Consider the following 230,686-nt stretch of genomic DNA (forward strand, 5'->3'; position numbering starts at 1 on the left):
CTACCGAAGTTGAAGCTTTCGCCCTTGCGGCAGTTGCGGAACGATCCGAACATGGAATCGGTCTTCTCGTTCACGCTACGCTTGAATCCTTCGAGGCGGTCGCCCCAGAGGATATAGGCCAGCATGGCAAGGCCAAGCGGCCAGAACAGGATAAAGCCGAGCACCATCAGCGCAATCGTGGCTGGCGTCCATGCCGGGCGGATCAATGCAGTATTGGTCATGGTCTGCTCCGTCGAAAAGCGCATGCCATTCAACCGTTCGACATCGTCCGGCAACATGCGCAAAACCAAGGCCTGCCAGCCCGCCCTGTGCGGGCATTTTGTTCTGGCGGCTTGACTTCGACGTGGTGAAAAGATTGCGGCTTTTCAAGAATGCAACTTGCGGATTCAGGCCACGCTTCTGCTAACCAATGTGATTAATTCGAAATTTTTTTGCGAAAATGTTCGAGAAAAGTGACGGCAAGCCCGGCGATCAGTGCCCAGAAGGCAGAGCCAACGCCGAAAAATGCCATGCCGGAGGCCGTCACGGCAAAGGTTATGGTCGCCGCAAGACGCTCATGTTCATCCTTCAGCGCCAATGACATGGCGTTGATGAACGGGCCTGTCAGGGCAAGCCCGGCAACAAGTGCGATGAGCGTTACCGGCAATACGGCAAAGATCGCGACCAATGACGCCCCGAAGAGGGCAAACACCACATAGATCGCCGCATAGACCGGACCGGTAAGCCAGCGTTTCGTGTGATCGGGATGTGCATCGGGATTGGTGCAGAGTGCCGCCGAAATCGCGGCAAGATTGGTGGTAGAGGCGCCGAAAGGAGCCGTCAGCAGTGAAAACAGGCCGGTTACGCGCAGGCAGGCGCTGGTTGGCGGCTCATAGCCTGAAGCACGCAGTACGGCGAAACCCGGCAGGTTCTGCGAGGCCATGGTCACCAGATAAAGCGGGATCGCGATGCCGATCATCGCACCCATGTGGAACTCTGGCCATATGAGGGTCAGCGTGGAGATTTCAGGCGCGGGCAGGGCTGGTGAGCGCCCCGTGAGCAATGCGAAGATCATCCCGATCACCAGAACGGCAATGACGGCGAGCGACGGGTTGAACAGGCGGATAATAAAGAACAGCGCCACCAGCGGCAGGACGAAAACCGGATCGCCAGGCACAGTCTTGGCGGCGGCAATGACGAAACTCAGCAGCACACCTGCAAGCATACCTGATGCGACGGATGCGGGAATGCGGGAAACAAGCACCGACAATTGGCGGATCAGTCCGGTGGCGACCAGTGCGAGTGCCGTCACGATGAATGCGCCAACCGCTTCCGGCATGGTGAAACCGGCACTGGCGCCGATCAGCGCCAGCCCCGGTGTAGACCAGGCCGCGATGATCGGCATCTTGTAGCGAATGCTGAGCCAGGCGGATGAGGCGGCAATCGCAAGGCAAATCGCCGTCACCCAGCTTGCAGTTTCGGCCTGTGTGGCGCCCAGCACCTGCGCTGCGGCAATGATGAGTGCCAGTGTGCCGCCGAAACCGACAATGGCCGCAACCGCTGAGGAAGCGAAAACCGAAAACCGCATGATTTCGCTCCGTTATGATTTTTCGCCGATGCGTTCCGCCAGACCGGATACGGTGCGGATCAGAAGATCGAGATCCTGCGGTCGCGACAGGCGATGATCCCCGTCGCGCACCAGTGTCAGGGTCACGTCATCGACGGGCAGGTGTTCCACCAGCGTCAGCGCATGCTTGTAGGGAACATCGGGGTCCTGCATGCCTTGCAGGATATGAACCGGACAGCCGGTCTCGATAATACCCTTGAGAACCAGGTTCTTCCGTCCGTCCTCGATCAGCGCACGGGTATAGACATAAGGATTGGGCGAATATTCGGAGGGTTCTTCAAAATAGCCCTTTTCCTGAAGGTCGTTTTTCTGCGCGTCGGAAAGTGTTGGCTCCACAAGTACAGCCGTAAAATCCGGAGCAGGTGCGATCAGGACGATCCCGGCAGGCGGGTTCCCTTCCTTCTTGAGCTCCTGCGCCATGCGCAGCGCGATCCAGCCACCCATTGATGAGCCAACCAGAATCTGCGGTCCTTTGGCAAATTTGCGATAAACGGCGAGGCTTTCGTTCAGCCAGCGCGAGATGGTGCCTTGATTGAAATCGCCGCCGGATTCGCCGTGGCCGGAATAATCGAGCCTGAGTGAGCTGTGCCCGGTCTCAGCCGCCCATTCATCGAGGACGACCGCCTTGGTGCCCAGCATGTCGGAACGATAGCCGCCGAGCCAGACCACACCGGGAGATTTGCTTCCGGCTCTGTAACGCAGGGCGATTTTCGCTCCGTCCACGTCGATGAATTCCGGCCCCGCAACGCTCATGACAAATCTCCTCATTTTCCGGGAGTGTTTTTGCATGTTCGCAAAAGAGAGAAAACCCGCATGTGGGGCGAGGCCCTTGAAATGACGGCAAATGTGACCGATATGCCGCTTGTCCGCCGCGAAATGACAACAAAAAGAACGTTTATCACGCGGGGGTGATTTTTCCTGTCAAAGATGCTATTGACTTCGCCGCCCGCTTGACGACATTTCCGCGATCAACTGCGGTTTGATTGGGGATATGCCGTCTGGCAGCGAGTATCCGACCGCATGAGACGTAACAATTCAGGAGATAACGACCATTCGCCGACCCTTCAGAGCGACGCCGGTTCAGAAAGACGGACCGCGCTCCAACCGTGATATCCGGGTTCCCCGGGTTCAGCTTATCGATGCCGAAGGCCAGAACCACGGTGATGTTTCCATTCAGGAAGCTATCGCCATGGCTGAAGAAGCAGGTCTCGATCTCGTCGAGATCGTGCCGAACGCAGAGCCTCCGGTTTGCAAGATCGTCGACCTCGGCAAGCTGAAGTATCAGAATCAGAAAAAAGCCGCCGAAGCGCGCAAGAAGCAGAAAACGGTTGAAATCAAGGAAATCAAGATGCGACCGAACATCGACACCCATGACTATGAGGTGAAGATGAAGGCTGCTCTGCGTTTCTTTGAGGAAGGCGACAAGGTCAAGGTTACCTTGCGTTTCCGTGGACGTGAAATGGCGCACCAGGAACTTGGCATGAAGCTTTTGCAGCGCGTCAAGGAAGACACTGTCGAAATCGCCAAGGTTGAGTCCGAGCCGAAGCTTGAAGGCCGTCAGATGATGATGGTTCTCGCTCCGCGCTGAGCATTTCGAAATGCCTTGGAAAAGCCGCCTTCGGGCGGCTTTTCTTTTGGCCAGACAAATTGGATCATGGAATCGCAATGAAGACTTTGGGCGAATTGGGTAAATATCAGCAGCGTCGGCGTCTTGCGATCGGCGCCGTCGTGGTGCTTCTGGTCGTGGCGCTGCTTTTTGTCAGCTCGCAATCGACCGGCCATTTTCATGAATATATCGAGGCGTTCGGCCTCAGTCTGATCGTCGCGGCCATCATCGGACGCATGTGGTGCACGCTCTATATCGGCGGGCGCAAGAGCGCGGAAATCGTGCAGAGCGGACCGTATTCGGTCACGCGCAATCCACTTTACGTCTTCAGCAGCATCGGCGCGATGGGTATCGGCGCGCAGACCGGCAGCATCATCATTGCGATCGCCTTCGGCGTGCTTTGCTATCTCGCTTTCTCGGTTGTCATCCGGACGGAAGAGAAATTTCTCAAGCAGAATTTCGGCAAGCCTTATGAAGCCTATTGTGCGAGCGTTCCGCGTTTCTTTCCGAAGTTTTCGCTGTTTCGTGACGACAAGGAACTGATCGTCCGGCCTGACCGGATTTATCGCACTTTTCAGGACGGCCTGGTGTTCTTCGTGGCCTATCCGTTTTTCGAGTTCGTGGAATATCTGCAGGACATTCACGTCCTGCCAGTACTTCTGCGGCTTTATTGACGTTCCGGTTGCGATTCAACCCGATTTGGGCCAATTCGGGCATTGCGTTTTGCGGTCTTTGAGCCTATAAGGCCGCGTTCGAACCGCCCGGCAGGGCATGCCGTGGCGGTTTCGTATGCTTTTCGGGCTTGGTCAGTCCGGAAGTAAAACTAGGTTCCCATCCGCATCAGGCATGACCGGACGCCACGCAAGAGGCGTCGAGTGTCGAAGGCACGAGGGGGATCGCAAAGAAGGAGTAGCAAAATGCCCAAGATGAAGACCAAATCGGCCGCCAAGAAGCGGTTCAAGATCACCGGCACCGGCAAAATCAAAGCCGCAGCTGCTGGTAAGCGTCATGGCATGATCAAGCGTTCGAACAAGTTCATTCGCGATGCACGCGGCACCATGGTTCTCGCCGATGCCGATGCAAAGATCGTGAAGCAGTTCCTGCCGAACGGCCTCTAAGATTAGTCTGAGAAGGAGATCATAACATGGCACGCGTAAAACGCGGCGTTACCGCCCACGCAAAGCACAAGAAGGTTCTGGATCAGGCTGCTGGTTTCCGTGGCCGTCGCAAGAACACCATCCGCACCGCCAAGGCTGCAGTTGACCGTTCGAAGCAGTATGCTTACCGCGACCGCAAGAACCGCAAGCGCTCGTTCCGCGCTCTCTGGATCCAGCGCATCAACGCTGCTGTCCGCGAGCAGGGCCTGACCTATGGCCGTTTCATCGACGGTCTTGCCAAGGCTGGCATCGAGATCGACCGCAAGGTTCTGTCCGACATCGCAATCCACGAACCGGATGCATTTGGTGCGCTGGTTGCATCGGCAAAGAAGGCTCTCGAGTACCTCAAGAACACCGAGACGCCGAACGCTTTTGAAGGCGCTGTCCGCTAAGCCAGCCGCCTTTCCCAAGCAGTATCGATAATTTGGGGACCCGCGCTGGCTCGGCTGGCGCGGGTTTTCTCGTTTTAAGGATTCAAAGCGGGCATGAAGGATGAACCGGGCAAGTTGAGACTGGATCTGGATGCGGATGATCTCCGCAGCCTGCTGGTTCTGCTTGTCCAGAGCCGGGGCAAGCGTATTTCCAGCGCCGTCATCGGTGGTCATCGTGTCTGGATCAAGCGCTACGATGCAGAAAGGCGCCCATTTCCGAAGCGTCTGCACAGCCTCATTTCGCCGCTTCTTCCCTATCCGTTCCTGCGCAGCCCGAAGGATGTTGGAGAAGCAGGCATGGCCGACCGCGAAGAGCGCAAGATGAGCGCTTTTCTGCAGGCAGGCTTTCAGGTTCCCAGGATCGTCTACCACCAAGGGGCGGTGATGGTTCTGAGCGATGTCGCGCCGATTATCCAGGACCAGCTTGACCATTTACGTCGCAATGATCCGCAGGGCCATGATGCACTTCTGGTGCATTGCGCCCGCGCGTTGGGTGAGGCCCATGCTGCCGGGCTCTGCCATGGGCGTCCGCACCCGCGCGATTTCTTCGAGAAAAACGGCGTTGCCGGTTTTCTGGATTTCGAGGAGGAACCGGAAACGGTCATGCCGCTTGCTGCTGCACAGGCGCGCGACGTGTGGCTCCTGTTCTTCCAGATCACGGCGCAGGCGCGTCTTGCCGGGACACCGCAGCAGACATTCGCAGCCTATCGTGCGGTCGCGCCCGCTGACGTGATTCCGGAATTGAAGAAAATTGTCGGCTTCTTCCGATTTACCATCGCGCCGCTGAGGCTGTTCCGCCGCATTTTTCTCGGCGGCGATGGAAGACGGCTCTTGCAGGCGATGGAATTTTTTGACGCCAATCTTGATGCGTCTCACCAATCAGGCCAAAGAGAGTAACGACAACGCTTCTTTGGCTGCAAAGCGAAATATGTGGAGCGCTGCAGGCGCAACAGGTAACTCAAAACAAGAGGCGTGGAGCGCTGCAAGCGCGACAGGGAGCTCAAAACAAGAGGCGTGGAGTGCCGCAGGCACGACAGGGATTTAAACAATGAGTGATCTAGAACAACTTGAACGGCAGATTCTCGAAGACATCGCGGCGGCGGCTGACGAGCCTGCCATTGAAGCCGTGCGTGTCGCCGCTCTTGGCAAGAAGGGCTCAGTTTCGGAAAAGCTGAAGACACTGGGCAGCATGACGCCGGAAGAGCGTCAGGCGCAGGGGCCGGCGATTAACGGCTTGAAGAACCGGGTTACCGAAGCGCTGACCGAGCGCAAGACGGAACTGCGCAAGCAAGCGATTGCCGCTCGCCTTGAGCGCGAAAAGGTCGATGTGACGCTGCCGGTGCGTGAAAGCGCTGCATCGCGCGGTCGCATTCATCCGATTTCACAGGTCATCGATGAGATCACCGCAATCTTCGCCGATATGGGTTTCTCGATTGCCGAAGGTCCGGATATCGAAACCGATTATTACAATTTCACGGCTCTGAACTTCCCCGAAGGCCATCCGGCGCGCGAAATGCACGACACCTTCTTCTTCAATGCAGACGAGAAGGGCGAGCGCAAGTTGCTGCGCACGCATACCTCGCCGGTGCAGGTGCACACGATGGAGAAGTTCGCGGCCATCCGTGACAAGGAAGACCGTGACGAGCCGATCCGCATCGTCATTCCGGGCAAGACCTATCGCATGGATTCCGACGCCACCCATTCGCCGATGTTCCATCAGGTCGAAGGTCTGGTTGTCGATAAGTCGGCCAATGTCGCCAACATGAAGTGGGTGCTGGAAGAGTTCTGCAAATCCTTCTTTGAAGTGCCTTCGGTCAAGATGCGTATGCGTCCGAGCTTCTTCCCGTTCACTGAGCCATCGGTCGAGGTTGATATTCAGTGCGACCGTTCCGGTCCGCATGTGAAGTTCGGCGAGGGCAATGACTGGCTTGAAATTCTGGGCTGCGGCATGGTGCATCCGAATGTGCTGCGCGCTTCCGGCTACGACCCAGACGTCTATCAGGGCTTTGCATGGGGCATGGGCATCGATCGCATCGCCATGCTGAAATACGGCATGCCTGATCTGCGCGCTTTCTTCGACGCCGATGTGCGCTGGATCGAACATTACGGTTTCCGTCCGCTCGACATTCCGACGCTTTTCGGCGGACTGAGCGCTTAAGGACAGGAAGGGACAAGACAAATGAAATTCACGCTTTCCTGGCTCAAGGATCACCTTGAAACCGATGCGACGCTGGAACAGATCGTCGAGAAGCTGACCGATATTGGTCTGGAAGTGGAATCGGTCGACGACCGCGCTGCTTTCAAGGCCTTCAAGATCGCCAAGGTCGTAAGCGCTGTTCAGCATCCGGATGCCGACAAGCTGCGCGTACTTTCCGTCGATACGGGTGACGGCAAGCCGGTCCAGGTCGTTTGCGGCGCGCCAAACGCCCGCGCTGGTCTGGTCGGTGTATTGGGCCGTCCGGGTGACTATGTTCCGGGCCTCGATGTCACGCTTTCCGTTGGCAAGATTCGCGGTGTCGAAAGTTTCGGCATGATGTGTTCCGAGCGCGAGCTGGAGCTTTCCGACGAGCACAATGGCATCATCGACCTGCCGGAAGATGCTCCGGTCGGCACCAGCTTTGCAACCTATGCCGGACTGGACGATGCGGTGATCGAGATTGGCCTGACGCCGAACCGTGCCGATTGCACCGGCATTCATGGCATTGCACGTGATCTTGCTGCTGCTGGTCTAGGCACGGTCAAGAACACTTTGCCGGAAGCGGTGAAGGGCGAAGGCGAAACGCCGGTCAAGGTCATTCTGGATCAGGATGACGAGAACCCGTTCTGCACTGGTTTCGCACTGCGCATGGTCAAGGGCGTGAAAAATGGCCCAAGCCCCAAATGGATGCAGCAGCGTCTGAAGGCCATCGGCTTGCGCCCGATCAATGCGCTGGTCGACATCACCAATTATGTGACCTTCGATCAGGGCCGTCCGCTGCACGTCTTCGACGCTGCCAAGGTCAAGGGCAATCTGACGGTGCGTCTGGCAAAGGATGGCGAAACCATTCTCGGTCTCGATCAGCGTGAATATAAGTTCAAGCCGGGCATGTATGTGATTGCCGATGAGAACGGTCCCGAATCGATCGCCGGTATCATGGGCGGCGAGCATTCCGGTTGCGATGAAAACACCACCGATGTGTTGATCGAATCGGCTCTCTGGGACCCGCGCATGATTGCGCGCACGGGCCGCGAACTCGGCATCGTTACCGATGCGCGCTATCGTTTCGAGCGTGGCGTCGATCCGGAAATGATGGTTCCGGGTGCAGAACTGGCAACCAAGTTGGTGCTGGAACTCTGTGGCGGCGAGCCGACAGTTCTCGACGTGGTTGGATATAGCAAGCCTACGCCGCGCGTGATCGATTTCCCGGTATCGGAAGTCAAGCGCCTGACGGGCATCGAGGTTTCCTACGACGCATCCTTCGATATCCTGAAGCGTCTTGGCTTCAGCGTTGAAGGCGACGGCAAGGTTATCAAGGCCACTGTTCCGACGTGGCGTGGCGACGTGGAAGGCAAGGCCGACCTCGTTGAAGAAGTCATGCGCATTCATGGCATCAACCAGATCGACCCGCAGCCGCTGCCGGGGCTTGGCACGGTCAATGGCCGTATCCTGACCACCTTGCAGATCAGAACCCGCCATGCCCGCCGCATGCTCGCTTCGCGCGGCATGATGGAAGCCGTGACCTATTCCTTCATTTCCGACGCGCAAGCCAAAGCTTTTGGTGGTGGCAAGCCGGAACTGAAGCTGGCGAACCCGATTGCCGCCGATATGTCGGACATGCGTCCTTCGCTCCTGCCGGGCCTGCTGGTCGCAGCACAGCGCAATGCGGATCGCGGTTTCGGCGATACGGCACTGTTCGAGGTTTCGGGCATTTATGAAGGCGATACGCCAGACAAGCAGCGTCGCGTCGCGGGTGGCGTGCGCCGCGGTACGGCCAAGGTTGATGGCTCGGGTCGTTTCTGGGCTGGTAATGCGGCTCCCGTCGGCGTCTTCGATGCCAAGGCTGATGCATTGGCAGCACTTGAAGCTGCTGGCGCTCCGGTTGACCGCATCCAGATCGAAGCCGGTGGTCCTGAATGGTTCCATCCGGGCCGTTCGGGAACGCTGAAACTCGGACCGAAGGTCGTTCTTGGCACCTTCGGTGAGTTCCATCCAGACACGCTGGAAGCGCTCGATGTTTCGGGCGCACTCTGCGGCTTCGAGGTCTACATCGATGCGATACCTGAGCCGAAGGCGAAATCCACACGCACCAAGCCGGCTTTGAATCTCTCGCAGTTCCAGAGCCTTAAGCGCGATTTCGCGTTTGTGGTGGATGCAAGCGTTGAAGCCGGAAATGTCGTGAAGGCGGTTTCGTCGGCGGACAAGAAGCTGATTGCCGGTGTTCAGGTCTTCGATATCTTCACAGGGGCATCACTTGGTGAGGGCAAGAAGTCGATTGCGGTTGAAGTGCTGTTGCAGCCGCAGGACCGCACATTGACGGATGAAGATCTGGAAGCACTATCGAAGCAGGTCGTGGCCAGTGTGGCCAAGCAGACCGGCGGCGTGCTGCGCGGATAAGCATGAAATAAAAAGCCCGCCAGATTGGCGGGCTTTTTCATAGCGCTATTCAGCGGCCTGTCTCGTCCTTGCTGGCAGAGCCATCATCGCCATATCGATGATCTTTTGTACCGCGGCGCGCGAATTGCCATCGCGGGCTTCAAAAGAAATGCTCTGTTGGATCATGTGATAGAATTCGGTCATCTGTGCGGTATCGGCATTGGAGGGTAGATCACCTGCCCCTACCGCCTGCTGCAAGCGCTTGGAAAGCCGCTCATGATTTGCGTGTCGGATAGCCTGGAGAAATTCCTTCACAGGCACATTTTCCGGTTTGCACTGGATCGAGCTTACACTGATCATACAGCCGCCCGCCGGGCAGGCGAAAGCGCTGTCTGCGCTCAGTTCCAGCCAGCGGCGCATGCCCTCCTGAATGGTGGTCGCGTTTTCCAGTGCGTCGAAAGGAGCGGCGCCGATGGTACGGCGATAATAGTCGACGGCTTCACGAAACGCCTGCTCCTTATTGCCGAAGGCGGCATAGAAGCTTGGCGGCGTAATGCCGATGGCGGTTGTGAAGTCGTTGATCTGGGCGCACTCATAGCCTTTGGCCCAGAAAACCTTCATCACCTTGTCCAGCGCTGCGTCGCGGTCGAAGCTGCGCGGGCGTCCGCGTGGAACCATTTTTCTCCCTTTCTGTAATCATCCTTATATAATTCTCTTGACCCTTTCGGGCAAGGCGATATTAATTATGTAGTCTACACTATATAATTAGGATTCGTCCCATGAACGATACGTGCGAATCCGCCCTTGCGGCGGAAGAGGTTTCTGCGTCTTCGCAAAAGGCGCGAGCGATCCCGCTGGTTGTCTATTGCCTCAGCTTAGGCGTGTTCGCGCTCACGACTTCCGAACTCATGATCTCGGGCATGCTGCCTTCACTTCAGGTGGCGTTCGACCGTTCCATCGCCGATATCGGCAATCTCATTTCGCTTTATGCGCTTGGCATGATGATCGGCGGACCGCTGGTCACGATCCTGTTTCTGGCGTTGAAGATCGAGAACAAGCGGGGACTTCTGATTCTGCTTGTATTTTATGCGGCGGCGCAAAGCGTGGCCGCGTCCACAAGCAGCTTCCAAATTCTGCTGATCGCCCGTGTTTTGACCGGCATGGCGGCGGCAACGAGCTTCGGGCTGATGCTTGCCATTACGGCACAGCTCGTCGGACCGGAACTGCGCGGGCGAGCTTCATCGCTGGTCTTTGCCGGCCTCATGCTCTGCACCGTCTTCGGCGTGCCGATAGCGACGGCGATCACCAATGCGTTCGGCTGGCGGGCGAGCTTCTGGGCCATTGTGGTCCTGATTCTGGTATGCGCGCTTGTCATCGCAATCAAGATTGAGTCGTCGCCCGATACGCCGCAGGCCGATCTGCGCTCTGAACTGAAGGAAATGCGCAAGCCGAAACTCTGGGCCGCCTATGCCACGAGCGCGCTCGTCATTGGTTCGTCTTTCGCGGTCTACAGCTATCTGTCACCGATCACGGTGGAGCTTGCCGGCTTCTCCGCAATGCAGGTGCCATTTTTGCTTGCCGTCTATGGCGGCGCCAATATCGTCGGCAACTATGTCACCGGTCGCTTTGCCGACCGTCACACGATTCCGACTATCGCCATCGGTCTTGTGTTGATGCTGTCGGCCATGCTGATTTTCGCGCTTTTCGCCGAGCTGAAACTGGCTACGATCCTTGCCATCGTGATGATCGGCCTGACGGGCATAGCACTTAATCCTGCCTTTATCGCGAGGGTGATGCGGATCGCGCATCCGGGCGCGCTGGTGAACGCCATGCATGCATCGGTCATCAATATCGGTCTCGGACTTGGGCCGTGGGTTGGTGGACAGGCAATGGAGGCAGGCTATGGCCTGCATGCACCACTATGGGTCGGCTTTGCCATGACATTGGCCGGGCTTCTGACGCTTGCACCACCAGCTCTGCGCAGGATGTAAAAAAGGGAGCCCGACGGGCTCCCCTTTTATTTGGAGCATTTATCAAAGACCGGTCAAAGCAAGCTGCTGTTCGTTGTAACGCTTGCCTGCGATCAGGGCGGGTGCGGATACCTCATCCAGACGCTGCAAATCCTGTGGTGTCAGTGTGATGTCCACGGCTTTCACATTGTCTTCCAGATGATGGATCTTGCGGACACCGGGGATCGGCACGATGAAATCGCCCCGGCTCAGTACCCATGCCAGCGCCAGCTGTGCGGGCGTGACCTGCTTTTCCTGTGCGATCTCGACGATACGATCCACCTGCCGATTGTTGGCTTCCAGATTGCCCGGCTGGAAACGCGGCAGGGTCTTGCGGAAGTCGTCTTCGGCGAGATCGGACTGTGAACGCAACGTGCCGGTCAGCATACCGCGCCCAAGCGGGCTATAGGGTACGAAACCGATACCAAGTTCACGGCAGACTGGCAGCACATTGTCTTCCGGATCGCGTGCCCATAGCGAATACTCGCTTTGCAACGCGGCGATGGGATGGACCGCATGCGCGCGGCGCAAGGTGGTGCTACCTGCTTCCGAAAGACCGATGGCGCGTATCTTTCCCTCATCGATCAGGTCTTTCAAAGTGCCAACCACATCTTCGATCGGCACGGATGGATCGACGCGGTGCTGGTAGAACAGATCGATCACATCGATGCCAAGCCGCTTCAGGGAGGCCTCGGCTACGTCGCGAATATGTTCAGGGCGGCTATCGACACCCTTCATCTGGCCGTCTTCGATCTTGAAGCCGAACTTCGTTGCAATCGTCACCCGTTCACGGAATGGCTTGAGCGCCTTGCCGACGAGTTTCTCATTCTCGAACGGGCCATAGACCTCCGCGGTATCGAAAAATGTCACGCCAAGGTCGACGGCGCGGTGCAGCGTGCGGATTGCATCCTGCTCGTCCTGCCCCCCATAGGCGTGTGTCATTCCCATGCAGCCGAAACCAAGGGCGGAAACGCTCAATTGCTGGCCGAGTTTGCGCTGTTGCATCGTAGTTCCTTTCGAATGGCTGATTGAAAGTACTGAAAATTGTGCGGGAGGATCGGGAGGAGATTCTGGGTGGACGCGCCTTCAAGCTGCCTGCGCCCAAGCCCGGGACCATGTTGCGAACCATAAAACAGGGTGATCAGTTCGATAATACCGATTTATTTTCACGGCTTGTTCTGTAATTTGTAACAATGAATCGAAGTCAACTGTCACAGCTTGCCGTTCTAGCCGCCGTTGCCGCGCATGGAAGTTTCCGTGGCGCTGCGCGGGAACTGGCGATTGCGCCCTCGGCCGTCAGCCATGCGGTGGCAACACTGGAGGACAGTCTGGGCGTGCGTCTTCTTGCACGCACAACACGCAGCGTCGCCCCGACGGAGGCCGGGCGGCAACTGCTGGAGAGGCTGGCACCGGCGCTTGAGGAGATCAATGCGGCTTTGGGTGCCGCCGTCGATTCGCGGGATCGACCGTCCGGGGTGCTGCGCATCACAGCGCCCTATGTGGCGGCGCAACTTGTCATCGCTCCGCGTCTGGGCGAATTCGCCAGAGCTTATCCCGACATTACACTCGATCTGCGGGTGGAAAATGGCTTCACCGATATCGTAGCGGCTGGCTTCGACGCAGGCGTGCGTCTCGGTGAAAGCCTCGAAGCGGACATGATTGCAACGCGGCTGACCGGGCATGTTCGTGCGGCAATCGTCGCGGCACCGGCTTATTTCAATAACCGTCCAGCTCCCGTCGAACCGCGCGATCTTTTGCAGCACGCATGTATTCGCCATCGCTTTCCGAGCGGGCGAACCTACCGCTGGGAGTTCGAAAAAGCGGGCGAAGTGCAGGAAATCGCCATTGAGGGACCTCTGATTGTCAATGACGACAGGGTTATTCTGGAAGCAGCCCTGAACGGTACGGGGTTTGCTTATCTGTTCGAAGCCTATGTTCACGATGCATTGGCGAATGGACGTCTTGTCCGGGTCCTGAAAGACTGGTGCCAGCCTTTCGCCGGGCTTTATCTCTATTATCCAAGCCGCCGCCAGATGCGCCCGGCCTTGCGCGCATTCATCGACTTTTATCGCCATGGGTCGGGGAGCGGTCAATGAAGGCAACGACGAACCATTTGCATCATGCCGGTCTGCCACTCGCACGGCAGCGGGATATCTTTTCACAGATGATTCTGGAAAGCCCGCTGCTGACGGATGCGCTGCATCGGCTGCATGAACTCGGCGGGGAATCATTCGAATTCTGGCTCGTTTCCGGTGCCCTCTACAACACCATCTGGAACCGGCTGACCGGGCGACAGGCTCTGCATGGGATCAAGGATCTCGATATTATCTATTTCGACGGCAGCGATCTTTCCTGGGAAGCAGAGGATGCGGTTATCACCCGCGGGGCTGACGTCTTCCGCGGCTTTCCGCTTCCGGTGCAGATTCGCAATCAGGCGCGGGTGCATCTGTGGTTCGAAAAGCGCTTTGGACAGCCCTATGCACCGCTTCGCTCTGCGACCGAATCGATAGAACGCTATTCGACGATTGCCCATTGTGTGGGTGTGCGGCTGGCAAAAGACGGCGAGGTGACGGAAGATGGGCTGCTCATCCACGCTCCATTCGGCTTTGACGATATTTTTTCATTTCGCATTCGGCCCAATCGTGCCATCGATAACCGCGAAACGCATGAGATCAAGGCAACCCGCGCGCTGAAATTCTGGCCGGAACTGAGAGTTCAGGACTGGGACACGCCGGAATGAGTCCGGTTCTTGCTTTGAATGAAAGAGGGAACAGCATGTTTCGTTGGGGTATCCTTTCAACTGCCAAGATTGGCGTCACGCAGGTAATTCCAGCGCTTTGCGCGTCCGAAAATGGCATTGTTCATGCCATTGCAAGCCGCGACCTGTCGCGGGCACGCGCCGTCGCCGACCGTTTCGGTGCACCGCTGGCATTCGGTTCCTATGAAGAACTTTTGGCCAGCGACGCTATCGACGGCGTCTATATACCGCTGCCGACCTCGCAGCACATCGAATGGAGCCTCAAGGCGGCTGAAGCAGGCAAGCATGTCCTGTGCGAAAAGCCGATTGCACTCAAGGCCGACGATATCGACCAGCTTATTGCCGCGCGTGACAGGCATAAGGTTACGATGGCTGAAGCCTTCATGGTCTATTACCATCCGCAGTGGATCAAGCTGCAGGAACTTCTGGCCGAAGGCGCTATCGGCAGGCTCCGCCATGTGCAGGGCGCTTTTTCCTATTTCAATGTCGATCCGGGCAATATGCGCAACCAGCCGGAACTGGGTGGCGGCGCCCTGCCGGATATTGGCGTCTATCCGACCGTGGTAACCCGTATGGTTACCGGTCAGGAACCGGTGTCGGTTCAGGCGTCGGTCGAATATGATCCGGCCTTCGGCACCGACCGTTATGCCAATGTTTCGGCGCGCTTCGACGGTTTTGACCTGACTTTCTATGTCGCCACGCAACTTGGCGCTCGACAAACGATGGTTTTCCATGGCGACAAGGGCTTCATCGAAGTCTATGCGCCGTTCAATACCGGCAAATATGGTCATGGCAGCATCGCGCTTTTCGATGCCGGTCACACGAAGGCGATGGAATGGTCGTTCGGTGACGCCAATCATTATCAGCTTCAGGCCGAGAGTTTTGTGCGTGCTGCGCGCGGCGATAAGGATGCGCGGCTTTTCTCGCTTGAAAACTCGAAGGCGAACCAGAAATTCATCGATGCGATCTACCGAGCGGCAAAAGACGGCAAATCGGCTATGGTATGATGGTCAGCGCGCACTATGTAGTGCAGCGGCGACCCCTATTTCGTACGTCGATAGGTCCCTGTCAGTATTTCCGGGTGCGGAATCTGCCTCAGCTTGGCTGTTGTGACTTGCAGTAAAAAACCGCGTTTCTTATATACGCCTCGCACAGGGCATTGATGTGCGTCTGGAAACCGGTCCGGTATCTGGACAAGCATCGTGAAAAGCGCATTGTGAAACCGATAGGAACCGCCCATGGAACGCTCGGTAGAGGTCTTGGCGGTTTGCTGAATGGAGAGAAATATGGCTAAAGTAATTGGTATCGATCTGGGAACGACCAACTCCTGCGTATCCGTCATGGACGGCAAAAACGCGAAGGTCATCGAAAATGCCGAAGGTGCGCGTACAACCCCTTCGATCGTTGCATTCACGGATAGTGACGAACGTCTTATCGGCCAGCCTGCCAAGCGTCAGGCCGTCACCAATCCGGAAGGTACCATTTTTGCGGTCAAGCGCCTGATCGGCCGCCGCTTTGACGACCCGATGGTTACCAAGGACAAGGACCTTGTCCCATACCAGATCGTCAAGGGCGACAATGGCGATGCCTGGGTTGAAGTCCACGGCAAGAAATATTCCCCGTCGCAGGTTTCTGCGATGATCCTTCAGAAGATGAAGGAAACCGCTGAGTCTTATCTCGGCGAAACGGTTACGCAGGCGGTTATCACCGTCCCGGCCTACTTCAACGACGCTCAGCGCCAGGCAACCAAGGATGCCGGCAAGATCGCTGGTCTTGAAGTGCTGCGTATCATCAACGAGCCGACGGCTGCTGCGCTCGCTTACGGTCTGGACAAGAACGAAGGCAAGACCATTGCTGTTTATGACCTTGGCGGCGGTACCTTCGACGTGTCGATCCTCGAGATCGGTGACGGCGTCTTTGAAGTGAAGTCGACCAATGGCGACACCTTCCTCGGCGGTGAAGACTTTGACATGCGTCTGGTCGAATACCTCGTGGCCGAGTTCAAGAAGGAAAGCGGCATCGACCTCAAGAACGACAAGCTCGCTCTGCAGCGCCTCAAGGAAGCTGCCGAAAAAGCCAAGATCGAACTGTCGTCCGCGCAGCAGACCGAAGTCAATCTGCCGTTCATCACGGCCGACCAGACCGGTCCGAAGCATCTTGCCATCAAGCTGTCGCGCGCCAAGTTCGAAAGCCTGGTCGACGATCTCGTTCAGCGCACCATCGAGCCTTGCAAGGCAGCGCTGAAGGATGCCGGTCTGAAGGCTGGCGAAATCGACGAAGTGATTCTGGTCGGCGGCATGACCCGCATGCCGAAGATTCAGGAAGTCGTGAAGGCCTTCTTCGGCAAGGAGCCGCACAAGGGCGTTAATCCTGATGAAGTCGTCGCCATGGGCGCGGCAATTCAGGCAGGCGTTCTGCAGGGCGACGTCAAGGACGTTCTGCTGCTCGACGTGACCCCGCTTTCGCTGGGTATCGAAACGCTGGGCGGTGTGTTCACTCGTCTGATCGAACGCAACACCACGATCCCGACCAAGAAGTCGCAGACCTTCTCCACCGCCGAAGACAACCAGTCGGCCGTGACGATCCGCGTCTTCCAGGGCGAGCGTGAAATGGCTGCCGACAACAAGATGCTCGGCCAGTTCGACCTCGTCGGCATTCCGCCCGCACCGCGTGGCGTGCCGCAGATCGAAGTGACCTTCGACATCGACGCCAACGGTATCGTCAACGTGACGGCCAAGGACAAGGGCACGGGCAAGGAGCATCAGATCCGCATTCAGGCATCCGGTGGTCTGAGTGATGCCGACATCGAAAAGATGGTCAAGGACGCCGAGGCGAATGCCGAAGCGGACAAGAAGCGCCGCGATGCCGTGGAAGCCAAGAACCAGGGCGAAAGCCTCGTTCATTCGACCGAAAAGTCGCTGAGCGAATATGGTGACAAGGTTTCGGCTGATGACAAGAAGGCCATTGAGGATGCTCTCGCAAGCCTCAAGACTTCGCTTGAAGGCGACGATGCCGAGGACATCAAGGCGAAGACGCAGACGCTCGCCGAAGCTTCCATGAAGCTTGGTCAGGCCATGTATGAGGCCGCTCAGGCTGCTGAAACCGGTTCTGCCGGCGGTAGCGAAGAAGCTGCTTCGAACGACGATGTTGTCGACGCCGATTACGAAGAAATCGACGACGACAAGAAGAAGTCGTAATTTCAGGCTCTATACGCTCAAGCCCGGGGCTCTGCCCCGGGCTTTTGCCAATTTTCGAGATGTTCATATTCGCAGGTTTTGTATAAGCCTGCATATTGGCTGGTATCGGTAGAAAGTACCGATGGAAATATCAGGCAGATCAGCCTCTATTTGAAAAATCGCGCTGGCCTGCATACATCTTGAAAAGCATGAGACGGTTTCGGGCAAAGTGGTGTTGACGCTGAAACCCGGAGTGCTGCTCTGACGCATTGAGTCGGAAGGCGCTTCGATAGATGAACAATTGGAAACGCTGGCCCCTGACAAGTGTTGAACGCTTTGGGGCGTGTCGCACGAATCTGGGGACCGGTTTCGGGATACGATGTCCGTGAAAGCAAAAGGCGCGTTCCTGCCGCCGGGATAACGAACTGATGAAGATCGACTACTACGAAGCTCTGGGTGTTGAAAGAACGGCAGACGATAAGGTGCTGAAAACCGCCTTTCGCAAGCTCGCGATGGAGTACCATCCGGATCGCAATCCGAACAATCCGGAAGCTGAACGCAAGTTCAAGGAAATCGGCGAAGCTTACGAAACGCTGAAGGATCCGCAGAAGCGTGCCGCTTATGACCGGTTCGGCCACGCAGCCTTTGAAAATGGTGGCATGGGCGGCGGTTTCGGCAACGGTTTTGGTGGCTCTGGCGGTTTTGCCGATATCTTCGAAGACATTTTTGGCGAGATGATGGGTGGCGGTCGTCGTCGCTCCAATGGCGGACGCGAACGCGGCGCCGATCTTCGCTACAATATGGAAGTGACGCTGGAGGAAGCCTATGCGGGCAAGACCGCGCAGATTCGCGTTCCGACATCCATCACCTGCGACGAATGCTCCGGCTCCGGCGCAAAGGCCGGCTCCCAGCCGACCACCTGTACCATGTGTTCCGGTTCGGGCCGCGTTCGCGCTGCCCAGGGCTTCTTCTCGGTGGAGCGCACCTGCCCGACCTGTAACGGTCGCGGACAGATAATCAAGGATCCTTGCGGCAAGTGCCATGGCCAGGGTCGCGTCACGCAGGAACGTTCGCTGTCGGTCAATATTCCGGCAGGTATCGAGGATGGCACCCGTATCCGCCTGTCCGGTGAAGGCGAAGCTGGCATGCGCGGTGGCCCTTCAGGTGATCTCTACATTTTCCTTTCGGTCAAGCCGCACGAGTTCTTCCAGCGTGACGGCTCCGACCTCTATTGCAAGGTGCCGATCTCGATGACGACGGCAGCCCTTGGTGGTCAGTTCGAAGTCTCGACGCTGGATGGCACGCAGACGCGGGTCAAGGTTCCGGACGGCACACAGAACGGCAAGCAGTTCCGCCTCAAGGGCAAGGGCATGCCGGTTCTGCGTCAGGCCGCCGTTGGCGATCTTTATATACAGATCGACATTGAGACGCCGCAGAACCTGTCCAAACGCCAGCGTGAACTGCTGGAAGAGTTCGAAAAACTTTCCTCGCAAGAGAACAGCCCGAAATCAGCGGGGTTCTTCTCAAGGATGAAAGAATTCTTTGAAGGTATCGGTGAATAATAAAGGGAGCTTTTTGGCTCCCTTTTTTGTTCTTTTCCTTATTCACGCCTTGCTTAGGGAATTCAAAGCGGCATAAACTTGTCCAATAACGACAATGGGAGCAGCAAGAATGGCAGGACAGCTCGGCAGGAAACTGGCCGCTAAGTTCGATGAGGAGATCCGTTTTTTCAAGGGATGGATAGACGGGCCGAAAGCGGTCGGCGCTATTTTGCCGACGAGTTCCATTACCGCGCGCCGTATGGCGAGCGTCATCGATACCGGTTCCGGCCTTCCGGTTCTGGAACTCGGACCGGGCACGGGCGTGATTACCAAGGCGATCTTGAAACAGGGCGTGAAACCTGCCGACCTCTATTCCATCGAATATTCGCAGGACTTCGTGGATCACTTGAATACGATCTTTCCGGAGGTCAACATCATTCAGGGCGATGCCTTCGATCTCGATAGCGCGTTGGGTGAGAAGAAAGACCAGAAATTCGACTGCATCATCTCTGCTGTGCCGATGCTCAATTTCCCGATGGACAAGCGCATCCAGCTCGTGGAAAGCCTGCTTTCGCGCATTCCACACGGACGGCCTCTGATGCAGATCACCTATGGTCCCTTGCCACCGGTTCCAGCCGGTCGCGGCAATTATACCGTTCAGCACTATGATTTTGTGGTGCGCAATGTGCCACCGGCGCAGCTTTGGGTTTATCGCAGCCCTTTGGTCTAGTGGTCTGATTCCGACATTTGCGTCCCTCTGATACAAGCGCCGAGCAAATGTCGGAATCGCAAAGACCACTAGTAACTTTATGTATCTAGTGGATTTTTCGAATTTGACGTTTGAAACAGCATCTCATTCAGTCGGGATTCAAACGTCAAATTCAATCCACTAGTTTCGCACGAGGCTTTTCATGACTGCACGTATTCTCGTCTTCGCGGGTTCAGTTCGCATCGGCGCTTTTTCCGGCCATATGGCAGATGCCGCCGAGAAAGAATTACGGGCGCAAGGTGCGCAGGTCACGCGCATCACGCTTGCCGACTATCCGCTGCCGATCATGGATCAGAATCTGGAAAACGAGCATGGCGTTCCCGAGAACGCCATGCGGCTCGGTCGCCTGTTTGCGGAACAGGACGGTCTGATGATCTGCTCGCCGGAATATAATGCATCGATCCCGCCGCTTCTGAAAAACACCATCGATTGGGTCAGTCGCATTTCAAGGGACGGAGACAGGCCGTTCAGGCCTTATGCCGGTCTGACTGTCGGCCTCTGTTCCAGCTCCGACGGTATGTTTGCCGGTATGCGTGGACTCTACCACCTGCGCGCCGTTCTGATGAATGTCGGCGTACAGATTGTCACCGAGCAATGCTCGGTCGGTCATGCATCGGTGGCGTTCAATGACGATGGTACGCTGAAAGAAGAACGCAGCGCGAGAATGCTCTCCGCTGTCTGCCGCAGCCTCATCGCACGGGTGGAAGAAGCGAAAAGCTGATTCCGTCTCTTTCGTAACGGGTCCTGTTGTGCGAAGAGAATAAAAATCACCACGGAGACTCTCATGACGACGACAGATTTGCGCGATCAAGCGCCCGGGGAAGCATCGGGGCGCTTGATCGTGGGCCTCGACGTGCCGACCATCGCCGATGCTGAGAAGGCGGTCGAAGAGCTGGGCGACACTGTTTCCTTCTACAAGATCGGGTATCAGCTGGTTTTTGCGGGTGGTCTCGATTTCGCAAAAAGCCTTGTGGCGGCGAAGAAGAAAGTCTTCCTCGACATGAAGCTGCTTGATATCGACAACACCATCGCGAAGGGTGTTGAGAATGTCGCGAAGATGGGTGTTTCCATGCTCACGCTGCATGCCTATCCGAAAGCGATGCGGGCAGCGGTGGAAGCCGCCAAGGGATCGGACCTCTGCCTCTTGGGCGTGACGGTTTTAACCTCAATGGACAATGCCGATCTGCGGGAAGCAGGTTATTCTGACGATGCCGAAACGCTGGTGCTGAAACGCGCCGTTCAGGCGCGTGAGGCTGGTATGGGCGGCATTGTTGCTTCCGCGGTCGAAGCGGCAGCCATCCGTCAGGCGGTCGGCCCGGATATGGCCATCGTCACGCCGGGCATTCGTCCCGCCGGTTCGGAAAAAGGTGACCAGAAACGGGTCATGACCCCTGCAGATGCCTTGAAGGCCGGAGCCAGCCATCTGGTCGTTGCCCGTCCGATTGTCGGCGCGGTTGATCGCAAAGCGGCGGCCCTTGCCATTCTCGATGAAATGCGTTCCGTTGCCTAGAGCATTTCCAGCGAAAGTGCGAAGCGGTTTTGCGCGGGATAATGCGGTGGAAAAGATTACGAGCTAGTGGAGGAAGCAGCATGACTAAAGCCTACTGGATTGCCCGTGTGGATGTCCGTGATTCCGAGCGATACAAGGATTATGTTTCAACGGCGAAACCGGCATTTGAACGTTATGGTGCAAATTTCATCGCTCGTGGCGGCACGGCTGATGCAGTTGAGGGACAAGGTCGCGCCCGCAACGTGATCATCGAATTCGAAACCATGCAGCACGCGCTCGATTGCTATAATTCGCCGGAATATCAGGCGGCGAAGGCGATCCGCCAGACGGTTGCGGATGGTGAAATCGTCATCGTCGAAGGCGTTTAGAGTTCCGATCAGATAGGATCTGATCGGAACTCTAACCTATTATATTTTAAGCATAATCTTATCGATCCTCGTTTCACTTCGGTCGGATTATGCTCTAAAATCAAAGGGCCCGCAGGGGCTCTTTTTTATTTGCTGTTTAGAGCCGGACTGGCGGATCGTGCCGTCCGGCAAGCGTCAGATCGAGCAGCAGAACCTTTCCGGCATGGGGATCGGAACGGCGAGCCTCTTCATCGAGGCCTTCATTGGCGCTGGTTACGATCATCACCGTCGCATCCGGTCCGACAAAAGCAGGGCATGATGGTTGGCGGACCGGCAGTGAAATCGAGCGGATCAGGCGGCCTTGCGGTGAATAGGCATTGAGCGAACTGCCGCCCCAACAGGCATTCCACAGCGTGCCTTCCGCATCAACGACCGAGCCATCGACGCCGCCTTCTTCGGCCCGGTGGTGGAAGACGCTTTTGTCGGATATCGGTAATCCTGTCTCAGGGTCTGTATCGACCCGCCAGATGATGTTGCGATCCGTGTCGGCGAAATAGGCGATCTTTCCATCGGAAGAAAAGCAGATTGAGTTGGTGATCGTGATACCGGAGAAAAGCTTTTTCACCTGGCCTTCGCGATACCACCAGATCGAGCCTGCATCGGTCTCGGCTTTTTTGCCCATCGTGCCGATCCAGAACGATCCTGATGGATGCACACGCGCATCGTTGGAACGGGTGACGTCATTCTCGGCTTCAAGTGGATGATGAAGAGTCAATCGCCCATTGGCGCGCTCGCGAATGAACAGCCCATGCTCACTGACGATCAGCTGCCGGTCACGGTCGATAACGGCGAGGGCGCTGGCCTTCATGCCGAGCGCATGGACGTGAATTTCGCCGCTGTCCCAGTTCTTCTCGATCAGTTTCTGGCCGAGAATATCGAACCACCAGACATTTCCGCTCAGTGGATCATAGCCGGGGCCTTCGCCCAGTTCTGCTACATGGTCGGCAAACAGGGTAGTTTTTACGACGGTCACTTTTTCCTCCCGAGACGCCCGAAGCGATTGCATCCAACATAATCAACGGATGAAAGCTGATCCAGTTCAACTTCAAGCATTGTAAGTGCACAACAGACACCCGAGAACGGATTGAGAGAAAGGACTATGTTGCCCAGTCATTCCGTTTTAGATTTCCCGCAACTTCGAATCGCGAGGAAATCATGGCTCTCAAAGTCGCGGTCCAGATGGACCATATCAGCACGGTGAACATTGCGGGCGATACCACATTCGCCCTTTCGCTCGAGGCGCAGAAGCGCGGTCATGAGCTTTACCATTATACGCCAGACCGGCTTTCGATGCGCGATGGCGTCGTTTCTGCCCGCTTGGAAAAGATGGAAGTGCGCGACGTCAAGGGCGATCACTATACGCTGGGTGAGCCGATCCGCCGCGACCTGTCGGAAATGGATGTGGTGCTTCTGCGTCAGGACCCGCCCTTCGACATGAACTATATTACCACCACCCATCTTCTGGAGCGGATTCACCCGAAAACACTGGTTGTCAACGATCCGGCATGGGTGCGCAACAGTCCCGAAAAAATCTTTGTGACAGAGTTTCCCGACCTGATGCCGGAAACGCTCATCACCAAGGACCCGCAGGAAGTCATGGATTTCCGTCGCGAGTTCGGCGACATCATTTTGAAGCCGCTTTATGGTAATGGTGGTGCGGGCGTCTTCCATCTGGCCGATGGTGACCGCAACCTGACCTCGCTTCTGGAAATGTTCGGTCAGCTCTTCAAGGAGCCGTTCATTGCACAACGTTATCTGAAGGACGTACGCGCCGGCGACAAGCGCATCATCCTGATTGATGGTGAACCTGTCGGCGCAATCAATCGCGTGCCGTCGGAAACCGATGCCCGTTCCAACATGCATGTCGGCGGGCGTGCGGAACAGAGCAAGCTAACGCCACGTGAACGCGAGATTTGCGAGCGCATTGGCCCGTCACTGAAAGAACGTGGTTTCATTCTGGTCGGCATTGATGTGATCGGCGACTACATGACCGAAATCAACGTTACCTCTCCAACTGGTATCCGCGAAATCCAGCGTTTCGACGGGACTAATATCGCGGCCCTGTTCTGGGATGCGGTAGAAGCCAAGCGTTAATTTGTTCTCTTAACGTTCTTGAGTTTACCGCTCGCTCGTGCTTAACTCTCTAAGTTGTATTTGAGTCTTTACTCACTTAAGAGATGTGGTGCGTGGCGAGCGGGGGCACATGGTCGCGCGGGTTGGAACAGTTGCTTTTCAAGGCATAGAGGCTGTGCCTGTCGACGTGCAGGTGATGGTCGCGCCGGGCAAGATGGGCATGTCCATTGTCGGCTTGCCGGACAAAGCCGTGGCAGAAAGCCGGGAGCGTGTGCAAGCGGCGTTGCACGCCTCGGGCCTTTCCATGCCGACCAAACGGGTGACGGTTAATCTGGCACCTGCCGACCTGCCGAAAGAAGGGTCGCATTATGACTTGCCCATTGCTGTCGGGCTTATGGCGGCAATCGGTGCCATTCCGGCGGATGCAATACAGTCCTATCTCGTTCTGGGTGAATTGTCGCTCGACGGTTCGATAACACCGGTGGCAGGCGTCCTGCCTGCTGCAATCGGTGCGAACCGGGATGAGAAAGGACTTATCTGCCCTTATGCTTGCGGGCCAGAGGCAGCGTGGGCGGGTGCCGATATCGATATTCTGGCTCCGCGCAGTCTCATCGCCCTTGCCAACCATTTTCGCGGCACGCAGGTTCTGACCCGACCGGAACCATCCATGCGGCTTTCCGGTGAAACGGAACTCGATCTTGCCGATATCAAAGGGCAGGAGACCGCCAAGCGAGCGCTTGAGATCGCTGCTGCGGGCAATCACAATCTGTTGCTTGTCGGGCCACCGGGATCCGGCAAATCCATGCTTGCTCAGCGATTGCCATCCATTCTGCCGCGCCTTTCTCCGCGCGAATTGCTGGACGTATCGATGATCGCCTCGATTGCGGGTGAGCTTTCGGGTGGAAAACTGTCAGATCGCCGTCCGTTCCGCGCGCCGCATCATTCGGCGTCCATGGCGGCAATGGTCGGCGGTGGACTGCGTGCGCGTCCGGGCGAGGTATCGCTTGCGCATAACGGCGTGTTGTTTCTGGACGAGTTTCCGGAATTCTCGCCACAGGTGCTGGATTCCTTGCGTCAGCCACTCGAAACCGGCGAATGTCTCATTGCACGCGTCAATCATCGCACCAGCTATCCGGCGCGCTTTCAACTGATCGCCGCCATGAATCCCTGCCGTTGCGGTATGGCGGGCGAACCCGGTCATGTCTGCGCGCGGGGCCCACGTTGTCAGGCCGATTATCAGGCGCGTATTTCAGGCCCGCTCCTCGACCGTATAGACTTGCGGGTGGATATGCCTGCGGTCTCTGCTTTCGATCTCATCAAACCATCTCGGTCGGAAACGAGCGAGACGGTCGCACAACGCGTCTCCCGTGCTCGTGCGATTCAGACCCAGCGTTATTCAGCGCTCGGTCTGGAACCGTCCCTGACCAATGCCTATTGCTCGGCCAAACTGATCGAACAGGTTGCTGAGCCGGATGCGGCAGGCCTCAAGCTTTTGCGTGACGCAAGCGAGCAGATGCGTTTTTCTGCCCGCGCTTATCATCGCATTCTGAAGGTCGCCCGGACGCTGGCCGATCTGAACGGGAGCGACAAAGTCGGTCGCATTCATTTGGCCAGCGCCATATCCTATCGCATGGGTGCGGAAAGGCTGGTTTCCGCAGCCTGAACATCTTCTACGACGTCACGTTTTCAAGCGTCGTCATCCGATCACGCGATCGCACGCGAATCTCGCCATTGTTGAGAAAGAGGCATGTATCGAACAATGTGAGATCAAGCGGGTTGGGAAGCCGAACATCCTCGATCCCTGGGCACGGCTTTGCCGCTGGATCAAAGGAACGGTCGATTTGCGATATACACAGAATGGTGAGCCTTCGCTTTGAAGCAAATGACCTGAGCGCCGCAATCTGGGTCGACAGGTCGGGTTTTTCCCGCTTCTGATCGAGAATCTGCAGATAATCGACGATCACGACGGTTCCAGCCGAAGCAGCGTCGAGTTTGGCGATCATATAATCCGCGCAGATGGCATCCGAGCAATCGAAACGGAATAGATGCCGGAAGTTATCGCGATCGACGCCGAGTGCCTTGAAGCGTCCGGCGATATCCGTCTCAGTGTATTCAAGCGAAAAGAAAAGGCCGTAATTGCCATCTCGCATGGCCTCAATCATTATATCAAGACTCAACAGGGTTTTCCCATGGCCCGGTCTGGCGCCAATCAGCACCATGCTGCCGGACTTGAGATAGCCATAGATTTCGCGAGCAGAAACGGGAGCGGATGTGTTGTCAACGAGCAGGCTCCAGCTTCTGTAACCCTCCTGCGCGGCAACGCGATCAAGCGCTTCATGAAGTGGAATATCAGCATCATTTGCCAAACGCCTGGCAAGCCGCTTCAGGTGATAGATAGGGGACGATAACCGCATCGATAAACCTCCTGTGACGAGCTGTCATTGCAGTCCCTCCTTGTGCATGTGCCCGAACAGTTGGTTCGATGATTTCATCTTCCTGCATGAAAAATGCTTTCCCGAACGGAGGGGGGAGGCTTGGAAGCAGCCAGAATCGGAGAATAACGCAAATGGTCAGTCTGCGGAACTGCTATGTAGCTTAGACAGTACGACGAGGAAATTTCAGCGTGGCGCTATCGGCTTCCAGTGATGGAGGACGGACCGGTCTTCGCAAGAATAACACCAGTAATGGCCCTGAAAGGGCTGATCATACTGGCGGCTGATTGGACGTCCGGCCAGAAAGCAGAGCAGCAGCGTACCGGCACCACCGTGGCCGACGATAGCGATATCGTCAGAATTTCCAAGCCGCTTTACCGCTTCAAAACCTTCCACGATGCGTTGTTGCACATCGATGGCCCGCTCCCAGCCGTGAATACTTGCTTCGGGTGCGGAAAAGAACTGGTCGGCTACAGTCTCGTGTTGTTCGGCGGGCAGGAAGCCAGTGGCGCTTCGGTCGATCTCCTTAAAGCGGCTGTCGGTCAACGGACTGACTCTTAAAATATCCGCCAGAATTTCAGCAGCTTCAATTGCCTTTGCTTCCGTGCTGGACCAGATTGATGTGATCGATTGCAGTTCCGGCTGGCTGGCAAAGGAGCGCATCCGTTCAATTCCGCGCTCCGACAGGTTCCACGACGGAACAGGCTTTGCGGGATCGATCACGACTTCCGGATGCGAGATAAAGTAGATTTTCGTCATGCGCGCCCCAAATAGCCGTATCATTGTAAACAATAGGGCGCATTTCGCGCCCTGTTGCCAACCCATTGAGTTCATATTCTGAACGTTACAAGGCCATTCTCATCGATGGCCCAGGCCGGGTTCCATGCAATTTCCCAGGCGTGATCGTCAGGATCGGCGACATAGCCGCGAAAACCACCATGGCTCGGCGCGTCAGCCGAACGCACCAGCTTGCCACCAGCCCCAACCAACCGGTCCATCAGTGGCGCGACATCCGTTTCCAGTTCCACATTATGTGCAAGAGAAAATGCGCCGGGCTGCTGGAGGCCTTTGCGGTTCATATCGGTTTCGAGCGAAGCTTTCAGGAAGGTTCCGAGAACGAAACCGTTCATCTGATAGAAGATGATTTCTTCATTCTCGAAAACAGGCACCCAGCCGAAGCCCTGCGTGTAAAAACGACGTGAGCACTCGAGGTCGGCGATACCAATTGTAATGACGGAGATCTGCTGTTTCATAACCAAGACCTTTTGTTCTCCAATGCACCATTGCATCGGAGTGTAAGGTCAAGGGACTCAACGCATTTGCCGAAATGAAAACAATTGCGAAGGCCAGGACCCGCTTTACAACGGGGATCGGGCTAACCGCACCGACCTCTCCTTTTTAGACCCGGAATGAATAGCACATTCCGGGACGTTTTCAAAAACATATGGGGAAGGTTTTGTGTCAGCGTACCGAACCGACGAGGAGATTGTCCGGGCCTTCGATGGTGACCCAGCGACCGGTATCGTTGGCTGCCTGACGCTTCAGATAAGTATAATCGGTCTCGTTCCAGCGCATAACTTCATCGGTCAGATTGTCGAGAACGAAATCACCGCGATCCGTGCGAACGGTGAGGACTGCATGACCTTCGCCGTCCGGCTTGCGAACGACAGTGATCAGAAGATCCGTGATCGGAATGCCGGCCTTCTGCAATTCACGCTGCTTCAGCAGGACGTAATCTTCGCAGTCACCAACGGTCGTCGGGTAAGCCCAGTATTCCTCGACGCCATAGATTTCCATGTCGGTCATCGGCTTGATACGTTCATTGACCGAAAGATTGATCTCGACGATGCGCTGCCAGTTAGAATGGTTGAGCTGCAGTGCGCGGGTGTCGCGACTGGTGATGCCGCATTCCTTGGCTTCGCGCTTGCAGAATTCATAATGTCCAATCGGCTGCGAGGTCAGCTTGCCGGTCTGCATGAAGTCGCCGGAGGCGGCTTGTGCACCAAAGCTTGTCATCAGCAGCGAAACTGCAAAACCGGCGACTGCCATAATCTTTGTGGTCGAGCGAACAACGCAAAACATACTCAACGCCCTTTGGCTCTCGCCAGTTACTCATTTGTTAACGAAACGTTAATGTCTGAAATACTCTGGAGTCAATTCAGTTCATCTTGGGGTCGCCGGACTTCTTAATTAATGGTTAACGCGGGTGGCGCCAAAAATTGCAATTATTGATTGAATTTAGCGGCTGAGCGGAACCGATCAGGCGGTAAAAATCACTCATAATTTTGCCACGGTCCGGGCGCTTGTCTTTTGCCTCGAATAAGCCAATGTTGGTGCCGACCGGATCGTAACGATCCCTTTGCAAAGGCCAAAAGATGACAGGCGCAACGACGCGCAAGGCCACGGCAGACGACATAGATGCGCTCCTGCGCATCGAGGAGCGCTGTTTCGAGGCAGACCGGATTTCTCGCCGTTCATTTCGCGCCCTCATCGCACGACCAACCGCAGAAACCATTGTTGCAACAATGGATGGCGCGGTCATCGGCTATGCGATGATTCTTTTCCGTCATGGCACCGCGCTTGCGCGACTTTACTCGATAGCCGTCGACCCGGAGGCCAAGGTCAAGGGCGTCGGCTCTCTTCTGTTGCAGGCGGCGGAAACGGCAGCTTACGACCACGACCGTCCGTTGCTGCGGCTGGAAGTGCGCGAGGATAATGAACGCGCCATCGCGCTTTACAAGCGGCATGGCTACCGCCCCATTGGACGCTATCTCGATTACTACGCTGACCATTCGGATGCGCTGCGTTTCGAAAAGACGGTTCGCGGTGATGTTTCGCCCATCACAGCCTTTCCCTATTACGAGCAGACGACTGATTTTACCTGCGGAGCGGCCTGCCTGATGATGGTGCTTGCCCGGCACAATCGGGAGACGCAGCTCGACCCCGTGCTGGAAGTCCGCCTTTGGCGCGATGCGACGACGATCTATATGATGTCGGGGCCGGGCGGTTGCGAACCTTTCGGGCTTGCCGTCGCCGCGCATGAGCGTGGTCTGAAAGCATCGATCATCGTTTCCATCGAGGACATGCTTTTCCTGCAATCGGTGCGTTCGGAAGAAAAGCGCAAGGTGATGCAACTGGCGCAGACCGATTTCCGCCAGCGTACAGAAGCCTATGCAATTCCGGTGGATTATCGCGGTTTCACGCTGCACGACATTCTGGCTGCCTTGCGCCGTGGGGCGGCAGTGATCGTGCTGATCAGCGGTTATCATATGTTCGGCAAGAAAGTGCCGCACTGGGTGCTCGCCCATGGCGAAGATGGGCGGCATATTCTCATTCATGACCCCTGGGTGGAGGAAGAACTCGGCGAAACCATTGCCGATGCTGCAAATGTCCCTGTTCCCTTCCACATTTTCGACCGCATCGCACGGTTCGGCAGTGATGGGCTCAGGGCGGCCGTTATTCTGGAAAAAAGGACGGATTGATGACGATCTGCGTCATTCTGGTAGGGCGCCTCTCGGATATCGACAATGGGGCGACGCCGCACAAGGTCATGACCACGCGTGACTATCTCGCGCATCCCGCTCTCTTCAACGGGCAGCTGCGCCCGCGCATCATCAACCTGTCGCGCTCCTACGCCTATCAAAGCCGTGGCTATTACGCTTCGCTTCTGGCTGAAGCGCGGGGGCATCGCATCATCCCCTCTGTGGAAACGATGATCGATCTGTCGGAACGGCGACTTTATGAAAACGCTATTCCCGAACTCGAAGACATGCTGAACAAGGCGCTCGGCAAGCATCCGGAAAGGGCGCCCGAAACAATCCACGTGCATTTCGGTCTTGCCGATAATCCCGAATTTGAACGGTTCGGACGGCTGCTCTTCGACTGGTTTCGCGCGCCGTCGCTGGAAGTCACGGTCAAGCCGGGTGAATGGGCGCGAATCCAGAAGATTGGCTTTGCGAATATCACCAAGTTTACCAAAGCACAGAAGGAACGCTTCGAGGACGCGCTTGATCGCTATACCCAGCGTGAGTGGCGCGCCGCGCGCCCAAAGGTGCCAGCGCGCTATTCCTTCGCAACGCTGTGCGATCCGAAGGAAGCTATGCCGCCCTCGACCGTTTCAACGCTGAAGCATTGGGCAAGAATCGCAGCCCGGCTCGGGGTGGAAGTGGAACCGATCGGCAAGCGCGATCTGCCGCGGCTTGCCAACTATGACGCACTGTTCATCCGTGAGACGACATCGATCTCCAATCACACCTACCGTTTCGCCCGGCGGGCGCAACAGGAAAACATGCCAGTCATCGACGATCCGATTTCCATGATCCGCTGCACCAACAAGGTTTATCTGCACGAACTGATGCAGGCGAACGACGTGGCGGTTCCGCCGACGGTGATGATTGCGGGTGAGGAGGATCTGGAGCGCGCCGCCGATATGCTCGGCTTTCCGATGGTCATCAAGATACCGGATTCGTCATTTTCGCGCGGCGTGAAGAAGGTGAAGGATTTTGCCGAACTGAAAGCGCTCGCCACTTTATGGCTGGAGGACAGTGACCTCCTGCTGGCGCAGAAATACATGCCGACGAAGTTCGACTGGCGTGTTGGCGTTCTCGACGGAAAGCCGCTTTTCATCTGCCAGTACATGATGGCCAAGAACCATTGGCAGATCGTCAAGCACGATACGGGCGGCAAGCCTCTGGAAGGCGGGTTTCGTTCCTATGCGCTGGGCGATGCGCCGCCATCGGTTCTGGAAACCGGACTACGCGCGGCACGCTGCATCGGCGACGGACTCTATGGCGTCGATCTGAAGGAAACGGACGATGGCGTGGTGGTGATCGAGGTCAACGACAATCCCAATCTTGAACACGGGATCGAGGATGCCGCCGAAAAGGACGAGGTCTGGATCAAGCTGACCCGCTGGTTCACCGACCGGCTGGACCGGAAATAGGCATGTCACCCAAAAGTGGGAACCGGTTTTGGGCAAGGAAATGCCGAAAACAATTCGATGGAGCATTTCTAACGATCGAACTTAGATCGGAAATGCTCCATATCCAGCAGTCGGACGAAATGTCGCCGAAATCAAAGCGGCGTAAAGCAGACCTTGGTGTGTCCCGCGCCGATGAAGCCAAGGCGGCCGGCGGCACCCTTCGACAGGTCGAGGACGCGTCCCTTGATGAACGGGCCGCGATCGTTGATGCGCACGACGAGTGACTTGCCGTTTCTCTGATTGGTAACCTTGACCTTGCTGCCAAGCGGCAGGGTGCGGTGTGCTGCGGTCAGGCCGGCCGGGTTCATACGTTCACCCGAAGCCGTACGGGAAGTGAGGGCGTACCAGGAGGCACCGCCGCATTGCTGTGCTGAAGCCTCGATTGCGGTGGTCGCGAGAAGACCGGTTGCCGCAACGGCGAGCATAGCCATACGGGTCTTGAAAGTCATGCCAGATCCACTAGTTGTTAACGGGGTGTCCCACAGTTGTCGCTGAGAAAGACAATCGCGAACTGGAATCTAAATGTGGCGCTGACGTGGTTCGAATGAGAACATTATGCGATAATTGAATCTATATCGCATCGGGAAAATCATCCTATACTAAACGTTGTTTATTTAATCAGATAAACATAACTAAGGAATATTAGGAAAGATTCTGTTTGGTTGCTGTAATACCGTTTACGATTCGTTAGGAATCTGCGGCAGCCTTTGCTGCGCCTTGTTTTCGCGCATTGATTGCAAGAAGAACTGCTTACCCGGACGGAGGTTCGGTGCGATTGCGTTGCAATTTTTATTTGTAGAACAAGTTTTCATCCTGAGTGGCGAAGTTAAGGAAATAAGGCATTTCGGGGGCAAAACTGCAATTTATGACTGTGTTTTACAATTCCTTACCGGTCTCAAAAAGTTATCCACAGGGGCTGAAAGGCAGTGGGATGACATTTCTTTGACCGCTGTGAACCTGCACGAAAGCGCCAGAATCCTGTTATAAGCGTCCAGATCAGACGATGGAACGCCATGCAGGACCACCCGGAAAAAGACAGGATCGAGACCGCTTCGCCAGCAATTTCGGCGGGTAAGCGGATACTCTATCTTTGCCTCGGCTTCCTTATGCTGGCGCTTGGCATCATCGGTGCTTTCCTGCCGGTCATGCCGACAACGATCTTCATCATTTTTGCCGCGTGGTTCTTTGCACGATCATCGCCGAAGCTTGAGGCTCGCCTGCTTGCCGATCAGCGTTTTGGTCCTCTGGTCATAAAATGGCGTGAGCGTGGAGCCATTCCGCCACGTGCAAAGCTTTATGCCTGTCTTGGTATGACGGTCGGGTATGGCCTGTTCTGGTGGGGCGCGAAACCCGGCTGGCTGCTGGCAACATCGGTAACTGTTTTCATGCTCGGCTCGGCTGCTTACGTGCTTTCGCGTCCGAGCGAATAACCGCTTCAACCACACCAGCGATCGCGATAAGAGTGGCCGAAACCACCATGGGAGCCGCCAATGTCCTTGCCTGCCGTCAATCCGCTGATTAATCGCCTTTCCGCGCCGCCCATTCCAGCGGTACAGGCCTGGGCGCGGGACTATGACGGGTCGCGTGGTGCTCTGATTGATTTGTCGCAAGCTGTTCCCGGCTATCCTCCGCATCCCGATATGTTGCGCTTTCTGGGCGAGGCAGCGGGATCGGTGGCTTCCGCCGGTTACGGTCCGATCGAGGGTGAAAAGATTTTGCGCGGGGCTTATGCGGCGTATGTCGGTCAGCTTTATCGCGCACAGATAGATGTTGCCAACGTCCATATCACATCCGGCTGTAATCAGGCCTTCATCGCTGCCATCATGTGCGTAGCGCAAAGCGGCGATACGGTACTGACCACTGATCCCTTCTATTTCAACCATCGTTCATCGCTTGAAATGCTCGGCATCGCATCCGGTTCGGTGCCCTGCCATGCCCGGAATGGCTTCATCCCAAGCGCGGAAGATGTCCGGGCTGTGCTTCGTCCGGGTATTGCGGCGCTGGCGCTTGTTTCCCCGAACAACCCAACCGGGGCGATTTATCCGGCGGGACTGTTATCGGAAATCTATGCTCTCTGCCGTGACAATGGAACATGGCTCATTCTGGACGAGACCTATCGCGATTTTATGGCCGATGCCAATGAACCGCCGCATCGGCTTTTTGACGAGGCGGACTGGTCGTCGCATCTGATCCAGCTTTACAGCTTCTCAAAATCGTTCTGCATTCCGGGGCACCGGCTTGGTGCGATTGTCGCGGACAAGGCGATGGTCGAGAGCGTTGCAAAAGTCATGGACAATCTGCAGATATGCGCAAGCCGCGCGCCACAGATCGCGGTCGCACGCGCCATCGAGCCGTTGACCGGCTGGCGTGACGATAATCGCGGCGAGATTGCAAGGCGTGCCTCTGCATTGCGGTCGGTCATGGCCAATATCGAAGGCTGGCATGTGGAAGCAATTGGCGCCTATTTCGCTTTTGTGCGTCATCCTTATCCGGATGCCTCATCGGTCGAGGTGGCCGAGCGCCTTGCGAAGTCACTCGGCATCATCACCTTGCCGGGCCGGTTCTTCGGTGAAGGACAGGAAGCGTTTCTGCGCTTTGCCTTCGCCAATGTCGATGTTTCGGGGATTGAAGATCTCGGTGCGCGTTTGCCGCATTTTTAAAGCCCGAAATATTTGCCGGTTCAAGGCACGGCAAAACCCCACAAAATCACTGGCAAGCGGCTCTGATACAAACCTGTAACAATAGTGTCATATGAATGTAATATAGAGCGCGTAGAGGGCTAACGACGCCACATCGTCATATGTCTTTTACAACAGGAGCCGCAGCTCATGAACAAGATGATTTCCTCGACCGCAGCGCTTGCCATCGCTGCCGTTATGTCGGTTTCCGCCGCTCAGGCGCGCGATCAGATTCAGGTTGCCGGTTCCTCGACCGTTCTGCCTTATGCGAAGATCGTCGCCGAGACCTTCGGTGAAACCTTCCCGAACTTCAAGACGCCGGTTGTTGAATCGGGCGGCTCGGGCGCAGGCATCAAGGAATTCTGCAAAGGCGTCGGTGAAAACACCATCGATATCGCCAATGCATCGCGCGCCATGAAGGACTCGGAACTGAAGTCGTGCATCGACGCTGGCGTCAAGGATGTTCAGGAAGTGCGCTTCGGCTATGACGGCATCGTCTTCGCGACCGACGCCAAGGGTCCGGATTGGAAGCTGAAGCCGGAAGATGTCTACAAGGCTCTCGCAGCCAAGCTCGTCGTCGACGGCAAGCTGGTCGACAATCCGAACACCAAGTGGAATCAGGTCAACCCGAACCTTCCGGACTGGGACATTGCTGCCTATATCCCAGGCGAAAAGCACGGCACCCGCGAAGTGTTTGAAGAAAAGGTTCTCGCCGACGGCTGCAAGCACTCCGGCGCTCTGGACGAAATCAAGAAGACCGGTCTTGACGACAAGGCTGCCGCTTCCGCCTGTATCGCAGTGCGCAAGGACGGCAAAGCTGTCGACATCGACGGCGATTATGCCGAAACGCTCGCCCGCATCGACTCCAACAAGACCGGCGTTGGTGTATTCGGCCTCTACTTCTTCGAAAACAACGCTGACAAGCTGAAGGTTGCGACCGTCAACGACATCACCCCTTCGGCTGAAACCGTCGCTTCGGGCGAATATCCGGTGTCGCGTCCGCTGTTCTTCTACGTGAAGAAGGCTCACCTCGGCGTTATCCCGGGTCTGAAGGAATATGTTGAGTTCTTCCTGAATGACCAGATGATCGGTCCTGACGGCCCGCTCGCCGAATATGGTCTGGTTCCGGCTCCGGACGCAGAACGTGAAGCACAGCGCGCCGCCTTCACCGAAGGCAAGACGCTGGCTGCGAAGTAAGTTTTAATCTGTGGAACGCGGGGATGACGAATCTCCGCGTTCTTCTCCTTTCGCGCCTTTGCACTATGACAGGCGCATCCACGTGGAACGGCATGGGTGGAAGCTGCACCTAAAACCGTCCGCATTCATCAGGGCAACCGGGGAAATTGAATGTCCTTCTTTCTGGTTCTCGTCAGTATCGTTGCAATCGGGCTGATCGGATTCTTCATAGGCCGCCAGCGTGCCGTTGCGCTGGACAAGGCGCAGTCTGCTTCCGCAAAAGCCTCGCCGACCGAGAAAATGCATTCCCGCCCGCATTATCATGGCTGGTGGGTTTTCCTCGTTTCTGCATTGCCTGCGATTCTGTTTCTCGCTGTATGGGCCGTTGGAACGTCGGTCTATCTCGATCACAGCGCGACCGCCCGTCTGCCGGATGCTATCGAGGACGGCTCTTTCACCAATCGCAGCCTGCAGCTTGGCATGGTGCGTGGTCTGGCCAACGGGCTTGACCGGCTGACGCCTGCCGAACTGGAAAGCTTCCCGGCAAACTATCAGGATGCTCGCGCCGTTCTTGCATCCAAGGGCGTGGCGCTCGCGACTGAAGGCCAAGATTACATGGTGCCTATCGCGCTTTACCTGAAAAAGGCAACGGCGCTGACACACACCATAGGTTCGGCTGTTTCCTTGGTGATCGCCATCGCAGGCCTGATCTTCGGCCTTTCCACGATCAGCCGCCGCATGCGTGCACGCAATAATGTCGAGCGGATCGTTCTCTGGGGGCTGATCGCCGCATCCGGTATCGCCATTCTGACGACCGTCGGCATCATCTGCTCGATGCTGTTCCAGACGATCAGTTTCTTCCAGTCAGTCTCGCCGTGGGAGTTCTTCTTCGGCACTGTATGGGACCCGCGCTTTGCCGCCGCCGGCTCGGGTGGTGAGACAGGCCAGTTCGGTCTCATTCCGCTTCTGGCTGGTACACTTTACATCGCCCTTGTGGCCATGCTGTTCGCTGTTCCAGTCGGCTTGTTTTCGGCCATCTACATGGCAGAATATGCGTCGCCCCGAGTGCGCACGATCGTCAAGCCGGTCCTTGAGCTTCTGGCCGGTATTCCCAGCATCGTCTACGGTTTCTTCGCCCTTGTGACAGTCGGGCCCTTCCTGCGCGATCTCTCGATTGCCATTGCAGGCGGTCAGGGCTTCATCATGGCGCAGAGCGTTCTGACCGCTGGTCTCGTCATGGGCGTGATGCTGATCCCCTTCGTGTCCTCGCTCTCCGATGACATCATCACAGCCGTGCCGCGGACATTGCGCGACGGTTCGCTTGGTCTTGGCGCAACCCGCTCCGAAACCGTCAAACGTGTTGTCCTTCCTGCCGCTTTGCCCGGAATTGTTGGCGCGCTTCTGATGACCGCATCCCGCGCCATCGGCGAAACCATGATCGTGGTTCTTGCCGCCGGTGTTGCGGCACGCATCAACATCAATCCTTTCGAGGCGATGACCACCATCACGGTGAAAATCGTCAACCAGCTCACCGGCGACCTTGAGTTCAACTCGCCGCAAACGCTGGTGGCCTTTGCACTCGGCATCACGCTTTTCGTCCTGACGCTGATCATGAACATCTTTGCGCTGCATATCGTGCGCAAGTACCGGGAGCAGTACGAATAATGACCGATACGACCTTCAACGCCAGCGGCGCCACGGCACAGCCGACGCGCCGCGATATCGGACTGAAACGCCGCTACGCTGCCGAACGTCGCTTCCGCTATTACGGTATTGCTGCGATCGCCATCGGCGTGTTCTTTCTGTGCGCGCTTCTCTTCTCGGTGTTTTCCAAGGGCTATACAGCCTTCTGGCAGACGACGCTTTATCTGCCGGTCAAGCTTGAAGAAAAGGTGATTGACCCGGGCAACAAGCGCGCGACCGATCCGAATGTGCTGATCACGGCCAATTATCCGCTGCTGGTGCGCAATGCATTGGCCGAAAAACTGGGTGTTGCTGCGACAGACCGTCCGGCAATGCGTGATCTGGGCCGCTTCTATTCCGACGGCGTGCGCATTCAGCTGCGCAAGATGGTGATGGACAATCCATCGCTCATCGGCACGACGCAGACCGTTCCTGTTCTGGCCGGCGCCGACATCGATTCTGCCTTCAAAGGTCAGATTGACCTTTCCGTGCCGGAGACGAGCCGTAAGGTTTCTGACCGTCAGGTGGGCTGGATGAAGATGCTTTCGGAAGAAGGCGTCATGAAGGAGGCCTTCAATACAGGTCTCTTCACCTTCGGTGCCTCCAGCCGTCCGGAAACCTCCGGTCTCGGCGTCGCGCTTGTCGGTTCGCTCTACATGATGCTGATCGTTCTCGGTCTGTCGCTGCCTATCGGCGTCGCCGCTTCAATCTATCTGGAAGAGTTCGCCAAGAAGAACCGTTTCACCGACATGATCGAGGTGAACATCAACAACCTGGCAGCGGTTCCGTCCATCGTGTTCGGTCTGCTCGGGCTTGCTGTCTTCATCAATTTCTTCGGCCTGCCGCGTTCGGCGTCACTGGTCGGTGGTCTGGTGCTGACGCTGATGACGCTTCCCACCATCATCATCGCGACCCGCGCCGCCCTTCGCGCGGTGCCGCCGTCGATCCGCGCTGCGGCCCTCGGTCTTGGTGCATCGAAAACACAGATGGTGTTCCACCACGTCCTGCCGCTTGCCGCACCCGGCATCCTGACGGGAACGATCATCGGCCTTGCCCATGCGCTTGGTGAAACCGCACCGCTTCTTCTCATCGGCATGGTGGCTTTCGTCGCCGACGTGCCGTCCACGCCAATGGATCCAGCGACGGCATTGCCTGTACAAATCTACATGTGGGCGAATGAAGCAGAACGCGCCTTTGTGGAACGCACGTCAGGCGCTATCATCGTCCTGCTTCTGTTCCTTGCCGTGATGAATATTGCAGCAATCATTCTGCGCCGCCGCTTCGAGCGCCGCTGGTAAACGGGAGTCGAAAGCTATGAACCTGATGACTGAACGATCTCTCGAGAAAGCCGTAGGAGAAAAGATGAACGCCAACGCCAATTCCATAAAGATGCGCGGCGACAAGGTTTGCGTATTTTATGGCGAGAAGCAGGCGCTGTTTGACGTCGATCTGGAAATCCAGGAAAAGATGGTCACGGCGCTGATCGGCCCTTCGGGTTGCGGCAAGTCTACATTTCTGCGTTCGCTTAACCGCATGAACGATACGATCGAAGGCTGCAAGGTCGGTGGCAAGATCACGCTCGACAATGAAGACATCTACGATCCGAAGATCGATGTCGTCGAACTGCGCGCCCGTGTCGGCATGGTGTTCCAGAAGCCGAATCCGTTTCCGAAGTCGATTTATGAAAATGTCGCCTACGGCCCACGCATTCACGGTCTCGCCCGCACCAAGGCCGATCTTGAAGAAATCGTCGTGACGAGCTTGCAGAAGGCGAGCTTGTTCGAGGAAGTGAAGGATCGTCTGCACGATGCGGGCACCGGTCTTTCGGGTGGCCAGCAGCAACGTCTTTGCATCGCACGCGCGATTGCGGTGAGCCCGGAAGTCATTCTCATGGACGAACCGTGCTCGGCGCTCGACCCGATTGCGACCGCGAAGGTGGAGGAGCTGATCGACGAACTGCGCCAGAACTATACGATTGTGATCGTCACGCACTCCATGCAGCAGGCCGCGCGTGTTTCGCAGCGCACCGCCATGTTCCACCTCGGCAATCTGGTCGAAGTGGGTGACACGGAAACCATGTTCACCGCGCCGACCGAAAAGCGCACGCAGGACTACATTACCGGACGCTTCGGCTGATCCGGAACTGCGCTTCAACAGATAGACAGTGCGGCTTCCCCGCAATTTATATTACGAGGTCTACTATGCCGTCTCAGCATACCGTTCGCTCCTACGACGAGGAATTGAAGTTTCTCTCCCATAAGATCGCCGAAATGGGCGGACATGCGGAACGTATGGTCGAGCAGTCGGTCGCCGCTATCGTCAATGCGGACAATGCGCTCGCACAGCGCGTCATCTCCGACGATCTCATTCTCGATGCCAGCGAGCGCGAGATTGACGACAAGGCTGTGATGATTATCGCCAAGCGTCAGCCCATGGCTGTGGACCTGCGCGAGATCATCGGCTCGATCCGCATCTCTGCCGATCTGGAACGCGTGGGCGATCTGGGCAAGAATATTGCCAAGCGCGTTGCCGCCGTTTCGGAATCACGCCAGCCGGTAAAGCTTTATCGCGGGCTCGAAACACTCGCTGAGCTGGCGCTGACCCAGCTCAAGGATGTTCTCGACGCCTATGCATCGCGCTCGGTGCAGCAGATCAATGTCGTTCGCGACCGCGACGACGAGATTGATGCCATGTACACGTCACTGTTCCGCGAGCTGCTGACCTACATGATGGAAGACCCGCGCAATATTTCCGCCTGCACGCATCTTCTGTTCTGCGCAAAGAATATCGAGCGTATCGGCGATCACGCGACCAATATTGCGGAGACCGTCTACTACATCGTTACCGGCCTGCAAATGCCGGCCGAACGACCCAAGGAAGACCTGAGCCACGGTATTGTCGTGGATGAGGCGCGTAAACCCTGAACTGCAGCCGACCGGACCACGGTCTGGCGGTTGAGAATGAGTGAATAGCGCGGCGGCACGCGGTCGATTGGGGGGATTATATCCACCGCCCGCCGAATTTGGATAGGGAAATACTGGATGTCACAGGCACCCAAAATCGCTGTGGTAGAAGACGAAGAGGCGCTGAGCGTTCTTCTTCGCTATAATCTTGAGGCAGAGGGCTACCAGGTCGATACAATGCTGCGCGGCGACGAAGCCGAGATCGCCTTGCGCGAGAACGTACCGGATCTGCTCATTCTGGACTGGATGTTGCCGGGCGTATCGGGCATCGAACTCTGCCGTCGCCTGCGCCAATGGCCGGAAACCGAACGCCTGCCGATCATTATGCTGACGGCGCGTGGTGAGGAAAGCGAACGTGTTCGCGGCCTGAGCGTCGGTGCGGACGACTATGTCGTGAAGCCATTTTCGACGCCGGAACTGCTTGCGCGCGTCAAGGCGATGTTGCGCCGGTCGAATCCGAGCATTCTTTCGCACGTGCTGAAAGTGGGCGACCTGGTTCTCGACCGCCAACAGCATCGTGTCTATCGCAAGGAAAAGGAAGTTCGTCTCGGACCAACGGAATTCCGTCTGCTCGAATATTTCATGATGTCGCCCGGTCGTGTCTTCTCGCGTAGCCAGCTTCTGGATGGCGTTTGGGGACCGGACATCTATGTCGACGACCGCACGGTGGACGTCCATGTCGGACGGCTGCGCAAGGCGATCAATGTCGGTCGTGCGCTCGATCCGATCCGCACCGTTCGGGGTGCGGGTTATTCTTTCGGGTGACCGCTGCGGTCATCTCGGCGTCAGGAACTGAACTTGTCCGACCCGCCACGGTATCCGTGGTGGGTCGTTTTTGTTTAAGACCCAGCTTTGCAAGGTGCGGATCGTGCTCGCCCGATTCGCATTGCAACAACCCGAAACGGGTCTCAAAAGCATGATCTCACGCGATATTACAAATCTGTTGTCAAAGTTGACAAAGAGCAATGGAACCGGCTTGGAAGCAGAAATTCTGCAGAAGATTTGAAACACCACAAATGTGTATGCAAAAAAAGTACAAGCAAAAGCGAATTAAGGCAGCGATATGGCGTGTATTGCGAGACTTTGAATCTCGTTAAATCAATATCTTACCTGAATCGCTAATTCTCGTTAAGGAATTATTAATATATTTAAAGGGCTTGTAGGCACATTCGCAATCTCGATTCGGAATTGTTTTAGGACTTTTCAGCGGTCTCCAGCATTGTTGGGATTTGACCCGCCGCCTTTTTTTGGCCTAAAAATTCCAAAACCTTGAATTCGATTGAGCGACTGTAGGACGTGTGATTTTGATCTTCGTCCTCTTTGACTTGCACCGCAGTCAGACGTTCGCGCACATCGTTCCAGATGTGTTCGCCTGAATGGATGACTGGATCAGTTAAGGGTCCTAACATGAGACTGAGCCATTGACGCGCGCCGCGAAGTGGAAATTGCCCGCTCTTATCGGGCTGGTGATTGCGCCTTTCGTGGTGACCGGTTGCACGACAACCGGAACCTCGGGAAAAGCCAATTCGGAAAAGACGGCGGCAAGCCACGTCAAATCCGTCAATGGCGTGAAGACCTACACCTACACCGCACGGGACAAGAATTGCCTTGAACGTGCGATGTTCTTCGAATCCAATCGTTCGAGTTCCGACGGTCTTCTGGCTGTTGGTACGGTCGTCATGAACCGTCTCGCGTCGGGACGTTATCCGGATACGATTTGCGGTGTCGTCGGTCAGAAGAACCAGTTTGCGCCCGGTGTGCTTACCCGCCAGATGAATTCCAAGGCGCTGCCTGATGTTCAGGCCGCTGCCGACGCGGTTCTGAAGGGTGAGCGTCATCCGAAGCTCAAGAACGCCATGTTCTTCCACACGGCGGGTCTGAAGTTCCCTTACAACAATATGCATTACGTGCTCGTAGCCGGTGGAAATTCCTTCTACGAGAAGCGCAATCGCGACGGTTCGCTGCAAAATCCGGTTCCGCAGGAGCCATACAATCTGGCTATGGCCTATTCGCCGCAATCGCCTTCCGTTCCGCAGGATCCGTCTTATGACGTGACCCTGCCGCAGACCGGTCCAGTTCCGGGAACGGAACCGACCGTTCAGGTGGCACTCGCGGAAGCGGCAAAGGCTCAAAGTGTGGAACAGAGCACTGGTGCTGGTCCGCAGGCCCGTGGCGAACGACTGGCACGCCATCGCGGTGTGGCTGCACCTCAGCAGGAACAGCATATGCAGGTGGCTTCCTACCAGCCGCAATTCGATACGACAGCCCCGCAGCCGACATCGCTTGGCTATGCTCCGGCAAGCCAGAAGCAGGCTGACGCCATTGGCGCGCTTCTTCTGTCCCAGGACCGTCCAGAAGCACCGCTATAAGAGGCGATTTTACAATCAGATAATCTGCAACGCCGGTCTGGTTCTACCTTACCGGCGTTTTGATTTTTCTGGCTGATTGTCGTCGCTTTTCGGCGAAAGTTTCAGCGATAGATCGGGCGATAGATCACCATCGGAGTGTCGTAGAAATCGACCTGATTCTGCCAGGCACGCCGGTCAGCTCTGCGATCGAGGTCCAGTCGCATGAGACAGTTGGCGAAAGCGTCAGTTTTGGCCTTGAAGCCATAGCTGCGGCAGGTCTGTTCGTCGGCCGCACGACGTTGTTCAGGTGTCATGGTCACGCAGCCCGCCAGAAGGCCGATAACGCCCAGCAAAATAAGCATTTTCTTATTCATTACTGTCTGCTTTCTCCTGCAACTGACTGCAGAATTACTATACTGCAAAGGCAGGAAAAAAGGTGGTGAAATTATGCCGTCTGATAAACTGTCGGTGATTCCATATCCAAAAAGGTCTTCCACCCATGGCTCATGAACAGCTGAACCCAGTCATCGATCCGGTGAAACTCGAACGTCTCGCGGAAGTCGCCGTTCGCGTTGGTCTGCAATTGCGCGAGGGGCAGGATCTCGTCATTACCGCACCGGTCGTGGCCTTGCCGCTGGTTCGCCTTATCGCCAAGCATGCTTACAAGGCTGGAGCCGGACTGGTAACGCCATTCTTCGCGGATGACGAAATGGCGCTTGCGCGTTACGAGAACGCATCCGACGCGAGTTTCGATCGTGCGGCAAGCTGGCTCTATGAGGGTATGGCGAAGGCCTATTCGGATGGCGCTGCCCGTTTGGCTATTGCTGCCGACAATCCGATGCTCCTCTCCAACCAGGACCCGGCCAAGGTTTCACGCGCCAACCGGGCCAACTCGAAAGCTTATCAGCCGGCTCTCGAAAAGATTGCCGGTTTCGACATCAACTGGAACATTGTCTCCTATCCCAATACGGCATGGGCGAAGCTTATGTTTCCGAACGAACCGCAGGACATCGCGACCCGCAAGCTGGCCGATGCGATCTTCGCGGCGTCGCGTGTCGATGTCGACGATCCGGTCGGCGCATGGGCGGCACACAATGCAGCGCTTCGCACCCGCACCCGCTTCCTGAACGGCAAGGCTTATAGCGCCCTGCATTTCAAAGGTCCGAACACCGATCTGACGGTCGGACTTGCCGACGGTCATGAATGGCACGGCGGCGCGTCTACGGCGAAGAATGGGATTACCTGCAATCCGAACATTCCGACGGAAGAAGTGTTCACCACACCTCATGCACTACGGGTCGAGGGCTATGTGACGAGCACCAAGCCTCTGTCGCATCAGGGCACATTGATCGAGGATATCGCGGTTCGCTTTGAAGGCGGACGAATTGTCGAGGCGAAGGCAAGCCGCGGTGAAGAAGTGCTCAACAAGGTGCTGGATACGGATGAAGGTGCCCGTCATCTGGGTGAGGTGGCACTGGTGCCGCATTCCTCGCCGATCTCGCAGAGCGGGCTTTTGTTCTACAACACGTTGTTCGATGAAAATGCCGCAAGCCACATCGCGCTTGGCCAGTGCTATTCCAAGTGCTTTATCGACGGCGCAAAACTGACACCGGAACAGATCAAGGCGCAGGGTGGCAATTCGAGTCTCATCCATATCGACTGGATGATTGGTTCCGGCCAGATCGACGTTGATGGCATCAATGCGGATGGAACCCGAGAGCCAGTGATGCGCAGCGGCGAATGGGCCAACTGATTATCGCGAATAGAAAAGGCCGGGAGTTCCCGGCCTTTTCATTGCATCTGTGAGGTCAGTTCTTTTCCTGAACGTGGGCCTCAAGGAACCACAATGCCTTGTCGAGACCACGGGAAGCGGCGGTAAAAATATCCGCCGTATCGTCGTCACCTGCATCATCTGCATCCTTGATCGACTTGCGCACAAGATTGGCAACGTCGCCATAACGCTCGATCAGTGCAAGCAGATGGTCGTGAACGGCATAGATGTCGGTCGGATAAGGCTTGAGCTTGCTTTCCTTGGCCACGACCTGCGTAGTGCCATAGGCCGTTCCGCCGATCTGCACGGCACGCTCCGCAATCGTGTCGACATGTTCATCAAGATCGGCGCGGAAACCATCGAGCATTTCATGAACGGCGATGAACTGCGGTCCCTTGAGGTTCCAGTGTGCCTGCTTGGTGATGAGGGCAAGATCGATTGTCGCGGCTAGATTTTCGTTGAGCAGCGCGATCATTGTCGTCTTCGTATTGGAAGGAAGATCGTTGCGGGTTGCATGCATCGACTTCTTGGACATTTTATCCTCATATCCTGTTGTTCGATCCGGCTTGGAGCGGCTGGGAGATGTCGCTTATGGTCACGGGTGGGTGTTCCAAACGCAAATGAACCCGCCAGATCATTGTAAGGCTCGATTGCTGAATGGGCCTTGTCGCCGTCAGGACAAAGCAAAAACGTTGCCGCACCCGGTTTTCAAACGTATATCGCCAAGTTTTGTTCCGCGAGAAGGGCTAAAAAACGAAACTGATCCAGCCTTTGGACAAGACTTGGCTTGTCGCGAGGTAAAATCTGATTTACCCGGTTGCGCATGAAGATACTTGCGCTTGATACTGCCGCTTCGTGGTGTTCCGTTGCCGTCTACAATGCCGACGGCGATGTCGTGCTTGCCGATGTGAGCGAAAACATCGGCAAGGGACATGCGGAAGTATTGATGGACTATATCGAACGTGCTGTGACTGAGGCGAAACTGTCGCTCCGCGATATGGATCGGGTAGCGGTCAATATCGGACCGGGATCGTTTACCGGCGTTCGTATCGGTGTCTCGGCAGCACGTGGCTTTGCATTGGCGCTCGACGTTCCTGCCATCGGCATAACGGCGTTCGAAGCGTTGGCTGCGGAAACACAGATACTGTCCCCGGAAAAGCCAATTCTGGTTCTCCTCGACGCGCATCGTGGCGAGATTTATGCGCAATCATTCGATGCAAAAGGGTTGCCGGGCGCGAAGCCGCTGGTTCTGTCGCGAGAGGAAGCGGAGGCTCTTGCTGTTTCTCAAGCGGAAAATACTGTTCTTGCAGGTTCTGCAGCCGCTGCGATCAATGACGTGCTTGGTGGCCGTTTCGAGTTGGGCCCGATAGAGCCAACCGCGAAAATCGGCATCTATGCGCGTCTGGCAAGCTTGCGCCAGCCGGGCGATGCGCCGAAGCCGCTTTACATGCGTGGGCCTGATGCGAAGCCGCAGGTCGGGTTTGCACTGCCGCGCAAGGCTACCGGAGAATAGCCGATGATGGGCTTGCCGTTTGGGCGTTTCGGTCGCAGACAAATCTCGGTGGAGCCGCTTGGCGCACAGGATAGTCATGCGATTCAGCGTATTCATGCAGTCGCTTTCCATCACGGCTGGAGTTCCGACGATTTCAGATCGCTGATCGCACAGGATACGGTTTTCGGTTTTGTTGCCCGTGCGAAAGGCAAACCGAACGATGCCTGTGGTTTCGTGCTGGCTCGTCTGGTGGCAGGTGAGGCGGAAATCCTGACGATCGCCGTCGCGCGTGATGTGCAACGCCAGGGCGTCGGGCGCGCGCTGATGGATGCCGTGTTGCGCCATCTCTATCAGGAGCGCGCTGAAACGCTTTTTCTGGAGGTGGATGAGGCGAATATTGCCGCCCAGACGCTTTATCGCCGTCTCGGCTTCCAAAAGGTTGGCGACAGACCTGCTTATTATGAAACCGCCAATGGGCGTTCGGCTGCACTGATATTGCGTCGCGACCTGAGTCGTACTCCGGCAGGGCTACGATGATCGGAGCAATCCGCATCTTTCTCGTCGTCGCGGCAATGGTCGCATTGAGCCTGTCGCTTATTCCAGTTCAGTATCTGTTGCTTAAGCTGAAGAACAACTGGAAGCGGCGTCTGCCGACCTTTTTCCATCGTATTGCTGCACGCCTGTTCGGTTTTCGCATCAAGACCGTCGGCCAGATGCACGAGGGCCGACCTTTGTTACTCGTCGCCAACCATACTTCGTGGAGCGATATTATTGTTCTGTCGACGGTCGGTCAGGTCTCCTTCATCGCCAAGTCGGAAGTCAGGAAGTGGCCTGTTTTCGGTATGTTCGCCGTTTTGCAGCGCACTGTTTTCGTGGAGCGGGAACGGCGGGGCAAAACGGGTGAACAGACATCCGAAATCGCAAGGCGTCTGGTAACCGACGACGCTATGGTGCTGTTTGCGGAAGGCACGACCTCGGATGGTAATCGCGTCCTGCCGTTCAAGACAGCGCTTTTTGGTGCCGCGCATGCCGCGATCAAGGAAGCCAATGTACCCGAAGTCGTGGTTCAGCCGGTTGCCATTGCCTATACGGGCGTGCATGGCATGGCCATGGGCCGTTATTTCCGCCCGATCGCATCATGGCCGGGCGACGTCGAGCTGATGCCGCACCTGAAAGGTATCTTGCATGAAGGCGCTATCGACGTTGAAGTGCGTTTTGGCGAGCCGGTCGTCGTAACGGCCAAGACAGACCGCAAGGCGCTGGCTCGCACAATGGAAAACCGTGTGCGCTCGCTCTTGCAAAGTGCGTTGCTGGGGCGCGAGATTCCCGAAGAGTGACAACGGTTCCATTGGGTGTTCAGCCAAGTGTTCAGATTGTCACCTTTCAAAATGGTCACAAAAGCTGTAGATAGCCGCGCATGAGCGACAATATTACCGATCTCGAGCCCACGGCAGAGCGCCCCAATGTGCGTAAGGTTTTCGTAAAAACCTATGGCTGCCAGATGAACGTCTACGATAGCCAGCGCATGGCCGACAGCCTTGCAGCGGAAGGTTATGTTGCGACCGATACGCCGGACGATGCCGATCTGGTTCTGCTCAATACGTGCCACATTCGCGAAAAGGCGTCGGAAAAGCTCTATTCCGCGCTTGGCCGTCTGCGCAAGATGAAGGATGCGCGTGAAGCGAATGGCAAGGAACTGACCATCGGTGTTGCGGGCTGCGTGGCGCAGGCCGAAGGGCAGGAAATCCTGCGCCGGGCGCCGAATGTCGATCTCGTCATCGGTCCGCAGACCTATCATCGCCTGCCCAATGCGCTTGCGCGGGTCCGCAGCGGCGAAAAGGTGGTTGAGACCGAATACGCTCTCGAAGATAAATTCGAACACCTGCCGTCGCCCAAGCGCGAGGAAACCCGCAAGCGTGGTGTTTCTGCCTTCCTAACTGTGCAGGAAGGCTGCGACAAGTTCTGTACCTTCTGCGTGGTTCCCTATACACGCGGCTCGGAAGTTTCGCGCAGCGTGAAGCAGATCGTGACCGAGGCCGAGCGCCTTGCCGACAGCGGCGTGCGTGAGCTCACTTTGCTTGGCCAGAACGTCAATGCCTGGCACGGCGCTGGTGACGATGGTCGCGAATGGGGCTTGGGCGAACTCCTGTTTCGTCTGGCGCGCATTCCGGGCATTGCCCGGCTTCGTTATACGACCAGCCATCCGCGCGACATGGACGACAGCCTGATTGCCGCCCACCGTGATCTGCGCCAGCTGATGCCCTATCTGCATCTGCCGGTACAATCCGGTTCTGACCGCATTCTCAAGGCGATGAACCGCCGTCACAAGGCGGATGAATATGTGCGTCTGATCGAACGCATCCGCGAAGTGAGGCCGGATCTGGCCCTGTCGGGCGATTTTATCGTCGGCTTCCCCGGTGAAACCGATCAGGACTTCGAAGACACGATGCGGCTGGTGCGCGACGTCAATTACGCGCAGGCCTATTCGTTCAAATATTCGCCTCGCCCCGGCACGCCGGGTGCCGACCTCGACGATCATGTCGAGGAAGCGGTCAAGGATGAGCGCCTTCAGCGCCTTCAGGCTCTCCTGTCCGAACAGCAATATGCATTTCAGGATTCCATGATCGGTCGCGAGATGGATGTGCTGCTTGAAAAGCCGGGTCGTGTCGCAGGCCAGATGGTGGGCCGTTCGCCATGGCTCCTGCCTGTCATCATCGATGACAGCAATGACCGGGTCGGCGACATCATTCATGTGAAAATCACATCCACAGGGACCAATAGCCTTATTGCGCAAAAACTGGCCTGAAGGCATGATGATGTCGAGGCAGAAAATTTCGGCGTATTGAGTCGCTTGCCGGTAATCCTGTCGAGACTTCGATTGCAATGCGTGAACGGTTTGCGTTCACGCATAATCTGGTCTGAAAAGTCGCAACTTTTCAGGATTGTGCTTTAAGGAGATACGGTTGAGCGCTACGGAAAAGCTGAAGTCTGCCAAGCCAACCAATCAAACGCAAAAAAGCCCGACGACCGGGGCCTCGGATATGGCCCACATCGTGCTCACCTTCGACAATAACCGTCTTGCCATCGCGCTTTACGGTCAGTTCGATGAAAATCTGGCCCGTATCGAACAGAAGCTTGGCGTGGATGTCCGCTCCAAGGGAAACCAGCTTTCGATCCGGGGGGAGCCGACCGCAACCGAGCAGGCGCGGCGTGCACTCGATCATCTTTATGAAACGCTGCAGAAAGGTCATGAGCTGACGACGTCGGATGTCGACGGCGCCTTGCGCATGGCAATCGCTGCGGACGACCAGCTGACGCTGCCGACTATGGAAAACAAGGGCAAGCTCTCTGCTGCCCAGATTTCCACGCGCAAAAAGACCATCTTTGCCCGCACGCCGACGCAGGATGCCTATATGCGTGCGCTCGACCGGTCGGAGCTGGTGTTCGGCGTCGGCCCCGCAGGTACCGGCAAGACCTATCTTGCCGTCGCCCATGCGGCGATGCTGCTGGAACGCGGCCTGGTGGAGCGCATCATCCTGTCGCGTCCGGCTGTCGAGGCCGGCGAACGACTGGGCTTCCTGCCGGGTGACATGAAGGAAAAGGTCGATCCCTATTTGCGCCCGCTTTACGATGCGCTTTACGACATGATGCCTGCCGAAAAGGTTGAGCGTGCCATTACGGCGGGTGTGATCGAAATCGCGCCGCTTGCCTTCATGCGCGGGCGCACGCTGGCACATTCCGCGGTCATTCTCGATGAAGCACAGAACACGACGTCCATGCAGATGAAGATGTTCCTGACCCGCTTGGGCGAGGGGTCGCGCATGATGGTCAATGGTGATCCGAGTCAGATCGATCTTCCGCCGGGCCAGAAATCAGGTCTCGTTGAAGCGCTTCGCGTGCTGGACGATGTCGAGGGCGTCATCAAGGTGCGCTTTACGGAGAAAGACGTTGTTCGTCATCCGCTGGTGGCGGCAATCGTCGGAGCTTACGACCGCGACGGCAAACAGCACGCGCGTTCGGAATGATCTTGCAATTGCCTATTGGAATCACGATTTAAGAAAAGCTGTCTGCCTTTTCGAGTGTGTCCCCAAAAGTGGGAACCGCTCTTGGCAGACAGCTTTCTTGTAACTGAAAGGATGATGCGGCTAGCCAGCACGGAGAGCCGCCGCAGAACGTGTCAAATAACGCGATCCATATCGATATCATGGTTGAAGCTGGCAACTGGCCGGATGAAACCGCCCTTGAAGGGCTCGTCAGAAAGTCGGTCGAGGCCGCCTGGGCCAATCTTGGCCTGAAAAGCGCGGCAAGCGAGCTGAGTGTTGTCTTCACCGACGATGCCTCGATCCAGACCCTGAATGCAGAATGGCGCGGCAAGGACAAGCCGACCAATGTGCTGTCGTTTCCTGCGTTTCCGGTCAAGGCCGGGGCGCAGCCGGGCCCGATGCTGGGCGACATCATCATCGCGCGCGAAACTGTCGAGCGTGAGGCCCGTGAAGAGGGCAAGCCGCTCGAAAACCATCTCGCTCACCTCGTCGTGCATGGCTTTTTGCACCTTTTGGGTTACGATCACGAAACCGATGCGGAAGCGGAGGTTATGGAGGGGCGCGAGCGTGAAATCCTTCATGCTCTTGCCATCCCCGACCCTTATGCTGTATCCGAATAAGACCTTAACAACGATTGACCATGGCTGATCAAACATCGCACCCCCCGTCCGCTGGCGAAAATCGCAGCGAGACTCAAGACGCCGAAGGGCAAAGTACGCAGCGGCCCGTAGTGGCCGAGAAGCGTTCCCTCTTGTCTAATATTTTCCCGTTCATGCGCTCGCGCCAATCATCTTCTCTGCGCGAAGATCTGGCCGATGCCCTTTCCAGCACGGCAAGCGAACAGGATTCAGCATTCTCGCCTGAAGAAAAGGCGATGCTGCATAACATCCTTCGCCTGCGCGAGATTCGCGTCGAAGACGTGATGATTCCGCGCGCCGATGTCGAGGCAGTGGAAATTTCCACACCGCTCTGGGAAGTGCTGGAGCTTTTCGAAAAATCCGGCCATTCGCGTATGCCGGTCTATGCCGAGACGCTGGACGATCCGCGCGGCATGATCCATATCCGTGATGTTCTCAATTACATTACCAAGCAGGCCCGCCAGAAGACCACGCGCCGTAGCAGCGCGCGCAGCAAGGCGACGGCCGAAGACAAGGCCGCCAAATTCGACATGGGCCGGATCGATCTCACCAAGACGATCGGTGAACTCAATCTCATGCGCAAGGTTCTGTTTGTGCCGCCATCCATGATGGCAAGCGGATTGATGGCGCGCATGCAGGCGACCCATATCCAGATGGCGCTGGTCATTGATGAATATGGCGGTACCGACGGTCTGGTTTCACTGGAAGACATTGTCGAAATGGTTGTCGGTGATATCGAAGACGAGCATGACGACGAAGAAATCATGATCGCCGAAGAAGCCGATGGCGTGTTCGTTGTCGATGCGCGCGCCGATCTGGAAGAGCTGGCCGCGAAAATCGGCCCATCCTTCGAAGTCGGCGAACATGGCGAGGATGTCGACACGGTCGGCGGCCTCATCTTCTCGGTCCTGGGGCGTATTCCGGTTCGCGGTGAAGTGGTGCAGGCTATTCCGGGCTATGAATTCCATGTGCTGGAAGTCGATCCTCGCCGGGTGAAGAAAGTGCGTATTGTGCCGCTTTCCGCAGCTGATCGCCGTCGCCAGCAGCGTGCTGTCGTATCCGCCAAGCCGGGTGACCAGCCTATAGAGGCTGAAGCCACAACCGACGCTCCTAAAGAGGCCTGATGATCGAAAGGCTGGCGGGGAAAATCATTCTTTCGAGCGGCTGGCGTCGAGCGTTGGCCGCTTTCCTGAGCGGTGCCTTCGCCACGCTGACCCAGCCGCCCTTCGATGGTTTTGTGGCGGGTTTCGTTTCTTTCCCCATTTTGGTCTGGTTGATTGACGGGGCCATTGCGAAAGCGAATGCCGGGCCGGTTCGCCGTCTGTTGCCAGCGGCCATGGTTGGCTGGTGGTTTGGGTTTGGCTATTTCGTTTCCGGACTGTGGTGGATTGGAACGGCGCTGCTGGTTGATGCAGACCAGTTTGCCTGGGCCTTGCCGCTGGCGGTTCTAGGCCTCCCTGCATTTCTGGCTCTATTCTATGCGTTTGCAGCCATGGTTGCGCGCATCTTCTGGTCGGACGGCTTGGGGCGTATCTTCGCGCTAGCGTTTGGCTTTGCGCTGGCGGAATGGCTGCGTCTTTTCCTGTTCACCGGTTTTCCGTGGAATGCGATCGGCTATGCCATCATGCCGACGCCGCTGCTGATGCAATCGGTTGCCGTGCTCGGTCTGATCGGGATGAGCGCATTGGCCGTCTTTGTCTTTGCCGCACCGGCTCTGCTGATTGGTGGGCGGTTTGCCAAGACAGGCATTGTTCTCGCCCTGTTGCTGGTGGCAGCGCATGTCGGATTCGGTGCCTGGACGCTTTCAAAAGCGCCGGCAATCGGTGAAGAAAAAGGAACGCTCGCGGTTCGCATCGTACAGCCGTCTATCGCCCAGACCATGAAGTGGGATAATGCGGAGCGCCGGTCTATCTTCGACAAGCTGGTGTCGCTGACGGGCGAAGCGCCAGCGGAAGGCAAGCCGAAACCCGATGTGGTCATTTGGCCGGAAACGGCTGTTCCCTATATTCTCACCTCGACGCCCGAGGCTCTGTCCCGCATCGGCGAGGTTCTGAAGGACGGGCAGATGCTGCTCACCGGTGCCGTTCGTGAAGAGAAGGCATCAGGGGGCGGCGAGCCGCGCTATTATAATTCAATTTATACGATTGATGATCGTGGTGTGATTGTCGATGCCGCCGACAAGGTGCACCTCGTCCCCTTTGGCGAATACCTGCCTTATGAGAGTTTTTTGCGCAGGCTTGGACTTCAGGAAGTGGTGGAGATGCCGGGCGGATTTACCGCCGGTGCGTCGCGTCGGGCGCTGAACGTCAAAGACGGTCAGACCTTTCTGCCGCTGATCTGTTACGAGGCCATTTTTCCGGATGAGCTTGGATATACGGGCCAAAGAGCCAGCGCCATCATCAATGTGACAAACGACGCATGGTATGGCGATACGCCGGGTCCGTACCAGCATTTTCGCCAGGCACAGGTTCGCGCGGTGGAGCAAGGGCTCCCCCTCATTCGTGCAGCTAACAATGGTCTTTCAGCTGTCGTTGATGCTTATGGTCGAATCACCGACGGCCTTGCGCATGACGCTGTCGGGGTCGTTGACGCTTACCTACCGTCATCTCGTGCACCATTTTGGGGCACGCCACATGGCTCACGACAATCTCTGGTAGCGCTGTTAACCTTACTCGTGTTGAGCATGGCTTTCCGACTGCCAATCGGCAGGCGTTTTCATTGACAGACTAATATTGTTACGATGTTATGGCGCGGCGGCGACGGTTTTTGCGGAAAATCGTCAGACTACCTCCCAAAACTTATTGTTATCGCTGTTCAGATGAACAGAGCATGAATGGAAGCTCGCAGCTGCGAGGAGTGACAGTTGTATGATTGAGAATAAAAAGAAGCCCAACCCAATTGACGTGCATGTCGGCAGCCGCATCCGTCTTCGCCGTAACATGCTGGGCCTCAGTCAGGAAAAACTTGGCGAAAGCCTTGGAATTACGTTTCAGCAGATCCAGAAATACGAGAAAGGCACCAACCGCGTCGGTGCAAGCCGCCTTCAGGCGATCTCGGCAATTCTCAATGTCCCGGTTTCCTTCTTTTTTGAAGACGCACCAGGTTCCTCGAACCAGGCCGGTTTTGCGGAAGACAATGAAGCAACCTATGTGGTCGATTTCCTGAATTCCAACGAAGGTGTTCAGCTGACCCGCGCCTTCACGAAAATTTCAGATCCGAAAGTGCGCCGCAAGATCATCGATCTCGTGAAGTCGCTCGCTGCGGACGCTGACTGATTTCATATCTCGAAAAGTGCAGCAGACGCGGGACATAGACATGTCCCGCCGGTTTTTGCGATTTACAGTGCCTGAACAGGCAGAAAATGCCATCCGGAATGAATTTTCCCGCTGATGCGCTGTCGCAACAAGAATATGCATTGACGGTTTAATCCCAACTTCGCTAACACATTACCGTGCCCGGAACGCTGAAAGCCTGTTCCGGGCGCTACTGTGTTTCCATGGCGGAGATATTCTCCGTTGGATTTTCAAGAGGGGTTACCCGTGTCGCGCAGTTCTTATCTCTTCACCAGCGAATCTGTGTCCGAAGGACATCCGGACAAGGTTTGCGACCGCATCTCCGATGAAATCGTGGACATGATCTATAAGGAAGCGCGTCGCACCGGCGTTGATCCCTGGTCTGTCCGTGTTGCCTGCGAAACGCTTGCCACCACCAATCGGGTGGTCATTGCCGGCGAAGTGCGCGTGCCGGATACGTTCCTGAAGAAGAATAAGGACGGCACTGTCGCCCATGATGCTGCAGGACATCCGCTGATTAATCCTTCGCGTTTCCGGTCGGCAGCCCGCAAGGCGATCCGGGAAATCGGTTACGAGCAGAACGGTTTCAACTGGAAGACGGTGAAGATCGACGTGCTTCTGCATCCGCAGTCCGCCGATATCGCGCAGGGCGTGGACAACGCCGCCGATCGTCAGGGCGAAGAAGGTGCAGGCGATCAGGGCATCATGTTCGGTTATGCTTGCCGCGAAACCCCGGACCTCATGCCGGCCCCGATCTATTATTCGCACAAGATTCTCGAAAAGCTCTCCGAAGCCCGTCACAAGGGTGAAGGCGATGCAGGCAAACTCGGCCCCGACGCCAAGAGCCAGGTCACCGTGCGTTACGAGAACGGCAAGGCCGCTGAGGTCACGCAGATCGTTCTATCCACACAGCATATGGATGCGAGCTGGGATTCGAAAAAGGTTCGGTCAGTTGTCGAGCCTTATATCCGTGATGCACTCGGCGAGCTTCCGATCGCAGCCACTTGCAACTGGTACATCAATCCGACCGGCAAGTTCGTCATCGGCGGACCGGACGGCGATGCTGGTCTGACTGGCCGCAAGATCATCGTGGATACCTATGGCGGCGCCGCTCCGCATGGCGGCGGCGCATTTTCGGGCAAGGACACGACCAAGGTGGATCGCTCCGCCGCCTATGCCGCGCGCTATCTCGCCAAGAATGTCGTTGCTGCAGGTCTTGCCGACCGCTGCACGATCCAGCTTTCCTATGCCATTGGTGTGGCACAGCCGCTTTCGGTTTATGTCGATCTGCATGGCACCGGCAAGGTGGCCGAATCTGCGGTCGAAGAAGCGCTTCGCGAGGTCATGGACCTGTCGCCGACCGGCATCCGCAAGCATCTCGACCTCAACAAGCCGATCTATGCCAAGACCTCGTCTTACGGTCATTTCGGCCGCAAACCGGGCCGTGACGGTTCTTTCTCCTGGGAGAAGACGGACCTGACCAAGGCTCTGAAGGCCGCGGTGGCGTAACTTTCCTGGCGGAAAGTTGCATCGCAAGCCGCTTGGCGTTATGTGTCCCGACGATTTTCGAGGAGCGCGGTCTTGGATCGCGCTCTTCTGTTATTGGAGCGCATCCCGAAAAGTGTGAAACGGTTTTCGGGCTAGATGCGCGTCAAAACAAATAAATAGAACACCGATATGATGCCGACGGATAAAATATGACCGAAGAATCTCATCCTCTGCGCGGTGCCGGAAATTTCTTCGGCCGTCGCCACGGCAAGCCTTTGCGAAGCCACCAGAAGAACCTGTTCGAAGATCTTCTGCCCCGCCTCAAGATCAACGTCGAAAACCCGGCGCCACAGGATCTGCGCACGCTCTTTGAAGCGAAGGTCGATGCAGTGCGTCTGGAAATCGGTTTTGGCGGCGGTGAGCACCTGCACCATGAGACAGGCCGTTATCCGCAAACGGGTTTCATTGGCGTCGAGCCTTTCATCAACGGCATGGCCAAGATGCTGGCGGCATTGGATGGCGAACCGCGATCGAATCTGCGTCTCTACGACGAGGATGCAACAGCGGTTTTGGACTGGCTACCGGATGCTTCCTTGTCGGGTATCGATCTCTTCTATCCCGATCCATGGCACAAGCGTCGCCACTGGAAGCGCCGTTTCGTCAGCGATGCCAATCTCGACCGCTTCGCCCGTGTCCTGAAACCCGGCGCAAAATTCAGGTTTGCTTCCGACATTGAACATTATGTCAACTGGACGCTCCAGCATTGTCGCCGTCATCCTGCATTCGACTGGCAGGCAGAAGGCCCGTCCGACTGGAACCACGCCTATGAAGGCTGGCCTGGCACGCGCTATGAGGCAAAGGCTTTTCGCGAAGGACGCCGTGCAGCCTATCTGACCTTCATCCGTCGTTGAAGCTACCAGCAGCGAACGGAATGAATCGAACAGCAGAAGCGGTCTTGAAAAAATCCGCTTCCGCTGGTATATAAGTCTCAAATTCTTGGTCGTTTGAACAAGAGTGGGTCCACCCGGTCCCGCTCTTTTTTGTTACTTACGGCTAACTTGAAGGGGCTTTCCGGCCTTTTGAAAGGTTTTTAGGTTGACGGAACAGGTTCAGGCAAACGAAGCAGAAACGCTCGCAGCAGGCGCGGATGAACGCATCATTCGCGAGACGGGTATTGATGCGAAAGTGGCTTCCATCATCGAGCCCGTCATCAATACGCTGGGCTTTCGGTTGGTACGCGTGCGCCTTTCGGGGCTCAATGGCCAGACCTTGCAGATCATGGCCGAACGTCCCGATGGCACGATGACGGTCGATGACTGCGAACTGGTCAGCCGTACGGTTGCCCCGGTTCTCGACGTGGAAGATCCCATCAGTGGAAAATACCATCTGGAGATTTCGTCTCCCGGTATCGACCGCCCGTTGGTTCGCAAGTCGGACTTTGCCGATTGGGCCGGTCACATCGCAAAGGTGGAAACCTCCGTCGTGCACGAAGGCCGCAAGAAATTCCGCGGCCGCATCGTCCTGGGGGATGCGGAATCGGTCGTGATCGAAAGCGACCAGATTTCCTACGGCAGCGAACCTGTCGTGCGCATTCCATTCGATCTGATTTCTGATGCACGCCTCGTGCTGACCGATGACCTGATCCGCGATGCGTTGCGCAAGGACAAGGCTCTGCGCGAAGGCCGCATTCCCGGTGACGACCTCGGTAGCGAAGAAGCGGGCGAGCAGTCCGATGAAACCGCATCGGGCGAAGCTGAAGATAAAGAATAAGTTTCTGGCGTCCGGCATCTAGAGGAGCCGGGTGCGACACCAAGGAGAGTCCAATGGCAGTCAGTGCTAACAGGCTGGAGCTTCTGCAGATCGCCGATGCGGTCGCACGCGAGAAGTCGATCGACCGCGAGATCGTTCTTGCGGCCATGGCCGATGCGATCCAGAAGGCGGCGCGTTCGCGTTACGGCCAGGAAAGCAACATCCGCGCGGACATCAATGCGAAGTCCGGCGAGATCAAGCTGCAGCGCCTGCTCGAAGTCGTCGAGCATGTCGAGGATTACGCGACGCAGATTTCGCTCTTCACCGCGCGCGATCGCAACCCGGACGCACAGGTCGGCGACTTCATCGCCGATCAGCTGCCGCCGATGGATTTCGGCCGTATTGCTGCCCAGTCGGCAAAGCAGGTCATCGTGCAGAAAGTGCGCGAAGCCGAGCGTGACCGCCAGTATGACGAATACAAGGATCGCGTTGGTGAGATCGTCAACGGCACCGTCAAGCGCGTCGAATATGGCAATGTGATTGTCGATCTCGGTCGTGGCGAAGCCATCGTGCGCCGCGATGAGCTGATCCCGCGTGAAGCTTTCCGTTATGGTGACCGCATCCGCGCCTATGTCTACGATGTGCGTCGCGAACAGCGCGGCCCGCAGATTTTCCTGTCGCGTACCCATCCGTCCTTCATGGCGAAGCTCTTCACCATGGAAGTGCCGGAAATCTATGACGGCATCATCGAAATCAAGTCGGTTGCCCGCGATCCGGGTTCCCGCGCCAAGATTGCCGTCGTGTCGCGTGATGCGTCCATCGATCCGGTCGGCGCCTGCGTCGGTATGCGTGGCTCCCGCGTTCAGGCCGTTGTGGGCGAACTGCAGGGTGAAAAGATCGACATCATTCCGTGGTCGCCAGACGCTGCTTCCTTCATCGTCAACGCGCTTCAGCCAGCGGAAGTTGCCAAGGTTGTTCTCGATGAAGATGCTGAACGTATTGAAGTTGTCGTTCCGAATGACCAACTATCACTTGCAATCGGTCGTCGCGGTCAGAACGTGCGCCTTGCTTCCCAGCTCACCGGCTGGGACATTGACATCCTGACGGAAGACGAAGAATCCGAACGTCGCCAGAAGGAATTCACCGAGCGTTCGACGCTCTTCATGGATGCCCTCAACGTTGACGAGATGGTTGGTCAGGTTCTGGCCTCTGAAGGTTTCGCATCTGTTGAAGAACTGGCCTATGTCGAGCCGGGCGAAATCGCCTCCATCGATGGTTTCGATGAGGATACGGCTGGCGAAATCCAGGAACGTGCCCGCGAATATCTGGATCGCATCGAGAGCGAACAGGATGATCGCCGCAAGGAACTGGGCGTCGAAGACGAACTGCGCGAACTGCCGGGTATCACCACGGCAATGCTCGTGGCTGTCGGTGAAGACGGCGTCAAGACGATGGAAGACTTTGCCGGCTATGCCGTCGATGATCTGGTCGGCTGGCGTGAACGCAAGGACGGTGAAACCGTCGCTCATAGCGGTATCTTCTCTTCCTTCGATGTTTCGCGCGTCGATGCGGAACAGATGGTCCTGACTGCGCGTTTGAAGGCAGGATGGATCACGGAAGAAGAACTGGCATCGGCACAGGAAGAAGAAGCCGAAGTCGGTGAAGAGGAAGCTGCTTCCTAAGAAGCGGCCGGAATAAAAAGAGCCGCATGGCTTCTTACGTCTGGTGTAATTCAGGCGTAAGCTATGCGGCTCTTGCAATTCATCCCTGAAAAATGGTCGTCATTCATTCGAATTGATTGGCCAGTTCAGGTTTCGGACATGTTCCGGGTTGTGGTGGGGCTTATGCTCTGGTACAGCGCCCGCGTTACGTCCGACGTGCGGGCAGACCGCAATATGGCAAGACTGGAGTTCGCGTGGAGCAGGATATGAATGACAGAACCTGTATCGTCACGCGCGAAAGCGGTTCTGCCGATGATCTGATCCGTTTCGTGGCCGGTCCCGACGGTTCCGTGGTGCCGGACTTGAAAAGAACTCTGCCGGGCAGGGGGTGCTGGGTCAAGGCCGAGCGCCGTCTGGTGGATGAAGCGGTCAAGCGCAAGCTTTTTGCGCGGGCGCTGAAGGAAGGTGTAACGCCGCAGGCGGATCTTGGCGCGCTGGTGGACCAGTTGCTGACGAAATCTGCCCTTGGCAGCCTCGCCCTGGCTCGCAAGGCCGGGGCTGTGGTATCTGGCTCGACCAAGGTGGATCAGGCGATCCGCACCGGGACAGCCGCCATGGTGTTGCACGCAAAGGAAGCCGCCGCCGACGGCGTACGCAAGCTCGATCAGGCTCGCCGTGCCGTGGTGCATCTGGAGGGTCCGGAAATCCCTTCTTTCACTCTTTTTACGGGGGAAGAAATGGATTTGGCATTTGGGGGCGGAAATGTGATACATGCAGCCGTACTTGAAGGAAAGGCGGCGGCCGGGTTCGTAAAGCGGGCGCTTATGTTGCATCGCTATCGCGGTGAAAGCGCATCGGACCTGGATTAGAGCGCAACTCTGGAGGGGCCTGGCAGACCCCGGATCGGATTGCGCGTTGAGGCGGATGACTGGAGTTTTATCCAACATGACCCGGTCACGTTGGATAAAGCTCGAGTAGAGCGGCCGGAGCCGCGAAGGAAACGGAAACGTAATGAGCGATAAAACGAACGACGACAAGACGCTGAGCGTTAATACGAAGAAGACGCTGACCATGAAGCGGCCGGGCGTCGAGCAGAGCACCGTGCGCCAGAATTTCAGCCACGGCCGCACGAAGGCTGTCGTCGTTGAAACGAAAAAGCGCAAATTCTCGCGGCCTGACGAGAAGCCGGAAGTCGAGGCAGCGGCGCCGAAGCCAGCAGCTCCGGCACCTGCTGCTCCCGCGCCTGCGGCATCTACTCCTGCACCGGCACAAGCCGCGCAGCCTGCACAAGCCGCGCCGGTAGTGCGCGCGCCAGCACCAGCCACCCCGGCACCGAAGCCAGCAGCTCCTGCTGCTCCGGTAACGAAGCCGCATGTCGCACAGCAGCGCCCGGCACAACAGCGTCCCGGCGGCCAACAGGCACAGCGTCCGCGCCCGTCCGACCGCTCCGGCATGGTGTTGAACACGCTGTCGCGCTCCGAAATGGATGCACGTCGCCGCGCGCTCGAAGAAGCGCAGGTCCGTGAAGTTGAAGAACGCGCACGCGCTGTCGAGGAAGCCAAGCGTCGCGCCGAGGAAGATGCCCGCCGCGCCAAGGAACGTGAAGAATCTGCCCGTCGTCAGGCGGAAGAGGAAGCTCGCCTCAAGGCCGAGGCCGATGCCCGCCGTAAGGCCGAGGAAGAGGCTGCCAAGCGTATGCCGCAGCCGGAAGCCCGTACCGAGCGTCGCGACGATGCGCGCCCGGCACCGCAGGGCAATCGCCCGCAGCAGGCCGGTCGTCCTCAGGGCAATCGTCCGCCGCAAGGTGGCCGTCCGCAGCAGGGTGGTCCGCGCCCGGCTGCGCCAAGCCTTGCCGACGCTGCCCCGATCCCGGGCAAGCCGCTTCCGCAGAGCCAGCTTCGCAAGACTGTTGCATCTGATGATGACGACCGTCGTGGCGGTGGCCTGACTGCTGCCCGTCGCGGTGCTCCGGCCAAGCCGGAAGTTCGCGCGCCAAAAGTAGTCAAGACCGAAGATGATCGCCGTCGTGGCAAGCTGACCATCTCCAGCAATCTTGAGGATGAAGGTCGTTCGCGTTCGCTTTCGGCGATGCGTCGTCGTCAGGAAAAGTTCAAGCGTTCGCAGATGCAGGAAACACGCGAAAAAATTTCGCGTGAAGTGACCATTCCTGAAACCATTACGCTTCAGGAACTTGCACAGCGCATGACCGAACGTTCGGTCGATATCATCAAGTACCTGATGAAGCAGGGCCAGATGATGAAGCCGGGCGACGTGATTGATGCCGATATGGCGCAGCTCATTGCTGAAGAATTCGGCCATACCGTCAAGCGCGTTGCGGAATCGGACGTTGAAGAAGGCATCTTCGGTGTTGCCGACAACGAGGCTGCGCTGGTTTCCCGTCCTCCAGTCGTGACCATTATGGGTCACGTCGATCACGGCAAGACCTCGCTGCTTGATGCGATCCGTCACGCCAATGTTGTTTCGGGCGAAGCCGGTGGCATCACCCAGCATATCGGTGCTTATCAGGTCGAGCAGAACGGCCAGAAGATCACCTTCATCGATACGCCGGGCCACGCTGCCTTTACTGCAATGCGTGCCCGTGGTGCGCAGGCGACCGACATTGCCATCCTCGTGGTGGCTGCCGATGACAGCGTGATGCCGCAGACGATTGAATCGATCAATCATGCCAAGGCGGCAGGTGTTCCGATCATCGTGGCGATCAACAAGATCGACAAGCCAGCTGCCGATCCGCAGAAGGTTCGCGCTGCTCTGTTGCAGCATGACGTCTTTGTGGAATCGATGGGCGGTGAAGTTCTCGACGTCGAAGTGTCGGCCAAGAACAAGCTCAACCTCGACAAACTGCTTGAAGCAATTCTGTTGCAGGCTGAAATTCTTGATCTCAAGGCTGATCCATCGCGTACGGCTGAAGGCGTTGTCGTCGAAGCCCAGCTCGATCGTGGCCGTGGTTCGGTTGCAACCGTTCTGGTTCAGACGGGTACGCTGCATCCGGGTGACATCCTCGTCGCCGGTAGCGAATGGGGCCGCGTGCGCGCACTGGTCAACGACCGTGGCGAGCATGTGAAGGAAGCCGGTCCTGCGATGCCAGTGGAAGTCCTCGGCCTTCAGGGCACGCCGCAGGCCGGTGACCGCTTTGCCGTGGTTGCTAACGAAGCCAAGGCACGCGAAATTGCCGAGTACCGTCAGCGTCTGGCACGCGACAAGGCTGTAGCCCGCCAGTCCGGCGCGCGCGGCTCGCTTGAGCAGATGATGAACCAGCTCCAGGTGTCGGGCACGAAGGAATTCCCACTCGTCATCAAGGGCGACGTGCAGGGTTCTATCGAAGCCATCACCAATGCACTGGACAAGCTCGGCACCGACGAAGTGCGTGCACGTATCGTGCATTCGGGCGCCGGTGGTATCACGGAAAGCGACGTGTCGCTGGCCGAAGCCTCCAACGCTGCGATCATCGGCTTCAACGTCCGCGCCAACAAGCAGGCACGTGACGCAGCCGATCAGCAGGGCATCGAAATCCGCTACTACAACATCATCTATGATTTGATTGATGACGTTAAGGCAGCGATGTCGGGTCTCCTGTCGCCGGAACGCCGCGAAACCTTCCTCGGCAATGCCGAGATTCTCGAAGTCTTCAACATCACCAAGGTCGGCAAGGTTGCCGGTTGCCGTGTCACCGAAGGCAAGGTCGAGCGTGGTGCAGGCGTCCGCCTCATCCGCGACAACGTGGTTATCCACGAAGGCAAGCTCAAGACGCTCAAGCGCTTCAAGGACGAAGTGTCGGAAGTTCCGGCCGGTCAGGAATGCGGTATGGCGTTCGAGAACTACGACGACATTCGCGCAGGCGACGTTATCGAAGCCTTCCGCGTCGAACACGTTTCGCGCACGCTTTAAGTACTATCCCGCCGGGCTGCCGAGAGGTGGCCCGGCTTTTCATTATCCGGTCCAGAGGGTCTGACTCCCAGCTGGATTGTGGTAAGTTGCGTATTATTACGCCTGCCAATTTGTAGTCATGTTGTCGGACAGTCCTTCGCGGCTGGATGCCGATTGGCGGCTGTTTATCGAGGATATAGCCATGGCACGTTCTCCAGATCCAAAAGGCTCAGGTGGCCTTTCCCAGCGCCAGCTTCGCGTGGGCGAGCAGGTGCGTCACGCATTGGCGCAGGTGCTTCAGCGCGGCGAAATTCGCGACGATCTTATCGCCCATACCGTGATTTCCGTCTCGGAAGTGCGTATGTCGCCCGATCTCAAGATTGCGACCTGCTTCATCACTCCGCTTGGTAACGCCGACACGCAAGCGGTTATCAAGGCGCTGGCTGCAAACGCAAAGTTCATTCGTGGTCGCATGGCGCCAAGCCTCAGCCAGATGAAATACATGCCGGAATTCCGCTTCCGGGCCGATACGAGCTTTGACAATTTTTCCAAGATCGATGCGCTGCTCCGCTCGCCGGAAGTCGCCCGCGATCTTGGGCATGACGATGAAGAAGACCGGGAGGCAGACAAGGCTTCCCGCAATGGAGACGAATAAAGCATGGCAAGACGGGGCAAGAAAAAAGGTCGTCCGATATCCGGCTGGGTTATTTTCGATAAGCCGAAAGGGATGGGATCGACCGAGGCGGTCTCGAAGATCAAGTGGCTGTTCAACGCCGAAAAAGCCGGTCATGCCGGTACACTTGATCCGCTTGCTTCCGGCATGTTGCCCATAGCGTTGGGTGAGGCCACCAAAACCGTGCCTTATGTCATGGATGGAACCAAGATCTACCGTTTCACGGTAAGCTGGGGCGAGGAACGCTCAACGGACGATCTGGAAGGTGTTGCCACCAAGACCTCGGATAATCGCCCGTCGCGCGCCGATGTCGAGGCATTGCTGCCGAACTACACCGGTGTCATTTCGCAGGTTCCACCGCAGTTTTCCGCCATCAAGATCGATGGCGAGCGCGCTTACGATCTTGCCCGCGAAGGCGAGACGGTCGAGATACCTTCCCGTGAAGTCGAGATTGACCGTCTGGAGATTGTTGGTATTCCGGATGCTGATCGCACCGAGTTCGAGGTCGAATGCTCCAAGGGCACCTATGTGCGCTCTCTCGCACGCGATATGGGCCGGGATCTCGGTTGCTACGGACACATTTCAGAACTGCGCCGCATCGAAGTTGCGCCGTTCACGGAAGAAGACGCTGTAACACTGGCAGAACTTGAACAGGCTTGGCCGCCGCTTCCGCCCAAGGATGAGGATGGCAATGTCGTAGAGCCCACTCCGCGTCGCGACTTTTCGGCGATTGATGCATTGGTCATCGATACGGGAGCTGCTCTCGACTGTCTGCCGCAGGTGCCGCTTACCGACGATCAGGCGCAACGCGTGCGTCTTGGCAATCCGGTGATCCTGCGCGGACGTGATGCGCCTCTGGAAGCAGACGAAGCGTGTGTCACGACACGCGGAAAACTGCTCGCCATCGGTTACATCGAGCACGGACAGTTCAAACCGAAGCGCGTTTTCACAACGGGCTGACGTTTCGTCAGACGATCGCGATAAGGCGGCAAATTGAATTGAGACTGGCGTTCCCGCCAATTTTGCACTATATGCCCCTTCATCGATCATGCGTAAAAGCATGTCAGATCGTGTAAATGGCCCGCGCTGGACGACATCCCGGCCCGGGCGTCTGGTTTTCCTCTCATCTAGAAAGGGTGTTACGATGTCGATTACTGCTGAGCGCAAGCAAGCACTTATCAAGGAATACGCCACCAAGGAAGGCGACACCGGTTCTCCTGAAGTACAGGTTGCCGTTCTTTCCGAGCGTATCGCCAACCTCACCGAACACTTCAAGGGCCACAAGAATGACAATCATTCGCGTCGCGGCCTCCTGAAGCTGGTTTCGCAGCGTCGTCGCCTTCTTGACTACGTCAAGGGCATCGACCAGACACGTTACCAGGCGCTGATCGGCCGTCTCGGCCTGCGCCGCTAACGGTAAAATCGGGCGACGTATCCAAACGTCGCCCATTTGATTTATTCGGCATTTTGTCATGCGGATAGCCGCTTACAGATAAAATGCGACACTTGAGCATGTCTCCCAAAAGTGGGAACCGGTTTTGGGACGAAGACATGCGTAAAACCAAACAGATAGAGCGGAAGCGCGAACATATGTGAGCGCATCCGCTCTATCGGGCGATTGCCCGCTGGCATGAAACGACGCACCGGGTGCATTCCGTCATGCCGATGAAGAGCCAAAAGGCTCATGACCTGGACCAGTCATGGGGCAGGATTGCAGGCAGTTCGTGTCAGAGGATATTCGGGAGCGAATGTTCTGACACATAACGAACTTCCCGTTGTCTTGCCCGTGGCCCGTCCGCCAACCGAGGCGATGCCTTCAGGCGCTTTTGCGCGGCATCACCACATGAGGACAAGATATGTTCAATACCCATAAAGTAGAAATCGAATGGGGCGGTCGTCCGCTTACGCTCGAAACCGGCAAGATCGCACGTCAGGCTGACGGTGCAGTTCTCGCAACCTATGGCGAAACCGTTGTTTTGGCGACTGTCGTTTCTGCCAAGGAGCCGAAGCCGGGCCAGGATTTCTTCCCGCTCACCGTCAACTATCAGGAAAAGACCTATGCCGCTGGCAAGATCCCTGGCGGCTACTTCAAGCGTGAAGGTCGTCCGAGCGAAAACGAAACGCTCGTCTCGCGCCTGATCGACCGTCCGATCCGCCCGCTCTTCGTTGAAGGTTACAAGAACGACACGCAGGTTGTCCTGACTGTTGTTCAGCACGACCTCGAAAACAACCCCGACGTTCTGTCGATGGTTGCAGCTTCCGCAGCGCTGACCATTTCCGGCGTTCCTTTCATGGGGCCGATCGGTGGTGCGCGCGTTGGTTATATCAACGGCGAATACGTCCTGAACCCGAATATCGACGAAATGCCGGAATCGAAGCTCGATCTGGTTGTTGCCGGTACCGCCGATGCTGTGCTGATGGTTGAATCGGAAGCGCAGGAGCTTTCTGAAGAAGTCATGCTGGGTGCCGTTGTTTTCGGCCAGAAGGGCTTCCAGCCGGTCATCGACGCGATCATCAAGCTTGCTGAAGTTGCTGCCAAGGAACCGCGCGACTTCCAGCCGGAAGATCTTTCGGACCTCGAAGCCAAGATGCTGGCCGTTGTCGAAAACGACCTGCGCGATGCATACAAGATCACCGAAAAGCAGGCTCGTTACGTTGCTGTCGACGCTGCAAAGGCCAAGGCGAAGGCTCACTTCTTCCCGGAAGGCGTGGAAGAGCCGGAATTCTCGGCTGAAAAATTTGCGACCGTCTTCAAGCATCTGCAGGCCAAGATCGTTCGCTGGAACATTCTCGACACCGGCAGCCGCATTGATGGCCGTGATCTGAAGACCGTTCGTGCAATCGTTTCGGAAGTTGGCCTTCTGCCGCGCACCCACGGTTCGGCGCTGTTCACCCGCGGCGAAACACAGGCGATCGTTGTTGCCACGCTGGGCACCGGCGAAGACGAGCAGATGATCGATGCCCTGACCGGCACGTACAAAGAATCCTTCATGCTGCATTACAACTTCCCGCCATATTCGGTCGGTGAAACCGGTCGTATGGGTTCGCCGGGCCGTCGTGAAGTTGGTCATGGCAAGCTCGCATGGCGCGCTATCCATCCGATGTTGCCTGCTGCCGACCAGTTCCCGTACACGATCCGTTCGGTTTCCGAGATCACCGAATCCAACGGTTCTTCCTCGATGGCGACCGTTTGCGGCACCTCGCTTGCTCTGATGGACGCAGGCGTTCCGCTTGCACGTCCGGTTGCCGGTATCGCCATGGGCCTGATCAAGGAAGGCGAACGCTTCGCCGTTCTCTCCGACATCCTTGGCGATGAAGATCACCTCGGCGACATGGACTTCAAGGTTGCCGGTACTGACAACGGCATCACCGCACTTCAGATGGACATCAAGATCGACGGTATCACCGAAGAGATCATGAAGGTCGCTCTGGAGCAGGCCAAGGGCGGTCGCGTTCACATCCTCGGCGAAATGGCGAAGGCTCTGTCCACGTCGCGTGAAGAACTCGGCGAATTCGCTCCGCGCATCGAAGTGATGAACATCCCGACCGACAAGATCCGTGATGTTATCGGTTCTGGCGGCAAGGTTATCCGCGAAATCGTGGAAAAGACAGGCGCCAAGATCAACATCGAAGACGACGGTACGGTCAAGATCGCTTCGTCGAACGGTAAGGAAATCGAAGCCGCCAAGAAGTGGATTCACTCGATTGTTGCCGAACCGGAAGTTGGCGAAATCTACGAAGGTACGGTCGTGAAGACTGCTGACTTCGGCGCTTTCGTAAACTTCTTTGGTCCACGAGACGGTCTGGTTCACATTTCGCAGCTCGCTTCCGACCGCGTTGCCAAGACCACTGACGTGGTCAAGGAAGGCCAGAAGGTCTGGGTCAAGCTCATGGGCTTTGACGAACGTGGCAAGGTTCGCCTGTCGATGAAGGTTGTCGATCAGGAAACCGGCAAGGAAGTTGTTGCTGAAAAGAAGGCAGAAGCCGACGCTGAATAAGCGTTTCTGCTACTGTAAATCAATCGAAAGCGCGCTCTTGTGGCGCGCTTTTTTGTTGCATGGGAATCAATTCAAGACCATGGATGAGTCATGATTACACCGGCACAACAGACACTCTTTCTCCCCTTCGATCAGGACATTCTGGATATGCCCGAAGAGGGGCAATCCTTTCTTGCGTGTGGTCTTTCTGCGGATCGGCGTCTTGAGGACGAATTGAAACAGGCGCTGACCTTCCTGCAGCCCTGGCGCCCCGATTGGCTGGTGCTGGAAAAGGAGGGCTTCAAGACAGTTCCCAGATTGGGTGAGGAGAAGCGTTTTTCCGGCGGGCTACTGTTGCTCGGAAAACATCGCGGGCGCAATGAGGCGTGGTTTGCGGAGCTTCTGGCGCGTGTTGAGCCGGGTGGATGGATTGCCGTGTCAGGCGACAAGAAGCTCGGCATTGACAGTTTTCGAAAATGGGCCAGCAATATCGCCGAGATCAGCGACCGCATGTCGAAGAACCATGCCGTGGTGTTCTGGCTCAGACGACCAGTCGACCTCACCGATGAATTCATCGCGGCTCTGAAGCCGCTTGCGACCGATATTGACGATGTGTTCCGCACAGAACCCGGCATGTTCTCGCACGGTGTTATCGATAAGGGTTCGGCGCTGCTCGTGCCGCATATGGAAAAGATTGTTTTTGGTAACGTCGCCGATCTTGGCGCCGGTTGGGGCTATCTTGCGGCGCAATGCTTGAAGTTTGCAGATCGCATCAAGTCTATCGATCTCTATGAAGCCGATTATGAGGCGCTGGAAGCGGCGCGCGGCAATCTGGAGCGGCTTGGTGCATCAGTGCCGATCAGCTTCAACTGGTTCGATGTGACGAGTGAAAAGATGGCAGGCATCTACGACACCGTGATTATGAACCCACCGTTCCATGAGGGGCGGGTGACGGATGTTTCGCTTGGTCAGGCGTTCATTGCCGCTGCCGCGTCACGCCTGAAGCCGGGCGGGCGTCTGCTTATGGTCGCAAACCGGCAATTGCCTTATGAGACGACGCTCAAAGGACTGTTCAAGAATGTGACTCTTCTCGAAGAGGCGAACGGTTTCAAAATCTTCGATGCGAAGAAATAAATAAAAAGGCCGCCCAGAAGGCGGCCTTTTTACAAGATGGCTTGGCTTATTCACCGCGCTCCGCGTCAGAGCTTTTCAGCTCTTCAAGCGTCGGCATGGAGACGATGTTGTAGCCGGAATCCACATAATGGACTTCACCGGTGACACCGCTCGAGAGATCAGACAGAAGATAAACTGCCGATTTGCCGACATCATCGATGTCGACGGTACGGCGCAGCGGCGAGTTACGGCGCTGATAGCTGAAGATTGCGCGGGCGTCGCCAATACCGGCACCGGCAAGCGTACGCACCGGACCGGCCGAAATGGCGTTGACGCGGATGCCCTGCGGACCGTAATCGGCAGCAAGATAACGCACCATGGCTTCAAGCGCGGCTTTGGCAACGCCCATGACGTTATAGTTCGGGATGGTGCGCGTGGAACCGCCATAGGTCAGCGTCAGGATCGAGCCGCCGTCCTTCATGAGTTTTTCAGCGCGCTGTGCCATTTCCGTGAAGGAGTAGGCGGAAATCACCATTGTGCGGCTGAAATTTTCGCGCGTGGTGACGTCTGCGTAGCGACCCTTCAGTTCGGTCTTGTCGGAGAAGCCGATGGCGTGAACGATGAAATCGAGCTTGCCCCACTTCTTTTCGACTTCGGCAAAGACCGCATCGACCGACTCGATATCTTCAACATCGCAAGGCAGTACGAAATCAGAGCCGACCTGTTCGGCCAGCGGCTTTACGCGCTTGCCGAGTGCATCACCTTGATAGGTGAAGGCCAGTTCAGCGCCCTGTGCTGCGAGTTGCTTTGAAATTCCCCAAGCGAGTGAGTGATTATTCGCGACCCCCATGATGAGGCCGCGTTTGCCTTTCATCAAACCTTCCATATTTTCCCTCTCCCTCAGCCCTGGTAACGCTGGAAAACCAGCGTCGCATTGGTGCCGCCAAATCCGAAGGAGTTGGAGAGCACGGTATTGAGCTGAGCGTTGTCAATGCGCTTGCGAACGATAGGCATGTCCGCGAAGGCAGGGTCCAGTTCTTCGATATGTGCGCTTTCGCAAATGAAATTGTTGTGCATCATCAAAAGCGAGTAGATCGCTTCCTGCACACCGGTTGCACCGAGCGAGTGGCCGGTCAGCGACTTGGTCGCAGCAATCGGCGGGCAGGCGTCGCCTGAGCCGAAGACCTGACGGATCGCATCGATTTCCGGGGCGTCGCCAGCTGGCGTCGAGGTGGCGTGTGGATTGATATAGTCGATTTTGCCCTTGACGGTCGAAAGGGCCATCTTCATGCAGCGGATTGCGCCTTCGCCGGATGGGGCGACCATGTCGTAACCGTCAGACGTCGCGCCATAGCCGACGATTTCGCCGTAAATCTTGGCGCCGCGGGCCAGTGCGGTTTCGAGGTCTTCCAGCACCAGCACGCCAGCACCGCCAGCAATGACGAAGCCGTCGCGGTTCTTGTCATAGGCACGCGATGCAGTGGATGGCGTGTCGTTATACTTGCTCGACATGGCGCCCATGGCGTCGAACAGGACCGAAAGCGTCCAGTCGAGGTCTTCGCAGCCGCCTGCGAACATGCGGTCCTGCTTGCCATACTGGATCATTTCGAACGCATTGCCGATGCAATGGTTGGAAGTCGCGCAGGCCGAAGAAATCGAATAGTTGATGCCCTTGATCTTGAAGAAGGTCGCAAGCGTCGCGGAAGCCGTCGAGCTCATGGCTTTTGGCACGGCAAACGGGCCGACGCGCTTTGGGCCTTTTTCGCGGGTGATGTCGGCAGAATCGACAATGGTGCGGGTCGAAGGACCGCCGGAACCCATGATGATGCCGGTGCGGTCGTTGGAGACTTCCTCTTCGGAAAGCCCCGCATCCGCAATGGCCTGATCCATCGCAATATGGTTCCAGGCCGTGCCACGGCCATGGAAGCGCATCGCGCGACGATCGACCAGTGCTTCGACGTCGATATTCGGAGCGCCGTGCACCTGACAACGGAAGCCGAGCTCGGCATATTCCTCAGCGCGGGAGATGCCGGACTTTGCTTCACGCAGCGAAGCCGTGACCTCTTCGGTGTTGTTACCAATCGAGGATACGATCCCCATACCCGTTACGACCACACGCCGCATCGCGTTCTCCTTTACACCTGATCCGTGAGCGACGTGTCCATCATGCGGACTGCCGCCTGTTCGCGGTTACATAGGTGCGATCTTCGCATGTTTTGAGCGCGGCCGCATGAAAACTGTTCACTTTTTGCAGTCGCGCTCGTGGATGATGGTGATTGAGGCGCCTTACTGGCCCTCGCTGTCCTTCGACAGGCCGACGCGCAGGTCAGACGCCCGGTAGATGGTTTCGCCATCGGCTTTCAGCCAGCCGTCAGCCGTGCCGAGCACGAGGCGGCCACGCATGACGCGCTTGAAATCGATGCCATATTCGAGAAGCTTGGTATGCGGACGCACCATGCCCTTGAACTTCACTTCACCGGTGGAGAGAGCCATACCGCGACCCGGCTCGCCGAGCCAGCCGAGGAAGAAACCGGTCAGCTGCCACATGCCATCAAGACCGAGGCAGCCCGGCATGATCGGATTGCCCATGAAATGACACGGGAAATACCAGTCATCGGGGCGCACATCATACTCGGCGCGGATATAGCCCTTGTCGAACTCACCACCGGTTTCGGAAATATCGGTGATGCGATGGACCATCAGCATCGGAGGCAGGGGAAGCTGAGCATTGCCGGGGCCGAACATCTCGCCGCGTGCGCAGGCCAGGAGTTCTTCATACCCATAGCTTGATTTCTGTTCTGCCATTACGCCTCCCTTGAGGTTCATTCTGTATCGACCGGCAATCCGGCCCGGTTGTAGGTTTCACCGGAACATCCCTACCACAGACTGTTTCCGGCAGTAAAATCATGCATTGAGTTATTTGGGGGTTTATCCGAAAAACCGGCCAATTCCCAAGCCTATTGATACTTATTTCGCAACGGCATATATCAATGTCAGTATGCAATGGGCAACAGCCCGTTTGACGATTGATGATTTTGCAACAAGCTTGTGACGGAACCAACGGTGAATATGCAGTCTTCACATACCCACTCGACGGTCTCGATGGAAGAGCAGCTCCGCCGCGCGGGCCTGCGTCCGACGCGGCAGCGCGTTGCGCTTGCGAGCCTGATCTTCGCCCAGGGCGATCGCCATCTGTCTGCAGAAGACCTGCACGAAGAGGCCGTGATGGCCGACGTGCCGGTGTCTCTGGCGACGGTTTACAACACGCTGCACCAGTTCACGGAAGCCGGTATGCTGCGTATCATCGCGGTTGAGGGCTCGAAGACTTATTTCGATACGAATATCTCGGATCACCAGCATTTCTTCCTCGAAGGCGAAAATGTCGTGTTCGATATTCCACACGGCGAAAGAGGTCAGCCTACGGTTGCCAACATGCCGGATGCGCCGCATGGCATGGAAATCGTGAACGTGGATATTATCGTTCGCCTGCGCCGCAAGAGCCAGTAACGAGTGCTCCTTTTAGTTGGACATGAAAAGAAAGCGGCCATGGCCGCTTTTTTGTTGCCTATTGGACCGTATGGGGCTGAAAAGGGATAAAGTTCTGCACCCCCGGCTGAATCGCCTCCCAAGCTTCAGCCGTACACATTCCAAGGAGATATCATGCGTAAGCTACTTGTCGCCGCGACCATTCTCGCCGTGTTTACCGCTGGCAGCGCCTTTGCAAAGACCGTCCGGATCGGAGTGACGCCGGGGCCGCACGCTCAGATCATGGAGAAGGTGAAGGAAGTCGCCGAGAAGAACGGTCTTGAAATCGATATTCAGGAATTCTCGGATTATGTCATCCCGAACATGGCGCTAGCGGATGGCGCACTGGAAGCCAACTCCTTCCAGCATAAGCCCTATCTCGATAATCAGGTTGCCGATCGTGGCTTCGACATTGTGAGCGTTGCCGAGACGGTCAACTTTCCGATGGGGCTGTATTCAAAGAAGCTGAAGAATATTTCGGAGTTGGCCGACGGCGCGACAATTGCGATCCCCAATGATCCGACCAATGGTGGTCGCGCTTTGCTGGTTCTTGCTGAAAACGGCATCATAAAAATCGACCCGGCCAAGGGGCTGAAGGTCAGTGCCCTCGATATCGTTGAAAACCCGAAGAACCTCAAATTCGTTGAACTCGATGCGGCACAGCTTCCGCGTTCGATGGAAGACGTCGATGCGGCCGTCATCAACACCAACTATGCCATGGAAGCTGGCTTGAACCCGGCAACCGATCCGCTGGTGCGGGAAGGCGAGAAAGCGCCTTACATCAATATTCTCGTCGTTCGCACCGCCGATAAGGATGCCGACTGGGTGAAAACCCTGATCTCATCCTACCACAGCGATGAAGTGAAGGAATTCATCGCCACGACGTTCAAGGGATCGGTGGCGCCTGCCTGGTGATATTCCGAGGTGGAGGCGGGGCGATTTTTCGCCCCGCTCGCTTATCAGCCTTTCAGTTCCATCCGGATGTTGCGAAAGGGAAGGCCTTCATCGTCTTCCGATCGCTGACTGGTTATCTTGAAGCCGAGACGGCTGTAGAAACGACATGCCCGCTCATTGTCGGCATAAACTTCAAGCGATAGCTCGCCTTTCAATGCCAAGGCATGGCGGATCAGAATTCGCCCTGTTCCGCAGCCTTGAACGTCAGGATCGACAAACAGCCCACCGATAAAGCTATCCAGCAGGCCGATAAAGCCAATGGGCCTGTCATTGATCGTGGCAACCCATGTTTCTGCCTTCTCGAGATAGACGTCTTCGATGAGTTTGCGCTGGTCTTGAAGTCGATCTCCTCCGAGAAAGGAATGGGCCTCCAGGGAGGCGCGATACCAGATGGACGATAAGGATGGCTTATCCGATGCCCGATAGGCGCGGATTATCACGTCATGATTTTTCATGGTCTTCCAGAGTTTTGAATATGCACAACAGTTCCGCCGCACGGGCGGGTTCAAATCCGTTAGAACGGTCGCGATGAACGTCTGCGCATAAAACTCCTTTGAAACTCAATTCAGAGCGCACTTCGATCTGATTGAATGAGATCGACGCTCTGATCGCAATATCGGTTCGTGTCTGGCGAAGTCAAGCTTGCCCGGTTCTCTTATCCCACTCCGTGAGAGCGAAGTCAGTCGAAGACTTCGCCCGGATAAACACCCCACAGGTCCGATTGCTTGATCCAGCCGCGTACGCCGCCCATGTCCACCCGACACCATTGACCAGTGCATTCGCGTACGGTGCCGACTACACCCGGTTCGATTTCGGCAGCAAGTCCCGATGTGTCGGCGGCATCGCGGCGCATATTGATCATCGAACCCTGATTATTCTTGAGCCAGGGAGCTGTGATGGCAGTTCGCTTTCCGGAAAGCAGCGACTGGTAGACCCAGCCTTCCGTGCCGTCCGCATCGCGGATACGGCGCCAGTTGTCATATTCCTGGATGATCTCGACCGGCAGTCCCGCCTTCATGAAAAGCCATGAAACCGCATAGTCGCGCCCCGGTCCGATGCGCAGATTGACGCGTGCGGGTTTAAGGCTGACGAAACGTGGCACGGGAAGTCCGCTTGCGCCGACAGTTGTGCCCGCGGGCTCTGCGGCCCGTGCGGCATGCCTGTGTGAAGCGCCAAGCGGCGCCAGTATGAAAAAAAATGCCAGAAAGCCTAGCGTGGCTATCCAAAAGCGTTGCGAAAGTACTCTGTACAAACTGCGACCTCTCGCCGTCCTGTCACGACAGAACGGTAGTAGCTTCAGCAGTTTACGGGGGCTGCGAGGCGACGTTGCCGTCCTGTTTTCAGATCGCACATCTGTCTGTGTGGAACAGATCGAAAGCAATCTAATTGTTTGATTTTAAATGTATCTTTTCAGAAAATCGATGTGGACTTTCCAAGAGACACCTGAAGTTTCCGGTTTTTCTTTGTCTTTGCCGCTTCGCCTTGATAGAGATGTTCAGCCGAAGCAATATCCCATATTGCACCGCCTTGGTTAAGGAGGTCTCAACATGAAGCTTCGGTTAACGCATTTTCGGGAAAAGTGGGGGTCGGTTTTCCGCTGGAAATGTGCAGGAAATTTCTTGGAGCGTGCCCTGCCAGTTGGTTACAATACGGGCTGTTCCCGGGGCTTTGCTCAACGATGGGGTGGAGATGTCGAACAAGAAGAAACCGCTGGTCGTTCTTACGAGAAAACTGCCGGACCCAGTGGAAACCCGAATGCGGGAACTGTTTGATGCGCGTCTGAATATAGACGACCACCGCATGAATCAGCCGGAAATCATCGCTGCGATGAAAGAAGCCGACGTTCTGGTGCCTTGCATCACGGATGTGATTGATGCGGCTGCAATCGAACAGGCTGGTCCCAACCTCAAGCTCATCGCAAATTTCGGCAATGGCGTGGACAATATCGACGTCGCAGCCGCTGCAAAGCGCGGTATCACGGTCACCAATACACCGAATGTTCTCACCGAAGACACTGCCGACATGACCTTGGCGCTGCTCCTGTCGGTGCCAAGACGCCTGGTTGAAGGTGCCAATGTGCTGGGCGAGCGCCACGGACAATGGCCAGGCTGGTCTCCGACCTGGATGCTCGGACGGCGCATCTGGGGCAAGCGCCTCGGGATTGTCGGCATGGGACGCATCGGCACGGCTGTCGCCCGCCGCGCCAAGGCTTTCGGGCTTTCCATTCACTATCACAACCGCAAGCGCGTCAATCCTGAAGTCGAGGAAGAACTGGAAGCGACCTATTGGGATAGCCTCGACCAGATGCTGGCCCGGATGGATATCATCTCGGTCAACTGCCCTTCGACGCCTGCCACATTCCATCTGCTGTCCGCACGCCGCATCGCGCTGATGCAGCCGACTGCCTATATGGTCAACACAGCACGCGGCCAGATCATTGACGAGAATGCCCTGATCGAGCTGATCGAACAAGGCAAGCTTGCCGGGGCGGGGCTGGATGTTTTCGAGAACGAGCCGGCGGTCAATCCGCGACTGCTGGCGCTTGCCGAAAAGGGCAAGGTCGTCCTGTTGCCGCATATGGGATCGGCCACCATGGAAGGCCGCATCGATATGGGCGACAAAGTCATCATCAATATCAAGGCTTTTGTCGACGGGCACCGCCCGCCCGATCGCGTATTGCCGAACCGGGTTTAATTTTTCCGGCTCGCGGTCTTCGTTTCTTCGGCGTTTTTGCCGTCAATGAAACGAAGCACCGTATGCGCATAGAGACGCGGATTTTCGACCGGGACGCCGTGCCCGGCATCGGGCAGAATGATCAATTCAGCACCCGGTATCTGGCTGGCGATGAACTCCGTATGTTCGCGTGTGATGGCCGTGTCGCGGTCGCCGATCACAATCGCCGTGCGCACGCTGATGCCGGACAAGTCCTCGTCCGTGAAGTTCGGCTCGTTCGCCCACAGCGCGTGGATTTCCTTGTCGATGCTCTCATAGTGGCGCAGTTCCGGTATCGGTTTTCCTTCGGCGCGGGCCTCGGCATAACCGGTATTGCCGTCAGGCGTGACGTTTGCCGCCTGCGCAAACAGGCTTGTCAGCCGTTCAGGATAGCGCATGGCGATGTCGAGGCCGATAATGCCGCCATCGCTCCAGCCGACTAGATCGACCTTGTCGATGTGGAGAAAGTCGAGCAGCGCCACATAGTCGTCGGCCATCAGTCCATAGGTGATCGGATCATCGGTGCGGGTGGAGCGTCCCTGTCCGCGACTGTCGGCAACGATTACGGTGTGGTCGCGCGCAAGGATCGGAAGCTGTGCATCCCATACATGCTGGTCGGACAGGCCGCCAGGAATAAGCAGGATTGGCGAGCCTTCGCCGACGATCCGGTAATACATTTCTATGCCGTTGACTTCGGCAAAGGCGGCAGGCGACGCGGGAATGGTCATGCGTGCAATTCTCTCAGGTGAAACGGGGGATGGAAAAGACAAAACAAAGCCGATCAGCAAAGCGGCTATCGTCAATGTGGTCTTTCCCTTCATGGATCCCCGGTCTCATTTTCAGGGTCTGCGGATAAGCGTCGGCAGATCGTAGAGATAGGCAATGCGCTTGATGGCGTCCTGCAGCGGTTCCAGCGTGACGGTCATCGTATGACCGCTCGCATGGATCAGCATGTCAGGCGAGGCACAGATGGCGACATGGCCCTTCCAGAAGACCAGATCGCCGCGCTTCAAATTCGAATAGGTCGCATCGGGTTCGATGATTTCGCCGAGCGTATCCTGCTGCATGTCGGAATCGCGCAGAACCTTGCGGCCTGTCACCCACATGCACAATTGCACAAGGCCGGAGCAGTCGATGCCGAAGCCCGATGTGCCGCCCCACAGATAAGGCGTATGAAGAAGGGTTTCGGCGACCGCCACATAGTCGGCTGCATGTTCACCGGCTGGCGCAAGGTGGCTTGCGATCAGCGCCTCGCCGCTTTCCAGCAGTGCATATTTCGTACCGCGCGTTTCGGCTGCGCCGACGATGCGCACGCGAGAGCCGAGCGACAGTGCCTTGGTGTGCGGGAAACGCAGATCAGAGCCGGGATAGACGAAAGTACGCGGCACAATGACCAGATGTGTTTCGGCGCCAGCAGTCTGCTCCAGCGCGGCAGAGGAGACATAACCCGTATAGCCGTCGCGTTCTGCCTGGACCCACGACCAGCCGTCCATCTCCTCGAAGACACGAACGGGATCGCCGAAAATCATCTGTGTCTGCGGACCGCTATCCATACGCGGTTCGGCGCGCAGATCGACAACGGATGCGGAAACCTGCATTGGTGCTCCGGCGGTAAAACGCGCCGCTTCCACCTGACCGGTCAGCCGTTCGTCGGCGAGGTCGGGGCGATAAGCGTTGAGGCGGCGGTCGAGCATGGTCAAAGTGGTAACTCCCTGGCTTTGGCGATCACCAGATCGCCCAGTCTTTCAACATAAAGTGCACCGGCGACCGTCCTCTTTACTAGCACATTTCGCCGGTCTTTTTCATCACGATGCCGGGAGACGAGTTCAAGCGCGCCCATCGTGTCGAGCGCGCGGGTAATCACCGGCTTGGTGACATTCAGTTTTGCTGCAAGTCCCCGCACGGTATGCGGCGGGGGCTCCAGATAGATGGTCAGGAGAATGGCTGCCTGTCGCGTGGTGAGATCGGGCATCTCATCACGTACCTGTTCCAGCGACAGGGTTCTCAGCAATGTCAGCGCCTGCAACGGCTTCAGCTCAATTGGCATCCGGTTCCACCCAAATGGGGATTGTTTCGGAACCGTTTTATTCAATCCGTTTTCGGCGTTTCAGGCAAGTGGATTCAGCGCGCCGGGTAACGCTCCTTCAAAAGTTGGTAAAGAGCGCGAATGGCTTGCGCTTCGCCGCCGACCGGGGAAGCGGGTTTTTCGACCGGCACCCAACCGAAAATGTCGAAATGCGCCCATGCTTGAGCTTTTTCGACAAATTTGCTGAGGAAGAGCGCAGCCGTGACCGACCCGGCAAAGCCGTCGGTGGTGACATTGTTGATGTCGGCGATCCGTGAGGACAGTTTCTGCGCATAGGGCTTCCAGAGCGGCATGCGCCATAGCGGGTCTGCTGTGTCATCCGCGCTTTGCGCGATGGAAGAGGCAAGTCCGTCATCATACGTGTAGAATGGCGGCAGGTCGGGACCGAGCGCGACACGTGCCGCGCCCGTCAGTGTTGCCATGTCGATCAGGAGTGCAGGTTCTTCCTCGTCGGCAAGCGCAAGCGCGTCGGCAAGAACCAGTCGGCCTTCGGCATCGGTATTGCCGATTTCGACGGTTAAGCCCTTGCGGCTTTGCAACACGTCACCCGGACGGAAGGCATTACCGGCAATCGAATTCTCCACCGCCGGGATCAATACACGCAGCCGCACCGGCAGTTGCGCGTCCATGATCATGGAGGCGAGGCCCAGCACATTGGCGGCTCCGCCCATGTCCTTCTTCATCAGCAACATGCCGCTTGCCGGTTTGATGTCGAGGCCGCCGGTATCGAAACAGACGCCCTTGCCAACCAGCGTGATTTTCGGGTCGCTTGCCTTGCCCCAGCTAAGATCGATCAGGCGTGGCGCAATAGCGCCAGCACGACCGACCGCATGGATCATCGGAAAATTCTTCTCCAGAAGCGCATCGCCTTCAGTAACGGCAATATCGGCTTTGTACTTGGACGCCAGTTCACGGGCCGCATTTTCGAGAGCATCTGGTCCCATATCGTTGGTCGGCGTGTTGATGAGATCGCGGACCAGTATAACCGCCGCGGCGATGCGGCGGATTTCCGCTTCGTCCACGCCATCGGGCAGAGCGAGGCGGATCGCCTTGCCATCATTGGCCTTGCGATAACGCGTAAAACTATAAGCGCCCATCAGGAAGCCCAGAACGGCAAGTGCCGCCTCATCGACCGCGCCTTCGATATGCCAGTCTCCTTCCGGAAGGCTGCGCGCCAGCTTTCCGGCCAGAAGCTGCGACTGGCTGCCCTTTTCCTCGCTGCCTGTTCCGAAAAGCGCACCTGACACCGATCCGCCTGCGCCGGGGAGGACGAGCACTCGTCCGGCTTCGCCGTCAAACCCGTTGGCCCCAGCCCATGCAATTGCATCGGCGGGAAGACCGGCGGTTTCCAGTCCGCCTTTCGACGTAAACCAGATCGGGCGGCTTTGTTCGGATTTTTGGGAAAGAAGTTCGACAGACATGATGCTCTTTCTGACCAGTAAGCGATGTCCGGCAAAAGCGCTGGCATTTTGTCGGAAGTTCATAAAACAAACAGATACCGCGCCTCCCGAAAAGTGTGAAACGGTTTTCGGATAAGATGCGCGCTAAAACAAACAGATAGCGTGATTATTGCCGCGCGGAAACAGAAACCGCAATCGCTATATTAACCAATCATTAGGGTTAACAGATTATTGATTTAGCAGAAATTGGGCTTGAGGGTGAAAACCAGAGACTAAAGCATGTTGGATGCGCGACGCGCTTTAGCAGGAGAGGCGGGATGCTGAACATCGTTCGAAAAGACGTTATCGCAACACGTCTTGGTTTCGCCTGTATTCTTTTAGCATTGGTTATTTCCGGCTGCACATCCGTCGACCGGACCACGACCGGTTCGGTCCGCCGCGCGGCGACTGTCGCCACTTTCGATCACATGAACGACGCGCAGCTTGCTGCGATGGCCGGGCGGCTCGGCGCGCAATACGAGCGCAATCCGAAGGACCGTCAGACGGCGCTCAACTATGCCAATGTGCTGGCGCGCCTTGGCCGCAACGATCAGGCGCTGGCCGTCATGCGGGCACTCGCCATTGTCTATCCGAAAGATCAGGCTGTTCTTTCGGCTTATGGCAAGGCGCTTGCGGGTGCAGGCCAGTTTGAAGGCGCACTTGATGCCGTTCGCCGCGCACAGAACCCGGCCTATCCCGACTGGAAACTGGTTTCCGCAGAAGGCGCCATTCTCGACCAGATGGGCAGGAAGGAAGAAGCGCGCGCGACTTATCAGAAGGCGCTGCAGCTTCAGCCGAATGAACCGTCGATCATCTCCAATATGGGGATGTCCTATCTTCTGGCAGGCGATGCACGAACTGCCGAAACCTATTTCAAGCAGGCCGCTGCCGCTCCGGGCGCCGACAGCCGCGTGCGTCAGAACCTCGCGCTGTCAGTCGGTTTGCAAGGTCGCTTTCAGGAGGCGGAAGCGATTGCCGCGCGCGAGATTTCTCCGCAACAGGCTAAGGCCAATACGGATTATCTTCGTTCCATGCTGGCCCAGCAGAACTCCTGGAACATGCTCAAGGACAAGCCGAAGGGCTGAGGCCTCTCTTAGTTTTCGTCATGTCTGAATGAACGGCTGTCAGTTACCGCCAAACAATCCGCCCTGCGCCGAAATCTGGATGAAGGCCGGGCCGAGGATGACGATAAAAAGTACCGGCAGGAAGAAAACGATCATCGGCACGGTCAGCTTTGGCGGCAGGGCCGCAGCCTTCTTTTCGGCGTCCAGCAGACGTAAATCGCGGCTTTCCTGAGAAAGCGTGCGAAGCGCCTGCGACACCGGGGTGCCGTAACGCTCGGCTTGAATCAGTGCCTGCGTTACGGACTTCACCGGATCCAGCCCCGTGCGATTGGCGAGGTTTTCATAGGCCTGACGGCGCTCCGGCAGGAAGGAAAGCTCAGCATTGGTCAGCATCAGTTCTTCGGCAAGCTCGACGGATTGAATACCGATTTCATCGGCCACCCGGCGAAAGGCAGCTTCCGTGGACATGCCCGATTCGACGCAGATGAGCATCAGGTCGAGCGCGTCCGGCCACGCGCGACGGATGGATTGCTTGCGCTTGGTTGCCCTGTTGGAGACGTAAAGGTTCGGCGCATAGAAACCGGCATAGCCAGCGAAAATGCAGACGAGCAAACGAACGAAGAAGGTTTGATCGGCAAGCACACCGAGCATAAAAATGTAGATGGCGGCAATCAACATGGCGCCGAAAGGCAGCACAAAGCGCAGAAACAGAAAGATGTTGAGAGGGTTTTGCCCCCGGAAGCCTGCTTGTCTGAGCGAAGCGATCGTCTTTTCGTCGGCAAGCGCGCGCTTGAGATCAAGCCTTTCGACGAATTCGCGGATGCCCTGTTTCTGCTGATGCCGCAGGCTGTTGCGGCGGTCGCTTTCTGCTGCAAGACGGGCGCGCTCCCGTGAGCGAATGGCTTCGCGCTCGGTGGCGACCGATTTCATGCGTGATTTGAGCGCGCTGCCGCTCAGAACCGGCATGAGGATCGTTACTACAGTTGCAAAAACCGCAACCGTGATCAAAGCGCCGATGAGAAACTGCGGGTCGGTCAATTTTTGTGTGAGGAGAGAAAACATGTCCGGTGCCTCACATATCGAAATTGATCATATTTTTCATGATGAAGATGCCGGTCAGCATCAAAACGGCTGCAATGCCCAGGAGCATATGGCCGGTGGATGACGTGAAAAGCAGCGTCATATATTGCGGGCTCGTCAGATAGACGAGAACCATAACGATGAAAGGCAGCGCGCCGATGATCGCAGCCGAAGCCTTGGCTTCCATGGAAAGCGCATCGACCTTGGCCTTCATCTTCTTCCGGTCGCGCAGAACCTTTGAAAGATTATTGAGCGCTTCGGAAAGATTACCGCCTGCCTGCGCCTGTATCTGGATGACGATGGCGAAGAAGTTGGTTTCCGGGCAGGGCATGGAATCGGGCATCTTGCCGACCGCTTCAGGGATAGAAAGGCCGATCTGCTGTGCCTCGACCACCTTCTTGAACTCGCTCTTGACCGGTTCAACTGCCTCACTCGCAATAAGTCTCAGACCGTCATTAAGCGGCAGTCCCGCCCGGGTTGCGCGCACAATGACATCAAGCGCGTTGGGAAATTCTTCAAGGAATTTCTTCAGCCGACGTTTGCGCTTCTGCAGCACGAACCAGCGCGGCAAACCGAAAAAACCGGCAATTGCGATACCTGGCAGGAAAAGCAGCGGCGCGCCGAAAATCAGTGCAATGAATGTTGCGAGAAACGCTGCCACGCCGGAATAGATGTAGAATTTCTGCAACGTGAGGCTCAGCCCCGCCTGCGCCAGAAGAATGCGCAGGGGCGGATATTTCTGGTTCTTCTCGCGCTGCTTCTGCCGCGCTTCCAGATCCTTGATATTATCCTGCAACTGCTTGCGGCGCTTTTGGATGTCGGCGTTTCTGTCGCGTTCGCTACGCGTTATCGCCCGTTCTGAACCGCTGTTGCGCACGGTTTCAAAGCGCCGTGCTGCGTGGTCCTTCTTGCCGAGCTTTTCATAAAAGAGCGCATAGAACAAAGCCGCGCAGGCGACAACGGCGAGCACGATGAACATCACAATGCTGGCACCGGACCCTGTCATGTGTTTGCCCTTTCCATGCTGTCGAGCACAGAAGCAAGGCGGTTATCCTCATTATAATAGCGGGCGCGTTCCCAGAAGGCAGGTCGCCCGATGCCGGTCGAACTATGGTTGCCAAGAATACGGCCAGAGGCATCTTCTCCCTTGATATCGTAGAGAACGAGATCCTGAGTGGTGATGACGTCGCCTTCCAGCCCCACCACTTCGGTGATGTGGGTAATGCGGCGTGTGCCGTCGCGCAGACGTGCGGCCTGAATGATGATATCGACAGAACCGACGATGATCTCGCGCACGGTCTTTTGTGGCAGCACATAGCCGCCCATGGCGATCATGGCTTCCATACGGTTGAGGCATTCACGCGGACTGTTGGCATGGATCGTGCCCATCGAACCGTCGTGGCCGGTGTTCATGGCCTGCAAAAGATCGAACACTTCGGATCCGCGCACTTCACCGACAATAATGCGTTCGGGACGCATACGCAGACAGTTCTTAACCAGATCGCGCATGGTGACTTCGCCTTCGCCTTCCAGATTGGGAGGGCGGGTTTCCAGACGCACCACGTGCGGCTGCTGCAATTGCAGTTCAGCCGAATCTTCGCAGGTGATGATGCGTTCATGCGTGTCGATATAGCGTGTCAGACAGTTCAGAAGCGTGGTTTTGCCCGAACCGGTGCCGCCGGAAATAATGACATTGCAGCGCACCCGGCTGATGATCTGCAGCAGTTCCGCCCCGGCATTCGATATGGCGCCGAATCGCACCAGCTGGTCGAGTGTCAGCTTGTCCTTGCGGAACTTGCGGATGGTCAGGGTGGGGCCGTCGAGCGACAGCGGTGGCGCGATGACGTTGACGCGCGAGCCGTCGGGCAGGCGCGCATCGCAGATCGGGCTCGATTCGTCGACCCGGCGTCCGACCTGGCTCACGATACGCTGGCAGATGTTCAGAAGCTGCTGGTTATCGCGGAAACGAATGCCGGTTTCCTGCAGCAGACCGTCCACTTCGATATAGGTGCGGCGCGAACCGTTGACCATGATATCGGCGATGTCGTCGCGAGAAAGAAGCGGCTCCAGCGGGCCGTAGCCCAGAACATCGTTGCAGATATCATCGAGCAGTTCCTCCTGCTCGGCAATCGACATGACGAAGTTCTTGATGGCGATGATGTCGTTGACGATGTCGCGGATTTCCTCACGCGCGGCATCCGGCGCCATGCGGGAAAGCTGCGACAGGTCGATTGTGTCGATGAGTGCCGAGAAGACCTGCGATTTGGTGTCGTAATAGCTTTCGGTCTTCTCGCGCCCTTGCGTACCCGTCTGGGTATGGGATTTCGCCGGAGTACTTGGTACGGCTGCCTGCATGCGGGACTGTTGCACGACAGGCTGGGTCGGAGCAGGCATCGCAGCGGAACTGGCAGGTTTCGGCATAGCCGGTCGCGTTCCGCTTTCCGGCTTGTTTCCCGTATCGTTGCCTCTTCTGCCGAACATGATTTCCTGCCGTTACTTGGTCTTGCGTGCAAATTTGCCGAGAAGGCTCGAAATGCTGCTCTTCTTGCGCGGCTGCACATCCGCCCTGCCAGTCACGACATGCGCAATATGGCTGATGGCTTCGGCAATCGGACTTTCCGGATTGGTTTCTGCGATCATCCGGCCGTTGTTGGCTGCATTACCGAAAAGCTGCGGATCGAAGTCTATAGTCGCGACAGGGTCGATGCCGAGCGGCTCGGCAAAATCTGCGAGCGCAATTTCCGGCCGTTTGGGAATGCCCATCTGGTTGAGGACGAGATGCGGTTTCACATCGTTCGGTCGCAGTTGCGCCAGCGTGTCGAGAAGGTTCTTCGTGTTGCGCAGATTGGCGAGATCGGGCGTTGCAACGATCACGACCTCATCGGCGCGCATCAATGTGGTCCGCGTCCATCCGCTCCAGCCATGTGCCACATCCAGCACAATCAGCGGAGAATTGCGTTGGGCAACATCGATCATTTCGGCAAAGGCGTCTTCGCCGAAATCGAATGTCCGCTCCAGGCTCGAAGGTGCAGCGAGGATTGAAAGGTGATCGTCATATTGAACCAGCAACCGGTCGAGATAGACCTCATCGATCCGCTCAGGCGAGAAAACGGCATCGGCGATGCCGAGCGTCGGGTCCTGATCGAAATTGATGTTTGCTGTGCCAAAGGGCAGGTCCATGTCTGCCAGCACGACATCGTGCCGAAACAAGTCGGAGATCGACCAGGCGACATTGTGGGCGATTGTCGAAGCACCAACGCCACCTTTCGCACCGATAAAGGCGATGGAACGCCCCAGCGGTTCTGCACCGGGATCGAGAAAAATCGAGGAAACGATGGCCAGAATGTCTGCGAGCGAGACAGGCGCCACGATATATTCTGAAACGCCGCGCCGCAGCAATTCGCGATAAAGCCAGACCTCGTTGGAATGACCAATCACCATAACTTTTGAACCGGAATCGCATACCTCCGACAATTGCTGCAGTTCTTCAAGCAGCACATTGGGTTCGGACGCCGATTCGACAATGATCAGATTCGGCGTGGAGGCGGTCTGATAAAACTCGGTAGCCGCTGCAATACCGCCCATCATGACTTTCAGATGGGTTTTGGCCATGCGCCGGTCGCCGCCGGCGCGCTCTATTGGAATGGCGACGCTTTCGTTCACGCAGAACGCCTGGATCGAAATGCGTGGAATGGGGCGCACATTTTCGAGCATGATCGGCGCACGGCCCGTCTCGAGGCCTTGTTCTTCTTCCGCTGGTTCGAAAGCGAAGTTGCTCATGGCGCCCTCTTAATACTCGGCTTGCTTGCTGCGGGGTTCTTGCCAGTTGTCCGTCTGTGCCGGCGACATTTTCACGTAGCCCTGATCGCCGTTGAGACGTTCGGTCGTGCGGTCCGAATCGATTGGCGACATGACGCGTGGTCCCAGAAGATCGGCCGGATTGGCGACCTGAGCGGCAAGATTGTTCTGCGAGGCACAGCCAAAATTGGCGTAATGCTTGTTTTCAGGCGTGCTGGCGAGATCGTCCGGCCAGCGACCGCATGGCGTCGTGCCCGCGGTCATCGCATAATAGCTGATCCTGATGGGCGCTGCCGCTTCCGGGTTTTCAACGGGATAGTTTTCGATGGCGATATTGTTTGCCTTGATGCCGCCGCGCCGGAGCATAGCCGACACTTCGGTGCTTAACCGATAGGCCGCCGCCTGATTGGAGGTGCCTGAAGGCACCAGCACATAGAGCATGCCTGAGCCACCACGCCGGTAATTGGCGATGGCACCTTGAACGATGCCACGCTGCATTGGGCTCAGCTTCTGGTCGGCTTGTGCAACCGGAATATCGGTGACCTGCTCCCGCTCCGCAATCGTGATCGGATGATTGGTACGATAATCATCCGGCAAAGCGCCAACGGTTACGTGCTGGCGGTTCGCACAACCTGCCAGAAGGGCCAGTGACAGAGCGACAAGCGCTGGTCGGGTGGAAATCCTGCAAAAGCCTCTGACTGAATATGTCATGATCTGTCCCCGCTCACTTGTAGATATAACCGACGACGCCGTTGTAGCGACCGGGCGGCAGTTTGGTTTCCATCGTGCCGTAAACGCGATTGACCTTGCCAAGGATGTATCCCGCGCCATCGCTGGCCGGATTGAGATTGTCGTCGGGTCGCGCAAGCTGCTGGCGGGCAACGGGGCGTGCCAGATAAGGTGTGACGATCACCACCAGTTCGGATTCGTTGCGGATGAAATCCTTGCTGCGGAACAGCGCGCCGAGGACCGGAATCTTGGTAAGGCCTGGAAAGCCGGAAACCGACTGGCGCACTTCATCGCGGATCAACCCACCGATCATCATGGAACCGCCGGACGGAAGTTCGACCGTGGTATCGGCGACACGCTTGCGCAGCGATAGAACACTTGCGCCAACGCCATCCATCTTGTTGGTGGTGCCTGCGCCTTCTGTCGTCGGCTCAGAGACGGAGGTTCTGATTTTCAGGCTGATGCGTCCCGGCCCCAGCACGGTCGGCATGAATTCGAGACCAATGCCGTAGTTGATCTTGGCCAGTTCATTGGTGCGCTTTCCGTCATCATCATATTTGACGCTGTTGATGACATTATATTCGCCGCCGACATTGAAGGCCGCTTTTTCGCCGGAGATTGCGGTCAGGGTCGGCTCGGCGAGCGTCTTCATGACGCCTGCCGATTCCATTGCCCGCAGATAGGCGGAAAAATTGCTTGTCGCGAGGCCGAATCCGGTATCGGACAGGTTGTTGCCAATGGCTCCGGCAATACTCTCGGAAATTCCCCCATAGGAAATGCCGTTCGAAACACCGCTGCCTGCCATATTGACGCCAAGCTGCTTCATAACCGAGCGGCTGACTTCCGCGACGGTGACTTTCAATGTCACCTGATCCTCACCGACGATAGTCAGCATATTGACGATGGCGCTCGCGCGGCGGTTCCGGTCGGGATTGTTGATAGCAACGCCGCCGCCATCTGTTGGCGCGGACGCAGTCGTGGTGAACTGACCGGTTGTTGCTTCGCCACCGGAAACGAAAAGGCCTGCAAGCTTTGCGGCCTGTGCAGAATCCTGTGGGGTCTGCACCGTTCCGGTCAGCACCACATTGTCGTTGATCAGTTCGACGCGAATATCGGAACCGGGAATGAGGCGCTTCAGCTGGGATGAAATCCCGCTCACATCGCGCTCGATTTCGACATTGATGGATGCGACCTGTTCGCCATTGGGACCGAAAACGAAAATATTGGTCTGTCCGACCTGCTTGCCGAAAAGATAGATGCGTCGCGACGTACGCGTCACCGCATCGGCGATTGTCGGGTTGGAGACGAGAACGTCATAAGCATCCTGCGGAAGATCGAGCACGACCGACTTGTTGAGGCCAAGCTTGATCGTCTGCGAACGCTGCTGGCTGCCGACCTTGACGATGCCGGCCGCCGCCATGGCGGACATATCGGTGAGTGGTAGTGAGAAGGCGGCAAGCGCGCTGGTTAAAAGTGCGACTTTTGCGGAATATGGGCGCACGCGTTTTGTCTTTCTCATGAGCGCGGTCCTATTTCTGTAACGCTGCCGGACTTGATGACTTTGACCGTTCCGCTGCGGGTCGGCGAGGAAACCAGATAGTCGGCCTGCTTGATATCCTTGTCCTCGACATCCTGTGTCGAGCGAAGTGCCAGCGTCAGGCGGTCTGCCATCTGCTGGGCGACGGTGATGATTTCGGCCTGTTCCGGCGTGACTTCGAGCGTCGCGGTCTGGCCGACCATGACCTTGCGGCCCTGTTCGTCTTCCTGAATGGCCTGATCGATGGCCAGAACACGCACATTCTGCAACACGGTTTCTGTGGTGAATGGCGTCAGCGATTTATCGCCATTGTCCGGCTTGCGGCGGGTCATGATGACATCGACGAAGTCATTGGGAAGAATGAAGCCGCCTGCCGAGCTTTCGGCATTGATCTGTGTCGCGACGGCGCGCATGCCGGGTGGCAGGATCGACGACATGAAGCTCTGTCCCGGACCGATGAGCTTGGTCTTGCGGATCGGTTCGCCCGTGAAGAACTGCAGGCGCACGGTTGCGCCACTCAACTGATTGATGGCGTCGGGTTCGCTTGCGCGGGTGATATAGCCGTCGCTGACAGCTTCGGCAGGCCAGGGCTGCCAGCGCATCTGCGATGTAAGCTCTGCGCCGACACCGAGATTTTCGGTGGCAACCAGCACGTCTTCCAGCTTCATCTGCGGCGTTTCAGGCGCGACGACAACGGGAGCAGGCGGCGGTGCGGCGAGGTTCATGGCAATATAGCCAGCGCCACCTGCCGCAAGAACGGCCACTCCTAAAATGAGCAGTCGAGCTGATTTCATGATGTGCCCCGCGCAAATCCCCACGTCTTGATGACGTGTTCCAAAATTGCACTGGGAATCGTGTAATTATGGTTAATATAATCTTATTCGAATAAAGAAAGATTGGGAGTACACGCGAACGTTGCGCATAAATGCGCTTAAAATGCCCCTGCCATATAGGTTTTCATCGTTTCCCCGACTGGCGACAGTGGAAATGTCCAGAGACCGGCAGCGCCAAGTGCAATGCCGTAGGGAATGCCCACATCCTTGCGGGCGAGTGTTCCCAAGAAGGCATAGCGATCCGCCAGAAGCGGACGGGGGATCATCCTGTAGAGGATGATCGTGAGTGTCAGCACGCCGCCCAGGATCGAAACCATCACAATATAATCCATGAGGCTGGCATTGGGACCGAACCACAAGGCCGTCGCCGCAATGAGCTTGGCGTCACCACCACCCATGGCGCGCAGGCAAAAGAGCGAAAAGGTGATGATGAGTACGATACCGCCGACAGCCAGATGCCAGCCATAGTCTGCGAGGGAAATTCCGCAGAACGGTGCGAGCAGGACAAAGCCCAGGGTCAGTCCGATGGAAACGCGGTTGCGGATGGTCATCGAGGTCAAGTCGGTGATCATGGCCGTCACCATTGCCAGAGCAAAGATTGCCGTCATGGCTGCTGCTGTCATTGCCGATCCCCCGCGTCGCCTGTCATCCCATCATTTGGTCACCGTTTGCACGGAGTTGCGCTTTGATGATTAGCGGTTCGTCGCCTGTTCGAACTGTATGGCCGTGTCATTGAATTTTTCGCCGACATTACCGGCCACGAGCGCGACACCGCTGATGATCATTATGGAAACGAGTGTGCCGATCAGCGCATATTCGATTGCTGTCGAACCGGCCCTGTTCTTCATGAAGCGCGTCATCAATGTCGGCATCACATGCTCCTCGCTGTTCCGATCGCGCTGGTTTTTGGAAACGCGCTCTAGTTTCGGATGAGCTGAAGCATAAGAGAGAGGAATTGTGGCCCTCTTAACAATCAGGGTTAATGAAGTGTAACGGCGCTTTCCGGATCACTGCAATCGCACGATTGGTTAATCTTTGGCGAATTGTGAACGCGGTCTGCACGGAAGGGTAGCGACTTAATTCTTCCTTCACCAATCCCCTTCATTCTTTGCTCATTATATTGATGGGGTTCCATTCGCTGAGCCCACTATATCTGCGGGGGAATGTCGCGTGACGCGTCGATTGTTTGCTTTGGGTGGCTTCGGCATGGTGTCCGCCATGGGCCTTGCGTTCATGACGGTCTTTGCGGCCATACCGGCGTCTGCGGAAGACTACATTGCTCTTGAAACAAGCCAGGCGCGCATCTTGCGGCTCGCGCGGCCAGCCGACAGTGTCGTGATCGGAAATCCGTCGATTGCCGATGCCGTCGTTCAGGATGCACAGACTATTGTTCTGACTGGCAAGGATTTTGGCGTCACCAATATTGTCGTCATGGACAAGCAGGGCGAACCGATCCTCGACCGTGAGCTGGTGGTTTCCCGCAATGCACGCGGCACGACGCGAATTTACCGGCAGGCCGAAGTGCAAACGCTTTCCTGTACGCCTTACTGCGAAAAAGCCTCAACGAAGAACGGCTTCGACGACAAGTAACGCTATTCAGTCGTGAGTCCCTGTTCCGTTAATACTCTTTCAGGTTGTCCTGTTGTAACGATACTCCCAATGGAATTCATGTGAAGTTGGGTGGGGTTATGACTTTCCGGATTTTGGCGCTTGGCCTTGCAGGGGTGAGCGCGAACTTACGCCGTTTTGCCCGTGCACAACATGGTGTGGCGGCGGTGGAGTTCGCGTTGCTCATCGTTCCGTTCCTGATCATCATCTTTGCGACGATCGAAATCGGTATGAGTTTTGTGGCGCGTCAGGTCATATCCAATGCGACAGAGACTGTTGCACGCCGATTGCAGACGGGGCAGATCAGAGGGGCTCAAATCAGCGAAGGAACCCTGCGCACCGAACTCTGTCAGCAGATGCAGTTTATGGTCGCGCAAGGCTGTCCCAATCTTTCGCTCAATCTGGGAACCTACGAAGGCTTCGACAAGGTTCCGATTGACCAGATTCTCGACGGTGAGGGCAAGCTCACGCGGACAGGTATTATCGGGACCAGTGGAACCTCGACGATCAATCAGCTCAACGTGGTTTATGCGTGGCCCGTGCTGACAAACATCCTTTATCTGATCGAAAATCCACATGCTGCAGGGGGCACCATGCCGCTCTTTGCGACCCTCACCTGGCAGAACGAACCCTTCCCGAACTAAAACAACTGATGTGCGTTCCGAAAATCGCCTCGCACTTTTCGGAATGCATTCTGGAGCGATCGATTGCCATGCGTACTTGTCTTCGAAAATTCCTGAATGATAGACGCGGATTGGGTGCGGTTGAATTCGCACTGATCGCGCCCGTCCTGCTTCTGATTTATCTGGGCTCTGTTGATCTGGCTGACGGGGTCGACACGAACAAGAAAGTGTCGCGCTCGGCGAGCAGCCTCGCTGATCTGGTTGCCCGCCAATTGTCGGTCACGAAGAATGATCTGAACGATATGTTCAACATCAGTCGCGCGTCACTGCTGCCCTATGGTCGGAGCACACCGAAGATAAGGATCACCGCAATCAGGATTGACGGAACGGCGAGGGCCAGCAACCTGACACCGGAGGTCGATTGGTCCTATGCCAACATTGCGGATTTTGCCGCCAAGAAGGGGGATGTCGGCGATATTCCGTCAAGCCTTCTGGATGAAGGATCGTATTTCATCAAAGTCGACGTCGAACTCGACTACAGGCCGCTCAATGCATGGATTTCCACGAGCATTCCGATGAGCGAAACCTATTATCTGGCGCCCCGCTATACGAACACGCTTCCCTGTACCAATTGCTGAACATCTTGGCATTGCGGACAAAACTGAACATATAAGGGCAAAGCCAATGCATGGCTCTTGTTCAGGATCAGTTTTCTATGCCCGAATTGCCAGAAGTCGAAACGGTTCGCCGTGGTCTGCAGCCCGTCATGGAGGGCGCGACCGTCAGCCAAGTCGAACAACGACGCCCGGACTTGCGCTTTCCCTTTCCCGACCACTTTGTCGAACGGCTTTCCGGTCGGCGCATTTCGGCGCTTGGACGTCGCGCGAAATATCTGACGATCCATCTCGATGACGGCCTATCCGTCATCAGCCATCTTGGCATGTCGGGTTCGTTTCGCATCGAGACTGATGATGACGGCGGCACGCCCGGCGAATTCCATCATGAGCGCTCCAAGCTGAGTGCGCATGACCATGTTGTGTTTCATCTTCTGCGGGCCGATGGCGCTCCGGCCCGTATCGTCTACAACGATCCGCGTCGCTTCGGCTTCATGCTTTTTGCGGAAGAAGGCACGCTCGATAGTCACCCGCTGCTGGCAAGCCTCGGCATAGAGCCGACAGGCAATCTGCTCTCGGGCACCATTCTGGCCGAACTCTTCAAGGGGCGTCGGACGCCGCTCAAGGCGGCGCTGCTCGATCAGCGGCTGATAGCTGGTCTTGGTAATATCTATGTTTGCGAGGCGCTCTGGCGTAGCCACCTGTCGCCCATGCAGACAGCCGGGTCTGTTGCGCAGAATCCCGCAATCATGGAGCAATTGGCTGCCGATATCCGCACAGTGATCGCGGAAGCCATTGCCGCAGGCGGTTCAACCCTCAAGGACTATATTCAGGCAGATGGCGCGCTTGGCTATTTCCAACACTCCTTCTCCGTCTATGGGCGCGAGGGCGAGCCATGCAAAAACCCTGCCTGCAACGGCATTGTGGAACGGGCGGTACAGTCGGGACGTTCAACTTTTTTCTGTGCCTCCTGCCAGCAATGAGGCCTTGAAAAAGAAGTGACGCCGGTCCACTTTGCCCGCCAACCAGCGAGAGCGCATCCCGAAAAGTGTGAAACGGTTTTCGGACAAGATGCGCGGTTCAAACCGAAAAGATAGAGCATTTCCCGTGATTCAGGAAAAACAGGAAACGCTTGATCTGCCCGAAGGAGGAGTTCAATCCATGGCCTATGAAACGATCATCGTCGAGACACGTGGCGGCGTTGGCCTCATCCGCCTCAACCGCCCGCAGGCGCTCAATGCCTTGAACCGCAAGGTTCTCGACGAATTGACGGAAGCTCTCGGCGCTTTCGATACGGACGGCAAGATCGGCGCTATCGTCCTCACCGGTTCCGAAAAGGCCTTCGCTGCCGGTGCCGACATCAAGGAAATGCAGCCGATCGATTTCGTGGATGCCTATCTTCAGGACATGTTTGCTGACTGGCAGAAAGTGGATCGGGTCCGCAAGCCGATCATCGCGGCGGTTTCGGGCTATGCGCTGGGCGGCGGCTGCGAACTCGCCATGATGTGCGATTTCATCATCGCGGGCAGCAACGCAAAATTCGGCCAGCCGGAAATCACGCTCGGCGTCATGCCCGGCATGGGCGGCTCGCAGCGTCTCACGCGCTATGTCGGCAAGTCCAAGGCGATGGATATGTGCCTCACCGGGCGCATGATGGATGCGGCGGAAGCAGAACGCAGCGGTCTCGTCTCGCGCGTCGTTGCGCCGGAAGAGCTTCTTGACGAAGCGCTGAAGGCGGCAGAACGCATTGCATCCTTCTCACGTCCGTCTGTGCTGATGGTCAAGGAAGCGGTCAATCGTACCTACGAAATGACGCTGAGCGAAGGACTCCGCTTCGAGCGGCGCCAGTTCCATTCGCTGTTTGCGACGGAAGACCAGAAGGAAGGCATGGCAGCCTTCATCGACAAGCGTACGCCGTCGTTCAAGAATCGCTAAAGCTTGTCTCCCTAAAGTGGGAACCGGTTTCGGGATAAAGACATGCTTGAAAAGACAAATAGATAGAGCAGTTTCAATGACTCGGTTTTAGTCGGAACCGCCCCAATTGATCGGCTGGTGGTCGAGTGACTGCCCTGACAAGAGCATCATGGAAGCCTTCCGGTCGCTTTCGGCAGGCTTTCAGGCCGGGTTTGCGGCTTTTTGATCGAGCTTTGGGGCAGAATCCACGTTGACGCCGCGCCAAAGCTGATCTATAAGCCCGCCACGGATCGGCGGCCCCCAGGGATCTTCAAGGGATTTTCTCGGCTGCCCTAGAGGTTTTGTGCCCGGCGGTTTTTGCCCCTGGCTAGCTGACAGAAAAAAGAGAGGCATTTATGGCCAATACTCCTTCGGCCAAGAAGGCAGTGCGCAAGATCGCTGCCCGCACCGAAATCAACAAGTCCCGCCGTTCGCGCGTTCGTACCTTCGTGCGCAAGCTGGAAGACGCTCTGCTGAGCGGCGACAAGCAGGCTGCAGAAGTCGCATTCAAGGCTGCTGAGCCTGAACTGATGCGCGCTGCTTCCAAGGGCGTGATGCACAAGAATACCGCCTCGCGTAAGGTGTCTCGCCTTGCTCAGCGCGTTAAGGCTCTGAACGCCTAAGCATTCATCCATTTTTATGGAATGTTTTCGAAACCCGGCTCATTGTTAGCCGGGTTTTCTTTTTTGAGCGTTTCTCAGAACACTGGCATTCTTTCATACCACCCTGAATTGTAGAGATTTTTCAATGCCTAGCTGGAATATTTCAGAGGGCGGTTAATCTCGCATGAGGCTATTTAAGTAGTATTTTCAAATGGTTGTGGATTATTATCCACTGTTATCCACAGGCGGGTTTAGGGACTCGGAAGGGGGTTTGAGTCAAGGAATATTTTTAAATTTATTTTTAGGAAGAACATATCAAGATCACCTAAAAATTGCCCCACGAAAACACATTGAATCCAAAGGTGTTATTTCGCTGGCGTCCGATTCCCTACTTTTGTCGAGTCCCCCTGCAAGGGCTTTCAGCAAAAAAATGTGGCTTTCTGAGGCTTGCCCTTTGCTGCGAGGCTTCGCTAAAGTCAGGGCATAAGAGGGGTGGGCCACCGGCCCGGAGTTAGCATCAAATAGCGAGTTTGTCGGCGTGGGCATCACAGCCCGCGGGTGTTATATTCTGGTCGTAAGGTCCTGTTCCTCATGGTTGTTTGCTTACCGTTCGTTAACCGGAATGCCGTTTTAGGCATGTCCCCGACAATTGAATGGTTGTGGCGGATTTCTTTCCGGGCAATCAGCCTCCGGTAAAAGTGTTGTGAGTCGTAAAAAGGTCGCCGGGAAGGAGTATCCGGGTGTTGGTCCTGATGGGACCGTTTGAGTTTGTGTTTGGCCCAGAGCTGTAGAGCCGGGCTTTATGAGTGAGTACCTACCAGGCCAGACGGATAAAAAATCCGCGGTTCGGACAGGAAAAAATGACAAGCGCCAAAAAACGGCGCGTACGAATGTGAAGGCAGGCGAGACGATGGCAATGATGACCGGCAAATCGACGGCAACGATGGGTGATGATGCACATGCGAACCGTATCCATGGATCTTCTGCTACCGGAAATGAAAAGAGCCTGGTCGAGTTGAGCGGCAATGCAGGTGACGAGGTTTTCGAGCGCCTTACGGCAAAGCTGAAAGCCCGCGTCGGCACCGAGATTTATTCCAGCTGGTTCGGTCGTCTGAAGCTCGACGATATCTCCAAGAGCATTGTCCGCCTGTCGGTTCCGACAGCATTTTTGCGCTCCTGGATCAACAATCACTATTCTGAACTGCTGACCGAGCTGTGGCAGGAAGAAAACCCGCAAATCCTGAAAGTTGAAGTCGTGGTTCGCGGTGTCAGCCGCGTGGTGCGCAGCGCAGCTCCAGTGGAAGCCTGCGAAGCAGTTGAAACCAAGCCTGCTGTGGCTCCGCGCGAAAAGATGGTGTTTCCCGTTGGACAGTCGCTCGGTGAGAAGCGCGGTTCTGCAGTCGTTGCAGAATCGGCATCGGGTTCCGTTCTGGGTTCGCCGCTCGACCCGCGCTATACGTTCGACAGCTTTGTCGATGGCGCATCGAATCGCGTGGCCCTTGCCGCCGCCCGCACCATTGCGGAAGCCGGTTCCAGCGCGGTGCGTTTCAATCCGCTTTTCATCCATGCTTCCGTCGGCCTCGGCAAGACGCATCTTCTTCAGGCCATTGCCGCGGCAGCGTTGCAGCGTCAGGAAAAGGCCCGCGTTGTCTATCTGACAGCTGAGTATTTCATGTGGCGCTTTGCCACCGCGATCCGCGACAACAATGCGCTGTCCTTCAAGGAACAGCTGCGCGATATCGACCTTCTCGTCATCGACGACATGCAGTTCCTGCAGGGCAAGTCGATCCAGCATGAGTTCTGCCACCTCCTGAACACGCTGCTCGACAGCGCCAAGCAGGTCGTTGTCGCTGCTGACCGTGCGCCGTCCGAACTGGAATCGCTCGATGTGCGTGTTCGCTCGCGTCTTCAGGGTGGCGTTGCGCTCGAAGTGGCGGCCCCTGATTATGACATGCGTGTCGAGATGCTGCGCCGTCGTCTCGCCGTCGCGCAGGCAGAAGATTCGAGCCTGAACATTGGTGAAGAGATTCTCTCCCACGTTGCCCGCACCGTCACCGGATCGGGCCGCGAACTGGAAGGTGCTTTCAACCAGCTTCTGTTCCGTCAGTCCTTCGAGCCGAACATCTCCATCGACCGCGTCGATGAGCTGCTCGGTCATCTGACCCGCGTTGGCGAACCGAAGCGTATCCGCATCGAGGAAATCCAGCGCATCGTGGCGCGTCATTACAATGTCTCGAAGCAGGACCTGCTGTCGAACCGCCGCACGCGCACCATCGTCAAGCCGCGTCAGGTGGCAATGTATCTCGCCAAGATGATGACGCCGCGTTCTCTGCCGGAAATCGGTCGCCGCTTCGGCGGTCGCGATCACACCACGGTTCTTCATGCCGTGCGCAAGATCGAGGATCTGGTTGGCGCCGACACCAAGCTGGCGCAGGAACTGGAGCTTCTGAAGCGCCTCATCAACGATCAGGCGGCCTGATTACAGTAGCTTCCCCGCTATCAATCGCGGTTATCAACAAAAAGCCCGGGCCCTGTCGCTTTCCGACATGGCGCGGGCTTGCTTTTCTCCTTAAAAATCTGCCACTTTAACGGACCTTCTGGCGCCCCTGGCGCCTTATCGACAGGGGCCGCCTGCCTGCCCGTCAGATGCAGTTGCCCTGTCCCAGCGAGCGAGTGCGTTTGAACATGCGTGTTACCCTAGAGCGATCGAACCTTCTCAAATCTCTCAACCACGTCCATCGCGTCGTGGAGCGCCGCAACACGATACCGATTTTGTCGAACGTGCTTTTGCAGGCTGAGGGCGCAAGTCTCGCACTCAAGGCGACCGACCTTGATCTTGAGGTCAATGAAGCGACAGCCGCCATGGTGGAACAGGCAGGCGCTACGACGGTTCCGGCACATCTTCTCTATGACATCGTCCGCAAGCTGCCGGATGGCGCTGAAGTCATGCTGTCGACCAATCCGGATGGTGGTTCCATTTCGGTCATTTCCGGCAAGTCGTCTTTCCGCCTCCAGTGCCTGCCGCAGTCCGATTTCCCGGAACTGACCGCTGGGGCATTTACCCATTCCTTCCGGATCGAGGCGCAGGCTCTGAAGCGTCTCATTGACCGCACGCAGTTTGCGATTTCGACGGAAGAAACCCGCTATTACCTCAATGGCATTTTCTTTCACGCCATCGAAAGCGAGGGTGCCCTGAAGCTACGCGCTGTCGCGACCGACGGTCACCGTCTGGCGCGCGCCGAGCTGGAAGCACCGTCCGGCACGGAAGGCATGCCGGGCATCATCATCCCGCGCAAAACGGTTGCCGAACTGCAGAAGCTGGTCGATGTGCCGGATGTGGTCGTTACTGTTGAACTGTCGGACGCCAAGATTCGCTTCACGGTTGGATCGGTGGTCCTCACCTCGAAGCTGATCGACGGAACCTTCCCGGATTACCAGCGCGTGATTCCGTCTGGCAACGACAAGAAGCTCACCATCGGACGCCAGGAATTTGCGGCCTCCGTGGATCGTGTCTCGACCATTTCGAGCGAACGTGGCCGCGCGGTGAAGCTTTCAATCGCCGATGGCCAACTGACGCTCACCGTCAACAATCCCGATTCCGGCAGTGCAACTGACGAGCTTGCGGCGGACTATGACGCCGATCCGCTCGATATCGGGTTCAACTCGAAATACCTGCTCGACATTACGAGCCAGCTTTCGGGTTCGGACGCGGTCTTCATGCTGGCCGATGCAGGTTCGCCGACGCTGGTGCGCGACACCGGCGATGAAGACGTATTGTACGTCCTGATGCCTATGCGTGTTTAAAGAACAGAAAAGTGAATACGCCTGAGCCTAATCAAAGCCGCCCGGAACGTGTTTCGATCCGGCGGCTCAAGCTTGTGAATTTCCGCAATTATGCGGAACTATCACTGCCGCTTGGGCCCGGCCATGTCGTGCTGACTGGCGAAAATGGTTCCGGCAAGACCAATCTGATCGAAGCAATTTCCTTTCTGTCGCCGGGACGCGGCCTGCGCCGTGCTGCTTATGACGATGTTGCCCGCGCAAATTCGCTTGATGGCTTTGCCATTCATGCCGCGCTTGACTGTATGATCTATGGCGAAGCGGAAGTCGGCACGGGCACAGCAGGCGGCGGCGAGGGGGGGCGCAAGGTACGTATCAACGGGATTGCGGGTTCCGGCGACGACATGCTCGACTATGCGCGCATCCTTTGGGTGGTGCCGTCGATGGATGGGCTTTTCACCGGAGGCGCTTCTGATCGCCGGCGTTTCCTCGACCGTATGGTGCTTGCTATCGATACCGCTCACGGCAAGCGCGTGCTCGATTACGAAAAAGCGATGCGCAGCCGCAACCGCTTGCTGAACGATGGCAGTAATGACGACCAATGGCTGGATGCGATCGAAAGCCAGATGGCGGAGCTAGGCACGGCCATTGCTGCTGCGCGCGCCGAAGCCATGCGCCTGATTGCGGCGATGATCGAACGGCTGCCTGTCGAAGGACCGTTTCCAAAGGCCGATTGCTTTCTGGAAGGGACATTGGAGCAGAGAATCAATGTCGAGGCGGCGCTTGATCTCGAAGAAGACTTTCGCCGTACCCTGCGCGATGGCCGCGCGAGAGACCGGGCGGCAGGCCGCACGCTTGAAGGCCCGCATCGTACCGATCTGATCGTCCAGCACAGACCCAAATCCATGCCAGCCGCGCTCTGTTCCACGGGCGAACAAAAGGCGCTTTTGATCGGTCTCGTGCTTGCCCATGCCCGACTGACGGCAGAGCTTTCCGGTATGGCTCCGATTCTCCTGCTCGATGAAATCGCCGCGCATCTCGATACAGGTCGCCGCGCCGCGCTCTTTGGCATCCTTGATGAGCTTGGCGGACAGGCCTTCATGACGGGCACGGATCGCGCGCTTTTTGAAGCGCTTGAAGGGGAAGCGCAATTCTTCAATGTCTCTGCCGGTCATCTCACCAGGCTGTCTGACACCTGATCCGAACCGGTTCCATTTTGGGGATCGTGCCGTGAGGCAAAATATCCGCTGACAGCGCCTTGGGAGAGGCATATGTTCGGGGGTATGAATGCACCATCCAGACCATTTTCGTCCGAAGAACTTGAACGCTATGCGCGCCATATCGTGCTGCCAGAAATCGGCGGTCCGGGCCAGCAGAAGCTGAAGGCCGCGCGCGTGCTGATCGTTGGCGCAGGCGGTCTTGGCGCGCCTGTGCTGCAATATCTGGCAGCTGCCGGTGTCGGCACGCTCGGCATTGTCGATGACGACACTGTTTCGCTATCGAACCTGCAACGGCAGGTCATTCACGATACGGAAAGTGTGGGCCAGCCAAAGGTGGAAAGCGCGCTTGCCACCATTGCCCGGATCAATCCACATGTGAAGGTCGAGGGACACCAGCTTCGCCTCGATGCGGACAACGTCGAAACGTTGATCGGCAATTATGACGTCCTGGTGGATGGCTCGGACAATTTCACCACGCGTTATATTCTGGCCGATGCTGCTGCCAGGGTGGAAAAACCGCTCGTGACGGGCGCCATGGGTCGTTTTGATGGCACGGTCACCGTGCTGATGCCTTATACGACCGGGCCGGATGGTACGCAGAACCCATCTTATCGCGATCTCTTTCCAGAAGCGCCGCCACCCGGAACGGTGCCAACCTGTGCCGAAGCCGGTGTGCTTGGCGTCCTGCCGGGTGTGATCGGCAGCCTGCAGGCAATGGAAGTCATCAAGCTCATCACCGGTATCGGCGAACCCTTGGTGGGCCGTCTGCTGCTCTACAATGCCTTGAATGTCCGCTTCGAAACCATTCGTTATAAGGCACGCAAACCGAAATGACGGCTCTGCGTGTCGAGGCTATTGGCGAGAATTTCGGGCAGTGGGAAGAACTGCTCGGCATGATCCGCGACAGCTTCGCCTATATGGACGGCGTGATCGATCCGCCCTCATCGGCAGGTTTGCTGACGGCGGAAAATCTGCGGCAGAAGGCACAGGAAGAAACCGGTTTTGCGGCCTTTCTGGATGACAGACTTGTCGGCTGTGTCTTCATACGGGAAAAGGCCGAGGGCTTTTATCTCGGCAAACTTGCCGTCGCACCCGCCTTTGAGGGAAGAGGCATTGGGCGATTGCTAATGCAAAAGGCGGAAGATGTTGCGGTTGCAAAAGACAAACCATCAATTGAGTTGCAGGTGCGTATCGAGCTTACGCGCAATCGGGCGGTGTTTGAAAAGCTTGGATATCGCAAGATCGCGGAGACCGCGCATCCAGGCTATAGCCGCCCCACATCCATAACCATGCGCAAGGAGATCACGCGTGGCACTGACATTAACGCATGAAGAACGGTCGATAGCCGCAGGCGATCTGGGGGAGGGCGCTGCGATGGCCATGCGCATTGTGGCTGATACCGCGAGGCTGATGGGTGCGCCGCGTCTTATTCCAGTTGCATCGGCACATATTGACGGTGCGCTTTATCACGGCGATAGCGGAACGCTTTTCGCAGAAAAGCTAGTTGAGGGTGGTGCAAAGGTCAAAGTCCGCTCGACGCTCAATGTCGGCTCTATCGATCTGACGGGTTGCTCGCGTAATCTTTTGCCGGCTCACGAAGCTGATATGGCCAAGCGCATGATGCGCGCCTATATCAAGCTTGGCTGCGAGCCGACCTGGACCTGCGCTCCGTATCAGGCGGGACACAGGCCAGCAAAGGGCACAGATGTCGCCTGGGGTGAATCCAATGCAGTCGTGTTCTGTAATTCAGTTCTGGGTGCGCGTACCAATCGTTATGGCGATTTCCTCGATATTGCCTGTGCTATTGCTGGCCGCGCGCCCGATTATGGTCTGCATCGCAGCGAAAACCGTCGCGCTACGGTGGTGATCGATATTTCAGGGCTGGACCCGGCGTTCCTGTCTTCGGAAGTGGCCTGGCCCATTCTCGGCAATCTGTTTGGTCGCAGTGTTGGCACGAATATCGGTGTCGTTGCAGGCAGTCCCGTCCATCCCGATGAAGACGATCTCAAAGCTTTCGGCGCGGCATCGGCATCGGTTGGAGCAGTCGGTCTATTCCATGTTGCTGGTGTCACGCCCGAAGCGCCCGATCTTGAAACGGCTTTGCAGCACCAGAAGCCGGAAGGCGTCATCCGCGTCACACGAGAAATGATCGAGGCGACGCGCAAGCGTCTTTCGACAGTCGAGCAGGTCGATCATATCGATGCGGTTGCCATTGGCAGTCCGCATCTTTCGAGAACCGAATTCGACCGTCTGGAGCGCGCCATAGCGGAACGCAAGCTCGCGGTGCCGCTTTATGCCTGCACGGGCCGTCATGCACTGGTTGAGCTGGAGAAAGACGGACGCAGGCAGGCGCTTGAAAAAGCAGGCGTCGTGATTGTCGCCGACACATGCGTGGTTGTTACACCAATTTTGCCAGCTAAGGATGATGCCATCCTTATGACGAATTCCGGCAAGTTCGCGCATTATGCACCTGGCAACACCGGCTATGGCGTGCTTTACGGTTCGTTGGAAGAATGCGTGGAAAGCGCGGTTGCGGGCAGGCCGGTTTTCGGGAGGCAGGCGGCATGAGCATCGGGGAAAGCACTGTACTCGTTGCAGGAAAAGGGGCAGATGCTGAGGCGCTGGTTCTCTCCGCGCCGATTAGCTTCTGGGGCGGTGTCGATCCGAAGAGCGGGCGGATTGCCGATGTGCGCCATCCGGAACATGGGCGGAGCATCGCCGGGCGTGTGTTGTGCCTGCCCGGAACCATCGGCTCGTCATCCGCAGCAGCCGTTCTTCTGGAGCTGGTCCATAGTGGTCATGCGCCTGCGGCCATTGTCCTGCATGAACCGGATGCGATCCTGCTCCTTGGCCTCATCGTGGCTCGTGAAATGGGGCATGACGTGCCTATCGCCATTGAACTTGACCGCGAGGCGCAAAAGCAACTCGCCGGCCATCGGGTGGCGGTCGGCGAGGATGGGGCAATCGGGATGCGCGTAAAAACAAATGATTGGAGCGCCGATCTGATCCAATCAGATCGAAACGCGCTCTAGTATTGGGTTGAACGATCCACGATATGTTCCAGCGTCCCGTCCCGCTCGAAGGCTTCGATCTGCCGGATGATCTGCGGCACAAGGGCGGTTGCAGATGAGCTTGCTGCCGCGTGCGGAGTGATCGTCACGCGCGGGTGATCCCAGAGAGGGCTGCTGGTTGGCAACGGTTCCTGATTGAACACGTCGAGCGAAGCTGCCGAAAGAAGCCCGCGATCGAGCGCGGCCAGAATATCGGCCTCGTTCTGCAGACCGCCGCGTCCGGCATTGATCAGCACCGGCGCGCCGAGCGGCCCGTCGCTCTTCAGTTGCGCGAACATCGACATGGAGAGGATACCCTTGGTGTCGGGCGTCAGCGGCAGCAGACAGACGAAGATGTCGGTAGTCTTGAGGAATTTCCCAAAGCCGTCCTTGCCGTGATAGGTCTGCACGCCATCGATCTCTTGCGGGCGTCGGCTCCAGCCGGTGACATTGAAGCCGAGCAACTTCAGCTTTTCAGCCGCATCGCGCCCGAGCACACCGAGGCCCATGATGCCGACAGTGACTTCATGAGCCGCAGGTTGGCGGCGATCCTCATGCCAGACATGATTCTGCTGCTGCTTGCGATAACGCTGTCCGAGACGGTGATGGTCCAGCACCTGCCAGACGACATATTCGGTCATGCGCATGGTAAGATCGTCGGAGATGATGCGCACCAGCGGTACATCGGGAATCCGGTCATCGCGGAAGACGTGATCGACGCCTGCGCCCAGCGAGAAGATCACCTTCAGATTGGGCAGGTTCTCAAGCGAGCCCGGCTTCTGCTTCCAGACGAGCGCATATTTGACGGACGGATCTTTTTCCGTGCGATCCGTCACCACCGGACGATCCGGCGCGTGATCCCGAAACGTCTTCAGCCAGATTTCAGGGTCCCAGTCGGTGATCGCCAAAAGGATGTTGCCCTTGGTTTCGCTCATTGTCTTGCTCCTCCCTCTGTTGCCTCCATCCGGAAGGCTGCCGCCATCAACGCCTTGGTATAGTCGGTCTGCGGGTTGGCGAAAACATCCTTCGCCGCGCCATATTCGACCGCCTTGCCGTTGCGCATCACCAGCACGTCATTTGCCAGCGCCCGCACCACTTTCAGATCGTGGCTGATAAAAAGATAGGCGAGATCATGCTTCTTCTGCAATGCGCGTAACAGATCGACCACCTGCGCCTGCACGCTCATATCGAGTGCGGAGGTCGGTTCGTCCAGCATAACGAATTTCGGGTTCAGCACCATGGCACGTGCAATGGCGACGCGCTGGCGCTGGCCACCTGAAAATTCGTGCGGATAGCGGAAGCGGGTTTCCGGATCGAGATTGACTTCGTTGAGCGCAACAACGACACGCGCATCGCGTTCGTCTGCCGACAGTTTAGGCTCATGCACCAGAAGCCCTTCGGCGATGATGTCCGCGATGGTCATGCGCGGTGAGAGCGAGCCGAATGGGTCTTGAAACACGATTTGCATCTCGCGGCGCAGCGGGCGCATATCACTGAAACTGAATTTCGCAATATCGCGGCCGTCGAACCTGATCTCGCCCTTGGATGAAATCATGCGCGACAGTGCGAGGCCAAGCGTCGTCTTGCCGGAGCCCGATTCGCCGACGACGCCGAGCGTCTGTCCGGCGCGTAAGTTTACGTCGATGCCGTCCACCGCCTTCACATGGTCGACGGTCTTGCGCATGAACCCCTTCTTGATCGGGAACCAGACACGGATATCCTTGCCTTCCATCACCGTTTTTGCTGCTGGATCGGCGGCAGGCGGCTCGCCCTTCGGTTCAGCCGCAAGCAGGTGCTTGGTGTAAGGATGCTGCGGGTTTTCGAAAATCTCTTTGGTCGGCCCGGCCTCGACGATCTTGCCCTTGCTCATCACGCAGACCTTGTCGGCGATCTTGCGCACAATGCCGAGGTCGTGGGTGATGAAGAGCATCGACATGCCCTGTGCGGCTTTAAGCTCGGCCAGCAGCTTCAAGATTTGGGCCTGCACGGTGACATCGAGCGCTGTGGTCGGCTCGTCGGCAATCAGCAGCTTCGGCTTGTTGGCAAGCGCCATGGCGATCATGACGCGCTGGCGCTGTCCGCCGGAAAGCTGGTGCGGGAAGGCCGACAGGCGCTTTTCCGGTTCGCGAATGCCGACTTCGTTCAGAAGTTCCAGCGTCCGCGCCCGTGCGGCCTGCTCCCCCATGCCTTGGTGCATTTTCAGGATTTCACCGATCTGCCGCTCCACACTGTGCAGCGGATTGAGCGATGTCATCGGCTCCTGAAAGATCATGGTGATGTCGTTGCCGCGCACACGGCGCAGTTCCGGCTCCGAAGCCTTCATCAAATCCTTGCCATTGAAAAGAATTTCTCCGGAAGGATGGCTGGCAGACGGATAAGGCAGCAGCTTCAGGATGGACAAGGCCGAGACGGATTTGCCTGATCCCGATTCGCCGACAAGGGCGACCGTTTCGCCTTCGGCAATGTCGAAGGATACGCGGTCGACGGAAATGCGTTCCTCGCCATTCTGGCGGAATGCGACGGACAGATCGCGAACGGACAGCAGGATTTTGTTCCCTGATTCGATCATAGACCCGCTCATTGGCCCACTCATTGAAATGCCTTTCGCGGATCGAAGGCGTCGCGTGTTGCCTCACCGATGAAGATCAGAAGCGACAGCATCAGCGAGATGACCACAAAGCCGGTAATGCCGAGCCAGGGTGCCTGCAGGTTATTCTTGCCTTGTGCGAGCAGTTCGCCCAGCGAAGCCGAACCGGGGGGCAGGCCGAAACCGAGGAAGTCGAGCGAGGTGAGGGTGGTGATCGAGCCGTTCAGGATGAAAGGCAGGAAGGTCAGTGTCGCGACCATGGCGTTGGGCAGGAGATGCCGCCACATGATGGTGCCGTTCTTCACGCCGAGCGCACGCGCCGCGTTCACATATTCGAAGTTTCGCGCCCGCAGAAATTCCGCGCGCACGACGCCGACGAAAGCCACCCATGAAAACAACAACATGATGCCCAGAAGCACCCAGAAGCCGGGCGGCAATATCGCCGCGATAATCAGCAACAGGTAGAGAACCGGGATCGAGGACCAGATTTCGATGAAGCGCTGGAACAGAAGATCGACCCAGCCGCCGAAATAGCCCTGAACCGCACCCGCCGTCACACCGATTATTGCCGAGAAGAAGGTGAGAATCAGACCGAACAGTACCGAAATACGGAAGCCGTAGAGTGCGCGTGCGAATACATCGCGCGCCTGATCGTCGGTGCCGAGCAGATTGAAATTGCCGAAGCGACAATTGGGATCGCTCACGCCTTGCGGATAGCGCTGGCAGCGCTCTTCCGCCGAATAGAGCCAGAACGGTTTCGAAGGCGCTGCTTCCGGTATCTCGTTGTTCACGGTGTTGTAGGAATAGCGGATTGGCGGCCAGATGGCCCAGCCATTGTTGTTGATTTCATCCTGTATCACCGGGTCGCGATAGTCGGTGACGGCATAAAAGCCGCCGAATTTTTCTTCCGGATAATCCACGAAAACCGGCATCAGCAACTCGCCCTTGTAGGAAACGAGAATGGGCCGGTCATTTGCGATGAACTCGGAACAAAGCGCTGCGATGAGCAGGAACAGGAAGATCCACAGCGACCAGTAACCGCGCTTGTTGGCCTTGAAGTTCTGCCAGCGGCGCTTGTTGAGTGGTGAAAGAAACGGGCGCTTTACCGGTTGCACGACAGGGGTGAGGGTGGTGTCAGTCATCACACGTCCCTCCGGTCAAAGTCGATGCGCGGATCGATCCACGTATAGGTGAGGTCGGACAAAAGGCCGACCAGAAGGCCGATCAGCGAGAAGATGAAGAGATTGGCGAAGACCACGGGATAATCGCGGTTGATGACCGACTGGTAGCCCAGCAGGCCAAGTCCGTCGAGCGAGAAGATGGTTTCGATCAGAAGCGAACCGGTGAAGAATGCCGAGATGAAAGCGCCCGGAAAACCGGCGATCACGATCAGCATCGCATTGCGGAAGACATGACGATAGAGAACCTGATTCTCGGTCAGTCCCTTGGCGCGCGCCGTGGTTACATATTGCTTGCGGATTTCTTCCAGAAACGAATTCTTGGTCAGCAATGTCGTGGTGGCGAAGGCGGAAAGCACGAGTGCAGTCACCGGCAGCACCATATGCCACAGATAGTCGCCGATCTTGCCCCAGAACGACATCTGCGCGAAATCGGGCGAGGTGAGGCCGCGCAACGGGAACCAGTCGAAGAACGAGCCGCCCGCAAACAGTACGATCAGCAGGATTGCAAACAGGAAGCTTGGAATGGCGTAGCCGACGATGATGACGGCGCTGGTCCAGGTGTCGAAGCGCGAACCGTCCTTGATTGCCTTGCGAATGCCGAGTGGAATCGAGATCATGTAGGACAGAAAAGTCAGCCACAGGCCGAGCGAGATTGAAACCGGCATCTTTTCCTTGATGAGGTCGATCACGCTGATATCGCGAAAATAGCTGCGGCCGAAATCGAAGCGCAGATAGTTCCACAGCATCTGGCCGAACCGTTCCAGCGGCGGCTTGTCGAAACCGAACTGCTTTTCCAGATCGGCAATGAATTGCGGGTCGAGCCCCTGCGCGCCGCGATATTTGGAATTGACCGAGCCGCTGTCGACGGCACTTTGCCCGAAATCGCCACCACCGCCGGAAAGGCGGTCGAGAGCGTCGCCGCCCTGGCCTGAAAGCTGCGCAATCACGCGCTCGACCGGACCGCCGGGGGCGAACTGAACCACAGCGAAGGAAATAGCCATGATGCCGAGTATCGTCGGAATCATCAGAAGCAGACGGCGGAGAATATATGCGCCCATCAGCCCGGTTTTCTCCGCAGGTTCAGGTTTATCTTATGGCTTGCCAACAGCTTCTGCCTTTTCATTATAGAGCGTGATGTCGAAAACCGGTTTCGGTTTCGCGAAATCACGCCTTGATCCACCACAGCGTCTCGACGGGAAAGCCGTAATCGGGCTTCGGCTCCTTGAAACCGAACCGGTCCCAATAGGCCGCGAGATGATTCGCTGTCGTCCAATTTGGAATCCAGTCGCGCCGGATACGCAAGTACCGATCGAGCACCCGCATCGTGGCGACGAGTTCTTCGCGGGTCGAAACCTTGCCGATATCCGCAATCAGCGCATCGATCAACGGGTCTTCCGTACCGGGAAGATTATAGCTGCCCGGCACCTTGGCCGATTCGGAACCCAACATCCCGGCAAGCGATTCTTGCGTCGGCGTGGGGCTGAACTGCAACGCCATACCCACCATGTCGAACTGGAAGTCCTGCATCCGTACCTGATACTGGCTTGCATCGACAAGCCGCAGGCTGGCGTCAATGCCGATGGCGCGCAGTTTCTGCACGAACGGATTGTAGACCCGGGTGAAGGCTTCGGAATTGGAAAGAATCTCCAGCGCGAACTTTGATCCGTCCCTGTCGTGGAACTGGCCGTTCTTGCGCTCGAAACCTGCTTCCTCCAACAGCTTGATGGCCTGTGCGAACTGCGCGCGGTCGCGGCCTGTTCCGTCCGATACCGGCATTAGAACGGCTTCACTGAAAACCTCATCCGGCAGTTTTCCGCGATAACGTTCAAGAACTTTAAGTTCATCAGGCGTCGGCATGCCGCTCGCCTGAAAATCCGATCCGTTGAAGCACGACTGCGAGCGGGCATAGACCTTGTAGAAAAGGTTCTCATTCGTCCATTCGAAGTCGAAGCAGAGCGCAATTGCTTCGCGCACGCGCGGATCGCGGAACCGTTCGCGGCGCTGGTTCAGCGCCCATGCCTGCATCAGCGGGCGTTTCTCTTTCGGAAAAGTACGCTTGATGACCTTTCCCTGCTGGATGGCCGGGAAGTCATAGGCCGTCGCCCAGTTCTTGGAGACGGTCTCCTCGCGGTAGTCGATACTGCCTTTCTTGAAGGCTTCGAATTGCGGCTGGCGGTCGCGGAAAAACTCGATACGGATGCGGTCGAAATGATTGAAGCCCTTCTGCACCGGCAGATCTTTCGCCCAATAATCCTCGACGCGCTCATACTCGATGAACTGACCGGCGGCGAAATTGCCGACCTTGTAAGCGCCTGAGCCCAGCACCGGCTCCATGGTCGTGGCTTCGAAATCGCGATCCTTGAACCAGCTTTCCGACAGGATCGGCACGGCCACGGCATCAAGGATAGCGTTCGGTCCGCGCCCTTCGACGAAGCGCATGCGCACTTCTCTGTTGCCGGTTGCCTCCACCTTTTCGACGCCTGCCAGATACTGGCGCAGCGTTGGATGGCCTTTCTGCTTGATGGTCGCATAGGTGAACAACACGTCTTTCGCCTCAATAGGCGAGCCGTCGTGAAAACGCGCCTCCTTGCGAAGCTTGAACGTGCAACTGCGGCGATCTTTCGAAAGCGTCGCACTTTCCGCGATCAGGCCGTAGACAGAATCCGGCTCGTCCAGCGCCGAAGCCATCAGCGTATCAAAGGTCAGTTCCATGCGCGGCGGCGCATCACCCTTGAACGTGAAGGTATTGAGCGTGTTGAACGTGTCGGTATTCTGGTTCCAGACCCAGCTCGACGGCGCGAAATTGAACGTGCCGCCCTTCGGTGCTTCGGGGCTGGCATAGTCGAAATGTGGAAAATCGGGACCGTATTTCAGGTCACCGAAAGCCGAAAGCCCATGCAGCGCCTTGCCTGTCGGGATGTCGGCAAAGGCCCTTGGCGGCAGGAAGGCTGCAACGGCGGCACTTCCCGAAAGCCCCAGAAAATGGCGGCGGTTCATGCGAAGGATTGTCATTCTCGCTCCGCCCTCATTCACTGCCGGTTTTGAGCTTGGCTTCCTTCGCAGGGTCTATCCACCAGGAGAACGGGTCAATCCCAAGATAGTCCGGCTGCTTTTCAGGCATTCCGAATTTATTCCAATAGGCCACATTGATGTGGTCTGAGTACCATTGTGGAATGACGTAATAGTTCCACAAGAGCGCCCGGTCGAGCGCATGGGTCGAGGCGACCAGCTCCTCACGATCCTTGGCATAGATGACATGGTCGATCAGCTTGTCGATGGCCGGGTTCTTGATACCGGCATAGTTGCGGCTGCCTTTGAAGTCGGCGGCTTTGGAACCCCACATGTCGCGCTGCTCATTGCCGGGTGAACTGCTCTGCGGGATGACGGAGGTGACCACATCATAGTCAAAATCATTGACGCGGGCCTGATATTGCGCCGTGTCGACGATACGCACGGTCGCGTTGATGCCGATCTTGCGCAGGCTTGCTGCGAACGGATTGTAAATACGCTCATCCGTCGGGTCCTTGCCGAGAAATTCGATGGTGAACGGATTGCCCTTGGCATCGACGAGCTTGTTGCCCTGCACTGTCCAGCCGGCTTCCGAAAAGAGTTTCAGCGCGGTGCGCAGATTTTCGCGGGTGGCTTGCGGTGTGTCATAGACCGGCAGCTTGAATTCCTTCGTCAGTGCATCAGCAGGAAGCGAATCCTTCACCGTTTCCAGAATGGCTTGTTCCTCGGGTGTCGGTGGGCCGCTCAGCTCCAGCTCGTTGCCTGCGAAATAGCTGTTGATGCGCTTGTACTGGTTGAAGAACAGCAGGCGGTTCATCGATTCGAAGTCGAAGGCGTAGGTCAGCGCCTGACGCACTTTCGGGTCTTTGAACTTGTCGCGGCGTGTGTTCAGGAAATAGCCCTGCATACGTCCGGCGGCATGGAAGGGAAACGAAGCCTTCACGACATCGCCGCGCTGCACTGCTGGGAAATTATACTGTTCAGCCCAGCGCTGGGCACGATTCTCGTTGCGATAATCGTACTGTCCGCCCTTCTTGAAGGCTTCCCAGGTTGCATCCTCGTTGAAATAGTACTCGTAGCGCAGGCGGTCGAAATTATTGCGCCCGACATTGACGCCCAAATCCTTGCCCCAATAGTCATCGACGCGCGCCCAGGTGATGGAGCGTCCGGGCGTCATGCTGTCGATCTTGTAGGCGGAAGAGCCGAGCGGGATTTCAAGCGTCGGACGGGTAATGTCGCGCTGCTTGCCCTGTGCATCCTTGCCTTCCCACCAGTGCTTGGGCAGAACGGCAAGCTGTCCCAGAATCTGCGGCAATTCGCGATTGCCCTTTTGGCTGAAGGTGAATTTCACCTCATGTTCGCCAGTCTTTTCCGCCTTCTCCACGTCGCCATAATATTTGTTGTACATCGGCGACTGCTTCTTCAGCACATCGAACGACCAGATCACGTCATCGACGGTGATCGGCTGGCCATCGTGCCATTTCGCTTTTGGATTGAGCTTGAACTTAACCCAGGAGAAGTCATCGGGATATTGCAGGGCTTCAGCAATGAGCGGGTATTGCGTCGATCCCTGATCGAGCGAATCCGTCATCAGCGTGTCGTAGAGAAGACCGCCGCCGAAATCGGACAGGCCAGCGGCTGCGACCCCCTGCACCACAAACGGATTGAGACTGTCGAAGGTGCCAACGGCGACCATGTTCAGCGTGCCGCCTTTCGGCGCATCGGGATTCACATAGTCGTAGTGCTTGAAATCAGCAGGATATTTGGGCTCGCCAAGCAGGCTGGAGGAATATCGCCATTGGGGTTCCACGTCATTTGCGCGACCAATTGAAACCGTGCTCGCAAGCATGGCCACCGCAAACGCACCCGCCCAAAAAGCTCTCATCCAGCCTCTCCGTTCCTGTTTCGGATATATTCGAACGAGTTTTATGGGTTTTTGCGGAGGAAGAAAGGCATGCGGGCAAGAAATTTAATGCGGGCACGAAAAAAGCCCGGCGAACCGGGCTTTGATCATGTTTCTATCCTGCAGGCTTAATTGGCGGGTGCCGGTTCCGCAGGCTTCTGTTCGCCGCCTTCTGCAGGCTTTTCGCCTTCGGCTGGCTTGGCTTCGCCGCCCTCAGCCGGCTTTGCATCGCCACCAGCGGCAGGTGCCGCATCAGCGGTCGGCAGCGGAGCCGGATTGTCGGACAGTGTGCGCAGATAAGCGATCAGATCAGCGCGTTCATTGTCCTTCTTGTCGCCAGCAAAGCCCATGGCCGTGCCCTTGATGTAGCCCTTCGGCGAGGTCAGGAACTTGTTGAGATGTTCAAAATCCCACTTGTTGCCCGCAGCACCGAACTCCTTCATGGGAGCCGAATAGCCGAAACCTTCAACAGAGGCAGCCGGACGGTTCACGACATCCCACAGATGCGGACCGACCTTGTTGGCGCCACCCTTTTCACCGGTATGGCATGCAGCGCAACGCTTGAAGACGGTTTCACCGCGCGCCGGATCGGCAGACTGCAGCAACGTCGCAATGGAAACTTCTTCCTTGGCCGGTGCAGCGCCCCCTTCACCGGTCGAGGCTTCCGCCGCTTCGATGATAAAGCCCGGCTTTTCGGGCGCAGGCGAGTGAAACAGCGAATCGGACAGGATGCCTGTCGTCATGACAACGAAAACCGTTGCCAGAAAAGCCATGATAAACTTGTTAGTCCGGGTTGAATTCATCGCCGGTCAGCGCTCCCTCTACCAAAACGCTCTCCCCGAGAACGCTCTCCTAGCCGGCATGCAAACCTTCAATAAAGGTCGCAATTCTCTCCCCGGCATCGGGCGGAAACTAGGTCTTTTACCAGGGCGATGCAACACCTATAACGGTAACTAGACCCGTGACTTTTTGACACTTTTGATGCATTTCCAGCGCCTCGAAAGCGGTTTAAAAGACGTCCGCGACCTTATCGATCTCAAGAGGCGATGATGCTTCAGACATTAAAGACACTCACTCTTATCCCGGCACGCATGGCGTCCACGCGGCTGCCGAACAAGCCGCTCGCCGATATTTGCGGCAAGCCGATGATCGTGCATGTGGCCGATCATGCCGCGGCTGCAAAGCTGGGCCGGACGGTGGTTGCAACCGACAGCGAAGAGATTTTTTCAATCGTTACCGCGCATGGCCATGAAGCCATCATGACGCGCGAGGATCACGAATCCGGCTCCGACCGCATCTATGAAGCATTGATGAAAGTCGATCCGGCGGGCGAGTTTGATGCCGTGGTGAACGTTCAGGGCGACCTGCCGACCATCGATCCCGATATCATCCGCCGTGCGCTTCTGCCGTTGGAAGATGGACCTGCCGACATTGCAACGCTCGGCGTCGAAATCGAGGAAGAGTCGGAGAAGACCAATCCGAGTGTGGTGAAGATCGTCGGCTCCCCGCTTGCCGGCAACAACCGCCTGCGCGCACTTTATTTCACCCGCGCAACCGCGCCCTACGGTGAAGGCCCACTTTATCACCATATCGGCCTTTACGCCTATCGCCGCTCAGCGCTTGAACGCTTTGTGAAGCTTGGGCCGTCTCCCTTGGAGAAGCGCGAAAAACTCGAGCAATTGAGGGCTCTTGAAGCCGGAATGCGTATTGATGTGGAACTTGTGAGGACGGTGCCGCTCGGCGTTGATACGCAGGCCGATCTTGACCGCGCGCGCATTCTTGTAGCACAGGGTATCTAACGGGCCACCGATGAGTGGCATTTAAGAAAGCATGGTACGATGAAAACCAACAGGATTTCCTTTCAGGGTGAAGCGGGCGCGAATTCCGATACGGCGTGCCGCAACATGTTTCCCGATATGGAGCCTTTGCCGTGCCCGACTTTCGAGGATGCCTTCAATGCGGTTGAAACCGGCGCTGCCGACCTCGCCATGATCCCGATCGAGAACACTCTGGCCGGCCGCGTCGCCGATATTCATTATCTGCTGCCGCTCGCCGACATGCATATCATTGGCGAATATTTCCTGCCGATCCATTTCCAGCTGATGGTGCTTCCGGGCGTCAAGCGCGAGGAAATCAAGACGGTACACAGCCATGTCCATGCGCTTGGCCAGTGCCGCAACGTCATCCGCCAGAATGGCTGGAAGGGCGTCATCGCAGGCGATACGGCGGGAGCCGCTCGCCTCGTCGCCGATATGAAAGATCGTTCCATGGCGGCCTTGGCACCAAGCCTTGCCGCCGAGCTCTATGGTCTCGATATTCTGGAAGAAAATGTCGAGGATTCGGAAGATAACGTGACCCGCTTCGTTGTTCTGTCCAAGAACAAGCAATGGGCACAGCGTCCCGAAAATGGCGAACGCATCGTGACGACTTTTGTCTTCCGCGTGCGCAACGTCCCGGCTGCGCTCTACAAGGCGCTGGGCGGCTTTGCCACCAATGGCATCAACATGACGAAGCTCGAAAGCTATCAGATCGGCGGGCGTTTCATCGCCACGCAGTTCTATGCCGATGTCGAAGGACACCCGGAAGACGCAAATCTGCAGCTTGCGCTGGAAGAATTGCGCTTCTTCACCAAGGAAGTGCGGATTCTTGGCGTCTACAAAGGCAGCGATATCCGCGATACGCATCTGCTGGCAGCAGAATAATCAGCCTGCGTCGTAGACCCAGGCCTTTATCAGATGGGTTGCGATGGCGCCGGACGGTGGCACCCGCAACCCATTTTCATGTGTGCCTTCCAGCATTGTCCGCACTTCGGCCTTCGAGAACCAGCGACCGTCTTCCAGCTCCGAACGGTCGATAGTGAAGTCGTCGCTCAAAACCTCGGCATGACAGCCGATCATCAGCGAATAGGGAAACGGCCAGGGCTGGCTCGCATGATAGGCAACGCGACCGATGGAGAGCCCCATTTCCTCGACACTTTCGCGGCGCACGGCGGCCTCGATTGTTTCGCCGTGCTCGATAAAGCCTGCGAGGCAGGAATAGGAACCGGGCGCGAAATGCGGGCTGCGTGCCAGAATGCATTTTTCGCCGCGCACCGGCAGCATGATCGCCACCGGGTCGGTACGCGGGAAATGTTCCGCACCACAGTTCGGGCATTGCCGCTTGGCACCGCCAGCGCGCATGTCGGTTTTTGCACCGCAGCGTCCGCAGAAACGGTGATTGGCATGCCATGCGGTCAGCGCTGCGGCTTGCGCCAGCGCGCCGAGCATATCGGCTGATACCAGCCCTTCCGTATAGATGCTGCGATAATCCTGTAGACGGAAAGGCGCTTCCATCGTCTCGGGGTCGAGCGGTGTCGTCAAAGCGACAAGCGGCGCGCCGTCCTGAAGACCGAGAAAAATCGGCTCGTGAAGATCAGGCGCAAAGTCCTTCGCCTCACCGAGGCGGAACAATGCGCGTGGCGCTTTTTCATCGGCATAGTCGAGAAGCAGCCGGTTACCGCCAAGCAACATGATTCGCGTTTCGGGAAGTTCCAGCGCCGTGAAGGCAGAGTCATCCTGCCGCTTTTCGGATTGGCGGTCGATCCGGTTGCCGGAAAATCCGACAGATCGGCTCGGTTCGATTTCCGGCAGATCGTAGAGACGGAAAGTCATATCTATCTCGGAATTGTTGGGGGATTTAAAGCGCATCCCGAAAAGTGTGAAACGGTTTTCGGAAAAGATGCGCGTGAAAGCAAATTAAAGCGCCGTGCGAATGTCGGCGATCAGCTGGCGGGCGTCTTTTTCGTCATAGGTCTCGCGGGTGCCAAAGCCCCAGACAGGGCCGGGCCAGCCCGCATCGCCTTCATTGCGGGCGATGACATGCAGATGCAGCTGCCGAACGATATTGCCGAGCGCGCCCGTATTGATCTTCTGGCAACCCGTCACAGTCTTGAGCGCCTGCGCAACGATGCCGGTCTCGAAGGTCAGCATGGTCTGGTCGAGCGGGGTCATGTCATGAATTTCCGCAAGGCCGGGACGGCGCGGCACCAGGATCAACCATGGCCAGCGCCGGTCGTTCATCAACCGAAGCTCGCACAGGCCGAGCTTGGCCACGGAAAAAGTGTCGGCATTGAGCCGTTTATCGACTTCGAATTGTTCCATAGGCCGACATTTACCAGTTTTTTTCGTTCAGCGCTTGCTTTTTGCGTGGCGCCCTCCTTGCTTTTTGCTTCACAATTGACGATATGCAGCGTGGGAGGTTGGTGGTGGACGAGCCACTCGCCAACCGGGTCAGGTCCGGAAGGAAGCAGCCCTAACGAGCCACGGCACGGGTCATCGTGCCAGCCTCCCACCCTTTCTCGCTACGCCGACGACTGTTGATGGGTTGCCTCTTTGGTTGACGCCGCTCATGCGTCCGGTCCAAACTGGCGACTGAGAAAAAGCGGAACAGGAAGAACGGAAGGGTCGCTATGGACACAAAATCCGCCGATGGCGCCTATCGCGTTCTCGCCCGCAAATATCGCCCCCAGAATTTCAACGACCTTATCGGCCAGGAGCCGATGGTTCGCACGCTCAACAACGCGTTCGAGACGGGCCGCATTGCGCAGGCCTGGATGCTTACCGGCGTTCGCGGGGTCGGCAAGACCACCACGGCGCGCATTCTGGCGCGTGCTCTCAATTACAAGACCGATACGATCGACCAGCCGACTATCGACCTTTCCGTGCAGGGCGAAAACTGCCAGGCGATCATGGAAGGCCGTCATGTCGATGTGATCGAGATGGATGCCGCCTCGCATACCGGTATCGACGATATCCGCGAGATCATCGAGCAGGTGCGTTACCGCCCGGTTTCGGCGCGCTACAAGGTCTACATCATCGACGAAGTGCACATGCTCTCCAATCAGGCTTTCAACGGCCTGTTGAAGACACTGGAAGAGCCACCGCCGCACGTCAAATTCATCTTTGCCACCACCGAAATCCGAAAAGTTCCGATCACGGTTCTGTCGCGCTGCCAGCGCTTCGACCTGCGCCGTATCGAATCGGGCACGCTGGCGCAGCATCTGCGCCGCATCGCAGAAGCGGAACAGATCGCGGTGGATGACACGTCGCTCGCCATGATCGCACGCGCAGGCGAAGGCTCGGCACGCGATTCGCTGTCGATCTTCGATCAGGCCATCGCGCATGGCGCAGGCACCGTCACGGCGGAAGCCGTGCGCTCCATGCTGGGCCTTGCCGACCGTGCCCGTATCATCGATCTCTTCGAGATGCTGATGCGTGGCGATGTGGCAGGCGCACTGACGGAATTTCGCGCGCAGTATGATGTCGGTGCCGACCCGTCGGTCGTGCTGACCGATCTTGCCGATTTCAACCATCTCGTGACACGACTGCGTTTCACGCCGGATGTGGCCGAAGACGTGTCCCTGTCGGAAGATGAGCGCGTGCGCGGTCGTGAATTCGCGCAGAAACTTTCTGTCCGTGTGCTGTCGCGCACCTGGCAGATGCTGCTCAAGGGCATTGCGGAAGTCGATACGGCGACGAGACCGGTTCAGGCTGCAGAAATGCTTTTGATCCGGCTTGCCCATGCCGCAGATCTGCCGACGCTGGACGAGGCGATTCGCAGTCTCGACAATGGCTCCGTTTCGGCGCCGCGTCCGCAGCCGGGCAATCCGCGGCCGAATGGCGGCGGTGGTGCGCCGGAAGCGCGTTTTGCCGCCGATGCGGTTGGATCGTCTTCGATGGCTCCAGCTTCCGGTGGACCGGCAACGGCCATGCGTATCGTGGAAACACCGCAGCCGGTTCAGCCGTCAGCCGCACCGCAGCAGTTTGTCGAGAACACGCCGCAGCCTTCGGTGCCGGTCAACAGCTTGCATGATGTCGTCGCACTTGCCGACAAGCACCGCGACATGCAGTTCAAGATTCTGGTCAAGGGTTGCGTGCGCCTTGCATCCATTGCACCCGGGCGGCTCGAAATCGGCCTGACCGATGATGCGCCGAAATCTCTGCCGAGCGATATTTCGCAACGCCTCCTGAACTGGACCGGCATTCGTTGGGTGGTGACGGTCGCGCGTGATGTGGCGGGGCAGACCATTTCGGAGGCGGAAACGGAACGTCGCGACAATCTGGTGACCGACGCCCGCGCCGATCCCGATGTCGCCGCTATTCTCGCGGCCTTTCCGGGGGCAAAAATCACCGACGTGCGCATTGCCGTACCGGAACAGAATGACGACGAGGACATTGACCTCGATGCCGTGGTGGAAACACCGGGCGCACCGTCTGAAGACGACTGATTTACGGAATGATGGAGTGAACCCATGCGTGACATGATGGGCATGATGAAGCAGGCGAAGGAATTGCAGGCCAAGATGAAGGCCATGCAGGACGAGATCGCCACGATGGAAGCCTCGGCGTCATCGGGCGGCGGGCTGGTGACGATCACGCTTTCCGGCAAGGGCACCCTGTCGGCGCTGAAGATCGACCCGTCGCTGATGAAGGAAGAAGAGGTTGAAATCCTCGAAGACCTGATTATCGCGGCGCATAACGACGCCAAGGCCAAGCTCGAAGCGGCCATGGCCGAGAAGACGCAGTCGCTCACCGCCGGTCTGCCGATCCCTCCGGGGTTCAAACTGCCGTTTTAGGGGAATATGGCAATAAGGCAGTAGGGCAGTATGTTTTATCTGCCGGAAACGCCGTTGCCGTTGTTTTCCCTATTGCCTTACTGCCCTACTGCCTTATTGCCTTAAAAGATGTCCAAACGAATAGCCGGTCCTGAAATCGAACGTCTCATCCAGCTTCTGGCCCGTGTGCCGGGGCTTGGGCCGCGTTCGGCCCGTCGTGCGGCGCTGCATCTCATCAAGAAGAAAGAAGCGCTTCTGGTGCCGCTTGGTGGCGCCATGCAGGAAGCTGCCGAAAAGGTGCGCATCTGTTCTTGTTGCGGCAATGTCGATACGTCCGATCCATGCACGATCTGCACCGATGAACGCCGCGATCCGACGACCCTCATCGTGGTGGAAGATGTTTCCGATCTCTGGGCGCTGGAACGGGCGGGCACGATGAATGTGCGCTATCACGTTCTCGGCGGTCGCCTGTCGCCGCTCGATGGCATCGGCCCGGACGATCTCAACATCAAGGGACTGGTGGAACGGGTTTCCACGGGTGAGATCAAGGAAGTGATTCTCGCGGTCAACGCTACCGTCGAAGGCCAGACCACGGCGCATTACATCACCGACCAGTTATCGAGCTTCGACGTTCGTGTCACGCGGCTTGCCCATGGCGTCCCGGTCGGCGGCGAGCTTGATTATCTGGATGAAGGCACGCTTGCTGCCGCCTTGCGGGCAAGAACCACCCTTTAGAACGAATGGAGAAGGCATGGCAGCGGGAAATTGGAAGCATAGCCTGAAGATTGGTCTCGCACTGCTTGCCAGCCTTGCCATTTCTCCCGCCATTGCCGCACCGTCCAAGGCGCAGATTGAAAGCCAGTATCGCAACTGGCTCGAAAAGGACCTTTGGCCGGAAGCGAAGGCAGCAGGCGTATCGCGCGCCGTGTTCGATCAGGCTTTTGCCGGTGTCTCGATCAACTGGAAGCTGCCAGACCTCGTCATCCCCGGCGAAAAGCCTTCGACACCGAAAGAGCAGAAACAGGCGGAATTCGGTGCACCCGGCAAATATTTCAATGCAAAGACGATGGGCGCGGTCACAAGCGGCGGCAAGGCGCGCTATGGCCAATATGCCAATCTCCTGAAGCGCATCGAACAGAAATACGGTGTTCCGGGGCCGATCCTGCTTGCCGTATGGGGCCGCGAATCCGGCTTCGGCACGGTGAAGATCCCCTACAATGCCTATGAGGTTCTTGGCACCAAGGCTTTTATGGCAACCCGCAAGGATATGTTCCGCAAGGAATTGATCGCGGCGCTCGAAATTGCTTCGAAAGGTTACATCGACGAAAATGCAATGAAAAGCTCGTGGGCGGGCGCGCTCGGCCAGCCGCAATTCATGCCGACCTCCTATCTGAAACACGCCGTCGATTTCGACGGTGACGGCAAGCGCGACATCTGGAACTCGGTGCCGGATACGCTCGCCTCCATCGCCAATTATCTGAAGCTGCACGGCTGGCAGAAGGGGCGTGACTGGGGCTTTGAAGTGAGCGTTCCGCAGAACGTTTCCTGTTCGCTGGAAGGCCCCGATCAGGGCAAGACCTTTGCTGAATGGGCAAAGCTCGGCATTACGCGGGTGAATGGCAAACCGTTTCCGGCCAATGAAATGAAGGGCGAGGGCTTTCTGCTCATGCCTGCCGGTCGCTACGGTCCGGCCTTTGTCGTGAGTCCGAATTTCTACGTGCTCAAAGACTATAATATGAGCGATCTCTATGCGCTCTTCATCGGTCACGTCGGTGATCGTATCGCCTATGGTGCGGGCGATTTCAGCCGTGGATGGGGCGACGTCGGCTCCATGTATCGCTCTGATATCGGCGCAATGCAGAAACGCATGCAGGCGCTGGGTTATGATGTTGGCAAACCTGATGGTCTGCCTGGCTTCAAGACTCGCCGCTCCATCGGCCTGTGGCAAGCCAAGAATGGCATGGCGCCAACCTGTTTCCCGCAGCCAGAATTGTTGCGTCAGCTTCGCTGAGTCTGTCTACGCAAGATTTGGTTTGTCGTGTTTTATCAATCAGAAAGATATTGAATATCCTGCGGATATAGAGTTTATTCTGGCTGTGTATAGATATTCCGCGCGCAATTAATTTTATTTTTCACAGTGAATATCTGCTTATTTTTGCGTTTATTGATTTTTTTGAAAGTAAATATGGGATATATTGATTATATTTCGAACTCTTCGGAAGAGTTTTTTCATGTTCGTGTCTTAACGGGAGTCGTTGTAAGTTTGTGTATGTCTCGTCTTCTGGCGAGCGTCGCGGGGTTTATACAGCACCCGAAAGATAAGAAATATAATAAAATACAGTTGCTTTGGACATTAAATTTAATTTTCTGGATGATGCGATGGTGGTGGATTATATTAGATCTGAAGGAGAGCGTTGTATTTAATTATTATATTTATATTATGATTGTTTTTTATTCATCTCTTCATTTCTTTATAGTTTTTCTTATTACTCCAGACGATATAGATGAATACTATTCATTTGAAGAGTACTTCAATAGAGTAATTAAGATAATTTATATCATATGTATAATTATATCAAGTGATTGCTTTCTGCTTTTTGAATTTGATACTAAAAGTTTATTTTCATTTTTATTCTATTTATCTATTTTTCTTTTTAAATCTTCAGCTTATATTATTGCAATTATGTATAAAAGTATACAATTTCAACAATTGTTTATAACAATTCTTTTGGTTTTTTCCGCTGTAGATATATTATTAGAGTTTCTGATTTGATGAATTTTTCAGTATTGTAACAAAAGGGGTGAGGCATTTTACTTGCGCGTGTTTCCGATCATATCTGCGAAAATCCGGGTGGCTTTCGTTCTATAGCGATCATTGTGCTGCAGCATGAGAAACTGGCGTTGCGGCAGAGCAAAATCCGCCTTTACCAGTGTTCCGGCAGCAAGATGCGGGGCGGCGACAAGTTCCGATATGGCCGTCACGTAATCACCGGAGCGCACCGCCGAACAGATGGCTTCGTTCGATGGCAGTTCCAGCGCCACATGCAGTCGCGCTGGATTATAACCGGAAGCGCGCATCGCATCCTCGAAAACGCTGCGCGTTCCAGATCCCTGTTCACGCAGAATCCATTTTCCCTCGAAAAGCCGATCCCAGGTGAGCTTGCCGCCCGTACCCCAGTCATGATCGGGGCGCGCCACCAGAATAAGCTGGTCGCTTGCAACCTTACTGATTGATAGCGACGGCGCCTGCACAGCACCTTCGACGAGGCCAATATCGGCGACGCCTTCCTGTGTCGCCTCGGTAACGCTTTCCGTATTGCCAAGCGTCAGTCGCACGTCGATCAATGGGTAGGCGGCGTGAAACCGTGCCAGAAAGGACGGCAGCCAATAGCTGGCGATGGTCTGGCTGGCATGAATGGCGAGAATGCCCCGTTTGCCGCCACCGAGTTCCGATAGCATCCGCTCGGCAGAGCGGGCGCGCGCAAACGTTGCGCGTGCCTCGTCCAGAAACATGCGCCCGTCACCGGTCAGCTCGATCCGCCGCCCGATGCGGTTGAAGAGCGTCGCTCCGTAGCGATCTTCCATGGTCCGGATGGCCGAACTGACCGCCGAAGGGGTCAGATGCAGGGCTTCCGAGGCTCGCGTGAGGTGCTCACGCTCGGCGACTTCAATGAAAATTCGTAGCTGTTCCAGTGTCATAGCGATGATCGTTCGATTTTATCAAATGAAATATGTCATATAATGAAATGGATTGAACAGGGAAAAACAGGCATCTAATCAGAAAATAATTCTCATACGAGCATTTCCAGCAAAAGTGCGAAGCGGTTTTGCGCAGGACAATGCGAAAAATGCAGACAGTCAGATTTGAAATGCTGAAAATGACCTACTCCAAAATCCAGAACATCCTCCCGGGACTTGGCTTGAGCGTCGCCGTTGCTATCGCTGCAATCGGACTCGAAAAAGTCGAGGAACATTATGCAGGACGGGCCTGGCTCGAAGCGCTGGTGATCGCCATCCTCCTTGGCACGGTCGTGCGGACGTTCCTGCGTCCCGGCAAGCATTTCAACAAGGGCATCGGCTTTTCCGCCAAGCTTCTTCTGGAAATTGCAGTGGTATTGCTTGGCGCGTCGATCAGCGCCAGCGCGGTGGTGGCTGCGGGTTCGGGGCTTATTTTCGGTATCGCAGGCGTTGTGGTGCTGGCTATTACACTCAGCTACGGAATCGGGCGTCTGCTGAAGCTTCCGCATCGGATGGCCGTGCTGGTCGCCTGCGGCAATTCCATTTGCGGCAATTCCGCTATTGCCGCAACCGCACCGGTTATCGGCGCGGGAAGCGAGGACGTGGCGGCTTCGATCGCCTTTACCGCTATTCTCGGCGTGGTCGTCGTGCTGCTTCTGCCACTGCTGGTGCCGTTTCTGGGGCTGTCGCACACGCAATATGGCGTGCTGGCGGGCCTGACCGTTTATGCAGTGCCACAGGTTCTGGCGGCCACTGCGCCGGTCGCGACGATCAGTGTCCAGCTCGGCACGCTGGTGAAGCTCGTGCGCGTTCTGATGCTGGGACCGGTTATTCTTGCGCTGGCGCTTCTCGCCGGTAACAAGGATGCGAATGCCAAGCCGGGCTTCTTCCAGCTGGTGCCATGGTTCATCCTCGGCTTCCTTGGCATGATGGCGCTGCATTCGCTGCATCTGATACCGGAAACGATTCTGCCTGGCATTCAATATGCCTCGACCATACTCACCATCATTTCGATGGCGGCCCTTGGCCTTGGCGTCGATATCCGTTCGGTCGCGTCTGCAGGTGGCCGGGTGACACTGACCGCAGTGCTTTCGCTCGTTGCGCTCTGCGCAATCAGCCTTGGCCTGATCCATATGCTCAGCGTTGCATAAAAAGGCCGGGATGGTTCACATTCCGGCCTTTATTCTCACAAGCGATGGTCAGCTTTTCTTGGCCGCATCAGTCGGCTTTGCGTCGGCTGGTGCATTGGCTGTCTTGCTGGCGTCCTTCTTGTCATCAACGGACATGTTGGAGCGGATCGTCACCATATGTTCCGCCTTAATGAGGGTCAGGTTGGCATCGTAATATTTGCCGTTGCCGAGCTGTTCCAGTGCCAGATCGACATCCTTGTCGATGGCAGGCAGATTGGCTGTCGTTTCGGTTATCACCAGATCAACATCCGCGAGTTTCAGCTCATCCTGAGCCTCTTTCTTGCGGCCATGCTGGATATGTTCATTGGCCTTTTTCAGGTGGGCAGCCTTTTCAGGCGTCAGCTTGTAGTCATCGACCACACCGACTTCCATATCGACCGGCAATGTGCCCGACTGAACTTCGGCGACTTCGTCGGCTGGAGCGCCAGCCGCTTTCATCTTGTCGAGCAGGGATGGAGTGTCTTTCTGCGCCTTGTCCAGATCATCCTTGACCGTCGACAGAATGACCTTGGCCTGGTCGGGTGTTCCCTGAAAAATGGCCAGTCGCGCCAGTGTAACGCCGCGCACCGCTGCGAGGCCATCGCCGGAAATGGCATCCAGCTTCTTGATGGCGTCCTGTTGTGCAGCTTTCGTGCTCTCGGTCGCCGGGGCATTCGGCTTTGCTGCACTTTCGGCGAAGCTTGGCACGGCAAAGGAAGCGCTCAGCAGCGCAGTTGAAAGCAGCATTGCGGTCAGGGTGGTGGTTCTGGAAATCATCTTATGCAATCCGTTCAAAAGTAATTCTGTATAGATATTTTGCTATGAATAGGCGGCTTGGAAGCTTTTATCCTCCACGATTAATGCAGAGAAAGCTTTATTAGTCGCTCACCTGCCGAATTGGAAAAGAATATAATGAATCAATATTGGTGGAGTACGTAAAATTGTGCCGGTTCGTGACCATTTCGTGGCGGAGGAATCACCATAAATTTATTTGATAAAGAAAAAGCCCGCCAGGAGGCGGGCTTTCTCATGTTCGATCGAAGAAGAAAAGATTAGTTCTTTTCCTGCTTCTTCAGAGCGGCACCGAGGATGTCGCCGAGCGAAGCGCCGGAGTCGGACGAACCGTACTGAGCGACAGCTTCTTTTTCTTCAGCGATTTCGAGCGCCTTGATCGAGACCTGCAGCTTGCGGGTCTTCTTGTCGAAAGCGATGACGCGAGCGTCAAGCTTCTGACCGACCGTGAAGCGTTCCGGACGCTGCTCGTCGCGGTCACGCGACAGATCCGAACGCTTGATGAAGCTTTCGAGATCGTGGTCGACGAGACGGACTTCGAGGCCACCGTCGGTAACGGCGGTCACTTCGCAGGTCACAACGGCGTTCTTGCGCAGTTCGCCGGAAGCTGCTGCTTCGCCGACCTTGTCGCCGGAAAGCTGCTTGATGCCGAGCGAGATGCGTTCCTTGTCGATATCGACGTCGAGAACGACAGCCTTGACGACTTCACCCTTGTTGTACTCTTCGATGACCTGTTCGCCCGGACGGTTCCAGTCGAGGTCGGAGAGGTGAACCATGCCGTCAACGTCGCCGTCGAGGCCAATGAACAGGCCGAATTCGGTCTTGTTCTTGACTTCACCTTCAACAACGGTACCGACAGGGTACTTCTGGGCAAAGGTTGTCCACGGATTGTCGAGGGTCTGCTTGAGGCCCAGCGAGATACGGCGCTTGACCGGATCAACTTCGAGCACAACGACTTCGACTTCCTGCGTGGTGGAAAGAATCTTGCCCGGATGGACATTCTTCTTGGTCCACGACATTTCGGAAACGTGGATGAGGCCTTCGATGCCCGGCTCGATTTCAACGAACGCACCGTAGTCGGTGATGTTCGTGACGGTGCCGGTGATCTTTTTGCCGATCGGGTACTTCGCGCCGATGCCATCCCAAGGATCGCTCTCGAGCTGCTTCATGCCGAGCGAGATACGATGGGTTTCCTGGTTGATGCGGATGATCTGCACCTTGACCGTCTGGCCGATGGTGAGGATTTCCGACGGATGGTTGACGCGGCGCCATGCCATGTCGGTAACGTGCAGGAGACCGTCGATGCCGCCGAGGTCAACGAACGCACCGTAATCGGTGATGTTCTTGACGACGCCTTCAACGACCTGACCTTCTTCAAGGTTCTGGACGATTTCCGAACGCTGTTCCGCACGGCTTTCTTCAAGAACGGTACGACGCGAGACAACGATGTTGCCGCGACGCTTGTCCATCTTGAGGATTTCGAACGGTTGCGGGACGTGCATGAGCGGGGTGACGTCGCGGATCGGACGAATGTCGACCTGCGAACGCGGCAGGAAGGCAACAGCGCCGTCGAGGTCGACGGTGAAACCGCCCTTGACCTGATTGAAGATGACGCCATCGACGCGCTCGCCATTGGCGAACTTCTGCTCGAGCTTGACCCAGCTTTCTTCACGGCGTGCTTTTTCGCGCGACAGGACAGCTTCGCCCAGAGCGTTTTCGATGCGCTCGACGTAAACTTCCACTTCGTCGCCCGGCTTCAGCGTGCCGTCTTTGCCCTTTGCGCCGAATTCCTTCAGCGGCACGCGGCCTTCGACCTTCAGACCGGCGTCGATGATCGCCATGTCCTTTTCAATGGCTACGATGCGGCCCTTGACGACATAACCTTCAGCAAGGTCGTTCGTTGCAAAGGATTCCGCCAGCAGCGACTCGAAGTCTGCGAGGGATGGATTGAATTCTGACATGAATACTCCTGGTGCATCCGGAAAATTCATCGGATGCGGCGCCGGGGGTTAGTGTTGCGTTATGCCCGACCTCGGCCCCGTCTTTGCAGACAACCGGCGCGTGGAACGCGAAGTCAGGCTTTTCAGTATGAGTGCAGCCTATATAGGTCCGAACTCAAGATAATCCAGCTTTTCGGGGCATAATGAGATCCAAAAAGTCTAAAAACTTGTCGGTTTCATCCCCGATGCTGCGCCAAAGCATGATCGATCAGCTTTTTTGCGGCCAGAAATGCCGCTTCTATACTCATTTCGCTCGTATCTAGCAAGTGCGCGTCTTCAGCGGGCCTCAGCGGAGAATCGATGCGGTTCGTGTCGCGTTCGTCGCGTTTCCTGAGGTCCGCCAGGATTTCCGCGAAATCTGCCTTCTCGCCGCGTGCCACGATTTCTTCAAAGCGACGCTCGGCGCGCACTTCCGACGACGCCGTGACGAAGAGCTTTATGGCTGCATCGGGACAGACGACCGTGCCTATATCGCGCCCGTCAAGCACGCTTGAGGGCAGGGCATTGGCGAAATTGCGCTGCGCTTCGACAAGCGCACGTCTGACCTTCGGCATGACCGCGACCTTCGACGCCGCTTCGCCGATCGCATGAGCGGAAAGGACCGCCTTGTCCATCTCGCGCAGATCGAGATTGAGCGCGGCGTCAGCCGCCACCGCTTCATCATCGAGCGGCAGCCCCTTGTCGATCAGCGCCTTGGCCACAGCGCGATAGGTCAGCCCTGTATCCAGATGCGGCATGCCGTAGTGAATGGCAATGCGCCGGGCAAGGGTTCCCTTGCCCGAGGCGGCCGGTCCGTCGATAGCGACGATGAACGGCGTCATCGCGCGTCGCTCAGTTCGATCTTGGCGCCCAGTCCCGGCATCATGTCCATGAATTCGGGGAAGGACGTGGCGATCATGGTGCTGTCGTCAACCGTCACCGGCTTTTCCGATGCAAGGCCCATGACGAGGAAGCTCATCGCGATGCGGTGATCGAGATGGGTTGCGACAGTGCCACCACCCAGTCCCTTGCCGTCGGGACGACCGCGGACCGTCAGCGACATCTCGCCTTCGGTGCAATCGACGCCATTGGCTTCAAGGCCGCGTGCAACCGCTGCCAGACGATCCGATTCCTTGACGCGCAGTTCGTCGAGACCGTCCATCACAGTTTCGCCTTCCGCGAAGGCCGCGGCGATGGCCAGAACCGGATATTCATCGATCATCGACGGAGCGCGTTCCGGCGGAACGACAACGCCCTTCAGCTTGGAGGCCTTCACGCGCAGATCGGCGACATCCTCGCCGCCGGCAAGACGGGCATTGAGCACTTCGATATTGGCGCCCATTTCCTGCAACGTCAGGATCAGGCCGGTACGGGTCGGGTTCATCAGCACGTTGCGGATGGTAACATCCGAACCTTCGACGAGAAGGGCGGCAACGAGCGGGAAAGCCGTTGACGATGGATCACCCGGTACGTCGATGGTCTGGCCGATAAGCTTGCCCTGGCCGGTGATGCGGATATGGCGCACGCCGTCCTTGTCGGTTTCAACCGAAAGATCGGCGCCAAAGCCCTGCAGCATCTTTTCGGTGTGGTCGCGGGTCATGACCGGCTCGATGACGGTGGTAACGCCCGGCGTGTTGAGACCGGCGAGCAGCACGGCGGATTTGACCTGTGCGGATGCCATCGGCACGCGATAGGTGATCGGATTGGCCGTCTTGGGGCCGATCAGCGTCAGCGGCATGCGGTCGCCTTCGGCTGCTTCCACCTGAACGCCCATTTCACGCAACGGATTCAGCACGCGACCCATCGGGCGCTTGGAAAGCGAGGCATCGCCGATAAAGGAGGTTCTCATGTCATAGGTGCCGACAAGGCCCATGGTGAGGCGCGCACCGGTTCCGGCATTGCCGAAGTCGAGCGCTGCTTCGGGCTGCAACAGGCAGCCGTTGCCGACGCCATTGATGATCCAGGCATCACCATCCTTGCGGATTTTCGCGCCCATGGCCTGCATGGCGCGACCGGTATTGATGACGTCTTCGCCTTCCAGAAGGCCGGTGATGCGGGTTTCACCCGATGCAAGGCCGCCGAACATGAAGGAACGATGCGAGATGGATTTGTCACCCGGAATGCGAATTTCGCCCGTAAGTGCCTCCGAGCGGCGGGCGGTTGCTGGTTTCGGGGATGCAGAATGGGACATGGATTTTTCACAGTCACATTTTTGGCGCGGACACGCGCCGGGATTGAGAGATAAGCCGGGCTTCCCTAGCATAGTAATATTGTGCGGTCATCCGCGAATACGCGGTGCGGGCGACACCCATAATCAGGAGGGAGAGCCAAGAGTCTGCGCATCCCTTTGCGTTTCGCTTTGACAAACGCGCCAAATTGCGTTTATGCACCGGACAACAATATAAACGTGCTTAAGACTTGCCCCTTGCCATATGGCTCCATGAACAGCATGGTGAAGGGCTATATGCTTCAAGGCAGGCATTCCGGCGCGATTTTATGAATTTGTGTCCCCGTGCGAATTAACGAGGCTAGACGTGGCAAAAGCTGAACTTGGTACCAAGCGTATCGACCCGGAAACGGGCAAAAAATTTTACGATCTCAATCGCGACCCGATCGTTTCGCCTTACACCGGCATTTCCTATCCGCGTTCCTATTTCGACTCGACGCTTGAAAGCCGCGTTGTCGAAGAGGAAACCGAAGAGGAAGAACTGGATACGGCACTCGAAAAGCCGGAATTCGTCTCTCTCGAGGATGCCGACGACGAAACCAAGGGCAGCGGCGACGATCTGCCGGATATGGACGACGACGACGTCGATCTCGGCGACGACGATGAAGACACCTTCCTCGAAGAAGAGGAAGACGAGGACGACGACATGTCGGGCATTCTCGGCGGCGGCGTCGGCGGTGAAGACGAGGAAGGCTGATCTGTTACACAGGTCAAGACCGGATGCTTTTGCGAGGCGACCTTCGGGTCGCCTCGCTGCGTTTGGAGCATATCCCGGATGAGGCTTCGGCGTGATCTGTGAATTATTTTCGGCAGATGTGAAAAGAGTTGCGATTTAGCTCTTGATCTTCTGACAAACGCCATTTAATAAGCCGCCACACCGGGCAGCAAGTCCTGCCTGATGCGCCTCGAAAGAGGTCTGATGGGGCCATAGCTCAGCTGGGAGAGCGCCTGCATGGCATGCAGGAGGTCAGCGGTTCGATCCCGCTTGGCTCCACCAAATGTTTCTTCTCAAGTAACCAGAACGGACACCGTCATCGGTCGGCACAATGGCTGTCGGTGGACAAAGCCTGTCCAAGCGCTATGTCATTTCCCATGACTGAGATGATATTGGCGACATTCGACTGGGTTCCCAAAATGCCGCGTGGCTTCGTCCGCGATCTTCGCGTGCGCTGGGCGCTGGAAGAAGCCGGATTGCCCTATCGTGTCGAAGGCGTTCCATTCAAGAATCGCGGGCCGGAACACTTCACCCATCAGCCTTTCGGGCAAGTGCCATGGCTGATCGACGGTGATATGTCGGTCTTCGAAAGCGGCGCCATCCTGCTTCATATAGCCGAGAAGAGCGATGCGCTGTTGCCGCCTGATCCGAGGGCACGCAACGAGGTCATACAATGGCTGTTCGCGGCGTTGAATTCGGTCGAAATGGCCGCCTTGCCGCTCGCCCTTTATAAATTCACCGGTGATGAGGAGCAGACGCCGGGGCGTCAGCTCATGGACAGCTTCCTTGCCGGTCGGCTGGCGCACATGGAGCAGGCGCTGTCAGGCCGCGAATGGCTGACGGATCAGTTTTCGGTTGCCGATATTCTGATGGCCGACGTGTTGCGTCTGGTTGACCATTTCGACGGTCTGGCGCAGCATCCGGTCTGCCGGGCCTATGTCGGGCGCGCGACGGCACGGCCGGCATTCCAGAAAGCCTTTACCGACCAGATGGAACATTTTGCTGCAGCGGACTGACGCTCTTATTGAAATTAGCATGATGGCGCTATTTCCCGCTCAAGTTGCACTCGACAATTCCTAAAAAATTGCTAAACAGAAATTGTGTGAAGTAGTTCCAGTGTTTTCAAATGAAAAGACTCCAAGATTTTGATGGGTTGCGGTTTTTATTATGTATAGGAATCGCAATTTTCCATTTTTCTTTCCGGGTTCCGGTAAATGATGAGATTCTGAATTCTTTTATATTAACATTTGCTTATTTTACCGATGTCTTTTTTATTGTTTCTGGATTGTTTCTGGCAAGAAGACAAAATTATCTCTGGAGCTGGCCGCGTTATGTAGCTTTCGTTGGGAAGCGGCTCGCGCGGATTTATCCGCTGCACGTGGTGACCTTCTCCTGTTTCGCGCTTCTTTCTGTCCTGACAGCAGCGGGAATTCTGCATCCTCTGGTCGAACCCAGCATGAGCTGGCGAGACGGGCTGACCCAGTTACTGCTGATTCATAATTGGGGTTTGGGGCGCACCTTGTCCTACAATTATGTCAGCTGGTCGTTGAGTGCCCTTTTTGCCATGTATCTCGCTTTTCCGCTGTTCGATATGTTGTGCCGTCGTTTCGGGAGCTGGGTTCTCGTCGGTGTGATGGCTGCAGCCGTGGGCGGTGATTATCTGGCGCAACAGCTTGGCGTATTGTCACTCACACGCATTCAATTGTCCGATGCCGGGGTCTTGCGAGCCTTGCCTTCGTTTGTCTTTGGAATGTGGCTTGCTCGCCGGGAACATCCACCGATGCCGGCATCGGCAATCAAGGCATTGCTTGCCACTTGCCTGATTGTCTTTCTGTTCTATCACCCGGCAAACGGGCCGGACGAACCGCACACGCTTGAAGGCCCCTGGCGGCTGGCCTTCCTCTATGCGGGTGTCTATGTGCTTTATGCCGCATCCACTCGGGGCATTTATACACCGCTGCAATGGCGCGGATTCACAAGGCTTTCCCGTTACAGCTTCGGCATCTTCATTCTCCATCCTGCGGTCGGAATGGTTTTCTTCAAAGCTGCTCCGGAACGATGGGGCGAGGCGACGGCAGGCGCGGTCCTGCTCATCGCTGCAGGTGTTCTTGCAAGCGTGTTGACTGCCATTGCCTCTTACCACCTGTTCGAAAATCCCGTTCACCGCTGGCTGGTGAAAAGAATTGACGCATGGGTCAGCAGATCGGAAGGCTCAAGCGGGTTTTCTGGTTCCACGCGCGACGGCCTGCCCGTCTCCCGATAGGCAGGCATCCTCACCGGATCGATCAGGCGGTGCGCGACGTACCGCTGTCCTGCCGCATCAGATAGAGCGATGCGCCGATGATCAGGGCCGCTCCCGGCCAGAAGTTGATGCTTGGCGCTGCTGCAAACACGATCCAGCCGAAGATCACGTTGATCGGCAGTCTCAGGTCATCGAACGGTTGCAGATAGACCGCATCCGCTATCGAATAAGCTGCCGTCTGGAAATATTGGGCGAGAGCTGTGAATGCGCCGATGACGATCAATATGGACCAGATTTCGACGTCCGGCGCGGTGATTGCGGACATGCTTAAGCCGGATGCCAGCCAGAGTGCCGCGTTGATGGGCGTGAGCAGTACCAGCATATAGGCCGAAATGCTGGCGGGCTTTTCGAAACGGGTCAGATATTTGGTCATCACCGAATAGCCCGCCCACAACGCTGCGGCCAGAATCGGCAGGAGCGAATAGACCGTATAGGAATCCGACCAGGGTGCGATGATGATCAGCGCGCCAATAAATCCGGTGAATGTGGTCAGCAGCCGTGCCGGCGTGACCTTTTCCTGCAGAAAGAGCCGTGCGCACAGGATGACGAAGAATGGCGATGTCATGGACAGCGCGACCACCTGCCAGATCGGCACATGGGTCAGCGCATAAATCCAGACCTGTACGCCAGCGGCAGCCAGCGCGACGCGCATGACGTGAAGACCGAAATGGCTGGTGCGCAAGGCTCTCGCGCCATCGCGAACGAGCAGGGGCAAGGTCAGCACCAGCGCGATCACATATTGCCAGAAGGCGATGATGACGGAGGGAATACCGGTACGCGTTCCCGCCCATTGGGTGGCGACATTGACGGCGGCATAGGCCGAACAGGCTGCGACCATCAGCGCTGCTCCGCGTATGGTCGGTTTCAAAGTTGGCGAAGAGGCAAGTTGGCTCAACGGTTTCTTCCTTCGGAGCATTTTGCAGCCAAATGGAAACATCTGACGTCGCATAAATGCGGCAAAACAAATGGACAGAGCGTTCCGCTTCAGACGGAACTTGCTCTGGCAAGCCTGTTACCTCAGGGTACGGGAAGAAAGACTGCAGGACGAAGACGGCAAGCCGTCCAGCCGAGCATGATTCCAACCTCGTTCTCTCTCATCCGGACTATGACCGTCGGCTTCGGAATTGCACCGAATCTGCTGACCCTGACACGTCTGCCGTGTCAGGCGCTCGCGGGCTTCGGACACTTGGTCCGTTACCGCCGGTGGGGAGTTTCGCCCCGCCCTGAGAACTGGATATTTCGTTTGCACCGAAGGACATCAGGATGCACTGCGGCGCGGGCTGTAGTTATGTTACGCTTTCCCATAAAGCAAGGTGCAGGCTAGGTTCTGCCTGCCTGTCCGGCAATCACAATTGAGTGCAGGGCAACACAAGGGATGAGCCTTTGATAGCCAAGTCACGGGAAAAGCATGGACGTATCGGAAACTCTCTTTTAGAAACTCGTGTCGGAGTTGATCAGGAGAGGGTCTAATTCCACATGGTTCTGGGAGGAATGATGAGCACCAACGCAGTCCCCACGCAGTTTTCGCATGACCATCCGCTATGGCAACCGGATGCGGGGCGCATCGCCGCCAGTAATCTGGAGCAATTCCGTATTCGCGCAGAACAGCGCACGGGCTTGAGCCTGCCGGATTATGCCGCGCTGCATCGCTGGTCGGTCGAGGATCGCGCCGGATTCTGGCAGCTTGTGTGGGATTTCTGCGAGGTTATCGGCGAGCGTGGCAAACCAGCCCTTATCGATAAAGGCCATATGCGTGACGCAAAATTCTTCCCCGAGGCACGGCTCAATTTCGCTGAAAACCTGCTGCGCCATGAGGGGGGCGAGGAAGCCATCGTCTTTCGCGGTGAGGACAAGATCGAGCGCCGCCTGAGCTGGGATGATCTTCACGCGCTGGTCTCGAAACTCCAGCAATTCATGCTGGCGGAAGGGGTTCAGCCGGGCGACCGCGTGGCGGGCATGATGCCCAATATGCCGGAGGCGGTGGCTTTGATGCTGGCCGCTTCGTCCATCGGTGCCGTCTGGTCGTCCTGCTCGCCGGATTTTGGCATACAGGGCGTGCTCGACCGCTTCGGCCAGATCGAACCAAAGCTTTTCTTCGCCTGCGATGGCTACTGGTACAATGGCAAGCGCATCGAAGTTGCCGACAAGGTTGCTGAGGTGACGGCAAAGCTGCCGGGGCTGAAACGTGCGGTCATTGTCACCTATCTCGGCGAAGCGGAAGCGGTTGCTGACCGCGCTGAAAAGGGAATTGCGCTTGATGTGGCTCTGGAACCGTTCAGGGCCAAAGACGTCGAGTTCACGCGGCTCCCCTTCGATCATCCACTTTGTATCCTGTTTTCGTCCGGCACGACGGGCATTCCGAAATGCATTGTACATCGCGCAGGCGGCGTGCTGTTGCAGCACCTGAAGGAACACCGCCTGCATGCGGATATCCGTGATGGCGACCGTTTCTTCTATTTCACCACTTGCGGATGGATGATGTGGAACTGGCTGGCTTCAGGCATAGCATCGGGCGCCACGCTTCTGCTCTATGACGGTTCGCCCTTCTATCCCGATGGCAATGTGCTGTTCGATTATGCCGCCGCCGAGGGTATGACTTATTTCGGCACTTCGGCGAAATTCATCGACGCGGTGCTGAAAGCCGGTTTGAAGCCCGGCGAGACACATGATCTTTCAGCGCTGCGCACCGTCTCCTCGACCGGCTCGCCGCTATCGCCGGAAGGCTTTGCCTTCGTCTATGAAGCGATCAAGCCGGACGTGCATCTCGCGTCCATTTCCGGCGGTACGGATATCGTGTCCTGCTTCGTACTGGGCGTTCCGACCGAACCGGTCTGGCTGGGCGAAATTCAGGGTGCTGGCCTTGGCATGGCAGTCGATGTCTGGAACGACGATGGCAAGCCGGTGCGCCGCGAAAAAGGTGAGCTGGTCTGTACCAAGGCATTCCCTTGCATGCCGCTGCAATTTTGGAACGATCCCGAAGGCGCGAAATATCAGGTCGCCTATTTCGAGCGCTTCGACAATATCTGGTGCCATGGCGATTTTGCCGAATGGACCGAGCATGACGGCATTGTTATCCATGGTCGTTCGGACGCGACACTCAACCCTGGCGGCGTGCGTATCGGTACGGCAGAAATCTACAATCAGGTCGAGCAGATGCCGGAGATCGCCGAGGCACTCTGCATCGGGCAGGATTGGGATAATGACGTGCGGGTGGTGCTGTTCGTGCGGCTCGCCGAAGGTGTGGCGCTGAACGACGACCTCAAGGCGCGCATCAAGACCAAGATTCGCACCGGCGCCACGCCGCGTCACGTTCCGGCGAAAATCGTTGCTGTCCGGGATATTCCGCGCACCAAGTCGGGAAAGATCGTGGAGCTCGCCGTGCGCGATATCGTGCATGGGCGCGATGTGAAGAATCGCGAGGCGCTGGCAAACCCGGAAGCGCTGGAGCTTTATCGCGACATTGCCGTGCTTCATGAGGATTGATTTGATCACCCTCCAATTGCTTGGAGTTGCCGGGTAACGGGCGCAACAAAATTTCGTTATCCGGTAATAAATAGCCACAGAACGCCACGCAAAGCCATTGCCTAATTGGCCGCCACGGGACACTCTGGCCGGAACATAGCCGTCTTGCAAAAGATGGATACCGGGCAGAACTTGTGGAGGACGAGTATGTTTGCATCGGGCATCAATTTCGGTCTTGGCGAGGAGATCGAAGCCCTTCGCGATACGGTGCGCCGTTTTGCGGAAAGCCGCATTGCGCCGCTGGCCGCTGAAACCGACCGCAACAATGCATTTCCCATGCATCTCTGGCGTGAATTGGGTGAGCTTGGCGTACTCGGCATTACGGCGCCAGAAGAATATGGCGGCGCTGGCATGGGCTATCTCGCCCATTGTATTGCGATGGAAGAAATCAGCCGCGCTTCCGCTTCCATCGGCCTCAGCTATGGCGCGCATTCCAATCTCTGCGTCAACCAGATCAAGCGAAACGGTTCTCCCGAGCAGCGCGCGAAATATCTGCCAAAACTTATTTCCGGCGAGCATGTCGGCGCGCTCGCCATGTCCGAGCCGGGCGCGGGGTCCGATGTCGTTTCGATGAAACTTGCCGCCGAGAAACGCGGCGACCGTTACGTTCTCAACGGCAACAAGATGTGGATCACCAACGGCCCGGATGCCGATGTGCTGGTGGTTTATGCCAAGACCGATCCGGCAGCAGGGCCGCGTGGCATCAGCGCCTTCATCGTTGAAAAAGGTTTCAAGGGGTTCTCGACCGCGCAGAAACTCGACAAGCTCGGTATGCGCGGTTCCAACACCTGCGAACTGGTGTTCGAGGATTGTGAAGTGCCGGTCGAAAACCTGCTGGGCGAAGTCGGCAAGGGCGTCAATGTGCTGATGTCCGGTCTTGACTATGAACGCGTGGTGCTGGCGGGTGGTCCGCTCGGCATCATGGCGGCCTGTCTCGATGTCGTGGTGCCCTATGTCCATGAGCGCAAGCAGTTCGACCAACCGATTGGCGAGTTCCAGTTGATGCAGGGCAAGCTTGCCGACATGTATGTGACCTTCAATGCCTCGCGCGCCTACACCTATGCGGTGGCGGCGGCCTGCGACCGGGGCGAGACGTCGCGCAAGGATGCGGCGGGCTGCATTCTCTATACGGCTGAAAATGCCACGCAGATGGCACTGCAGGCGATCCAGTCTCTCGGCGGCAATGGCTACATCAATGATTATCCGACGGGCCGCCTTTTGCGCGATGCGAAGCTCTATGAGATCGGTGCGGGCACATCGGAAATCCGGCGCATGCTGATCGGACGGGAACTCTTTCAGGAGACCCGTTGATGGCGGTCCTGAAATCGGAAATCTCGACGCGCAGCGCCAGCTTCGTGGCTAACCGCAAGGCCATGCTGGCGGCAATCGACGTGGTGGGCGAAGCCTCGCGGATTGCGATTGATGGCGGTGGTGAGAAAGCGCGCGAACGCCATGTTTCGCGTGGAAAACTGCTTCCTCGCGAGCGCGTGGCGCAATTGCTCGATCCGGGGGCGCCCTTTCTGGAAGTGGGGCTGACGGCAGCCCATGGCATGTATGGCGGCGCGGCTCCTTCGGGCGGGATTATCACCGGCATCGGGCGTGTATCGGGCCGCGACTGCATGATCGTCTGCAACGATGCGACGGTGAAGGGCGGCACCTATTATCCGGTCACAGTGAAGAAGCATCTGCGCGCGCAGGAGATCGCGGGCGAGAACCGTCTGCCCTGCATCTATCTGGTCGATTCCGGCGGGGCCAATCTGCCCAATCAGGATGAGGTGTTCCCGGACCGCGACCATTTCGGGCGCATCTTCTACAATCAGGCGCAGATGTCGGCGGCAGGCATTCCGCAGGTCGCCGTGGTCATGGGGTCGTGCACGGCAGGCGGTGCTTACGTGCCTGCCATGAGCGACGAGACGGTGATCGTGCGCAATCAGGGCACGATCTTTCTGGCCGGTCCGCCGCTGGTGAAGGCTGCAACCGGCGAAGTGGTGACGGCGGAAGATCTCGGCGGTGGTGACGTGCACACAAGGCTTTCCGGCGTGGCCGACCATCTGGCCAATGACGACGCCCATGCATTGCAGATTGCGCGCGCCATTACCGCCAATCTCAACAGTAAGAAGCGTGAGTTTATCCCGCGCGGCGATAGTGCTGCACCGCTTTATGACCCGGAGGAAATTCTGGGCGTCGTTTCCGCCGATACGCGCATTCCCTATGATGTGCGCGAGGTTATCACGCGGCTGGTCGATGGTTCGGATTTCGATGAGTTCAAGGCACGCTACGGCACCACTTTGGTCTGCGGTTTTGCCAGCGTCTATGGCATGCCGGTGGGGATTATCGCCAATAACGGCGTGCTGTTCTCCGAAGCGGCCTTGAAGGGCGCGCATTTCATCGAGCTTTGCTGCCAGCGCAACATTCCACTGGTGTTTTTGCAGAACATCACCGGCTTCATGGTCGGGCGCAAATATGAAGCCGAGGGCATTGCGAAACATGGCGCCAAACTGGTGACGGCGGTGGCGACGGCCAATGTACCCAAGATCACCATGCTGATTGGCGCTTCCTATGGTGCGGGTAACTACGGCATGGCGGGGCGGGCCTATTCGCCGCGCTTCCTGTGGACCTGGCCGAACAGCCGCATTGCGGTGATGGGCGGCGAACAGGCGGCAGGCGTGCTGGCAACCGTCAAGCGCGACGGGATCGAGCGCACCGGCGGCACGTGGTCGGCGGATGAGGAAGCGGAGTTCAAGCGCCCGACGCTCGAAATGTTCGAACGCCAGAGCCATCCGCTTTATGCCTCTGCCCGACTTTGGGATGACGGCATCGTCGATCCGCGCAAGAGCCGCGAAGTGCTTGGCCTGTCGCTTTCCGCCACGCTGAACGCACCCATCGAGCCGACGCGTTTCGGCTTGTTTAGAATGTAAAAGGGCCGTCAGATGTTTAAAAAAATACTGATTGCCAATCGCGGAGAAATTGCCTGCCGGGTCATTCGCACGGCGCGCAAGCTTGGCATTGCCACCGTCGCGATCTATTCCGATGCCGACGCCGAAGCGCTGCATGTGGAGATGGCCGACGAGGCGGTGCGCGTCGGCCCTGCCATTTCTGCGCAAAGCTATCTGAATGCCGGTTCGATCATAGAGGCTGCGAAGGAAACTGGCGCAGAGGCTATCCATCCAGGTTATGGGTTTCTCTCCGAAAATGCCGGTTTCGTGGATGCGGTTGAAGCCGCCGGGCTTGTATTCATCGGCCCATCGGCCAAAGCCATTCGCGCCATGGGGCTGAAGGATGCCGCCAAGGCACTGATGGAAAAGGCAGGTGTACCTGTCGTTCCGGGCTATCACGGCGACAATCAGAATGGAGCCTTCCTCAAAAGCGAAGCGGACCGGATCGGCTATCCTGTGCTCATCAAGGCGCGGGCAGGTGGTGGCGGCAAGGGCATGCGCCGCGTCGATCAGTCGGCGGATTTCGCAGTGGCGCTGGACAGCGCGCGCCGCGAGGCGGAAGCCTCTTTCGGCGATGGCGCCGTGCTGGTCGAAAAATACATGACCAAGCCGCGCCATATCGAGGTGCAGGTCTTTGGCGACAGTCATGGCAATGCGGTGCATCTCTTCGAGCGCGATTGTTCGCTGCAGCGCCGCCACCAGAAGGTTATCGAGGAAGCACCTGCGCCCGGCATGACGCCGCAAATGCGCGCCGCCATGGGCGAGGCCGCGGTGAAGGCCGCATTGGCCATTGGCTATTCCGGCGCGGGCACGGTGGAGTTCATCGCCGATGTTTCTGAAGGGCTGCGGCCGGACCGCTTCTTCTTCATGGAAATGAACACCCGCCTGCAAGTGGAGCATCCGGTGACGGAAGCGATTACCGGCCTCGATCTGGTCGAATGGCAATTGCGCGTAGCTTCCGGCGAAGTCTTGCCGAAACGACAGGATGAACTTTCCATAGATGGCTGGGCTTTCGAGGCGAGGCTTTATGCGGAAGATCCGGCGCGGGATTTTCTGCCTGCAACCGGCAAGCTTGCTCTATTTGCACCGCCTGAGAATGCCCGTGTCGATTCCGGTGTGCGAACCGGCGATACGATCACGCCGTTCTACGATCCGATGATCGCCAAGATCATCGCCCATGGCGCAACGCGCGATGAGGCACTGAACCGACTTGATGCGGCACTAAACAAGACCCGCATTGCAGGCCTCGTCACCAATCGCCAGTTCCTGTCGGCGCTCTGCAATCTTAAAGCTTTCCGTACAGGTGATGTCGATACCGGCCTGATCGCACGCGAGACGGCGACACTGTTTGCCGATAAGCAGCCTTCGGATATCGCATTTGCGCTGGCTGCACTCGGCGCGCTCGATCTTCTGGATGCGCCAGCAAAGGATGATCCATGGTCGAGCCTGCGCGGGTTCCGGCTTTGGGGTGAGGCATCGCGCTCGGCCCTTATCGATCATCATGGCGAGCGCCACACGGTCAGCTTCACGACCATGGGTGACAGGCATTTCGGCTTTGCTTTCGGCACTATCGAAATCCGTTTCCATGAAAACGGGCTGGTTCGCTTTGCTGTTGATGGCTGCGTGTCGGAGGCGTCCGTCGTGCGCATCGGACACGATGTGACGGTGCAACTCGAAGGTCGCGACACCATATTTCATCATGTGCAGTCTGTTGGCGCGGAAGAGGATGCTTCGAGCGAAAGCCGCATCCTGTCACCGATGCCGGGACTGGTACGACTGGTTTCCGTCGTGGAGGGGGCGAGCGTCGCCAAGGGCGATCCGCTGGTAACGATGGAAGCGATGAAGATGGAACTGTCACTGACCGCGCCGCGCGACGGCAAGGTTGCGTCCGTAACTGTTGTAGCGGGCGATCAGGTCAATGAAGGCATCCTTCTTGTAGAACTGGAGGAAGAACATGGCTGAACACGTAGAAATCGTTGAAATGGCTGCGCGTGATGGCCTGCAAAATGAAAAGCGGTTTGTGCCGACAGCGGACAAGATCGCGCTGATCGACCGCCTGTCCGATTGCGGCTATGCCCGCATCGAGGCAACGAGTTTCGTTAGCCCGAAATGGGTGCCGCAACTGGCGGATGCCGCAGAGGTTATGGCCGGGATTCGCCGTGCTGATGGCGTGCGCTATTCGGTGCTGGTGCCCAACATGAAGGGCTATGAAGCTGCCGCCGCTGCAAATGTTGACGAGATTGCGGTTTTCATTTCCGCCTCGGAAGGCTTTTCGAAAGCCAATATCAATTGCACGATCGCTGAAAGCATCGAGCGGCTGTCGCCGGTCATCGGTGCTGCGATCAATGATGGTCTGGCCATTCGCGGCTATGTGAGCTGCGTCGTGGAATGCCCTTATGACGGGCCGGTGGCCCCGCAAGCGGTTGCCGATGTGACCGAACAGCTCTTCTCGCTCGGCTGTCACGAAGTAAGCCTCGGCGATACGATCGGGCGTGGCACGCCGGACAAGATTGCAGCCATGCTGGATGCCGTTCTGGCCATTGCGCCTGCGCACAGCCTTGCCGGCCACTATCACGACACGGGCGGGCGGGCCCTCGACAATATCCGCGTCAGTCTGGAGAAGGGCTTGCGCGTGTTCGATGCTTCGGTTGGTGGGCTCGGCGGCTGTCCTTTCGCGCCGGGCGCCAAGGGCAATGTCGATACGGTTTCCGTCGTCGAAATGCTGCATGGATTGGGTTTTGAAACCGGCCTCAATCTGGACAAGCTAAAGTCGGCGGCCTTGTTCGCGCAGGCGCTGCGTCAGGACAAAGCCGCATGAAGGCGTTTGACACCATCCAGATTGCGATAGACCAACGCGGCGTTGCGACACTGACGCTCAACCGTCCAGAGCAGCATAATGCGCTATCCGGTCGGATGATCGATGAGCTTCTGACGGCGACGCTGCATCTGGCGGATGATGACGCCGTGCGCCTCGTGGTCCTGACCGGCAATGGCACCAGTTTTTGTGCAGGCGGTGATCTGGGATGGATGCAGGAGCAGGTGAAAGCCACACGCGCGCAGCGCATTGAAGAAGCGCGCAAGCTCGCCCTCATGCTGAAAGCATTGCGCGATTTGCCAAAACCGCTGATCGGGCGCATCAACGGGCAGGCCTATGGCGGCGGCGTCGGCCTCATCAGCGTCTGCGATGCTGCGATCAGCGTTTCCGGCGCGCGCTTCGGGCTGACGGAGACGAAGCTCGGCCTGATACCGGCCACCATCAGCCCTTATGTGGTAGCGCGCATCGGTCAGGCGAATGCGCTGCGCACATTCACTTCGGCGCGACTGTTCGATGCCGAGGAAGCACGGCGGATCGGGCTGGTGCATGACGTGGTCGAGGCGGAACGTCTCGATGCGGCGGTGGAGGCGGAGATCAAACCCTATTTTGCCACCGCGCCTGCAGCGGTTGCCGCCTCCAAGAGGCTGGTTCATGCGCTGGGCGCGCCGATAGACGAGGCCGTCATCGAAATGACGCTGACCCGTCTTGCCGATACATGGGAAACGCCAGAGGCCGCGGAGGGAATCGCGGCCTTTTTTGCGAAGAAATCACCATCATGGAAGGGAGGGAACTGAACATTTGGGAAGAGCCGATTTTCGTTGTAGTTGCGGGCACTTGGCCCCTTGCAATCGGAAGCCGGAAATGCATTCTTATTACATCATGAAAGCTCGCTCCCGTTCCGGAGCATGATTCCGAAAGGGCAGATGCAATTTCGGATAATATTATGGCTCTGACCTCTTCGAGGCGGCGGTGCGGCGTGCTTTTGGATTGACCCTTTGAGATCATGTGATGAACAAAAGGGAGGGCCCGGCAATTCGGCAGCGCAGATGCGCTGAGATTTGACCGGCAAGGGTTGTCTCGGGGCCGTCGGAGGACGCTGCCCTACAAAGGAGAAAAAGAATGAACCTGAAACTTCTGTCCAGCGTGGCTTTCGCAGCTACACTCGGCTTTGCCAGCGCCGCTTATGCAGACATCACCATCGGCGTCGTTGCACCGCTGACGGGCCCTGTCGCTGCTTTCGGTGACCAGGTGAAGAAGGGCGCGGAAACCGCCGTTGAAGTCATCAACAAGGCTGGCGGCATCAAGGGCGAGAAAGTCGTTCTGAAGTTTGCCGACGATGCCGGTGAACCGAAGCAGGGCGTTTCCGCCGCCAACCAGATCGTTGGCGACGGCATCAAGTTCGTCGTCGGCCCGGTCACGACCGGCGTCGCCATCCCTGTTTCCGACGTCTTCTCGGAAAACGGTGTGCTGATGGTCACCCCGACCGCCACCGGCCCGGATCTGACCGCGCGCAATCTGGAAAACGTGTTCCGCACCTGCGGCCGCGATGACCAGCAGGCTGAAGTCATGGCCGATTATGTCCTGAAGAACTTCAAGGACAAGAAGGTCGCCGTGATCCATGACAAGGGTGCCTATGGCAAGGGTCTGGCCGACGCTTTCAAGGCGGCGATCAACAAGGGCGGCATCACGGAAGTCCATTACGATTCGGTCACGCCGGGCGACAAGGATTTCAGCGCGCTCGTCACCAAGCTCAAGTCTGCTGGCACTGACGTCGTCTATTTCGGCGGCTACCATGCCGAAGGCGGCCTCCTGTCGCGTCAGCTGCATGACGCTGGCATGCAGGCACTGGTGCTCGGCGGCGAAGGCCTGTCCAACACCGAATATTGGGCAATCGGTGGCACCAATGCACAGGGCACGCTCTTCACCAACGCCAAGGACGCCACCAAGAACCCGGCTTCCAAGGATGCTATCGAAGCGCTCAAGGCCAAGGGTATCCCGGCTGAAGCCTTCACCATGAACGCCTATGCCGCTGTGGAAGTCATCAAGGCCGGCATCGAACGCGCCGATTCGACCGATGATTCTGCTGCCGTCGCCAAGGCTCTGCATGATGGCAAGCCTATCGAAACCGCTATTGGCACGCTGACCTATGGCGCAAACGGCGACCTTAGCTCGCCAAGCTTCGACATCTTCAAGTGGGATGACGGCAAGATCGTCGGCCTCGAATAAGATTGTCGTGGTTAGAATAAAGAACGCCGGGGTTATCCCCGGCGTTTTGCATTTGTGGAGCTGAAAACCGTCAGGAACCGGTATAGCCGAGTTCCGCCTCGATGGCTTCGAAGGTCTTTTCCATCGCGTAGGTCGGGCTGAGCGGAAAACCGAAATGTCCGTAGGCGATGGACATCTGCCGCTCGGCCTTGCCTTCGCTACCCTTCGCGACGGCTGCCACATAGAGCGCTGCAGCGAGACCGGTGCGGTCGGCGCCGGATTTGCAATGGATGAGCACCGGCTTTTCCGCATTCTGCATCAGGGCGATTAGCTGTCTGGTCTGTGCCGGGGACAGCTCCCGCCTTGACGACATTTCGAAATCGGCATGCTTGATGCCGAGCGTTTTCGCTGTTGCGATCTCTTCATCATACCATTTCGAGCCCGGCTCCGGGCCGCGCAGATTGATGATGGTTTTGATGCCATAAAGCTTCTGCAGGGATGCGATGCGCGCAGGATCAGGCTGGTTCGAGCGATAGGCCTGTCCGTCGATGATGGTGTGGACGTTGCCCTTATATTGCAGCGTGTACAGATAACCGCCCATGACGCTTGAGCCGACGAGCAGTCCCAGCCCGGCCATCCGGGCGTAAGTAAAGGACCAATCGACGTATTTCCGAAAGAACGACATAGGGGCCTCATCCGAACGAAAGCAAATAATAAAATATAGCGAGTTGAAAATTTCTTCTTGGTTTTCGCGGGAAATATACTAGGATTTGGACTTAATCTTGTCCGAAAAACAAGGTTTTCAATTTTCTGTTTAAGTTATTTTTGAAATGCATTCCGCAGGTTCTTGCGGAAAATTTTTGGAGCAAGCGTGTGCGTCAGTTTGTGGTGTCAGTAAATCGCGTTGGTTTTTCGTGGCTTAAGCTTCGGTTAACCATGACTGTTTAATCTATGACCATGTGCTGGGGCAGATAGCGGAGCAGGTTTATGCAGCGCTACAGATTTGACGATAAGAGAATTCTGATCGAGGCGATTGTTGAGTTGCTCAACAGGGGCGTAGAGCCCGACGAACTCGATCTTGTACTGAGCCGGATCGGTCCGGTCGATCTCGACTTGATGCGGCAATGCCTGATCGAGGTGTGGAATTACAACCACCCCGATGTGGCGGAAACGCCGATGGCGGCCTGACGACAGGTTCTGCAGCCCTTTGGGCGCAAAGCTTCAGACGTCGGAAACGGATATTACAAGCGTCGATCTGCGGAAGCGGGATGAACGCTGACTACATGGGGCGTGATCAGGCGCCCACGCAAGAATACGGCAGTTTCAGGCAACGGTTTGTGGGTCGAAACTGTCGGGGCAGGGCCGGGTTGAACCGGTTTTGGAGCAATCTGGCTACTGCCCGCAATGTCATATTCCTGAAACGCAGACGGGTTATATCCATATGCGTATCGGGAATTCACTTGGGATCGTGACCACGGATGTACTGGCGCAACTCAGGTGAAAGCGGAAGGTCGGGTTCAACCCGGCCTTTTTCGTTTTTGGCGTATTTTCCGGAAAGAATGACGTGTCCGTGCCGGGAACCGGTCCACGGGATTGGTTTCTTATCTCGCTTCGATGCGTTGAATAATGCGACGAAACAAATACTTGCAGCGGTTCAGCGACTCCGTTTTTAACTGGAACCGCTCTGGAGTACTGCCGTCAGGCGAGTTCCAGTCGAGGCCGCATGGAATTGCGAAATGGCTTTCGGTGCGGTTCCGTTTCAGCGACGCCTGACAGGAAGCATTTTCCCCGCTCGATAAATACCGTATGAAAGAGGTTGCCTGCTGCCATTTCTGGGAGGCTGCGCGATCTCATTTTCAATCACGGAAACCGTTCATGATACGCCATATCGTTCTCATCAAATTCAGGTCCGAACTCGGAGCCGCGCAGATCGAAGAGAAGCTTCAAGCCGTTGTGGCCCTCAAGGGCATGATCGGTGGCATCCTGTCCATTACGGCTGGCGAAAACAACAGTCCGGAAAATCTCGAAAAGGGTTTCCGGCACGGTTTTGTCGTCGATTTCACGGATAGCGCGGCGCGGAACGCCTATCTTCCGCATCCCGAACACACAAAGGTTGGCAAAAGCCTCGTCGAAGCTGCTGAAGGTGGCATCGAGGGCATATTGGTTTTCGACTACGCGTTCTAGAGAACCAGTCCACCAACCCCCATGCGGGAAAGATCGTCAGCGGAAAGTGTGATTCCCGCCATCAGGCGATCCAGCACCCAGTCGAGGCTGTTTTCGCGGGCGCTGCGGGCCGATCCGGGGGCGGCGACAATATATTTGCCGTCATGCCGGCCCAGGACCAGCAGATTGCCCGGATCGACCGGCATGCCGATGCGCAGGATTTCACCGCCTGACATGCGGATCGACTGCGGTACGATATCCGCTTCGTCGGCAACCGCCGATGCGCTGAAAATCACGATAATATCGCAGGCCCGGCTCACTTCCGCGATTGCCGCCGCCAGCGCAACCTGATCGTGCGCGACGCGCTTTTCGCAAACAAGCGTCCCGCCATTTCGAGTAGTCCGCTTTCCCATCAGTTCGCGGGTCTTCTCAAGAACCGTTTCGCGTATCGAGGGAAGGCGCGACTGGATCAGCCCGATCCGCGCGCCGTTGAAGGGATGGACGCGCAGCGCAGGCCGTGCATCGAGGCCGATGTCCCGCAAAAGGGTCCCCGGTACAGCAAAAGGAATGATCTTGACTGTGGCGACCATCTGTCCGGCTTCCACCCGCACATGATTGCGCAGCGTCGCGATGGAAATGCGCGCATCATGCGCATTGACCGCATCAATACGGTCGGCATCTACCAAAAATACGCCATTCTTCCGGGCGTGCAGGTTGACCCGTCCAGTTGTGGGGCTGCCGATCTCCACTTCGCCGGAAATAAGCATACGCCCGATGGCGAGTGCGGCCTCATCCTCGCCGATATCGCCCTTTTCCAGGCGCGCAGCCAGAACCGAGCTGATACCTGCTTCCCGCAACAGGGCAAGATTGAGGGCATCGAGAACTGTGCCTTTGCGTAAAGTGAGCGCACCTGCCGTCATAGCATAGCCGAGAATTGCACCTTCGGCTTCATCAAGCGGCATTTCGGCAAATATCATTTCTATCCCCAATTCCCTCGCACATTTTCAATAAGCATACACAGCGCGGAAGATAAACCGTCTCTGCGCCCCGGGGTTATTTTGCCGAAGATCGTGCCGCCACAAAACGTCGGACATGGATCGGAGCGGCTGTCCGAAAACCGTTTAACACTTTCCGGGATGCGCGCAATTCGCGTCAAATTCGGTAAATTCCCATCACGATCCCGTTTATTCATGGGGTAGATGGCGGTTTTCATCTTGCAAACCCTTTCCTTTGGGCCTATTCGCTCCGCCGCACCTGACAACTGGCGACCCATTCAGACCGCCGGTCAGGACATCGATCCCTTGAGAGGGCCGATGGATTTATTGCATTTATGCATTGCCCAAAACATGGCCCGCATCAGCGATCTGGCCGGATTGTTCAGACAAAATGCCCGCTTTTGGGCGCGACATTACGATCCAGCACAATTTTCGTCAGGCACGTGACAAACGGGATTATTCGTTATAACGGTATTTTTGGAAATTTCAGAATTTACCGAAAACTAGGAAATGACGCATGCGCCGGAGATGACACTCCGCGCGCAGGATGGAAAGACAAATGAAACACGGCACCCCCCGGACGATCGTTTCGTTCGCCGTCTTGGCCCTCACGGCGTTTCTCGCAGGCTGCGAGAACCAGGTCCTGCTTTCCCCGAAAGGGGAAATCGGCATGGCAGAACGCGATCTCATGCTTTTTGCGACCGGCATCATGCTGCTCGTCGTGCTTCCCGTCATCTTCATGACGCTTTACTTCGCATGGAAGTACCGCGCCTCGAATGAGAAGGCGGATTACCAGCCCGACTGGCACCACTCGACCAAGATCGAGCTTGCCGTCTGGCTCATCCCGTTGGCGATCATCGTCGTTCTGGGCTCCGTGACCTGGGTCGCCACCCACAAGCTCGATCCGTATCGCCCGCTGGAATCGAATGCAAAGCCGATCAATGTCGAAGTTGTTGCGCTCGACTGGAAATGGCTTTTCATCTATCCGGACCAGGGCATCGCCACCGTCAATGAAATGGCAATGCCGGTCGATGTGCCGGTCAACTTCAAGTTGACCTCCAGCAACATCATGAATTCCTTCTTCATCCCGCAGCTCGGCAGCCAGGTCTACACCATGCCGAGCATGCAGACGAAGCTGCATCTGATTGCCAATCATGCTGGCGAGTTCGACGGTATCTCCGCCAACTATAGCGGTCAGGGTTTTGCCCAGATGCGCTTCAAGGCGCATGCCTACAATCAGGCCGACTTCGACAAGTGGGTTGCCGATGTGAAGGCCAAGGCGAATGGCGAAGAGCTGAGCCGCGACCGTTACGCCTCGCTGGTTCAGCCGAGCGAGAAGGTTCCGCCGCAGTTCTTCACCTATAATGACCAGGCGCTGTTCCACAACATCGTGAACCGCTGCTGGGACGGCAAGTCCGTCTGCCTCGACGATGAAATGCATCGTCAACAGATGATCCGCGAAGCGCGCGCCAATCTGCGCAAGTCTTCGCCTGTCGATTTCAGCCAGTGGGCGAGCGACATCATCTGCGCAGTCCAGCCGCAGCGCCTCTCGCAGCTCGAAAACTGATGTGCCGATAGGTCCGTGATCTCGCAGGAGGTCACGGCCATCCGCATTCAATCCTTTGTTTCACGCGGTTCCGGAAAGATGGCCGTCTTGCGCCGTCCCGGAATTGCTAAAATCGAAGCGTGATAAAAAATGTTCGGAAAACTTACGCTCGAAGCGATACCCTATCACGAGCCAATCATCATGGTCACTTTGGCCGCGGTGGCTGGCGGGGCGCTCGCTATTCTTGCAGCCATTACCTACTACCGCAAATGGGCTCCGCTCTGGAACGACTGGCTGACGTCCGTCGACCACAAGCGCATTGGCGTGATGTACATCATTCTGGCACTCGTGATGCTGTTCCGCGGCTTCTCGGATGCGGTCATGATGCGTGCCCAGCAGGCAATCGCCTCCGGCGCCAATGAAGGCTTCCTGCCGCCGCACCACTACGACCAGATCTTCACCGCCCATGGCGTGATCATGATCTTCTTCGTGGCGATGCCCTTCATCGTCGGCCTGATGAATTTCGCAGTGCCGCTTCAGATCGGCGCGCGCGACGTGGCTTTCCCGTACCTCAACTCGCTCAGCTTCTGGCTGACGGTTGCCGGTGCGATCCTCATCAACATCTCGCTCGGTGTCGGCGAATTCGCCAAGACTGGCTGGCTGGCCTATCCACCGCTTTCCGGCAAGGAATTCAGCCCGGATGTCGGGGTGGATTATTATATCTGGGCCTTGCAGATTTCCGGTATGGGTACGCTGCTTTCGGGCGTGAACCTCATCACCACCATCATCAAGATGCGCGCGCCCGGCATGGGCATGATGCAGGTTCCGGTCTTCACCTGGACCGCGCTCTGCTCGAACGTGCTGATCGTCGCAGCCTTCCCGATCCTCACCGTCACGCTGGCCCTGCTTTCGCTGGACCGCTATCTGGATTTCCACTTCTTCACCAATGATGCCGGTGGCAATCCGATGATGTATGTGAACCTCATCTGGATCTGGGGTCACCCGGAAGTCTACATTCTGGTTCTGCCGTGCTTCGGCATCTTCTCGGAAATCGTGGCAACCTTCTCCGGCAAGCGCCTGTTCGGCTACAAGTCGATGGTTTACGCCACTGTGGCCATCACGGTTCTGTCGTTCCTGGTCTGGGTCCACCACTTCTTCACCATGGGTGGCGGTGCCAACGTCAACGCCTTCTTCGGCGTGGCAACCATGATCATTTCGATCCCGACAGGGGCGAAGGTCTTCAACTGGCTCTTCACCATGTATAAGGGCCGCGTTCGCATGGAAACGCCGGTCATGTGGACCATCGGCTTCATGTGCACCTTCGTTATCGGCGGCATGACGGGCGTTCTGCTCGCAGTTCCGCCTGCGGATTTCGTGCTGCACAACTCGGTGTTCCTGATCGCCCACTTCCACAATGTGATCATCTCGGGCGTGCTGTTCGGCTGCTTTGCCGGTCTCGTCTACTGGTGGCCGAAGGCTTTCGGCTTCAAGCTGAACGAACGTCTGGGCAAGAACGCATTCTGGTGCTGGCTCGTCGGCTTCATCCTGGCCTTCATGCCGCTCTACGTGCTCGGCCTGATGGGCATGACCCGTCGTCTGAACCACACCGAAAACCCGGCATGGCACATCTACCTCATCATTGCCGCCATCGGCGTTGCGATCATCCTTTGCGGTATCGTGTTCCAGGTTCTGCAGATCGCGGTTTCGATCCGCGACCGCGAAAAGCTGCGCGACAACAATGGCGACAGCTGGGGTACGGGCCGTACGCTGGAATGGTCGCTGGCTTCGCCGCCTGCCTTCTACAACTTCGCCGAAGTTCCGCATGTGCGCGATCATGACGGCTGGTGGGACATGAAGCAGAACGGCTATGTGCGCCGCACCGAAAAGTTCGCGCGCATCCACATGCCGAAGAACACCGGCACCGGCTTCATCATCGGCATTCTGAACATTCCGCTCGGCTTTGCCCTGGTGTGGCACATCTGGTGGCTGGCAATCGCCTCCGCCGTCGCTGTGCTGGCCGTTGCCATCGCTCACTCCTTCAATAATGACAGAGACTTTTACGTCTCGGCCGAAGAGGTGCAGGAAGTCGAAGACCTCCGTACCCGGCAACTGACTGCTCAGGAGGCCTGATTCCGATGAGCGCAAGCATTTCAACCACCGCTCCGTTCACGGGCGGGAACGAGCACCCCGCTCATGAGGACCATCACGATGCAGGGTCGACCACGCTGGTCGGCTTCTGGATCTACCTGATGAGCGACTGCGTCCTCTTTTCGGGCCTGTTTGCAACCTATGCCGTTCTGGCGCATCAGTTTGCGGGCGGTCCGACCGGCCGTGAACTGTTCGATCTGAACTTTGTTCTGATCGAAACCATGCTCCTGCTGGTGTCGTCGCTGACCTATGGTCTGGCCACGCTGTCGATGTTCAAGAAGAACCGTGCCGGCCTTCTGTTCTGGCTGGGTGTGACCTTCCTGCTGGGCGCTGCCTTCCTCGCGATGGAAGTCTATGAGTTCAATCACCTGATCCAAGAGGGTGCGGGTCCGGGCCGCAGCGCGTTCCTCTCGGCCTTCTTTGCGCTGGTGGGAACCCACGGTCTTCACATCACGTCGGGCCTGATCTGGATTCTGGTGCTTTCGGCCCAGCTTCTGCGTGACGGTCTGACGGAAAAGAACCAGACGCGCGTGATGTGCCTCAGCCTCTTCTGGCACTTCCTGGATATTATCTGGATCGGCGTCTTTACCCTTGTCTATCTGTTGGGTGTACTGTGATGAGCTCTGCACACGAAACACATGACCACGGCGCGAGCCACGGCAGCCTGAAGACCTATCTGATCGGCTTCGTGCTGGCAGTTGTTCTCACCGTCGTTCCATTCATGCTGGCCATGAACGGCTACTTCACGCCGGGAACCACCGCAGCCATTGTGCTCGGTATCGCCGTCGTCCAGATTTTGGTGCATCTGGTTTACTTCCTGCACCTCGATCCGAAGTCGGAAGGCGGCTGGAATATTCTGGCACTCATCTTCACGGTCATCATTCTGGCTATCGTTCTTGCCGGCTCCATCTGGGTCATGCATCACCTCGATACCAATATGATGCCGATGTACATGTCGCCGGAAGACGTGCGCAATCTGCCGTAATATCAGGTCTCGTTGAGTTTGACTCATCGAGACTTGTTAAGCCCGTGCGGCGATAGAGCATTTTCAGGACGCGGATAGCGCAAGCATCTTAGCGCCCTGCTATAAAAGGCTCGTCAAACACATTCCCTGCACCACAACGCTGCAGGGAGTGCATCTGTGAGCCTCGCAAAACAACTGGCCTGACGGCCCGTGATCGCGGCTTTATCCTCCCTCTCTCCCCCCAAAGCCGCGTGGCGTCCCGGTTCCCTCCGGGGCGCCTTTCTTTTTGACTGTCTGTCAAAGAGGTGAGAGTAACATTTCCTGTAAAATTTTAATCAACTTGCTGTAAGTGCGACGTTGTATTTTGTAAAATAAAGATGATTGCAATCAATATCTAAGTGTAGAAAATAATAATATACCCCCTAAATTTACCATTATTGCGCATGTTGTTTGCATAGTGTACTATATCAACATAGATTAGCTCGTGTTTGATACTTATTTGGTCTCTGTTCGATCGCTAATCTGGAGAAGATGCGATGTCTTTATTTAAGGGAATGCTTACTAATAATCGTATTCTTGGTGCGGCTGTTATTGCCGCAACCCTGTTCACGCCCGCTATTGCTTCCGCTGCAACAGCCTATGTCTCCGCTTCGGTCAATGTCCGTTCGGGCCCCGGTTCCAATTACGGACGGCTTGCCGCGCTCCCTGCCGGTGCGACGGTCAATGCCGGTTCCTGCCGCAATGGCTGGTGCCAGATCTATAACGGGAGCCGTGTTGGCTGGGTCTCAGCGCGTTATGTGCGTTTCGGCGCCTATAGCGGCCCCGCTTATGCCGCGCCGTCCAGCACCACGGTGATCGTCAATAATGACGGTTATGATGACGGCTTCGGCCTCGGACTTGGTATCGGCTGGGCGACCGGCGGCTATTGGGGTCCCGGCTGGGGCGGTGGTTGGGGTCCAGGCTGGCGCGGCGGACCGAACTACGTCAATGGCTGCATTGGCCGCAATTGCCAGTCCAATCGCGGCGGCTGGAATCCGCGCTGGGGCCATGGCCCGCGCTGGAACGGCGGCGGCAACTGGGGCGGGCGTGGATGGCCGCAGGGCCAGATACGTCGCAACTGGGGTCCCGGTCCGGTGATGTCTCCGACCCGCTTTGGTGGTTTCAACCGCGGCTTTGGCGGCGGTGGTATGGGCGGCGGCGGTTTCCATTTCGGAAATATGCGCCCGATGCACGCTGGCCGCTGACGGCATCCGGTGTGTTTGTGCCAGAACTTATTTTGATCAGGTCGTTCTCCCTCCTCCCAATGGCCTGATGGACAGCTCGCCGGCAGCACCCCGCCGGCGAGCTGTTACAATTTTCTGATCGCGCCCTGCAATCAATGCGGAATGCGAGCACAAAGCGCTTCAATCTGCGCGGGAAGTTGCAATGGTGTGGTAACGTTAATACTCCATTGACTGAAATGGTCCATATCTAGCGTTGTTGCTTGGACTTCCGTTCTCCCTATGGTAATCCCTGAATCGTCCTGGGCTTGGGGGTAATGAACGGGACGCCGCCAGGCGACCGCATAGACAGGAACCGGACAGTAGCGCGTATGACTTGGAGTAACAGGACGATACAGGGAAGGGGCATCGCCGTGCTTTTGCTGGCGGCTCAATTTTCCTCTTTCATCGTGTCGCCTGCTTTGGCGTTCGAGATCTTTGGTGTTCGTCTGTGGGGCGAGGACAAGAAGGAAGATCCTGACATCATCGACCCGAAGACCTACTCCGTCGAGGTCACAACCACGGGCGACCGCAAGAATGCGGACGGCACGGAAGCCGATCTGAAATCCACCATTGAAGGCGCTTCCGGTCTCGTTTCGGATGCCGAGAGACCAGCTTCGGGCTCCGCCGGACTGCTGGCCAAGGCGCGCGGCGATTATCGCCGCATTCTGGCCGCACTCTATGGCGAAGGCCGCTATGGCGGTACGATTTCTATTCAAGTCGATGGTCGCGAGGCGAACGACATTCCGCCCGACGCGGAAATCCCCAATGATGCGAAGGTCGCGATTTCGGTTGACCCCGGCCCGCAATTTCTGTTCTCGCGCACGGCCATTTCCAATATTGCGCCACCGCCGGTCGACAAGCGCGATCACGTGCAGTCGCCCGAAGATGCGGGCTTCGCGCCGGGACAGGTGGCGCGTTCGGGCACGGTCATCAAGGCGGAGCGCCTTGCCGTTGAGGCGTGGCGCCAGCAAGGCTATGCCAAGGCGCGGGTTACCGATGAGGATATCGTCGCGGACCATGCCGACAACCGGGTTTCCGCCGATGTTTCGCTCGATCCCGGCCAGAAGGCGCATTATGGCCCGGTCAGCGTCGTTGGAACCGCGCGCATGGACCCGCAATTCGTGGCCTGGATGACCGGGCTGAAAGAAGGCCAGGAATACGATCCCGACGATATCGAGAAAGCCAAAAAGCGTCTCGGTCGTATGGAAGTGTTCCGCGCCATGAGCTTTGAGGAAGCCGAAAAGATCGAGCCGGACGGCAGCCTGCCGATGACGCTCAACGTGCAGGAGCGCAAGCCGCGCCGCTTCGGCTTCGGTGCCGAATATTCGACCATCGATGGTTTCGGCCTGACCGGCTACTGGATGCACCGCAACCTGTTCGGACGCGGCGAGCGCCTGCGTTTCGATGCCAAGGTCAGCGGTATCGGCGGCACGCAGGACAATTCCTTCGATCCGAAGAACTTTACCTATCTTCTGGGTACGAGCTTCACGAAGCCGGGCGTCTATACACCGGATACGGATTTTGTCGCCTCGCTTGATGCCAAGCGCGAAGTGCTGGATGCTTATACCGAAACATCGGTCAATGCGAAGACCGGCTTCACGCAGATATTCAGCGACGAGCTGTCAGGCGCGCTCTATGCCAAGGCGAGCCAGGGTCATTTCGACGACGACGTTTTCGGCTCGCGCAGCTTCACCACGGCGGGACTGGAGGGCAATCTCCTCTATGACAGCCGCAACAACAAGCCGGATCCGAGTTCGGGCTTCTATCTGGAAGGCAATATCCAGCCCTTCTACGAATTCCAGTACGGCAATTTCGCCACCCGTTTCACCGCCGAAGGCCGCACCTATTACGGCTTTGGCGAAAAGGATCGCGTGATCCTCGCAGGCCGTCTCAAGTTCGGTTCGATCGTCGGCGCGTCCATCGAGGACCTGCCGCCGAGCCAACTCTTCCTGGCAGGTGGCGGCGGCTCGGTTCGCGGCTATGGCTATCGCAATATCGGCGTCAGCGCGGGCAATGGCGAGATCATCGGCGGGCGCTCGCTTGTCGAGGCCAATGGCGAAGTGCGCACCCGCATCACCGATTCCATCGGCGCGGTGGCATTCGTCGATGCCGGTTATGTGGGCGAAAAATCGTTCCCCGATTTCTCGGAACAGATGCGTGTCGGCGTCGGTGGCGGTCTGCGCTATCTGACCGGTCTCGGACCGATCCGCCTCGATGTCGCCGTTCCGCTCAACCGCCGCTCGGGTGATCCGAGCTATGGCTTGTACGTAGGTATAGGACAGGCGTTTTGACCAGATTTCTCGCAATCATCGCCTTCGTCGCTTTCGCCGTCACGGCAGTCATCTTCGGCTGGCCGGAACAGCAGAAACAGTTGCAGGCTCAAGCTCAAGTTCCCGCTCAGGCTCAAGATCAAGCCTCTGGACAGGAACAGGCAGAAGCACCAGCAGAAGAAGAGAAATCCTATTTCCTGTCCTTCGTGGAAAGCCAGCTTTCCGCGCCGAACCGCCGTATTTCCATTTCCGGTATCAGCGGGGTTCTGTCTTCGGAAGCAACCGTCGGCTCAATCACCATTGCTGACCGCGAAGGCGTCTGGCTGCGTATCGAGAATGCCAAGCTGAACTGGAGCCGTACCGCACTTCTTGTTGGTCGTCTCAGCATCCAGTCGCTTGCTGCCGAGCGTATCGATATCATTCGCAAGCCGTTGCCTGACAACAGCCTGCCGTCGCCGGAATCGTCCACGTTCAGCCTGCCGGAACTGCCGATTTCAATCAGTCTCGATCAGCTTGCCATTGCGCGCCTGCATTTCGGGCCGGATATTTACGGTCTCGAATCGGAAGTATCCGCCAATGGCAGCCTGTCGCTTGCCGATGGTTCGCTCGATTCAAATTTCGACATCAAGCGTCTCGACGGTCCCGGCGGAAATTTTGCCCTTCGCGCGGCCTATGCCAATTCTGACCAGAAGGTCGATCTCGACCTGAAAGTCTCGGAACCGGCTAACGGCATCGTCGCCAACCTGTTGAACATCGATGGCCGTCCTCCGGTCGATCTTACTTTGAAAGGCGCCGGTCCGCTTGACGAGTTGAGGGTCGATCTTGCGCTCGACACCAACGGTAGCCGCACGTTGACAGGCGAATTCGCGCTCAACCGGCAAGGTCAGGCGCCCGATGGCGGACGTGTTTTCTCTGCCCGTTTCAACGGTCCGATCGCGGTTCTTGTACCGCCTGTATTCCGCGATTTCTTCGGTGCCGAAACCGTACTGTCGGCGGATGGCTTCCTGAAGGATGCAGGCGGCTTCCGCCTTGATGATCTGGCGCTGAACAGCGCTGCCTTGAAACTGAAGGCTTCTGCCGAAACCGGCAATGACCGCTTCCTGAACAAGCTGCGCATTGATGCCTCCATTGCCGATGAGAGCAAGGGCCGCGTCCTCCTGCCGGTCAAGGGCGCTGAAACCTATATCGACAATGCAAAGTTCCAGGTCGCTTACGGTGATCGCCCGACCAATGACTGGACGGGAACGCTTGCCATTGCCGGTCTCAAGAACGCAACGATTTCCGCCGACAGCATCGCGCTCGATATGGGCGGCGTTGCCGAGAACCTGAGCGATGCCGCCAATCGCCATATCACCTTCAAGGCCAATGGCGGGATGGATGGCATTTCGGCAGAACGGGCGGAAATTGCCGAGGCGCTTGGCAGCAAGATTGCGCTCGCCATCGACGGCGCATGGCGCGCCGGTTCGCCGGTCGAGCTGGCGCAAGCCAATATTGCCGGTAACGGTCTCAGCCTCGATCTCAAGGGCAATATCGACGACTTTGCCTTCAATGGCGATATCGCCGCCAAGATTGCAAGCCTTGCGCCGTTCGGCGCTCTGGCTGACCGTGACCTTGCAGGCAGCATCGATGTCAACGCCAAGGGCATTGTTCGCCCGGTCAGCGGTGCATTCCAGCTCGACCTTAACGGCACAGCACAGAACATGCGCACCGGCACGGAAGCAGTCGACCGCATTCTCGATGGTGCCGTCAATCTCAGCGGCGCGCTTGGCCGCAGCAGCGAAGGGTTTTCGGCGCGTGATTTCCGTATCGGCAATGAGCTGAGCGAAATCACTGCCAATGGTTCCTTTGCATCCGACAAGGCAAGTTTCGACTTCGGCGTCATGCTGTCCGATCTGAAGCTTCTTTCCGATCAGGCATCGGGGCGGATGACCGTCAAGGGCAGTGCGCGCGGCGACGACAAGCTGATTGCGCTGGCGCTGCGCGCCGATGCGCCGGAGGGCACTCTGGCCGGTCGCAAGCTTTCCGAAGGCGGTCTCGATTTCAATGCCATGCTCGACGGAAATGCAAAGACAGGTGCTGCCCTTTCCGGCAAGCTTGCTGGCAGTGCATTCCTTAATGGCCAGCGTGTTGATCTTGGAACGCTCATCGACATCGTCAATGACGAGAAGCGTCTGACCGACCTCGTCTTCAATGCAGGCGGTGCGCATCTTTCGGGCAATGTCACCCAGACCGCGAAAGGTCTCCTGACCGGCGCGCTGAAGCTCGATGCGCCGGATATTTCCACGGCAGCAGCCCTGGCGCTGGCGGAGGCGACCGGTGCGGCCAATGCTGATATCACGCTCGACGCCAATGACGGTCGCCAGAATGCATCGGTCACTGCCAATGCCAAGGACATCAAGGTCAATGGCAATCGTATCACCTCGGCTGATATTGCCCTGACGGCAAAGGACCTGTTCGGCGTGCCGGTGGTGGACGGCAATGCTGCGGCGCGCGACATAATGGTCGGCACTTTCGGCATCGACAGCTTCGATGCCAAGGCCAATGCAACCGGGTCGAAAACCGATTTTACTGCCAATACCAAGTTGAAAATCGGCACAGTCGCCAGCGCTGCCGGTTCGCTTGAGCCGAAAAATGGCGGTTTTGAACTGGGACTGGCTTCGGCCCATGTGAAGCAGGGCACACTCAGCGCCAATCTGGCCGCGCCCGCCACCATTTCCATGAAGGGCGAGGAAATCTCCTTCGGGGATATCATCATCAATACGGGCGCAGATGCCAGCGCGGGGCAGGTCAAGGTGAATGGCGTGGTCGATGGTCGTCTCGATCTTTCGGTCGCCCTTTCCAATCTGCCGCTGGCTCTGGCCAATACGTTCAAGCCGGAACTGGGGCTTGGCGGCACGGTCAACGGCACAGCCCGCATCACCGGCACGAAAGAAGCACCCAATGTCGCTTTCGACATGGCGGCGCGAGGCGTGACGGCCGCGGAGCTCAAAAAGCAGGGCATTGCGGCTCTCAATGCCGATGCCAAGGGCACCTCGGCCAATAATCGGCTCAATGTCGATGCGCATGTAACCGGAGGGGGCGGCATCGATGTCCGCGCCAATGGTGGTGTGCCGCTCAGTAAGGGCGATCTGGCCATTGACGTCAATCTCGCCAATCTTCCGCTGACGGCATTGAACGGTGCGGTCAAGGGACAGGATCTCGCGGGCAATGTGACCGGAACGGCGCGTGTCACGGGCCCCCTCACCAATCCTGCGGCAACCTTCAATCTGCGCGGTACAGGCCTTGCGGCCAAACCGCTGCGCGATAACGGACTTGCGCCGCTCACCCTGCAAGCTGCAGGCAGCTATGCGGCCATGGCTATCGACTTCTCGTCGCTGACCGTCGACGGTCCGCGCGGCCTCAATGTCACCGCCAATGGCAAGGTTCCGTTCTCGGGGCAGGGGCTTGGAGTCAATGTCAATGGTAGCATTCCGCTGGCGCTCGCCAACCGCTTCCTGGCCGATCGCGGTGCGCAGGTAAACGGTACGCTGACGCTGACGGCCAGCGTTTCGGGCGGCTTCAACCGTCCGCAGTTGCGCGGCATGTTCTCCACCAATGGCGCAACCTTTGTCGATCCGGACACCAATGTTCGCCTGAACAATATCAATGTCATGGGCAGCCTGGATGGCGAAACCGTCACGCTGCGTCAGGTCAATGCCGCGCTCGGCAGCGGCGGATCGGTTTCTGCCAGCGGTACGATCTCGACCAATGCCGAAGCGAGTTTCCCGGCCAATATCGAGATCAAGCTCAATCGTGCCCGCTATGCCGACGGCAAGCTGGTTGTGGCGACCGTCGACGGCGGGATCACGATCAGCGGGCCGCTGATGCGAGATCCTTTGATTTCAGGCCGCATCGATGTCGACAGGGCAGAAATCTCGGTGCCGGAAAATCTGGGCGGCGGCGCAGCCTATGTTCCGGTTCGCCACAAGAACACGCCTAAGAACGTTCAGGTGACGCTTGATCGCGCCAAGGTCGAAACGCGTCGCAGCAAAGTGCCGACGCCGACAGCGCGTCCGACCGTGCCGCGCCTCGACGTTGTCATCAATGCGCCCAACCAGATTTTCGTGCGCGGTCGCGGCCTCGATACGGAGCTGGGCGGACGTCTTCGCCTGACCGGGCCTGTGACCGATATCAAGCCGGTCGGCGCGTTCGACATGATCCGCGGCCGCATCGGTATTCTCGGGCAGCGCATTACCTTCGATGAAGGCAATGTCACGCTGGTGGGCGATCTTAATCCGCAGCTCAACTTCGTCGCCCGTTCGGAAGGCAATGAAATCACTGCAATCGTGACGGTGACGGGTACGGTTGATAATCTCGACATAAAATTCTCGTCGACGCCGGAATTGCCGCAGGATGAAGTGCTGGCGCAGTTGATCTTCAAGCGCTCAATCGGCGAGTTGTCGGCCTTCCAGATCGCACAGCTTGCCGCTGCCGCCGCCGAACTTGCGGGCGGCTCCAACAACTCGCTCATGAACAAGCTGCGCGCCGGGACAGGTCTCGACGATCTTGATGTCGTGACGGATGACAAGGGCCAGACAGCAGTTCGTGCCGGTCGCTATATCCGCGACAATATCTATCTGGGCGTGGAAGCGGGTTCAGGCGGCTCAACCAAGGGCACCGTCAATCTCGACATCACCCGTAACCTGAAAGCCAAGGGTTCACTGGGAGCGGAAGGCGATTCCAGCGGCGGTATCTTCTACGAAAAAGATTATTGATCGCCGCAAAATATTGAAGGCAATCAAGGCCGGGTTTCATGACCCGGCCTTTTGCTATCCGGCTACAATTCAGAATAGCGGTTTTGAGGCAAAGCCACATTTTCGCCATCAAATAGCCATGAGATACATACGTTCGTCGCATTTGCCATGAAACTTAAATCGATTGAATTTTTACATTCACTGCAATTTATGCTTTCAAACGGAATTTTCAGACACGTTTGCGCGAGTTGTTTAACCGTTCTTCAACCATAAGAACGCAAATTGCTGTTGAGTATGGCGGTCGCTTGACGGCTGTGTTTCAACCCTTCTGTCCGGGTAATTTGCATGACCAAGTTCATTGACGATCTGAGCCGCCGCCGCTTCCTTTTCGGCACCGGTGCCGTCCTCCTCACCGGTGCTGCCGGTTGTAACCAAACGATGGATATGTCGGCCTTCCAGATGAATGTCGATCCGATGTCGACGGGCGGGATTACGCCGATGCGTCCGCAGATCAGCGTCGACCGCGATATCACGACGCCGGATGTCATGTACGCCGCCGTGCAGGAAGGGCCGTATTCACTGCCCGCAATTCCATACGAGAAGGTGCCGAAGCAATTCCGCCGTCAGATCGTGCCGGACCCGACAGGGCAGGCGCCGGGAACGATTGTCGTCAGCCTCAAGGACCATCTTCTCTATTACGTTCTGCCGGGCGGAGAAGCGCTGCGCTACGGCATCGGGATCGGCAAGGCGGGCTTTGAGTGGTCGGGCACCGCCAATGTCCAGTACAAGAAGCAATGGCCGGTCTGGACGCCTCCACCGGAAATGATCCAGCGCAAGCCGGAACTGGCAAAATATCGTAACGGTCAGGAACCCGGCCCGCAAAATCCGCTGGGTGCGCGCGCGCTCTACATTTTCCAGAATGGGCAGGACACCGGTTATCGCATCCACGGCTCGCCGGAATGGTGGTCGATCGGCCAGTCCATGTCATCCGGCTGTATCCGCCTGATGAACCAGGACATCATCGATCTCTATAACCGCGTACAGGGCAAGGCTCCGATCATCGTCGGATAACCGGACCGGAGGAATTCCGGCTCTGACGGCCTGCAAATGGCGTTGTGCTGCGCTTCCAGTGCTCGCACTCCACCATTTTCGGCTCGTCATAACCGAAATCTCAACGGTCGCACGGCGCATCAGCGTCTGTTGGAAATTGAAGCGTTTCTGCTGCAAATAAAAAGGCCACGCCAGATCTGGCGCGGCCTTTTTGTATCAGGTTCGATACGATTACTCGTAGCGCACCGACTTCGGCATGGCTTCGCCGAGATTGACGAAATGGCGCAGCTCGGCGCGCAGGTTTTCTGCCGAGGCCATATGAATCTGGCTCTGCGGCACCACATCGTTCTGCACGATCTGGGTGGATACGCCCGGCATGACAAACGCTCCTGCGGTCAGGACGAGGGCGGCGGCAATGCCGAGGCGTCGTTCGGTTCTGGCCTGCATTTCTATCTCCTTGCGCCGGGTGACGGCGACTTGAAATCTGGAATCACATTCATTCGCAAAACGCTGGGACTTTTCCGGCCAAGGATCGGTCTGGGGCCGATCTTGGGTCAATCAGTGAAAAGTCGCGCGCGGCGTAAAATTCAAAGCGCTGTCGATGGCATGGATCGGTATTGGCAACAAAGTCTGGCCGAAATCAGCCAGCGTGTCGGCAAAATTGCGGGCAGCCCCTGCCACATCGTCGCAGCGGCGATGACAGGCAATGGCTTCAAGGCAGGTATCAAGTAGCAGCGCGTCCTGATTCTGGATGCCGGAAATCAGCCCCAGCGTCAGGCATTCCTCGCGGCAGACATGGTGCGAGTCGAAAGGGAAAGCACGCAACTGGCAGCTGGCGCAATGGCGCAGCACGCGGATGAAATGCGACAGCTCGCCCACCGCGCGTTTTGCTTCCGAAGGCCCAAGCACTTCCGAATAGAGGCCCCAGGTCATTTCCCACGGGATGATCGAGCCTGTCTCGAAACCCGCAGTCCAGCGGCGATAACCTTCCAGCACCAGCTTTTCCGGCAGGCGATCGAAATAGCCCGCAGTGTTAGCGCCGTTCAGTTGGGATATGCGCATATTCATGTCCGCCTCCCGTAGAAGCTACGGAATGAAGACATGCATGCGGGGCGTGAACCCTGCATTTTTACAGAGGGACGTTCGGTTTCCCCCCGCACATTGCAATATCCGGTCGGCAAGAGACTGAGCTGCCAAGGCAGGCCGTCGACATTTGCGGACCGGCATTCGCCGAGACCAATCATAGGGTCCTCCAATCGAAAGGGTTCAAGGCCCAGACATCAAAGGTTGTGAATTTGCACCATGCATAAAAGCCAGAAAATCCATCTGGAGTCAATTACTCAAGTTTAAAATCTTATTAGATTTCAATTGTTTGGAATTATTCTAGACTTTAATACTCATGTTTACAGCATTCGAGAAGGAACGCAACCGCTGTGGGGGAGCAGCGGTTGCGGCAAACGGGCGCATAATGCGCGAAGGAGAGAGGACGCGGATCATTCGCCCCTTTGCTAACACCACAGTCGCATTCTTCGTGATGCCGGGTTGCAAAGAGCAATCTTCCCCGTTCCGGTGCTCACGTAGCTTTCTCTGGCGCATAGCCTGATCCGAAAAGTCTGCAACTTTTCGGGACTATGCCTGGAAGCACGCTCCGCTCCGGTACTCGAAAATTACTCTTCTCGCCACGGTCTGACGAATTTGCAACTGTAGTGCTGGAGCGCATCCCGCAAAGTATGAAACGGTTTTCAGGATGCGCTTTAGAACAAAAAGCCGAGACGCGCTGATCTGATTCAGTCAGATCGAAACGCGCTCTAGTGACCCGAATGCTCTCCATCTTTCTGGCCGCCCTTTTGACCGCTTTGCGCGGTGACGGGGAAATCGATTGTGACCTTGCCGGCCTTTTCGAATTCCAACGTGACAGGAACGGTCTCGCCTTCCTTGTATGGCTTTTCCGGTTGGATGAACATGAGGTGATAACCACCGGACTTCAGCTCGACCTTCTCGCCTGCCGGAATATCCAGACCGCCTTCAAGCTGGCGCATCTTCATCACGTCGTTCTGCATCGACATCTCATGGATTTCGACGCGCTTGACACCGCCGGTGGTGACGGAGACCAGCTTGTCGGCATCCTTGCCGTCATTGGCGATGGTCATGAACCCGCCTGCAACCTTGGCACCGGGAACCATGGCGCGCACCGAAGGTGCCGTGATTTCCAGTTCGCCAAGCTTCGTCGGCATTGCTGCCTGCATGGAGCCATGGTCCATCTGGCCCATCTTGTCGTGTCCACCATGCCCGCCGTGCCCATCGTCAGCGCCCGCGGCCTTCACGAGCAGCTGCGGTGCCGGATGCGCCAGATCGTGCGGGTTCTGGCCATCCTTGGGCACTTCCGTCCACGCAACCGAAGCGTCGCTTCCGCAGACCTGCGTCACGGGAAAGGAGAGGGTGGTGTCCTTGTCGAACTTGGCGAGCTGGCCGACAACGGTGAACTCGTCGTAGAAATCACCGGGCAGGTTGCCATCGGTGAAGCGGACTTCGCGGACGCCGGAAGTCACATCCTTGCCGTGCACCTTGTAGCTCTGGGCATAGTCACCCTTGACGGTCTCGATCTTCCAGCCCGCCTTGACCTGCGGCTGGGCCGAAATGAAGCCTTCAGGCAGCTCGACCTTCACTTTAGTCGTGGCCTTGCCGTCGCAGCCATGCGGTACGCGGAAGGTTGCCTTGTAGAAGCCGCCTGCCTTGGCTTCGCTCTGGTCGAGGGAGGAGTGGGCTTGGGCCAGGCTAGCAGAGGCGCACAGTGCGGCAATCGAGATGGCGGAGGCGAAAAGACGATAGTTCTTCATTGTGTCAAACCTGAATAATCATTGGAAGGCACGCCGACGCCAAGTTCGGGGGAACAGGGTTCAGGCGCGTTTCATTCCCGAATGCGATCCGGGGAGCGCATTCGCTCAAACGATATTATTCAAGCGAGCGGCGGCGCTTGCGGCGGTGCCGATGGCGGATAGGTGTTGTGCTGCAGGATCGGTTGCGGCGGCACGATGCCATCCGCCATGGCGATATGCGGGGCTGCACCGGTTGAACCCGCAGGCGCAGGGTACAGGAAGGCCGATGAAATCCGGCAGGCTTCGCAACTATTGTTGCTCAGATGCTTGTCGTGACCCTGATGGTTGGGATCGGAACCATGATCGCCGATGCAGAGCACCGGGTAGGTTCCGTCAGGCAACTGGTATTGGGCAAGCAGGTAGCTGTCGGGCGCATTGAGGTCGATGGGCTTGTGCGCAAAGGCGACGAACATCAGGGCGAGTACGCTAAGGACACGTATAGCCAGGGATATCCGATATTGGCCGATGCTTGTCTTCAACTCAAAGCTTCTCCATTCAAGCCGAGTTTACCTAGCCTAAAGGAGCTGTCTTTGCCAAGCATCAAACAGAAACGGCGCGAATTGGTCGCGCCGTTTCTGTTTTCCAACGGTCGGGAGAATAGATATGGAGGTCAGATCGCCCGCTTCTTCATCTGTTCCGCGATATAATCAGCCTGACGGATAGCGAGAGCCACGATGGTCAGGGTCGGGTTTTCCGCGCCGCCGGTTGTGAACTGGCTGCCATCGGAAACGAACAGATTCTTGATGTCATGCGTCTGTCCGTGCTTGTTCACGACGCCATCCTGCGGCTTTTCGCTCATCCGGTTGGTGCCCAGATTATGCGTCGACGGATAGGGTGGGGTCGGGAAGGTGCGGACGGCACCAACGGCCTCATAAAGCGCCTTGCCCTGCGCATAGGCATGATCGCGCATGGCGATATCGTTCGGGTGATCGTCGTAATAGACGTCGGGAACCGGCAAGCCGTGTTCGTCCTTCACGTCCTTGCTCAGCGTGATGCGGTTTTTCTCCTGTGGCATGTCTTCGCCGACGATCCAGAGACCGGCCATGTTGACATAATCGTCGAGTGCCGAGGTGAAGCTGCGCCCCCAACCGCCCGGATTGAGGAAGGCAGCCATGAAGGGCAGGCCAAGCGAAACGGTTTCCATCTCATAGCCGCCGACGAAGCCTCGTTTCGGATTATGCGCAGCCTCATCGCGGATGATGCCTGCCATGGTGGTGCCGCGATACATATGAACCGGCTTTTCAAACGAGGCATAGACCGAACCGGTGGTGTGGCGCATATAGTTGCGCCCGACCTGTCCTGACGAATTGGCGAGGCCGTCCGGGAATTTCGACGAAGCCGAATTGAGCAGAAGGCGCGGGCTTTCAATCGAATTGCCTGCCACGCAGACGACGCGCGCCTTCTGCAAGTGCTGCTTGCCATCCTTGTCGGCATAGAGCACGCCCGTCACCTTGCCAGCTGCATTGTGCTCGATCTTGAGCGCCGTGCATTCCGGGCGAACTTCCAGCCTGCCGGTTTCCTCGCCCTTGGGAATTTCCGTATAGAGCGTCGACCATTTCGCGCCCCATTTGCAGCCCTGAAAGCAGAAGCCGGTCTGCTGGCAGGCCATGCGGTCGTCGCGCGGCGCTGAATTGATAGCCATGCGACCCGTATGGCATTCCTTGTAGCCGAGCTTGTCGGCGCCGGCTTTCATAACCTTGAAATTATTGTTGCCGGGCAGACCCTCAATGCCGTTGGTGCGGGTAACCCCCATCTTGTCCTCGGCCTTGGCGTAGTAAGGCTCCAGATCGGCCAGCGTGATCGGCCAGTCGAGCAGATTTGCCCCTTCGATCTTGCCGTAATGGGTCAGGGTCTCGAACTCGTAATCCTGAAAACGCAAGGATGCACCAGCCCAGTGAGTGGTGGTGCCGCCGACAGCCTTCACGATCCATGCGGGCAGGTTCGGGAAATCGTGCGCCACGCGCCAGCTGCCCGATGTCGTGCGCTTGTCGAGCCAGGCGAGCTGGGCAAAACTATCCCATTCATCATTGATAAAATCTTCGAACTCGTGGCGTTTTCCGGCTTCGAGAATGACGACGTCGATGCCTTTCTGGGCCAGTTCGTTGCCGAGCGTGCCGCCGCCAGCGCCCGAGCCGATGATAACGACGACCTTGTCGTCCTTGAGATTGTATGGAGCAGCCATTGTTTCCTCCCAATGCTTTCCCGTTTCCGCAAAACGCAAGGCGCTTGCAGGACGGTGGTGCCGCTTTGAAATTGGTATGTTCTGCGCCGGGGGCGCCTAGAGCCATTCGATATCGTCGAAGCCGCGCTGGATGTAACCGCCCTTGGAATAGGCTTCGCCCTCGTAGCCGAAGAGCGGCCAGATATCCTTCTGGTTATAAAGGCCGGTCACAAGCCCGCTGCGCACCTTCTGGAAGAAGGGGCTTTTCTCGATCTCGCGCAGGATCGCGACGCGCTCTTCCTCCCAGCCAAGCCCCAGATAGCCTCCGGCTCCAGCCCGCTTGTTCAAATCGGCAACACCGTCCTCGATCAGCTTTCTGAGCGTCTCGTCCTTGGCGGAATCCGCGTCATAAGGTTTGACGGCAATGGCATAGAAACGGTCGGGAAGCTTGTCATGCGGATAGATGTCGCGCGCAAGCTGGATCAGGGTCGCCATGGTTTCGGGCTTGAGCGTGGTGGTTTCAAGCGCCCATGCGAATTGCGGGCAGATAACGGCATTGCCGCTGACAACGAGCATGGCGCCGAGGCTGAGGCCTGCGCCGCGCTTGAGAATATCGCGGCGGGACAGTGTCTTTTTCTCTCGGGTGGAAAGACCGTCAAAAACGGTAGTCATTCGGTTCTCCTCCTTTGCTTGCCCGTCCGGAATGGGCGGGCTGGCTATGCGTTCCCGGAGATTCTCACCACCGGGAATGCTGGCTTTCCCGTCTTCCATGGCGGCTCCTCCCGGCCAGAAAAGACGATAGGGAGCGGCTTACTGGTAGCGGCCGCCCCGTTGCAGAACTTCGATCTTGTAGCCGTCCGGATCTTCCGCGAAGAAGAAGCGGGCAAGCTGCACGCCGTTATTCTTGAAATCGACAAGCTTGCCGACCTTGAAGCCAAGTTCCGTGAAACGGGCATGTTCGGCATCGACGTCATCGACCGCCACGGCGAGATGACCATAGCCATCGCCCAGATTGTAAGGCTCGGTACGGCCCTTGTTGACCGTCAGCTCGACTTCGAAATCGGCTTCGGCATTGCGCAGATAGATCAGCGTGAAGGTTTCGAAATCAATGCGCTCGGCAATATCGAGGCCAAAAGCCTGATTATAGAAGGAAACGGATTTTTCCTCGTCGAGAACACGGATCATCGAATGAATGGCTTTAGCCACAAGCTACTCCTGTTTCTTTTGCCGCTTCCTCAAAAGCGGCTTGCGATTGTCTTGCTGGTTGTCGATTATGAAAGAAAAAGCGACGGCGTGGTGGCAATCGGCTACCACAGCCAAGTTCGTGCTCTTAATGAAGGGAGGAACCCATGTGCAAGGTTTTCGCCGAGCAGGACCCGGAAGGCTACCGGCAGATCAATCGCTCCGTGCGCATAGGCGGTCATTCCACCAGCATTCAGCTGGAGGCCACCTTCTGGCGCCTGCTGGATGAGATCGCGGCCAGCCAGAACCTGACCACGCCCCGCTTCATATCGACGCTTTACGACGAAGCGCTGGAGGCCAATGGCGCGATCCCGAATTTTGCCTCCATGCTGCGCACCACCTGCGCGCTCTATCTCATGGGTCATCGTCCCGAGGCTGCCGTCTGCGAGGAGGCAGCCTGACAGAGGCCTGAAACGGGCATTGGCCTTTTGATGAAAAGGGAATAGGGGAGTAGGGCAATATGTTCTTACATCGGACATACTTCCTTACTCCGGTATTCCCTTGCTGCCTTCATTAAAGGAATCGAAATGACAAGCGTAACACGCGAACAGGTTCAGGAACGGCTGAAGACCGTGACGGGACCGGATTTCGAAAGCGATGTTGTGTCGCTCGGACTAGTGTCGGATATCTTTATTGCCGACGGCAAGGTTTTCTTCTCCATCACGGTTCCGGCAGCGCGCGCCGATGCGCTGGAGCCGATGCGGCTTGCCGCTGAAAAGGCCGTGAAGGAAATTCCGGGCGTCACTGGCGCGCTGGTCACGCTCACCGCCGAAAAGAAAGGCGGACGTACCAGCGACGATGCGCCCCCACCACCAAAGCCGCAGGCCAGACCTGCAGCCGCTCCGGTTCAGCATCGCCACCCGCCACAGCCGCAGCGCGCAGCGACCAAGCCCGGCATACCGGGCGTTGGCGCGATCATTGCTGTCGCATCGGGCAAGGGTGGCGTCGGCAAGTCCACCACCGCGGTCAATCTTGCGCTCGGTCTTGCCGCCAACGGGCTGAAGGTCGGCATTCTCGATGCCGATATTTACGGACCGTCCATGCCGCGCCTGCTCGGCCTTTCCGGCCGTCCGGAAACGGTCGAGGGCCGCATCCTGAAGCCGATGGAAAATTACGGCATCAAGGTCATGTCGATGGGCTTCATGGTCGATGAGGAAACGCCGATGATCTGGCGCGGGCCGATGGTCATGTCGGCGCTGACGCAGATGCTGCGCGAAGTGGCCTGGGGCGAACTGGACGTTCTGGTGGTCGACATGCCGCCGGGCACCGGTGACGCACAGCTCACCATGGCGCAGCAGGTGCCGCTGGCGGGTGCCGTGGTCGTTTCGACACCACAGGACCTGGCGTTGATCGACGCGCGCAAGGGCTTGAACATGTTCCGCAAGGTGGATGTCCCGCTTCTGGGCATCGTCGAGAACATGAGCTACTTCATCGCGCCTGATACTGGCGCGCGCTACGATATTTTCGGCAATGGCGGCGCGCGCAGGGAGGCGGAGCGTCTCGAGGTGCCGTTCCTGGGCGAAGTGCCGCTGCATATGGATGTGCGCGCCTATTCGGATGCGGGCACGCCGATCACCGTCCATGAACCGGACAGCGAACACGCGCAAATCTATCGCGAGATCGCCCGCAAGGTCTGGGACAACATGAAGGGCGGCAAAGGGGCTGGAAAGCCCGCGCCGGCGATTGTCTTTGAATGAAAAAAAGGGCCGGAAACGGCCCTTTTTCTTTTGTCAGGTGATAACGCTCGGCTCTGTTCGCCCGCTGCGCTTTTTCACCTCGGCGATCTGTTCTGCCGCGTCGATGAATGGGGCCAACGTTTCTTGCGTGTCGAGATTGTGCCTGGCGGTATCCGCTTCATAGCGCTCGACATAGATGCGGATGGTAGCACCTGACGTACCGGTGCCGGACAGGCGCAGCACCACACGACCGCCATCCGGGAAATAGATGCGGATGCCCTGATGTTCGCTGATCGAGCCGTCGACCGGATCGTGATAGGCGAAGTCGTCGGCCTTCTCGATTGTGAGGCCATTGACGGTCGTGCCGGGCAGGCTTGCAAGCTTGCCGCGAAGATCGGCCACCAGTTGTTTGGCGATATCGGAATCGACAGCTTCATAGTCGTGGCGGGTGTAATAATTGCGCCCGAAACGCGCCCAATGTTCCTCGACGATGTCTTTCACGCTTTCCTTGCGCACCGCCAGAATATTGAGCCAGAGCAGTACGGCCCACAGGCCATCCTTCTCGCGCACATGGTCGGACCCGGTGCCGGAGCTTTCCTCGCCGCAAATCGTGACCTTGCCATTGTCGAGCAGATTGCCGAAGAACTTCCAGCCCGTCGGCGTTTCAAACATGCCGATGCCGAGCTTGTCAGCCACGCGGTCGGCGGCAGCACTTGTCGGCATGGAACGGGCAATGCCCTTGATGCCGTCCTTGTAGCCCGGCGCCAGATGCGCATTGGCGGCCAGCATGGCAAGCGAATCGGATGGCGTGACGAAGATCCCGCGCCCGATGATGAGATTGCGATCACCGTCGCCATCGGAGGCGGCGCCGAAATCCGGCGCGTGGTCGGACATGAGCAGATCATAGAGATCTTTTGCGTAGACGAGATTCGGATCCGGATGGTGGCCGCCGAAATCCGGCAGAGGCACGAAGTTCATCACGCTGCCTTCCGGCGCGCCGAGACGGTGCTCGAAGATTTCCTTGGCATAAGGCCCGGTCACCGCATGCATGGCATCGAATTTGAGACCGAAACCGCCCTTGATCATGGCGCGGATTGCGTCGAAATCGAACAGGCTTTCCATCAGCTCGGCATAATCGGCGACAGGATCGAAGATGACGACTTCGGTGTCGCCGATCCGGCTCGTGCCGATCGTGTCGATATCAATATCGGCCACATTGGCAATCTTGTACTGGTCGATCACTTTCGAGCGGGCGAAGATCGCCTCGGTGATCTTTTCCGGTGCCGGTCCGCCGTTGCCGATATTGTATTTGATGCCGAAATCTTCATTCGGGCCGCCGGGATTGTGGCTTGCCGAAAGTATCATGCCGCCGAAAGCCTTGTATTTGCGGATCATGTTGGAGGCGGCTGGCGTCGAAAGAATGCCGCCCTGACCTACCATGATGCGCCCGAAGCCATTGGCGGCGGCCATCTTGATGAGCTTCTGGATCACTTCGCGGTTATAATAGCGTCCGTCGCCGCCGACCACGAGCGTCTTGCCGGCAAAACCTTCCAGCACATCGAAAACCGACTGGATGAAGTTTTCAGCGTAGTTGGGCTGCTGGAAAACCGGAACCTTCTTGCGCAGGCCTGAAGTGCCCGGCTGCTGGTCCTGGTATGGCGTGGTGGCGATTGTCTTGACGGTCATATCTTTCCCGTTCGATTAAATGAATTAAGCAGTCAATGTGTTGGCATTTGCGGTCATTGCAAGACAACATAGATCAAACTTATTGATTGAAAATAACAAACTGTGTGGTTGTCGCTGGCCATGCTACAAATTCTGCCATGACCGACAATGCTCGCCCCATCAATGGCCCGCGCGATGTGATGCGGCTGAAACGCGACGATACCACCGGCCTGGAAGCCGTGGCGGCCCGTTTTCACAGCCATGCCTATGACATGCATTTTCATGACGAATGGCTCGTCGGCGTGACCCATGCGGGCGTGCAGGATTTTTTCTGCCGGGGCAGGCGGCGGCAGAGCACGCCAGGGCGAGTGATTCTCATCGAGCCGGGCGAACGCCACGACGGGCAGGCGGTCGCGGCGGACGGTTTTGCCTATAACATGCTTTATATGCCGCAATCGCTGGTCAGAAGCGCGATGGGTGGCGATGATGCGCATATCGGTTTTCGCGAGACGCTGGCCGATGACGGACAGTTGTTTCATGCGGTCGCCCGCGCCTGCGAGGCAATCTTCCTCGAAGCGCCGCGCCTGATGATTGAAGACTGCCGCGATCAGGTGACGAACCATCTTGCCCGACATCTGGCCCGGCATCTTGGGCAGGACGTGACAGAAAAAGGGTCGGCTCCGCATCCGGTCGCAGCACGCGCGATGGACTATCTGCGGGCGCGCTTCGACGAGGAGTTCGGCCTCGATGAACTGGCGGAAGCGGTTGGGGCCGCCGACCGTTTCCAGCTTTCACGTGGGTTCCGGCGTGAATACGGCACCTCGCCACATGCCTGTCTGGTGCAGTTGCGCCTTGCTGAAGCACGGCGCCTGTTGCGCGAAAAAGTGGCGCCAGCAGAAGCAGCCGCGCTCAGCGGATTTGCCGACCAGAGCCATATGGGGCGCTGGTTCCGCCGCGCCTATGGCATGACGCCTGCCGCTTATCGCAAGGGACGCACAAACGTTCCAGAAATTGCAGCGAAAAGCCGTTAGGCCTGTCCTCGAAAAGAGGAAAAGCTCATGATTTTCGATACAAAAGTTGCCATTCTTGTCCTGCATGATCTGCCTGTCTGGCAGAAGCTGAACGTGACTGCATTTATCGCGACCGGCATATCCGGCGCTGTGCCGCACGCCATGGGCGACCCTTATGAGGATGCGGCAGGCCGCAAGCATACGCGTCTGCTCGGCCAGCCGATGCTGATCTTCTCGGCAACACCGGACGTTCTGCAACGGGCATGGCAGCAATCGATCCAGCGCGATCTTATCCGTGCGCCCTATGTGCGTGCCATGTTCGAGACCGGGTATGACGTCGCCAACCGCGCTGTATTCAAGGCGGAAAATGCCGACGCACCCGATCTGGTCGGCCTTGCGCTTTACGGCCCAAAGAAAGATATCGACAAGGCCATAAAGGGAACTAACCTGCATCCTTGAACAGGACGCTCTGGTCGAACAGATAGCGGTTGGAAAGCGGCAGGCTTGCCGCGCCCATCGCCTTGGCATGCACACCAACCTTGCCCTCGATGATCTTCGGCGCGCGCAGGCCCTGCAAGTCGAGGCATGAAAGCTCCACGCGGGTCGCTTCCACGATGCGGTGACGCACATTACCCGGCAACCAGCCATCGATGACAGCGGCGGGAAAGTCGATCACGGAGGCGGCAGCTACCGTTGCATGGGCCAGCCCGCGTGCGGCAAGCGCTACCCATTCGTCGAGCGGCGTACCAAAGTTGCGCCAGTTTTCCGGTGAAAGCCACAGATCGTCGGAGGGCAGGTGCCGCTCCTGCAACATGCGTTCGAGGACGAACAGCGAAGCCGTATCGATGAGCTGCAAGGTTTCGCCGCGCTCCCACGTGCCGCGCATCCGCATCGGCATGGAGCCGAGCGCGCCCGCATTGCCCGTGCGGCCCGGATAGAGCGTGTTGTTCAGCACCACGCCGCCGCCGATGAACGAGCCGATGAAGAAATAGACGAAGTCGGTGAATTCTGGCCCGCGACCAAAGGTCAGTTCCGCACCACAAGCTGCCGTTCCGTCATTCTGCACGAAGACCGGAAACGAAAACGCCTTGGCGAAATCGCCGACGAGATCGGCGCCGAGCCATGCATCCAGATCTTCGGCAGGTGCACCCACTTCCTCGACCCAGTTCCACAATTCGAAGGGTAATGCGATGCCGAGCCCTGCAATGCGGTCGCGCTTGGCCGGTTCGAGGGCTGCCGTGAAAGCGGCGACGCTCTCGACGGCGAAGCGACGGATTTCACCCGGTACAGGCCAGCGATAGGTAATGTGCCGCCGTTCGCGGATCGCTCCCAGAAAATCCATCAGGATGATTTCCGCGCTGCGCCGCCCGATCTTGAGACCGAAGGAGAAAACCCCGTCGGCGGCAAGGCGCATCGGCATGGAAGGTTGGCCGACACGACCGCGCACCCGTTCGCCCTGCGTAATGAGGCCGTCTTTTTCCAGCGCACGAATGATGACGGAAACCGTTTGTGCCGAAAGTCCGGTCAGGCGCGCAATTTCGGCGCGGGCCAAAGCGCCATGCCGGCGCACGAGCGCCAGAACCAGCCGCTCATTATAGGCGCGCACGCCGATCTGGTTTGAACCGCGATTGACGCTCGCGCCCGGCCCGGCGAATTGCAGCATGGCAGGACCCGGAGTGCCGGAAAGGGTGCCAGAAAGGGTGCTGGAAAGCGTATCGGCAGACCCGCTGTCTGGTTCGCCTTCAACTTTATGCCTGACCATAGCCTCTCCCAGATTCCGTGCCATGGAATGCAATCTCGAAATGCAGCCATGGAATGCCGGAATTCCTAAACCAACCATCGGAGGAGAAAAAGCCCTCATTGTGAGGGATATGAAATAAAAACAATCGCTTAAGAGCCTGCTCCAAAAGTCACCATGCCGGTCTCCAAATAGCGCCTTTCTACGTTCCGGTGCTCACGTACCTTTAAGTACGCTCCGCTCCGGTACTCGAAAATCACCATTTTCGCCTCGGCCTGCCGCTTTTTGATTCAGTCTCTAAGACCGATCATGCGGCGCGGCAGTGGGCTCGGTGCCTGCCTCTTTCGATCCTCTCTCCTCCGTCTTCCAGAGTGACACAGCATATTAATAAATCAAGTGGATTTATTAATTGACTCTGTTTTGAAGCCGTGTTTTGCTTCTCTTCTGCCGGGGGAAGAGGACCGGTTTCAATCTGGGAGGAGTCCATGAAGAAGACAGTTCTGTCGGCAGCCTTTGCTGCCTTCACGCTTGGCGCTGCCGCCATTCCACTGAGTTCGGCCAATGCTGCCGATGTCGGCGCGTGCCTCATCACAAAGACCGATACCAATCCGTTCTTCGTCAAGATGAAGGAAGGCGCTATCGCCAAGGCGAAGGAGCTGGGCGTCAATCTCAAGACCTATGCGGGCAAGATCGACGGCGATTCCGAAAGCCAGGTTGCAGCTATCGAAACCTGCATTGCTGATGGCGCCAAGGGCATTCTCATCACGGCTTCCGACACCAAGGGCATCGTGCCGTCGCTGCAGAAGGCACGCGATGCGGGCCTGCTCATCATCGCGCTCGATACGCCGCTTGAGCCTGCCGATGCGGCGGACGCAACCTTTGCAACCGACAATTTCCTGGCCGGTGAACTGGTCGGCAAATGGGCAGCGGCAACACTCGGTGACAAGGCCAAGGATGCGCGGGTTGCCTTTCTCAACCTCACCGCATCGCAGCCGAGCGTCGACGTTCTGCGCGATCAGGGTTTTGCCACCGGTTTCGGCATCGACCCGAAAGACAAGACCAAACTCGGTGACGAGGATGATCCGCGCATTGCCGGTCGCGACCTGACCGATGGCAACGAAGAAGGCGGACGTCGCGCGATGGAAAACCTTCTCCAGAAGGATCCGAACATCAATGTCGTCCACACCATCAACGAACCTGCCGCCGCCGGTGCCTATGAGGCGCTGAAGGCCGTCGGTCGCGAAAAAGACGTGCTGATCGTTTCCATCGATGGCGGTTGCCCCGGCGTGAAGAATGTCGAGGCCGGTGTGATCGGCGCGACTTCGCAGCAATATCCGCTGCAGATGGCGGCACTCGGTATCGAGGCGATCAAGAAGTTTGCTGATACGGGTGAAAAGCCGAAGCCGACCGAAGGCAAGGACTTCGTCGATACCGGCGTGTCGCTTGTCACCGACAAGCCGGTGGAAGGCGTTCCGTCCATCGACACGAAGACCGCACTCGACAAGTGCTGGGGCTGATCCCCTTTCTGAAACTCGGACCCGGCAGATCGGAAGATTTGCCGGACCTTTCTGCAGGTGAAGGCAGGAGACAGACATGAGTGAGCCACAGGCGGCTTCCGCTGCACAAAAACCGTCTATGCAGGACTATGAAAAGACGCTGGCGCAGAGCGCGGCTGATGTCGCCTCTTTCGATGCGGGCGACCAGTCGCTGCTTTATCGGATGCGGAATTTCCTGCATCACAATCCCGCTGCCGTGCCGCTGATCGTGCTCGTCCTGTCGCTGCTGGTGTTCGGCATCACGCTTGGCGGCAAGTTCTTCTCCGCTTTTGCGCTGACGCTCATTCTGCAACAGGTCGCCATCACCGGCATCATTGCCGTGGCGCAGACGCTTGTGATCCTGACCGCAGGTATCGATCTTTCGGTCGGTGCCATCATGGTCCTGTCATCGGTGGTGATGGGCCAGTTCACCTTCCGCTATGGGCTTCCCGCCGAACTTTCCGTTCTGTGCGGCTTTGCTACCGGCGCGCTATGCGGCTTCATCAACGGCTTTCTGGTGGCCTATGTCCGCCTTCCGCCCTTCATCGTAACGCTCGGCATGTGGCAGGTGATCCTCGCCACAAACTTCCTCTATTCCGCCAACGAGACGATCCGCGCACAGGAAATCACGGCGGAAGCGCCGATCCTGCAATTCTTCGGCGAGAGCATCCGCTTTGGCGGCGCGGTCTTTACCTATGGCGTCATTGCGATGGTGCTTCTGGTTCTGCTGTTCTGGTATGTGCTGAACCACACTGCCTGGGGACGGCACGTCTATGCCATTGGCGACGATCCCGAAGCGGCACAGCTTTCCGGTGTCTCGGTCAAGCCGATCCTCATGTCGGTCTATGTGCTGGCCGGTATCATCTGCGCGCTTGCAGGTTGGGCGATGATCGGCCGTCTCGGTTCGGTATCGCCGACCGCAGGCCAGTTCGCCAATATCGAATCCATCACTGCGGTGGTGATCGGCGGCATTTCGCTGTTCGGCGGACGCGGTTCCATTCTGGGCACCATGTTCGGTGCGCTGATCGTCGGCGTGTTTTCGCTGGGGCTGCGCCTGTGGGGCACCGATCCGCAATGGACCTATCTCCTGATCGGCGTTCTTATCATTGCCGCCGTCGCCATCGACCAGTGGATCAGAAAGGCTGCCGCATGAAAACGAACACCACGCCCGTTCTGTCTGGCAAAGGTCTGGTCAAGCGTTATGGTCGCGTCACGGCTCTCGATCACGCCGATTTCGACCTCTATCCGGGCGAAATCCTCGCGGTCATCGGCGACAATGGCGCCGGCAAGTCCTCGCTCATCAAGGCGCTGTCCGGCGCGATCAGGCCGGATGAGGGGGAAATCCTGCTCGACGGCAAGCCTGTCAGCTTTCATTCACCGATGGAGGCACGGCAGGCGGGCATCGAGACGGTCTATCAGAACCTTGCTTTGTCGCCTGCGCTTTCCATCGCCGACAATCTGTTTCTGGGTCGTGAAATCCGCCGCAAGGGGCCGCTTGGCTCGCTGTTCCGCATGCTGGATCGCGGTGCGATGGAAAAGATCGCGCGCGAAAAACTGTCCGAACTGGGCCTGATGACGATCCAGAATATCGGTCAGGCGGTGGAAACCCTTTCGGGCGGCCAGCGTCAGGGCGTTGCGGTGGCGCGTGCCGCCGCCTTCGGCTCCAAGGTGGTCATCATGGACGAGCCGACGGCGGCGCTTGGCGTCAAAGAATCGCGCCGCGTGCTGGAACTCATTCAAGACGTGAAGCGGCGCGGCATGCCCATCGTGCTCATCTCGCACAACATGCCGCATGTGTTCGAGGTTGCCGACCGCATCCACATTCACCGGCTCGGGCGGCGCCTGACGGTCATCGACCCGAAGGAATATTCCATGTCGGATGCCGTGGCGCTGATGACCGGCGCGATGAGGCCGAAGGAAGCAGCTTGAGCTTCTGATAAGGTGACAGGACGAATCACGGAAACCGGACATGACGCCTATTGAGCGCGAAGCCCTGCCTTCGGAAATTCTTGCGCGGCTGGCGGAAACCGACGGACGCCTGATCGTGGCCATTGCTGGCCCACCGGGAGCCGGAAAATCCACCATTTCCGATTATCTGCTCCATGCCATCAACAGGGGCGGCGAAACGCCGTCCATCGTCGTGCCCATGGACGGGTTCCATCTTGATGACGGGATTCTCGATCAGCGCGGATTGCTGGGCCGCAAGGGTTCGCCGCCCACTTTCGACTGCGCCGGGTTTGCAGTGCTGCTGCAGCGACTGAAACAGGCAGAGGGCGAAATCTTCATCCCGGTCTTCGATCGTTCTCTGGAGCTGTCCCGCGCTGCCGCATCCGTGGTCGGCCCGGAGCATCGCGTGCTTCTGGTCGAAGGCAATTATCTGCTGCTCGATCAGCAACCATGGGCGCAGCTTGCACCTTTTTTTGACATGACGCTCTATCTGGATGTGCCCTTTGCAGAGCTGGAGCGTCGCCTGATCGAACGCTGGCTCAGCTTCGGCTTCGATGCCGAAACCGCCCGAAACCGCGCCCTTTCCAACGACATTCCCAATGCCGAACTCGTGGTGGCGCAATCGCGCAAGGCGGATTTTGTCGTGGTCTCGGACGGGCGATAACAGGGAATTGCGCCTTTCAAGGGTTGCGGCGATGCGCTTGCGTCTGCATGATGGGAAAATCGCTTCATCAGTTTCCGACCGGAATAGTTCCCCATGACGACTTATGTTTTTGCGCCGCCCCCGCAGCCTTTTTTGCCTGTGAAGGGAACGGACGCGCGCTTTCCCGTGCATCGCATCTATTGCGTCGGCCAGAACTACGCTGATCACGCCATCGAAATGGGTGGTGATCCGACTCGCAATCCGCCTTTCTTCTTCCAGAAGAACCCGGACAGCCTCGTGATCGAAGGCGGTGATTTCCCTTATCCGCCGAAGACCGAGGACGTGCATCACGAGATCGAACTTGTGGTGGCGCTGAAGGCCGGGGGCACCGACATTGCTGTCGAAAAGGCGCTGGACCATGTTTATGGCTACGCCGTTGGCATCGACATGACGCGCCGCGACCTGCAGGCCGTGGCCAAGAAGGCCGGGCGCCCGTGGGAAGTCGCGAAAGCTTTCGAACACTCCGCACCCTGTTCGGCCATCGTGCCGGTGTCGGAAATCGGCCACCCGGAAAAGGCTGCGATTTCGCTCGCCATCAATGGCGAAACCCGCCAGTCGGGCGACCTCAATCAGATGATCTGGAAGGTGGCGGAAACCATTTCCTACCTGTCTTCGCTCTTTGAGCTGCAACCCGGCGATCTTATCTTTACGGGTACGCCTGCGGGCGTCGGACCGGTGAAGCGCGGCGACCGTCTGGAAGGCAAGGTCGACGGCGTGGCAACCCTCACCGTTACCGTAGTCTGATTCTCTTCACGTGGAGGAGCATGAATGAGCATCTATCTTCCTGATGACGTGCACGACGCTCTGGAGCGCTTCATCGCCGAAAAGCATCCTGGTCTCAACCAGACCGAGGCGATGACGCTTATCCTGCGCAAATGGCTGGTGCGCGAGGGCTATCTGTCGGCGGAGCCCGAACATGGCACACCGCCGGATGAACTGAACGCGACCAATGACGATTGAACAAGGCAGCAATTGACTATGGCCAAACAGCCGCCGGAAGGAGCGGGTCGCAAGACCGCGCTCGGGCGACGCCTTTTGATTCTCATGATTCTGGCAATTGTGCTCGTGATCGCGCTCGTCTGGATGAGCATTTATCTCTTCGATCCAAACGGCGGTCTAGACTTCGATGATCTCGGTATTTTTGCTTTTGATTTCAATGTGGTAGATGCAGTGTCACCGCGCATTTTGTGAGTGCGTTAATCTTTTTGTTACCATTTGAAATATTCATTTTGGCCGAGCCCCGACGTTTAGCGCTTCCGTTTGCCGTCTTTTGCATGGTACATGATCCTCATCGACCGAAAGAATATTGACTGAAACGGGCGCTTTCCGATGCCTGTAAAGCCAAGAGGATCTGGATGGCATTCGAGGACATCAAGGCGGAAATTGCGCTGCTTTTCGAGCAAATGGTGAATCAGCCGCAAGACGCTCATGAAATCCGTGAAACGGTTCGCGAGAAGCTCAATACGCTGCGGGCCAGTGGTTTGCCTCTGCCTGAAGATCTGGTCGAGCTTGAAAAACGCATCGAAAAAGATTTCGATTCCTGAGAACGGATCCGGTCATGCGTTACGCGCTTTCCTCTTCTTCCTCCGCTGGTCTGGTCCGCAAGGGCCTCATGCTTCTTGGTTGTGCCGTGGCGCTCAGCGCCTGCAACACCACCAATGACGGCAAGCCCGTGAAAACGGCGCTGATCACGCAGACCGATACCTCCAGCCAGACCGCTTCCGCAGCAGGCAGCGCTGCCAGTGCCACGGCCAATGCCGCAGGCACGGCGACTGCCGATGCGGGCGCTGCTGCCGGAACGCAGACCGTCGCAGCCGTGACCGATCCTTCCGATCCGGTCCTGCCTGCCGTTGTTCCCATTCCCGGCATTCGTGGCCAGTCCGAACCGATGATGGCCTATGCCGGTGCGCAGGCTGCCGCTTCGCCGGCATCCGTTGCCGCCAATATGGCGTTTGAGACACCGGATCATGCGCCGGAAGAACTCGATGCGCTGATCACCAAATATTCCGTCGCCTATGACGTGCCGGAACGCCTTGTGCGCCGGGTCGTGCATCGCGAAAGCCGGTTCAATCCGGGCGCCCGCAACGGACCTTATTGGGGCCTGATGCAGATCAGCCATCCGACTGCGCGCGGCATGGGTTATACGGGCGCGGCCAAGGGTCTGCTCGATGCGGAAACCAATCTGAAATATGCGGTTCGCTATCTGTCCGGCGCCTATAAGGTCGCGGGCGGTGATGAAAGCCAGGCAGTCCGCTATTATGCGCGGGGCTATTATTACGATGCCAAGCGCAAGGGACTGTTGCAGGAAACCGGCCTCGACGGAAGCTGGAAGCGCAACGGACCGACCCGTGACGCAGCCGCTTCCATCCAGCCGGCATCCTTGCCGGAAGGTGGGACAGCACCGCTCCCCGGCGTCGCTCCCATTCAGGCTTCCTACGCACCGGCAGCGCAATAAACTTCCTATCAACCAACTGTCATCTTGACGCTGCAAAGCGATGGCAGTTTCCTGTTGAGAGCGCATCCCGAAAAGTGTGAAACGGTTTTCGGAAAAGATGCGCGTTAAAACAAAGGACTAGAGCGCCGATCTGACCCAATCAGATCGAAACGCGCTCTGGAACCGACGACAGGGAAATTTCATGAATGTAAGACTGCCTCATCCAGTCAAATGGAAATATGACCGGGCCGAATTGTGGGCCGATGGCGTCATCCATGTTCTGGGTGTCGGGCTGGCGCTTGCGGGCGCCATTGCCATGCTGATCTATTTCCTGCCGAACATGCCTGCGGCGACCTCGATTTCGTCGGGGGTCTATCTCGCGAGCCTTCTGGCGGCGCTCGGCATTTCGGCCGTCTACAATATCTGGCCGGTTTCCCCGACCAAATGGTTCCTGCGCCGTTTCGACCATTCGGCGATCTATCTGCTGATCGCCGGAACCTACACGCCTTTTGCCATGCATATGGGCGACCGCGCTCTGCCGCTGCTTCTCTTCGTCTGGAGCGTGGCTTTCGTCGGCATCATGCTGAAACTGTTCATGCCGGGACGTTTCGACCGGCTGTCGATCCTGCTTTATCTGGCGCTCGGCTGGAGCGGCGTCATGGTCTACGACACCATGGTGCAATCGCTGCCGCCAGCCGTTTTCTGGCTGATTGCAGCCGGTGGCATGGTCTATTCGTTGGGGGTGATCTTCCATGTCTGGGAGCGCCTGCGGTTTCAGAATGCCATCTGGCACGGCTTTGTCGTGGTGGGCGCGGCACTGCATTATTGTGCTGTGTTTTTCGTTGGCGCATGGAACTGAAGCCCGCTCTATTTCGGCTCTGACGGTCTGCAAATGGCGCACTTCTGCGCTTCCGGTGCTCATGTACCTAATGCATGTCTCCCAAAAGTGGGAACCGGTTTTGGGATAAAGACATGCAGGAAAACAAAAACTTAAAGCGTGTCGTATGACTACGATAAAATGCGACACACTTTAAACTACACTCCGCTCCGGTTCTCGAATTGCACCATTTTCGTCGCGTCATAGCCAAAATAGCGAACGGGCTTCGGAGCGCGTGATTGCTCAATGAAAGTCTCGCGAGTTCGGCATGATTTTTACATTCCGCGGATGATGCGCCATCTGGGATGGAGCGACGAGGCGCTGCGCTTCGCGTCCGCTCATTTCGATCAATGCTGCCGAACGGTCCTGCAGCTTTGACGCCACCAGATGCACGACCCCTTCGGGGCTGCGCTGGAGGCGACCTTCGATATGGATCAGCCGCGCGCCCATCACTTCGCGGCGAAACGTCTTCATGATCTTCGGCCAGACGACAATATTGGCGATGCCGGTTTCATCCTCGATGGTGAGAAACACCACGCCCTTGGCACTGCCGGGGCGCTGGCGCACGGTGACGACGCCCGCCACTTTCATGCGGCGTCTGTCAGCACCTTCCTGCACCGCGCGACAGGTTGAAACGCCTTCCGCCGCCAGACCCTCGCGCAGATATTGCAGCGGATGCCCTTTCAGCGAGAGCCGCGTCGTCTCGTAATCGGCAATCACATGCTCGGAGGCGGCCATTTCAGGAAGTTTTGTGCGCGGTTCCTCCGCCAGTTCGCTGGTTGCGGCGGCGCGGAACAGCGGCAGGGTTTCATCATTGGGCAGACGGCGCACGGCCCAAAGTGCTGCGCGGCGGTCGATGTCAAGCGAGCCGAAGGCATCGGCATCAGCCAGAAGCGTGAAGGCGCGCCGGTCGAGCCGGAGCCGCCGATGCATGTCCTCGATGGTGCGGTAAGGCTCCTGCCGGTCGGCAATCAGGAGTTCGGTGTCCCGTTTGGAAAAGCCGTCGATCTGGCGGAAGCCGAGCCGGAGCGCCGGTCGAATATCGAGCGTATCCTCCAGAATATTATCCCAGTGACTGAAGTTCACATCGACGGGCAGCACCGTCACGCCATGCTCGCGAGCATCGCGCACGATCTGGGCGGGTGCGTAAAAACCCATGGGCTGGGAATTGAGAAGCGCGGCGGCGAACACTTCCGGATGGTGGCATTTGATCCACGCGGAAATATAGACCAGATGGGCAAAGCTTGCCGCATGACTTTCGGGAAAGCCATATTCGCCGAAACCCTTGATCTGGTTGAAGCAGTTTTCGGCAAAGGTCCGGTCGTAGCCACGATTGACCATGCCTTCGATCATCTTTGTCTCCATCGTATGGATGGTGCCCATCTTGCGGAAAGTGGCCATGGCGCGGCGCAACTGGTTGGCCTCATCCGGTGTGAATTTTGCAGCCTCCATGGCAATGCGCATCGCCTGTTCCTGAAACAGCGGCACGCCCTTGGTCTTACCGAGAATTTGTAGCAACTCGTCGGGCGGCCCGTACTCCGGCGCTGGCGATGGCAAGGTGCAGGGTTCCTCATTGTTTCGCCGCCGCAGATAGGGATGGACCATGTCACCCTGAATGGGGCCGGGCCGCACAATGGCGACCTCGATGACGAGATCATAGAACTCACGCGGGCGCAGGCGTGGCAGCATGTTCATCTGGGCGCGGCTTTCCACTTGAAACACGCCGAGCGAATCTCCCTTGCACAGCATGTCGTACACGGCTTCGTCTTCGCGCGGCAGATTGGCCAGCGTCAGCTTCTTGCCATCATATTTTTCCGGCTTGTGCTGGTGAATGAGATCAAAGGCCTTGCGGATGCAGGTGAGCATGCCGAGCGACAGCACATCGACCTTCATCAGCCCCACCTCGTCGATATCGTCCTTGTCCCATTCGATGAAAGATCGCTTGTCCATCGCTGCCGGGCCGATAGGCACGGTCTCGTCCAGTCGGTCACGGGTCAGAACGAAACCACCGACATGCTGGGACAGATGGCGCGGAAAGCCGATCAGCGTGATGGCCAGTTCCACCGCACGCCGAATGATGGGATTGTCGGGGTCGAGGCCCGCCTGCCTGATATGCTGCTTGTCGATGCCGCCGCCCGATATGCCCCAGACCGTATTGGCGAGCGCTGCCGTCACATCCTCAGTCAGCCCCAGCGCCTTGCCGACATCGCGGATCGCACTGCGGGACCGATAGCTGATGACGGTTGCGACAATGGCCGCGCGATCTCTGGAATAGCGCTTATAGACATATTGCATCACCTCTTCGCGCCGCTCATGCTCGAAATCGACGTCGATATCCGGCGGTTCCTTTCGCTCCACCGAAAGAAAGCGCTCGAACAGGAGATCGACCTGTGTCGGGTCCACACCGGTGACGCCAAGGCAGAAGCAGACGACGGAATTGGCGGCCGAACCACGCCCCTGACACAGAATATCTTCTCGGCGGGCATAGCTCACAATGTCATAAACCGTGAGAAAGTAAGCCGCATATTGCAGCTTTTCGATCAGCGCCAGTTCCTTGTGGATCAGCGTCTGCACCTTCGGCGGGATGCTGTTAGCGCCGTAATGACGAGCGGCACCTTCCCAGGTGAGATCATGCAGATGTTGTTGCGGCGTCTTGCCGGGCGGCACCGGCTCGTCGGGATAATCATATTTCAGCTCATCAAGCTGGAAGGTGATGGGCGCGACGAAATCGGCGGTAGCCTCGACTGCTTCAGCGTAGTCGCGGAACAGCCGCAGCATTTCCTTTGGTGGTTTCAGGTGGCGTTCGGCGTTCTTTTCGAGAAGCTGCCCGGCTGCGAAAACAGTCGTGTGGTGGCGGGTTGCCGTCAGCACATCCTGAAGCGCGCGGCGGTCGGGATGATGATAGAGCACGTCATTGGTGGCGAGCAGCGGCACATTGGCTTCGGCTGCAAAACGGGCGATGCGTTCGGCCCGGCGTCCGTCATGGCCCTGATGCGGCATGGCGAGCGCCAACCAGACCGAGCCGGGGGCAGCTTGCGCAATCTCGGTCAGGCGCGCGGCAAAATCCGGTCTGTCGTCTTCAGGCGGAAAGACCGCGATCTGGAACTGTCGGGCGCGAAACAGCAGGTCGCCCCATTCGAGATGGCATTCGCCCTTGATGGCGGCGCGTGCCTTGCCCTCCGTCAGCAGGCGGCACAATTGCCCATAGGCCGGACGATCACGCGGATAGACGACCATATCCGGCGTGCCGTCGGTGAAGGACAGGCGACAGCCGATGAAAAGCCGGAAATCGCTCTTGTCGCGAAAATCCTTCCATGCCGCATGTGCCCGCACCACACCGGCCAGCGTGTTGCGGTCGGCAATGCCGATACCGGACAGACCAAGCTCATGCGCACGCGCTACCAGTTCCTGCGGATGCGACGCACCGCACAGGAAGGAGAAATTGCTGGCAGCAGCCATTTCGAAATAAGGAGCCATCACGCAAACAGTCCGTGTAAAAACCAGCGCGGATGATTGGCACCGTCATAAAGGCCTTCGCGGAAAATCCAGAAGCGCTGGCCGTTCTCGTCTTCCACCCGGTAATAATCGCGCAGTTCCGGAACCGTGTGACCGATTGCGAGCCACCATTCCGGTTCGATCCTTTCCGGCCCCTCGGCAAGGCGCACATGATGGCGCACCCGCCGCCACAGGAAAAACGAAGGCGGGCTGTCGGGCACTTCCGCCACGCTTTCGATCAATTGTGGCGGGCGAAACAGTTTTATGGGGCGCGCTGGCGGGTCGCCGGGAAGTGCTGCGGTGCTTTCGTAATCGGCTTCGCCCTTGCTGTCCGTGTGAAGGGCAGGGCGCAGGCCGAAGGCCCGTTCAGGAATATGCGTGTTACGCGAAAAGGAAACGAGAACGCGGTTCTGTCCAAGCCGCGCCGAAAGCCGGTCGACAAGCTGACTAAACCCCGCTTCATCTTCCTCATGCTGGTCGAGCCCCGTCTGGCGCTGGGCGATTGGCGCGCTGCGCAGTGCTGCCAGCCGGATCATGTCGAAGCCGAAACCGGCGTCGAGCGGGTCGGTCAAGGCGTTGAGCCTTTCACGCGCAAGGCGCAGGAAAACCTTGTCGCTGCGCAAGGGCTGGCCGGTTTCGATGTGGATATGACGCACTTCGCCATCGACACGGAAGAAGGAGGCCTCAATCAGAAGCGCGCCTTTGCCCTCCGGTTCAAGCTGCGCAAAAAGCTCCTGCGCCAGTTCCTGCAAGATGCGTTCAACCAGTTCCATTGCGGTAACCGGCTCTGACAGGCGGCGCTCGACGGTGCTGAGAGGCATGATGCGCAAGGGGGAAATCGGTGCACGCTCGTGCCGCGCCAGCCGGTCGAGCCTGGTGACAAGATCGGTGCCGAAGCGGGCGGTGAGTGCGGCGCGCGGAAGCCCCATCACATCGCCGATGCGTTTCAATCCGGCGCGTTTAAGGCCGGTTTCCGCAGCTTGCGTCAGTTCAAGCGCGGAGAGCGGCAGGCGGGGAAGCAGCCGGTCGGCCTCTGCTCTGCTGAAGACACTGCCCTTCGTTCCCCGTGCCAGAAGTCGCGCGGCAAAACTGTTATCGGCAATCGCCGCCTGTACGCCAAGCCCGGCCCGTTCCAGACGCCGGATTGCATCGGCACGCATGGCGTCGAGCCCGCCAAAAAGATGCGCACAGCCGGTTATGTCGAGCATCAGCCCATGCGGCTCATCGAAGGCGACAAGCGGCGTGTAGCGCTCGCACCAATGGGCAAGACGCTTGAGCAATGCCGCATCATGTTCCGGTGCTGCCGTTGCCACTTCAAGCCGTTCCACGCGGGCGCGCGCATCCGTCAGTGCCATACCGGGAAAAAGGCCGAGCTTTGCCGCTCCGGCATCCACTGCTGTCAGGCGCAGCGCATTGGCCGTGCGTTCGGTCACAACCAAAGGCAGGCGCGGTTTGCCGTCAGGCGGAGCGCTGTTGCGAAGCCGGTCGGTCGGCAGAAACGGAAACCAGAGGGCGAGAAACAGACGTTCTGCCATCCCGTTCGTTAGCACCAAATTCCTGGGTTTCATTGTTCCATTCCATGATCCATTGCCCGCATGTGCCGTGGCGATTGCGTTCCAGAACCGCCGAAAAGACAGGCTTGCCGGGTGCGTTCGCTCCACTTGAACGGGACGGCGCGGGCGCCACCCGCCAGCGGCTGACGGCAGCGCTTTGCACAGCCGTCCGGTGGCTCCGGAGCAGGATGACGGGCAGCTGCGCGGTTTCTGTTGCCAGAAGCAGACGACGCGAAGCGGTCAGGTCGAGGCATTTCGGCTGGCCTGTCACCGAGGCGACGACGCCGGAAACAAGATGCGAAGCCTTGCCGCCGGTTCCGGCTTCCAGCGCATCATTTGCCGCCTTCAGGACATCCTGTGCCGTGGGGCAGCGCACGATCAGAAGTCGCGACGGATCGATCCCGAAGGCATGAAGTCCCGGCGGATAAAGCCCGCCATATTCACTTGCAGCACTTTCTTCCTCGATCCAGATAATCGGGCGACGAGGCTCTATGGCGCGTTCTGCCGCACGGGCGGCAAAGGCGAGCGCAAAGCCGGTCGCAGCCATATGCGCGCCGGGGTTTTCGGCAAAAACCTCATGCAGCGCGTCGCCTGCCAGACCATGCGGAAAGGCAGCATCCGCTCCGGCAAGGCCGAGCGTGAAACTGCGCGCCCGCCCGAAGCCCGTTTGCCCCTGATTTGCAAAACTGCCTTGCGGATCGTTGCCTTCAATGGTCGTAACCATGCGCCGCAGCGCCGCGATGTCGATGCCGCTCACGTCTAGATTCCATCTTTTTGTTCTCTATATGTTCTAGTATTGAATCGAGCGAGGCAAGAGTCAAGCGGGATCAGAAATCAGTCCAGTGGACTGATTTCCTTGCGTAGGCGTTTCACACTTTTCGGGATACGCTCTATCATCGCGATAGTGGTTTTGGATTAGGCGGCGTCCCTGAAAGGCACGCCTGCCAGTTGCGCCAGATGGCCGGGAAGGTCGGTGCCTGCACCCGCCGCATTGATCGTGTCGAAATAATCATGCCAGCCGGTGGCGGTGATTCCGGCAATCAGCATGTCGAGAGCTGCTTCATCCGGGAAACGCCAGATGGCGAAGAAACTCTGGCTGGGCGCAAAAGACTTTGTCGCGTCGACGGGACCTAATGCCAAGGCCTCGATACCGAGCGCGCCAAGCCCGCCCATACCCGCGCCGACTTTCTCAAAGAAGGCCTGCCTGCCTTCAGCATCGAGCGCGTGCCAGCTCGATTTCGGGGAATAAAGCTCGGCGAGGTAATAGGTCATGTCATATCCCTTAGGGTTTCATTGATCTTGAAAGAGCGACCGGCATCGGTGCGGCTCCAGATACGGCGCAGCAAGGTGCTGAGAAGCTGCTGTTCGCCTGACGAGAGATCGCTCATCAGGCTTGCAATCCATGCGGTATGTTGTTCGAAAAGCTGTTGCGCCAGCAGCGCCCCTTCGGATGTCAGCCGGACAGTCAGTTTGCGGCGGTCCTCGCTATCCGCGTGACGCTTGAGGAAACCATCGCGCTCCAGCCCGTCCAGCAGGCCGGTGATGGTGGCGCGCGTGACACCTGCGCGTTCTGAAAGCTCGTGCGGCGAGAGGCCGCCGGGCGCATTGTGCAGCAGAAACAGCAGGACGAACTTGCCCTCCGAAAGCTTGTGCGGTGCCAGCCGGCTGGCGCAATCCCGGTCAATGGCCGCAGCAAGCGACAAAACTTCAAAGCAGGTTTTCAGCGCGTCGGTGGACGGGCTGTGCCGGCGTTCCATTTCACCCAGAAGGGCGCGATGCTTTTGTTCGATTATCTCCATACGGTACCTGATAGTAAGGTGCCGTATTAAATGCAAGCGGATTTGAACATGCGAATGAAAATCAGGGGAGCTTGATCGATGGATATATGCGGTTTATATATGATCCATATATGAACCGTATGGTCTGGACAATGATATGGGTATCGTGAAAATCGCTGACGAACTGCATGAGGAACTGCGCAAGGCGAGTGACGTCATGTGCCGTTCGATCAATGCGCAGGCTGAATACTGGATGAAGATCGGCATGCTGGCGCAGGCTTATCCCGACCTGTCGTTCAACGAGATCGTGCAGATGCAGTTGCGCGCCGCACAGGTCGAGCTGCCGGTTCTGGCGGTGCAATCGTCATGACCAAGACACCTGCCGAAGTGGAGAAAATGGCGGCATCCGGCGCGCTGCTCGCCTCCGTTTTTACACTTCTCGACCGCACGCCGCTGGCGGGCATGACCACGATGCAGGTCAACGATCTGGTCGAGGATTATATTACCCGCGAATTGCAGGCGCGGCCTGCCAGCAAGGGGCAATATGACTATCCCTATGTGCTGAACAGCTCGAAGAATGAAGTCGTCTGCCACGGCATGCCGTCGAATGACCAGATCATTGAAAACGGCGAGATCATCAACTTCGATATCACGCTGGAAAAGGATGGCTATATCGCTGATTCCAGCAAGACCTACATGGTCGGTGACGTTGCTCCCTTTGCCTCGCGGCTGGTCCGCGTGACCTATGAGGCCTTGTGGAAAGGGATTGCTGCCGTGCGACCCGGCGCGACGTTGGGCGATATCGGCCATGCCATCGAGCGTCACGCCAAGCGGCATGATTACAGCATCGTGCGGGAATATTGCGGCCACGGTATCGGTCGCGAGATGCACGAGGAGCCGCAGGTCTTGCATTTCGGCAAGCCCGGCACCGGCGTTCGTCTGCGCGAAGGCATGGTGTTCACCATCGAGCCGATGCTCAATCAGGGAACGGCCAAGGTGAAGACCGAAAAGGACGGCTGGACGGTGGTGACGCGTGACGGAAAACTGTCAGCGCAGTTCGAGCATACGGTTGCAGTCACCGCGAATGGCGTGCGGGTGCTGACCTTGCGTCCCGGTGAAGAAAAGATGCTGGCGGGTATAAAACACGCCGCTTGATCTCATGCGATTCTGCCCGCCATCCAGAGCACAAAGACAATCGTCCCGCCCACACTCATTCCAGCGGCAAGAATAGTCCCTGCGATGACGGGCACGAGTTTCAGGACCGAAACATGGGGCGTTATTTCCAGCCGGAAATTCACCCTGATCTTTTCAGGGGTCAGGCAGGTAATTTCGTAATCGCCGGGTGTCGTGCAGTCGAAATATCCCAAGACGTGAGAGGCATAGCCGCGCATGTCCGTCCGCCGGACACTCAACAGAAAACGGCTTATGGAATGATAGGCAATCGGGGCGCCGGTCGCGCGCGCCTTGATGGCAAATTGCGTTGAGAAATAGGCTGTTCCTGTGAGAACGGTAAATGGCGGAAATACGATGCTGATCGCGTATCGCCCGGCTCTTGGCAAAGGAAAGCTATGTGGCCGGTCGCTGCCCGCAAATTGGTGGCGGACATCCGGCACGATCACTTTCCACAGGATGGCAATGCAGCGCACCAGCAGATAAATGCCAAGCAGAATGCAGGCAGGCAGGGCCAGATAGAAAGACAAAATTCACGTCCTGCTCTAAAAACAAAAAGCCCGCCGGGAAGGCGGGCTTTTGTCTGGATTGGATATGCTTATTTGCGATCACGCGCAGCAAGCGTACGCAGACGCAGTGCATTGAGCTTGATGAAGCCTGCGGCGTCCTTCTGGTCGTAAGCACCCTGATCGTCTTCGAAGGTGACGAGCTTGTCGGAATAGAGCGACTTGTCCGATTCGCGACCGATCACCATCACGTTGCCCTTGTAGAGCTTGAGCGTGACTTCGCCTTCAACATGGCGCTGGCTGTGATCAATGGCGGCCTGCAGCATTTCGCGTTCCGGCGAGAACCAGAAGCCGTAATAGATCAGCTCGGCGTAGCGCGGCATCAGCTCGTCCTTGAGGTGAGCAGCGCCACGGTCAAGCGTGATCGATTCGATGGCGCGGTGAGCTGCCAGCAGGATCGTGCCGCCCGGCGTTTCGTAGACGCCACGCGACTTCATGCCGACGAAGCGGTTTTCCACGAGGTCGAGACGACCGATGCCATTGTCGCGGCCATAGTCGTTGAGCTTGGCAAGCAGCGTTGCTGGCGACAGACGTTCGCCATTGATCGAAACGGCATCACCTTTTTCAAAGCCGATCTTGATGATCGTTGCCTTGTCGGGCGCGGTTTCCGGTGAAATGGTGCGCATATGCACATATTCCGGTGCCTCGACAGCCGGATCTTCCAGAACCTTGCCCTCGGACGAGGAGTGCAGCAGGTTCGCGTCGACGGAGAACGGCGCTTCGCCCTTCTTGTCCTTGGCAACCGGGATCTGGTGCTGTTCGGCGAATTCGAGCAGATGCGTGCGGCTCTTGAACGACCAGTCGCGCCATGGGGCGATGATCTTGATGTCCGGGTTCAGCGCATAGGCCGAAAGCTCGAAACGAACCTGGTCGTTGCCCTTGCCGGTTGCGCCGTGTGCGATCGCGTCGGCGCCGGTCTTCCTGGCGATTTCGATCAGGTGCTTGGAGATCAGCGGGCGGGCAATCGAGGTGCCGAGCAGATAGACGCCTTCATAGACGGCATTGGCGCGGAACATCGGGAAAACGAAATCGCGCACGAATTCTTCGCGCACGTCCTCGATGAAGATTTCCTTGATGCCCAGCATTTCCGCCTTCTTGCGGGCTGGCTCAAGTTCTTCGCCCTGACCGAGATCGGCAGTGAAGGTCACAACTTCCGCGCCGAGTTCTGTCTGAAGCCACTTCAGGATGATCGAGGTGTCGAGGCCGCCCGAATAGGCGAGAACGACTTTCTTAACGTCTTTCCACTTGCTCATAATAAACTTCCGTCTCATCAGGCGCTCCAGAGCGGCGCCCAAAATTTGTCCGTAGTTCTTTTAGCAGTTGCCAAGCAGCGTGCAAGCCGAAGGGCTGCGACTTATCGCGAAAACTGATGCGGATTATACCAGGGCGCTGAGATGCTAACGCATCACGCCCTGAAAATGCTCAGTCGCCGCACGGGCTTAACCAAAACTCGATGAGTCAAGCTCATCGAGTTTTGGTATTACGTGATCTGTGGTTCACCAACTTCATAAACAACGAGATTGCGGTCGCCGATACCAAGTTCAGGCCAGGCCGCACGCCATTCGGCAATATGGGGGGAGGCGAAATGCCGGTCGAGCGAAGCACGGTCGCGCCACATCTCCTTCACATGGATGAGACCCGGTTCGAGAATATCTGCGGCATAGCCATAATCCACGCAGCCATCCTCCGCCCGGCTGGCCAAGATCATGCGCTGCATGGCCTCGCGCGCCCGGTCAAGATTTTCCGGCGGCAGGCGGACAGTCCCTACGATCAGCAGCATTTCGGCCTCCATTCCACGGTTCCATTTGCATGGAAATTATTCTAGCGTGCGCCATCTCTTGGAGCACATTTCGATGTCTTTTCTGACAAACCTGACCTTCATTCCCGAATGGACGATTTTTGTCCAGTTCGCGATAGCAACCGCGATCCTTTCCATCACGCCCGGTCCCGACATGACACTTTTCGTCGGGCGCGCCCTGTCCGAAGGCAAGGCCGCAGGCTTTGCCTGTATGGCTGGCGCCAGCACCGGCATCGTCATTCATACCACCATGGTGGCGCTCGGCCTTTCGGCGCTCATTCTGGCGTCTCCTGCAGCCTTTACGGCACTGAAAGTGGTGGGAGCGGGCTATCTGGTCTGGCTGGCCGTACAGGCGATCCGCAAGGGATCGGCCTTCTCGCCGGAAAAGAATGGCGGCAAGAAGCATACGCTGTTCCAGAACTGGCTGACGGGTCTCGGCATCAACCTTCTGAACCCGAAGATCATCCTGTTCAACATGACCTTCCTGCCGCAGTTCGTCTCCGCGCATGACCCGCATGCCATGGGCAAATTGTTCTTCCTCGGCCTGTCGTTCATTCCGATGGCGCTGCCTTTCACCATTCCGATGGTGGTGGCGGCAGATCGTTTCGCCGGGCTCCTGAAAAAGAACCCGACCGTGACGCGCATCGTGGACTGGATGTTTGCGGGCGTATTCTCAGCCTTCGCGCTGAAGATCATCACCGCACAGGCGAAATAGAGCATTTCCAGCAAAAGTGCGAAGCGGTTTTGCGTAGGACAATGCGAAAAAGAAGATGGATTTTATTCAACCGGGCGGGTTAAAAGCCGCCCGGCATTGCGCCCTGCCAGCAGCCAGTAGACGAAGCTGCCGACGACACCGGCGCCTGCTATGGCTGCGATCCAGAGCGAGCTTTCCGGCACGCTCCGGCCATCGCTGAACGGAAGCGATGCGCCTGCGGCGGCAAGCCCGATCAGGGCGCCCGCAACGCAATAGAACAGGGATGATTTGTAACCGCGCGCTTCAGCCAGAATGATGAGGATGAGGGCGGGCACAAAGCTGAACCCGCCAGCCATGGCTGCAATGGCAAAACCGCCAACGAAGACGGCGCTCCAAAAGCTGGTGGCTGCAAAGAGCGAACCGGCATCCGCATCGCTTGCCATCATGACGAAATCATTCATGAAGGAATCGATCCCGAGGGTGCGGAAAAGGATAGCGGCGAGAAACCAGCCGGCCGTCAATACACCGCAGCAATAGCCGAATACCACGATGGCGAAGCGCGTTATGTAGTCGAAAGTATCGTTCAAGCGCGCTCACCCATCGGTTTATTCACCCCGTTATTCACCGTGTCCAGCAATCATCATGGCTTCGAGAGCAAGGCGCTCGCTCTTGCGCATGCGCTCCGATTCCGACTTAAGCTGGCCGCAGGCCGCGAGAATGTCGCGACCGCGCGGGGTGCGGATCGGCGATGCATAACCAGCCGCGTTCACATAATCGGCAAATTTCTCGATCTGCTCCCATTCCGAACACTGGTAATTGGTGCCGGGCCACGGGTTGAACGGGATCAGATTGATCTTGGCCGGAATGCCCTGCAAAAGCTTTACCAGCAGCTTGGCATCCTCAAGGCTGTCATTGATGTCCTTGAGCATCACATATTCGAAGGTGATGCGCTTTGCATTGGACAGGCCCGGATATTCGCGGCAAGCCTTGATGAGCTGTTCCAGCGGATACTTCTTGTTGATCGGCACCAGAATGTCGCGCAGCTCGTCGCGCACGGCGTGCAGCGAAATGGCGAGCATGACGCCGATCTCGTCACCGGTGCGATAGATTTCCGGCACGACGCCGGAGGTCGAAAGCGTGATGCGGCGCTTGGAGAGAGACAGGCCGTCGCCATCGGAGGCGATCAGCAGAGCCTTCTTCACTTCCTCGAAATTATAGAGCGGCTCGCCCATGCCCATCATCACGATATTGGTGATCTTGCGACCTTCGGCGGGAACCATGGCACCGTCGGGCGTGTCCTTGTCCGGGAAATCGCCGAGCCGGTCGCGGGCGGTCAAAAGCTGCGCCAGAATTTCTTCAGAGGTCAGATTGCGCACCAGCTTCTGCGTGCCGGTATGGCAAAACGAGCAGGTGAGCGTGCAGCCGACCTGAGAGGAAACGCAGAGCGTGCCACGGCCTTCTTCGGGAATGTAGACGCTTTCGATTTCGACCGGACGGCCGGCACCCCGCGGCGGAAAACGGAACAGCCATTTGCGGGTGCCGTCCTGCGAAATCTGTTCTTCGACCACTTCAGGCCGCGCAATGGTGAAATGCTGCGCCAGCATAGCGCGCAAATCCTTGGAAATATTGCGCATGTCGGCAAAATCGGAAACGCCGCGCACATAGAGCCAATGCCAGAGCTGGCTGATGCGCATCTTCACCTGACGCTCGGGCACACCGGCCTTGATCAGCGCTTCGGCCATTTCCTCGCGCGACATGCCGATGAGCGACGGCTTTGCTTCCAGGCTGGCGCGCGCATGGCGGGCAAGCTGGTCGCGCGTATCATCAATGGTAAGGTCGAACGAAATGGACATCTGTTTTCAACTGTTGGAGACGACGGCTGAAGCGCGTCGATAAGCTTCGCCAGATAATCTGGCCCGAATTCATGGATAAATAGGGTCCGGCACTTGGCTTTGCTACCCTGTTGCGCGCGCTCTTAGCACACAATATCGCATTCGTCATCCCACATGAAATCCGGCCACATGAAATCCGGTCGCTATGCATGACGGCGGGGAGCAAGGCTGCAAAAGAAAAAGCCGGGCGCAAGGCCCGGCTTTGAAAGTTGTCCAATCGTGAGGATTACTTGCACTTCTGGATGGCTTTCAGCGCATCCGAAATACCCTTCAGCGAATAGGTATAGTTGGTCTTGGTGCCGCGCTTCGACTGTGCCTGCACCTTCATTTCCGAACCGCCGCGCATGGCTGCGATGAGCTGCGGCTCTTCCGCTGCATTTTCCATCCAGCCGGACTTACCGTTGACGAACATGTTGAAGTTGCGGTTGCCGATGGAGACGACGACCTTGGCATTGGTATTGAGGTCGTAACCGGCCATGAATTGCGGTTCGAACGAGATGTTCTGGCCGGGCTTCTGGCTCACGAGGAAGAAGTTGTCACCGTGATCGACATTGGCCGGAGCCTTCTGGGTCGGTACGGAGAGGACATAGCAGACCTTGCCGTTGCCCGACTGATAGCTGTAGGCGCCCCAGGCATTGAACTGGCTGATCTGGCTCGGGGTCTGGGCGAGTGCCGAACCCGCCATCCCAATCATGAACACAGAAGCCGCGACGATCGATTTTCCAAGCATTGGTTTTTACCGGTTCTCTTTCGTTTGCTTCAAACTTGAATATCGGGATGCCGCCGTTCATCACGCCGTCCCGCTCAGTTGCCGATTAAATTGCCTTAATCTGGGTTACCAAACGGTGAAGTTTCGAAAGAAAACTTGAATGAGCAGCTAAGTCGCCCCGCCATCCCTTGGCTCCACTTGAATTAAAAGAAAGCGGCGAGAGTGTGTTCGTGGGGATAAGGCAATAAGGCAGCAGGGGATTAAGGCAATATGTTGAAGGGGGATAGGATGTCGGAACTAGGGAAATAAGGAAAAAAGCGGGGGGCAATTGAAGCAAAGTAGCCAGAATCACATAGCTGTGATCAGCCGCCGCTATTCCCTTGCTCCCTCATCCTCAAGTGTCTGTCGCGCGGCCAGCCGGTGCGCCGGTGTGATATGGGCACGAACGGCTGTCAGCGCTGCCATCAGCACGGCAACGTCATCGGTGAAGCCGATACCGGCCAGAATATCGGGAATGGCGTCGAAGGGTAGGACGAAATAGGCGAGCGCCGCCATCAGGGTCATGCGCACACGGGTTGGGGTCCTCTGGTCGAGCGCGCAGTAATAGGCTGCCACCACCTCATCCATGAATGGCACCATGCGACCGGCGCGGCGCGCGGCCTTCCAGAATCCGTTCTTCACCCGTTCGCTGCGCTTCTTGAATTCGCTCTCGCTGCCGGGTTCGAGGATTTCACCGATTCTGACGTCATCCATTCTCGTTCAACTCCTGTCGTCCCGATTCCAATCATCGAATGCGGGTTCTGACCGGTAAAAAATGGGGAGTTTGTACCGCTCTTGCAAGGCCAGTTCGATTTCCCCGTAGTCCTATCCTGCAAGAACCATCAGCTACAACGCCCCCGTCAAATCCCCAAAATACAGATTCGACCGGATTGCTCACCAAACGGCTTGGACCGCACTGGAGCGATGCCGAACGAATGGAGGTTTTGATGCATTTGACCGGCTATGGGGAAAATTTCATCCGCAGCGACCGTTCAACACGGCTGTTTCGCGGCAACCAGCTACTGGCTGCTGGAAGCGAAGATAATTACATCACCGTCGATCTGTCGGAGGCGGGATGCTACGATGCCGCCGTCTATCTGCGGTTTCTCTTCGGAGCCGGAATTTCGCTCAACACTTTGCGCGGCACATCCAGCCAGAACTGGATACCGATCCTGAATTTCAGGGCGGGCGAACAATGGAACGGTTATTCGGCTCTACCCTTCGGTCAGGCAATCGGCTTTTATGACGTGCAGGCGGGGCACATTTTCCATGCCGCAATTTCGCTCGGCGATGTTCATATCCGGGGTGTCCATGGCGGCAAACTCGGGCAGAACTGGCAGGATCGCATCAATCTTACCCGCGTTCTACCCTATTCCAGCCGCAATCCAGATGGCAGCTTCAATTATGACCGCCGGAAGATTTACGTCTATATTTCAAAGCTCTAAATTCAGGCTATCGCATTCATCTTGCGCGCAAGCTTGATGTCGAGTTCCGTAATGCCGTTCTCGCTATGGGTAGCGAGCGTAACATCGACGCGGTTGTAGACATTGAACCATTCGGGGTGATGGTCGAGCTTTTCCGCATGGAGCGCTGCGCGCGTCATGAAACCGAAGGCGGCATTGAAATCCTTGAACTTGAAGCTCTTGGCAATCGCCTCGCGTCCGTCGACCTTCTGCCAGCCATCCAGTTCAGTGAGCGCTTCGTTCAGTTCATTTTCTGTCAGCCGGTTGCGTGCCATCTTCTTTCGCCTATGTTGCGGTTCCTGAACTAACTTATCATGAGCGCGAGAGTTCCGTGATCGTATCCGTAGCCGCACAAGCCCCGACCAGCATTCTTTTCGTTTGCGCAGGCAATATCTGCCGTTCTCCGCTTGCCGAAGGCGTGATGGGGCATGTGCTGGAAAAGCGGGGCATCCGCCATGTGCTGGTCGATTCTGCCGGAACCAATGGCTATCATACCGGCGAGGAACCGGATGAGCGCTCCATCAGCGTTGCAGCGCGTCACGGTCTTGATATTTCCGCACAACGCTGCCGCCAGCTCATCGCAAGTGATTTCAGCCGTTTTGACCTGATCCTTGGGATGGACCGTTACAATATGCGAATGATCGCTGAGCGCAGGCCCGCAAATGCAAGCGCGCATATCGGGCTCTTCACCGAGATTGCAGAAGGACGGGCGGTTGAAATCCCCGATCCCTATTATGGCGGGACCGGGGATTTCGAAAAGGTTTACCGAATGGTTCTGGCAGCTTCCATCGCGCTTGCCGACCAGTTCTGGCCGGAACGGGCAACCAAAGGCCAGGCTTCCTCCACGATGTAAGGTCCGCCACCGACGGAATCGCGTGACGACATCAGCACGAACCGTCCCACCTTGAAGGGCAGCGTCGCGAAGTTGCCACGTGAGGAGAGATAGCGCACCACATCCTCGATGCGGGGATTTCTCAGCCGCGCCAGTGTCACATGGGGCGTGAACTTGCGCGGGTCGGCGGGAATGTGAAGTCGCCGGCAGATCCGTTCGATTTCCGCCTGCAATGCGTTGAGCTCAGGCGAGGGGGATACACCCGCATAGATGCTGTGCGGCTTTTTGGAACCGAAAGCATTGACACCCGACAGGTTGAGCATGAATTCCGGCCGCCGCACGCGATCAAGCGCATTGGCAACCTCGTCGGCCACGTGGCCTTCCACATCTCCGATAAAACGCAGCGTTATGTGGTAGTTTTCGACATCAATCCAGCGTGCGCCGGGAAGACCGCCTCGCAACAACGAGAGCGAAAGCGCGGCGTCGCGCGGGATTTCGAGGGCAGTGAAAAGACGCGGCATAAGGCATCCTCCTCGAAGCGTTCCATGCCAGAGCGCCGGGCATCCAAAGGATGCATAAAGGACACTCTAGCCTAGAGAGTCAGTGCACCGTACCTGCCGAATTGATTCGGTTAAGTTGATGCAACTGCAGCGAATCAAAGTTTGAGTCCGGGAGCAAGCTGTTTATGCTCCCGACCGGCGTCAGCCTCCCGATGTCCCCTTATTTTGCATGTTCGTCAGGCTCTTTTCGATAGTGGGCATAAAGTTAGACACCATCGTTTCGACGCCCTTTTCATTGGGGTGCATTCCGTCCTCGAGCAGAAAGTCCTTCTTGGTTGCTACGCCGTCGAGGAAAAACGGGTAGAGCGGCACGCCATATTTCTGTGCCAGCTTCGGATAGATCGGGTTGAACTTGGCGGCATAGTCCTTGCCCATGTTGGGCGGGGCCATCATGCCGGCAAGAATGACCGAAATGCCGCGCTGCTTCAGGCGCGCCAGCATCTCGTCGAGGTTCTTTTCGGTAATGTCGGGTTCGATGCCGCGCAGCGCGTCATTCGCACCCAGTTCAAGGATGACCAGATCGGTGCCATCGGGAACGGACCAGTCGATGCGCGAAAGCCCGCCCGTGGTCGTGTCGCCCGACACGCCCGCATTCTCGATCGAAACCTCGACACCCTTGTCGTTGAGTGCCTTTTCAAGCTGCTGCGGAAAGGCGGCATTGGCCGGCAGCAGATAGCCCGCCATGAGGCTGTCGCCGAAACCGACGATCTTGACCTGTGAAAGCTGCTCGGTCGGCAGTGCGTCTTCGAGACCGGTCGGATCCTCCTGCGCCTGCGCCGTAGTGATGGGGCTTGCCGCCATAAAAGACGCCATCATCGCAAAAATCGGGAGCCATGCCGGAATTGAGAGTTTGAAACGCATCGTCGAAAACCCATATTTGAGGGGCTGTGGGCAAATGGCCCGCCGGACTTCTCTTCAATAATTGGCGCAACATAAGTTCAAATTTGTGGCGCGCTGTTTGGTTCTAAAGATTCATATAGGATAAAAACCGCGTGACGGAACAGGTTGTTGGCCCGATTATCGAACTTGAGAACGTTCATCTAACCCTTGGTCACGCCGCCTCATCGGTGCATGTGCTGAAGGGCGTTTCCCTTCATATATCGCAAGGACAGTCGGTTGGCATCGTTGGTCCGTCCGGTTCCGGCAAGTCCACGCTGCTGATGGTTCTGGCCGGTCTGGAGCATGTCGATAACGGAACTGTGAAGATTGCAGGTCGGACGATCAGCCAGATGAGCGAAGATCAGGCCGCCGCTTTCCGCGGCGCCAATATCGGCATCGTGTTCCAGTCCTTCCACCTGATTCCCAACATGACCGCGCTTGAAAATGTCGCCGTGCCGCTGGAACTGGCCGGGCGTCGCGATGCTTTCGAGGTGGCGGAACGCGAATTGCGCGCTGTCGGCCTTGGCGAGCGCCTCACCCATTATCCATCGGAGCTTTCCGGCGGTGAACAGCAGCGCGTTGCGATTGCCCGTGCTCTTGCGCCAAGCCCGAAAATCCTGATCGCGGATGAGCCGACCGGCAATCTCGATACCACGACGGGGCGCCAGATTGCTGATCTTCTGTTCGCCAAGCAGCGCGAAAACGGCCTCACCATGGTGCTTGTCACGCATGACCCGGCGCTTGCGGCGCGCTGCGACATCGAAATTCCAGTGCGCTCGGGCCGGATCGAAGAGCCTGCACAGGGCGGCTCCGTTCTCGAATCGCTGGCAGCTGGCGCATGAGTGCGGCAAAGTCGTTCTCGCTTGCTCTCCGCTTTGCGCTGCGTGAAATGCGCGGTGGCCTGTCCGGTTTCTATATTTTCCTCGCCTGTATCGCGCTTGGTGTTGCCGCAATCGGCGGCGTCAACTCGGTGGCGCGGTCGGTCAGCACCGGCATTGCATCGGAAGGCCAGAGCATTCTGGGCAGTGATGTCAGCTTCGCGCTCAATCAACGGGAAGCAACGGCGGAAGAACGCGCCTTCATTGCAAAACAGGGCAGAATGGCGGAAAGCGCCACCATGCGCTCCATGGCGCGCATGCCCGATGGTTCCGACCAGTCGCTGGTCGAGGTGAAGGCTGTCGACGCTGCCTATCCGCTCTATGGTCAACTGAAAGTCCAGCCGCAGCAATCGCTCGCCGACATGACCGGCGAGAAGGAGGGCACCTATGGCGCGGCCGTCAGTCAGGATTTCCTCAATCGCATGGACCTGTCGCTTGGCGCAAAAGTGCTGCTCGGTTCGCAAGTGTTTGAATTGCGCGGCCTGATCGAGAGCGAACCGGACCTGCTTTCCTCGGGTTTCAATTTTGCGCCGCGCTTTCTGGTTTCGCTGGATGGCTTGCGGGCTTCGGGTTTGATCCAGCCCGGTAGCCTTGTCGATCATATCTACAAGGTTGCCCTCACAGATGGCGCGCCGGATGCAGCAATTGCCGAAGTCAGGCGGCAGGCCGCTGCCGATTTCCCCGATGCAGGCTGGAACATCCGTTCCCGCACCAATGCCGCTCCGGCGCTGAGCGCCAATATCGAGCGCTTCTCGCAATTCCTGACACTGGTGGGCCTGACAGCCCTGATCGTCGGCGGTGTCGGCGTCGCCAATGCGGTGCGCGCCTATCTTGACGGCAAGCGCGGCGTGATCGCCACCTTCAAGTCGCTCGGCGCGCCAGCGCGCTTCGCGGTGTTGGTTTATCTCGTGCAGATTATGGTGATCGGCTTCATAGGCATTGTTCTCGGGCTGATACTGGCGGCGATTATCCCGTTTGCTGCCGCGATGGCGCTTGCCAATTATCTGCCGGTCGCCGGTGGCGGCGGTTTCTTTCCCGATGCTCTGGCGCTCGCTGCCGTCTTCGGCCTTATCACCACGCTTGCCTTCGCGATTATTCCGCTGGGCCGCGCCCGCGATATTCCGGCGACGGCGCTTTTCCGCGAACAAGGTTTTGAACAGCGCGGCCTGCCACCGTTCCTCTATCTCACCCTTGCGGTTCTGCTGATTGCTGCACTCGCCGGTCTGGCGCTCTACGTTGCTTATGACCGGCGCATCGCTGCAATCTTCATCGTCTCGGCAATCGCTGCCTTCGGCGTGCTGCGGCTTGTCGCCGACGGCATCCGCTGGCTTGCCCGCCGGGTTCCACGCGTGCGTTCGACAGCGCTTCGGCTTGCGGTGGGCAACATCCATCGACCCGGCGCGCTCACGCCCTCTGTGGTGCTTTCACTGGGCCTTGGCCTGACGCTGATGGTGGCAATCGCGCTGATCGATGGCAATCTGCGCCGCCAGGTAACGGAAAACATTCCGGCGCAGGCGCCTGACTTTTTCTTCGTGGATATCCAGAACCGCGATATCGGCGATTTCACCAAGCTGGTCAGCGGCATCGTGCCCGATGGCAAGCTGACCTCCGGTCCGATGCTGCGCGGGCGTATCGTTGCCTTCAACGGCACCAATGTGCGCGACATGACCATCCCGCCGGAAGCAGCCTGGGTGCTGCGCGGCGACCGTGGCATCACCTTTTCCGATACGGTCCCCGAAAACTCGACACTGACGGAAGGCGAATGGTGGCCGAACGACTATAGTGGCGAACCACTGGTGTCCTTCGCGGAGCGCGAGGGCAAGGAACTGGGCCTGAAGCTCGGCGACACGGTGACGGTCAATGTGCTGGGCCGCAACATTACCGCGAAGATCGCAAGCTTCCGTCAGGTTCAGTGGGAAACGCTTGCGATGAACTTCGTCATGGTGTTTTCGCCCAATACCTTTGCCGGTGCGCCTGCGACTTGGCTGGCGACGCTCACCATTCCCGATAGCCAGAAGAACCTTGCGCCTGATGTGCTGCGGCAGGTCACCAAGACATGGCCCGCCGTTACGACGGTCAGCGTGACCGATGCGCTCAATGTCGCCAATGATCTGATCAGCCAGCTTGCAACCGCCATTCGCGCTGCGGCTTCCATCGCGCTGGCTGCATCCGTTCTGGTGCTGGGCGGAGCGCTGGCTGCGGGCAACCGCGCCCGTGTCCACGATGCCGTGGTGCTGAAGACGCTGGGCGCCACGCGCGGCACGCTGATCACGGCCTATGTGCTTGAATATATGCTGCTCGGACTTGCAACGGCGCTCTTTGCGCTTGTCGCCGGCAGCGTGGCTGGCTGGTATGTCGTGGTGGAAATCATGAAGCTGAAAGCGAGCTTCCTGCCTGATGTCGCGCTGATGACCGTTGCCATCGCGCTGGTGCTGACTGTCGGTTTCGGCTTGGCCGGGACATGGCGCGTTCTCGGCCAAAAGCCTGCCCAGGTACTCAGGACGATATGAACGATTTGTAATCGTCACGGGCAGAAAAACGTAAGTCATTGGATCGTATGGAGAAAGCGTTTACACTTCCAGGCTGCTGCATCACGTTTTTTTACAGGTGGTACTTGTACGCGAAGGCCGAAATCCCCATAATGTCAGGCAGGCATGCTGGGGTCCCGCCAGCGGCGCCTGGCGGCGGCTCGACCTTTTGAGCGCCCCCGACACCGGACGGGACATGGCAAGAGGATTTAAGTCATGGCTGACTTTCGCAATATTCAGGCGCAGCAGAGGCCGGTAGGCGGCGCTCGCGCTGATGCAGGCATCGATCAGGGCCTGCGCAGCTATATGCTTGGCGTCTATAACATGATGGCTATCGGCTTGGCCGTTACCGGCCTTGCCGCATTTGCCGTTGCAGCACTCGCAACGACCACGGACCCGTCCGCAGCCGTCGCCCAGCTCGCCAACGGCAAGATGCTCACCGGTCTCGGTGTGGCGCTCTACACGTCTCCGCTTCGCTGGGTCGTGATGCTTGCGCCGCTTGCGGCAGTGTTTTTCCTGAGCTTCCGCATCGAACGTCTTTCGGTCTCGACCGCTAACGCCGTCTTCTGGGGCTATGCAGCTCTCGTCGGTCTGTCGCTGTCGTCGATCTTCCTGGTCTTCACCGGCCAGAGCATCGTTCGCACCTTCTTCGTGACGGCTGCTTCCTTTGGCGCGCTGTCGCTCTACGGTTACACGACCAAGCGCGACCTGTCCGCCATGGGCTCGTTCCTGATCATGGGCCTGTTCGGCCTGATCCTGGCATCGGTCGTCAACATCTTCCTCGGCTCCACCGCGCTGCAGTTCGCGATCTCGGTGATCGGCGTTCTGATCTTCGCAGGCCTCACCGCCTACGACACGCAGTCGATCAAGGAAATGTACTACGAAGGCGATTCTTCGGATGCGCATGGCCGCAAGGTCGTAATGGGCGCGCTGCGTCTCTATCTCGACTTCATCAACATGTTCACCTTCCTGCTGCAGTTCATGGGCAACCGCGAATAGTCGACTGAAGAGTGATTGAACAAAAGGGCAGCGGAAACGCTGCCCTTTTTGCTTTTGTCCATATGATTACTGATGCATGGTAGAAGCCTTATCAAAACACTTTACTCCGGTTCCTCCCATGCCCGTCATTCGTGATTTCCAGCCTGCCGATATTGAAACGATTACCACCATCTATACGGAAGCCGTACTGACCGGCGCGGGCTCCTATGAGATCGAGCCGCCGACAATGGACGAAATGGTGAAGCGTTTTGAGGCATTCGTGGAGCAGGGCTTTCCGATCCTCGTCGCGGAGGAGGATGGCCGGGTTCTGGGCTATGCCTATGCGAGTTATTTCCGCGTCAGACCAGCCTACCGCTGGCTTGCGGAGGATTCGATCTATATCGCCCCGGATGCGAAGGGAAAGGGTATCGGCAAGCTTTTGCTGCGGGAACTCATCGACCGTATTGCTGCATTGGGGTTCCGGCAATTGCTGGCGGTCATCGGCGATGGCGAACACAATATCGGTTCGGTCAAGCTGCATGAGAGCCTTGGCTTCACCCATTGCGGACGTATCGAGGGCTCCGGCTTCAAGCATGGACGCTGGCTGGATACGGTGTTGATGCAGCTACCGCTCAACGGCGGGCGTTCAATCGAGCCGGGAACGCCGCCACTTTCATGATCCTGTAGTCGCTGCCGAAATCAGCTTTCGACGAGCTTGAGGCTCTTGTCGAACACGCGCAGCACGCGTTCCAGCTCATGGCCGCGCTTCATGATAAGCCCGCTTGCAGCGATGACCGAATAAGCGCCCTGTTTCTGCGCCAGCTTCGGATTCTTCTCGATGCGGAAGAGCGGTACTTCGCTTGCGCGGCGAAAGATGGAAAACACCGCACGGTCAGCCAGATGATCAATGGCGTAATCACGCCACGTGCCGGAGGCAACCATGCGGCCATAAATGTTCAGGATTTTGGCAAGTTCATGCCGGTTGAAACTGATGGGAGCCGGTCGCACACGGTCGATAGGAACGACCTTTGGCGAAGCAGACGAGGGAGAAGGGGATGACAAATCCTCATTCGCCACGCTTGACGTATTCATGTCGTTCCTTTCAGCCTTTTGCAGAGCCGGACCGAAGACCGGGCGGGATCAAGAACAAACTGCGCGCAACCGGTTTGGATATTCGGCAATGGCGACGAAGCGAACCGAACCGGCGCATGACAACAGGGTGATGCTTTTGTGAAGCAATTTCAAGGGGAGGCTTTTGCAGGCCGGTTTTCATCGCCAATTATCTGGCGGGGAAAGCCCCAATAAATAGGGATTATGGGCTCTATATTAGTTATTCACGAAAAGAGAATGCCTGTTTGGAATGGTGATTGTCGGCCACATTTTCGCCTTGTCAGCTTCGCATTCCAGCCTGATTATGGCTTCAGCATCTACACGTTGCCTGAGACGGTTCGGTTCGGGTATGTCCGACCCCAAGCCCCCCGCCCAAAGGACTGCCCGAGCCGAACCAACCTTTTCCAGCCCCGCTGAACCAAGTTGCAACACGCACCCAGATGCCCGACGCTACATCAGCCCAAAATGAGAATCTGTTCGATCTGATCGAAACGCATTTCTTGCTGTAAATCGCGCAAGAGCGATGAGGATCGCAGAAAGCTCAAAGGCCGATCGGCTTCTTCTGCTTGAACATGGCCGCGCCATGGATAGGGCCGAGCGAATTGTCATCGCGCGTTTCCTGCAGCACCACCGCACAGCCTGAAACATCCTTGCGTTTCAGTTCCGACGCCGGGATTTCGATCTTCAGCGGCTTGCCGTCCCACATGCCGATCGTATTAGTATCGCGGACAGTGTTGCGATAGGTGACAGCCTCACCGGCATTTTCACCTTCGGTGATCGGAATGGTCACGGAATCGCGGAAATAGAACAGCACGACATGCACCGGCGCTTCCGGCTTCTTGCCTGCACCGATATCGATGGACAGGCGCCCATCATCAAGCTGTGTGATCGAAACCGGCACATCCAGCTTGTTGGCCGCAATCTGCGCCTGAACGGCTTCACTGTCGCGACCGTTCACTTCCGTCGTACCATTGATGATGGCTTGCGGCGTATAGATCATGCGCGCATTGAAGGAGTTGCGATAGGCGTTCTGCCGGTCGGTGTTTTCCTGGGTGGCAAGCGTGTCGCGCCATCCCATATAATCCCAGTAATTGACATGGAACGACAGCGCCAGAACATTGGGATCGTCGGCATATTTCGCGAAATTCTGGTCAGCCTTGGGGCAGGACTTGCAGCCCTGGCTGGTGTAGAGCTCCAGAACGGCGGTCTTCTTGCCACTGTCTTGTGCCTTGGCCGGCCCCTGCATGGAGATGCAGCCGGTGAATGCCAGCCCCAGAACGGCACAGATGCTACGCCAGCCGGGCAAATGCTCGCCGGTAAGCCATGAACCTGTCCCATAGAAGGGGGCGTGGAGTATCACTTCGTTTCATCCTGCAATAATTGTCGCTGACATCTATTATGTAAGAAGTCCTGCAATCAATAGGAATTCACGTTGCGGTGAGATTCGCAGGCGTTACGATTCCCATATCTCACCCTTAAGGGCGAATATCACCAAAATAGCCCACAACAGATTGTGCGAGAACGAGACTGGCTGAACATGAGATCGAGCTTGAGAGAAAAAGCCATCGCCATTTGCGATGAGAAGATAGCGAAAAAGGGCGATACGGTCGGTATCTCGTTCTATGCGTTCTTTGCCAACAAGAACACGGAGCCTGAATTGCTCATGGAAGCTGCCGAGTGGTGGATCAAGACCCATACCCTCGATCACTTTGAAAAAGCGGTAAAAATCAGAGAAATGATCCGATCAGGCCGATAGGCTCCATGTCTAATCTAAAATAAAAAAGCCGCCGGATTTCTCCGGCGGCTTCTGAATTTCAAGCGCGTGCTGATTAAGCAGCGAGATCGCGCAGAACGGTCTGCAAAATGCCGCCGTTCTTCATGTAGTCGAGCTCGTCCAGCGTATCGATGCGGCAGATGAGCGGAACCTTCTTCACCGTGCCATCGGCAAAAGTGATCGAAGCGTCGACCTTCTGGCGCGGACGTACATCTGCAAGACCTTCGATGGTGACCATTTCGTCGCCCTTGAGGCCCAGTGTCTGCCAGCTGGTGCCTTCCTCAAAGACGAAAGGCACAATGCCCATGCCGACGAGGTTGGAGCGGTGGATACGCTCGAAGGACTGCGCGATCACGGCCTTGACGCCGAGCAGGTTGGTGCCCTTGGCAGCCCAGTCACGCGAAGAACCGTTGCCATATTCGACGCCTGCGAAGACGACGAGCGGAACGCCCTCGGCCTTGTACTGCATGGCAGCATCATAGATCGAGGTTTCTTCCTTCGACGGGTAGTGGATGGTGTAGCCACCTTCTCGTCCGTTTTCGCCCAGCATGTGGTTGCGAATGCGGATGTTTGCGAAGGTGCCGCGCATCATCACTTCATGGTTGCCGCGACGCGTGCCGTACTGGTTGAAGTCGGCAATGCCGACGCCATGGTCGATGAGATACTTGCCAGCTGGCGACTGTGCCTTGATCGAACCGGCAGGCGAAATGTGGTCGGTCGTGATCTTGTCGCCGAAGAGACCCAGAATGCGGGCACCCTTGACGTCGCCGATCGTACCGGCCGATTTGCCCATGCCAACGAAGTAAGGCGGGTTCTGCACATAGGTCGAGTTGTCGTCCCATGCATAGGTCTGGCCTGCGGGCACCTGAACGGCCTGCCAGTTTTCGTCGCCCTTGAAGACGTCCGCATACTTTTCCGAGAAGATCTTGCGGGTCACGTTCTTGGCGATGAACTCCTGGATTTCCTGAGAGGAAGGCCAGATGTCGCGGAGGAACACCGGATTTCCGTTCTGATCTTCGCCGAGCGGCTCCTTGGTCAGGTCCTTGGTGACTGTACCGGCAAGAGCGTGGGCGACGACGAGCGGCGGCGAAGCAAGGTAGTTTGCCTGAACGTCCGGCGAAACGCGGCCTTCGAAGTTACGGTTGCCGGAAAGAACGGCAGCCGCGATCAGGCCCTTTTCGTTGATCGTCTTGGAGATCGGAGCAGGCAGCGGACCGGAATTGCCGATGCAGGTCGTGCAGCCGAAGCCGACGAGGTTGAAGCCGAGCGCATCGAGATCCTTCTGGAGGCCAGCGGATTCGAGATAGGCGGCAACGACCTGAGAGCCGGGAGCCAGAGAAGTCTTGACCCAAGGCTTGGTCTTGAGGCCCTTGGCAACGGCGTTGCGGGCCAGAAGGCCGGCGGCGATCAGCACGCTCGGGTTCGAGGTGTTGGTGCACGACGTGATGGCGGCAATCGCCACATCGCCATGGCCGAGATCATAGTCTTCGCCTTCAACGGCATAACGCGCGGTCTGGCCGGTGGTCTTCTTGTACTCGTTTTCGAGCGAGGTGGCGAAACCGGAAGCGATGTTTTCCAGCGCGATGCGGCCTTCCGGACGCTTCGGGCCGGCCATCGACGGAACCACGTCGCTCATGTCAAGTTCGAGAATGTCGGTGAAGACCGGATCGGCTGCACCCTTGTCGCGCCACATGCCCTGTGCACGGCAATAAGCTTCGACGAGTTCGATGCGATGCTCGTCGCGGCCGGTGGTGTTCATGTAGTTGAGCGTTTCGCGGTCAACCGGGAAGAAACCACAGGTCGCGCCATATTCCGGACCCATATTGGCGATGGTTGCGCGGTCGGCCAGCGTCATGTTTTCGAGGCCTTCGCCGAAGAACTCGACGAACTTGCCGACAACGCCCTTCTTGCGCAGCATCTGCGTGACGGTGAGAACGAGGTCGGTCGCGGTCACGCCTTCCTTGATCTTGCCGGTCAGGCGGAAGCCGACGACTTCCGGCAGAAGCATGGAAACCGGCTGGCCGAGCATGGCCGCTTCAGCTTCGATGCCGCCGACGCCCCAACCCAGAACGCCAAGGCCGTTGACCATGGTGGTGTGGCTGTCGGTGCCGACGCAGGTGTCGGGATAGGCAACGGTTTCGCCGTCTTCTTCCTTGGTCCAGACAGCCTGGGCCAGATATTCGAGGTTCACCTGATGGCAGATGCCGGTGCCCGGAGGAACGACGCGGAAGTTCTTGAATGCCTGCTGGCCCCACTTCAGGAAGCGGTAGCGTTCGCCGTTGCGCTGATATTCGAGGTCCACATTGGCCTTGAATGCGCTTGGATTGCCGAATTCGTCGACGATGACCGAGTGGTCGATGACGAGATCGACGGGAACGAGCGGGTTGATCTTTTCCGGATCGCCGCCAAGAGCCTTGAGGCCGTCGCGCATGGCCGCAAGGTCAACGACGGCAGGAACGCCGGTGAAGTCCTGCATCAGCACGCGGGCCGGGCGGTAGGCGATTTCTGCGCCTGCGGAACCGCGGTCGTTCAGCCACTTGGCAACAGCTTCGATGTCCGACTTCTTGACGGAGCGGTCGTCCTCGAAGCGGAGCAGGTTCTCGAGCAGAACCTTCATGGAGAATGGAAGCTTGGAAACGCCTTCGAGACCGTTCTTTTCGGCTTCGGTCAGGCTGTAATAAACATAATCCTTACCACCTACGGTAAGGGTTTTGCGGCATTTAAAGCTGTCGATGTGCGACACTGCGTTCGTCCTTCATGCTACTGGCCGGAAAACCAGGACGAACGCCTCTGCTGCGTTTCAAGGACGCGCCAAGGTGCGGGTGCAGTCATTTCCGCTGTCCGTCCCGATGCCTGTGTCCTTGAGGGCAACAGGTTGAGATCGGCCAAAAATGGTTTCCACGCCGACCGCTGGCGTGGTAGCCCTCATATAGAGAGTTTTCTAAAACGATTCCAGACAGAATATCGTGAATTCGGCCCCTTGCGGCGAAATGTTGCGATGCCTTTCCATAGATTTTCCGAGGGGCCGGTTCTATTGGTCTGGCAATTATCCATCGGGGCTTAGAGGGTATAAAATGCGGCTTGAAGCCGAAAATCTGGCGGGCGAGAGAGGCGGGGAAACGATTTTCGCTGGCCTGTCTTTTGCTCTCAGTGAAGGCGAGGCGCTGGTGGTGACCGGCCCGAATGGCTCGGGCAAGTCCACGCTGCTGCGAATCATCTGCGGCCTGCTTCCGCCAGAAGCAGGAAAGGTGGAACTTCGCGAGGATGGCACAGTTCTTCCGGTGCGCGCCGCCTGCCATTATCTCGGCCATCAGAACGCGATGAAACCGGCGCTCAGCGTGCGTGAAAACCTGTCCTTCTGGCAGAAGTTCAATGGTGCTGCGCAAACGGAGATCGATGAGGCGCTGGAAGCCGTCGATCTGCCCGGCGTGGAGCATCTGCCTTTCGGCTATCTGTCGACGGGGCAGAAGCGCCGTGTTTCCATCGCCAGGCTTCTGGTCAGCCATCGTCCGCTCTGGATCGTCGATGAACCGACCGCCGGTCTCGATAAGGCGTCCGAAGCCCGCTTCGCCGAGCTGATGCGCGGACATATGCGGGACGGCGGCATGATCGTCGCTGCAACGCATATTCCTCTTGGCCTTGAAGGTGTCAGCGCACTCGACATGGCCGCCTGTTCAGTCGAGGCTGCCTGATGCTGGCGCTTTTCCTGAGAGATTTGCGCCTCAGTTTCCGCGCCGGTGGTGGCGCGCTGATCGGAATCCTATTCTTTCTGGCCGTGATTTCGGTGATGCCCTTCGGCGTCGGGCCTGACCTCAATCTTCTCGCACGCATCGGTCCTGCCATGCTGTGGATCGGCGCGTTGCTGGCAACGCTGCTGGGGCTCGACCGGCTGTTTCAGGCCGACCGGGAGGACGGTTCGCTCGACCTGCTGCTGATCGGCGCGGACAGTCACATGCTGGCTTTCACGGTTTTTGTGAAATGCGTGGCCCATTGGGTGGCAAGCGTGCTGCCGCTGGTGATCGCATCGCCGATGCTCGGTCTGTTCATGAATATGGATGCCTCGGCAATCGGCGCAACATCGCTGACGCTTCTGGTGGGAACGCCCGCCATCGCCTTCATTGGCGCTGTGGGTGCAGCCCTTGCCGTGGCGCTGCCGCGTGGCGGGTTGCTGGTGTCGGTGATCGTTCTGCCGCTCACCATTCCGGTGCTCATTTTCGGTGTATCAGCTTCGCATGGAGCGACAGTAGACAACGCGCCCTTTCTGGCGCCATTCCTTATTCTTGCAGCACTCACCCTGTTCTTTGCCGTCCTCGGGCCTCTGGCCGCGAGCGCGGCACTGAAAAGTTCGGCGGATTGAACATGATCCCGAAAAGTGGGAACCGCCTTCGCGGGGAAAACAGTCCACTGGACTGTTTTCTGATCCCGCTACGATCAGAATCGATCAAGTTCGGCGGATTGACGCAGTTGATTACGGTCAATTGAACGGCACGGGGGTGGAAGGTAAGTATAGGCCATGGAAAAAGACATGACCAAAGACGCCGTTAAAACCACGAGCTGGCTCGATCTGGCCAATCCCACGCGCTTCCTTGCCTTTTCAGGCAAGGTGTTGCCATGGCTGGCCGTGCTTTCGGTGCTGTTTCTGGCGGCTGGCCTCTATATGGTCTTTTTCCTGTCGCCGGAAGACTACCAGCAGGGCATGACGGTTCGCATCATGTATATCCATGTGCCTTTCGCATGGCTTTCCATGATGTGCTATTCGATCATGGCTGTTTCGGCGCTGGGCACGCTGGTCTGGCGGCATCCGCTGGCCGATGTCTCGATCCGCGCAGCCGCTCCGCTCGGTGCCGTCTTCACCGCGCTTGCGCTTGCCACTGGTTCGCTCTGGGGCAAGCCGATGTGGGGCACATGGTGGGTGTGGGATGCGCGGCTGACTTCCGTGTTCGTGCTGTTCCTGATGTATCTTGGCATTATCGCGCTGTCGCGCGCCATGGACGATCCGGCAAAAAGCGCCAAACCTGTGGCTGTGCTTACACTGGTCGGCTTCATCAATATTCCGATCATCAAATTTTCGGTCGACTGGTGGAACACGCTGCACCAGCCGGCTTCGGTGTTCCGCATGGATGGCCCCACCATCGACGCATCCATGCTGCGCCCGCTTTTCGTGATGGCTATCGGCTTCTCGCTTCTGTTTTTCACCCTGCACATGATGGCTATGCGCAATGAAATCTGGCGTCGCCGCGTCGCGTCGATGAAGAAGCTTGCCGCACGGAATGCCGACCGCAATCGCAAAGCGCAGGAGGGTGCAGTATGAACCATCTTGGCTATGTTCTCGCCTCATATGGCATCACGGTCGCGGCACTCGTCGTCACCATCGGCTGGATATTGATCGATCAGCGTATCCAGAAAAACGAACTGAAGCGGCTGGAAGTGCAGGGTGTGCGCCGCCGTTCTGCAAAAGCCCCCGGTAAAGCACAATGACGGAAACGACCGAGAAGCCAGCCGCGCCGAAAAAGCGCTCCACATGGGTTGCCCTGCTGCCGCTGGCGATTTTCGTCGGACTGGCGGCGGTGTTTGCGGTCCAGCTTCTGTCGGGCAAGGACAATACGACGATCCCTTCCGCTTTGATCGGCAAGCAGGCACCGCAGACGAACCTGCCGCCCGTTGAGGGGCTGGTGCGCGATGGCGTGCCTGTTCCCGGCCTCAACAGCGAAGAGTTTAAGGGCAAGCTGACACTGGTGAATGTCTGGGGATCGTGGTGCGTTCCCTGCCGTCAGGAGCACCCGCTCTTGATGGAAATCGCCAAGGATGAGCGCATTCGCGTGGTTGGCCTCAATTACAAGGACCAGCCGGAAAATGCGCGCCGTTTTCTCGGCGATCTCGGTAATCCCTTTGCAGCAGTCGGTGCCGACCGCGCCGGGCGTTCAGCCATCGAATGGGGCGTCTACGGCGTGCCGGAAACCTTCCTCGTCGATGAGACAGGCAAGATCGTCTACAAGCATGTCGGGCCGTTTACGCCGGGGTCAGTGAAGAACGATCTGATGCCGGTCATAGAGCGAAATATTTCGCGTTATTAATTATTCGACTAATTCCTTAGAGAGTGCATCTATTTGCTTCTTTATTATCTGAGCGGCATTTCCCATCCAAGCAGTGTCTGCGAGTTTGGGAACGGCAACCGTCATCCCAGTGGCTCCATTTAGCGCCAAGCATAGCAAAGCATAAACCATAGCATGAGATAAAATACTGGAGGCTTTTTTTGAGGTCTTTGTAGTTGTCTCATCAATGAAATTCACACCGTGACTAAAGATTTTTGCTACTAAATTCTCTATAGTTCGGATAACTGCAAACGCAGCTTTTTTAGTTGCCCTTTTGGGGTCGGCAATAAGGAGCTGCAGAGCGCGAATTGTCTTTGGAACTTCGTGATCAACAATGTCAGGAGACTGCTCAAGCTCCTCCACTATACTGGTAGCTGCTTCTGAAATCTTGATAATTTCATTTTGGTGAAGCTCGACTAATATAGCAGCTTCAGTAAAATTTTGCCAATCAGGAAACTGGGAGACATACAATCCAACGCCTGAGGTTTGAGATTGCAGCATAGCTGTGATGATCGGAGGCAATTCCTCTGAAAATTGCTTTTCTGCGAGGTCAACTCCCATATTCATTAGGCCGAGTTGAATGATATCTTCGCAGCTAATAAGTTTTTCTTGTAAAGTAATTACTGTGTCTAATAATCTGGGATCACAATTTGATTGGCGTAGTTGATTTAGCAATCGTTCACCACTTTCGATAAGTGATGTTCTAGCAGATTGAGCATAGTCTGAATTTGGGATTGGTGCAGTCGCGGGGCGATGCGCGATCTGTAGCCGCCCACTTTTTATTTCAAATTGAACAGGGGCAATTTTCTGCGCAGGAATAATACGGCGAAGTTTTGCGGTATCATTAATACTTGTATCGTCGCCCGCCTTTCCATTGAATTCATGTGCTATTTTTATGAAGTATTCTATCGCCTCACCTGTGGTGGCGGCTCCTTCATTGAGGTTGCTATCTATAAAAGGAAGTTCAGGCTGACTATGAGATGTGGGGGAGCGGTATTTAAAAGTCCGATGAGCAAGATATTTTATAAACTCATCACTCTGAGAAAGTTTCGTTGCATTATCAGCAATTTTAACCATGAGTAGGTCTACTCGTTCGAGCCGTTCCAAACGGATCGAACGGCGCATCTGCGAAAGAGTGTATCTTAGGCCTTCAACATGCATCGCCAATTGTTGCATATCGTCGAAGTTTTCGAGTCTGATGCGTGGCGGCATGTTTATCGAATAACGAGAAATCGATGTAATGATGCCATACATCACATCGATCATTTCAGACTGATGAATATTCATGATTCCCCCGCCTCTTTCGTTGAGAAGTTAGGGAACATCACGAGGCTTATCAAGTACAAGCGCGCAATGAGGAGGCGACCTTGGCTGTCTTATTGCTGCCCGACATTTTTAATCAATCCGGCAGTTTCCGCACCGCGCCTTTGGCGGCACTGGTTGCCATGGAGGCATAAGCCTTCAGCGCGGTGGAAACCTTGCGCTTGCGCTCTTCCACCGGCTTCCAGCCGGTCGAATCCTGTTCGGCGCGGCGTTCGGCCAGCGTCGCATCATCAACGGCGAGGTGAATCTTACGGTTCGGAATGTCGATATCGATGATATCGCCTTCGCGCACCAGACCGATCGTGCCGCCTTCGGCTGCTTCCGGCGATACGTGGCCGATCGAGAGGCCCGAAGAGCCGCCCGAGAAACGTCCGTCGGTGATCAGCGCGCAAGCCTTACCCAGACCCTTCGACTTCAGATAGCTGGTTGGATAGAGCATTTCCTGCATGCCGGGGCCGCCGCGCGGGCCTTCATAGCGGATCAGCACAATGTCGCCAGCCTTGATCTTGCCGTTCAGAATGCCGAGTACTGCGGTATCCTGGCTTTCGAAGATGCGGGCCGGACCGGAGAATTTCAGGATGGAATCGTCCACGCCTGCCGTCTTCACGATGCAGCCGTCTTCGGCCAGATTGCCGTAAAGCACGGCCAGACCGCCATCCTGACTGAATGCATGTTCCTTCGAGCGGATGACGCCCTTTTCACGGTCGGTGTCGACGCTGTCGAAACGGCGTTCCTGGCTGAAGGCAACCTGTGTCGGCACGCCGCCGGGCGCAGCCGAATAGAACTTGTGCACCATGTCGCTGTTGGTGCGGGTCACGTCCCAATGATCGAGCGCCTTGGCAACCGTTTCGCTGTGCACGGTCGGCAGATCGGTATTAATCAGGCCTGCCTTGTCGAGCTGGCCGAGAATGCCCATGATGCCGCCTGCGCGGTGCACATCTTCCATGTGAACCGTATTGTTGGCAGGCGCGACCTTGCAGAGCACCGGCACGCGGCGCGACAGGCGGTCGATGTCGGCCATGGTGAAGTCGATCTCGGCTTCCTGAGCGGCAGCGAGCAGATGCAGAACCGTATTGGTTGAGCCGCCCATGGCGATGTCGAGCGTCATGGCGTTTTCAAAAGCCGGGAAGCTCGCAATCGAGCGCGGCAATACGCTTTCGTCGTTCTGCTCGTAATAGCGGCGAGCAAGATCGACAACCAGATGACCGGCTTCCACGAAGAGGCGCTTGCGGTCGGCATGGGTTGCGAGCGTGGAGCCATTGCCCGGCAGCGACAGGCCGAGCGCTTCGGTGAGGCAGTTCATCGAGTTTGCGGTGAACATGCCCGAGCACGAACCGCAGGTCGGGCATGCTGAACGCTCAATCGCCTTGACCTGATCGTCGGTGTAGCTGTCGTCGGCAGCTGCAACCATCGCATCGACGAGGTCGAGCTTCTTGACCTGATCGTCCCAGACGACCTTGCCTGCTTCCATCGGACCGCCGGAAACGAACACGACCGGGATATTGAGGCGCAGAGCGGCCATCAGCATACCGGGAGTGATCTTGTCGCAATTGGAAATGCAGACCATCGCATCGGCGCAATGGGCATTGACCATATATTCGACCGAGTCGGCGATGAGTTCACGCGACGGCAGCGAATAGAGCATACCGTCGTGACCCATGGCGATGCCGTCATCGACCGCAATGGTGTTGAATTCTTTTGCCACGCCGCCAGCGCTTTCAATTTCGCGCGCAACGAGCTGGCCGAGGTCCTTCAGGTGCACGTGGCCGGGCACGAACTGGGTGAACGAGTTCACCACGGCAATAATCGGCTTGCCGAAATCCTCATCCTTCATTCCGGTGGCGCGCCATAGGCCGCGCGCGCCGGCCATGTTGCGACCGTGGGTGGTTGTACGCGAACGATAAGGAGGCATTTTCAAACCTTTTAGGAACTATTCCAATGTGTAACGTCGATATGACAGAACCGTTCCCGCTGAGCAAAGCGCAAATTGCCCCATACTGTCGGGGCTGAACCATTCGCAGACTTGCGGACAACGGAAAGGGTTCCGGCGTGCGACAGCTTTCGCAGGCACAGACACGGCAATCTAGCACGTTATTGTTATAATGCAAAAGATATTGCACTGAAAACGTAAGGAAGTTGCTCAGCTTTAAGATGGTGCGTCAGCCATGGCGGCATCCAGCAGGGCATTCGCCGTTTTCATCCGCTGTTCCGCGGCAAGGCGAAACTCTTCCGGCAGGCGGTCTGGATGATTGCTGGCGGCAAAGCTGCGCCGCCGCCGTTGCAGTTCGGAGCGTTTCAGGCCGGAATGCAGGTCCAGCTCCTGGCGGATTGCATCCGGCGACTGCTTCTGCATCCGCGCTTCTATCGCCTGTCTTTCCTGTTCAGACTCGGGTGCAGCCTCCGGCACGCTCTCAATATCGAACAGGCTTTCAAGATCGTCCGGCTGGCGGGGTGTTGCTGGCGTATCGCCGAAACCCACGGAAAAGACGGCGGAAGCAAACCCGAATTGCGGCGGGCGGGTGTTTTCCTCGGGGCCTGCGTCAGCCTCGACTTCCTTCAGAACCGTTGCGAAATCCGGGCGGTTCCGCAGCATCAGGCTTGCTGCACCCTATGCGACGAAAAGGCGGAAGCCAGAGCGCGCGTCAGCCGGGATGGCAGCACAGGCTTCTGAAAGACCGGTATTCCGGGATAACGTGCCGCAAGGCGCGCTGGAAGGCCACCGCCGGTATGGATGACCACGAAGACATCACGGCTCTTCAACCGGTCCAGCACGGCTTCCACATCGCCATCGGCGAGGTTTACATCGAGAATGGCGGCATCAACTTCATTGCGATTGATGATATCTATTGCTTGCCGGACGGTGCCGACCGGACCGAGAACGGTTCCGTTCGCATCCTCGACAGTCGCGGCGACATCGAGGGCGACGAAAATCTCGTCTTCCACCACCAATACCCGCCGCTGTCCAAGATCGTTCATCACTTGTCTCGCTGCCTCCCTTTTTGAGGTAAGCCCTTCACGCAAGAAATGCGCGAGCGCAAGCAGAGGTTCCCTTCGCCGGCATGATAATTCGTTAATGGTGAATCAAACCTTTACCGGTTTTGGAGGCCGCGATGTCAGAAGGCGGTGAAGGTCAGCGTCGTCAGTGAACGGATGATGTTGGGAATGTTGAGAACATTCTCGTTGATGAACTTGCCGATATCCTGATCCTCGGCAATGTAGATCTTGGCCAGAAGGTCGAATTCGCCGCTGGTGGAATAAAGCTCGGAGACGATTTCGCGCTGAAAGAGCGTATCGGCAACTTCGTAGGTCTTGCCGGGGGCGCACTGCAGTTGCAGGAAAACGGGCTTCATGTCTCTTCCTTTCGCGACGGGACTGCGTGGCGGATATCACAGCAGTGTTTGCAGGTTACAAACACGGACAGCCCGCCGAAATCAAGAGCGAAAGCATAGCGGATGGCGATGTTTGGCGCAGCAGGTTTGTCCTCCACGCATGGCTGGTTCACGCGGAGGTTTTAATTTACTCAATTGTAATTTTCTTGAGAGGGCGCAATAAGACTTCTCCCAGAAATTGTAATTTGCGCGTCCGATTTATATGAAATTTGTACTTCCCGCCGTTTTGCTGCTGTTCGCGTTCGCCTTTTTCTCGGCGTGGCTTTCCGATCGCGGTCGCCAGTTTCTGGTGTCCTGCGGCGCTTGTTTCCTGCTGATCGGCCTCGCAATGCTGGTCCAGCTTGGTGATTTCCCTTCGGACGACAATCTGAACACGGTGCTTTCCGCCGCATTTTATGTCGGAGGCACGCTGGTTGGCGGCTATGGCATTTTGCAGCGAAGCGGGCTGCGGCTTACATCTGCCTTCTACATATTGAGCTTTGCCCTCATCGTCGGCGGTGTCTGGTATTATTGCTATATTGAGCCCGATCTTCTGTCGCGGGTCTATGTGCTCAATCTGGGCATGGCCACGTTGATCCTTTCTTTCGCATGGCAGGCGCGGCGGCTGTTCAAGGGGCCGCTGGTGGACAAGCTGCTGCTGGTCATGCTCGTTCTGGTGGCATTGCAATTCGTGCCGCGCACGCTTCTGACCGCCCGCTCCCTGCTCGGCGATGTCGATGGCGACGATTTCGCAACGACTGTTTTCTGGCAATGGACGGTGTTTTCTACCGCTATCGCAGCGGTTGTCACCGGCTTCGCCTTGCTGGCCGCTGCCGGTTACGACCGTATCGGCGAACTGTCGCATGAACGTGACAGCGATCCCTTGACCGGGCTCCTCAACCGGCGCGGACTGGAAATGCGCTACGATGCGCTTTCACAGACGAAAAAGGGCGTGCCCGGCTGGGTTGCCGTTTGCGATATCGATTACTTCAAGGCGCTGAATGATGCCTATGGCCATGCGGCGGGCGACGCGGTTTTGAAGGAATTCGCTGGAATCCTGCGCAAACTCATCGGCGAACGGCCACTGATTGCGCGTACTGGCGGGGAGGAGTTCGTGATCTGTGTCGACGACATGCATGCCGATAATGTCTTCCAGCTTATGGAAGGCGTGCGGCAGAACATCGAGAGGCACCGGTTCCAGCGCCTCGCAAAGGAAGCCAGCGTCACATGCAGCATAGGCTGTGTCCGTCTGCCGGAGCAGGGTGATTTCTGGCAGGCGGTCGATAAGGCCGACAAAATCCTCTACGCCGCCAAGAAAGAAGGACGCAACCGCACCTATGTGGAAGGGTTGAACCCGAACAGCGACGGATAGTTCACAGAGCGGACGAATTTTGGGGATGGCGGTTTTTACGGGTGGCCTTCGATAACTTTCCGGTGATGATCCGCACATTGCCGCAAATCATGCTTATTATCGCCGCCGATAATGTGAGTACCGAGGAGTTCCCGAAAGTCCGATGAAATTCAAATCCCTTGTGTTGCCTGCGTCCGCTGTTGTTGGTCTCCTCTCGTTCGGCCCGGCGGTTTCTCCGTCTTTTGCAATGAATGCTTCCGAAAAGGCCCAGCTCGAGAAGCTCGATCCGGCAACCCGCCTTGAGCAACGTTGCGACGTGGAAGCAATGGAACGCATCACGCGGGAACAGAAGTTTTCGGTCGACAAGGTTCTGGCCTATGCCTTCTCCGATCCCGTGACCACGAAGAATTCGATCGAGGCCGATGGCGCTGCCTTCCGCAGCCGCGAGCACTGGTACAAGCTGTCCTTTGTCTGCAAGACGGATGAGGAACATATCAATATCGTTTCGTTTCGCTACGATATCGGCGATGAAGTGCCCCAGAACCAGTGGGACAAGCACTACCTCGTCCCATAACAGGGTCGTCTATTCTTCCGAGTCGTCCGAACGGCAGGCTGACAGCAGCGTCACTTCCTTGGCGGTGTGATCGGCTTCGAGATGGCTCAGCACAGCCTGACCGTCCTTGTCGCTCCAGCGGTAGCTGTCCTGCTCATCGATGGCGACATATTTCTTGAGACTGTCATGCCATTGCAGCGCGATCATCTTGCCTTCCGCATCGAGAACCGCAAAGCCGGGTGCGCTGCCATTGCGGATATAGGTAACAGGCACGACGACCCCACGTTCGCAGATGTAATCGACCCGCTCGATGGGGTTTGCATCCTGAGCCTGCGCCGAAACAGAAGGCGCGAAGAGCATTGCCGGGCCTGCTATAACCGCGAAAAGGGTGCAAATGGAACGCTTGCCATATGCCATGGTGAAAAATCCTCTGGTCAGCCAATCGATACAGGGAAAATAACTCTTCGGCGGCCCGGTTCAAGAGCGATCATATCGCGCGGTAAAGTTGCAACCCGACAGCAAAAATAATCAGCCTGCGACCGATTTCCTGCAACCGAAACAGGTTTCGCCCGTTATCAGCCTGCCGATCGCGAGATTGGCGGAGGCCCGGATGAATACTTGCCCCCCGCAACCCCAGTCCGGGCCTCACTTCCGAGGTTGGAAAGATTGTATCTGAAATTATTGGGATTGTTCGTACTCATAGCAGGCACTTATATCGGGTGAGCTTGATTTAGAAATTTATACTGAAGCCCGGTGATCCCATATGATGCTCAATCTGATCGTGGTTTTTGTTGTTGCCGGATTGCTCCTTCATTTTTTCAATTGGCGTAAGACCGGAATCGTTCTGATCGGCCTTGCGGCCATCTTTTACGGTGCAATTGCTTCGGCAATTCTTCCCGACACGCTGATGAGCCGCCTGCAATCGGCCTATTCATCGCAATTGCAGACGCAGCTTGAAGACAATACTGCCTTCATCGTCTTCGGTATGGGAACCCAGACAGTCGATGGCGACGGTCAGAAGGTGGTCGAACCACTTGCCTTCTCCTACGGGCCGATTTTGGCGGCGGTCGCCATGAACCGACAATGTGTCGAGAAGGGTTTTCGCTGCAAGTTCATCGCCAGCGGCGCCGATGTAGCCGGAACGGGTGTTTCCGAAGCCGCATCAATCGCCACGCAGCTGGAAAAGGCCGGTGTCGATCCGGCTTCCGTCCTGCTTGACGAGAAAAGCCGCAACAGCTGGCAGAACTCCAGGAACGTAGCAGCAATCCTGCGCGAGATCAGACCGGCGAAAGTTGTTCTGCTACAGGCTGCGCCGATGATGAAGCGCGATCTTCTTTATCTGGCACATTTTGGTGTGAAGCCTGAGCCGGTTGCGGCCGGTTATCTGACCGGATCGCATACCAACATGTCTTCGCCGGGCCTGTATTTCCTCATGACCGATCTGGCGCTTCACGAGGAGATCGGAGTCTGGCGCTATACGCTCTACAACTTCATGGGCTGGAATGAGCCGAAGCAGCCTCCGCTCCAACTGGGGCAGGCCACGAGCAGCCTCCCCACCCAAACTTCACCGGCTGCCGGACCGGTGTCGGCTCAATGAGTTAATGATACTATCATCGGCGTGTTTCGACATGCCGGTGGAAAAATTATCTCCGAATTCTCCAACAAAATGAGTAGATTTTTCGAAGTCGTTTCAAATAACGACCGGCTTGTGGCATCCTGTCTTCAAAGAGCTCTGATACTGTCTTGGCCAGTGAAACATGGAGGCGGTCATGAAGATATCGAGATTCTCGCTCACTTTGGCAGCATTGGTGGCTGCGGCTTCGCTGACCGGAACGGTTCAGGCAAGCTTTGCCGATCAGACACTTCTGAACGTGTCCTACGATCCGACGCGTGAACTTTACAAGGATTACAACGCCGCTTTTGCCGCCCACTGGAAGGCAGAAACCGGCGAAACCGTCACCATTCGCGCTTCCCATGGCGGGTCGGGCAAGCAGGCGCGCTCGGTGATCGATGGCATCAAGGCCGATGTGGTGACGCTGGCGCTTGAAAGCGATATCGATGCGATTGCCGCACTTTCAGGCAAGATCGACAAGGACTGGCGCAAGCGCCTGCCCAACAATTCGGCTCCCTATACGTCAACCATCGTCTTCCTTGTGCGCAAGGGCAATCCGAAGGGCATCAAGGACTGGGGCGATCTGGTGAAGGACGGCGTCGAGGTCATCACGCCGAACCCGAAGACCTCCGGCGGTGCCCGCTGGAACTATCTCGCCGCATGGGCCTGGGCCTACAAGCAATACGGTGGCGACGAGCAGAAGATCAAGGATTACATCGGCGAACTGTTCCGCCATGTGCCAGTGCTCGATACCGGTGCGCGCGGCTCGACAACCACTTTCGTGCAGCGTCAGCTCGGCGATGTGTTGCTTGCCTGGGAAAACGAAGCCTATCTCTCGGTGGCTGAATTTGGCGAGGATGCATTCGACATCGTCGTTCCGCCGCAATCCATTCTGGCTGAACCACCAGTCGCGGTGGTGGACAAGAATGCCGAGGAAAACGGCACCACCAAGCTGGCGCAGGCCTATCTCGAATATCTGTATTCGCCAGAAGGTCAGGCGCTTGCCGCCAAGCATTTCTACCGTCCGTCGAAGCCTGACATCATCCCTGCCGACAAGCAGCGCAAGTTTCCGGACTTGACGCTGGTGACGATCGATGATCCGATTTTCGGTGGATGGGCCAAGGCACAGCCCTATCATTTTGGCGATGGAGGAACGTTCGACCAGCTCTACAAGCCGGGAAAATAATCCGGAGTTCGAGAGCAATCAGTAACAATAAGTACTGAAGAGGGAACAAACCAACGCATGTCTTCGCTCCCTGCACGGGCCAGAGCAGGGTCGCACTTCAGAAAGCCGAGCGTCATTCCCGGTTTCGGGCTGACGTTCGGCTTCAGTGTTGCCTATCTGACCCTTCTCATTCTCATTCCGCTTGCGGCATTGGTGCTGCGTTCCACCGAAGTCGGGTTTTACGGCTTCTGGCGCCTCGTCACCGACGAGCGCACATTGAAAGCGCTTGAAACGAGCTTCGGCACCGCCTTCATCGCGGCGCTGGTCAATGTGGTCTTCGGCGTCATCCTCGCCTGGGTTCTGGTGCGTTATCGTTTTCCGGGGCGCCGCTTCGTTGATGCCATCGTCGATATTCCCTTTGCGCTGCCGACGGCAGTGGCCGGTATTGCGCTGGCCGCGATCTATGCGCCGAATGGCTGGATAGGCAGTCTGCTGGCTCCGTTCGGCATTCGCATCGCCTTTTCGCGGGCGGGCATTATCATTGCGCTGATCTTCATCGGTCTGCCGTTCGTGGTGCGCACGGTCCAGCCGATCATGGAGGAAATCAGCCGCGAGGTCGAAGAGGCGGCGGCAACGCTTGGCGCATCCCGGTTCCAGACCATCTGGCGGGTGCTGCTGCCGAGCCTGCAACCCGCCATCCTGACCGGCTTCGCGCTCGCCTTTGCACGCGGCGTCGGCGAATATGGCTCGGTGATCTTCATTGCGGGCAATACGCCTTATGTCTCGGAAATCGCGCCGCTTCTGATCGTGATCAAGCTGGAGGAATATGATTATGCCGGGGCGACGGCGCTCGCCACGGTGATGCTGGCGCTTTCCTTTGCGATGTTGCTTTTCATCAATCTCATCCAGTCGTGGACACGGAGGAAATATGGTCATGGCGAATGAACCTGTCTCTGCCGCTCCTCGCAACAGCCGAAGCGCTGTCACGGAAAGCCCGGCGACGCGCATCACGCTGATCGCTCTGGCGCTGGCATTTCTGGCCCTGTTCCTCATCCTGCCAGTGATAGCGGTTTTCGTGGAAGCCTTCCGCAAGGGGGCAGGCGAATATCTGGCGGCACTGGTCGAGCCGGATGCCTGGGCTGCGATAAGGCTCACCCTCATGGTGGCGGCCATTGCCGTGCCGCTCAATCTGGTCTTCGGCATTGCAGCTGCATGGGCAATCGCGAAGTTCGAGTTCAAGGGCAAGGCGCTGCTGACGACGCTGATCGATCTGCCGTTTTCCGTGTCGCCGGTCATTTCCGGTCTTGTTTTCGTACTGCTTTTCTCAAGTCACAGCCTGCTTGGGCCGTGGCTGTCACGGCACGGCATCGAGATATTGTTCGCCGTTCCGGGCATCGTGCTGGCGACGGTGTTCGTCACGTTTCCCTTTGTCGCGCGCGAACTGATCCCGCTGATGCAGGAACAGGGAACCGGCGATGAAGAGGCGGCAATTTCGCTCGGCGCCAATGGCTGGCAGACGTTCCGCTATGTGACGCTGCCCAATATCAAATGGGGGCTGCTTTACGGTGTGCTGCTCTGCAATGCCCGTGCAATGGGCGAGTTCGGCGCTGTTTCCGTTGTCTCTGGACATATTCGCGGTCTCACCAATACGATGCCGCTGCATGTGGAAATCCTCTACAACGAATATAACTTCGTCGGTGCATTTGCGGTGGCGTCGCTGCTGGCTTTCCTGGCGTTGTTGACGCTTGCAATCAAGACGGCGCTGGAACTGCGCTATGGCGATGAACTGGCTGGCAGTGGAAACGGGCACTGACACCCAAACTGGCAATTAGCCGCTCGGCGGCAGAAATAAAGCATAGTCCTGCTATGGCAGACGGAAGGATTGGGAATGGAAGTTCGTGTTGCCGGTGTGCGTAAGGAGTTCGCTCGCTTCCCGGCGTTGCATAATGTCTCGCTGGATATTCGTTCCGGCGAGTTGATCGCTTTGCTGGGACCTTCCGGTTCGGGCAAGACCACGCTTTTGCGCCTGATTGCCGGGCTGGAAACGCCGACCGAAGGTACCATCTTCTTCGGCGACGAAGACGCCTCGCAGAAGAGCGTTCAGGAGCGCAATGTCGGCTTCGTCTTTCAGCATTATGCGTTGTTCCGTCATATGACGGTGGCGGACAATATCGGCTTCGGTCTGAAGGTGCGTCCAAGCGCGACACGTCCGTCGAGTGACGATATTCGCAACCGCGCGCTGGAATTGCTCGATCTCGTCCAGCTACAGGGACTGGAGAAGCGCTATCCGGCGCAGCTTTCCGGTGGTCAGCGCCAGCGCGTGGCGCTTGCCCGCGCCATGGCGATTGAACCGAAAGTCCTGCTTCTCGATGAACCGTTTGGCGCGCTTGATGCGCTGGTGCGCAAGGAACTGCGCCGTTGGCTGCGCGAGATTCACGACAAGACCGGCCATACGACCGTTTTCGTGACCCACGATCAGGACGAGGCGCTGGAGCTCGCCGACCGCGTGGTGGTGATGAGCCAGGGGCGTATCGAGCAGGTCGGCACGCCCGACGAAGTCTATGACAATCCGAATTCCCCGGGCGTCTATGGCTTCATCGGCGAGTCCAGCACGCTTCCGGTGCGGGTCGAAAAGGGCGAGATCTGGCTGGTGGATCGCAATATCGGCCTGACAGCCCAGGATGTGGCGGATGGTGACGCGCAGCTCTTCTTCCGTCCGCACGATGTTGAATTGCTGGACGGTTGCGGCGGCTGTATCGCAGGCACGGTGGTGGCGAGCCGTCGCTCGGGCGGCAAGCGGCGTGTCGAACTGGAAGTAGGCGGCGCACGTGAGCGGGTGGAGATCGAAATTCCAGCCGAACATCCGGCCGCGGAAAAGAGTCGCATCGCCTTCCGACCGCGTTACTGGAAGCTTTTTCCTGCCAGTGAAACCGGTTCCGGAACAGGTTCCTGATCGTCACTTTCCGGTGAAGTGAAATATGAGGCCCGGCAGATGCGCGGTGATTCCCGCAGACCTGTCGGGCTTTTCTCTATCGACGGGCGTGGTGGGGCCGCGCTGAAATTTTCTGACACGTTACCTGCGGTAGTATTATTTTTATTTTCAATATGTTAGGGTTGCAGGAAACGGGGTGTTCCATAACGCAACATTAATGGGCGGAAAGAATTGTGCGTTGCGATTCAAACGGTTTGAATATCAGCACATTGCGCCGTCGCATTTTGGCCAAATGCGGTCGACATTCAGGGAACCGATCACGGATACTGCCGTTTCCCTGAAATGAAAATTCGGAATAATGTCAGTATCCACCCGCCGCAGATAACTCATTTCCTTCGGAAAGGCTGTTAAGGCAGATGCCGGAATTGTCTTCTTCGCTCTCCAATTCAACCTCTACCGAGAATAAATCGCCGATGCAGAAACCTTCGATGGAACCCAAATCCAGCGAGCCCGATGCATCGGGCCGGATTCCGCCCGAACAACCTTCCCCCATCCGGGCCTTGTATAAAACCGAGGAAGAGCTTGGCGCGCTTGCCGCTGCCGTGGCGCGGGGCGAAGACATTCCGCTGCCGGGCTATATCGCCTTCCCGTTCGATCAGCGCCTTTCCGAAAACGGCAAGCTGATCCTGCATGCCTATCGCGCCTCCGATGCCGCATCGCGTGCGGGCGAGACCATCACGCCAGCCGCGCAATGGCTGCTCGACAATCATTACCAGATCGACAAGAACGTGCAGCAGGCCCGCCGCGACCTGCCACGCCGCTTCATCCGTCAGCTGCCGCTCTACAAGGCGCCGGTTGAGAAATATGAAGGCATGCCGCGCATTTTCGCGCTGGCCTGGCTTTATGTCGCCCATACGGACAGCAATTTCTCACTGAAGACGCTGACGGCCATCGTCAAGGGTTTCCAGACCGTGGAGCCCCTGAAGATCGGTGAGTTGTGGGCGCTGCCTTCTGCGGTGCGCTATTTCCTGATCGAGAATGCACGCCGTCTGGCGCTGCGCGTCGATCGCGCGCGCATCATGCGCAATCTCGCCAATACGGCCGCCGACCGCATCGTGGTTGCCACCGACGGTGCCGAACTGGATTCGGTTCTGGCGCAATATGCCGATGCCGCCCGCGACAGCACTTTCGCGACCCACCTTCTTTATCGCCTACGCTCGTCCTCGACCGACACCACGGCTGCTGCCAGCTGGCTGGAACGGATTCTGGAGCAGGAAGGCAGCAATCCGGAAGACGCCATCGTTGAGGAACATGCCCGCCAGTCCACCGGCGGCGTCACGATGGGCAACGTCATCCGCAGCCTGAAATCCATCGATGACGTGGACTGGGAGACCTGGTTCGAAACCGTCAACGAGGTTGATGCGATCCTGCGTGACCACAGCGATTTCGAACTTCTGGATTTCCGTTCCCGCAATGCCTATCGCGTGACCATCGAAAAGCTCGCCCGCTATTCGGACATGAGCGAAATCGACATCACATGGGCTGCGCTGAAACTGGCCGAAGACGGACATCGTGCGGAAAAGGCCGGTCATCCGGAAGCCGAGGGCAAGGGCGCAATCGCCTATTACCTGTCCGGCGAAGGGCGCAAGGAGCTGGAAAAGGTCTGTGGCTACAAGGCGCCGTTCGGCGTCAAGGCGCTGCGCTTCTATCGTGGTCTCGGTCTTTGGGGGCTGTTCATCCCGACGGCGATCTTCACGATCCTGATCCTTCTGCTCGTCAATTACTGCATGATCCGCGCCGGTCTTTCGACTGATCTGCGCACGCTGTTCACGCTTCTGGCGATCTTCCCGGCAATGGACGCGTCCTATTCGCTGTTCAATGCGCTGGTGCCGTGGTTTGTCCAGCCGACGCGGCTCATCGGTTTCGAATATAAGGAAGGCTTGCCGGAGGAGGCGCGCACGCTGGTCGCGGTGCCGACCTTCATCACCTCGCGTGATTCCATCGATGAGCAGATTCGCAATCTGGAAGTTCATTATCTCACCAATCCGCGTGGTGAAATCTACTTTGCGCTGGTCAGTGACTGGACCGATGCGAAGCAGGAAATCACCCCTGCGGATATGGAAATCTATGAATATGCGCGCGAGGAAATCGCCAAGCTCAACGAGCATTATACCGGCGACGACCAGCCACGCTTTTTCCTCATGCATCGCCGTCGCCTCTTCAACGAGAAGCAGAATTGCTGGATGGGCTGGGAGCGCAAGCGCGGCAAGCTGCACGAGCTGAACCTGCTGCTGCGCGGTGATCAGGATACGAGCTTTTTCCCGCCGGACGAACGTTTGCCGAAGGAAATCAAATATGTGATGACGCTGGACGCCGACACGCGTCTGACGCCGGAATCCGTCACGCATCTGGCCGGCAAGCTCAGCCATCCTCTGAACCGTCCGATCATCGACGAAAAGACCGGCAAGGTCGTGCGCGGTTACGGCATCCTCCAGCCGCGCGTCACGCCCTCGCTCACCACCGGTGACGAGGCGTCGTTCCTGCAGCGCGTCTTCTCGGTCAATCGCGGTATCGACCCTTACGTCTTCGCCGTGTCCGACACTTATCAGGACCTGCTCGGTGAAGGCACCTTCACCGGCAAGGGACTTTACGACATTGATGCCTTCGAGGCAGCGCTGAAGGGCCGCGTGCCTGAGAACACGCTGCTCAGCCACGATCTTCTCGAAGGCGGCTATTCTCGCGCGGCTCTGGTCAGCGATGTCGAAGTGGTCGAGGATTATCCGACTGGCTACAATGTCGACGTATCGCGTCATCATCGCTGGGCGCGTGGCGACTGGCAGCTTCTACCCTGGCTGTTTTCGACAAGCCGTGGCGTCAGCCACATCACGCGCTGGAAGATGGTCGACAACCTGCGCCGCTCGCTCAATCCGATCCTGTGGCTGATCGCAGCCGTCGTCGGCTGGAGCGTGCTGCCAATCGGGCCTGCTGCCGTCTGGCAGGGCTTCCTCATTCTCTCCATGTTCGTTGCGCCGACATTCGGCATTGTGACCAATCTCATTCCATCGAACATGGACTATTCGCTGAAAGGTCATGCGCAGTCGGTGCTGACTGACATCGCGCTCGGCACGGCCGATGTGGCGCTGCGCACCACCTTCATCGCCCATTCGGCGTTCCTGATGGCGGATGCGATTGTGCGTACCGTCTATCGCCTGTTCGTCTCGCATCGCAATCTTCTGGAATGGCGCACGGCTGCGCAGGCGAGAACCTCGCCCGATACGCTGCTGTTTTATTTCCAGCTGATGTGGCCGGCCATAGCCATTGCGGGTCTGGCGATCTTCATCCCGCTTGCTGCCCAAAGTCATGCGGCAATGATCGCGGCGCCGTTTGCCGTCATCTGGTTTGCCTCGCCGCTGATTGCATGGCTGGTCAGCCGTTCGGCAAAGCCGCAGGACACGCTGGAAGTGCTTTCTTCCGACAAGTCGGACCTGCGCCGCTATGCACGCCGGACCTGGCGTTATTTCGCCGAGTTCGCAAACGAGGAAAACCACCATCTGCCGCCGGACAACTTCCAGGAAGATCCGGCGCCGATTGTCGCGCAGCGCACGTCGCCGACCAATATCGGCGTCTATCTCCTGTCCGTCGTCGCCGCGCGCGATTTCGGCTGGATCGGCTTCGGTGAAACGCTGGACCGCGTTCAAGCCACTGTCGATACGCTTGAGAAGATGGAGAAGTATCAGGGCCATCTCTACAACTGGTACGAGACCAACACGCTGACGCCGATGCGCCCACTTTATGTCTCTGCGGTGGATAGCGGCAACCTTGCCGGGCATCTGGTCACGCTGTCGTCGGCGCTGGAAGAATGGGCGGAAGCACCATCCGTCTACATGCAGGGCGACCTCGACGGTATTCTTGATGTCAACGACATCCTTGAAGAGACAATCGCGAGAATCCCGGATGATCGCCGGATTCTGCGTCCGCTGCGCCGCCGTCTGGAAGAGCGGATTGCCAATTTCCGCCGCGCCGTGATTTCCATCAAGGATGAGCCGGAAACGGCCTCCTTCCGCACCATCAACCTGTCGCTGTTTGCAACCGACATCGTTCGCCTGATGGACGAACTCGATGGCGAAATCGAAACCCCGGCAAGCGCTGAAGCCGTGGAATGGGCGCGCATTCTCGTCGATACCTGCAAGGCGCATACCGAGGATTCCATCGGCGAGCACGATACGGACGCGCTGCGTGAGCGTTTGCGCTATCTTGCTACCCGTTCGCGCCAGCTCGCATTCGATATGCAGTTCGGTTTCCTTGAACGGAAGGAACGCCGCCTTCTCTCCATCGGTTTCCGTGTGCAGGAAAACGAACTGGACGAAAGCTGCTACGATCTTCTGGCGTCCGAAGCGCGTCTGGCAAGCCTGTTCGCCATCGCCAAGGGCGACGTTCCGGTCGAACATTGGTTCAAGCTTGGCCGTCTTCTGGTGCCGGTGGGCTGGAAGGGCGCTCTGCTCTCCTGGTCCGGCTCGATGTTCGAATATCTGATGCCGCCGCTGGTCATGTCGGAGCCACTCGGTTCGCTTCTCGATCAGACCAACAAGCTCGTGGTGCAGCGCCAGATCGACTATGCGACCTCGCGCGGCCTGCCATGGGGTATTTCGGAAGCAGCGTTCAATGCGCGCGACGCGCATATGAACTACCAGTATTCCAACTTCGGCGTGCCCAATCTTGGTTTGCAGCGCGGCCTGTCGCGCAATGCGGTCATTGCGCCCTATGCGAGCCTGCTCGCCGCGCAGTATCAGCCTGCTGCCGCTGTCGCGAACCTGAAGCGCCTTGCCAAGCTTGGCGCGCTCGGACGCTATGGCTTCCACGATTCGGTGGACTTCACGCCGTCACGTGTTCGCGAAGGCGAACTCTGTGCTGTGGTGAAGAACTACTACGCCCATCACCATGGCATGGCGATCATCGCGGTCAACAACGTGATCTTTGAAGGTCGGATGCGCGAGCGTTTCCACTCCGATCCGGTGATCGAGGCTGCCGAACTGCTCCTGCAGGAAAAGGCGCCACGCGAAATCCCGATGATCTACGCCAAGACGGAAAATCCGATGCGCGTGGATTCCGGCGGCTTCGACGATGCGCCGATGCGGATTGTCGACAAGCCATTCAAGGCGCCGCGTACCACGCATATGATGTCGAACGGGCAATATGCTCTGATGGTGACGGCAAACGGCTCGGGCTACAGTCGTTGGCACAATTGGGACATTACCCGCTTCCACGCCGATGCGTCGGAAGACCTTCAGGGCACGTTCCTGTTCCTGCGCGACATGGAAAGCGGATACTGGTGGTCGGCAACCGGCGAACCGGTCCGCAACCCGGAAGAGGAAACCAAGACGGTCTTCACCGAAGACAAGGCGGAATTCTACAAGACCGCCGGTGACATCAAGACCGTCATGGAAGTGATCGTGTCGTCGGAATCGGACGGCGAAGGCCGCAGGCTCGACATCATCAACACGTCCGCCCGCGACCGCATGATCGAGGTCACCTCCTATGCGGAACTGGTGCTGACCGACAGCGACAGCGATGCCGCCCATCCGGCCTTTGCCAAGATGTTCGTAGAGACCGAAATCTCCGATAACGGTTCGACCATCTATGCCAAGCGCCGCAAGCGCGCGCCGTCCGATCCGGATATCCACGTCGCGCATTTCGTGACCGATCTTTCCGGCTCGATCCGCGAAACGGAAGTCGAAACTGACCGCCGTGCCTTTGTCGGTCGTGGCCGCAGCTTGCGCGATGCGGCTGCCTTCGATCAGGGTGCCAAGTTCAACGGCAGCCAGGGTTGCGTGCTCGACCCGATCGCTTCGGTGCGTACACGTGTCCGCGTTCCGGCGCATAAAAAGGTGAGCCTCGTTTTCTGGACCTTCGCAGGCGGCAGCCGCGATGCGGTAGAACACGCTGTGGCGCTGCATCGGCATCCGGAAACCTTCGCCCGCGAATATTCGCTGTCATGGACCAGCTCGCAGGTGCAGCTCTACCATATCGGCATCAAGCCTGCCGAAGCTGCCGATTATCAGAAGGTCGCTGCCTATCTGCTCTATCCGGAGCGGACCCTGCGCCAGCCACCGGAAACCATCGCCAGCGGCCTCGGCAAGCAGTCCGACCTTTGGCCAATGTCGATTTCCGGCGACTATCCGATCTTCGCGCTGCGCATCGACAACGAAGCTGATCTCGACGTGTTGCGCGGCGTGCTGCGCGCGCAGGAATACTGGCGCTCGAAGGGCCTAACCGTCGATGTCGTGGCGGTCAACGAGCGTGCCTTCTCCTATGCGCAGGACACGCAGCGCGCCATCGACTGGATCGTGGAAGGTTTCCGCGCCCGTGGCGGTGGCCAGCCGCACATCTTCGCGGTGCGCCGCGACCAGATGAGCGACGAAAGCTACAACACGCTGCTCGCCTCGGCGCGCATCGTCATGCATGCGCAGAACGGCTCGCTGGCCGAGCAGCTTCGTCGCAGCGAGGAAATCACCGTCGATCTGGCGGCGCGCGATGCCAAGACTGCCATTGGCGGTCAGGCTTCGGCTCAGATGTCCGCTCAGGGGCTGGGTGCTGCGGGGCTTGCGCCTGTCGCCATCGAACGCGGGACGGAAGAACGCCGTCCTGTGGTCAAGCCTGTAGTAAACCGTCCTGCGCCGTTCGGGGACGATCTTCGTTTCTGGAATGGTTATGGTGGCTTTGCCGAGGACGGCAGCTATGTGGTGCGCGTCAACAACCGCACCAACACACCGCATCCGTGGATCAATGTGATCGCCAATCCGAATTTCGGGTTCCATGTCTCGGCGGAAGGTTCGGCCTTCACCTGGGCAGGCAACAGCCGCGATTATCAGCTCACCCCATGGGCGAACGACCCGGTCACGAACCGTCCGGGCGAGGCGATCTATATCCTCGACCGTGAAACGGGCCGCACCTTTGCGCCGACGGCAAGTGTGCTGCGCGATGAGGCCGTGACCTATGAAGCGCGTCATGGCCACGGCTATTCGAGCTTCGGGGCACAGCATGGCGAATTGGCACTCGACCTCACCCACATCGTGGATGCGGACAAGCCGGTGCGCCTGTCACGCCTGACCGTCACCAATAACGGGCGTTCCAAGCGCAAGCTGCGCGTCTATGGCTATGTGGAATGGGTGCTGGGCAATGCCCGCTCCAAGAACGTGCCTTTCATTGTACCTTCGCAGGACGAGGAATTGGGCGCACTCTTTGCAGGCAATCCGTATCATCCGGACAAGTCCGGGCAGATCGCTTTCTTTGCGGCAACCGAAAAGCCGCAATCCGTCACTGCCGACCGCAGCGAGTTCATCGGCACCACCGGTTCGGTGGACAAGCCGGAAGTCGTGCTGGCTGGCAAGGCGCTTTCGGGTACGGTCGAAGCAGGCCGCGATCCATGTGCGGCGCTCGCTCTTGATATCGAAGTGGGGCCGGGTGAAGCACGCGAGATCGTCTTCCTGCTCGGCAATGCCGCCGATCAGAGACAGGCGAAGGCGCTGATCGCCGAAACCCGCAAGGTGTCGTTCGGTGACAAGCTTGCTGCTGCCAGACAGCAGTGGGAAGGTCTGTTCGACCGCGTTCAGGTGAAGACGCCGGACCCGGCTTTCGACCTTCTGGTCAACGGCTGGCTGCCCTATCAGGCGATTGCCTGCCGTATATGGGCCCGCGCTGCCTTCTATCAGGCAAGTGGTGCGTTCGGCTTCCGTGATCAGTTGCAGGACACGCTGTCGCTGCTTCTGATCGATCCGACGCTTGCCCGCGCGCAGATACTCAATGCGGCATCGCGCCAGTTCCCGGAAGGCGATGTGCAGCATTGGTGGCTGCCAGCGACCGGGGCGGGCGTCCGCACGCTGATCTCGGACGATGTTGTCTGGCTCGGCTATGGCGCTTCGCTTTATGTCGAGACGACGGGCGACCGCTCGATCCTCGATGAAAAGCTGCCGTTCCTCGAAGGGCGCAAGCTGGAGGAGGGCGAACACGATGCCTTCTATCAGCCGGAAATCTCCGAGCAGACGGCAAGCCTCTATGAGCATTGCGCCCTGGCGCTCGACCTTGCTGTGGAGCGCACCGGCAAGCACGGCCTGCCGCTGATCCTTGGCGGCGACTGGAACGACGGCATGAATCTCGTCGGCGTGAAGGGAGAGGGCGAGAGCGTTTGGCTTGGCTGGTTCCTCGCCTATACGCTCGGTAAATTCATCCCGATTGCTGAAGCGCGCAAGGACAAGAAGCGCGTCGATATCTGGAAAGCACATCTGGAAAGCCTGACCGAAGCGCTCGACCGCGATGGTTGGGATGGCCAGTGGTATCGCCGTGGTTTCTACGACAACGGCGCACCGCTTGGCTCGAAGGACAGTGACGAATGCCAGATCGATGCCATCGCACAGTCGTGGAGCGTGTTGTCCGGCGTTGCCGATCCGAAACGTGCCGAACAGGCGATGGCTTCGCTCGAAAAGTACCTGCTGGATGACGAAGGCGAATTGCTGCGTCTCTTCACGCCGCCTTTCGACAGGACCATTCAGGAGCCGGGCTACATCAAGGGATATCCACCGGGCGTTCGTGAGAATGGCGGCCAGTACACCCACGGTGCGACCTGGGCCATTCTGGCGCTTGCCCGCATGGGCAAGACGGCTGAAGCATGGCGTCTGTTCTCGCTCATCAGCCCGGTTAGCCATGGTCGCAACCCGGATATCTACCGCGTCGAGCCTTATGTGATTGCAGCCGACATCTATTCTGTCGAGCCGCGTCGCGGGCAGGGTGGCTGGACCTGGTACACCGGCTCCGCCGGCTGGTTCTACCGCGTTGCGACGGAGGGTATCCTTGGCGTCACAAAACGCGGCGACCGCCTGCATCTCGACCCGGCCTTGCCGCCGGAATGGGATGGCTATGAAGCCGAGCTCCGCTTTGGCGAAGCGCTCTACCGCGTGAAGGTCGTGGTAGGTGCCCCCAGTGCCAAGGACAAGGTGGTGAAGCTCAACGGTCGCAAGGTCGGCAAGCCGGAAGAGGGTGTGCCGATCAAGCCGGACGGAGAACACGAAATCGTCGTAGAGCTTCCCAAACAGAAGTGAACCGATTAAAAAGGCGGGTGAAAACCCGCCTTTTGCACGACTCGGCGAAGTAAAGCCGGATGTTTGTGCTATCGGAAACATGCTTTTTCTGGAGGCCGTCATGGCCAAGACTGATATTGCGCGCCGCGTCTACAATCACGCATGGAAGCTCGATCCCATCGTCCGCAGCCTTCTGGATACGGACTTCTACAAGCTTCTGATGCTGCAGATGATTTGGGGCCTTTACCCCAAGGTGGACGCAACCTTCTCGCTCATCAACCGCACGACCTCGGTGCGCCTTGCCGATGAGATCGATGAGGGCGAATTGCGTGCGCAGCTCGACCATGCCCGCACGCTGCGTTTCTCCAAGAAGGAAATGATCTGGCTGGCGGGTAACAGTTTCTATGGCCGCAAGCAGATTTTCCAGCCCGAGTTCCTGAATTGGCTGCACGATTTCCAACTTCCGGAATATGATCTGCGCCGCAAGGACGGCCAGTACGAGCTGCATTTCCATGGACCGTGGTCGCACACGACCATGTGGGAAATTCCCGCACTTGCCATCATCAACGAGCTGCGTTCGCGCGCGGCGATGAAGAACCTCGGACCGTTTTCGCTCGACGTGCTTTATGCGCGCGCCAAGGCGAAGATGTGGAGCAAGGTTGAACGCCTGCGCCAGTTGCCGGGGCTGAAGATTTCCGACTTCGGCACGCGCCGCCGCCATTCCTTCCTGTGGCAGCGCTGGTGCGTCGAAGCGCTGAAGGAAGGCATCGGCGATGCCTTTACCGGCACCAGCAATGTGCTTCTGGCTATGGATACCGACGTGGAAGCGCTCGGCACCAATGCGCATGAATTGCCGATGGTGCTGGCAGCACTCGCCAAGAATGACGAGGAACTGCGCTCAGCCCCCTATCGCGTGCTGCAGGACTGGAACCGCTACTACGGCGGCAATCTTCTGATCGTTCTGCCCGATGCTTTCGGCACGGCTGCCT

At 57.5% G+C, this 230,686-nt stretch carries 215 protein-coding genes, 1 tRNA gene, 1 other RNA gene and 1 riboswitch (2 of these 218 cut by a window edge); of the genes, 136 read left to right on the forward strand and 81 right to left on the reverse strand.

From position 1 onward, the window contains the following. The 3 genes from CES86_RS12610 to CES86_RS12620 all read right to left on the reverse strand — a co-directional run. Nucleotides 1-221: the 5' end (the start) of a DUF2852 domain-containing protein gene (locus CES86_RS12610; RefSeq protein WP_094514665.1), read on the reverse strand. 235 nt of this gene lie to the left of the window's left edge; only the first 221 of its 456 coding nucleotides appear in the window; it begins with the start codon at nt 219-221; its stop codon lies beyond the left edge, outside the window. A 194-nt stretch (nt 222-415) separates the two neighbouring features. Further along, on the reverse strand, nt 416-1,567 hold the full coding sequence (locus tag CES86_RS12615; protein ID WP_094514540.1) for a benzoate/H(+) symporter BenE family transporter: 1,152 nt from the start codon (nt 1,565-1,567) through the stop codon (nt 416-418). Between the two features lie 12 nt (nt 1,568-1,579). After that, the gene (locus CES86_RS12620) at nt 1,580-2,359 is read right to left on the reverse strand and encodes an alpha/beta hydrolase (protein ID WP_012091036.1); all 780 of its coding nucleotides are present in this window, start codon (nt 2,357-2,359) and stop codon (nt 1,580-1,582) included. A gap of 298 nt (nt 2,360-2,657) precedes the next feature. Here CES86_RS12620 and infC point away from each other — a divergent pair, with 298 nt between their 5' ends. From infC to pheT, 7 genes are all read left to right on the forward strand, one after another. Then, a complete protein-coding gene (gene infC / locus CES86_RS12625) occupies nt 2,658-3,194 on the forward strand; it encodes a translation initiation factor IF-3 (RefSeq protein ID WP_012091035.1) in 537 nt (178 codons plus the stop codon). A 77-nt stretch (nt 3,195-3,271) separates the two neighbouring features. Then, nucleotides 3,272-3,886: a methyltransferase family protein gene (locus tag CES86_RS12630; RefSeq protein ID WP_010657701.1), complete on the forward strand. Its 615-nt coding sequence runs from the start codon at nt 3,272-3,274 to the stop codon at nt 3,884-3,886. A gap of 243 nt (nt 3,887-4,129) precedes the next feature. Further along, a complete protein-coding gene (rpmI, locus tag CES86_RS12635) occupies nt 4,130-4,330 on the forward strand; it encodes a 50S ribosomal protein L35 (protein WP_006473268.1) in 201 nt (66 codons plus the stop codon). A 26-nt stretch (nt 4,331-4,356) separates the two neighbouring features. Continuing rightward, nucleotides 4,357-4,761: a 50S ribosomal protein L20 gene (gene rplT / locus CES86_RS12640; RefSeq protein WP_006468099.1), complete on the forward strand. Its 405-nt coding sequence runs from the start codon at nt 4,357-4,359 to the stop codon at nt 4,759-4,761. A gap of 93 nt (nt 4,762-4,854) precedes the next feature. Then, nucleotides 4,855-5,697, forward strand: a complete 843-nt coding sequence (locus tag CES86_RS12645; protein ID WP_012091034.1) for a BUD32 family EKC/KEOPS complex subunit — start codon at nt 4,855-4,857, stop codon at nt 5,695-5,697. 151 nt (nt 5,698-5,848) lie between these two features. Next, complete coding sequence (gene pheS / locus CES86_RS12650) at nt 5,849-6,958, forward strand: phenylalanine--tRNA ligase subunit alpha (RefSeq protein ID WP_012091033.1); 1,110 nt, start codon at nt 5,849-5,851, stop codon at nt 6,956-6,958. Between the two features lie 21 nt (nt 6,959-6,979). Next, nucleotides 6,980-9,394: a phenylalanine--tRNA ligase subunit beta gene (pheT, locus tag CES86_RS12655; RefSeq protein ID WP_094514542.1), complete on the forward strand. Its 2,415-nt coding sequence runs from the start codon at nt 6,980-6,982 to the stop codon at nt 9,392-9,394. Between the two features lie 45 nt (nt 9,395-9,439). On the opposite strand, the gene CES86_RS12660 is transcribed toward pheT, so the two are convergent. Beyond that, nucleotides 9,440-10,051: a TetR/AcrR family transcriptional regulator gene (locus CES86_RS12660; RefSeq protein WP_012091031.1), complete on the reverse strand. Its 612-nt coding sequence runs from the start codon at nt 10,049-10,051 to the stop codon at nt 9,440-9,442. A gap of 101 nt (nt 10,052-10,152) precedes the next feature. Here CES86_RS12660 and CES86_RS12665 point away from each other — a divergent pair, with 101 nt between their 5' ends. Continuing rightward, a complete protein-coding gene (locus tag CES86_RS12665) occupies nt 10,153-11,364 on the forward strand; it encodes an MFS transporter (RefSeq protein WP_012091030.1) in 1,212 nt (403 codons plus the stop codon). Between the two features lie 42 nt (nt 11,365-11,406). Here the strand turns inward: CES86_RS12665 and CES86_RS12670 are convergent, their stop codons facing one another. After that, entirely contained in the window at nt 11,407-12,387 is a 981-nt protein-coding gene (locus tag CES86_RS12670) for an aldo/keto reductase (protein ID WP_094514544.1), read from the reverse strand. A 188-nt stretch (nt 12,388-12,575) separates the two neighbouring features. On the opposite strand from CES86_RS12670, the gene CES86_RS12675 reads away from it, so the two are divergent. The 9 genes from CES86_RS12675 (at nt 12,576) to CES86_RS12715 (ending at nt 21,504) form a co-directional block, all read left to right on the forward strand. After that, entirely contained in the window at nt 12,576-13,478 is a 903-nt protein-coding gene (locus CES86_RS12675) for a LysR family transcriptional regulator (protein ID WP_094514546.1), read from the forward strand. Beyond that, nucleotides 13,475-14,122 carry a nucleotidyltransferase family protein gene (locus CES86_RS12680; protein WP_094514547.1) on the forward strand — a complete coding sequence of 216 codons (648 nt, stop codon included), beginning with the start codon at nt 13,475-13,477 and terminating at the stop codon, nt 14,120-14,122. Before CES86_RS12675 ends, CES86_RS12680 begins: the two co-directional genes overlap by 4 nt. 35 nt (nt 14,123-14,157) lie before the next feature. Beyond that, nucleotides 14,158-15,147: a Gfo/Idh/MocA family protein gene (locus tag CES86_RS12685; protein ID WP_094514666.1), complete on the forward strand. Its 990-nt coding sequence runs from the start codon at nt 14,158-14,160 to the stop codon at nt 15,145-15,147. Nucleotides 15,148-15,426: 279 nt separating this feature from the next. Next, nucleotides 15,427-17,337, forward strand: a complete 1,911-nt coding sequence (gene dnaK, locus CES86_RS12690; RefSeq protein WP_010657711.1) for a molecular chaperone DnaK — start codon at nt 15,427-15,429, stop codon at nt 17,335-17,337. 407 nt (nt 17,338-17,744) lie between these two features. Then, nucleotides 17,745-18,878, forward strand: coding sequence for a molecular chaperone DnaJ (dnaJ, locus tag CES86_RS12695; protein ID WP_012091025.1), 1,134 nt, complete (start codon nt 17,745-17,747; stop codon nt 18,876-18,878). Between the two features lie 109 nt (nt 18,879-18,987). Then, nucleotides 18,988-19,587, forward strand: a complete 600-nt coding sequence (gene pmtA / locus CES86_RS12700; protein WP_010657713.1) for a phospholipid N-methyltransferase PmtA — start codon at nt 18,988-18,990, stop codon at nt 19,585-19,587. 181 nt (nt 19,588-19,768) lie between these two features. Beyond that, entirely contained in the window at nt 19,769-20,347 is a 579-nt protein-coding gene (locus CES86_RS12705) for an NADPH-dependent FMN reductase (protein ID WP_010657714.1), read from the forward strand. Between the two features lie 63 nt (nt 20,348-20,410). Next, a complete protein-coding gene (pyrF, locus tag CES86_RS12710; protein ID WP_094514549.1) occupies nt 20,411-21,136 on the forward strand; it encodes an orotidine-5'-phosphate decarboxylase in 726 nt (241 codons plus the stop codon). Nucleotides 21,137-21,216: 80 nt separating this feature from the next. Next, on the forward strand, nt 21,217-21,504 hold the full coding sequence (locus CES86_RS12715) for a DUF1330 domain-containing protein (RefSeq protein ID WP_012091023.1): 288 nt from the start codon (nt 21,217-21,219) through the stop codon (nt 21,502-21,504). A 136-nt stretch (nt 21,505-21,640) separates the two neighbouring features. Here CES86_RS12715 and CES86_RS12720 read toward each other — a convergent pair whose 3' ends face one another. After that, the gene (locus tag CES86_RS12720) at nt 21,641-22,516 is read right to left on the reverse strand and encodes an SMP-30/gluconolactonase/LRE family protein (RefSeq protein ID WP_040129062.1); all 876 of its coding nucleotides are present in this window, start codon (nt 22,514-22,516) and stop codon (nt 21,641-21,643) included. 182 nt (nt 22,517-22,698) lie between these two features. Here CES86_RS12720 and gshB point away from each other — a divergent pair, with 182 nt between their 5' ends. Together gshB and CES86_RS12730 are read left to right on the forward strand one after the other, a co-directional pair. Next, nucleotides 22,699-23,637, forward strand: coding sequence for a glutathione synthase (gene gshB / locus CES86_RS12725; RefSeq protein WP_012091021.1), 939 nt, complete (start codon nt 22,699-22,701; stop codon nt 23,635-23,637). Between the two features lie 109 nt (nt 23,638-23,746). After that, complete coding sequence (locus CES86_RS12730) at nt 23,747-25,279, forward strand: YifB family Mg chelatase-like AAA ATPase (protein WP_012091020.1); 1,533 nt, start codon at nt 23,747-23,749, stop codon at nt 25,277-25,279. Nucleotides 25,280-25,286: 7 nt separating this feature from the next. Here CES86_RS12730 and CES86_RS12735 read toward each other — a convergent pair whose 3' ends face one another. From CES86_RS12735 to CES86_RS12750, 4 genes are all read right to left on the reverse strand, one after another. Continuing rightward, entirely contained in the window at nt 25,287-26,030 is a 744-nt protein-coding gene (locus CES86_RS12735) for a DNA helicase (protein WP_094514550.1), read from the reverse strand. Nucleotides 26,031-26,234: 204 nt separating this feature from the next. Then, on the reverse strand, nt 26,235-26,807 hold the full coding sequence (locus CES86_RS12740; protein ID WP_094514552.1) for a histidine phosphatase family protein: 573 nt from the start codon (nt 26,805-26,807) through the stop codon (nt 26,235-26,237). Nucleotides 26,808-26,878: 71 nt separating this feature from the next. Continuing rightward, nucleotides 26,879-27,301, reverse strand: a complete 423-nt coding sequence (locus CES86_RS12745) for a VOC family protein (RefSeq protein ID WP_094514554.1) — start codon at nt 27,299-27,301, stop codon at nt 26,879-26,881. Between the two features lie 208 nt (nt 27,302-27,509). Continuing rightward, the gene (locus tag CES86_RS12750; RefSeq protein WP_012091016.1) at nt 27,510-28,130 is read right to left on the reverse strand and encodes a transglutaminase-like cysteine peptidase; all 621 of its coding nucleotides are present in this window, start codon (nt 28,128-28,130) and stop codon (nt 27,510-27,512) included. A gap of 293 nt (nt 28,131-28,423) precedes the next feature. On the opposite strand from CES86_RS12750, the gene CES86_RS12755 reads away from it, so the two are divergent. Beyond that, nucleotides 28,424-29,530, forward strand: coding sequence for a GNAT family N-acetyltransferase/peptidase C39 family protein (locus CES86_RS12755; RefSeq protein ID WP_012091015.1), 1,107 nt, complete (start codon nt 28,424-28,426; stop codon nt 29,528-29,530). Next, nucleotides 29,530-30,990: a RimK family alpha-L-glutamate ligase gene (locus tag CES86_RS12760; RefSeq protein ID WP_012091014.1), complete on the forward strand. Its 1,461-nt coding sequence runs from the start codon at nt 29,530-29,532 to the stop codon at nt 30,988-30,990. Before CES86_RS12755 ends, CES86_RS12760 begins: the two co-directional genes overlap by 1 nt. Nucleotides 30,991-31,121: 131 nt before the next feature. On the opposite strand, the gene CES86_RS12765 is transcribed toward CES86_RS12760, so the two are convergent. After that, entirely contained in the window at nt 31,122-31,478 is a 357-nt protein-coding gene (locus CES86_RS12765; RefSeq protein ID WP_010657747.1) for a septal ring lytic transglycosylase RlpA family protein, read from the reverse strand. Nucleotides 31,479-32,042: 564 nt separating this feature from the next. Here CES86_RS12765 and CES86_RS12775 point away from each other — a divergent pair. From CES86_RS12775 to CES86_RS12820, 9 genes are all read left to right on the forward strand, one after another. Then, the gene (locus tag CES86_RS12775) at nt 32,043-32,459 is read left to right on the forward strand and encodes a YbaN family protein (protein WP_094514558.1); all 417 of its coding nucleotides are present in this window, start codon (nt 32,043-32,045) and stop codon (nt 32,457-32,459) included. A gap of 66 nt (nt 32,460-32,525) precedes the next feature. Then, nucleotides 32,526-33,689 carry an aminotransferase gene (locus tag CES86_RS12780; protein ID WP_167387117.1) on the forward strand — a complete coding sequence of 388 codons (1,164 nt, stop codon included), beginning with the start codon at nt 32,526-32,528 and terminating at the stop codon, nt 33,687-33,689. 168 nt (nt 33,690-33,857) lie between these two features. After that, a complete protein-coding gene (locus CES86_RS12785) occupies nt 33,858-34,904 on the forward strand; it encodes a PstS family phosphate ABC transporter substrate-binding protein (protein ID WP_012091010.1) in 1,047 nt (348 codons plus the stop codon). Nucleotides 34,905-35,054: 150 nt separating this feature from the next. Further along, nucleotides 35,055-36,548: a phosphate ABC transporter permease subunit PstC gene (gene pstC / locus CES86_RS12790; protein WP_010657752.1), complete on the forward strand. Its 1,494-nt coding sequence runs from the start codon at nt 35,055-35,057 to the stop codon at nt 36,546-36,548. After that, complete coding sequence (gene pstA, locus CES86_RS12795) at nt 36,548-37,864, forward strand: phosphate ABC transporter permease PstA (protein WP_029926188.1); 1,317 nt, start codon at nt 36,548-36,550, stop codon at nt 37,862-37,864. Before pstC ends, pstA begins: the two co-directional genes overlap by 1 nt. A 64-nt stretch (nt 37,865-37,928) precedes the next feature. Continuing rightward, nucleotides 37,929-38,702 (forward strand): phosphate ABC transporter ATP-binding protein PstB, encoded by a 774-nt coding sequence (gene pstB / locus CES86_RS12800; RefSeq protein ID WP_010657754.1) that lies wholly within the window; start codon nt 37,929-37,931, stop codon nt 38,700-38,702. A 65-nt stretch (nt 38,703-38,767) separates the two neighbouring features. Then, nucleotides 38,768-39,490, forward strand: coding sequence for a phosphate signaling complex protein PhoU (phoU, locus tag CES86_RS12805; protein ID WP_010657755.1), 723 nt, complete (start codon nt 38,768-38,770; stop codon nt 39,488-39,490). A 117-nt stretch (nt 39,491-39,607) separates the two neighbouring features. Next, nucleotides 39,608-40,294: a phosphate regulon transcriptional regulator PhoB gene (gene phoB / locus CES86_RS12810; protein ID WP_006468130.1), complete on the forward strand. Its 687-nt coding sequence runs from the start codon at nt 39,608-39,610 to the stop codon at nt 40,292-40,294. Nucleotides 40,295-40,950: 656 nt separating this feature from the next. Continuing rightward, nucleotides 40,951-41,898: a cell wall hydrolase gene (locus CES86_RS12820; RefSeq protein WP_010657757.1), complete on the forward strand. Its 948-nt coding sequence runs from the start codon at nt 40,951-40,953 to the stop codon at nt 41,896-41,898. A 101-nt stretch (nt 41,899-41,999) separates the two neighbouring features. Here the strand turns inward: CES86_RS12820 and CES86_RS12825 are convergent, their stop codons facing one another. Then, nucleotides 42,000-42,251, reverse strand: coding sequence for a hypothetical protein (locus CES86_RS12825; protein WP_040129057.1), 252 nt, complete (start codon nt 42,249-42,251; stop codon nt 42,000-42,002). A gap of 125 nt (nt 42,252-42,376) precedes the next feature. On the opposite strand from CES86_RS12825, the gene CES86_RS12830 reads away from it, so the two are divergent. Beyond that, nucleotides 42,377-43,630 (forward strand): aminopeptidase, encoded by a 1,254-nt coding sequence (locus CES86_RS12830; protein ID WP_094514562.1) that lies wholly within the window; start codon nt 42,377-42,379, stop codon nt 43,628-43,630. A 55-nt stretch (nt 43,631-43,685) separates the two neighbouring features. Here the strand turns inward: CES86_RS12830 and dps are convergent, their stop codons facing one another. After that, a complete protein-coding gene (dps, locus tag CES86_RS12835; protein ID WP_012091005.1) occupies nt 43,686-44,183 on the reverse strand; it encodes a DNA starvation/stationary phase protection protein Dps in 498 nt (165 codons plus the stop codon). Nucleotides 44,184-44,471: 288 nt separating this feature from the next. Between dps and tsaB the strand changes: the two genes are divergently transcribed. The 20 genes from tsaB (at nt 44,472) to CES86_RS12935 (ending at nt 67,681) form a co-directional block, all read left to right on the forward strand. After that, nucleotides 44,472-45,161, forward strand: a complete 690-nt coding sequence (gene tsaB, locus CES86_RS12840) for a tRNA (adenosine(37)-N6)-threonylcarbamoyltransferase complex dimerization subunit type 1 TsaB (protein WP_012091004.1) — start codon at nt 44,472-44,474, stop codon at nt 45,159-45,161. A 3-nt stretch (nt 45,162-45,164) separates the two neighbouring features. Further along, nucleotides 45,165-45,677: a ribosomal protein S18-alanine N-acetyltransferase gene (gene rimI, locus CES86_RS12845; RefSeq protein ID WP_012091003.1), complete on the forward strand. Its 513-nt coding sequence runs from the start codon at nt 45,165-45,167 to the stop codon at nt 45,675-45,677. Beyond that, complete coding sequence (locus CES86_RS12850; RefSeq protein ID WP_012091002.1) at nt 45,674-46,477, forward strand: lysophospholipid acyltransferase family protein; 804 nt, start codon at nt 45,674-45,676, stop codon at nt 46,475-46,477. The genes rimI and CES86_RS12850 overlap by 4 nt, the downstream gene beginning before the upstream one ends. 80 nt (nt 46,478-46,557) lie before the next feature. Further along, nucleotides 46,558-47,946 carry a tRNA (N6-isopentenyl adenosine(37)-C2)-methylthiotransferase MiaB gene (gene miaB / locus CES86_RS12855; protein WP_094514564.1) on the forward strand — a complete coding sequence of 463 codons (1,389 nt, stop codon included), beginning with the start codon at nt 46,558-46,560 and terminating at the stop codon, nt 47,944-47,946. 157 nt (nt 47,947-48,103) lie between these two features. Further along, a complete protein-coding gene (locus CES86_RS12860; RefSeq protein ID WP_012091000.1) occupies nt 48,104-49,165 on the forward strand; it encodes a PhoH family protein in 1,062 nt (353 codons plus the stop codon). Between the two features lie 149 nt (nt 49,166-49,314). After that, nucleotides 49,315-49,803 carry an rRNA maturation RNase YbeY gene (ybeY, locus tag CES86_RS12865; RefSeq protein WP_012090999.1) on the forward strand — a complete coding sequence of 163 codons (489 nt, stop codon included), beginning with the start codon at nt 49,315-49,317 and terminating at the stop codon, nt 49,801-49,803. 20 nt (nt 49,804-49,823) lie between these two features. Further along, the gene (locus CES86_RS12870; protein WP_012090998.1) at nt 49,824-50,945 is read left to right on the forward strand and encodes a hemolysin family protein; all 1,122 of its coding nucleotides are present in this window, start codon (nt 49,824-49,826) and stop codon (nt 50,943-50,945) included. Further along, complete coding sequence (lnt, locus tag CES86_RS12875; protein ID WP_094514566.1) at nt 50,945-52,543, forward strand: apolipoprotein N-acyltransferase; 1,599 nt, start codon at nt 50,945-50,947, stop codon at nt 52,541-52,543. Before CES86_RS12870 ends, lnt begins: the two co-directional genes overlap by 1 nt. A gap of 145 nt (nt 52,544-52,688) precedes the next feature. After that, a complete protein-coding gene (locus tag CES86_RS12880) occupies nt 52,689-53,096 on the forward strand; it encodes a helix-turn-helix domain-containing protein (RefSeq protein ID WP_010657769.1) in 408 nt (135 codons plus the stop codon). 264 nt (nt 53,097-53,360) lie between these two features. Further along, a complete protein-coding gene (metK, locus tag CES86_RS12885) occupies nt 53,361-54,623 on the forward strand; it encodes a methionine adenosyltransferase (RefSeq protein WP_012090996.1) in 1,263 nt (420 codons plus the stop codon). 188 nt (nt 54,624-54,811) lie between these two features. After that, nucleotides 54,812-55,513: a tRNA (guanine(46)-N(7))-methyltransferase TrmB gene (trmB, locus tag CES86_RS12890; protein ID WP_012090995.1), complete on the forward strand. Its 702-nt coding sequence runs from the start codon at nt 54,812-54,814 to the stop codon at nt 55,511-55,513. Between the two features lie 184 nt (nt 55,514-55,697). Then, nucleotides 55,698-56,372, forward strand: coding sequence for a ribosome maturation factor RimP (gene rimP, locus CES86_RS12895; RefSeq protein WP_012090994.1), 675 nt, complete (start codon nt 55,698-55,700; stop codon nt 56,370-56,372). 53 nt (nt 56,373-56,425) lie between these two features. Beyond that, nucleotides 56,426-58,033, forward strand: coding sequence for a transcription termination factor NusA (gene nusA / locus CES86_RS12900; protein ID WP_012090993.1), 1,608 nt, complete (start codon nt 56,426-56,428; stop codon nt 58,031-58,033). A 233-nt stretch (nt 58,034-58,266) separates the two neighbouring features. Further along, nucleotides 58,267-58,881: an RNA-binding protein gene (locus CES86_RS12905; RefSeq protein WP_255411958.1), complete on the forward strand. Its 615-nt coding sequence runs from the start codon at nt 58,267-58,269 to the stop codon at nt 58,879-58,881. A 142-nt stretch (nt 58,882-59,023) separates the two neighbouring features. Then, nucleotides 59,024-61,918, forward strand: coding sequence for a translation initiation factor IF-2 (gene infB / locus CES86_RS12910; protein WP_094514567.1), 2,895 nt, complete (start codon nt 59,024-59,026; stop codon nt 61,916-61,918). A 181-nt stretch (nt 61,919-62,099) separates the two neighbouring features. Further along, a complete protein-coding gene (gene rbfA / locus CES86_RS12915; protein ID WP_010657777.1) occupies nt 62,100-62,552 on the forward strand; it encodes a 30S ribosome-binding factor RbfA in 453 nt (150 codons plus the stop codon). Between the two features lie 3 nt (nt 62,553-62,555). Further along, on the forward strand, nt 62,556-63,530 hold the full coding sequence (gene truB / locus CES86_RS12920) for a tRNA pseudouridine(55) synthase TruB (protein ID WP_012090990.1): 975 nt from the start codon (nt 62,556-62,558) through the stop codon (nt 63,528-63,530). Nucleotides 63,531-63,714: 184 nt separating this feature from the next. After that, nucleotides 63,715-63,984, forward strand: coding sequence for a 30S ribosomal protein S15 (gene rpsO / locus CES86_RS12925; protein WP_012090989.1), 270 nt, complete (start codon nt 63,715-63,717; stop codon nt 63,982-63,984). Nucleotides 63,985-64,426: 442 nt separating this feature from the next. Continuing rightward, complete coding sequence (gene pnp / locus CES86_RS12930; RefSeq protein WP_012090988.1) at nt 64,427-66,568, forward strand: polyribonucleotide nucleotidyltransferase; 2,142 nt, start codon at nt 64,427-64,429, stop codon at nt 66,566-66,568. A gap of 90 nt (nt 66,569-66,658) precedes the next feature. Then, nucleotides 66,659-67,681 carry a class I SAM-dependent methyltransferase gene (locus CES86_RS12935; protein ID WP_094514569.1) on the forward strand — a complete coding sequence of 341 codons (1,023 nt, stop codon included), beginning with the start codon at nt 66,659-66,661 and terminating at the stop codon, nt 67,679-67,681. Nucleotides 67,682-67,727: 46 nt separating this feature from the next. On the opposite strand, the gene fabI is transcribed toward CES86_RS12935, so the two are convergent. The 3 genes from fabI to fabA all read right to left on the reverse strand — a co-directional run bounded on the left by fabI (nt 67,728) and on the right by fabA (nt 70,465). Next, a complete protein-coding gene (fabI, locus tag CES86_RS12940) occupies nt 67,728-68,546 on the reverse strand; it encodes an enoyl-ACP reductase FabI (protein ID WP_010657782.1) in 819 nt (272 codons plus the stop codon). Between the two features lie 14 nt (nt 68,547-68,560). Then, nucleotides 68,561-69,784 carry a beta-ketoacyl-ACP synthase I gene (gene fabB, locus CES86_RS12945; RefSeq protein ID WP_012090986.1) on the reverse strand — a complete coding sequence of 408 codons (1,224 nt, stop codon included), beginning with the start codon at nt 69,782-69,784 and terminating at the stop codon, nt 68,561-68,563. A gap of 162 nt (nt 69,785-69,946) precedes the next feature. Continuing rightward, complete coding sequence (gene fabA / locus CES86_RS12950) at nt 69,947-70,465, reverse strand: 3-hydroxyacyl-[acyl-carrier-protein] dehydratase FabA (protein WP_010657784.1); 519 nt, start codon at nt 70,463-70,465, stop codon at nt 69,947-69,949. Between the two features lie 264 nt (nt 70,466-70,729). Between fabA and irrA the strand changes: the two genes are divergently transcribed. Both irrA and CES86_RS12960 read left to right on the forward strand, forming a co-directional pair. Continuing rightward, nucleotides 70,730-71,167 (forward strand): iron response transcriptional regulator IrrA, encoded by a 438-nt coding sequence (irrA, locus tag CES86_RS12955; RefSeq protein WP_012090985.1) that lies wholly within the window; start codon nt 70,730-70,732, stop codon nt 71,165-71,167. Between the two features lie 153 nt (nt 71,168-71,320). Then, entirely contained in the window at nt 71,321-72,100 is a 780-nt protein-coding gene (locus CES86_RS12960; protein WP_012090984.1) for a MetQ/NlpA family ABC transporter substrate-binding protein, read from the forward strand. 44 nt (nt 72,101-72,144) lie between these two features. Here the strand turns inward: CES86_RS12960 and CES86_RS12965 are convergent, their stop codons facing one another. Both CES86_RS12965 and CES86_RS12970 read right to left on the reverse strand, forming a co-directional pair. Then, nucleotides 72,145-72,594: a GNAT family N-acetyltransferase gene (locus CES86_RS12965; protein WP_094514570.1), complete on the reverse strand. Its 450-nt coding sequence runs from the start codon at nt 72,592-72,594 to the stop codon at nt 72,145-72,147. 224 nt (nt 72,595-72,818) lie between these two features. Then, nucleotides 72,819-73,391, reverse strand: a complete 573-nt coding sequence (locus CES86_RS12970; RefSeq protein WP_012090982.1) for an SH3 domain-containing protein — start codon at nt 73,389-73,391, stop codon at nt 72,819-72,821. 437 nt (nt 73,392-73,828) lie between these two features. Between CES86_RS12970 and CES86_RS12975 the strand changes: the two genes are divergently transcribed. After that, complete coding sequence (locus CES86_RS12975) at nt 73,829-74,833, forward strand: 2-hydroxyacid dehydrogenase (RefSeq protein WP_010657789.1); 1,005 nt, start codon at nt 73,829-73,831, stop codon at nt 74,831-74,833. On the opposite strand, the gene CES86_RS12980 is transcribed toward CES86_RS12975, so the two are convergent. The 4 genes from CES86_RS12980 to CES86_RS12995 form a co-directional block, all read right to left on the reverse strand. Continuing rightward, nucleotides 74,830-75,672, reverse strand: a complete 843-nt coding sequence (locus CES86_RS12980) for an alpha/beta fold hydrolase (RefSeq protein WP_012090981.1) — start codon at nt 75,670-75,672, stop codon at nt 74,830-74,832. The genes CES86_RS12975 and CES86_RS12980 overlap by 4 nt on opposite strands. An 18-nt stretch (nt 75,673-75,690) precedes the next feature. Beyond that, complete coding sequence (locus CES86_RS12985; protein ID WP_181834085.1) at nt 75,691-76,545, reverse strand: C40 family peptidase; 855 nt, start codon at nt 76,543-76,545, stop codon at nt 75,691-75,693. 2 nt (nt 76,546-76,547) lie between these two features. Next, nucleotides 76,548-76,898 carry a MarR family transcriptional regulator gene (locus tag CES86_RS12990; protein ID WP_010657792.1) on the reverse strand — a complete coding sequence of 117 codons (351 nt, stop codon included), beginning with the start codon at nt 76,896-76,898 and terminating at the stop codon, nt 76,548-76,550. 74 nt (nt 76,899-76,972) lie between these two features. Next, nucleotides 76,973-78,358, reverse strand: coding sequence for a leucyl aminopeptidase family protein (locus CES86_RS12995; protein WP_094514667.1), 1,386 nt, complete (start codon nt 78,356-78,358; stop codon nt 76,973-76,975). A 296-nt stretch (nt 78,359-78,654) separates the two neighbouring features. Between CES86_RS12995 and CES86_RS13000 the strand changes: the two genes are divergently transcribed. Next, complete coding sequence (locus CES86_RS13000) at nt 78,655-79,461, forward strand: tetratricopeptide repeat protein (RefSeq protein WP_094514573.1); 807 nt, start codon at nt 78,655-78,657, stop codon at nt 79,459-79,461. A 39-nt stretch (nt 79,462-79,500) separates the two neighbouring features. Here CES86_RS13000 and CES86_RS13005 read toward each other — a convergent pair whose 3' ends face one another. From CES86_RS13005 to CES86_RS13045, 9 genes are all read right to left on the reverse strand, one after another. Continuing rightward, a complete protein-coding gene (locus CES86_RS13005; protein WP_012090977.1) occupies nt 79,501-80,502 on the reverse strand; it encodes a type II secretion system F family protein in 1,002 nt (333 codons plus the stop codon). Between the two features lie 10 nt (nt 80,503-80,512). Next, entirely contained in the window at nt 80,513-81,526 is a 1,014-nt protein-coding gene (locus tag CES86_RS13010; protein ID WP_010657796.1) for a type II secretion system F family protein, read from the reverse strand. Next, nucleotides 81,523-83,001 (reverse strand): CpaF family protein, encoded by a 1,479-nt coding sequence (locus CES86_RS13015; protein ID WP_094514575.1) that lies wholly within the window; start codon nt 82,999-83,001, stop codon nt 81,523-81,525. The genes CES86_RS13010 and CES86_RS13015 overlap by 4 nt, the downstream gene beginning before the upstream one ends. Before the next feature lie 12 nt (nt 83,002-83,013). Beyond that, complete coding sequence (locus CES86_RS13020; RefSeq protein ID WP_012090975.1) at nt 83,014-84,300, reverse strand: AAA family ATPase; 1,287 nt, start codon at nt 84,298-84,300, stop codon at nt 83,014-83,016. 9 nt (nt 84,301-84,309) lie between these two features. After that, nucleotides 84,310-85,029 carry a CpaD family pilus assembly protein gene (locus tag CES86_RS13025; RefSeq protein WP_012090974.1) on the reverse strand — a complete coding sequence of 240 codons (720 nt, stop codon included), beginning with the start codon at nt 85,027-85,029 and terminating at the stop codon, nt 84,310-84,312. 13 nt (nt 85,030-85,042) lie between these two features. Further along, nucleotides 85,043-86,566 carry a type II and III secretion system protein family protein gene (locus tag CES86_RS13030; protein ID WP_094514576.1) on the reverse strand — a complete coding sequence of 508 codons (1,524 nt, stop codon included), beginning with the start codon at nt 86,564-86,566 and terminating at the stop codon, nt 85,043-85,045. Beyond that, nucleotides 86,563-87,378 (reverse strand): Flp pilus assembly protein CpaB, encoded by an 816-nt coding sequence (gene cpaB / locus CES86_RS13035; protein ID WP_010657801.1) that lies wholly within the window; start codon nt 87,376-87,378, stop codon nt 86,563-86,565. Before cpaB ends, CES86_RS13030 begins: the two co-directional genes overlap by 4 nt. A gap of 137 nt (nt 87,379-87,515) precedes the next feature. Continuing rightward, nucleotides 87,516-88,040, reverse strand: a complete 525-nt coding sequence (locus CES86_RS13040; protein WP_012090972.1) for an A24 family peptidase — start codon at nt 88,038-88,040, stop codon at nt 87,516-87,518. A 69-nt stretch (nt 88,041-88,109) separates the two neighbouring features. After that, nucleotides 88,110-88,289: a Flp family type IVb pilin gene (locus tag CES86_RS13045; RefSeq protein ID WP_010657803.1), complete on the reverse strand. Its 180-nt coding sequence runs from the start codon at nt 88,287-88,289 to the stop codon at nt 88,110-88,112. Between the two features lie 298 nt (nt 88,290-88,587). Here CES86_RS13045 and CES86_RS13050 point away from each other — a divergent pair, with 298 nt between their 5' ends. The 13 genes from CES86_RS13050 to CES86_RS13115 all read left to right on the forward strand — a co-directional run bounded on the left by CES86_RS13050 (nt 88,588) and on the right by CES86_RS13115 (nt 100,849). Continuing rightward, the gene (locus CES86_RS13050; protein ID WP_012090970.1) at nt 88,588-89,007 is read left to right on the forward strand and encodes a pilus assembly protein N-terminal domain-containing protein; all 420 of its coding nucleotides are present in this window, start codon (nt 88,588-88,590) and stop codon (nt 89,005-89,007) included. A gap of 98 nt (nt 89,008-89,105) precedes the next feature. Then, entirely contained in the window at nt 89,106-89,669 is a 564-nt protein-coding gene (locus CES86_RS13055; protein ID WP_012090969.1) for a TadE/TadG family type IV pilus assembly protein, read from the forward strand. 68 nt (nt 89,670-89,737) lie between these two features. Further along, nucleotides 89,738-90,286: a TadE/TadG family type IV pilus assembly protein gene (locus CES86_RS13060; RefSeq protein ID WP_012090968.1), complete on the forward strand. Its 549-nt coding sequence runs from the start codon at nt 89,738-89,740 to the stop codon at nt 90,284-90,286. 77 nt (nt 90,287-90,363) lie between these two features. Further along, entirely contained in the window at nt 90,364-91,245 is an 882-nt protein-coding gene (gene mutM / locus CES86_RS13065; protein ID WP_040130028.1) for a bifunctional DNA-formamidopyrimidine glycosylase/DNA-(apurinic or apyrimidinic site) lyase, read from the forward strand. A 178-nt stretch (nt 91,246-91,423) separates the two neighbouring features. Beyond that, on the forward strand, nt 91,424-92,197 hold the full coding sequence (locus CES86_RS13070; protein WP_010657808.1) for an enoyl-CoA hydratase: 774 nt from the start codon (nt 91,424-91,426) through the stop codon (nt 92,195-92,197). Nucleotides 92,198-92,571: 374 nt separating this feature from the next. After that, nucleotides 92,572-92,838: a 30S ribosomal protein S20 gene (rpsT, locus tag CES86_RS13080; protein WP_010657809.1), complete on the forward strand. Its 267-nt coding sequence runs from the start codon at nt 92,572-92,574 to the stop codon at nt 92,836-92,838. An 895-nt stretch (nt 92,839-93,733) separates the two neighbouring features. Then, entirely contained in the window at nt 93,734-95,296 is a 1,563-nt protein-coding gene (gene dnaA, locus CES86_RS13085; RefSeq protein WP_011982245.1) for a chromosomal replication initiator protein DnaA, read from the forward strand. A gap of 206 nt (nt 95,297-95,502) precedes the next feature. Beyond that, the gene (dnaN, locus tag CES86_RS13090) at nt 95,503-96,621 is read left to right on the forward strand and encodes a DNA polymerase III subunit beta (protein WP_040129048.1); all 1,119 of its coding nucleotides are present in this window, start codon (nt 95,503-95,505) and stop codon (nt 96,619-96,621) included. Nucleotides 96,622-96,632: 11 nt separating this feature from the next. Continuing rightward, a complete protein-coding gene (gene recF, locus CES86_RS13095; RefSeq protein WP_094514578.1) occupies nt 96,633-97,796 on the forward strand; it encodes a DNA replication/repair protein RecF in 1,164 nt (387 codons plus the stop codon). Nucleotides 97,797-97,868: 72 nt separating this feature from the next. Next, the gene (locus CES86_RS13100) at nt 97,869-98,651 is read left to right on the forward strand and encodes a molybdopterin-synthase adenylyltransferase MoeB (RefSeq protein ID WP_181834082.1); all 783 of its coding nucleotides are present in this window, start codon (nt 97,869-97,871) and stop codon (nt 98,649-98,651) included. After that, nucleotides 98,648-99,148, forward strand: coding sequence for a GNAT family N-acetyltransferase (locus CES86_RS13105; RefSeq protein WP_011982249.1), 501 nt, complete (start codon nt 98,648-98,650; stop codon nt 99,146-99,148). The genes CES86_RS13100 and CES86_RS13105 overlap by 4 nt, the downstream gene beginning before the upstream one ends. Next, nucleotides 99,126-100,385 carry an aconitase X gene (locus CES86_RS13110; RefSeq protein ID WP_011982250.1) on the forward strand — a complete coding sequence of 420 codons (1,260 nt, stop codon included), beginning with the start codon at nt 99,126-99,128 and terminating at the stop codon, nt 100,383-100,385. Before CES86_RS13105 ends, CES86_RS13110 begins: the two co-directional genes overlap by 23 nt. Continuing rightward, complete coding sequence (locus tag CES86_RS13115) at nt 100,382-100,849, forward strand: aconitase X swivel domain-containing protein (protein ID WP_011982251.1); 468 nt, start codon at nt 100,382-100,384, stop codon at nt 100,847-100,849. Before CES86_RS13110 ends, CES86_RS13115 begins: the two co-directional genes overlap by 4 nt. On the opposite strand, the gene CES86_RS13120 is transcribed toward CES86_RS13115, so the two are convergent. The 7 genes from CES86_RS13120 to CES86_RS13150 all read right to left on the reverse strand — a co-directional run bounded on the left by CES86_RS13120 (nt 100,846) and on the right by CES86_RS13150 (nt 110,350). Then, a complete protein-coding gene (locus tag CES86_RS13120) occupies nt 100,846-101,802 on the reverse strand; it encodes a 2-hydroxyacid dehydrogenase (RefSeq protein ID WP_011982252.1) in 957 nt (318 codons plus the stop codon). The two genes, CES86_RS13115 and CES86_RS13120, sit on opposite strands and share 4 nt — an antisense overlap. Then, nucleotides 101,799-103,460 (reverse strand): ABC transporter ATP-binding protein, encoded by a 1,662-nt coding sequence (locus CES86_RS13125; protein ID WP_094514579.1) that lies wholly within the window; start codon nt 103,458-103,460, stop codon nt 101,799-101,801. The genes CES86_RS13120 and CES86_RS13125 overlap by 4 nt, the downstream gene beginning before the upstream one ends. Beyond that, nucleotides 103,457-104,596, reverse strand: a complete 1,140-nt coding sequence (locus CES86_RS13130; RefSeq protein ID WP_094514581.1) for an ABC transporter permease — start codon at nt 104,594-104,596, stop codon at nt 103,457-103,459. The genes CES86_RS13125 and CES86_RS13130 overlap by 4 nt, the downstream gene beginning before the upstream one ends. Continuing rightward, a complete protein-coding gene (locus CES86_RS13135; protein ID WP_010657819.1) occupies nt 104,596-105,693 on the reverse strand; it encodes a microcin C ABC transporter permease YejB in 1,098 nt (365 codons plus the stop codon). Before CES86_RS13135 ends, CES86_RS13130 begins: the two co-directional genes overlap by 1 nt. 106 nt (nt 105,694-105,799) lie before the next feature. Next, the gene (locus CES86_RS13140) at nt 105,800-107,647 is read right to left on the reverse strand and encodes an extracellular solute-binding protein (protein WP_011982255.1); all 1,848 of its coding nucleotides are present in this window, start codon (nt 107,645-107,647) and stop codon (nt 105,800-105,802) included. Between the two features lie 13 nt (nt 107,648-107,660). Then, nucleotides 107,661-109,529, reverse strand: coding sequence for an extracellular solute-binding protein (locus CES86_RS13145; protein WP_094514582.1), 1,869 nt, complete (start codon nt 109,527-109,529; stop codon nt 107,661-107,663). A 146-nt stretch (nt 109,530-109,675) separates the two neighbouring features. Further along, on the reverse strand, nt 109,676-110,350 hold the full coding sequence (locus CES86_RS13150; RefSeq protein WP_029926112.1) for a c-type cytochrome: 675 nt from the start codon (nt 110,348-110,350) through the stop codon (nt 109,676-109,678). Nucleotides 110,351-110,596: 246 nt separating this feature from the next. On the opposite strand from CES86_RS13150, the gene CES86_RS13155 reads away from it, so the two are divergent. Then, nucleotides 110,597-111,346, forward strand: coding sequence for a 3-deoxy-manno-octulosonate cytidylyltransferase (locus CES86_RS13155; RefSeq protein ID WP_094514670.1), 750 nt, complete (start codon nt 110,597-110,599; stop codon nt 111,344-111,346). Nucleotides 111,347-111,385: 39 nt separating this feature from the next. Further along, nucleotides 111,386-112,249, forward strand: a complete 864-nt coding sequence (locus CES86_RS13160; protein ID WP_011982259.1) for a prephenate dehydratase — start codon at nt 111,386-111,388, stop codon at nt 112,247-112,249. Here CES86_RS13160 and nudC read toward each other — a convergent pair whose 3' ends face one another. After that, a complete protein-coding gene (gene nudC, locus CES86_RS13165; protein WP_040129042.1) occupies nt 112,250-113,197 on the reverse strand; it encodes an NAD(+) diphosphatase in 948 nt (315 codons plus the stop codon). An 84-nt stretch (nt 113,198-113,281) separates the two neighbouring features. Beyond that, nucleotides 113,282-113,686: an HIT domain-containing protein gene (locus tag CES86_RS13170; RefSeq protein ID WP_011982261.1), complete on the reverse strand. Its 405-nt coding sequence runs from the start codon at nt 113,684-113,686 to the stop codon at nt 113,282-113,284. A gap of 93 nt (nt 113,687-113,779) precedes the next feature. On the opposite strand from CES86_RS13170, the gene ffs reads away from it, so the two are divergent. From ffs to CES86_RS13195, 5 genes are all read left to right on the forward strand, one after another. Then, an RNA gene (gene ffs / locus CES86_RS13175) (signal recognition particle sRNA small type) lies at nt 113,780-113,877 on the forward strand. A 117-nt stretch (nt 113,878-113,994) separates the two neighbouring features. Next, nucleotides 113,995-115,812: a DNA polymerase III subunit gamma/tau gene (locus CES86_RS13180; protein ID WP_011982262.1), complete on the forward strand. Its 1,818-nt coding sequence runs from the start codon at nt 113,995-113,997 to the stop codon at nt 115,810-115,812. A 24-nt stretch (nt 115,813-115,836) separates the two neighbouring features. After that, nucleotides 115,837-116,160 (forward strand): YbaB/EbfC family nucleoid-associated protein, encoded by a 324-nt coding sequence (locus CES86_RS13185; RefSeq protein WP_010657829.1) that lies wholly within the window; start codon nt 115,837-115,839, stop codon nt 116,158-116,160. Between the two features lie 108 nt (nt 116,161-116,268). Continuing rightward, nucleotides 116,269-116,874: a recombination mediator RecR gene (gene recR / locus CES86_RS13190; protein WP_010657830.1), complete on the forward strand. Its 606-nt coding sequence runs from the start codon at nt 116,269-116,271 to the stop codon at nt 116,872-116,874. Nucleotides 116,875-116,890: 16 nt separating this feature from the next. Further along, a complete protein-coding gene (locus CES86_RS13195; protein ID WP_094514583.1) occupies nt 116,891-118,150 on the forward strand; it encodes a lytic murein transglycosylase in 1,260 nt (419 codons plus the stop codon). Nucleotides 118,151-118,950: 800 nt separating this feature from the next. Here the strand turns inward: CES86_RS13195 and CES86_RS13205 are convergent. Next, on the reverse strand, nt 118,951-119,838 hold the full coding sequence (locus tag CES86_RS13205) for a LysR family transcriptional regulator (RefSeq protein ID WP_094514586.1): 888 nt from the start codon (nt 119,836-119,838) through the stop codon (nt 118,951-118,953). Between the two features lie 170 nt (nt 119,839-120,008). On the opposite strand from CES86_RS13205, the gene CES86_RS13210 reads away from it, so the two are divergent. Next, nucleotides 120,009-121,028, forward strand: a complete 1,020-nt coding sequence (locus CES86_RS13210) for a YeiH family protein (protein WP_181834084.1) — start codon at nt 120,009-120,011, stop codon at nt 121,026-121,028. A 48-nt stretch (nt 121,029-121,076) separates the two neighbouring features. On the opposite strand, the gene CES86_RS13215 is transcribed toward CES86_RS13210, so the two are convergent. The 4 genes from CES86_RS13215 to aroA form a co-directional block, all read right to left on the reverse strand. Then, nucleotides 121,077-121,823, reverse strand: coding sequence for a YfdX family protein (locus tag CES86_RS13215; protein WP_094514587.1), 747 nt, complete (start codon nt 121,821-121,823; stop codon nt 121,077-121,079). Between the two features lie 275 nt (nt 121,824-122,098). Next, nucleotides 122,099-123,799: a 30S ribosomal protein S1 gene (rpsA, locus tag CES86_RS13220; protein WP_010657835.1), complete on the reverse strand. Its 1,701-nt coding sequence runs from the start codon at nt 123,797-123,799 to the stop codon at nt 122,099-122,101. 215 nt (nt 123,800-124,014) lie between these two features. Next, complete coding sequence (cmk, locus tag CES86_RS13225; RefSeq protein WP_094514589.1) at nt 124,015-124,659, reverse strand: (d)CMP kinase; 645 nt, start codon at nt 124,657-124,659, stop codon at nt 124,015-124,017. Further along, nucleotides 124,656-126,008, reverse strand: a complete 1,353-nt coding sequence (aroA, locus tag CES86_RS13230) for a 3-phosphoshikimate 1-carboxyvinyltransferase (RefSeq protein WP_094514590.1) — start codon at nt 126,006-126,008, stop codon at nt 124,656-124,658. Before aroA ends, cmk begins: the two co-directional genes overlap by 4 nt. A 343-nt stretch (nt 126,009-126,351) precedes the next feature. Here aroA and CES86_RS13235 point away from each other — a divergent pair, with 343 nt between their 5' ends. The 4 genes from CES86_RS13235 (at nt 126,352) to CES86_RS13250 (ending at nt 129,022) form a co-directional block, all read left to right on the forward strand. After that, nucleotides 126,352-126,741, forward strand: coding sequence for a TIGR02300 family protein (locus tag CES86_RS13235; protein WP_010657838.1), 390 nt, complete (start codon nt 126,352-126,354; stop codon nt 126,739-126,741). 224 nt (nt 126,742-126,965) lie between these two features. Then, nucleotides 126,966-127,041 (forward strand) — tRNA-Ala (locus CES86_RS13240). Nucleotides 127,042-127,136: 95 nt separating this feature from the next. Then, a complete protein-coding gene (locus tag CES86_RS13245; protein ID WP_029926094.1) occupies nt 127,137-127,775 on the forward strand; it encodes a glutathione S-transferase family protein in 639 nt (212 codons plus the stop codon). A 110-nt stretch (nt 127,776-127,885) separates the two neighbouring features. After that, complete coding sequence (locus CES86_RS13250; RefSeq protein ID WP_011982271.1) at nt 127,886-129,022, forward strand: acyltransferase family protein; 1,137 nt, start codon at nt 127,886-127,888, stop codon at nt 129,020-129,022. A 22-nt stretch (nt 129,023-129,044) separates the two neighbouring features. On the opposite strand, the gene CES86_RS13255 is transcribed toward CES86_RS13250, so the two are convergent. Then, on the reverse strand, nt 129,045-129,956 hold the full coding sequence (locus CES86_RS13255; RefSeq protein WP_255411957.1) for a DMT family transporter: 912 nt from the start codon (nt 129,954-129,956) through the stop codon (nt 129,045-129,047). 187 nt (nt 129,957-130,143) lie between these two features. Continuing rightward, nucleotides 130,144-130,296, reverse strand: a riboswitch (FMN riboswitch). Nucleotides 130,297-130,555: 259 nt separating this feature from the next. Between CES86_RS13255 and CES86_RS13260 the strand changes: the two genes are divergently transcribed. The 7 genes from CES86_RS13260 to CES86_RS13295 all read left to right on the forward strand — a co-directional run bounded on the left by CES86_RS13260 (nt 130,556) and on the right by CES86_RS13295 (nt 140,560). Further along, nucleotides 130,556-132,544, forward strand: a complete 1,989-nt coding sequence (locus CES86_RS13260) for an acetoacetate--CoA ligase (protein WP_094514593.1) — start codon at nt 130,556-130,558, stop codon at nt 132,542-132,544. Between the two features lie 186 nt (nt 132,545-132,730). Beyond that, a complete protein-coding gene (locus CES86_RS13265) occupies nt 132,731-133,894 on the forward strand; it encodes an isovaleryl-CoA dehydrogenase (protein ID WP_094514595.1) in 1,164 nt (387 codons plus the stop codon). Beyond that, a complete protein-coding gene (locus CES86_RS13270) occupies nt 133,894-135,501 on the forward strand; it encodes a carboxyl transferase domain-containing protein (RefSeq protein ID WP_094514596.1) in 1,608 nt (535 codons plus the stop codon). The genes CES86_RS13265 and CES86_RS13270 overlap by 1 nt, the downstream gene beginning before the upstream one ends. Nucleotides 135,502-135,513: 12 nt before the next feature. Further along, the gene (locus CES86_RS13275; protein WP_094514597.1) at nt 135,514-137,481 is read left to right on the forward strand and encodes an acetyl/propionyl/methylcrotonyl-CoA carboxylase subunit alpha; all 1,968 of its coding nucleotides are present in this window, start codon (nt 135,514-135,516) and stop codon (nt 137,479-137,481) included. After that, nucleotides 137,474-138,337: a hydroxymethylglutaryl-CoA lyase gene (locus tag CES86_RS13280; protein ID WP_011982277.1), complete on the forward strand. Its 864-nt coding sequence runs from the start codon at nt 137,474-137,476 to the stop codon at nt 138,335-138,337. Before CES86_RS13275 ends, CES86_RS13280 begins: the two co-directional genes overlap by 8 nt. Next, nucleotides 138,334-139,128, forward strand: coding sequence for a crotonase/enoyl-CoA hydratase family protein (locus CES86_RS13285; protein ID WP_011982278.1), 795 nt, complete (start codon nt 138,334-138,336; stop codon nt 139,126-139,128). Before CES86_RS13280 ends, CES86_RS13285 begins: the two co-directional genes overlap by 4 nt. Before the next feature lie 325 nt (nt 139,129-139,453). Next, nucleotides 139,454-140,560, forward strand: coding sequence for a branched-chain amino acid ABC transporter substrate-binding protein (locus CES86_RS13295; RefSeq protein WP_010657848.1), 1,107 nt, complete (start codon nt 139,454-139,456; stop codon nt 140,558-140,560). Between the two features lie 70 nt (nt 140,561-140,630). Here the strand turns inward: CES86_RS13295 and CES86_RS13300 are convergent, their stop codons facing one another. After that, nucleotides 140,631-141,224: a tyrosine-protein phosphatase gene (locus CES86_RS13300; protein WP_011982279.1), complete on the reverse strand. Its 594-nt coding sequence runs from the start codon at nt 141,222-141,224 to the stop codon at nt 140,631-140,633. A 302-nt stretch (nt 141,225-141,526) separates the two neighbouring features. Between CES86_RS13300 and CES86_RS13305 the strand changes: the two genes are divergently transcribed. Both CES86_RS13305 and CES86_RS13310 read left to right on the forward strand, forming a co-directional pair. Further along, nucleotides 141,527-141,727 (forward strand): hypothetical protein, encoded by a 201-nt coding sequence (locus CES86_RS13305; protein ID WP_010657850.1) that lies wholly within the window; start codon nt 141,527-141,529, stop codon nt 141,725-141,727. Nucleotides 141,728-142,414: 687 nt separating this feature from the next. Further along, on the forward strand, nt 142,415-142,723 hold the full coding sequence (locus CES86_RS13310) for a Dabb family protein (RefSeq protein WP_094514599.1): 309 nt from the start codon (nt 142,415-142,417) through the stop codon (nt 142,721-142,723). On the opposite strand, the gene CES86_RS13315 is transcribed toward CES86_RS13310, so the two are convergent. After that, complete coding sequence (locus CES86_RS13315; RefSeq protein ID WP_094514600.1) at nt 142,720-143,679, reverse strand: molybdopterin-binding protein; 960 nt, start codon at nt 143,677-143,679, stop codon at nt 142,720-142,722. The two genes, CES86_RS13310 and CES86_RS13315, sit on opposite strands and share 4 nt — an antisense overlap. 222 nt (nt 143,680-143,901) lie before the next feature. Here CES86_RS13315 and CES86_RS27515 point away from each other — a divergent pair, with 222 nt between their 5' ends. The 9 genes from CES86_RS27515 to CES86_RS13355 all read left to right on the forward strand — a co-directional run bounded on the left by CES86_RS27515 (nt 143,902) and on the right by CES86_RS13355 (nt 157,691). Beyond that, nucleotides 143,902-144,144 carry a hypothetical protein gene (locus tag CES86_RS27515; RefSeq protein ID WP_011982282.1) on the forward strand — a complete coding sequence of 81 codons (243 nt, stop codon included), beginning with the start codon at nt 143,902-143,904 and terminating at the stop codon, nt 144,142-144,144. A gap of 112 nt (nt 144,145-144,256) precedes the next feature. Next, on the forward strand, nt 144,257-145,264 hold the full coding sequence (gene cyoA / locus CES86_RS13320; protein WP_010657853.1) for a ubiquinol oxidase subunit II: 1,008 nt from the start codon (nt 144,257-144,259) through the stop codon (nt 145,262-145,264). A 129-nt stretch (nt 145,265-145,393) separates the two neighbouring features. Continuing rightward, a complete protein-coding gene (cyoB, locus tag CES86_RS13325) occupies nt 145,394-147,373 on the forward strand; it encodes a cytochrome o ubiquinol oxidase subunit I (protein WP_011982284.1) in 1,980 nt (659 codons plus the stop codon). Nucleotides 147,374-147,378: 5 nt separating this feature from the next. Further along, the gene (gene cyoC, locus CES86_RS13330; protein ID WP_094514601.1) at nt 147,379-148,008 is read left to right on the forward strand and encodes a cytochrome o ubiquinol oxidase subunit III; all 630 of its coding nucleotides are present in this window, start codon (nt 147,379-147,381) and stop codon (nt 148,006-148,008) included. Further along, the gene (locus CES86_RS13335; RefSeq protein ID WP_010657856.1) at nt 148,008-148,376 is read left to right on the forward strand and encodes a cytochrome o ubiquinol oxidase subunit IV; all 369 of its coding nucleotides are present in this window, start codon (nt 148,008-148,010) and stop codon (nt 148,374-148,376) included. The genes cyoC and CES86_RS13335 overlap by 1 nt, the downstream gene beginning before the upstream one ends. Nucleotides 148,377-148,891: 515 nt before the next feature. Further along, nucleotides 148,892-149,599, forward strand: a complete 708-nt coding sequence (locus CES86_RS13340) for an SH3 domain-containing protein (RefSeq protein ID WP_011982285.1) — start codon at nt 148,892-148,894, stop codon at nt 149,597-149,599. 347 nt (nt 149,600-149,946) lie between these two features. Then, on the forward strand, nt 149,947-151,908 hold the full coding sequence (locus CES86_RS13345; RefSeq protein WP_275982426.1) for an autotransporter assembly complex protein TamA: 1,962 nt from the start codon (nt 149,947-149,949) through the stop codon (nt 151,906-151,908). Further along, entirely contained in the window at nt 151,905-156,641 is a 4,737-nt protein-coding gene (locus tag CES86_RS13350) for a translocation/assembly module TamB domain-containing protein (protein WP_094514603.1), read from the forward strand. Before CES86_RS13345 ends, CES86_RS13350 begins: the two co-directional genes overlap by 4 nt. A gap of 324 nt (nt 156,642-156,965) precedes the next feature. After that, nucleotides 156,966-157,691, forward strand: coding sequence for a L,D-transpeptidase (locus CES86_RS13355; RefSeq protein WP_010657860.1), 726 nt, complete (start codon nt 156,966-156,968; stop codon nt 157,689-157,691). 210 nt (nt 157,692-157,901) lie between these two features. Here the strand turns inward: CES86_RS13355 and CES86_RS13360 are convergent, their stop codons facing one another. From CES86_RS13360 to CES86_RS13390, 7 genes are all read right to left on the reverse strand, one after another. Beyond that, entirely contained in the window at nt 157,902-158,117 is a 216-nt protein-coding gene (locus tag CES86_RS13360) for a hypothetical protein (RefSeq protein ID WP_011982288.1), read from the reverse strand. A gap of 111 nt (nt 158,118-158,228) precedes the next feature. Beyond that, the gene (locus tag CES86_RS13365) at nt 158,229-158,738 is read right to left on the reverse strand and encodes a hypothetical protein (RefSeq protein ID WP_011982289.1); all 510 of its coding nucleotides are present in this window, start codon (nt 158,736-158,738) and stop codon (nt 158,229-158,231) included. A 740-nt stretch (nt 158,739-159,478) separates the two neighbouring features. Further along, the gene (locus CES86_RS13370; protein WP_094514604.1) at nt 159,479-160,507 is read right to left on the reverse strand and encodes a DUF1775 domain-containing protein; all 1,029 of its coding nucleotides are present in this window, start codon (nt 160,505-160,507) and stop codon (nt 159,479-159,481) included. 119 nt (nt 160,508-160,626) lie between these two features. Beyond that, the gene (locus tag CES86_RS13375) at nt 160,627-161,025 is read right to left on the reverse strand and encodes a hypothetical protein (RefSeq protein WP_094514605.1); all 399 of its coding nucleotides are present in this window, start codon (nt 161,023-161,025) and stop codon (nt 160,627-160,629) included. A gap of 131 nt (nt 161,026-161,156) precedes the next feature. After that, the gene (locus CES86_RS13380; protein WP_010657865.1) at nt 161,157-162,728 is read right to left on the reverse strand and encodes a GMC family oxidoreductase; all 1,572 of its coding nucleotides are present in this window, start codon (nt 162,726-162,728) and stop codon (nt 161,157-161,159) included. A 96-nt stretch (nt 162,729-162,824) separates the two neighbouring features. Next, nucleotides 162,825-163,379, reverse strand: coding sequence for a Twin-arginine translocation pathway signal (locus CES86_RS13385; protein ID WP_094514673.1), 555 nt, complete (start codon nt 163,377-163,379; stop codon nt 162,825-162,827). Nucleotides 163,380-163,517: 138 nt separating this feature from the next. After that, a complete protein-coding gene (locus CES86_RS13390) occupies nt 163,518-163,913 on the reverse strand; it encodes a VOC family protein (protein ID WP_011982294.1) in 396 nt (131 codons plus the stop codon). Nucleotides 163,914-164,056: 143 nt separating this feature from the next. Between CES86_RS13390 and CES86_RS13395 the strand changes: the two genes are divergently transcribed. Both CES86_RS13395 and apbC read left to right on the forward strand, forming a co-directional pair. Further along, nucleotides 164,057-164,350 carry a ribbon-helix-helix domain-containing protein gene (locus CES86_RS13395; RefSeq protein WP_006471202.1) on the forward strand — a complete coding sequence of 98 codons (294 nt, stop codon included), beginning with the start codon at nt 164,057-164,059 and terminating at the stop codon, nt 164,348-164,350. Between the two features lie 126 nt (nt 164,351-164,476). Further along, the gene (apbC, locus tag CES86_RS13400) at nt 164,477-165,646 is read left to right on the forward strand and encodes an iron-sulfur cluster carrier protein ApbC (RefSeq protein ID WP_094514607.1); all 1,170 of its coding nucleotides are present in this window, start codon (nt 164,477-164,479) and stop codon (nt 165,644-165,646) included. Between the two features lie 33 nt (nt 165,647-165,679). On the opposite strand, the gene CES86_RS13405 is transcribed toward apbC, so the two are convergent. Continuing rightward, nucleotides 165,680-167,311 carry an alpha-D-glucose phosphate-specific phosphoglucomutase gene (locus CES86_RS13405; protein ID WP_094514608.1) on the reverse strand — a complete coding sequence of 544 codons (1,632 nt, stop codon included), beginning with the start codon at nt 167,309-167,311 and terminating at the stop codon, nt 165,680-165,682. Nucleotides 167,312-167,448: 137 nt separating this feature from the next. Here CES86_RS13405 and CES86_RS13410 point away from each other — a divergent pair, with 137 nt between their 5' ends. Both CES86_RS13410 and CES86_RS13415 read left to right on the forward strand, forming a co-directional pair. Next, entirely contained in the window at nt 167,449-168,321 is an 873-nt protein-coding gene (locus CES86_RS13410; RefSeq protein WP_094514674.1) for an AraC family transcriptional regulator, read from the forward strand. Nucleotides 168,322-168,348: 27 nt separating this feature from the next. Then, nucleotides 168,349-168,759: a DUF2000 domain-containing protein gene (locus CES86_RS13415; protein WP_011982298.1), complete on the forward strand. Its 411-nt coding sequence runs from the start codon at nt 168,349-168,351 to the stop codon at nt 168,757-168,759. Here the strand turns inward: CES86_RS13415 and CES86_RS13420 are convergent. After that, nucleotides 168,743-170,062, reverse strand: a complete 1,320-nt coding sequence (locus tag CES86_RS13420) for an ROK family protein (protein ID WP_011982299.1) — start codon at nt 170,060-170,062, stop codon at nt 168,743-168,745. The two genes, CES86_RS13415 and CES86_RS13420, sit on opposite strands and share 17 nt — an antisense overlap. 461 nt (nt 170,063-170,523) lie before the next feature. Between CES86_RS13420 and CES86_RS13425 the strand changes: the two genes are divergently transcribed. The 10 genes from CES86_RS13425 to trhA all read left to right on the forward strand — a co-directional run bounded on the left by CES86_RS13425 (nt 170,524) and on the right by trhA (nt 177,516). Beyond that, nucleotides 170,524-171,555, forward strand: a complete 1,032-nt coding sequence (locus tag CES86_RS13425; protein WP_011982300.1) for a sugar ABC transporter substrate-binding protein — start codon at nt 170,524-170,526, stop codon at nt 171,553-171,555. 76 nt (nt 171,556-171,631) lie between these two features. Continuing rightward, nucleotides 171,632-172,726 (forward strand): ABC transporter permease, encoded by a 1,095-nt coding sequence (locus tag CES86_RS13430; protein WP_010657874.1) that lies wholly within the window; start codon nt 171,632-171,634, stop codon nt 172,724-172,726. Then, nucleotides 172,723-173,502, forward strand: coding sequence for an ATP-binding cassette domain-containing protein (locus CES86_RS13435; RefSeq protein ID WP_094514609.1), 780 nt, complete (start codon nt 172,723-172,725; stop codon nt 173,500-173,502). Before CES86_RS13430 ends, CES86_RS13435 begins: the two co-directional genes overlap by 4 nt. Before the next feature lie 40 nt (nt 173,503-173,542). Then, on the forward strand, nt 173,543-174,184 hold the full coding sequence (locus tag CES86_RS13440) for a nucleoside/nucleotide kinase family protein (RefSeq protein WP_094514611.1): 642 nt from the start codon (nt 173,543-173,545) through the stop codon (nt 174,182-174,184). A gap of 93 nt (nt 174,185-174,277) precedes the next feature. Continuing rightward, a complete protein-coding gene (locus CES86_RS13445) occupies nt 174,278-174,967 on the forward strand; it encodes a fumarylacetoacetate hydrolase family protein (protein WP_011982304.1) in 690 nt (229 codons plus the stop codon). A gap of 24 nt (nt 174,968-174,991) precedes the next feature. Further along, nucleotides 174,992-175,183 (forward strand): ribbon-helix-helix domain-containing protein, encoded by a 192-nt coding sequence (locus CES86_RS13450; protein WP_010657878.1) that lies wholly within the window; start codon nt 174,992-174,994, stop codon nt 175,181-175,183. 18 nt (nt 175,184-175,201) lie between these two features. Further along, nucleotides 175,202-175,414, forward strand: a complete 213-nt coding sequence (locus CES86_RS13455) for a hypothetical protein (protein WP_029375838.1) — start codon at nt 175,202-175,204, stop codon at nt 175,412-175,414. A gap of 164 nt (nt 175,415-175,578) precedes the next feature. Next, nucleotides 175,579-175,767 carry a hypothetical protein gene (locus CES86_RS13460; RefSeq protein WP_010657880.1) on the forward strand — a complete coding sequence of 63 codons (189 nt, stop codon included), beginning with the start codon at nt 175,579-175,581 and terminating at the stop codon, nt 175,765-175,767. A 14-nt stretch (nt 175,768-175,781) separates the two neighbouring features. Continuing rightward, the gene (locus tag CES86_RS13465) at nt 175,782-176,678 is read left to right on the forward strand and encodes a lytic transglycosylase domain-containing protein (RefSeq protein ID WP_040129029.1); all 897 of its coding nucleotides are present in this window, start codon (nt 175,782-175,784) and stop codon (nt 176,676-176,678) included. Between the two features lie 181 nt (nt 176,679-176,859). Then, complete coding sequence (gene trhA, locus CES86_RS13470; protein ID WP_010657882.1) at nt 176,860-177,516, forward strand: PAQR family membrane homeostasis protein TrhA; 657 nt, start codon at nt 176,860-176,862, stop codon at nt 177,514-177,516. Nucleotides 177,517-177,777: 261 nt separating this feature from the next. On the opposite strand, the gene CES86_RS13475 is transcribed toward trhA, so the two are convergent. From CES86_RS13475 to CES86_RS13495, 5 genes are all read right to left on the reverse strand, one after another. Then, nucleotides 177,778-181,011, reverse strand: a complete 3,234-nt coding sequence (locus CES86_RS13475; protein ID WP_094514612.1) for an error-prone DNA polymerase — start codon at nt 181,009-181,011, stop codon at nt 177,778-177,780. Continuing rightward, nucleotides 181,011-182,552, reverse strand: coding sequence for a Y-family DNA polymerase (locus CES86_RS13480; protein WP_094514676.1), 1,542 nt, complete (start codon nt 182,550-182,552; stop codon nt 181,011-181,013). The genes CES86_RS13475 and CES86_RS13480 overlap by 1 nt, the downstream gene beginning before the upstream one ends. Next, entirely contained in the window at nt 182,488-183,339 is an 852-nt protein-coding gene (locus CES86_RS13485; protein ID WP_094514613.1) for an ImuA family protein, read from the reverse strand. The genes CES86_RS13480 and CES86_RS13485 overlap by 65 nt, the downstream gene beginning before the upstream one ends. Before the next feature lie 158 nt (nt 183,340-183,497). Continuing rightward, nucleotides 183,498-183,854, reverse strand: a complete 357-nt coding sequence (locus tag CES86_RS13490) for a DUF6616 family protein (protein WP_011982310.1) — start codon at nt 183,852-183,854, stop codon at nt 183,498-183,500. Then, nucleotides 183,851-184,381 carry a MarR family winged helix-turn-helix transcriptional regulator gene (locus CES86_RS13495; protein WP_094514615.1) on the reverse strand — a complete coding sequence of 177 codons (531 nt, stop codon included), beginning with the start codon at nt 184,379-184,381 and terminating at the stop codon, nt 183,851-183,853. Before CES86_RS13495 ends, CES86_RS13490 begins: the two co-directional genes overlap by 4 nt. Before the next feature lie 136 nt (nt 184,382-184,517). On the opposite strand from CES86_RS13495, the gene CES86_RS13500 reads away from it, so the two are divergent. Both CES86_RS13500 and map read left to right on the forward strand, forming a co-directional pair. Beyond that, nucleotides 184,518-184,730: a ParD-like family protein gene (locus CES86_RS13500; RefSeq protein WP_094514616.1), complete on the forward strand. Its 213-nt coding sequence runs from the start codon at nt 184,518-184,520 to the stop codon at nt 184,728-184,730. Then, nucleotides 184,727-185,515, forward strand: a complete 789-nt coding sequence (map, locus tag CES86_RS13505) for a type I methionyl aminopeptidase (protein WP_094514617.1) — start codon at nt 184,727-184,729, stop codon at nt 185,513-185,515. Before CES86_RS13500 ends, map begins: the two co-directional genes overlap by 4 nt. A gap of 2 nt (nt 185,516-185,517) precedes the next feature. Here the strand turns inward: map and CES86_RS27915 are convergent, their stop codons facing one another. From CES86_RS27915 to CES86_RS13520, 3 genes are all read right to left on the reverse strand, one after another. Beyond that, nucleotides 185,518-186,060 (reverse strand): hypothetical protein, encoded by a 543-nt coding sequence (locus CES86_RS27915; RefSeq protein WP_235819917.1) that lies wholly within the window; start codon nt 186,058-186,060, stop codon nt 185,518-185,520. A gap of 68 nt (nt 186,061-186,128) precedes the next feature. Then, nucleotides 186,129-187,349, reverse strand: coding sequence for an argininosuccinate synthase (locus CES86_RS13515; RefSeq protein ID WP_040129026.1), 1,221 nt, complete (start codon nt 187,347-187,349; stop codon nt 186,129-186,131). A 227-nt stretch (nt 187,350-187,576) separates the two neighbouring features. Then, entirely contained in the window at nt 187,577-187,876 is a 300-nt protein-coding gene (locus tag CES86_RS13520) for a putative quinol monooxygenase (RefSeq protein WP_011982315.1), read from the reverse strand. A gap of 73 nt (nt 187,877-187,949) precedes the next feature. Here CES86_RS13520 and CES86_RS13525 point away from each other — a divergent pair, with 73 nt between their 5' ends. Continuing rightward, complete coding sequence (locus tag CES86_RS13525; protein WP_010657892.1) at nt 187,950-188,609, forward strand: LysE family translocator; 660 nt, start codon at nt 187,950-187,952, stop codon at nt 188,607-188,609. A gap of 62 nt (nt 188,610-188,671) precedes the next feature. On the opposite strand, the gene CES86_RS13530 is transcribed toward CES86_RS13525, so the two are convergent. The 4 genes from CES86_RS13530 to CES86_RS13545 all read right to left on the reverse strand — a co-directional run bounded on the left by CES86_RS13530 (nt 188,672) and on the right by CES86_RS13545 (nt 191,942). Beyond that, the gene (locus CES86_RS13530; protein ID WP_094514619.1) at nt 188,672-189,175 is read right to left on the reverse strand and encodes a hypothetical protein; all 504 of its coding nucleotides are present in this window, start codon (nt 189,173-189,175) and stop codon (nt 188,672-188,674) included. 30 nt (nt 189,176-189,205) lie between these two features. After that, entirely contained in the window at nt 189,206-190,441 is a 1,236-nt protein-coding gene (gene rlmN / locus CES86_RS13535; RefSeq protein ID WP_011982317.1) for a 23S rRNA (adenine(2503)-C(2))-methyltransferase RlmN, read from the reverse strand. 265 nt (nt 190,442-190,706) lie between these two features. Then, nucleotides 190,707-191,210, reverse strand: coding sequence for an invasion associated locus B family protein (locus tag CES86_RS13540; protein WP_010657895.1), 504 nt, complete (start codon nt 191,208-191,210; stop codon nt 190,707-190,709). 351 nt (nt 191,211-191,561) lie between these two features. Further along, the gene (locus tag CES86_RS13545; RefSeq protein ID WP_094514620.1) at nt 191,562-191,942 is read right to left on the reverse strand and encodes a YkvA family protein; all 381 of its coding nucleotides are present in this window, start codon (nt 191,940-191,942) and stop codon (nt 191,562-191,564) included. A gap of 233 nt (nt 191,943-192,175) precedes the next feature. On the opposite strand from CES86_RS13545, the gene CES86_RS13550 reads away from it, so the two are divergent. Continuing rightward, a complete protein-coding gene (locus tag CES86_RS13550) occupies nt 192,176-192,673 on the forward strand; it encodes a hypothetical protein (protein ID WP_226622377.1) in 498 nt (165 codons plus the stop codon). Nucleotides 192,674-192,675: 2 nt separating this feature from the next. Here the strand turns inward: CES86_RS13550 and CES86_RS13555 are convergent, their stop codons facing one another. After that, a complete protein-coding gene (locus tag CES86_RS13555; RefSeq protein ID WP_010657898.1) occupies nt 192,676-192,966 on the reverse strand; it encodes a 4a-hydroxytetrahydrobiopterin dehydratase in 291 nt (96 codons plus the stop codon). A gap of 56 nt (nt 192,967-193,022) precedes the next feature. Between CES86_RS13555 and CES86_RS13560 the strand changes: the two genes are divergently transcribed. Then, the gene (locus tag CES86_RS13560) at nt 193,023-193,544 is read left to right on the forward strand and encodes a low molecular weight protein-tyrosine-phosphatase (protein WP_094514621.1); all 522 of its coding nucleotides are present in this window, start codon (nt 193,023-193,025) and stop codon (nt 193,542-193,544) included. Here the strand turns inward: CES86_RS13560 and thpR are convergent. Both thpR and CES86_RS13570 read right to left on the reverse strand, forming a co-directional pair. Next, the gene (gene thpR / locus CES86_RS13565; RefSeq protein WP_010657900.1) at nt 193,454-194,044 is read right to left on the reverse strand and encodes an RNA 2',3'-cyclic phosphodiesterase; all 591 of its coding nucleotides are present in this window, start codon (nt 194,042-194,044) and stop codon (nt 193,454-193,456) included. The two genes, CES86_RS13560 and thpR, sit on opposite strands and share 91 nt — an antisense overlap. 180 nt (nt 194,045-194,224) lie before the next feature. Continuing rightward, entirely contained in the window at nt 194,225-194,944 is a 720-nt protein-coding gene (locus CES86_RS13570; protein WP_011982321.1) for an arylesterase, read from the reverse strand. Nucleotides 194,945-195,075: 131 nt separating this feature from the next. Between CES86_RS13570 and CES86_RS13575 the strand changes: the two genes are divergently transcribed. The 4 genes from CES86_RS13575 to CES86_RS13590 all read left to right on the forward strand — a co-directional run bounded on the left by CES86_RS13575 (nt 195,076) and on the right by CES86_RS13590 (nt 200,025). Then, entirely contained in the window at nt 195,076-195,804 is a 729-nt protein-coding gene (locus CES86_RS13575; protein ID WP_094514622.1) for an ABC transporter ATP-binding protein, read from the forward strand. Beyond that, on the forward strand, nt 195,801-198,350 hold the full coding sequence (locus CES86_RS13580) for an ABC transporter permease (protein ID WP_094514624.1): 2,550 nt from the start codon (nt 195,801-195,803) through the stop codon (nt 198,348-198,350). Before CES86_RS13575 ends, CES86_RS13580 begins: the two co-directional genes overlap by 4 nt. 234 nt (nt 198,351-198,584) lie before the next feature. Beyond that, the gene (locus CES86_RS13585; protein WP_011982324.1) at nt 198,585-199,367 is read left to right on the forward strand and encodes a Bax inhibitor-1/YccA family protein; all 783 of its coding nucleotides are present in this window, start codon (nt 198,585-198,587) and stop codon (nt 199,365-199,367) included. Between the two features lie 118 nt (nt 199,368-199,485). Beyond that, nucleotides 199,486-200,025, forward strand: coding sequence for a GNAT family N-acetyltransferase (locus CES86_RS13590; protein WP_040129023.1), 540 nt, complete (start codon nt 199,486-199,488; stop codon nt 200,023-200,025). A 20-nt stretch (nt 200,026-200,045) separates the two neighbouring features. Here CES86_RS13590 and CES86_RS13595 read toward each other — a convergent pair whose 3' ends face one another. Together CES86_RS13595 and CES86_RS13600 are read right to left on the reverse strand one after the other, a co-directional pair. Further along, nucleotides 200,046-200,438, reverse strand: coding sequence for a DUF2794 domain-containing protein (locus tag CES86_RS13595; RefSeq protein WP_010657937.1), 393 nt, complete (start codon nt 200,436-200,438; stop codon nt 200,046-200,048). Between the two features lie 559 nt (nt 200,439-200,997). Next, complete coding sequence (locus CES86_RS13600) at nt 200,998-201,732, reverse strand: DUF1223 domain-containing protein (RefSeq protein ID WP_029375846.1); 735 nt, start codon at nt 201,730-201,732, stop codon at nt 200,998-201,000. 261 nt (nt 201,733-201,993) lie between these two features. Between CES86_RS13600 and CES86_RS13605 the strand changes: the two genes are divergently transcribed. Continuing rightward, a complete protein-coding gene (locus CES86_RS13605) occupies nt 201,994-202,212 on the forward strand; it encodes a DUF6500 family protein (RefSeq protein ID WP_040129021.1) in 219 nt (72 codons plus the stop codon). Nucleotides 202,213-202,285: 73 nt separating this feature from the next. Here CES86_RS13605 and acnA read toward each other — a convergent pair whose 3' ends face one another. Then, the gene (gene acnA / locus CES86_RS13610; protein ID WP_011982327.1) at nt 202,286-204,973 is read right to left on the reverse strand and encodes an aconitate hydratase AcnA; all 2,688 of its coding nucleotides are present in this window, start codon (nt 204,971-204,973) and stop codon (nt 202,286-202,288) included. 331 nt (nt 204,974-205,304) lie between these two features. Between acnA and ccmA the strand changes: the two genes are divergently transcribed. The 5 genes from ccmA (at nt 205,305) to CES86_RS13640 (ending at nt 208,304) form a co-directional block, all read left to right on the forward strand. Beyond that, entirely contained in the window at nt 205,305-205,922 is a 618-nt protein-coding gene (ccmA, locus tag CES86_RS13620; protein ID WP_094514625.1) for a heme ABC exporter ATP-binding protein CcmA, read from the forward strand. Further along, entirely contained in the window at nt 205,922-206,587 is a 666-nt protein-coding gene (gene ccmB, locus CES86_RS13625) for a heme exporter protein CcmB (protein ID WP_011982329.1), read from the forward strand. Before ccmA ends, ccmB begins: the two co-directional genes overlap by 1 nt. A 168-nt stretch (nt 206,588-206,755) precedes the next feature. After that, the gene (locus tag CES86_RS13630) at nt 206,756-207,541 is read left to right on the forward strand and encodes a heme ABC transporter permease (protein WP_181834081.1); all 786 of its coding nucleotides are present in this window, start codon (nt 206,756-206,758) and stop codon (nt 207,539-207,541) included. After that, nucleotides 207,538-207,708 (forward strand): heme exporter protein CcmD, encoded by a 171-nt coding sequence (gene ccmD, locus CES86_RS13635; RefSeq protein ID WP_094514628.1) that lies wholly within the window; start codon nt 207,538-207,540, stop codon nt 207,706-207,708. Before CES86_RS13630 ends, ccmD begins: the two co-directional genes overlap by 4 nt. Then, entirely contained in the window at nt 207,705-208,304 is a 600-nt protein-coding gene (locus CES86_RS13640) for a DsbE family thiol:disulfide interchange protein (protein ID WP_094514630.1), read from the forward strand. Before ccmD ends, CES86_RS13640 begins: the two co-directional genes overlap by 4 nt. Here the strand turns inward: CES86_RS13640 and CES86_RS13645 are convergent, their stop codons facing one another. The 5 genes from CES86_RS13645 to CES86_RS13665 form a co-directional block, all read right to left on the reverse strand. Further along, nucleotides 208,305-209,609, reverse strand: coding sequence for a hypothetical protein (locus tag CES86_RS13645; RefSeq protein WP_094514631.1), 1,305 nt, complete (start codon nt 209,607-209,609; stop codon nt 208,305-208,307). Nucleotides 209,610-209,721: 112 nt separating this feature from the next. Beyond that, the gene (gene ilvD / locus CES86_RS13650) at nt 209,722-211,557 is read right to left on the reverse strand and encodes a dihydroxy-acid dehydratase (protein WP_094514633.1); all 1,836 of its coding nucleotides are present in this window, start codon (nt 211,555-211,557) and stop codon (nt 209,722-209,724) included. A gap of 234 nt (nt 211,558-211,791) precedes the next feature. Beyond that, nucleotides 211,792-212,238 (reverse strand): hypothetical protein, encoded by a 447-nt coding sequence (locus CES86_RS13655; protein ID WP_094514634.1) that lies wholly within the window; start codon nt 212,236-212,238, stop codon nt 211,792-211,794. Next, nucleotides 212,238-212,621, reverse strand: a complete 384-nt coding sequence (locus tag CES86_RS13660; protein ID WP_011982335.1) for a response regulator — start codon at nt 212,619-212,621, stop codon at nt 212,238-212,240. The genes CES86_RS13655 and CES86_RS13660 overlap by 1 nt, the downstream gene beginning before the upstream one ends. A 137-nt stretch (nt 212,622-212,758) precedes the next feature. Beyond that, on the reverse strand, nt 212,759-212,995 hold the full coding sequence (locus tag CES86_RS13665; RefSeq protein WP_010657951.1) for an Lrp/AsnC ligand binding domain-containing protein: 237 nt from the start codon (nt 212,993-212,995) through the stop codon (nt 212,759-212,761). Nucleotides 212,996-213,236: 241 nt separating this feature from the next. On the opposite strand from CES86_RS13665, the gene CES86_RS13670 reads away from it, so the two are divergent. Further along, a complete protein-coding gene (locus tag CES86_RS13670) occupies nt 213,237-214,385 on the forward strand; it encodes a diguanylate cyclase domain-containing protein (RefSeq protein WP_011982336.1) in 1,149 nt (382 codons plus the stop codon). A 142-nt stretch (nt 214,386-214,527) separates the two neighbouring features. Then, nucleotides 214,528-214,938 (forward strand): DUF930 domain-containing protein, encoded by a 411-nt coding sequence (locus CES86_RS13675; RefSeq protein WP_010657953.1) that lies wholly within the window; start codon nt 214,528-214,530, stop codon nt 214,936-214,938. A 9-nt stretch (nt 214,939-214,947) separates the two neighbouring features. Here CES86_RS13675 and CES86_RS13680 read toward each other — a convergent pair whose 3' ends face one another. Then, complete coding sequence (locus tag CES86_RS13680; RefSeq protein WP_010657954.1) at nt 214,948-215,334, reverse strand: hypothetical protein; 387 nt, start codon at nt 215,332-215,334, stop codon at nt 214,948-214,950. Between the two features lie 346 nt (nt 215,335-215,680). On the opposite strand from CES86_RS13680, the gene CES86_RS13685 reads away from it, so the two are divergent. The 7 genes from CES86_RS13685 to pncB form a co-directional block, all read left to right on the forward strand. Further along, nucleotides 215,681-216,514 carry a YdcF family protein gene (locus CES86_RS13685; RefSeq protein ID WP_011982337.1) on the forward strand — a complete coding sequence of 278 codons (834 nt, stop codon included), beginning with the start codon at nt 215,681-215,683 and terminating at the stop codon, nt 216,512-216,514. A gap of 172 nt (nt 216,515-216,686) precedes the next feature. After that, nucleotides 216,687-217,715, forward strand: a complete 1,029-nt coding sequence (locus CES86_RS13690) for a sulfate ABC transporter substrate-binding protein (protein WP_010657956.1) — start codon at nt 216,687-216,689, stop codon at nt 217,713-217,715. Between the two features lie 57 nt (nt 217,716-217,772). Next, nucleotides 217,773-218,639: a sulfate ABC transporter permease subunit CysT gene (cysT, locus tag CES86_RS13695; protein WP_094514636.1), complete on the forward strand. Its 867-nt coding sequence runs from the start codon at nt 217,773-217,775 to the stop codon at nt 218,637-218,639. Further along, nucleotides 218,629-219,507, forward strand: a complete 879-nt coding sequence (gene cysW / locus CES86_RS13700) for a sulfate ABC transporter permease subunit CysW (RefSeq protein ID WP_010657958.1) — start codon at nt 218,629-218,631, stop codon at nt 219,505-219,507. Before cysT ends, cysW begins: the two co-directional genes overlap by 11 nt. A gap of 75 nt (nt 219,508-219,582) precedes the next feature. Then, a complete protein-coding gene (locus CES86_RS13705; RefSeq protein WP_011982340.1) occupies nt 219,583-220,647 on the forward strand; it encodes a sulfate/molybdate ABC transporter ATP-binding protein in 1,065 nt (354 codons plus the stop codon). 395 nt (nt 220,648-221,042) lie between these two features. Then, on the forward strand, nt 221,043-229,718 hold the full coding sequence (locus tag CES86_RS13710) for a GH36-type glycosyl hydrolase domain-containing protein (RefSeq protein ID WP_094514637.1): 8,676 nt from the start codon (nt 221,043-221,045) through the stop codon (nt 229,716-229,718). A 100-nt stretch (nt 229,719-229,818) separates the two neighbouring features. Further along, nucleotides 229,819-230,686: the 5' portion of a nicotinate phosphoribosyltransferase gene (gene pncB / locus CES86_RS13715; RefSeq protein WP_094514677.1), read on the forward strand. 437 nt of this gene lie beyond the right edge of the window; only the first 868 of its 1,305 coding nucleotides appear in the window; the start codon lies at nt 229,819-229,821; the stop codon falls past the right edge of the window.

Origin of the sequence: Brucella lupini, from assembly GCF_002252535.1 — a bacterium.
GTDB classification, from domain to species: domain Bacteria; phylum Pseudomonadota; class Alphaproteobacteria; order Rhizobiales; family Rhizobiaceae; genus Brucella; species Brucella anthropi.

Excerpts from the sequence above, each read along its gene's own strand:
- CES86_RS12615 (WP_094514540.1), bottom strand. The coding sequence starts at position 1,567 with ATGCGGTTTTCGGTTTTCGCTTCCTCAGCGGTTGCGGCCATTGTCGGT.
- CES86_RS12620 (WP_012091036.1), bottom strand. The coding sequence starts at position 2,359 with ATGAGCGTTGCGGGGCCGGAATTCATCGACGTGGACGGAGCGAAAATC.
- CES86_RS12630 (WP_010657701.1), top strand. The coding sequence starts at position 3,272 with ATGAAGACTTTGGGCGAATTGGGTAAATATCAGCAGCGTCGGCGTCTT.
- rpmI (WP_006473268.1), top strand. The coding sequence starts at position 4,130 with ATGCCCAAGATGAAGACCAAATCGGCCGCCAAGAAGCGGTTCAAGATC.
- rplT (WP_006468099.1), top strand. The coding sequence starts at position 4,357 with ATGGCACGCGTAAAACGCGGCGTTACCGCCCACGCAAAGCACAAGAAG.
- CES86_RS12645 (WP_012091034.1), top strand. The coding sequence starts at position 4,855 with ATGAAGGATGAACCGGGCAAGTTGAGACTGGATCTGGATGCGGATGAT.
- pheS (WP_012091033.1), top strand. The coding sequence starts at position 5,849 with ATGAGTGATCTAGAACAACTTGAACGGCAGATTCTCGAAGACATCGCG.
- pheT (WP_094514542.1), top strand. The coding sequence starts at position 6,980 with ATGAAATTCACGCTTTCCTGGCTCAAGGATCACCTTGAAACCGATGCG.
- CES86_RS12660 (WP_012091031.1), bottom strand. The coding sequence starts at position 10,051 with ATGGTTCCACGCGGACGCCCGCGCAGCTTCGACCGCGACGCAGCGCTG.
- CES86_RS12665 (WP_012091030.1), top strand. The coding sequence starts at position 10,153 with ATGAACGATACGTGCGAATCCGCCCTTGCGGCGGAAGAGGTTTCTGCG.
- CES86_RS12670 (WP_094514544.1), bottom strand. The coding sequence starts at position 12,387 with ATGCAACAGCGCAAACTCGGCCAGCAATTGAGCGTTTCCGCCCTTGGT.
- CES86_RS12675 (WP_094514546.1), top strand. The coding sequence starts at position 12,576 with ATGAATCGAAGTCAACTGTCACAGCTTGCCGTTCTAGCCGCCGTTGCC.
- CES86_RS12680 (WP_094514547.1), top strand. The coding sequence starts at position 13,475 with ATGAAGGCAACGACGAACCATTTGCATCATGCCGGTCTGCCACTCGCA.
- CES86_RS12685 (WP_094514666.1), top strand. The coding sequence starts at position 14,158 with ATGTTTCGTTGGGGTATCCTTTCAACTGCCAAGATTGGCGTCACGCAG.
- dnaK (WP_010657711.1), top strand. The coding sequence starts at position 15,427 with ATGGCTAAAGTAATTGGTATCGATCTGGGAACGACCAACTCCTGCGTA.
- dnaJ (WP_012091025.1), top strand. The coding sequence starts at position 17,745 with ATGAAGATCGACTACTACGAAGCTCTGGGTGTTGAAAGAACGGCAGAC.
- pmtA (WP_010657713.1), top strand. The coding sequence starts at position 18,988 with ATGGCAGGACAGCTCGGCAGGAAACTGGCCGCTAAGTTCGATGAGGAG.
- CES86_RS12705 (WP_010657714.1), top strand. The coding sequence starts at position 19,769 with ATGACTGCACGTATTCTCGTCTTCGCGGGTTCAGTTCGCATCGGCGCT.
- pyrF (WP_094514549.1), top strand. The coding sequence starts at position 20,411 with ATGACGACGACAGATTTGCGCGATCAAGCGCCCGGGGAAGCATCGGGG.
- CES86_RS12715 (WP_012091023.1), top strand. The coding sequence starts at position 21,217 with ATGACTAAAGCCTACTGGATTGCCCGTGTGGATGTCCGTGATTCCGAG.
- gshB (WP_012091021.1), top strand. The coding sequence starts at position 22,699 with ATGGCTCTCAAAGTCGCGGTCCAGATGGACCATATCAGCACGGTGAAC.
- CES86_RS12730 (WP_012091020.1), top strand. The coding sequence starts at position 23,747 with ATGGTCGCGCGGGTTGGAACAGTTGCTTTTCAAGGCATAGAGGCTGTG.
- CES86_RS12735 (WP_094514550.1), bottom strand. The coding sequence starts at position 26,030 with ATGCGGTTATCGTCCCCTATCTATCACCTGAAGCGGCTTGCCAGGCGT.
- CES86_RS12740 (WP_094514552.1), bottom strand. The coding sequence starts at position 26,807 with ATGACGAAAATCTACTTTATCTCGCATCCGGAAGTCGTGATCGATCCC.
- CES86_RS12745 (WP_094514554.1), bottom strand. The coding sequence starts at position 27,301 with ATGAAACAGCAGATCTCCGTCATTACAATTGGTATCGCCGACCTCGAG.
- CES86_RS12750 (WP_012091016.1), bottom strand. The coding sequence starts at position 28,130 with ATGTTTTGCGTTGTTCGCTCGACCACAAAGATTATGGCAGTCGCCGGT.
- CES86_RS12755 (WP_012091015.1), top strand. The coding sequence starts at position 28,424 with ATGACAGGCGCAACGACGCGCAAGGCCACGGCAGACGACATAGATGCG.
- CES86_RS12760 (WP_012091014.1), top strand. The coding sequence starts at position 29,530 with ATGACGATCTGCGTCATTCTGGTAGGGCGCCTCTCGGATATCGACAAT.
- CES86_RS12765 (WP_010657747.1), bottom strand. The coding sequence starts at position 31,478 with ATGACTTTCAAGACCCGTATGGCTATGCTCGCCGTTGCGGCAACCGGT.
- CES86_RS12775 (WP_094514558.1), top strand. The coding sequence starts at position 32,043 with ATGCAGGACCACCCGGAAAAAGACAGGATCGAGACCGCTTCGCCAGCA.
- CES86_RS12785 (WP_012091010.1), top strand. The coding sequence starts at position 33,858 with ATGAACAAGATGATTTCCTCGACCGCAGCGCTTGCCATCGCTGCCGTT.
- pstC (WP_010657752.1), top strand. The coding sequence starts at position 35,055 with ATGTCCTTCTTTCTGGTTCTCGTCAGTATCGTTGCAATCGGGCTGATC.
- pstA (WP_029926188.1), top strand. The coding sequence starts at position 36,548 with ATGACCGATACGACCTTCAACGCCAGCGGCGCCACGGCACAGCCGACG.
- pstB (WP_010657754.1), top strand. The coding sequence starts at position 37,929 with ATGAACGCCAACGCCAATTCCATAAAGATGCGCGGCGACAAGGTTTGC.
- phoU (WP_010657755.1), top strand. The coding sequence starts at position 38,768 with ATGCCGTCTCAGCATACCGTTCGCTCCTACGACGAGGAATTGAAGTTT.
- phoB (WP_006468130.1), top strand. The coding sequence starts at position 39,608 with ATGTCACAGGCACCCAAAATCGCTGTGGTAGAAGACGAAGAGGCGCTG.
- CES86_RS12825 (WP_040129057.1), bottom strand. The coding sequence starts at position 42,251 with ATGAATAAGAAAATGCTTATTTTGCTGGGCGTTATCGGCCTTCTGGCG.
- CES86_RS12830 (WP_094514562.1), top strand. The coding sequence starts at position 42,377 with ATGGCTCATGAACAGCTGAACCCAGTCATCGATCCGGTGAAACTCGAA.
- dps (WP_012091005.1), bottom strand. The coding sequence starts at position 44,183 with ATGTCCAAGAAGTCGATGCATGCAACCCGCAACGATCTTCCTTCCAAT.
- tsaB (WP_012091004.1), top strand. The coding sequence starts at position 44,472 with ATGAAGATACTTGCGCTTGATACTGCCGCTTCGTGGTGTTCCGTTGCC.
- rimI (WP_012091003.1), top strand. The coding sequence starts at position 45,165 with ATGATGGGCTTGCCGTTTGGGCGTTTCGGTCGCAGACAAATCTCGGTG.
- CES86_RS12850 (WP_012091002.1), top strand. The coding sequence starts at position 45,674 with ATGATCGGAGCAATCCGCATCTTTCTCGTCGTCGCGGCAATGGTCGCA.
- miaB (WP_094514564.1), top strand. The coding sequence starts at position 46,558 with ATGAGCGACAATATTACCGATCTCGAGCCCACGGCAGAGCGCCCCAAT.
- CES86_RS12870 (WP_012090998.1), top strand. The coding sequence starts at position 49,824 with ATGGCTGATCAAACATCGCACCCCCCGTCCGCTGGCGAAAATCGCAGC.
- lnt (WP_094514566.1), top strand. The coding sequence starts at position 50,945 with ATGATCGAAAGGCTGGCGGGGAAAATCATTCTTTCGAGCGGCTGGCGT.
- CES86_RS12880 (WP_010657769.1), top strand. The coding sequence starts at position 52,689 with ATGATTGAGAATAAAAAGAAGCCCAACCCAATTGACGTGCATGTCGGC.
- trmB (WP_012090995.1), top strand. The coding sequence starts at position 54,812 with ATGACCGAAGAATCTCATCCTCTGCGCGGTGCCGGAAATTTCTTCGGC.
- nusA (WP_012090993.1), top strand. The coding sequence starts at position 56,426 with ATGGCAGTCAGTGCTAACAGGCTGGAGCTTCTGCAGATCGCCGATGCG.
- infB (WP_094514567.1), top strand. The coding sequence starts at position 59,024 with ATGAGCGATAAAACGAACGACGACAAGACGCTGAGCGTTAATACGAAG.
- rbfA (WP_010657777.1), top strand. The coding sequence starts at position 62,100 with ATGGCACGTTCTCCAGATCCAAAAGGCTCAGGTGGCCTTTCCCAGCGC.
- truB (WP_012090990.1), top strand. The coding sequence starts at position 62,556 with ATGGCAAGACGGGGCAAGAAAAAAGGTCGTCCGATATCCGGCTGGGTT.
- rpsO (WP_012090989.1), top strand. The coding sequence starts at position 63,715 with ATGTCGATTACTGCTGAGCGCAAGCAAGCACTTATCAAGGAATACGCC.
- pnp (WP_012090988.1), top strand. The coding sequence starts at position 64,427 with ATGTTCAATACCCATAAAGTAGAAATCGAATGGGGCGGTCGTCCGCTT.
- CES86_RS12935 (WP_094514569.1), top strand. The coding sequence starts at position 66,659 with ATGATTACACCGGCACAACAGACACTCTTTCTCCCCTTCGATCAGGAC.
- fabI (WP_010657782.1), bottom strand. The coding sequence starts at position 68,546 with ATGGAAGGTTTGATGAAAGGCAAACGCGGCCTCATCATGGGGGTCGCG.
- fabB (WP_012090986.1), bottom strand. The coding sequence starts at position 69,784 with ATGCGGCGTGTGGTCGTAACGGGTATGGGGATCGTATCCTCGATTGGT.
- fabA (WP_010657784.1), bottom strand. The coding sequence starts at position 70,465 with ATGGCAGAACAGAAATCAAGCTATGGGTATGAAGAACTCCTGGCCTGC.
- irrA (WP_012090985.1), top strand. The coding sequence starts at position 70,730 with ATGCAGTCTTCACATACCCACTCGACGGTCTCGATGGAAGAGCAGCTC.
- CES86_RS12960 (WP_012090984.1), top strand. The coding sequence starts at position 71,321 with ATGCGTAAGCTACTTGTCGCCGCGACCATTCTCGCCGTGTTTACCGCT.
- CES86_RS12965 (WP_094514570.1), bottom strand. The coding sequence starts at position 72,594 with ATGAAAAATCATGACGTGATAATCCGCGCCTATCGGGCATCGGATAAG.
- CES86_RS12975 (WP_010657789.1), top strand. The coding sequence starts at position 73,829 with ATGTCGAACAAGAAGAAACCGCTGGTCGTTCTTACGAGAAAACTGCCG.
- CES86_RS12980 (WP_012090981.1), bottom strand. The coding sequence starts at position 75,672 with ATGAAGGGAAAGACCACATTGACGATAGCCGCTTTGCTGATCGGCTTT.
- CES86_RS12985 (WP_181834085.1), bottom strand. The coding sequence starts at position 76,545 with ATGCTCGACCGCCGCCTCAACGCTTATCGCCCCGACCTCGCCGACGAA.
- CES86_RS12990 (WP_010657792.1), bottom strand. The coding sequence starts at position 76,898 with ATGCCAATTGAGCTGAAGCCGTTGCAGGCGCTGACATTGCTGAGAACC.
- CES86_RS12995 (WP_094514667.1), bottom strand. The coding sequence starts at position 78,358 with ATGTCTGTCGAACTTCTTTCCCAAAAATCCGAACAAAGCCGCCCGATC.
- CES86_RS13000 (WP_094514573.1), top strand. The coding sequence starts at position 78,655 with ATGCTGAACATCGTTCGAAAAGACGTTATCGCAACACGTCTTGGTTTC.
- CES86_RS13005 (WP_012090977.1), bottom strand. The coding sequence starts at position 80,502 with ATGTTTTCTCTCCTCACACAAAAATTGACCGACCCGCAGTTTCTCATC.
- CES86_RS13010 (WP_010657796.1), bottom strand. The coding sequence starts at position 81,526 with ATGACAGGGTCCGGTGCCAGCATTGTGATGTTCATCGTGCTCGCCGTT.
- CES86_RS13015 (WP_094514575.1), bottom strand. The coding sequence starts at position 83,001 with ATGTTCGGCAGAAGAGGCAACGATACGGGAAACAAGCCGGAAAGCGGA.
- CES86_RS13020 (WP_012090975.1), bottom strand. The coding sequence starts at position 84,300 with ATGAGCAACTTCGCTTTCGAACCAGCGGAAGAAGAACAAGGCCTCGAG.
- CES86_RS13025 (WP_012090974.1), bottom strand. The coding sequence starts at position 85,029 with ATGACATATTCAGTCAGAGGCTTTTGCAGGATTTCCACCCGACCAGCG.
- CES86_RS13030 (WP_094514576.1), bottom strand. The coding sequence starts at position 86,566 with ATGAGAAAGACAAAACGCGTGCGCCCATATTCCGCAAAAGTCGCACTT.
- cpaB (WP_010657801.1), bottom strand. The coding sequence starts at position 87,378 with ATGAAATCAGCTCGACTGCTCATTTTAGGAGTGGCCGTTCTTGCGGCA.
- CES86_RS13040 (WP_012090972.1), bottom strand. The coding sequence starts at position 88,040 with ATGACAGCAGCAGCCATGACGGCAATCTTTGCTCTGGCAATGGTGACG.
- CES86_RS13045 (WP_010657803.1), bottom strand. The coding sequence starts at position 88,289 with ATGCCGACATTGATGACGCGCTTCATGAAGAACAGGGCCGGTTCGACA.
- CES86_RS13055 (WP_012090969.1), top strand. The coding sequence starts at position 89,106 with ATGACTTTCCGGATTTTGGCGCTTGGCCTTGCAGGGGTGAGCGCGAAC.
- CES86_RS13060 (WP_012090968.1), top strand. The coding sequence starts at position 89,738 with ATGCGTACTTGTCTTCGAAAATTCCTGAATGATAGACGCGGATTGGGT.
- mutM (WP_040130028.1), top strand. The coding sequence starts at position 90,364 with ATGCCCGAATTGCCAGAAGTCGAAACGGTTCGCCGTGGTCTGCAGCCC.
- CES86_RS13070 (WP_010657808.1), top strand. The coding sequence starts at position 91,424 with ATGGCCTATGAAACGATCATCGTCGAGACACGTGGCGGCGTTGGCCTC.
- rpsT (WP_010657809.1), top strand. The coding sequence starts at position 92,572 with ATGGCCAATACTCCTTCGGCCAAGAAGGCAGTGCGCAAGATCGCTGCC.
- dnaA (WP_011982245.1), top strand. The coding sequence starts at position 93,734 with ATGATGACCGGCAAATCGACGGCAACGATGGGTGATGATGCACATGCG.
- dnaN (WP_040129048.1), top strand. The coding sequence starts at position 95,503 with ATGCGTGTTACCCTAGAGCGATCGAACCTTCTCAAATCTCTCAACCAC.
- CES86_RS13100 (WP_181834082.1), top strand. The coding sequence starts at position 97,869 with ATGTTCGGGGGTATGAATGCACCATCCAGACCATTTTCGTCCGAAGAA.
- CES86_RS13105 (WP_011982249.1), top strand. The coding sequence starts at position 98,648 with ATGACGGCTCTGCGTGTCGAGGCTATTGGCGAGAATTTCGGGCAGTGG.
- CES86_RS13115 (WP_011982251.1), top strand. The coding sequence starts at position 100,382 with ATGAGCATCGGGGAAAGCACTGTACTCGTTGCAGGAAAAGGGGCAGAT.
- CES86_RS13120 (WP_011982252.1), bottom strand. The coding sequence starts at position 101,802 with ATGAGCGAAACCAAGGGCAACATCCTTTTGGCGATCACCGACTGGGAC.
- CES86_RS13125 (WP_094514579.1), bottom strand. The coding sequence starts at position 103,460 with ATGAGTGGGCCAATGAGCGGGTCTATGATCGAATCAGGGAACAAAATC.
- CES86_RS13130 (WP_094514581.1), bottom strand. The coding sequence starts at position 104,596 with ATGACTGACACCACCCTCACCCCTGTCGTGCAACCGGTAAAGCGCCCG.
- CES86_RS13135 (WP_010657819.1), bottom strand. The coding sequence starts at position 105,693 with ATGGGCGCATATATTCTCCGCCGTCTGCTTCTGATGATTCCGACGATA.
- CES86_RS13140 (WP_011982255.1), bottom strand. The coding sequence starts at position 107,647 with ATGACAATCCTTCGCATGAACCGCCGCCATTTTCTGGGGCTTTCGGGA.
- CES86_RS13145 (WP_094514582.1), bottom strand. The coding sequence starts at position 109,529 with ATGAGAGCTTTTTGGGCGGGTGCGTTTGCGGTGGCCATGCTTGCGAGC.
- CES86_RS13150 (WP_029926112.1), bottom strand. The coding sequence starts at position 110,350 with ATGAATTCAACCCGGACTAACAAGTTTATCATGGCTTTTCTGGCAACG.
- CES86_RS13155 (WP_094514670.1), top strand. The coding sequence starts at position 110,597 with ATGCTTCAGACATTAAAGACACTCACTCTTATCCCGGCACGCATGGCG.
- CES86_RS13160 (WP_011982259.1), top strand. The coding sequence starts at position 111,386 with ATGAAAACCAACAGGATTTCCTTTCAGGGTGAAGCGGGCGCGAATTCC.
- nudC (WP_040129042.1), bottom strand. The coding sequence starts at position 113,197 with ATGACTTTCCGTCTCTACGATCTGCCGGAAATCGAACCGAGCCGATCT.
- CES86_RS13170 (WP_011982261.1), bottom strand. The coding sequence starts at position 113,686 with ATGGAACAATTCGAAGTCGATAAACGGCTCAATGCCGACACTTTTTCC.
- CES86_RS13180 (WP_011982262.1), top strand. The coding sequence starts at position 113,995 with ATGGACACAAAATCCGCCGATGGCGCCTATCGCGTTCTCGCCCGCAAA.
- CES86_RS13185 (WP_010657829.1), top strand. The coding sequence starts at position 115,837 with ATGCGTGACATGATGGGCATGATGAAGCAGGCGAAGGAATTGCAGGCC.
- recR (WP_010657830.1), top strand. The coding sequence starts at position 116,269 with ATGTCCAAACGAATAGCCGGTCCTGAAATCGAACGTCTCATCCAGCTT.
- CES86_RS13195 (WP_094514583.1), top strand. The coding sequence starts at position 116,891 with ATGGCAGCGGGAAATTGGAAGCATAGCCTGAAGATTGGTCTCGCACTG.
- CES86_RS13205 (WP_094514586.1), bottom strand. The coding sequence starts at position 119,838 with ATGACACTGGAACAGCTACGAATTTTCATTGAAGTCGCCGAGCGTGAG.
- CES86_RS13210 (WP_181834084.1), top strand. The coding sequence starts at position 120,009 with ATGCTGAAAATGACCTACTCCAAAATCCAGAACATCCTCCCGGGACTT.
- CES86_RS13215 (WP_094514587.1), bottom strand. The coding sequence starts at position 121,823 with ATGATTTCCAGAACCACCACCCTGACCGCAATGCTGCTTTCAACTGCG.
- rpsA (WP_010657835.1), bottom strand. The coding sequence starts at position 123,799 with ATGTCAGAATTCAATCCATCCCTCGCAGACTTCGAGTCGCTGCTGGCG.
- cmk (WP_094514589.1), bottom strand. The coding sequence starts at position 124,659 with ATGACGCCGTTCATCGTCGCTATCGACGGACCGGCCGCCTCGGGCAAG.
- aroA (WP_094514590.1), bottom strand. The coding sequence starts at position 126,008 with ATGTCCCATTCTGCATCCCCGAAACCAGCAACCGCCCGCCGCTCGGAG.
- CES86_RS13245 (WP_029926094.1), top strand. The coding sequence starts at position 127,137 with ATGACTGAGATGATATTGGCGACATTCGACTGGGTTCCCAAAATGCCG.
- CES86_RS13250 (WP_011982271.1), top strand. The coding sequence starts at position 127,886 with ATGAAAAGACTCCAAGATTTTGATGGGTTGCGGTTTTTATTATGTATA.
- CES86_RS13260 (WP_094514593.1), top strand. The coding sequence starts at position 130,556 with ATGAGCACCAACGCAGTCCCCACGCAGTTTTCGCATGACCATCCGCTA.
- CES86_RS13265 (WP_094514595.1), top strand. The coding sequence starts at position 132,731 with ATGTTTGCATCGGGCATCAATTTCGGTCTTGGCGAGGAGATCGAAGCC.
- CES86_RS13270 (WP_094514596.1), top strand. The coding sequence starts at position 133,894 with ATGGCGGTCCTGAAATCGGAAATCTCGACGCGCAGCGCCAGCTTCGTG.
- CES86_RS13275 (WP_094514597.1), top strand. The coding sequence starts at position 135,514 with ATGTTTAAAAAAATACTGATTGCCAATCGCGGAGAAATTGCCTGCCGG.
- CES86_RS13280 (WP_011982277.1), top strand. The coding sequence starts at position 137,474 with ATGGCTGAACACGTAGAAATCGTTGAAATGGCTGCGCGTGATGGCCTG.
- CES86_RS13285 (WP_011982278.1), top strand. The coding sequence starts at position 138,334 with ATGAAGGCGTTTGACACCATCCAGATTGCGATAGACCAACGCGGCGTT.
- CES86_RS13295 (WP_010657848.1), top strand. The coding sequence starts at position 139,454 with ATGAACCTGAAACTTCTGTCCAGCGTGGCTTTCGCAGCTACACTCGGC.
- CES86_RS13300 (WP_011982279.1), bottom strand. The coding sequence starts at position 141,224 with ATGTCGTTCTTTCGGAAATACGTCGATTGGTCCTTTACTTACGCCCGG.
- CES86_RS13305 (WP_010657850.1), top strand. The coding sequence starts at position 141,527 with ATGCAGCGCTACAGATTTGACGATAAGAGAATTCTGATCGAGGCGATT.
- CES86_RS13310 (WP_094514599.1), top strand. The coding sequence starts at position 142,415 with ATGATACGCCATATCGTTCTCATCAAATTCAGGTCCGAACTCGGAGCC.
- CES86_RS13315 (WP_094514600.1), bottom strand. The coding sequence starts at position 143,679 with ATGATATTTGCCGAAATGCCGCTTGATGAAGCCGAAGGTGCAATTCTC.
- CES86_RS27515 (WP_011982282.1), top strand. The coding sequence starts at position 143,902 with ATGGCGGTTTTCATCTTGCAAACCCTTTCCTTTGGGCCTATTCGCTCC.
- cyoA (WP_010657853.1), top strand. The coding sequence starts at position 144,257 with ATGAAACACGGCACCCCCCGGACGATCGTTTCGTTCGCCGTCTTGGCC.
- cyoB (WP_011982284.1), top strand. The coding sequence starts at position 145,394 with ATGTTCGGAAAACTTACGCTCGAAGCGATACCCTATCACGAGCCAATC.
- cyoC (WP_094514601.1), top strand. The coding sequence starts at position 147,379 with ATGAGCGCAAGCATTTCAACCACCGCTCCGTTCACGGGCGGGAACGAG.
- CES86_RS13335 (WP_010657856.1), top strand. The coding sequence starts at position 148,008 with ATGAGCTCTGCACACGAAACACATGACCACGGCGCGAGCCACGGCAGC.
- CES86_RS13340 (WP_011982285.1), top strand. The coding sequence starts at position 148,892 with ATGTCTTTATTTAAGGGAATGCTTACTAATAATCGTATTCTTGGTGCG.
- CES86_RS13345 (WP_275982426.1), top strand. The coding sequence starts at position 149,947 with ATGACTTGGAGTAACAGGACGATACAGGGAAGGGGCATCGCCGTGCTT.
- CES86_RS13355 (WP_010657860.1), top strand. The coding sequence starts at position 156,966 with ATGACCAAGTTCATTGACGATCTGAGCCGCCGCCGCTTCCTTTTCGGC.
- CES86_RS13360 (WP_011982288.1), bottom strand. The coding sequence starts at position 158,117 with ATGCAGGCCAGAACCGAACGACGCCTCGGCATTGCCGCCGCCCTCGTC.
- CES86_RS13365 (WP_011982289.1), bottom strand. The coding sequence starts at position 158,738 with ATGAATATGCGCATATCCCAACTGAACGGCGCTAACACTGCGGGCTAT.
- CES86_RS13370 (WP_094514604.1), bottom strand. The coding sequence starts at position 160,507 with ATGAAGAACTATCGTCTTTTCGCCTCCGCCATCTCGATTGCCGCACTG.
- CES86_RS13380 (WP_010657865.1), bottom strand. The coding sequence starts at position 162,728 with ATGGCTGCTCCATACAATCTCAAGGACGACAAGGTCGTCGTTATCATC.
- CES86_RS13385 (WP_094514673.1), bottom strand. The coding sequence starts at position 163,379 with ATGACTACCGTTTTTGACGGTCTTTCCACCCGAGAGAAAAAGACACTG.
- CES86_RS13395 (WP_006471202.1), top strand. The coding sequence starts at position 164,057 with ATGTGCAAGGTTTTCGCCGAGCAGGACCCGGAAGGCTACCGGCAGATC.
- apbC (WP_094514607.1), top strand. The coding sequence starts at position 164,477 with ATGACAAGCGTAACACGCGAACAGGTTCAGGAACGGCTGAAGACCGTG.
- CES86_RS13405 (WP_094514608.1), bottom strand. The coding sequence starts at position 167,311 with ATGACCGTCAAGACAATCGCCACCACGCCATACCAGGACCAGCAGCCG.
- CES86_RS13410 (WP_094514674.1), top strand. The coding sequence starts at position 167,449 with ATGACCGACAATGCTCGCCCCATCAATGGCCCGCGCGATGTGATGCGG.
- CES86_RS13415 (WP_011982298.1), top strand. The coding sequence starts at position 168,349 with ATGATTTTCGATACAAAAGTTGCCATTCTTGTCCTGCATGATCTGCCT.
- CES86_RS13420 (WP_011982299.1), bottom strand. The coding sequence starts at position 170,062 with ATGGTCAGGCATAAAGTTGAAGGCGAACCAGACAGCGGGTCTGCCGAT.
- CES86_RS13425 (WP_011982300.1), top strand. The coding sequence starts at position 170,524 with ATGAAGAAGACAGTTCTGTCGGCAGCCTTTGCTGCCTTCACGCTTGGC.
- CES86_RS13430 (WP_010657874.1), top strand. The coding sequence starts at position 171,632 with ATGAGTGAGCCACAGGCGGCTTCCGCTGCACAAAAACCGTCTATGCAG.
- CES86_RS13435 (WP_094514609.1), top strand. The coding sequence starts at position 172,723 with ATGAAAACGAACACCACGCCCGTTCTGTCTGGCAAAGGTCTGGTCAAG.
- CES86_RS13440 (WP_094514611.1), top strand. The coding sequence starts at position 173,543 with ATGACGCCTATTGAGCGCGAAGCCCTGCCTTCGGAAATTCTTGCGCGG.
- CES86_RS13445 (WP_011982304.1), top strand. The coding sequence starts at position 174,278 with ATGACGACTTATGTTTTTGCGCCGCCCCCGCAGCCTTTTTTGCCTGTG.
- CES86_RS13450 (WP_010657878.1), top strand. The coding sequence starts at position 174,992 with ATGAGCATCTATCTTCCTGATGACGTGCACGACGCTCTGGAGCGCTTC.
- CES86_RS13455 (WP_029375838.1), top strand. The coding sequence starts at position 175,202 with ATGGCCAAACAGCCGCCGGAAGGAGCGGGTCGCAAGACCGCGCTCGGG.
- CES86_RS13460 (WP_010657880.1), top strand. The coding sequence starts at position 175,579 with ATGGCATTCGAGGACATCAAGGCGGAAATTGCGCTGCTTTTCGAGCAA.
- CES86_RS13465 (WP_040129029.1), top strand. The coding sequence starts at position 175,782 with ATGCGTTACGCGCTTTCCTCTTCTTCCTCCGCTGGTCTGGTCCGCAAG.
- trhA (WP_010657882.1), top strand. The coding sequence starts at position 176,860 with ATGAATGTAAGACTGCCTCATCCAGTCAAATGGAAATATGACCGGGCC.
- CES86_RS13475 (WP_094514612.1), bottom strand. The coding sequence starts at position 181,011 with ATGGCTCCTTATTTCGAAATGGCTGCTGCCAGCAATTTCTCCTTCCTG.
- CES86_RS13490 (WP_011982310.1), bottom strand. The coding sequence starts at position 183,854 with ATGACCTATTACCTCGCCGAGCTTTATTCCCCGAAATCGAGCTGGCAC.
- CES86_RS13495 (WP_094514615.1), bottom strand. The coding sequence starts at position 184,381 with ATGGAGATAATCGAACAAAAGCATCGCGCCCTTCTGGGTGAAATGGAA.
- CES86_RS13500 (WP_094514616.1), top strand. The coding sequence starts at position 184,518 with ATGGGTATCGTGAAAATCGCTGACGAACTGCATGAGGAACTGCGCAAG.
- map (WP_094514617.1), top strand. The coding sequence starts at position 184,727 with ATGACCAAGACACCTGCCGAAGTGGAGAAAATGGCGGCATCCGGCGCG.
- CES86_RS13515 (WP_040129026.1), bottom strand. The coding sequence starts at position 187,349 with ATGAGCAAGTGGAAAGACGTTAAGAAAGTCGTTCTCGCCTATTCGGGC.
- CES86_RS13520 (WP_011982315.1), bottom strand. The coding sequence starts at position 187,876 with ATGCTGCTGATCGTAGGGACTGTCCGCCTGCCGCCGGAAAATCTTGAC.
- CES86_RS13525 (WP_010657892.1), top strand. The coding sequence starts at position 187,950 with ATGTCTTTTCTGACAAACCTGACCTTCATTCCCGAATGGACGATTTTT.
- rlmN (WP_011982317.1), bottom strand. The coding sequence starts at position 190,441 with ATGTCCATTTCGTTCGACCTTACCATTGATGATACGCGCGACCAGCTT.
- CES86_RS13540 (WP_010657895.1), bottom strand. The coding sequence starts at position 191,210 with ATGCTTGGAAAATCGATCGTCGCGGCTTCTGTGTTCATGATTGGGATG.
- CES86_RS13545 (WP_094514620.1), bottom strand. The coding sequence starts at position 191,942 with ATGGATGACGTCAGAATCGGTGAAATCCTCGAACCCGGCAGCGAGAGC.
- CES86_RS13550 (WP_226622377.1), top strand. The coding sequence starts at position 192,176 with ATGCATTTGACCGGCTATGGGGAAAATTTCATCCGCAGCGACCGTTCA.
- CES86_RS13555 (WP_010657898.1), bottom strand. The coding sequence starts at position 192,966 with ATGGCACGCAACCGGCTGACAGAAAATGAACTGAACGAAGCGCTCACT.
- thpR (WP_010657900.1), bottom strand. The coding sequence starts at position 194,044 with ATGCCGCGTCTTTTCACTGCCCTCGAAATCCCGCGCGACGCCGCGCTT.
- CES86_RS13570 (WP_011982321.1), bottom strand. The coding sequence starts at position 194,944 with ATGCGTTTCAAACTCTCAATTCCGGCATGGCTCCCGATTTTTGCGATG.
- CES86_RS13580 (WP_094514624.1), top strand. The coding sequence starts at position 195,801 with ATGAGTGCGGCAAAGTCGTTCTCGCTTGCTCTCCGCTTTGCGCTGCGT.
- CES86_RS13585 (WP_011982324.1), top strand. The coding sequence starts at position 198,585 with ATGGCTGACTTTCGCAATATTCAGGCGCAGCAGAGGCCGGTAGGCGGC.
- CES86_RS13590 (WP_040129023.1), top strand. The coding sequence starts at position 199,486 with ATGCCCGTCATTCGTGATTTCCAGCCTGCCGATATTGAAACGATTACC.
- CES86_RS13595 (WP_010657937.1), bottom strand. The coding sequence starts at position 200,438 with ATGAATACGTCAAGCGTGGCGAATGAGGATTTGTCATCCCCTTCTCCC.
- CES86_RS13605 (WP_040129021.1), top strand. The coding sequence starts at position 201,994 with ATGAGATCGAGCTTGAGAGAAAAAGCCATCGCCATTTGCGATGAGAAG.
- ccmA (WP_094514625.1), top strand. The coding sequence starts at position 205,305 with ATGCGGCTTGAAGCCGAAAATCTGGCGGGCGAGAGAGGCGGGGAAACG.
- ccmB (WP_011982329.1), top strand. The coding sequence starts at position 205,922 with ATGCTGGCGCTTTTCCTGAGAGATTTGCGCCTCAGTTTCCGCGCCGGT.
- CES86_RS13630 (WP_181834081.1), top strand. The coding sequence starts at position 206,756 with ATGACCAAAGACGCCGTTAAAACCACGAGCTGGCTCGATCTGGCCAAT.
- ccmD (WP_094514628.1), top strand. The coding sequence starts at position 207,538 with ATGAACCATCTTGGCTATGTTCTCGCCTCATATGGCATCACGGTCGCG.
- CES86_RS13640 (WP_094514630.1), top strand. The coding sequence starts at position 207,705 with ATGACGGAAACGACCGAGAAGCCAGCCGCGCCGAAAAAGCGCTCCACA.
- CES86_RS13645 (WP_094514631.1), bottom strand. The coding sequence starts at position 209,609 with ATGAATATTCATCAGTCTGAAATGATCGATGTGATGTATGGCATCATT.
- ilvD (WP_094514633.1), bottom strand. The coding sequence starts at position 211,557 with ATGCCTCCTTATCGTTCGCGTACAACCACCCACGGTCGCAACATGGCC.
- CES86_RS13655 (WP_094514634.1), bottom strand. The coding sequence starts at position 212,238 with ATGCTGCGGAACCGCCCGGATTTCGCAACGGTTCTGAAGGAAGTCGAG.
- CES86_RS13660 (WP_011982335.1), bottom strand. The coding sequence starts at position 212,621 with ATGAACGATCTTGGACAGCGGCGGGTATTGGTGGTGGAAGACGAGATT.
- CES86_RS13665 (WP_010657951.1), bottom strand. The coding sequence starts at position 212,995 with ATGAAGCCCGTTTTCCTGCAACTGCAGTGCGCCCCCGGCAAGACCTAC.
- CES86_RS13670 (WP_011982336.1), top strand. The coding sequence starts at position 213,237 with ATGAAATTTGTACTTCCCGCCGTTTTGCTGCTGTTCGCGTTCGCCTTT.
- CES86_RS13675 (WP_010657953.1), top strand. The coding sequence starts at position 214,528 with ATGAAATTCAAATCCCTTGTGTTGCCTGCGTCCGCTGTTGTTGGTCTC.
- CES86_RS13680 (WP_010657954.1), bottom strand. The coding sequence starts at position 215,334 with ATGGCATATGGCAAGCGTTCCATTTGCACCCTTTTCGCGGTTATAGCA.
- CES86_RS13685 (WP_011982337.1), top strand. The coding sequence starts at position 215,681 with ATGATGCTCAATCTGATCGTGGTTTTTGTTGTTGCCGGATTGCTCCTT.
- CES86_RS13690 (WP_010657956.1), top strand. The coding sequence starts at position 216,687 with ATGAAGATATCGAGATTCTCGCTCACTTTGGCAGCATTGGTGGCTGCG.
- cysT (WP_094514636.1), top strand. The coding sequence starts at position 217,773 with ATGTCTTCGCTCCCTGCACGGGCCAGAGCAGGGTCGCACTTCAGAAAG.
- cysW (WP_010657958.1), top strand. The coding sequence starts at position 218,629 with ATGGCGAATGAACCTGTCTCTGCCGCTCCTCGCAACAGCCGAAGCGCT.
- CES86_RS13705 (WP_011982340.1), top strand. The coding sequence starts at position 219,583 with ATGGAAGTTCGTGTTGCCGGTGTGCGTAAGGAGTTCGCTCGCTTCCCG.
- CES86_RS13710 (WP_094514637.1), top strand. The coding sequence starts at position 221,043 with ATGCCGGAATTGTCTTCTTCGCTCTCCAATTCAACCTCTACCGAGAAT.